The organism is Fulvivirga sediminis, assembly GCF_016757215.1.
Taxonomy (GTDB): Bacteria; Bacteroidota; Bacteroidia; order Cytophagales; family Cyclobacteriaceae; genus Fulvivirga; species Fulvivirga sediminis.
Map to the genome: position 1 here is coordinate 57,672 of NZ_JAESIY010000009.1, position 230,686 is coordinate 288,357.

At 37.0% G+C, this 230,686-nt stretch carries 197 protein-coding genes, 2 tRNA genes and 1 pseudogene (2 of these 200 only partly in view); 80 read left to right on the top strand and 120 right to left on the bottom strand.

Annotation, left to right across the window (positions count from 1 at the left end):
* The 3 genes in view from glmM to JL102_RS16385 are tightly spaced (at most 11 nt apart) and all read left to right on the top strand, a layout consistent with a single transcriptional unit that may run on beyond the window.
* Nucleotides 1-165 carry the final stretch of a phosphoglucosamine mutase gene (glmM, locus tag JL102_RS16375; RefSeq protein ID WP_202245521.1) on the top strand. It extends 1,227 nt beyond the left edge of the window, so the window shows 165 of its 1,392 coding nt (coding positions 1,228-1,392); its start codon lies beyond the left edge, outside the window; it ends in the stop codon at nucleotides 163-165.
* A 7-nt stretch (nucleotides 166-172) separates the two neighbouring features.
* Complete coding sequence (locus JL102_RS16380; RefSeq protein ID WP_202245522.1) at nucleotides 173-1,315, top strand: cysteine desulfurase family protein; 1,143 nt, start codon at nucleotides 173-175, stop codon at nucleotides 1,313-1,315.
* A gap of 11 nt (nucleotides 1,316-1,326) precedes the next feature.
* Nucleotides 1,327-2,265, top strand: coding sequence for a polysaccharide deacetylase family protein (locus JL102_RS16385; RefSeq protein WP_202245523.1), 939 nt, complete (start codon nucleotides 1,327-1,329; stop codon nucleotides 2,263-2,265).
* A gap of 2 nt (nucleotides 2,266-2,267) precedes the next feature.
* Here JL102_RS16385 and hemH read toward each other — a convergent pair whose 3' ends face one another.
* The gene (hemH, locus tag JL102_RS16390) at nucleotides 2,268-3,284 is read right to left on the bottom strand and encodes a ferrochelatase (protein ID WP_202245524.1); all 1,017 of its coding nucleotides are present in this window, start codon (nucleotides 3,282-3,284) and stop codon (nucleotides 2,268-2,270) included.
* A gap of 266 nt (nucleotides 3,285-3,550) precedes the next feature.
* Here hemH and JL102_RS16395 point away from each other — a divergent pair, with 266 nt between their 5' ends.
* Both JL102_RS16395 and JL102_RS16400 read left to right on the top strand, forming a co-directional pair.
* Nucleotides 3,551-4,189: a hypothetical protein gene (locus JL102_RS16395; protein ID WP_202245525.1), complete on the top strand. Its 639-nt coding sequence runs from the start codon at nucleotides 3,551-3,553 to the stop codon at nucleotides 4,187-4,189.
* A gap of 61 nt (nucleotides 4,190-4,250) precedes the next feature.
* Nucleotides 4,251-5,285 (top strand): phosphoadenosine phosphosulfate reductase domain-containing protein, encoded by a 1,035-nt coding sequence (locus tag JL102_RS16400; RefSeq protein WP_202245526.1) that lies wholly within the window; start codon nucleotides 4,251-4,253, stop codon nucleotides 5,283-5,285.
* A gap of 224 nt (nucleotides 5,286-5,509) precedes the next feature.
* Here the strand turns inward: JL102_RS16400 and JL102_RS16405 are convergent, their stop codons facing one another.
* From JL102_RS16405 to JL102_RS16475, 15 genes are all read right to left on the bottom strand, one after another.
* On the bottom strand, nucleotides 5,510-6,076 hold the full coding sequence (locus JL102_RS16405) for a YqaA family protein (RefSeq protein ID WP_202245527.1): 567 nt from the start codon (nucleotides 6,074-6,076) through the stop codon (nucleotides 5,510-5,512).
* Between the two features lie 15 nt (nucleotides 6,077-6,091).
* The gene (locus tag JL102_RS16410) at nucleotides 6,092-7,258 is read right to left on the bottom strand and encodes a GNAT family N-acetyltransferase (RefSeq protein WP_202245528.1); all 1,167 of its coding nucleotides are present in this window, start codon (nucleotides 7,256-7,258) and stop codon (nucleotides 6,092-6,094) included.
* A 37-nt stretch (nucleotides 7,259-7,295) separates the two neighbouring features.
* Entirely contained in the window at nucleotides 7,296-9,908 is a 2,613-nt protein-coding gene (locus JL102_RS16415; protein ID WP_202245529.1) for a PAS domain S-box protein, read from the bottom strand.
* Between the two features lie 190 nt (nucleotides 9,909-10,098).
* Nucleotides 10,099-10,713: a class I SAM-dependent methyltransferase gene (locus tag JL102_RS16420; RefSeq protein ID WP_202245530.1), complete on the bottom strand. Its 615-nt coding sequence runs from the start codon at nucleotides 10,711-10,713 to the stop codon at nucleotides 10,099-10,101.
* Nucleotides 10,710-11,552 carry a hypothetical protein gene (locus JL102_RS16425; protein ID WP_202245531.1) on the bottom strand — a complete coding sequence of 281 codons (843 nt, stop codon included), beginning with the start codon at nucleotides 11,550-11,552 and terminating at the stop codon, nucleotides 10,710-10,712. The genes JL102_RS16420 and JL102_RS16425 overlap by 4 nt, the downstream gene beginning before the upstream one ends.
* A 67-nt stretch (nucleotides 11,553-11,619) precedes the next feature.
* A complete protein-coding gene (atpG, locus tag JL102_RS16430) occupies nucleotides 11,620-12,504 on the bottom strand; it encodes an ATP synthase F1 subunit gamma (protein WP_202245532.1) in 885 nt (294 codons plus the stop codon).
* Between the two features lie 45 nt (nucleotides 12,505-12,549).
* Nucleotides 12,550-14,130 carry a F0F1 ATP synthase subunit alpha gene (gene atpA, locus JL102_RS16435; protein WP_202245533.1) on the bottom strand — a complete coding sequence of 527 codons (1,581 nt, stop codon included), beginning with the start codon at nucleotides 14,128-14,130 and terminating at the stop codon, nucleotides 12,550-12,552.
* A 14-nt stretch (nucleotides 14,131-14,144) separates the two neighbouring features.
* Complete coding sequence (gene atpH, locus JL102_RS16440) at nucleotides 14,145-14,705, bottom strand: ATP synthase F1 subunit delta (RefSeq protein WP_202245534.1); 561 nt, start codon at nucleotides 14,703-14,705, stop codon at nucleotides 14,145-14,147.
* Nucleotides 14,706-14,712: 7 nt separating this feature from the next.
* Complete coding sequence (locus tag JL102_RS16445) at nucleotides 14,713-15,213, bottom strand: F0F1 ATP synthase subunit B (protein WP_202245535.1); 501 nt, start codon at nucleotides 15,211-15,213, stop codon at nucleotides 14,713-14,715.
* A 93-nt stretch (nucleotides 15,214-15,306) separates the two neighbouring features.
* Entirely contained in the window at nucleotides 15,307-15,495 is a 189-nt protein-coding gene (atpE, locus tag JL102_RS16450; protein WP_202245536.1) for an ATP synthase F0 subunit C, read from the bottom strand.
* 37 nt (nucleotides 15,496-15,532) lie between these two features.
* On the bottom strand, nucleotides 15,533-16,618 hold the full coding sequence (gene atpB / locus JL102_RS16455; RefSeq protein ID WP_202245537.1) for a F0F1 ATP synthase subunit A: 1,086 nt from the start codon (nucleotides 16,616-16,618) through the stop codon (nucleotides 15,533-15,535).
* Nucleotides 16,619-16,726: 108 nt separating this feature from the next.
* On the bottom strand, nucleotides 16,727-17,122 hold the full coding sequence (locus tag JL102_RS16460) for a DUF6168 family protein (RefSeq protein WP_202245538.1): 396 nt from the start codon (nucleotides 17,120-17,122) through the stop codon (nucleotides 16,727-16,729).
* On the bottom strand, nucleotides 17,115-17,327 hold the full coding sequence (locus JL102_RS16465; RefSeq protein ID WP_202245539.1) for an AtpZ/AtpI family protein: 213 nt from the start codon (nucleotides 17,325-17,327) through the stop codon (nucleotides 17,115-17,117). Before JL102_RS16465 ends, JL102_RS16460 begins: the two co-directional genes overlap by 8 nt.
* Entirely contained in the window at nucleotides 17,311-17,754 is a 444-nt protein-coding gene (locus JL102_RS16470) for a bactofilin family protein (protein ID WP_202245540.1), read from the bottom strand. The genes JL102_RS16465 and JL102_RS16470 overlap by 17 nt, the downstream gene beginning before the upstream one ends.
* Before the next feature lie 13 nt (nucleotides 17,755-17,767).
* Entirely contained in the window at nucleotides 17,768-18,637 is an 870-nt protein-coding gene (locus JL102_RS16475; RefSeq protein ID WP_237390632.1) for a M23 family metallopeptidase, read from the bottom strand.
* Nucleotides 18,638-18,823: 186 nt separating this feature from the next.
* Between JL102_RS16475 and porW the strand changes: the two genes are divergently transcribed.
* From porW to uvrC, 3 genes are read left to right on the top strand one after another with little or no spacing between them, the layout of a single operon-like run.
* Nucleotides 18,824-21,400 carry a type IX secretion system periplasmic lipoprotein PorW/SprE gene (gene porW / locus JL102_RS16480; RefSeq protein WP_202245541.1) on the top strand — a complete coding sequence of 859 codons (2,577 nt, stop codon included), beginning with the start codon at nucleotides 18,824-18,826 and terminating at the stop codon, nucleotides 21,398-21,400.
* The gene (locus JL102_RS16485; protein WP_202245542.1) at nucleotides 21,390-23,717 is read left to right on the top strand and encodes a transglycosylase domain-containing protein; all 2,328 of its coding nucleotides are present in this window, start codon (nucleotides 21,390-21,392) and stop codon (nucleotides 23,715-23,717) included. Before porW ends, JL102_RS16485 begins: the two co-directional genes overlap by 11 nt.
* Nucleotides 23,717-25,504 carry an excinuclease ABC subunit UvrC gene (gene uvrC / locus JL102_RS16490; RefSeq protein WP_202245543.1) on the top strand — a complete coding sequence of 596 codons (1,788 nt, stop codon included), beginning with the start codon at nucleotides 23,717-23,719 and terminating at the stop codon, nucleotides 25,502-25,504. The genes JL102_RS16485 and uvrC overlap by 1 nt, the downstream gene beginning before the upstream one ends.
* 48 nt (nucleotides 25,505-25,552) lie before the next feature.
* On the opposite strand, the gene porN is transcribed toward uvrC, so the two are convergent.
* The 8 genes from porN to JL102_RS16530 form a co-directional block, all read right to left on the bottom strand.
* Nucleotides 25,553-26,455 carry a type IX secretion system ring subunit PorN/GldN gene (gene porN, locus JL102_RS16495; RefSeq protein ID WP_202245544.1) on the bottom strand — a complete coding sequence of 301 codons (903 nt, stop codon included), beginning with the start codon at nucleotides 26,453-26,455 and terminating at the stop codon, nucleotides 25,553-25,555.
* Between the two features lie 21 nt (nucleotides 26,456-26,476).
* Entirely contained in the window at nucleotides 26,477-28,069 is a 1,593-nt protein-coding gene (gene porM / locus JL102_RS16500; protein WP_202245545.1) for a type IX secretion system motor protein PorM/GldM, read from the bottom strand.
* 51 nt (nucleotides 28,070-28,120) lie between these two features.
* Nucleotides 28,121-28,966 (bottom strand): type IX secretion system motor protein PorL/GldL, encoded by an 846-nt coding sequence (gene porL / locus JL102_RS16505; protein ID WP_202245546.1) that lies wholly within the window; start codon nucleotides 28,964-28,966, stop codon nucleotides 28,121-28,123.
* A gap of 63 nt (nucleotides 28,967-29,029) precedes the next feature.
* The gene (gene porK / locus JL102_RS16510; RefSeq protein WP_202245547.1) at nucleotides 29,030-30,103 is read right to left on the bottom strand and encodes a T9SS ring complex lipoprotein PorK/GldK; all 1,074 of its coding nucleotides are present in this window, start codon (nucleotides 30,101-30,103) and stop codon (nucleotides 29,030-29,032) included.
* Between the two features lie 194 nt (nucleotides 30,104-30,297).
* Nucleotides 30,298-31,254, bottom strand: coding sequence for a PorP/SprF family type IX secretion system membrane protein (locus JL102_RS16515; RefSeq protein WP_202245548.1), 957 nt, complete (start codon nucleotides 31,252-31,254; stop codon nucleotides 30,298-30,300).
* A gap of 116 nt (nucleotides 31,255-31,370) precedes the next feature.
* Complete coding sequence (locus JL102_RS16520; RefSeq protein WP_202245719.1) at nucleotides 31,371-32,147, bottom strand: uroporphyrinogen-III synthase; 777 nt, start codon at nucleotides 32,145-32,147, stop codon at nucleotides 31,371-31,373.
* Nucleotides 32,148-32,177: 30 nt separating this feature from the next.
* Nucleotides 32,178-33,233 carry a DUF4271 domain-containing protein gene (locus JL102_RS16525; RefSeq protein WP_202245549.1) on the bottom strand — a complete coding sequence of 352 codons (1,056 nt, stop codon included), beginning with the start codon at nucleotides 33,231-33,233 and terminating at the stop codon, nucleotides 32,178-32,180.
* A 99-nt stretch (nucleotides 33,234-33,332) separates the two neighbouring features.
* Entirely contained in the window at nucleotides 33,333-35,165 is a 1,833-nt protein-coding gene (locus tag JL102_RS16530; RefSeq protein ID WP_202245728.1) for a BamA/TamA family outer membrane protein, read from the bottom strand.
* On the opposite strand from JL102_RS16530, the gene hemW reads away from it, so the two are divergent.
* Nucleotides 35,103-36,227 (top strand): radical SAM family heme chaperone HemW, encoded by a 1,125-nt coding sequence (hemW, locus tag JL102_RS16535; protein ID WP_202245550.1) that lies wholly within the window; start codon nucleotides 35,103-35,105, stop codon nucleotides 36,225-36,227. The two genes, JL102_RS16530 and hemW, sit on opposite strands and share 63 nt — an antisense overlap.
* 129 nt (nucleotides 36,228-36,356) lie before the next feature.
* Nucleotides 36,357-36,731: a hypothetical protein gene (locus tag JL102_RS16540; RefSeq protein ID WP_202245551.1), complete on the top strand. Its 375-nt coding sequence runs from the start codon at nucleotides 36,357-36,359 to the stop codon at nucleotides 36,729-36,731.
* Between the two features lie 11 nt (nucleotides 36,732-36,742).
* Here JL102_RS16540 and JL102_RS16545 read toward each other — a convergent pair whose 3' ends face one another.
* From JL102_RS16545 to JL102_RS16620, 16 genes are all read right to left on the bottom strand, one after another.
* Nucleotides 36,743-37,468 carry a LytR/AlgR family response regulator transcription factor gene (locus JL102_RS16545; protein ID WP_202245552.1) on the bottom strand — a complete coding sequence of 242 codons (726 nt, stop codon included), beginning with the start codon at nucleotides 37,466-37,468 and terminating at the stop codon, nucleotides 36,743-36,745.
* Entirely contained in the window at nucleotides 37,468-38,514 is a 1,047-nt protein-coding gene (locus tag JL102_RS16550; protein ID WP_237390633.1) for a sensor histidine kinase, read from the bottom strand. Before JL102_RS16550 ends, JL102_RS16545 begins: the two co-directional genes overlap by 1 nt.
* 90 nt (nucleotides 38,515-38,604) lie before the next feature.
* Nucleotides 38,605-38,853 carry a hypothetical protein gene (locus tag JL102_RS16555; protein ID WP_202245553.1) on the bottom strand — a complete coding sequence of 83 codons (249 nt, stop codon included), beginning with the start codon at nucleotides 38,851-38,853 and terminating at the stop codon, nucleotides 38,605-38,607.
* 1 nt (nucleotide 38,854) lies between these two features.
* On the bottom strand, nucleotides 38,855-40,165 hold the full coding sequence (locus tag JL102_RS16560) for an NAD(P)/FAD-dependent oxidoreductase (RefSeq protein ID WP_202245554.1): 1,311 nt from the start codon (nucleotides 40,163-40,165) through the stop codon (nucleotides 38,855-38,857).
* Nucleotides 40,166-40,405: 240 nt separating this feature from the next.
* Nucleotides 40,406-43,261 carry an excinuclease ABC subunit UvrA gene (uvrA, locus tag JL102_RS16565; RefSeq protein ID WP_202245555.1) on the bottom strand — a complete coding sequence of 952 codons (2,856 nt, stop codon included), beginning with the start codon at nucleotides 43,259-43,261 and terminating at the stop codon, nucleotides 40,406-40,408.
* A 99-nt stretch (nucleotides 43,262-43,360) separates the two neighbouring features.
* Nucleotides 43,361-43,837: a peptide-methionine (R)-S-oxide reductase MsrB gene (msrB, locus tag JL102_RS16570; RefSeq protein ID WP_237390634.1), complete on the bottom strand. Its 477-nt coding sequence runs from the start codon at nucleotides 43,835-43,837 to the stop codon at nucleotides 43,361-43,363.
* Nucleotides 43,838-44,005: 168 nt separating this feature from the next.
* The gene (locus JL102_RS16575) at nucleotides 44,006-44,824 is read right to left on the bottom strand and encodes a purine-nucleoside phosphorylase (RefSeq protein ID WP_202245557.1); all 819 of its coding nucleotides are present in this window, start codon (nucleotides 44,822-44,824) and stop codon (nucleotides 44,006-44,008) included.
* A 46-nt stretch (nucleotides 44,825-44,870) separates the two neighbouring features.
* Nucleotides 44,871-45,926, bottom strand: a complete 1,056-nt coding sequence (gene arsS / locus JL102_RS16580; RefSeq protein WP_202245558.1) for an arsenosugar biosynthesis radical SAM (seleno)protein ArsS — start codon at nucleotides 45,924-45,926, stop codon at nucleotides 44,871-44,873.
* A gap of 9 nt (nucleotides 45,927-45,935) precedes the next feature.
* Nucleotides 45,936-46,271 carry an arsenosugar biosynthesis-associated peroxidase-like protein gene (locus JL102_RS16585; RefSeq protein ID WP_202245559.1) on the bottom strand — a complete coding sequence of 112 codons (336 nt, stop codon included), beginning with the start codon at nucleotides 46,269-46,271 and terminating at the stop codon, nucleotides 45,936-45,938.
* Between the two features lie 124 nt (nucleotides 46,272-46,395).
* Complete coding sequence (locus JL102_RS16590; protein ID WP_202245560.1) at nucleotides 46,396-47,358, bottom strand: lytic transglycosylase domain-containing protein; 963 nt, start codon at nucleotides 47,356-47,358, stop codon at nucleotides 46,396-46,398.
* A gap of 94 nt (nucleotides 47,359-47,452) precedes the next feature.
* Complete coding sequence (locus tag JL102_RS16595) at nucleotides 47,453-48,211, bottom strand: LOG family protein (protein ID WP_202245561.1); 759 nt, start codon at nucleotides 48,209-48,211, stop codon at nucleotides 47,453-47,455.
* A gap of 72 nt (nucleotides 48,212-48,283) precedes the next feature.
* Entirely contained in the window at nucleotides 48,284-49,189 is a 906-nt protein-coding gene (locus JL102_RS16600) for a TIGR01777 family oxidoreductase (protein ID WP_202245562.1), read from the bottom strand.
* Between the two features lie 108 nt (nucleotides 49,190-49,297).
* Nucleotides 49,298-49,807 (bottom strand): hypothetical protein, encoded by a 510-nt coding sequence (locus JL102_RS16605; RefSeq protein ID WP_202245563.1) that lies wholly within the window; start codon nucleotides 49,805-49,807, stop codon nucleotides 49,298-49,300.
* A gap of 213 nt (nucleotides 49,808-50,020) precedes the next feature.
* The gene (locus JL102_RS16610) at nucleotides 50,021-52,843 is read right to left on the bottom strand and encodes a TonB-dependent receptor (protein WP_202245564.1); all 2,823 of its coding nucleotides are present in this window, start codon (nucleotides 52,841-52,843) and stop codon (nucleotides 50,021-50,023) included.
* 276 nt (nucleotides 52,844-53,119) lie between these two features.
* On the bottom strand, nucleotides 53,120-54,391 hold the full coding sequence (locus JL102_RS16615) for a hypothetical protein (protein WP_202245565.1): 1,272 nt from the start codon (nucleotides 54,389-54,391) through the stop codon (nucleotides 53,120-53,122).
* Nucleotides 54,392-54,603: 212 nt separating this feature from the next.
* A complete protein-coding gene (locus JL102_RS16620) occupies nucleotides 54,604-55,596 on the bottom strand; it encodes an AAA family ATPase (RefSeq protein ID WP_202245566.1) in 993 nt (330 codons plus the stop codon).
* A 143-nt stretch (nucleotides 55,597-55,739) separates the two neighbouring features.
* On the opposite strand from JL102_RS16620, the gene JL102_RS16625 reads away from it, so the two are divergent.
* Nucleotides 55,740-56,441, top strand: a complete 702-nt coding sequence (locus JL102_RS16625) for a metallophosphoesterase (protein WP_202245567.1) — start codon at nucleotides 55,740-55,742, stop codon at nucleotides 56,439-56,441.
* Here the strand turns inward: JL102_RS16625 and JL102_RS24025 are convergent.
* A complete protein-coding gene (locus tag JL102_RS24025; RefSeq protein ID WP_202245568.1) occupies nucleotides 56,422-57,795 on the bottom strand; it encodes an exonuclease domain-containing protein in 1,374 nt (457 codons plus the stop codon). The genes JL102_RS16625 and JL102_RS24025 overlap by 20 nt on opposite strands.
* 154 nt (nucleotides 57,796-57,949) lie before the next feature.
* Here JL102_RS24025 and JL102_RS16635 point away from each other — a divergent pair, with 154 nt between their 5' ends.
* From JL102_RS16635 to JL102_RS16655, 5 genes are all read left to right on the top strand, one after another.
* Entirely contained in the window at nucleotides 57,950-58,486 is a 537-nt protein-coding gene (locus JL102_RS16635; protein ID WP_202245569.1) for a YkvA family protein, read from the top strand.
* 11 nt (nucleotides 58,487-58,497) lie between these two features.
* Complete coding sequence (locus JL102_RS16640; RefSeq protein WP_202245570.1) at nucleotides 58,498-58,707, top strand: YtxH domain-containing protein; 210 nt, start codon at nucleotides 58,498-58,500, stop codon at nucleotides 58,705-58,707.
* 1 nt (nucleotide 58,708) lies between these two features.
* Nucleotides 58,709-59,053 (top strand): phage holin family protein, encoded by a 345-nt coding sequence (locus JL102_RS16645; protein WP_202245571.1) that lies wholly within the window; start codon nucleotides 58,709-58,711, stop codon nucleotides 59,051-59,053.
* Between the two features lie 98 nt (nucleotides 59,054-59,151).
* Nucleotides 59,152-59,227, top strand: a tRNA-Gly gene (locus tag JL102_RS16650).
* Between the two features lie 64 nt (nucleotides 59,228-59,291).
* Nucleotides 59,292-59,376, top strand: a tRNA-Leu gene (locus tag JL102_RS16655).
* Nucleotides 59,377-59,463: 87 nt separating this feature from the next.
* On the opposite strand, the gene JL102_RS16660 is transcribed toward JL102_RS16655, so the two are convergent.
* The 3 genes from JL102_RS16660 to mutS all read right to left on the bottom strand — a co-directional run bounded on the left by JL102_RS16660 (nucleotide 59,464) and on the right by mutS (nucleotide 64,146).
* Nucleotides 59,464-60,108 (bottom strand): hypothetical protein, encoded by a 645-nt coding sequence (locus JL102_RS16660; protein WP_237390635.1) that lies wholly within the window; start codon nucleotides 60,106-60,108, stop codon nucleotides 59,464-59,466.
* 345 nt (nucleotides 60,109-60,453) lie between these two features.
* Nucleotides 60,454-61,404, bottom strand: coding sequence for an acyl-CoA desaturase (locus JL102_RS16665; RefSeq protein ID WP_202245572.1), 951 nt, complete (start codon nucleotides 61,402-61,404; stop codon nucleotides 60,454-60,456).
* A gap of 126 nt (nucleotides 61,405-61,530) precedes the next feature.
* A complete protein-coding gene (mutS, locus tag JL102_RS16670) occupies nucleotides 61,531-64,146 on the bottom strand; it encodes a DNA mismatch repair protein MutS (protein WP_202245573.1) in 2,616 nt (871 codons plus the stop codon).
* A gap of 120 nt (nucleotides 64,147-64,266) precedes the next feature.
* On the opposite strand from mutS, the gene JL102_RS16675 reads away from it, so the two are divergent.
* Entirely contained in the window at nucleotides 64,267-64,794 is a 528-nt protein-coding gene (locus JL102_RS16675) for an RNA methyltransferase (protein ID WP_202245574.1), read from the top strand.
* A gap of 84 nt (nucleotides 64,795-64,878) precedes the next feature.
* Here the strand turns inward: JL102_RS16675 and JL102_RS16680 are convergent, their stop codons facing one another.
* The 4 genes from JL102_RS16680 to JL102_RS16695 form a co-directional block, all read right to left on the bottom strand.
* Nucleotides 64,879-66,417, bottom strand: coding sequence for a S8 family peptidase (locus JL102_RS16680; RefSeq protein WP_202245575.1), 1,539 nt, complete (start codon nucleotides 66,415-66,417; stop codon nucleotides 64,879-64,881).
* A 138-nt stretch (nucleotides 66,418-66,555) separates the two neighbouring features.
* Complete coding sequence (locus JL102_RS16685) at nucleotides 66,556-67,302, bottom strand: LytR/AlgR family response regulator transcription factor (RefSeq protein ID WP_202245576.1); 747 nt, start codon at nucleotides 67,300-67,302, stop codon at nucleotides 66,556-66,558.
* Nucleotides 67,277-68,353, bottom strand: a complete 1,077-nt coding sequence (locus JL102_RS16690; RefSeq protein WP_202245577.1) for a sensor histidine kinase — start codon at nucleotides 68,351-68,353, stop codon at nucleotides 67,277-67,279. Before JL102_RS16690 ends, JL102_RS16685 begins: the two co-directional genes overlap by 26 nt.
* 10 nt (nucleotides 68,354-68,363) lie before the next feature.
* Nucleotides 68,364-69,095 (bottom strand): LiaF transmembrane domain-containing protein, encoded by a 732-nt coding sequence (locus JL102_RS16695; RefSeq protein WP_202245578.1) that lies wholly within the window; start codon nucleotides 69,093-69,095, stop codon nucleotides 68,364-68,366.
* Nucleotides 69,096-69,308: 213 nt separating this feature from the next.
* On the opposite strand from JL102_RS16695, the gene fumC reads away from it, so the two are divergent.
* The 5 genes from fumC to JL102_RS16720 all read left to right on the top strand — a co-directional run bounded on the left by fumC (nucleotide 69,309) and on the right by JL102_RS16720 (nucleotide 75,629).
* Nucleotides 69,309-70,709 (top strand): class II fumarate hydratase, encoded by a 1,401-nt coding sequence (fumC, locus tag JL102_RS16700; protein WP_202245579.1) that lies wholly within the window; start codon nucleotides 69,309-69,311, stop codon nucleotides 70,707-70,709.
* 146 nt (nucleotides 70,710-70,855) lie between these two features.
* Nucleotides 70,856-71,503, top strand: coding sequence for an Ezrin/radixin/moesin family protein (locus tag JL102_RS16705; protein ID WP_202245580.1), 648 nt, complete (start codon nucleotides 70,856-70,858; stop codon nucleotides 71,501-71,503).
* A 78-nt stretch (nucleotides 71,504-71,581) separates the two neighbouring features.
* Nucleotides 71,582-73,288, top strand: a complete 1,707-nt coding sequence (gene recJ / locus JL102_RS16710; RefSeq protein WP_202245581.1) for a single-stranded-DNA-specific exonuclease RecJ — start codon at nucleotides 71,582-71,584, stop codon at nucleotides 73,286-73,288.
* A 14-nt stretch (nucleotides 73,289-73,302) separates the two neighbouring features.
* Complete coding sequence (gene lptB / locus JL102_RS16715; protein ID WP_202245582.1) at nucleotides 73,303-74,034, top strand: LPS export ABC transporter ATP-binding protein; 732 nt, start codon at nucleotides 73,303-73,305, stop codon at nucleotides 74,032-74,034.
* Nucleotides 74,035-74,132: 98 nt separating this feature from the next.
* Nucleotides 74,133-75,629, top strand: a complete 1,497-nt coding sequence (locus JL102_RS16720; protein ID WP_202245583.1) for a GH3 auxin-responsive promoter family protein — start codon at nucleotides 74,133-74,135, stop codon at nucleotides 75,627-75,629.
* Between the two features lie 13 nt (nucleotides 75,630-75,642).
* On the opposite strand, the gene plsY is transcribed toward JL102_RS16720, so the two are convergent.
* The 9 genes from plsY to mutY all read right to left on the bottom strand — a co-directional run bounded on the left by plsY (nucleotide 75,643) and on the right by mutY (nucleotide 88,752).
* Nucleotides 75,643-76,290, bottom strand: coding sequence for a glycerol-3-phosphate 1-O-acyltransferase PlsY (plsY, locus tag JL102_RS16725; RefSeq protein WP_202245584.1), 648 nt, complete (start codon nucleotides 76,288-76,290; stop codon nucleotides 75,643-75,645).
* Between the two features lie 89 nt (nucleotides 76,291-76,379).
* Nucleotides 76,380-81,209, bottom strand: a complete 4,830-nt coding sequence (locus JL102_RS16730) for a hypothetical protein (RefSeq protein WP_202245585.1) — start codon at nucleotides 81,207-81,209, stop codon at nucleotides 76,380-76,382.
* A gap of 189 nt (nucleotides 81,210-81,398) precedes the next feature.
* Nucleotides 81,399-82,241 (bottom strand): 50S ribosomal protein L11 methyltransferase, encoded by an 843-nt coding sequence (prmA, locus tag JL102_RS16735; RefSeq protein ID WP_237390636.1) that lies wholly within the window; start codon nucleotides 82,239-82,241, stop codon nucleotides 81,399-81,401.
* Nucleotides 82,241-83,002, bottom strand: a complete 762-nt coding sequence (tpiA, locus tag JL102_RS16740; RefSeq protein WP_202245586.1) for a triose-phosphate isomerase — start codon at nucleotides 83,000-83,002, stop codon at nucleotides 82,241-82,243. Before tpiA ends, prmA begins: the two co-directional genes overlap by 1 nt.
* A 51-nt stretch (nucleotides 83,003-83,053) precedes the next feature.
* Entirely contained in the window at nucleotides 83,054-85,147 is a 2,094-nt protein-coding gene (recG, locus tag JL102_RS16745) for an ATP-dependent DNA helicase RecG (protein WP_202245587.1), read from the bottom strand.
* A 73-nt stretch (nucleotides 85,148-85,220) separates the two neighbouring features.
* A complete protein-coding gene (gene gldD, locus JL102_RS16750; protein ID WP_202245588.1) occupies nucleotides 85,221-85,820 on the bottom strand; it encodes a gliding motility lipoprotein GldD in 600 nt (199 codons plus the stop codon).
* Nucleotides 85,792-87,135, bottom strand: a complete 1,344-nt coding sequence (gldE, locus tag JL102_RS16755; RefSeq protein ID WP_202245723.1) for a gliding motility-associated protein GldE — start codon at nucleotides 87,133-87,135, stop codon at nucleotides 85,792-85,794. Before gldE ends, gldD begins: the two co-directional genes overlap by 29 nt.
* A 33-nt stretch (nucleotides 87,136-87,168) precedes the next feature.
* On the bottom strand, nucleotides 87,169-87,627 hold the full coding sequence (locus JL102_RS16760; RefSeq protein ID WP_202245589.1) for a single-stranded DNA-binding protein: 459 nt from the start codon (nucleotides 87,625-87,627) through the stop codon (nucleotides 87,169-87,171).
* A gap of 48 nt (nucleotides 87,628-87,675) precedes the next feature.
* A complete protein-coding gene (gene mutY, locus JL102_RS16765; RefSeq protein WP_202245590.1) occupies nucleotides 87,676-88,752 on the bottom strand; it encodes an A/G-specific adenine glycosylase in 1,077 nt (358 codons plus the stop codon).
* A 135-nt stretch (nucleotides 88,753-88,887) separates the two neighbouring features.
* On the opposite strand from mutY, the gene JL102_RS16770 reads away from it, so the two are divergent.
* The 3 genes from JL102_RS16770 to JL102_RS16780 all read left to right on the top strand — a co-directional run bounded on the left by JL102_RS16770 (nucleotide 88,888) and on the right by JL102_RS16780 (nucleotide 91,885).
* Complete coding sequence (locus JL102_RS16770) at nucleotides 88,888-89,190, top strand: HU family DNA-binding protein (RefSeq protein WP_202245591.1); 303 nt, start codon at nucleotides 88,888-88,890, stop codon at nucleotides 89,188-89,190.
* A 57-nt stretch (nucleotides 89,191-89,247) separates the two neighbouring features.
* Entirely contained in the window at nucleotides 89,248-90,093 is an 846-nt protein-coding gene (locus JL102_RS16775) for a tetratricopeptide repeat protein (protein ID WP_202245592.1), read from the top strand.
* Between the two features lie 235 nt (nucleotides 90,094-90,328).
* Nucleotides 90,329-91,885, top strand: a complete 1,557-nt coding sequence (locus tag JL102_RS16780) for an Rne/Rng family ribonuclease (RefSeq protein ID WP_202245593.1) — start codon at nucleotides 90,329-90,331, stop codon at nucleotides 91,883-91,885.
* 36 nt (nucleotides 91,886-91,921) lie between these two features.
* Here JL102_RS16780 and JL102_RS16785 read toward each other — a convergent pair whose 3' ends face one another.
* Genes JL102_RS16785 through JL102_RS16805 form a run of 5 tightly spaced genes read right to left on the bottom strand, consistent with a single transcriptional unit; the run spans nucleotide 91,922 to nucleotide 95,657 of the window.
* Entirely contained in the window at nucleotides 91,922-92,974 is a 1,053-nt protein-coding gene (locus JL102_RS16785; protein ID WP_202245594.1) for a DUF4421 family protein, read from the bottom strand.
* Nucleotides 92,975-93,009: 35 nt separating this feature from the next.
* Nucleotides 93,010-94,188: a glycosyltransferase family 4 protein gene (locus JL102_RS16790; protein WP_202245595.1), complete on the bottom strand. Its 1,179-nt coding sequence runs from the start codon at nucleotides 94,186-94,188 to the stop codon at nucleotides 93,010-93,012.
* An 11-nt stretch (nucleotides 94,189-94,199) separates the two neighbouring features.
* Entirely contained in the window at nucleotides 94,200-94,844 is a 645-nt protein-coding gene (gene nth, locus JL102_RS16795) for an endonuclease III (protein ID WP_202245596.1), read from the bottom strand.
* Between the two features lie 2 nt (nucleotides 94,845-94,846).
* Nucleotides 94,847-95,083 (bottom strand): hypothetical protein, encoded by a 237-nt coding sequence (locus JL102_RS16800; RefSeq protein ID WP_202245597.1) that lies wholly within the window; start codon nucleotides 95,081-95,083, stop codon nucleotides 94,847-94,849.
* Nucleotides 95,058-95,657 carry an RNA polymerase sigma factor gene (locus JL102_RS16805; protein ID WP_202245598.1) on the bottom strand — a complete coding sequence of 200 codons (600 nt, stop codon included), beginning with the start codon at nucleotides 95,655-95,657 and terminating at the stop codon, nucleotides 95,058-95,060. Before JL102_RS16805 ends, JL102_RS16800 begins: the two co-directional genes overlap by 26 nt.
* A 279-nt stretch (nucleotides 95,658-95,936) precedes the next feature.
* Here JL102_RS16805 and JL102_RS16810 point away from each other — a divergent pair, with 279 nt between their 5' ends.
* From JL102_RS16810 to JL102_RS16840, 7 genes are all read left to right on the top strand, one after another.
* Nucleotides 95,937-96,233 (top strand): hypothetical protein, encoded by a 297-nt coding sequence (locus JL102_RS16810; protein WP_202245599.1) that lies wholly within the window; start codon nucleotides 95,937-95,939, stop codon nucleotides 96,231-96,233.
* Nucleotides 96,234-96,285: 52 nt separating this feature from the next.
* Nucleotides 96,286-99,102 (top strand): excinuclease ABC subunit UvrA, encoded by a 2,817-nt coding sequence (gene uvrA / locus JL102_RS16815; protein WP_202245600.1) that lies wholly within the window; start codon nucleotides 96,286-96,288, stop codon nucleotides 99,100-99,102.
* Nucleotides 99,103-99,126: 24 nt separating this feature from the next.
* Nucleotides 99,127-100,428 carry a peptidoglycan DD-metalloendopeptidase family protein gene (locus tag JL102_RS16820; protein WP_202245601.1) on the top strand — a complete coding sequence of 434 codons (1,302 nt, stop codon included), beginning with the start codon at nucleotides 99,127-99,129 and terminating at the stop codon, nucleotides 100,426-100,428.
* A 37-nt stretch (nucleotides 100,429-100,465) separates the two neighbouring features.
* On the top strand, nucleotides 100,466-101,815 hold the full coding sequence (gene gdhA, locus JL102_RS16825; protein ID WP_202245602.1) for an NADP-specific glutamate dehydrogenase: 1,350 nt from the start codon (nucleotides 100,466-100,468) through the stop codon (nucleotides 101,813-101,815).
* Nucleotides 101,816-101,952: 137 nt separating this feature from the next.
* Nucleotides 101,953-104,607: a triple tyrosine motif-containing protein gene (locus JL102_RS16830; protein ID WP_237390647.1), complete on the top strand. Its 2,655-nt coding sequence runs from the start codon at nucleotides 101,953-101,955 to the stop codon at nucleotides 104,605-104,607.
* A 4-nt stretch (nucleotides 104,608-104,611) separates the two neighbouring features.
* Nucleotides 104,612-105,388, top strand: a complete 777-nt coding sequence (locus tag JL102_RS16835) for a hypothetical protein (protein WP_237390638.1) — start codon at nucleotides 104,612-104,614, stop codon at nucleotides 105,386-105,388.
* A gap of 31 nt (nucleotides 105,389-105,419) precedes the next feature.
* Complete coding sequence (locus JL102_RS16840) at nucleotides 105,420-106,553, top strand: aminotransferase class V-fold PLP-dependent enzyme (RefSeq protein WP_202245604.1); 1,134 nt, start codon at nucleotides 105,420-105,422, stop codon at nucleotides 106,551-106,553.
* A 28-nt stretch (nucleotides 106,554-106,581) separates the two neighbouring features.
* Here JL102_RS16840 and JL102_RS16845 read toward each other — a convergent pair whose 3' ends face one another.
* From JL102_RS16845 to JL102_RS16860, 4 genes are all read right to left on the bottom strand, one after another.
* Nucleotides 106,582-107,268 (bottom strand): OmpA family protein, encoded by a 687-nt coding sequence (locus JL102_RS16845; RefSeq protein WP_202245605.1) that lies wholly within the window; start codon nucleotides 107,266-107,268, stop codon nucleotides 106,582-106,584.
* A gap of 27 nt (nucleotides 107,269-107,295) precedes the next feature.
* Entirely contained in the window at nucleotides 107,296-109,308 is a 2,013-nt protein-coding gene (locus JL102_RS16850) for an OmpA family protein (protein WP_202245606.1), read from the bottom strand.
* Nucleotides 109,309-109,491: 183 nt separating this feature from the next.
* Entirely contained in the window at nucleotides 109,492-111,759 is a 2,268-nt protein-coding gene (locus JL102_RS16855) for a patatin-like phospholipase family protein (RefSeq protein ID WP_202245607.1), read from the bottom strand.
* Nucleotides 111,760-111,878: 119 nt separating this feature from the next.
* Entirely contained in the window at nucleotides 111,879-113,177 is a 1,299-nt protein-coding gene (locus JL102_RS16860; protein ID WP_202245608.1) for a peptidoglycan DD-metalloendopeptidase family protein, read from the bottom strand.
* A 175-nt stretch (nucleotides 113,178-113,352) separates the two neighbouring features.
* On the opposite strand from JL102_RS16860, the gene JL102_RS16865 reads away from it, so the two are divergent.
* The 3 genes from JL102_RS16865 (at nucleotide 113,353) to JL102_RS16875 (ending at nucleotide 115,923) form a co-directional block, all read left to right on the top strand.
* Nucleotides 113,353-114,156 carry an SDR family oxidoreductase gene (locus JL102_RS16865; RefSeq protein WP_202245609.1) on the top strand — a complete coding sequence of 268 codons (804 nt, stop codon included), beginning with the start codon at nucleotides 113,353-113,355 and terminating at the stop codon, nucleotides 114,154-114,156.
* 226 nt (nucleotides 114,157-114,382) lie between these two features.
* Nucleotides 114,383-115,039, top strand: coding sequence for an inorganic diphosphatase (locus JL102_RS16870; RefSeq protein ID WP_202245610.1), 657 nt, complete (start codon nucleotides 114,383-114,385; stop codon nucleotides 115,037-115,039).
* Nucleotides 115,036-115,923, top strand: coding sequence for a hypothetical protein (locus tag JL102_RS16875; protein ID WP_202245611.1), 888 nt, complete (start codon nucleotides 115,036-115,038; stop codon nucleotides 115,921-115,923). Before JL102_RS16870 ends, JL102_RS16875 begins: the two co-directional genes overlap by 4 nt.
* A gap of 212 nt (nucleotides 115,924-116,135) precedes the next feature.
* Here JL102_RS16875 and hutF read toward each other — a convergent pair whose 3' ends face one another.
* The 8 genes from hutF to JL102_RS16915 all read right to left on the bottom strand — a co-directional run bounded on the left by hutF (nucleotide 116,136) and on the right by JL102_RS16915 (nucleotide 124,758).
* Nucleotides 116,136-117,506: a formimidoylglutamate deiminase gene (gene hutF, locus JL102_RS16880; protein ID WP_202245612.1), complete on the bottom strand. Its 1,371-nt coding sequence runs from the start codon at nucleotides 117,504-117,506 to the stop codon at nucleotides 116,136-116,138.
* A complete protein-coding gene (locus JL102_RS16885) occupies nucleotides 117,503-118,306 on the bottom strand; it encodes an N-formylglutamate amidohydrolase (protein ID WP_202245613.1) in 804 nt (267 codons plus the stop codon). Before JL102_RS16885 ends, hutF begins: the two co-directional genes overlap by 4 nt.
* Before the next feature lie 6 nt (nucleotides 118,307-118,312).
* On the bottom strand, nucleotides 118,313-119,404 hold the full coding sequence (locus JL102_RS16890; RefSeq protein ID WP_202245614.1) for a glycoside hydrolase family 3 protein: 1,092 nt from the start codon (nucleotides 119,402-119,404) through the stop codon (nucleotides 118,313-118,315).
* A gap of 1 nt (nucleotide 119,405) precedes the next feature.
* The gene (locus JL102_RS16895) at nucleotides 119,406-120,707 is read right to left on the bottom strand and encodes a D-alanyl-D-alanine carboxypeptidase (RefSeq protein WP_202245615.1); all 1,302 of its coding nucleotides are present in this window, start codon (nucleotides 120,705-120,707) and stop codon (nucleotides 119,406-119,408) included.
* A gap of 19 nt (nucleotides 120,708-120,726) precedes the next feature.
* Nucleotides 120,727-121,242: a DinB family protein gene (locus tag JL102_RS16900; RefSeq protein WP_202245616.1), complete on the bottom strand. Its 516-nt coding sequence runs from the start codon at nucleotides 121,240-121,242 to the stop codon at nucleotides 120,727-120,729.
* Nucleotides 121,243-121,308: 66 nt separating this feature from the next.
* Nucleotides 121,309-121,920 (bottom strand): thioredoxin family protein, encoded by a 612-nt coding sequence (locus JL102_RS16905; RefSeq protein WP_202245617.1) that lies wholly within the window; start codon nucleotides 121,918-121,920, stop codon nucleotides 121,309-121,311.
* A gap of 13 nt (nucleotides 121,921-121,933) precedes the next feature.
* Nucleotides 121,934-122,407 (bottom strand): TlpA family protein disulfide reductase, encoded by a 474-nt coding sequence (locus tag JL102_RS16910; RefSeq protein WP_202245618.1) that lies wholly within the window; start codon nucleotides 122,405-122,407, stop codon nucleotides 121,934-121,936.
* A gap of 569 nt (nucleotides 122,408-122,976) precedes the next feature.
* Nucleotides 122,977-124,758, bottom strand: coding sequence for a chloride channel protein (locus JL102_RS16915; RefSeq protein WP_202245619.1), 1,782 nt, complete (start codon nucleotides 124,756-124,758; stop codon nucleotides 122,977-122,979).
* A gap of 149 nt (nucleotides 124,759-124,907) precedes the next feature.
* Between JL102_RS16915 and JL102_RS16920 the strand changes: the two genes are divergently transcribed.
* Nucleotides 124,908-125,300 carry a VOC family protein gene (locus JL102_RS16920; protein WP_202245620.1) on the top strand — a complete coding sequence of 131 codons (393 nt, stop codon included), beginning with the start codon at nucleotides 124,908-124,910 and terminating at the stop codon, nucleotides 125,298-125,300.
* On the opposite strand, the gene JL102_RS16925 is transcribed toward JL102_RS16920, so the two are convergent.
* The 3 genes from JL102_RS16925 to JL102_RS16935 all read right to left on the bottom strand — a co-directional run bounded on the left by JL102_RS16925 (nucleotide 125,281) and on the right by JL102_RS16935 (nucleotide 127,979).
* Nucleotides 125,281-125,568: a hypothetical protein gene (locus JL102_RS16925; protein ID WP_202245621.1), complete on the bottom strand. Its 288-nt coding sequence runs from the start codon at nucleotides 125,566-125,568 to the stop codon at nucleotides 125,281-125,283. The genes JL102_RS16920 and JL102_RS16925 overlap by 20 nt on opposite strands.
* 216 nt (nucleotides 125,569-125,784) lie before the next feature.
* Entirely contained in the window at nucleotides 125,785-126,507 is a 723-nt protein-coding gene (locus tag JL102_RS16930) for a glycosyltransferase family 2 protein (protein ID WP_202245622.1), read from the bottom strand.
* Nucleotides 126,507-127,979 (bottom strand): hypothetical protein, encoded by a 1,473-nt coding sequence (locus JL102_RS16935; RefSeq protein WP_202245623.1) that lies wholly within the window; start codon nucleotides 127,977-127,979, stop codon nucleotides 126,507-126,509. The genes JL102_RS16930 and JL102_RS16935 overlap by 1 nt, the downstream gene beginning before the upstream one ends.
* A 206-nt stretch (nucleotides 127,980-128,185) precedes the next feature.
* Here JL102_RS16935 and JL102_RS16940 point away from each other — a divergent pair, with 206 nt between their 5' ends.
* Nucleotides 128,186-129,085: a hypothetical protein gene (locus JL102_RS16940; RefSeq protein ID WP_202245624.1), complete on the top strand. Its 900-nt coding sequence runs from the start codon at nucleotides 128,186-128,188 to the stop codon at nucleotides 129,083-129,085.
* A gap of 5 nt (nucleotides 129,086-129,090) precedes the next feature.
* On the top strand, nucleotides 129,091-130,236 hold the full coding sequence (locus JL102_RS16945; RefSeq protein WP_202245625.1) for an aminotransferase class V-fold PLP-dependent enzyme: 1,146 nt from the start codon (nucleotides 129,091-129,093) through the stop codon (nucleotides 130,234-130,236).
* On the opposite strand, the gene JL102_RS16950 is transcribed toward JL102_RS16945, so the two are convergent.
* The gene (locus JL102_RS16950; protein WP_202245626.1) at nucleotides 130,229-130,417 is read right to left on the bottom strand and encodes a hypothetical protein; all 189 of its coding nucleotides are present in this window, start codon (nucleotides 130,415-130,417) and stop codon (nucleotides 130,229-130,231) included. The genes JL102_RS16945 and JL102_RS16950 overlap by 8 nt on opposite strands.
* A 151-nt stretch (nucleotides 130,418-130,568) precedes the next feature.
* Between JL102_RS16950 and JL102_RS16955 the strand changes: the two genes are divergently transcribed.
* Together JL102_RS16955 and JL102_RS16960 are read left to right on the top strand one after the other, a co-directional pair.
* Complete coding sequence (locus tag JL102_RS16955; RefSeq protein ID WP_202245627.1) at nucleotides 130,569-131,222, top strand: YciI family protein; 654 nt, start codon at nucleotides 130,569-130,571, stop codon at nucleotides 131,220-131,222.
* A 9-nt stretch (nucleotides 131,223-131,231) separates the two neighbouring features.
* Nucleotides 131,232-132,278 carry an alpha/beta hydrolase gene (locus JL102_RS16960; RefSeq protein ID WP_237390639.1) on the top strand — a complete coding sequence of 349 codons (1,047 nt, stop codon included), beginning with the start codon at nucleotides 131,232-131,234 and terminating at the stop codon, nucleotides 132,276-132,278.
* Here the strand turns inward: JL102_RS16960 and JL102_RS16965 are convergent.
* Nucleotides 132,265-133,605, bottom strand: coding sequence for an HTTM domain-containing protein (locus JL102_RS16965; RefSeq protein ID WP_237390640.1), 1,341 nt, complete (start codon nucleotides 133,603-133,605; stop codon nucleotides 132,265-132,267). The genes JL102_RS16960 and JL102_RS16965 overlap by 14 nt on opposite strands.
* Nucleotides 133,606-133,617: 12 nt before the next feature.
* Nucleotides 133,618-134,253 carry a porin family protein gene (locus JL102_RS16970; protein WP_202245628.1) on the bottom strand — a complete coding sequence of 212 codons (636 nt, stop codon included), beginning with the start codon at nucleotides 134,251-134,253 and terminating at the stop codon, nucleotides 133,618-133,620.
* Between the two features lie 77 nt (nucleotides 134,254-134,330).
* Here JL102_RS16970 and gldB point away from each other — a divergent pair, with 77 nt between their 5' ends.
* From gldB to JL102_RS16985, 3 genes are read left to right on the top strand one after another with little or no spacing between them, the layout of a single operon-like run.
* The gene (gldB, locus tag JL102_RS16975; protein WP_202245629.1) at nucleotides 134,331-135,347 is read left to right on the top strand and encodes a gliding motility lipoprotein GldB; all 1,017 of its coding nucleotides are present in this window, start codon (nucleotides 134,331-134,333) and stop codon (nucleotides 135,345-135,347) included.
* A gap of 21 nt (nucleotides 135,348-135,368) precedes the next feature.
* Nucleotides 135,369-135,968: a hypothetical protein gene (locus JL102_RS16980; protein ID WP_202245630.1), complete on the top strand. Its 600-nt coding sequence runs from the start codon at nucleotides 135,369-135,371 to the stop codon at nucleotides 135,966-135,968.
* Nucleotide 135,969: 1 nt separating this feature from the next.
* Nucleotides 135,970-136,716 (top strand): type III pantothenate kinase, encoded by a 747-nt coding sequence (locus tag JL102_RS16985; RefSeq protein ID WP_202245631.1) that lies wholly within the window; start codon nucleotides 135,970-135,972, stop codon nucleotides 136,714-136,716.
* On the opposite strand, the gene JL102_RS16990 is transcribed toward JL102_RS16985, so the two are convergent.
* Nucleotides 136,713-137,396 (bottom strand): uracil-DNA glycosylase family protein, encoded by a 684-nt coding sequence (locus tag JL102_RS16990; RefSeq protein ID WP_202245632.1) that lies wholly within the window; start codon nucleotides 137,394-137,396, stop codon nucleotides 136,713-136,715. The two genes, JL102_RS16985 and JL102_RS16990, sit on opposite strands and share 4 nt — an antisense overlap.
* A gap of 726 nt (nucleotides 137,397-138,122) precedes the next feature.
* Between JL102_RS16990 and JL102_RS16995 the strand changes: the two genes are divergently transcribed.
* Nucleotides 138,123-138,338, top strand: a complete 216-nt coding sequence (locus JL102_RS16995; protein ID WP_202245633.1) for a hypothetical protein — start codon at nucleotides 138,123-138,125, stop codon at nucleotides 138,336-138,338.
* On the opposite strand, the gene JL102_RS17000 is transcribed toward JL102_RS16995, so the two are convergent.
* The 4 genes from JL102_RS17000 to JL102_RS17015 are packed head-to-tail and all read right to left on the bottom strand — an operon-like array spanning nucleotide 138,335 to nucleotide 142,977.
* Entirely contained in the window at nucleotides 138,335-139,912 is a 1,578-nt protein-coding gene (locus tag JL102_RS17000; RefSeq protein ID WP_202245634.1) for a DHA2 family efflux MFS transporter permease subunit, read from the bottom strand. The two genes, JL102_RS16995 and JL102_RS17000, sit on opposite strands and share 4 nt — an antisense overlap.
* A 19-nt stretch (nucleotides 139,913-139,931) precedes the next feature.
* Complete coding sequence (locus JL102_RS17005) at nucleotides 139,932-141,020, bottom strand: HlyD family secretion protein (RefSeq protein WP_202245635.1); 1,089 nt, start codon at nucleotides 141,018-141,020, stop codon at nucleotides 139,932-139,934.
* 27 nt (nucleotides 141,021-141,047) lie between these two features.
* A complete protein-coding gene (locus JL102_RS17010) occupies nucleotides 141,048-142,382 on the bottom strand; it encodes a TolC family protein (protein WP_202245636.1) in 1,335 nt (444 codons plus the stop codon).
* 1 nt (nucleotide 142,383) lies between these two features.
* Complete coding sequence (locus JL102_RS17015) at nucleotides 142,384-142,977, bottom strand: TetR family transcriptional regulator (RefSeq protein ID WP_202245637.1); 594 nt, start codon at nucleotides 142,975-142,977, stop codon at nucleotides 142,384-142,386.
* Nucleotides 142,978-143,670: 693 nt separating this feature from the next.
* Here JL102_RS17015 and JL102_RS17020 point away from each other — a divergent pair.
* From JL102_RS17020 to JL102_RS17045, 6 genes are all read left to right on the top strand, one after another.
* Nucleotides 143,671-144,219, top strand: coding sequence for an RNA polymerase sigma-70 factor (locus JL102_RS17020; RefSeq protein ID WP_202245638.1), 549 nt, complete (start codon nucleotides 143,671-143,673; stop codon nucleotides 144,217-144,219).
* Between the two features lie 105 nt (nucleotides 144,220-144,324).
* Nucleotides 144,325-145,296 carry a FecR family protein gene (locus tag JL102_RS17025; RefSeq protein ID WP_202245639.1) on the top strand — a complete coding sequence of 324 codons (972 nt, stop codon included), beginning with the start codon at nucleotides 144,325-144,327 and terminating at the stop codon, nucleotides 145,294-145,296.
* A gap of 70 nt (nucleotides 145,297-145,366) precedes the next feature.
* Nucleotides 145,367-148,432 (top strand): TonB-dependent receptor, encoded by a 3,066-nt coding sequence (locus tag JL102_RS17030; RefSeq protein ID WP_202245640.1) that lies wholly within the window; start codon nucleotides 145,367-145,369, stop codon nucleotides 148,430-148,432.
* An 18-nt stretch (nucleotides 148,433-148,450) separates the two neighbouring features.
* Nucleotides 148,451-149,443, top strand: coding sequence for a hypothetical protein (locus JL102_RS17035; RefSeq protein ID WP_202245641.1), 993 nt, complete (start codon nucleotides 148,451-148,453; stop codon nucleotides 149,441-149,443).
* 32 nt (nucleotides 149,444-149,475) lie between these two features.
* Nucleotides 149,476-150,591: a phytase gene (locus JL102_RS17040; protein WP_202245642.1), complete on the top strand. Its 1,116-nt coding sequence runs from the start codon at nucleotides 149,476-149,478 to the stop codon at nucleotides 150,589-150,591.
* 334 nt (nucleotides 150,592-150,925) lie between these two features.
* Nucleotides 150,926-152,071, top strand: a complete 1,146-nt coding sequence (locus JL102_RS17045) for a sensor histidine kinase (RefSeq protein WP_202245643.1) — start codon at nucleotides 150,926-150,928, stop codon at nucleotides 152,069-152,071.
* A 376-nt stretch (nucleotides 152,072-152,447) separates the two neighbouring features.
* Here the strand turns inward: JL102_RS17045 and JL102_RS17050 are convergent, their stop codons facing one another.
* Nucleotides 152,448-154,106, bottom strand: a complete 1,659-nt coding sequence (locus tag JL102_RS17050) for a zinc-dependent metalloprotease (RefSeq protein WP_202245644.1) — start codon at nucleotides 154,104-154,106, stop codon at nucleotides 152,448-152,450.
* Between the two features lie 6 nt (nucleotides 154,107-154,112).
* Nucleotides 154,113-154,793, bottom strand: a complete 681-nt coding sequence (locus JL102_RS17055; protein WP_202245645.1) for a tail fiber domain-containing protein — start codon at nucleotides 154,791-154,793, stop codon at nucleotides 154,113-154,115.
* Nucleotides 154,794-155,076: 283 nt separating this feature from the next.
* On the opposite strand from JL102_RS17055, the gene JL102_RS17060 reads away from it, so the two are divergent.
* The 6 genes from JL102_RS17060 to JL102_RS17085 all read left to right on the top strand — a co-directional run bounded on the left by JL102_RS17060 (nucleotide 155,077) and on the right by JL102_RS17085 (nucleotide 161,113).
* Nucleotides 155,077-155,835 (top strand): prolipoprotein diacylglyceryl transferase family protein, encoded by a 759-nt coding sequence (locus tag JL102_RS17060; RefSeq protein ID WP_202245646.1) that lies wholly within the window; start codon nucleotides 155,077-155,079, stop codon nucleotides 155,833-155,835.
* 126 nt (nucleotides 155,836-155,961) lie between these two features.
* Nucleotides 155,962-158,052 carry a M48 family metallopeptidase gene (locus JL102_RS17065; protein WP_202245647.1) on the top strand — a complete coding sequence of 697 codons (2,091 nt, stop codon included), beginning with the start codon at nucleotides 155,962-155,964 and terminating at the stop codon, nucleotides 158,050-158,052.
* Entirely contained in the window at nucleotides 158,052-158,798 is a 747-nt protein-coding gene (locus tag JL102_RS17070; protein ID WP_202245648.1) for a hypothetical protein, read from the top strand. Before JL102_RS17065 ends, JL102_RS17070 begins: the two co-directional genes overlap by 1 nt.
* A gap of 19 nt (nucleotides 158,799-158,817) precedes the next feature.
* Entirely contained in the window at nucleotides 158,818-159,396 is a 579-nt protein-coding gene (locus JL102_RS17075; RefSeq protein WP_202245649.1) for a hypothetical protein, read from the top strand.
* Nucleotides 159,397-159,521: 125 nt separating this feature from the next.
* On the top strand, nucleotides 159,522-160,916 hold the full coding sequence (locus JL102_RS17080) for a radical SAM protein (protein WP_202245650.1): 1,395 nt from the start codon (nucleotides 159,522-159,524) through the stop codon (nucleotides 160,914-160,916).
* Entirely contained in the window at nucleotides 160,913-161,113 is a 201-nt protein-coding gene (locus JL102_RS17085; protein WP_202245651.1) for a hypothetical protein, read from the top strand. Before JL102_RS17080 ends, JL102_RS17085 begins: the two co-directional genes overlap by 4 nt.
* A gap of 126 nt (nucleotides 161,114-161,239) precedes the next feature.
* On the opposite strand, the gene JL102_RS17090 is transcribed toward JL102_RS17085, so the two are convergent.
* The 5 genes from JL102_RS17090 to JL102_RS17110 form a co-directional block, all read right to left on the bottom strand.
* The gene (locus JL102_RS17090) at nucleotides 161,240-167,848 is read right to left on the bottom strand and encodes an alpha-2-macroglobulin family protein (RefSeq protein WP_202245652.1); all 6,609 of its coding nucleotides are present in this window, start codon (nucleotides 167,846-167,848) and stop codon (nucleotides 161,240-161,242) included.
* A gap of 163 nt (nucleotides 167,849-168,011) precedes the next feature.
* The gene (locus tag JL102_RS17095) at nucleotides 168,012-168,278 is read right to left on the bottom strand and encodes a hypothetical protein (RefSeq protein WP_202245653.1); all 267 of its coding nucleotides are present in this window, start codon (nucleotides 168,276-168,278) and stop codon (nucleotides 168,012-168,014) included.
* An 11-nt stretch (nucleotides 168,279-168,289) separates the two neighbouring features.
* Complete coding sequence (locus tag JL102_RS17100) at nucleotides 168,290-168,817, bottom strand: RDD family protein (protein WP_202245654.1); 528 nt, start codon at nucleotides 168,815-168,817, stop codon at nucleotides 168,290-168,292.
* A gap of 62 nt (nucleotides 168,818-168,879) precedes the next feature.
* Entirely contained in the window at nucleotides 168,880-169,449 is a 570-nt protein-coding gene (locus JL102_RS17105) for a class I SAM-dependent methyltransferase (protein WP_202245655.1), read from the bottom strand.
* Entirely contained in the window at nucleotides 169,415-170,293 is an 879-nt protein-coding gene (locus JL102_RS17110; RefSeq protein ID WP_202245656.1) for a patatin-like phospholipase family protein, read from the bottom strand. The genes JL102_RS17105 and JL102_RS17110 overlap by 35 nt, the downstream gene beginning before the upstream one ends.
* A 360-nt stretch (nucleotides 170,294-170,653) precedes the next feature.
* On the opposite strand from JL102_RS17110, the gene JL102_RS17115 reads away from it, so the two are divergent.
* Complete coding sequence (locus JL102_RS17115) at nucleotides 170,654-173,167, top strand: M14 family metallopeptidase (RefSeq protein WP_202245657.1); 2,514 nt, start codon at nucleotides 170,654-170,656, stop codon at nucleotides 173,165-173,167.
* 7 nt (nucleotides 173,168-173,174) lie between these two features.
* Nucleotides 173,175-173,558: an acyl-CoA thioesterase gene (locus tag JL102_RS17120; RefSeq protein ID WP_202245658.1), complete on the top strand. Its 384-nt coding sequence runs from the start codon at nucleotides 173,175-173,177 to the stop codon at nucleotides 173,556-173,558.
* Nucleotides 173,559-173,708: 150 nt separating this feature from the next.
* On the opposite strand, the gene JL102_RS17125 is transcribed toward JL102_RS17120, so the two are convergent.
* From JL102_RS17125 to JL102_RS17160, 8 genes are all read right to left on the bottom strand, one after another.
* Nucleotides 173,709-173,954 carry an acyl carrier protein gene (locus JL102_RS17125; protein ID WP_202245659.1) on the bottom strand — a complete coding sequence of 82 codons (246 nt, stop codon included), beginning with the start codon at nucleotides 173,952-173,954 and terminating at the stop codon, nucleotides 173,709-173,711.
* A gap of 199 nt (nucleotides 173,955-174,153) precedes the next feature.
* Nucleotides 174,154-177,336, bottom strand: a complete 3,183-nt coding sequence (locus JL102_RS17130; protein WP_202245660.1) for an efflux RND transporter permease subunit — start codon at nucleotides 177,334-177,336, stop codon at nucleotides 174,154-174,156.
* A 22-nt stretch (nucleotides 177,337-177,358) separates the two neighbouring features.
* Entirely contained in the window at nucleotides 177,359-178,507 is a 1,149-nt protein-coding gene (locus tag JL102_RS17135; RefSeq protein ID WP_202245661.1) for an efflux RND transporter periplasmic adaptor subunit, read from the bottom strand.
* 31 nt (nucleotides 178,508-178,538) lie between these two features.
* Entirely contained in the window at nucleotides 178,539-179,855 is a 1,317-nt protein-coding gene (locus tag JL102_RS17140) for a TolC family protein (RefSeq protein WP_202245662.1), read from the bottom strand.
* A 157-nt stretch (nucleotides 179,856-180,012) separates the two neighbouring features.
* Nucleotides 180,013-180,474 carry a GbsR/MarR family transcriptional regulator gene (locus tag JL102_RS17145; protein ID WP_202245663.1) on the bottom strand — a complete coding sequence of 154 codons (462 nt, stop codon included), beginning with the start codon at nucleotides 180,472-180,474 and terminating at the stop codon, nucleotides 180,013-180,015.
* An 82-nt stretch (nucleotides 180,475-180,556) separates the two neighbouring features.
* A complete protein-coding gene (gene tpx / locus JL102_RS17150) occupies nucleotides 180,557-181,054 on the bottom strand; it encodes a thiol peroxidase (protein ID WP_202245664.1) in 498 nt (165 codons plus the stop codon).
* Between the two features lie 3 nt (nucleotides 181,055-181,057).
* Nucleotides 181,058-182,965 (bottom strand): M1 family metallopeptidase, encoded by a 1,908-nt coding sequence (locus JL102_RS17155; RefSeq protein WP_202245665.1) that lies wholly within the window; start codon nucleotides 182,963-182,965, stop codon nucleotides 181,058-181,060.
* Between the two features lie 204 nt (nucleotides 182,966-183,169).
* Complete coding sequence (locus JL102_RS17160; RefSeq protein WP_202245666.1) at nucleotides 183,170-184,333, bottom strand: AIR synthase related protein; 1,164 nt, start codon at nucleotides 184,331-184,333, stop codon at nucleotides 183,170-183,172.
* Nucleotides 184,334-184,527: 194 nt separating this feature from the next.
* On the opposite strand from JL102_RS17160, the gene JL102_RS17165 reads away from it, so the two are divergent.
* Nucleotides 184,528-186,888, top strand: a complete 2,361-nt coding sequence (locus JL102_RS17165) for a TonB-dependent receptor (protein WP_202245667.1) — start codon at nucleotides 184,528-184,530, stop codon at nucleotides 186,886-186,888.
* A 68-nt stretch (nucleotides 186,889-186,956) separates the two neighbouring features.
* Here JL102_RS17165 and JL102_RS17170 read toward each other — a convergent pair whose 3' ends face one another.
* The gene (locus tag JL102_RS17170; protein ID WP_202245668.1) at nucleotides 186,957-188,951 is read right to left on the bottom strand and encodes an OmpA family protein; all 1,995 of its coding nucleotides are present in this window, start codon (nucleotides 188,949-188,951) and stop codon (nucleotides 186,957-186,959) included.
* Nucleotides 188,952-189,039: 88 nt separating this feature from the next.
* Entirely contained in the window at nucleotides 189,040-189,522 is a 483-nt protein-coding gene (locus JL102_RS17175) for a hypothetical protein (RefSeq protein WP_202245669.1), read from the bottom strand.
* Nucleotides 189,523-189,682: 160 nt separating this feature from the next.
* On the opposite strand from JL102_RS17175, the gene JL102_RS17180 reads away from it, so the two are divergent.
* Both JL102_RS17180 and JL102_RS17185 read left to right on the top strand, forming a co-directional pair.
* Entirely contained in the window at nucleotides 189,683-190,288 is a 606-nt protein-coding gene (locus tag JL102_RS17180; protein WP_202245670.1) for a hypothetical protein, read from the top strand.
* Nucleotides 190,289-190,322: 34 nt separating this feature from the next.
* Nucleotides 190,323-191,411: a DUF695 domain-containing protein gene (locus JL102_RS17185; protein WP_202245671.1), complete on the top strand. Its 1,089-nt coding sequence runs from the start codon at nucleotides 190,323-190,325 to the stop codon at nucleotides 191,409-191,411.
* 33 nt (nucleotides 191,412-191,444) lie between these two features.
* Here JL102_RS17185 and JL102_RS17190 read toward each other — a convergent pair whose 3' ends face one another.
* Nucleotides 191,445-194,777, bottom strand: coding sequence for an amidohydrolase family protein (locus JL102_RS17190; protein WP_202245672.1), 3,333 nt, complete (start codon nucleotides 194,775-194,777; stop codon nucleotides 191,445-191,447).
* Nucleotides 194,778-194,971: 194 nt separating this feature from the next.
* Here JL102_RS17190 and JL102_RS17195 point away from each other — a divergent pair, with 194 nt between their 5' ends.
* Nucleotides 194,972-196,711 carry a GAF domain-containing protein gene (locus JL102_RS17195; protein WP_202245673.1) on the top strand — a complete coding sequence of 580 codons (1,740 nt, stop codon included), beginning with the start codon at nucleotides 194,972-194,974 and terminating at the stop codon, nucleotides 196,709-196,711.
* Nucleotides 196,712-197,022: 311 nt separating this feature from the next.
* Nucleotides 197,023-199,737, top strand: coding sequence for an outer membrane beta-barrel protein (locus JL102_RS17200; protein ID WP_202245674.1), 2,715 nt, complete (start codon nucleotides 197,023-197,025; stop codon nucleotides 199,735-199,737).
* Between the two features lie 84 nt (nucleotides 199,738-199,821).
* Here the strand turns inward: JL102_RS17200 and JL102_RS17205 are convergent, their stop codons facing one another.
* A complete protein-coding gene (locus JL102_RS17205; protein WP_202245675.1) occupies nucleotides 199,822-200,934 on the bottom strand; it encodes a tetratricopeptide repeat protein in 1,113 nt (370 codons plus the stop codon).
* Nucleotides 200,935-201,005: 71 nt separating this feature from the next.
* The gene (locus JL102_RS17210; RefSeq protein WP_202245676.1) at nucleotides 201,006-201,638 is read right to left on the bottom strand and encodes a 2OG-Fe(II) oxygenase; all 633 of its coding nucleotides are present in this window, start codon (nucleotides 201,636-201,638) and stop codon (nucleotides 201,006-201,008) included.
* Nucleotides 201,639-201,770: 132 nt separating this feature from the next.
* Between JL102_RS17210 and JL102_RS17215 the strand changes: the two genes are divergently transcribed.
* On the top strand, nucleotides 201,771-202,217 hold the full coding sequence (locus tag JL102_RS17215; protein WP_202245677.1) for an NDR1/HIN1-like protein: 447 nt from the start codon (nucleotides 201,771-201,773) through the stop codon (nucleotides 202,215-202,217).
* 27 nt (nucleotides 202,218-202,244) lie between these two features.
* On the opposite strand, the gene JL102_RS17220 is transcribed toward JL102_RS17215, so the two are convergent.
* Nucleotides 202,245-203,537: an OmpA family protein gene (locus JL102_RS17220; RefSeq protein ID WP_202245678.1), complete on the bottom strand. Its 1,293-nt coding sequence runs from the start codon at nucleotides 203,535-203,537 to the stop codon at nucleotides 202,245-202,247.
* 366 nt (nucleotides 203,538-203,903) lie between these two features.
* Between JL102_RS17220 and JL102_RS17225 the strand changes: the two genes are divergently transcribed.
* From JL102_RS17225 to JL102_RS17260, 8 genes are all read left to right on the top strand, one after another.
* Nucleotides 203,904-205,193 carry a cyclic nucleotide-gated ion channel gene (locus JL102_RS17225; RefSeq protein ID WP_202245679.1) on the top strand — a complete coding sequence of 430 codons (1,290 nt, stop codon included), beginning with the start codon at nucleotides 203,904-203,906 and terminating at the stop codon, nucleotides 205,191-205,193.
* Between the two features lie 57 nt (nucleotides 205,194-205,250).
* On the top strand, nucleotides 205,251-206,219 hold the full coding sequence (locus JL102_RS17230; protein ID WP_202245680.1) for a DUF697 domain-containing protein: 969 nt from the start codon (nucleotides 205,251-205,253) through the stop codon (nucleotides 206,217-206,219).
* Nucleotides 206,220-206,346: 127 nt separating this feature from the next.
* Nucleotides 206,347-206,868 carry an OmpA family protein gene (locus JL102_RS23625; protein WP_202245681.1) on the top strand — a complete coding sequence of 174 codons (522 nt, stop codon included), beginning with the start codon at nucleotides 206,347-206,349 and terminating at the stop codon, nucleotides 206,866-206,868.
* A 68-nt stretch (nucleotides 206,869-206,936) separates the two neighbouring features.
* The gene (locus JL102_RS17240; RefSeq protein ID WP_202245682.1) at nucleotides 206,937-208,301 is read left to right on the top strand and encodes a dipeptidase; all 1,365 of its coding nucleotides are present in this window, start codon (nucleotides 206,937-206,939) and stop codon (nucleotides 208,299-208,301) included.
* A gap of 202 nt (nucleotides 208,302-208,503) precedes the next feature.
* On the top strand, nucleotides 208,504-208,968 hold the full coding sequence (locus tag JL102_RS17245) for a thioredoxin family protein (RefSeq protein WP_202245683.1): 465 nt from the start codon (nucleotides 208,504-208,506) through the stop codon (nucleotides 208,966-208,968).
* A 26-nt stretch (nucleotides 208,969-208,994) separates the two neighbouring features.
* Nucleotides 208,995-210,011 carry an FAD:protein FMN transferase gene (locus tag JL102_RS17250; protein WP_202245684.1) on the top strand — a complete coding sequence of 339 codons (1,017 nt, stop codon included), beginning with the start codon at nucleotides 208,995-208,997 and terminating at the stop codon, nucleotides 210,009-210,011.
* Nucleotides 209,998-210,225 (top strand): DUF4266 domain-containing protein, encoded by a 228-nt coding sequence (locus JL102_RS17255; RefSeq protein WP_202245685.1) that lies wholly within the window; start codon nucleotides 209,998-210,000, stop codon nucleotides 210,223-210,225. The genes JL102_RS17250 and JL102_RS17255 overlap by 14 nt, the downstream gene beginning before the upstream one ends.
* Nucleotides 210,216-211,445, top strand: coding sequence for a DUF3570 domain-containing protein (locus JL102_RS17260; protein WP_202245686.1), 1,230 nt, complete (start codon nucleotides 210,216-210,218; stop codon nucleotides 211,443-211,445). The genes JL102_RS17255 and JL102_RS17260 overlap by 10 nt, the downstream gene beginning before the upstream one ends.
* Before the next feature lie 169 nt (nucleotides 211,446-211,614).
* Here the strand turns inward: JL102_RS17260 and JL102_RS17265 are convergent, their stop codons facing one another.
* Nucleotides 211,615-212,523: a DUF6268 family outer membrane beta-barrel protein gene (locus JL102_RS17265; RefSeq protein ID WP_202245687.1), complete on the bottom strand. Its 909-nt coding sequence runs from the start codon at nucleotides 212,521-212,523 to the stop codon at nucleotides 211,615-211,617.
* A 130-nt stretch (nucleotides 212,524-212,653) separates the two neighbouring features.
* On the opposite strand from JL102_RS17265, the gene JL102_RS17270 reads away from it, so the two are divergent.
* Nucleotides 212,654-213,682, top strand: a complete 1,029-nt coding sequence (locus JL102_RS17270) for a sensor histidine kinase (protein ID WP_202245688.1) — start codon at nucleotides 212,654-212,656, stop codon at nucleotides 213,680-213,682.
* Nucleotides 213,682-214,407: a LytR/AlgR family response regulator transcription factor gene (locus JL102_RS17275; protein WP_202245689.1), complete on the top strand. Its 726-nt coding sequence runs from the start codon at nucleotides 213,682-213,684 to the stop codon at nucleotides 214,405-214,407. Before JL102_RS17270 ends, JL102_RS17275 begins: the two co-directional genes overlap by 1 nt.
* 83 nt (nucleotides 214,408-214,490) lie before the next feature.
* Here JL102_RS17275 and JL102_RS17280 read toward each other — a convergent pair whose 3' ends face one another.
* From JL102_RS17280 to JL102_RS17295, 4 genes and pseudogenes are all read right to left on the bottom strand, one after another.
* Entirely contained in the window at nucleotides 214,491-215,942 is a 1,452-nt protein-coding gene (locus JL102_RS17280; protein WP_202245690.1) for a glycosyltransferase, read from the bottom strand.
* 469 nt (nucleotides 215,943-216,411) lie between these two features.
* Nucleotides 216,412-216,648, bottom strand: a pseudogene (locus tag JL102_RS24140) (BLUF domain-containing protein); the annotation flags it as partial.
* A 385-nt stretch (nucleotides 216,649-217,033) separates the two neighbouring features.
* Nucleotides 217,034-217,948 carry a pirin family protein gene (locus JL102_RS17290; protein ID WP_202245691.1) on the bottom strand — a complete coding sequence of 305 codons (915 nt, stop codon included), beginning with the start codon at nucleotides 217,946-217,948 and terminating at the stop codon, nucleotides 217,034-217,036.
* A gap of 133 nt (nucleotides 217,949-218,081) precedes the next feature.
* Nucleotides 218,082-219,107: an SMI1/KNR4 family protein gene (locus JL102_RS17295; protein ID WP_202245692.1), complete on the bottom strand. Its 1,026-nt coding sequence runs from the start codon at nucleotides 219,105-219,107 to the stop codon at nucleotides 218,082-218,084.
* A gap of 514 nt (nucleotides 219,108-219,621) precedes the next feature.
* On the opposite strand from JL102_RS17295, the gene JL102_RS17300 reads away from it, so the two are divergent.
* The 3 genes from JL102_RS17300 to JL102_RS17310 all read left to right on the top strand — a co-directional run bounded on the left by JL102_RS17300 (nucleotide 219,622) and on the right by JL102_RS17310 (nucleotide 221,515).
* Nucleotides 219,622-220,236, top strand: coding sequence for a hypothetical protein (locus JL102_RS17300; protein WP_202245693.1), 615 nt, complete (start codon nucleotides 219,622-219,624; stop codon nucleotides 220,234-220,236).
* 34 nt (nucleotides 220,237-220,270) lie between these two features.
* On the top strand, nucleotides 220,271-220,915 hold the full coding sequence (locus JL102_RS17305; RefSeq protein ID WP_202245694.1) for a hypothetical protein: 645 nt from the start codon (nucleotides 220,271-220,273) through the stop codon (nucleotides 220,913-220,915).
* A 198-nt stretch (nucleotides 220,916-221,113) separates the two neighbouring features.
* A complete protein-coding gene (locus JL102_RS17310) occupies nucleotides 221,114-221,515 on the top strand; it encodes a hypothetical protein (RefSeq protein ID WP_202245695.1) in 402 nt (133 codons plus the stop codon).
* Between the two features lie 132 nt (nucleotides 221,516-221,647).
* Here JL102_RS17310 and JL102_RS17315 read toward each other — a convergent pair whose 3' ends face one another.
* The 6 genes from JL102_RS17315 to JL102_RS17340 form a co-directional block, all read right to left on the bottom strand.
* Complete coding sequence (locus JL102_RS17315; protein WP_202245696.1) at nucleotides 221,648-222,784, bottom strand: adenylosuccinate synthetase; 1,137 nt, start codon at nucleotides 222,782-222,784, stop codon at nucleotides 221,648-221,650.
* Entirely contained in the window at nucleotides 222,784-223,656 is an 873-nt protein-coding gene (locus JL102_RS17320) for a hypothetical protein (RefSeq protein WP_202245697.1), read from the bottom strand. The genes JL102_RS17315 and JL102_RS17320 overlap by 1 nt, the downstream gene beginning before the upstream one ends.
* Before the next feature lie 2 nt (nucleotides 223,657-223,658).
* Nucleotides 223,659-224,009 (bottom strand): hypothetical protein, encoded by a 351-nt coding sequence (locus JL102_RS17325; protein ID WP_202245698.1) that lies wholly within the window; start codon nucleotides 224,007-224,009, stop codon nucleotides 223,659-223,661.
* A 97-nt stretch (nucleotides 224,010-224,106) separates the two neighbouring features.
* Nucleotides 224,107-224,505 carry a hypothetical protein gene (locus JL102_RS17330; RefSeq protein ID WP_202245699.1) on the bottom strand — a complete coding sequence of 133 codons (399 nt, stop codon included), beginning with the start codon at nucleotides 224,503-224,505 and terminating at the stop codon, nucleotides 224,107-224,109.
* Between the two features lies 1 nt (nucleotide 224,506).
* The gene (locus JL102_RS17335; RefSeq protein ID WP_202245700.1) at nucleotides 224,507-224,959 is read right to left on the bottom strand and encodes a hypothetical protein; all 453 of its coding nucleotides are present in this window, start codon (nucleotides 224,957-224,959) and stop codon (nucleotides 224,507-224,509) included.
* 2 nt (nucleotides 224,960-224,961) lie between these two features.
* Complete coding sequence (locus JL102_RS17340) at nucleotides 224,962-225,453, bottom strand: tetratricopeptide repeat protein (protein WP_202245701.1); 492 nt, start codon at nucleotides 225,451-225,453, stop codon at nucleotides 224,962-224,964.
* Between the two features lie 144 nt (nucleotides 225,454-225,597).
* On the opposite strand from JL102_RS17340, the gene JL102_RS17345 reads away from it, so the two are divergent.
* Nucleotides 225,598-227,592 carry a tetratricopeptide repeat-containing sensor histidine kinase gene (locus JL102_RS17345; RefSeq protein ID WP_202245702.1) on the top strand — a complete coding sequence of 665 codons (1,995 nt, stop codon included), beginning with the start codon at nucleotides 225,598-225,600 and terminating at the stop codon, nucleotides 227,590-227,592.
* A 5-nt stretch (nucleotides 227,593-227,597) separates the two neighbouring features.
* Nucleotides 227,598-228,239, top strand: coding sequence for a response regulator transcription factor (locus JL102_RS17350; RefSeq protein ID WP_202245703.1), 642 nt, complete (start codon nucleotides 227,598-227,600; stop codon nucleotides 228,237-228,239).
* Between the two features lie 18 nt (nucleotides 228,240-228,257).
* Here JL102_RS17350 and JL102_RS17355 read toward each other — a convergent pair whose 3' ends face one another.
* Nucleotides 228,258-229,268: a hypothetical protein gene (locus JL102_RS17355; protein ID WP_202245704.1), complete on the bottom strand. Its 1,011-nt coding sequence runs from the start codon at nucleotides 229,266-229,268 to the stop codon at nucleotides 228,258-228,260.
* Between the two features lie 200 nt (nucleotides 229,269-229,468).
* On the opposite strand from JL102_RS17355, the gene JL102_RS17360 reads away from it, so the two are divergent.
* Nucleotides 229,469-229,870 carry a hypothetical protein gene (locus tag JL102_RS17360; RefSeq protein WP_202245705.1) on the top strand — a complete coding sequence of 134 codons (402 nt, stop codon included), beginning with the start codon at nucleotides 229,469-229,471 and terminating at the stop codon, nucleotides 229,868-229,870.
* A gap of 266 nt (nucleotides 229,871-230,136) precedes the next feature.
* On the opposite strand, the gene tssD is transcribed toward JL102_RS17360, so the two are convergent.
* The gene (gene tssD, locus JL102_RS17365; protein ID WP_202245706.1) at nucleotides 230,137-230,565 is read right to left on the bottom strand and encodes a type VI secretion system tube protein TssD; all 429 of its coding nucleotides are present in this window, start codon (nucleotides 230,563-230,565) and stop codon (nucleotides 230,137-230,139) included.
* Between the two features lie 44 nt (nucleotides 230,566-230,609).
* Nucleotides 230,610-230,686, bottom strand: partial view of a hypothetical protein gene (locus JL102_RS17370; RefSeq protein WP_202245707.1) — the final stretch only. It continues 628 nt past the right edge of the window; 77 of the gene's 705 nt are visible here — the last part of the coding sequence; the start codon falls outside the window, past its right edge; its stop codon occupies nucleotides 230,610-230,612.

Consider the following 230,686-nt stretch of genomic DNA (forward strand, 5'->3'; position numbering starts at 1 on the left):
GATGGAGTAAAAATAGAATTTGAAAATGAATGGGTTCATTTAAGAAAATCTAATACCGAACCAATTATTAGAATTTATTCAGAGTCAGACTCAGAGGCCACCGCAGAATACTTGGCCAACAAGATTATTTCTGACATCAGAGAAATTATTACTACTCAAGCATAATAAAGTAATGAATATTTATTTAGATAATGCAGCTACCACGCCAGTAGACCCGGATGTATTCGAAGCTATGAAACCTTACTTTTTAAGTGATTTTGGTAATCCCTCATCCACTCATGCCCATGGCAGAAAAGTAAGGTCAGCCATTGAATTTGCGAGAAAGCAGGTAGCACAATTATTAAATGTAACTCCTGGTGAAATATTTTTCACTTCTGGCGGTACAGAAGCAGATAATACCCTTATCTGCTCTTGTATAGACACTTATAATCTATCGCATGCTATCACTACAAAAATAGAACACCACGCGGTATTACACACCCTGGAGAACTTGGAGCAACAAGGAAAGATTAAACTTAGCTATGTAGCACTAGATGAAAAAGGTCATGTAGATATGCAAGACCTGGAAAAACTACTTAAAGAAAATGAAAGGTCTTTGGTATCTATCATGCATGCTAATAATGAAATTGGAAATCTTAATGACATTGATGAAATCGGGGTTGTGTGTGCTCAGTATAAAGCCATATTTCATTCTGATACGGTACAAACAGTAGGTCATTACCAACATAATTTAAGAGACCTTAATGTGCATTGCATTACCGGTGCAGCTCATAAATTTCATGGCCCAAAAGGCATTGGTTTCATGTACATCAATAAAAACACTAAGATCAACCCTTTCATTTACGGAGGAGCACAAGAACGTAACATGCGAGGCGGAACTGAAAACGTACCTGGAATTATTGGCTTAGCTAAAGCACTTGAAATAGCTTATCAGGAAATGGAAAGTCATCAAAATCATATCCAAGGCCTGAAGGACAGAATGATTGCTAAGTTAAAAAATAGTATTGAAGGGATATCATTCAATGGTGATTCTGACAATCCTGATAAAAGTCTCTATACCGTTCTCAACGTGTCATTACCTCCATCTCCAGACAATGATATGCTATTATTTACGTTAGATATCAACGGCATCTCAGCCTCTGGCGGTAGTGCGTGCTCAAGTGGTGCGTCTACAGGATCACATGTTTTGGGAGGCATCAATGCAGATCCGGAAAGAGGTGCTGTTAGATTTTCTTTCAGTAAATACAATACAGCTGAAGAGATAGATTTTACGGTAGAGAAATTAGCTGAATTTTATAATAAAGTAGAGGCTTAAAAGTTAAAGACATGCAGCATAATAAAATTTTATACACTTTTTTAATGCTGCTTGGCCTATTTTCCTCTGTCAGTGCCCAAAAGAAAATGGCCGTCACTATTGATGACCTTACCAATATGTCTGTAGGCAAAGATCCTGAGCTGATCAGGTATGTCAATACAGAGATAGTAAAGACTTGTGTCAAATATCAGGTGCCTGCCATTGGCTTTGTTAACGAAACTCATCTTTATAAAAACAATCAACTGGATTCTACCGAAGTAGAATTTTTGAAAATTTGGGTCGATAATAAACTGGAGCTAGGCAACCACACTTATAGCCACGTCGATTATAATAAGGTTACAGAAGAGCAGTTTTTTGAAGAAATAGAGAAAGGCCAGCTCATCACCAGTCAATTAATAAAGCCAGCAAAGGTTAAATATTTCAGACACCCCTTTTTACACAGAGGTAACACTGCCGAAAAAGTAAAAGCCCTTGAAGATTACTTAAAAGATCATAATATGGTGGAGGCTCCGGTAACACTGGATAACTCAGAGTGGATATATGCTGCTGCCTATAAAAAAGCCTTTGACGCTGATGATGATGTAATGAAAGACAGCATAGCCAATAGCTATGTCAGCTATATGATTAGTAAGATCAGATATTATGAAAACAGCAGCCATACTCTATTCGACCGTAATATTTCACAAATACTGCTGGTGCATGACAACCTGCTGAATGCAGAACACCTGAACGAACTGCTGGAAGCCATACAAAAAGAAGGATACCAATTTGTATCATTAGAAGAGGCTCTGAAAGATCCCGCCTACAACTCTGAAGATGATGTAGTAGCCGGATGGGGCATTAGCTGGCTACAGCGCTGGGCCATTACTCAGAAACAGCCCAAAAAATTTTATGAAGGAGAGCCCCTTTGTCCTGATTTCATTCAGGAGTATTCAGGCATCTCCGAATAATCTTAACCAAGCACTATTTCCTTAAGGCATTCCACCCAAAGCGGATGATCATTAAGGCTCTCTACCAGTTGTACTTTCTCTCCACCGTTTTCTTCAAAAATCTCCTGATACTCATCTCCTATTTCTATAATAGTTTCCAAACAATCAGCAGTAAAGGCCGGAGAAAAAACAAGTAACTTTTTAGCCCCCTCTTTGGCTTTTTCTTCCACTACTTTATCAGAAAATGGCTCCAACCAGTTTTTATCTAAACGAGATTGAAAACAAACGGTATAATCCTTTTCCTCAATACCAAGTCTTTCGGCCAAAATACGGGTAGTAGCAAAGCAAGTAGCTTTGTAGCAGTATTGATTTTCATCGGTCACTGTCTCTTCACAATCACGATCTTCGCAAAGGCCATTATCATATACCTTATCTACTTGGCGAACAGGAAGGCCATGATATGAAAACAGAATATGATCATAATCTTTAAGATTATATTTGCTCGCTCTGTCTATAATGGCATCTATAAATTTAGGGTGATCATAGTACTGACTGATAAACCTCACTTCAGGAATAACCCACCATTTTCTGATCACATCCATCACCTCCTGAATAGCAGAACCTGTAGAAGCTGATGCATACTGAGGGAACATAGGTAGAACTACTATTTTTTTATAATTCTCCTTCTGCATTTCAGTCAGCACATCTGGTATTGACGGATTTTTATACCTCATGGCCAAGTGAACACCATATTCACTACCTAATTCGTGTTGTAGAAGCTCCTTCACCTTATTACTATGAAAAATCAAAGGAGATCCATCCTCTGTCCATAATTGCTTATATATTTTGGCAGATTTTGGTGCCCTAAAAGGCACAATGATCAGGTTTACCAGCATTTTCCTGGCAAGCCAAGGGATATCAATTACCCTGGGATCATTCAAAAACTGCGACAAATATGATCTTACGTGAGATACTGACGGACTATCTGGGGTGCCCAGATTAACTAAAAGTACTCCTGTTTTACCTTTTACTGAATTCATAGCCATTTTATAAAAAAGCAAATGTAGTTAATTATAAACAAAAAGGCCTTTATATCTGCACCTGATAAATGATTTTAGAATGGAGGGGCTTTTTCTGGTTAGGAATCGTCTTTTAAAAATTGATTAAGTGTAGACAGAGATTAGTTGACAGTCTCAATGAAACCTTATAAAGCATATAAAATATTAATAACTTGCTATATTAGAAAGGAAGATGTAATGCGGATATATGCAATTGCACTTTTCACTAAGTTGTTAACCATTAAACTATGGAAAGAAAGACACTAAAATTCATGAGACTCTTAATTCCAGGTCTCACCCTAATACTCACATTTCTTCCACTTTTTGATCAAATGGGGATAGAATTTAATATTGGAGAAGGCTGGCTCGCCTACAGCCTTTTAATCATTCCTGCGGTAGTTATAGGAGCGGTATATAATATGCTAGATTGTAGATTTTTCATTACGAATTATTCGTATAGAAAAATTGACTTAAACATAACAAGTTCATTATTGAAAATTTACAATAAAGAATTAACTCAAGGACAAATAAATCATTTAAAGAAAAAGAGGCTAAAACACATATTTTACAATATCGTAGATAACGATGCTTCTCTTACTGCTAAGAGCCAATTAGTATATTCTAATGGAATCCTCTGGACTTCAACGGCAGATGTTTTCTTGCTGTCAATAATTGCATCAATTGTTTACTTGGCTATTGGAATTACACTGGAAAACTCAAAGATTTGGATCACCGGTATTTTACTTGCTGGCGCAGGCCTTCTCTCATGTCTACTCCACATCCTAACCATATTCCGCCATTTTAATCTATCAAACGACCAGCTCGAATATATAGAAACTCATTATGTAAAATCGCTAAGAGAAAAAATTGATGAAGTTTTGCAATAACTGTTTAACACCAGTACTCGCAAAGGATCAAAACTCTATCAATATTATTAAACAAGAATATTTGAAAGATGATTGTCCCTGGTTTCTTGGATATAGTGGAGGAAAAGATTCATCCGCACTTCTAAAGCTTGTAATAATAGCGTTGTCTGAACTTACATCCTATCACAAAGAAATCACAGTGATTTATTGTGACACTGGGGTAGAAAACCCTGTAATAACAGATTATGTCTACCAGACCTTTGAAAACCTTAAATCAGAATGCCTTAAATTATGCCTGCCGATTAAGTACAAAATTGCTGTACCAAAACTCGATGATAGATTCTTTGTAAAAGTAATAGGTCGTGGGTATCCAACTCCAACAAATATATTTAGATGGTGCACGGACAAGATGAGAATAAACCCTGTAAAACAAATTATAGATGTTCATCCAAAAGCTACTGTTTTATTAGGAATACGTAATGGTGAAAGTAAGCAGAGGGACCGTACAATATCGAAACATTCAAAATCTGAATATTACCTATCCCAATCAGGCTCTAAAAGAAACCAGATTTTCAGTCCAATTATAAACCATTCAATTAAAGATATTTGGTCTACGTTAAAATTCAACAATTTCCCAAAAAGTATTGACTCTCAAAAGCTGGGGGAATTATACAAGGATGCCGGATCAGAGTGTCCTGTATATAGGGAACTACCTGGAAAATCATGTGGAAGCAGTAGATTTGGTTGTTGGACTTGTACAGTAGTAAGAAAGGATAAATCCATTTCCAAAATGATTGAGAATGGTTACTCTCAACTAACTTACTTACATGAATTTCGAAATTGGATTGCTGAGTTTCGAGACAATACAGAATATAGATGCGCTCAACGAAGAAATGGTCAAATTGGTCTTGGCCCGATTACTTTGGAAGGACGAAAAGTTATATTAGACAAACTATTAGATGTAGAGTTAAAATCAGGTATTGCACTACTTCAAAAGGAGGAGTTAATACGTATAAAAGAGCTTTGGCAATCAGATTTAAAAAACCCTAATTACATTGAAAAAACAGCTCATAGTCGAGTTGTCAAAGTGAAAACTCACCCTAAGCCTCCCATCTAGCGCGCGTAGCTAAGCAATACGCGTGCTCACAACCTATGTGGTAAACTGGAAAGTTCATATCTTTAAAATAGCCACAATTCATACGTTATAGTTTATTTTAATCCTATGAAATAAGCCTGCTCCAGCAAGAAGGCTAAAGCTTAGTGATCATTCGGTTAGAGCCATGCGATTGTTCGAGATATAATCGTCCCTATTTTAATCAAATCGAATAAACAAATGACCCGCTATATCTGTGCCTGATAGATGATATAAGAATAAACGGCGAACCTCAAAAAGCGGGTGGTGGCTATAAGCAGGAATCTGCCAAATTTAAAGCGAGTCATGCCTACCAGCATGCATACTGCTGAAAAAGGTATGGGTGTAACGGCTCCTATAAAAATCAAAAAACCGCCAAATCTTCTGAAAAGGTTATGATATTGGTTGACATGTTTAGCCAAAAACCGATCAAAAAGCTCCGTACCTTTAAACCGTCGGCCTACGAAATATCCTAACACTCCGGCGCCATAAGAAATGGCCGCAAGAAAAGCGACATTTAAGACATAAGAATCAAACAAGCCACTGTTTATAGACCAGATCATGAAGAGCTCTGGTGGAATAATACCGAAAACCACCTCTGAGATGGTATAGACCATATAAACTATAAAAGGCCATTGACCGATATAGTCTAGAAATTCTTGGAAATCAGTGTGCTTCTGAAGAACTATATAAGCCACTATGATCAGGCCCAATACTAACAGCCCCCTCACCAGATTCTTTATCAAGAATCTGGATTCATAACTTAGCTTAGGCATATTCTAAAATAGGCTTTATTGAATAGGACAGCGTTTAAAGGGTTTACTCTCATCAAATAATTTGCGATAGGTAACATGGGTCTTAACGATTTCTCCACCCACTTGTTCCACCACCCTGATCATTTTAGGGTTAAAATCTCCTATCCAATTCATTTCCAGGTAAGGGTAACGATGGTATTTATCTTGAACCATCTCAGCAGTGGCCAAAACCAAAGCCCCTTCTAAACCTTTACCCTGGTGCTCAGGAGTAATTCCGAACACCAAGCCGAGCATTTTATTACAGCTTTTTGTCCACTTATGATATAAAAACTTAAGTTTCCCTATCAGGTCAAGCTTTCCATTCACATGCTTAAAAATCTGGTTTACCTCTGGCAGGTTAATATAAAACGCCACCGGCTCATCTTCATAATAACCAAACCACACTATTTTTTCATCCATGATAGGCTTCATCTGCTTCATAATGGTCTTAGCCTGTAATGAAGACATTTGAGCCACCCCTTTATGGCGCGCCCAGGCTTTGTTATATACCGTTCTGAAATCTTCGGTATACTTTTCCATCTTGCGCATGTCCATATGCCTGAAAGAATAGCCAGGAGCATTAAGCATTTTCTTCCCTTTCTCCATAAGCTTAGGAGAAAATGGATCTCTTACTTTACGCCCAAAAGTGTATTGATTGAAATATAATTGAAAGCCATAGGCTTCAAAAAGGTCTTTATAATAAGGAAAATTGTAGTTACAGTTATAGTTAGGCTCCAGCTCATATCCATCAACCAACAGCCCCCACCATTTATCTCTTTCTCCAAAGTTAATAGGTCCATCCATGGCCTCCATTCCTCTGGCCTCGAGCCATTCTTTACCCGTATCAAAAAGCTTGAAGGCAGCTTCTTTATCATTTATACATTCAAAAAAGCCTAACCCACCAGTAGGTTGATCATTGCCTTTGTTTACTGTCTTTTTATTTATGAATGCTGCTATCCTTCCTATGGTTTCTCCACCATCATTTCTCAAGATCCAGCGGATACATTCTCCACTTCTAAACGCCTTATTTTGTTTGGTATCAAAAACGGCATCTATATCCTTATCTAATGGGCGAATCCAGGTAGGATGATTTTTGTATAATCTTACCGGAAATTTTATAAACTCTTTCTCGAGCTCCTTAGAATTTACCTCTAGCATTTTCATAGCGCAATAATAAGGCTTTATTTCTCATTTTCGCGACTTATATCTCCGGATTCTTATTAGGAATCATAATATCAAACATACTACCTTCATGTAGCTTGCTGGTTAATCTAATCTCTCCTCCTAACTTCTCAATAGCATTTTTCACTATATAAAGGCCTATCCCTGATCCTTCGGAATACTCCGTAGCTCGGTAAAACATTTCGAAAACCTTTGATAGAATGGTCTCATCTATACCTATACCATTGTCCTCAAACCTAATATGAGCCATATTATCATTCACCCCTATTTCTATTTTCACATAATGCTCCTCTTTCTGTGGGTCAAGATATTTTATAGCATTAGAAATAAGGTTCCGAAAGATCTCTTGGATACGCCACTTATCACTATAGAAAACATGATCAGATATAATTATCCTCTTTTGAATTTCCTTTGCCTTAGGTAAGTAATTTAAATTAGTAAAGCAATCAGAAACTATCTGGTTAAAATCAATAGCTTCTAAAGTAACGGCCAATTTCAAGTTTTTGGAATGACTCAGCACATCGTTAATAAAACTATCTAGCTGCTTTACTCTATTCTCTATCAAGGATATATACTGACGAATGTCGTCTTCATTTTCTTCATACCCTGCCAAGTTTACCAAACCTAGGATAGAAGACAAAGGTGCCCTTAGGTCATGAGACACTTTATAGACAAAATTATCAAGTTCATTATTTCTAATCTGCAGTTCGCGTTCTACCTCTGTGCGCTCTGTAATGTCTACGTAGATACCATAAATACCTATGGTTTCATTTTTTAAGGATACAGGTACACCGTATATAATTACAGGAATCGTGTGACCATCGCTATGTAAGCGAAAAGATTCCAGCAAACCAACCTGCCCACTAGCAGTAAGCGTATTTATATCTTTAGCCTCCTGCATCAACTCTTGCGGCACCAAAATGCTATTTAGCTGATTGCCTATCACTTCCTCTTCTGCAAAGCCAAACATATTCTTAAAGCCTTGATTTACCTGCACTACACTATGGCTTTCATCTAATAGCACTATACCTAGAGGTGAATTATCAAAGAGCTGGGTAAATAGTAGCTCATTTCTCCGGATAAGCATTTCAGAACGTTTCTTTTCATCAATATCCAGATATGTTCCACATATTTTCTTCACTCTATTATTAGCATATCTCTCTACCACTCTACCTCTTACTAAAAGCCAGCGATAGCCATTATTCTTAGTTCTGAAACGATACTCAGCTTCGTAATAGGGTTTAAGACCCGCCATATGGTCATCGAGCTTCTGCATAGTTTCATCTACATCATCAGGATGAATATAGCTCGACCACTCCTCTATTGTGAGCTCCAGCTCGCCTGGATCATAGCCTAGCCTGGCAATCCATGACTTATTAAAAATGATTTTTTTACCATTAACCTTCCACTCCCATAGTGCTAGCTCTGCTCCTTGTAGCGCTACATGCAAACGCTCCTCAGACAATCTATACCGCTTCTGAGCTAACTTTTTATCAGTAGTATCTAATAACAAGCCATACCTAATAACACTTCCTCCTTTTTTTCGCGCTGGGCTAGACCTTCCTTCAATCCATTTTTCTTTACCGTTTACTAATAATCGCCCCTCCCACTGCCATTCTGTTACCTTATTTCTAGAAGACTTTGTAGACTTTAGATAGTTTTTCTTATCTAGTGGGTGAATCAACTCTTCGAGCAGAGAAGCATCATCCCTCACCTCCTCAGAAGTGAGATCAAACATTTCCTCGCAGCCATGGCTTATATATCTAAAATGCTCACCTCCATTGGGCAGCTCTTCCAGCTCATAAATTACTCCTGGCAGCCCAAGGGTTAACATTTGAAATTTCAAATGTGTGTCTGTAAGTATCTGCTCAGCCTGCTTCTGAAAAGTAATATCAGAAAGCACCACTACCACTTCTTTCACTATACCCAGGCTATTTTTTACAGGATAAATGTGGCCTCTCACATATTTTTTCTCTCCTGCCTTATCTTTGTATCGGCTTTTAGATAGAGAAGGATCATAAAAGGTAGGTGGTAATTCTGACGTTTCCCCGCCAAAACCCTTTTGCACAAAAGGCATAATACCTAAATCAAGAAGTTGATCATCATCGAGAATATTATACCTTTCCAAAAGCTCCATAGCCATATCATCATCCATATTCCATAAATCTGCATACGCAGAATTAAAATACTGCATTTTCCCTCCTGGGAAAAAGATGGCCGTTGCTATAGGAGACTCCGCTACTAAAGATTGATATTTGGCCCCTAACTGAATTTGCGAAACCTCCTTAAGCATAATCATACATAAGGTATCTTCACCTCGTGAGTTTAAAGGAGAAAAACTAGGGGAAACAGTGACAATCTCTGAGTTTGTATAAAGATTATATATGTCAGATGATGAATAACTTTTAGAAAGAAAGGCTCTTTCCGTATGCTTTGCGAAGTCAAAATTCCAGATAGACAAGGCCTCTGTAATGATAGTGGACATAACCTCTTCCCGGCTTTTCCCTGTTACTATCTCCATTCGGTTATTCCATCCTAAAATTCGATAGTCTTTATCTATGATTAAAATTGCCTCGGCATTGAGTTCTATAAAATTCTCAAGTAGCAACCTTGAGGAATCTAATTCATTCATACCACATTGTTATTACCGAACTACGCAATATAAGGTTTCTTATTTAGTATTCAAGCACTAAATTGGTTTATTAGCCTGTTTATAACAAAGAAGATTAATATAGTGCGTGTAAGGTGTAGGTTATTATCTATCATTAATTAACGCTCTCATAATAAATAAGTTAAAAGACGCACTACTTTATTTACTATCATTAAGATTTTCTATATAGATGTGAAGCTACCATACCATGAAAAAAAAGCTTTTTATTTATTAATCGAAGTGGCTGATGACTGAGATATTCTTGGAGGTCCAGCAAACCATTAGCCTCAATCCTACTCACTATTCTAAAAAAATAGTACATCACCTTTATCAACTGCTTTTGCCACAAGGTCTCCGTGTTACGGAAATCTGCCATAAGCCAAATTCCATCTCTCTTTAAACTGCGGTATAAAGCCTGTATAATTTTCTTCAAGTTTGACTCACTAAACAGATCTAGGAAAAAAAACGTGAGAATAACATCAAAATCTCCTCTCAGGTCAGCTTCAGTACCCAATTGGTAATTGATGCACAGATTTTCTAAAGGCCCTCGTCTCCTTGCTCTTTCAATCATAGCCGAGGAGGCTTCTAAATAAATTATCTCTAAGGGTATATTTAGCTTATTGAGGCTTTCCAGACATGCACCCGTTCCCCCACCAATTATCAATACTTTTGCACCAGCTGGGATAACATTTAAATATTCAACCTGAGCACGCAACAATTCTTTTCCATATACCATCCATGACAATACATCATAAATTGGAGCAATAAGGTTAAAGTTATTTTTCATAGACCATACAGTATGGTAACAAAAGGTAATAGAAAAACGGCATCTCCTACCCACCTATACTTCTCGTTTAAGAAAAGATTAGATTTAAAAAAACATAAAGACGAAAGAACCAATAACATACAAATCAATGTATACTCGAAGTTTCTCAAACTTGAAAATAAAGCAATAAAAGCAGCCAGTACTAATTGAAAAATAAGAAAAGATTTCAGCATTATAGTCAGCTTTCTTTCATCCACATGCTGAACAATGGAAGGGAAACTATCTCTAATATCTGAGTTTTTTTCATACAAAGAAAAAATCACAAGATTGGAAAGGGCTATCATAACAAATTGTATAAAAATAACCGCTACCTGCATGTCTAGCACCCCTTTATATAGGCTAACTGGTCCTACCATAACCCCAGCAGAATACAAAACTGCAATCATGAGTTCTTTATGGTAAACAGGCTTCAGCTTAAGGAAATGCAAAAGAAGAAAATAAACCATGACCAAACAGCCAATAGTGACACCTAAAATAACAGTTTCTTTAGGAAGGTAAAACACTAATACAGAATTAGCTATTAAGATACTGGCACATAAGAAAGTAAGCACTTTATAATGCTTTTGATGAAAACGATGCCTTCGGGTGCCAGCCATATGCTTTAAGCCACGAGCATCTACCAGGTGGTCAAATGTATAAATTAACCATACTGTAAGGCCCAAAATGAGCACAATACACCAAGGCAAATTTACTCCTAAAACCTCTGCTACAAATAAGGCGCAAGACACCGCCCCAAAAGCCACATCAAGGCTGAGTAGATTAAAATATTCATACAACAACACCAACCTTTTCATATGCATCGGGCTGATTTTAAACAAAAAAGGCGAATCATAATGATTCGCCTTCCTAATTTATTAAAATTATTTTTTAAGAACCTAAAGCTTCTGCTCCTGCCACAATCTCCAAAATCTCTGTGGTAATAGCTGCTTGCCTTGTTCTGTTATAGGTCAACCTAAGTTGCTTAAGAAGCTCTCCTGCATTATCAGTAGCCTGATCCATGGCCGTCATTCTGGCTCCATGCTCAGAAGCATTAGATTCCAAAATAGCCTTATATAATTGCACCTTTAACGATTTAGGTATTAACTCCTTCACAATTTCCTCTTGTGAAGGCTCAAAAATATAATCTATTCCGAAAGATGCATCTTCAGCACCTTCAGGACGCTCAACAGGAAGATATTGCTCCACATTGAGTAACTGTGTAGCCACATTCTTAAACTCATTGTAGATAATTTCTACCTTATCGAATTTTTCATCCACAAAAGAATCCATCACGAACTGAGCCGCCTCAGAGCTTTTTTCAAATGATACTGGAGAAAACATATTCCAGTAATCACTAATTACATTGTAACCTCTTTTGGTGAAGAACTCAAGCGCCTTTTTCCCGATAGGTAAAATTGTCAACCTACCAGCATCAAACTGCTTCTTATATTTATTTTCAATTACTCTGTTAGTAGCCTTAAATATAGAGCTATTAAATGCACCGCAAAGCCCTTTATCTGAAGTAACTACAATCAGAAGTATATTATCCTCAGCTCTTTCCTCAGAGTATTTGGTTGAATTATTATCATCACCAGGAAGTGCTGACAAGTTCTTCAAAATGCCAGACAGCTTCTGAGCATAAGGACGCATTTGTAAAATATTATCCTGTGCTCTCTTCAGCTTAGCAGCCGCCACCATTTTCATAGCTTTAGTGATCTGCTGAGTAGAGTTAACAGACTGTATTCTCGCTTTTACTTCTTTTAAATTCGCCATTTATCGAATTAAGTTACCAGGGTGCATTACACACCCTGAAAATGATTACTTACCGTATTGCTTAGATAAATCTTTGGCTACTGAGGCCAATACTTCGGTAACACTGTCTTCCAGCTTTCCTGCTCTTAATGAATCCAATGCATCCTGATGCTTACTTCTTAGCACATCAATAAAGCTTGTCTCAAAAGCTTGCACTTTATCTACAGGCACATTATCTATCATACCTTTAGTAGATACAAATATAATAGCTACTTGCTCTTCAACAGCTACAGGAGAATATTGAGCTTGCTTAAGTATTTCAAGGTTTCTTCTACCTCTATCAATAGTCAGTTTAGTAGCCGCGTCAAGATCAGAACCGAACTTAGCAAATGCCTCTAGTTCACGGAACTGTGCTTGGTCTAGTTTAAGAGTACCAGCTACTTTCTTCATTGATTTAATTTGAGCAGATCCTCCCACCCTAGATACCGAAATACCAACGTTAATGGCCGGTCTGATACCAGAGTTAAACAAGTTAGTCTCTAGGAATATCTGACCATCAGTAATAGAAATTACGTTAGTTGGGATATATGCTGAAACGTCACCAGCCTGAGTTTCAATAATAGGAAGCGCAGTCAGGGAACCACCACCTTTTACTTTACCTTGTAAAGAATCAGGAAGGTCATTCATTCCTTGTGCAATCTCATCATTCTGAGAAATCTTAGCTGCTCTCTCTAATAATCTTGAGTGAAGATAGAAAACATCACCAGGATACGCTTCACGACCTGGAGGTCTTCTTAGAAGAAGAGACACTTCACGGTAAGCTACCGCTTGTTTAGATAAATCATCATAAATAACTAAGGCAGGTCTACCTGTATCTCTGAAGAACTCACCAATAGCTGCACCAGTAAATGGAGCAAAGAACTGCATAGGAGCTGGATCAGCCGCAGAAGCAGATACCACAACACTGTACTCCATAGCACCAGCCTTTTCTAAAGCTGCCACTACACCAGCAACGGTAGATGCCTTTTGACCTACTGCTACATATATACAGAATACAGGCTCACCTCTTTCATAAAATTCTTTTTGATTGATGATAGTATCAATGGCCACAGCTGTTTTTCCTGTCTGTCTATCACCAATAATAAGCTCTCTTTGACCTCTACCAATAGGAATCATTGAGTCAATAGCTTTGATACCTGTTTGTAAAGGCTCATTAACAGGTTGTCTATATATAACACCTGGAGCTTTTCTCTCCAATGGCATTTCGAAAGTCTCACCCTCAATTGGGCCCTTTCCATCAATAGGATTACCCAATGTGTCTACTACACGACCAACCATGCCATCACCCACATTAATAGAGGCTATACGGCCGGTTCTTTTCACAGTATCACCTTCTTTGATACCTTTAGATTCTCCGAAAATTACAGCACCTACATTATCCTCTTCAAGGTTAAGAACAAGTGCTCTGAGTCCATTTTCAAATTCAAGAAGCTCTCCTGACTGAGCTTTTGATAAACCATAAATACGGGCTACACCGTCACCAACCTCTAGTACCGTACCAACTTCCTCTAATTCGGCTTCGGTTTTGGCTCCGGAAAGCTGCTCTCTAAGTATTGCTGAAACTTCGTCTGGTCTTACGTCTGCCATTGTATGTTGTTAATTTAAAATTCTTTGATATATGGATTTTGACTGAACTTGTGTTCTAATGATTGCAATTTTGTCTTTAGTGAATCATCGATCTGGCGATCTCCAACTTTAAGGATATACCCGCCAATGATATTCTGATCTACCTTCTCAACTAAATCGACCTTTTGCAAAGAGGAAATTTTCTTAACCATCTCTTCTATCTGCGCTCTAAGTTCTGGAGTAAGAGCTACAGCAGTAGTTACGCTAGCTACCTCTATGCCATTCTTAATATTATATTGAAAATGAAATTCTTTAGCAATAGCCGGCAACAATGCCTCACGTTTCTTTCTGGATATTACATCAAAAATAGATAAGGTAAGATTATTCACTTTTCCATCAAACACTTTCCCTAAAATGGCTCTTTTCTTATCATTTTTTATCACAGGGTTTTTAAGCATAAGTGCAAACTCACGATTTTCCTCACATACTTTATGAAAAGAAAGCATATCATCATGCACTTGATCTAAAACCCCTTGGTCACTAGCTAATTCCAGCAAAGACTTAGCGTAACGTGAAGCTGCTCTGTGTTCAGTCATTTTGTAATTAATTCAGCTTAGTGTCTTTAACAAAATCTTCTATTAATTCTTTCTGAGCTTTCTCGTCAGCAAGTTCTCTTCTTAAAAGTTTCTCTGTGATCTGTAATGAAAGCTTAGCCACCTGATTCTTTACTTCAGTAAGTGCTGCCTGCTTTTCATTTTTAATCGCTAGCCTAGCATCTTCAAGAATCCTCTTAGCCTGCTTTTCAGCATCTAGAGAAGCTTCTTCTTTTAAGCTATTGGCCACTTGTCTTGCATCTTTTAGAATCTGCTCTCTTTCTTGTCTTGCTTCATCCAATAATCTTTCATTATCAGACTTTAAGCGCTCCATTTCTTGCTTGGCACGTTCTGCAGCATCTAATGCATCCTGGATAGATTCCTCTCTTATTTTTAGAGATTGAATTATTGGCTTCCAGGCAAATTTAGCAAGGATAAATAGTAGTACCAGGAAAATAAGAGCCTGCATGATAAACAAGCCGGGAGAAAAGTCATTAATCAGCTGATCCATTCTTTCTTTTATATATAATTCTGTGTTTAATTCTTAAGGTAAAGCACACCTTGCGCCTATCGCAACAAGGTGAGCTTTAATGTCTACGCACTATTATGCTCCTAAGATTAAGGCTCCAAAACCTAATCCTTCTAATAATGCTCCAATGATAATCATAGCAGTTTGAATTTTACCGGCTGCTTCTGGCTGGCGAGCAATACTTTCCATTGCTTTACCTCCAATTTGACCAAGTCCAATTCCACCACCGATTACGATTAATCCTGCTCCAATTAAATTGTACATGTGTATAGATTTATATAATTAAACAATAAATTCAATTTTAATGATGCTCTTCTACTGCCATACCTATGAACAATGCTGAAAGCATGGTGAAGATATATGCTTGAAGGAAAGCAACAAGTATTTCAATGATTGAGATAAATAAAGCCAAGAAGAAAGACATTCCCAAGGCTGCTGCCGGACCAAACGCGGCCTTCATGGTAATAGATAAAGCTATTAGGCTCATTACCACAAAGTGACCTGCTGTCATGTTTGCAAACAAACGAATAAGTAGAGCAAAAGGCTTAGTGAACATACCTATTATCTCTATCGGCATTAATATAATTTTCATTGGTACAGGTACACCCGGCATCCAGAATATGTGCTTCCAGTAATCTTTATTTCCACTAAATTGTACTATAAAGAAGGTGAATAAAGCCAGGCAAACAGTTACCGCAATGTTACCAGTAACGTTAAATCCAAGTGGAGTCATCCCCATCAGGTTTAGCAACCAGATATAAAAGAATGCCGTTAACAAATAAGGCATAAATTTCTGATAATGTTTTTCGCCAATATTTGGCCTTGCCATTTCATCTCTTACATAAAGCACCAAAGGCTCTAAGAAACGACCAACGCCAGTAGGAATAGGACCTTTTTTATAACTCTTAGCTAATGATCCAAACATGAATAGTAATAGTATACCTGCGAAGATCATACCTACTACATTTTTAGTAATAGAAAGATCTAAAGGAGTAGCATTAGTAGGGTGATGATGCTCATCGTACTCTATGTGTCCCTCCGCATCAGTTTTATATATCTTTCCGTGGTGAACTGCATAATAATTTCCATTAGACTCAGCTACTGCCGTACCATGATGGAATTTTGATGACATGAAAACATGTAAACCGTCATCAACTAATATTACGGGCAGAGGAAATCCTATGTGAGTACCTGATTCACCTAAAGAGAATAACGTAAAATCATGAGAATCTTTAAGGTGGTGATGGATATACTCATTAATTTCTTCTTTTGTATCCACGGCCCCTCCAGTAGAATGGCCAGCTTCTTCATCATTTGATCCAAAGGCCAGGCTCGAGGCAAACAATACGACTAATAATGTAAAAAAGGCGGTGTTTTTTTTGATCATCACGCTAAGAAAAAAAGGAATCTGTTATAATTTTGGCGCAAAGCTAAGAAATTCCCGAAAAGTAACTGCCCTTTTTATAAATTGTTTTACAGAAAATTAACATCGGTTTTAGGCTTGCTGGGCATTGAGTAATCTACCACAATATACAGACTCAATCATTAAAAAAATAAGCATCGGTATAACTATTGATAGTTTTTCTGGCTTATTCATTCCTTCTTCCATGAACAGAGCATCTTTAAAAATCAATAAGAAGAGTCCTATTTTAATAAATATTGAACCCAGATAAGCATATCCTGCCTGATTGGGCATAATACTACTAATAGCTTCTATAAGGACACAAACCAGCAAAGTGGCTATAAAATGAAAAATATAAACAGGCATTAACTCAAAGTGAAGATTGTAATTACCTGAGCTAAGTACGTAGATTTGCAGACTATACATAGCAACACTAATCCCCATAAGCACTATGAAGAATATAAGCAACCTCTTAAAGGCTCTATTCATCGGAATTTGATTTGATAACCTCTCTGATGATTAAAAAAGTAGAGAGAAAAACGGCAACTAGAGTAATAATTTTTGCATACAGACCAGAGTCATTATTGGTTTTTTCATCAATGAATTCTCCCAGCCAGTGTCCTGCATAAATAGAAACAGCCATTTGCATGGCCATTCCAGAATATTTAATATAGTTATTATACTGCTTGGGCACCTTCAGTACTTAAAGATTTTGTAGACTGACCATTGCTATTCATGGTTTCTATCTTAATCTCTTTACTAGTTATACCCATTTTACAACCACCATTAAAAACGGCACCGGTTTCTACTATGAGTTTGTTAGTATAAATATCCCCATTTACTACTGCTGTGGGCTTTAAAATAAGCACTTCAGTGGTTTCTATATTACCATCAAGCCTACCTTCTATTTCAGCATTTTGAGCAAGTATACTGCCTTCAACGAAAGAAGATTGCCCCAAAGCCACCTTTGATTTTGTTTTAACATCTCCTATTATTTTTCCTTCGATCCGCACATTTCCAAATGTTTCAACACTACCTTGCACTACAGTTCCTTTTCCTATTATATTGCTAGAGTTGCTTATGAGTTCTGCTGTTTTATGATCTTCTTTAGAAGCGAACATACTTTAACTATGTTTAAAAAGTTACAAATTCTTCCGGATTAACAGAGTTTCCATTATTCCACAATTCAAAATGAAGGTGAGGCCCGTCTGTAAGCTCCCCTGTATTGCCTATTATGGCAATAATCTCCCCCGCATTCACAAAATTACCAACTTTTTTTAAAAGTTCTGCATTATGCTTATACACGGAAATAAGGTTACCTCTATGCTGTATGGCTATGACATATCCTGAATCTTGAGTCCAGGATGACATAATAACAGTTCCATCAGCAATGCTCTTCACTGGTTCATTTTTCTTTGCTACAATATCAACGCCAAAATGGCCATCTTTAACATTATAGGGTGAAGAAATAAATCCAGAAATCGGTGAAAAGAAAAATATCTCTTGCAATTCACTATAATTACCCGATGAATAGTTTAATAATGACATATCGGTACGCTCAAATTCTTGCCGAAATTGAGAATCGATCGGAGATAGTTGACTTACATCTATATTCTCATTAATAATTTCATTGCCCTCATTATGCTCCTGATGATACTCCTCTCCTATGTGAATGGTATCTCCACTAAGCACTCGTTGGAAATTTTTTATAAACCGCTCCTTTTCATCCACTTCAAGAGAGAGAGAATCTACCTTAGCCGTAAGTTCATAAAACCTTTTATTAGCTTCTATTTGAGCGTGCCTGGGATCAAACCACTGTGCCAGTAATGTCTTTACTAGCAGTAGACTTAAAAACATAAGGATTATGAACACTGTTACAGCAAGCAGAATTACCTTTGCATAGGTAAAACTGAAAGTTGACTTCTCAGCAAAGTTCTCCTCGTTTCTAATTATCAGCAGATAACGATTAACCAACCAACTCGAAAGTGTCTTTCTTGCCTTCAATTTGCTGTCTGTTAAAATTTAGGGCAACAAAAATAGATATAATAAACTATTATTGTATTAATTATCATTTTTTTTACGTTGTTTGGACAGTTAACTAAATTTAAGTGAAACTCGCAACATACTGCATTTAAAATATCATTTTTGTATAAATATTTTCTGGCAACCTAAAAACAGAACAAAAAGACTTTGTTACGCAATAAAAACTATACGCTACTTTACTTCATCATTCTTCTTTTTTTACTCGGATGCTCCGCAGAACGTAAAAATATAATCAGTAAAGCATACCACAATACCACTGCTCGGTATAATGCCTATTTCTACGCAAAGAATGATATCAAAGACATTAAAGAAATTGTAAAAAGCACTGCTGACAATGACTACAATAAGGTTTTAAAAATATATGCCCCCATAGATTCCGTACTTGCAAGCACTTATAAAGAACAAGTAGATGATTGTATAAAAAAATCTTCACTTGTCATACAAATTCATAAAAACAGTAAATGGGTAGATGATAGCTATGTACTCATAGGTCTTGCTCGCTTTTATTCATTAGACTATGTAAATGCCATTGAGACATTTAAATACGTAAACACTAAAAGTGAAGATGATGAGACCAGACACCTTGCATTGGCTCACTTACACAGGACTTTTACTGATTATGGTGAGTATAATAATGCTATAGCTGTTTCAGATTATCTAAAAAAAGAAACTCTTGATAAAAAGAGTTCCAAGATTCTATACCTTAATCAGGCTCATTATTACCAAACACAAGGCGACCTCAATAACATGGTAGTAAACCTCGTAAAAGCTGCCCCTTTATTAAAAAGAAAAGATGGTAAAGGCCGAATATATTTCATAATAGCTCAAGTATATCAGGATCTGGGCTTTGACTCTGAAGCCTACAATTATTATAAAAAATGTATAGCTAGCAACCCTGAGTACGAACTAGACTTTTATGCACGCCTGTATATGGCGCAAGTAACAGAACTTGGAAAATCGGGAGATCTTAGGGCAGCCAGAAAGCATTTTAAGCAACTTTTAAAGGACAAGAAAAATGTTGAGTATAAAGATAAGATCTACTATGAAATGGCTGAATTTGAATTACGCCAAGGCAATATGGATCAAGCGATATCATACTTCAAGTCTTCCATCTACTCAAGCACCAATAATAACCGCCAAAAAGGTCAATCTTATTTAAGAATTGGGCAAATAGAATATGATAGTATGGCTAATTATGAACTGGCTAAAAACTATTACGACAGTGCCGTTCAAACATTACCTCCTGATTTTGAAAATTACGCTCAAATACAAGAGCGCCAACAAATTTTAGAAAAATTTGTAAATCAGCACAATACTATTCACCTACAAGATAGCCTTTTGAATCTCTCCACTTTAGATTCTGTAGCCATAAGAGCCACAATAGATTCCTATTTAGCAGCCAAAGCTGAAGAGCAACGTAAAATTGAAGAGAAGAAGAAAATAGCAGAAAGAAGGCGTCAGTTTACCCTTGCCAATGAGGATAGCGGAATAGGCAATGCCACCGGCTGGTATTTTGGCAATCCATCGGCCGTTGCATTAGGTCAAACCGAATTTCAAAGAATTTGGGGAGACCGAGCCTTAGAAGATAACTGGAGAATCAGTAGAGTTCAGGGGAACCTTCCGTCCATAGAAACAGGTGAAATGGCTGAAAATAATGTTGAAGTTTTGGAAGGCACACAAGAAGCTCCCGAAGAAAACACCACACAAGAACAAAGTTCTGAGGCCAATAAATTATATGCTCAAATTCCATTTAGTGATGAAGCCAAGGAAAAATCACTTAATATGATTAAAGAAGCCTATTATATTTTGGGAAATATATATTATTTCGAGCTTCAAGAGCTTCAGAACGCAGCGTTAACCTTTGAAAAACTACTTACAAGGTTCCCAGGATCAGAAAATGAGGCTGAGGTACTATATCAGCTGTACCTCATCAATAAGACATTGAATAGAAGTACTGATATATATAAAAACCAACTCTTGGAGCAATATCCAAACACTACCTATGCCAAACTACTGTCTAACCCTAACTATACAGAAGAAAGCACGGCTGCAAATGAACAGTTAAAGGTGGTATATAAAAATGCTTATGCTCTTTTCAAAAATGAAGAATACAAGCTGGCTACCCAAAAATTAGATTCTGCTTTAAATAATATTGCAGAAACGGTATTTAGTCCGAGATTACGGCTTTTAAAAATCTTAATCGTTGGAAAAACAGAAAATATAAACCTATATCAATATCAATTATCTGATTTCATCGAAAAAAATCCTGATAGCGATATTCTTCCGTATGCCAAGGAACTTTTACAAGCCTCTAAAAACTTTCAGGAGAAACAACAGCGTTTATTAGGTACAGAATTTGTGAAGTATTTTAAGCAAAATCATTATTTCATATTGGTATATGAATCAGGCAAAAACCTAGCCGATGACCTATCTCAAGAAATCAATGATTTTAACCAGACCCTGTCTAACAATAACCTAAAGACTAGCAATCTTATTTTAAATGAGAAATATGACATGGTAATGGTAACAGGACTGGGACAAAAAGATGATGCTGCCAAATATTATGAAAAATTCATTAACACAGATGCCATTTCTGAAGATACCAAGAACTCAAAATTCTATAAATTTGTAATCACGAAAGATAACTTCAACATTTTTTACCAGACTAAAGACTTAGAGGCATATCTAAGGTTTTTTAATAAAAATTATATTAATGGACTTTAAAAACATCATTCAAAAATTCAGAGCTAAATCCTCTAAAAAGTCAAAAGGATTTAAACTCGCAGTTCTAGCGTTATGGATTTTTTTCTTTTCTGTAGTGATTTTGCTGCCTATTTACATCCTTACAGTTAACATAAATCTATTTGGTTTGTATGGAGGTATGCCTAGTCTTAAAGCCCTGGAAAACCCTGAAAATGATCTTTCTTCAGAATTAATCTCTGCTGATGGCGTTTCATTAGGTCGTTATTTCAGGTATAACAGAAGTCAGGTTACTTATGATGAACTATCTCCTGAGTTGGTGAACACGCTTCTTTCTTCTGAAGATCATCGATTTTACAAACATCCGGGTATAGATTTTCAAGGGCTCATGAGAGCCGTGGTAGGAAAACTAACCTTTAACTATGCCGGAGGTGGTAGTACGATTACCATGCAGCTTGCCGAGAACCTCTTCAATACAATGACGGAAAATGAAGGTAGCCTCTATAAAATAAATGGACTAAAACAGCTGATCATCAAAACTAAAGAATGGATGATTGCCGCCCATTTAGAAAGAAACTTCACTAAGGAAGAAATTATAGCCATGTATTTCAATACCGTCTCATTCGGAAGTAATGCTTATGGCATTAAAGCCGCGGCAGAAACATTCTTTGCAAAGCAACCCAGCGAGCTTAACTATGATGAATCGGCAGTATTGGTAGGTCTTCTTCAAGGAACATACGCCTTTAGCCCAGTTTATAATTACGAAAGCTCCGTTAAAAAGAGAAATCAAGTTTTAGGTAAAATTTACAGACATGGACACATCTCTCAAGATGTATTAGATTCACTTCGTACTAGTCCTATCGACTTGGAAGGTTATGATGTAGCGAACCAAAATAAAGGGTTAGCCACATATTTCAGAACGGTGATCAAACGTGATCTTATAGAATGGTCTGAACAAAATGGCTATGATCTTTGGGAAGATGGCCTGAAAATATATACTACGATAGATAGCCGCATGCAGCGCTATGCTGAAGAAGCCGTAACTGAGCACATGTCCCAACTTCAGAAGTTATTTAACGATCATTGGGGAGATAAAAATCCTTGGATCAATGAAGGAAAGGAAATACCCAACTTTTTAGAATCCCGATTTAAACGTACCGAGCATTACCGAGAATTGGTCAAAAAATACGGACGTGATTCCGACAGCCTCAAGATCATGATGAATAAGCCTCGCAAAATGACGGTTTTCAGCTGGGGAGGAGAAAAAGATACGCTTATGAGTCCGTTAGATTCAATCAGCTATTACAAACGCTTCTTACAAACAGGCCTTATGTCCATGGATCCTCACACTGGTCATATTAAAGCTTGGGTAGGAGGAATAGATCATAAGTACTTTAAATATGATCACGTAAAACAAGGTAAAAGACAACCAGGATCCACCTTTAAACCATTTGTTTATGGTACTGCAATAGAGCAAGGTTATCCTCCATGTTTTGAGGTACCTGATGTAATGGTTACGTTTAACCTACCTGAAGGCGGTACTTGGACCACCCCCAATTCAGATGGTAAATACGGAACAGGGGAAAAAATGACCATCCGCCAAGGAATGGCAAGATCGGTAAATACAATCACCTCTTATCTAATGAAAGAGGTAACTCCAAGAAATGTAGTAGACTTTGCACATAGAGTTGGCATTGAAAGCAAACTGGATGAGGTGCCGTCCTTATGTCTAGGGGTAAGCGACGTATGTATCTATGAGCTCGTAGGTGCATACAGTACATTTGCCAATAATGGTATTTATACAAAGCCATACTATATCACAAGAATAGAAGATAAAAATGGCAATGTAATTGAAAACTTTGTACCCAAAACAAGGCAAGCGACCAGCCAATCCACAGCCTACAAAATGCTGTATATGCTACGTGGTGGTGTAGAAGAAAGAGGAGGAACTTCTGCCGGAATCGACAGAGAATTGAAAATTAACAATGAAGTTGGTGGCAAAACAGGAACCACTAACAATGCTTCTGACGGTTGGTATATGGGTGTAACAAAAGATCTTGTTACTGGAGTTTGGGTTGGTGGTGATGAAAGAAGCATTCACTTTCGAAACTGGTTATCTGGTCAAGGAGGAAGAACGGCCAGACCTATATGGGAGAAATATATGCTTAAGGTATATAATGACAAAGACCTATCCATTGAAAAAGGTCCATTTGAACGTCCTATTGGAGGAATTGATGTTAACCTTGACTGTAGCAGATATAATCAGAGCACCTCTGAAGACGATGAAACAGAAGAAGACGATGACTCAAGAATGTGGGATGATTCAGATTTTAATAATTAATGCAGGTACCTAAACTCAAGGTTGAACAACGAAACATATTACCACAACAGCCGGGTGTCTACAAGTTTTATAATAAAGAAGACCAACTAATATATGTTGGTAAAGCCAAAAGTATTCGAAAAAGAGTTGCTAGCTACTTTATCCATTCTAATCAACTCAATAGAAAGACTAAAAAGCTAATTTCTGAAATTGAAGCTATAGCATACACCATTGCTGACACCGAGTTTGATGCACTATTATTAGAGAACAATCTAATTAAGGAGAATCAACCCAAATATAACATTCTCCTTAAAGACGATAAGACATTCCCTTATATATGCATTATCAATGAGCGATTCCCTAGGATAATTTCAACCAGAAAATTTATAACTAGCTTTGGAGAATACTTTGGACCTTTTTCAAGTGTTTCAGCAATGAAAAATGTGCTGGAGCTTATAAGAAAACTGTACACTATTCGTACTTGTAAATTAAGCCTAACACCAAAAAATATTAAAGAGCATAAGTTCAAAGTATGTCTTGAATACCATATTGGAAACTGTCAAGGCCCATGCGAAGGCTTACAAAGTGAAAAAGACTATGATAGTGATATTGATCAAGCCAGGAACATACTAAAAGGCAATCTTGCAGTAGTGAAAAACTACTTCAAAGATAATATGTTAGCTGCTTCACAAGAACTAGAATTTGAAAAGGCTCAACTATTCAAAGAGAAGTTAGCTCTTTTAGAAAAATTCCAAATCAGATCCACTATAGTTAACCCTAAACTTTCAGAACTAGACGTTTTTAGTATAGTTACAGAAAAGCAAACTGCATTTATAAACTACATGCAGGTAAATAATGGAGCTATTACTTTAGCTAAAACCATCGAGGTAAAGAAAAAATTGGATGAAGCCAATGACGAAGTGCTAACTCTAATAGCAGTAGAATTAAGAGAGCAACACCACAGCAGTCACAAAGAAATTATATCGAATGAACCTGTTCATTTGGGCGAAGGTATTATTAACACAATACCCAAAATAGGTGATAAACGTAAACTTTTAGAATTATCCTTAAAAAACTCATTAGAATATAAAAAAGAAAAGTTAACCTATTCAGGGCAAAAAAAACAAAATGAAACCCTGGTTCAGCTCAAAATGGATTTAAGGTTAACCAATATTCCAGAACATATAGAATGCTTTGATAATAGTAACCTACAAGGCACTAATCCAGTAGCCTCAATGGTATGTTTTAAAAATGGAAAACCTTCAAAAAAAGATTATCGTCATTTCAATATAAAAACAGTAGTAGGTCCTGATGATTTTGCCTCCATGAAAGAGATAGTGCATCGCAGGTACAGAAGGCTTTTAAACGAAGACCTACCTCTACCACAACTAATAGTTATCGATGGTGGTAAAGGCCAACTTAGTAGTGCTTGTGAAGCACTTAAAAGCCTAGATTTATATGGGAAAATACCCATTGTAGGTATCGCCAAAAGGTTAGAAGAAATTTATTTCCCAGAAGACAGCATTCCAGTACACATTAACAAAAAATCTCCGTCCTTACTACTCCTACAGCGTGTAAGAGATGAAGCACATAGATTCGCCATAACCTTTCACCGTCAGAAAAGAAGCATCAATACCTTTCAGACTGAACTAGAGAAAATACCTGGAATAGGAAAAAATAGTACGGACAAACTACTTAAAGAATATAAATCCATTACCAAAATCAAAAAGCTTAGTCTGGATGACTTGACTAAGATTGTTGGTAATCAAAAAGCTCATATCATATTAGATCACTTCAATAAATCGTAATAACAAAAAAGGGCCGCAAATTGTGGCCCTTTTTTATGCTTTTCTGGATTAATACTCCCAAAGGTTGTGTTCTTTTTCCATCAATTCCATCTCCCACCATTCGGCTGCCATTATAGCCTCCATTCTATTTTTGTACATATCTACAATAGGATCATCATCAGGATTTTCAAATTTAAACAAACTAGATCTAAACTCTCTTAAAGTTAAAGCATCTGCAAAGTTCTTATTCTCAGCACTGTTGTATCTATTGATCCAAATAGCCTCCTCAGGATTATCCTTAAACAACTTATACAAGTCCTTGTATTTAAGTACAACCAAAGGCAATTCCACACCATCAAGGGTTTCAGAACCTGGTATTATTAACTGAATGCTTTGAGGTTTATAATAAAGTCTTGATCTACGCTTATCGAAAATCATGTCTTCCATTAATCTCAATATGCTAATTTGACGTGGTAAGAAGAGAATAGCACTTCCTACACCAGGAGTAGCCTCCCAATCATCAGGTGACTCAGAAGGAACAGATGAAATCTCATCAAAAATAGCCGAGTATACCACTCCGTTATACTTCACCTGATCACCTTCATAATATTCCACACCAGGCTCCCATTGTGCAACCTCAAGACCTTCTTGATAAACTAATCTGTTCAAAAATTCATCCTTACTCATCTTAGTGGTTAATGAATCATTTGTATATAAATCCACAAGCTCACCAGACCGAATAGCATCTAAGATAAAAGCAGTTATCTCACCACCTCTTGCAAAGAATCCTTTGTTTTGCTTTTCTTTTAAATCAATTGTACGCCATACTCGTCTTTTAAAGAGATGCTCATATTTAGCTATGGGCTCTATTGAATTAGGATTATATTGATCTAATTCACTCTTTTGCGCAAGCATAGGAGTAGCCAACAATCCTATAAAGACAACAAGTATAAATTTTTTACAGTTTATCATGTTCACAACCTCTATATATTTTTATTTTATCGGGATATTATAGATAGTAGTAGTAGGCTTCACTCTCTCATTTTCACCTTGATAAGTTCTTCTACTAACATCTTCCACTTTTACAATTAAGTTATCACCAGGTCTAAACAACGACCTCCAAGCTCTCAAATCAATATTCTCAGAAGAAAAGTCTTCAGTCTTAATTTGTCTACCAGATCTGGCTAATTTAACATTAATCTTTTTCACTCTGTATCTAGCATCGTTAGGCACTTCACGAGCAAAATTTTCATCTGCCTCAGCACTTACTTTGATAGTAGTTAAAGCCGCTGATGCGACACCATTTTCGAAATCAACAGGTCTATTTCTTGAAGTAATCTCAATATTTGGAGCAGGTACTTTCTTAACATCAAATCTTTCAGTTCCAAGTACATTTCCGGAGTTACTAACAGTTAGATTAACTTTTGATCGACCTTTAGGAACTACAACTACTAATCCAGGTCTGTTACCTTTTACTATAGTAGCCTCTGATGAAGAAAAGGAAGGGTTATAACTAGTACCTAAAGCCGGCACCTGAATATCCAATTCATTTCCACAGTTCATGTATAAGGCTTGCAAAGCAGCAGATCTAACCTGAATGACAGGTTTTACAACATAATAAGTATGATCGATGGTATATGTACTATCATTCAAGTTAATTTGAGCTTTAAACTTCTGCTCTGACATCAAAGTTTTAGGATCATAGTTAGAAGCCTTAGCAGCAAATTTCACCTTACCATACTTAATTCCAAACTCATTTGTTTCTGCAGGAACCTCCTTACCATTATAGCTGAAAGTAGGATTCATACCAGAAGCTGCTGCAGTTATAAACAGATCCGCCTCAAAGTCAGCTCCAGAAGCCACAACATTCGAAGTTGGTCTAATCAAAGGAACCACTCTATCAAACTCTACATCCTTAGCTCCCACTTTTTCGGCCAAAATTTCCAAAGCTCTAGATTCATAACCTAAAAGCTCCGTCTCAAGTTGACTAATAGTAGCCATACCTGCAGCTGTAGGGGTATCTCCGAAATAATATTCCGAAAAGTCCTTCATTTTTTGGTCAGGATCGGAAGCTGCCATTGGAATATCTTTGGCATCTCTTGCTAAAGGAGTAAATTCAGATGAACCAGTCATTGAAGCCAATTTCTTTGAATATTCATTCAACTGAGTTTTCAACTTCTCACCTTCCTTATTCTTAATCATAATGTTAGCTACTCCCTCAGTATCTTTAGCTCCTTTAAGCTCATGAGTATCAGGATCATAACCACCAGTATCATCTGCCATTCTTTTTCTCAGGCCATCCATATAAGAAAGGATATCTTGTGTCATCTGATGCACATCTTTGGCACCATTAAGAACTTTAACATCAGCTCCTCTGTCACCTTTCTTTTTAACTTCTGCAGTTATATTGCTAAGTGTTTTATTATTTTTTTCCGCTAATGCAACACCAGATTCCTTTAATGCTTCATCTATAAAAACAAACTTCTCTAATACGGCACTACTTACGTTCAGTGCTAACAGTGCTGTTAACACCATGTACATCATGCCGATCATCTTCTGTCTTGGGGTTTCTTTTCCGCCAGCCATATTAGATTAATACTTTTAATGAATAAATCATAAACAATATTGTTACCCTAATTAACCTTGTTTAGGGCTAGATCCTCCTCTCATAGCAGTAAGCATGTTGCCATACACTGTATTCAAAGAAGTAAGATTTGTTGTAAGCTTATCTAATTCATTAGCAAATGTCTTAGTTTTCTCACCAGCTTTAGTCATGCCTTCTAAGGCTCCTGCCATGTTGGTGTAGAATTTATTCATTGCTTTAACGTGACTATCAGCGTCTTTCAACTCCATTTCATAAACAGCATTAAGTGCACTTAAGTTCTTTGTAACATTTTGCACTTGAGTGTGATATTCTTTAGAATCCTTTGTAGCATCTGCCATAGAAGACATAGCTTGTGCAGTTGTAGCATAAGACTTATTCATATCAGATAATGATTGAGAAGCAGTCTTAACGTTCTTCGCATAATCATTAGTAGCTGCAGCTGCATCTGCCAAATTTGACATTTTTGAAGCTGAATCAGCCATACTCTTCATACCTTTTCCAAGACTTTCGATCAACTCAGGACCAATTTTAGCCTTTTCCATCATTTTATCTAACTGCTGGCTAGTAGAATTTCCATTACCAGTATTAGCAACAGGTTTATTAGATATGCGGGGTGCAGTAGCTACACCTTCATAATCTTCAGCTAATTCAGGATAAACTTTTGCCCAATCCGGCTCAGCGTGTGGGGGTTCAAACGCACTTAAAAAGAAAATTAACGCCTCAGTACCTAGACCTAGGATCAGCATCTCATTAGCGCCTTTTAAGTGTAAAAGTTTAAATAAAGCACCTATAATAACTACGGCCGCACCTATACCATAAACCTTAGGCATTATGGTTTTATAAACAAGTTCCGCTAGTCCACCTTTTTTTTTACTCATTGTCTTAAGGTTTTAATTTAATGAAAGTTAATTATTGGGTTTGATAAATAAAAAAATATAATTCTAAAATTCGGCTCCTGAAGATCTACCCAAATGAGTCATAGCATTTCTAAAGCCAATATAGGCTCTTACCGAATCCTTAAATTCAAAAGTTCTAGTTCCTGTTTCTAAATAATAAGCTACGTCTTTCCAAGATCCTCCACGAATAACCTTTTTAGATAGGATTTCTGGATCGTAATCTGCACTATTAGGATCAGTGCGCTTATCAATAAATTGTGGGTTCAGATCCCATACTGTGGGCACTGAAACAGGACTGAAATCATCCAAACACCATTCAGCTACATTACCAGCCATATCATATAGGCCATAATCATTAGCAAAATACTGTGCTACTGGAGCTGTGTACGCAAAACCATCATCGTAATAATTACCTCTACCTGGTTTAAAGTTAGCCAACATACAACCTTTAGCGTTTCTAATATAAGGGTTACCCCAAGGGTACTTAGCCATATCACGACCACCTCGAGCTGCATATTCCCATTCAGCTTCATTAGGTAATCTGAAAGATGGCATTGGTACTTCGCCAATACTGATTCTATAGTCAGCCCAGTAAGCAGTTCTCCACTTACTAAAATATACGGCGGCTTCCCAATTCACACCTACTACAGGATAATCATCATAGCCTGGGTGCCAATAATAGTAATCCTGAACAGGGTCTCCCATGTGGTGAGCGAAGTCTCTTACCCATACTGTAGTATCAGGGTAATAATCATTCATAATAGTTTCTTCACCCAACACACTAACTGAGTCTTCCATCAAACGGTTAATAAATTGACGATACTCGTTATTAGTAATCTCGGTGTCATCCATATAGAACGAACCGATTGTTATTTGCTTATTAAAATTAATCTGGGTCGAAGCAGGATCCTCATCAGCCTGCCCCATGTGAAACGTTCCTGCCGGGATCGGCACCATGCCATAGGGTAGTGTCATTACCCAGCCTTCACGACCCTGAACGCCTACCAGCTCACCTTGGTCACCTCCTCCGCCACTCAGGCCTAAGAGTCCACAACCTCCTAATATTGCTGGTGCCAACAACAACAATGAGTAGAGGAATCTTCTTGTAACTTTATGCATAACACTTTTGTTTAAACTCTTTAACTTATTCTTTCAAGTTAAAGCCAACCATTTTGTTTGTTTTAATTTTTGAGCGGAAATATATAAAAAAATTCTATCTAAATTCTCTAGCCTAATGTTTTTAACCAGAGTATCTCAAAAAATATATTTCACAAATTGTATAATTTCTTTCTAAAAGCAAAATAATTTAAAGCTTAATGTCTAAACCTTGGAGTACGTATAATTTTCTTTCCGCTACCAGGATTAACTGGTAATTGATAACTAACTAGTACTTCATGAGTTGTTGGCTTCTTTGCATCTTGCTGACTTACAACATAACCAAACGAATAGCCAAAGCTTAACGACTTATCTTTTAAAAAATTGTAACCTAACATTGCATTTATATCATCAGACTGCCGATAGGAAACCCCTCCCCACAACTGTTCTTTATAATATGCCAGTCCTCCAAGTATAAAACTGTATTCATTAAAATCTGTTTGAACCATAAACGAAGGAGAAACCTTTACATCGAAATTTACTTCATGAACATACCCCATAGTTAAATAGGCATGATTTTCAAGCGGGTTTTTCACCGCGTTCACTCCAAAATTAAATTCCGATTTCAAAAGATGGTTAAAACTCAATCCTGCAAAATATTTTTCTGATCTAAAATAAACTCCTAAAGCCATGTCTGGTCTGATTTGAGATTCATCTCCGTTTAATAGTAACTCATCATCCGGATGAATGGCCCTATATTCTTCTACATTTATAGATTGAGAAAATAGTCCTGCCCTCATACCAAAACTAAGCTTGGATTTCTTTATACCTAAATGGTATGCATAGGAAACCTGCATTTCCAAATTATTTAATGGACCGAGGTTGTCATTTACCACATGAGCACCGAAACCACTTTTCAGCCTGTAAATAGGAGTAGTCATACTGAAAACACTGGTAGTAGGGGCTCCTCCATCGCTGTAGCTGCCATCATAGCCAGCCCATTGCTGTCTATGAATCAGTGTCATTTGTGTGATGCCTTCTGTACCTGCGAAAGCAGGATTATAGAATAGCATATTCTTCATGTAGAATGAAAATTGTGCATCCTGCTGTGCGTTAGCCTCGTCGAAGCCAAAAAACAACGCCAAAATTGATATGTAAAAAATTAACTTGCGCATATCTAAAATCAAAAAGAGTCTTAAATATAAGTTTTTTTTGACAATAGATTCAAGCCTTTTCCGTTAAAAAGAGTAAGATAATATCTTATTTACATTAAATTAATATAAAATATATCCTATTTGATGCCATTAGCCTTCTTGATATACAACTCAATGGCTCCTGTCATAGAAGGCGCATTTGGTAAAGGAGCTTCTATATCAAGAATCATATTGGCATCTCTTACAGCTTTTGCAGTAGTGGGGCCAAAAGCCGCCATCCTTGTATTATTCTGCTTAAAATCCGGAAAATTAACTAACAGTGAATTAATACCTGAAGGACTAAAGAATGCTAAAATGTCGTAGTAAACATCCTCCAAATCAGATAAATCACTTGCTACTGTCCTATATATTATTGCCTCCGAAAATTTATAGTCATTGCTAACTAAAAAATCCGGTATGTCATTTTTTCTGATATCAGAGCATGGGAAAAGATATTTCTCATTCTTATGCTTCTTCAGGATCTCAATAAGATCTCCTGCGGTTCTATGCCCTGTAAATATTTTTCGTTTTCTTATAACGATGTACTTCTGAAGGTAATTTGCAGTTTGCTCTGAGATACAAAAATATTTCATATCAGCAGGCATTTCTATTTTTAGATCATTACAGATACTAAAAAAATGGTCTACCGCATTTCTACTGGTAAATATAATAGCAGAATGTTTTAGTACATCTATCTTTTGTTGCCTAAACTCTTTTATAGAAACAGGGTCTACCTGAATAAAAGGTCTGAAATCCACTTTAATATTATACTTCTCTGCCAGCTTAAAATAAGGTGAATTTTCATCATTAGGCTTTGGCTGAGACACCAGGATACTTTTAACTGGTCGTATCCTATCTTTCACTTGGTCGGTCATATCTTCGCGCAACTATTACTTCTTAGATACTCAGAATGGTTGATTAAATCCAAAATACAGAAGCACCACATATGGTACCACTTCTGTGCCGCAAAGGTATGAAAATAAATGCAAAGTTTTATATGAGCCAGTATTCATTAATCTAAAAAACAAAATAATAACTCTCAAACCCATGATTGTTAATAGAATATTAAACAAATTAGTATAATATTCTGGGTTTAAAATGCTAAAACAAAAATAAGAGCCTGCAATTATAATAAAATAAATAGATATGAGTAACAGGTTTATTCTCATTGAATTATAAAAATGAGAAGATTGAAAAAACCCTAATTTAAATAAACTAGTAAGATTAGTGATCAATAAATATTTAAGCAAAAACCAGGAAAATGCCAATAATGAAATTTTTAGCATATTAAATAATCCATACCAGAAGCTTTCTGATCTAAATATTGCTACTTCCTGAAAAGTTGCACTTAAATTAACGTAGAGCATAAGCAAGACAGCAACCATCAGGCTTAAATAAAAATAGAATAGCAAGTTAACCGGACTTAAGGGCCTACTCTTAAGAAGGTTTTCATCCAACTCTCGCACCCCCAGAGCCCTTCTTACCTTAAAGAAATCGTTAAACACCTTTGGATAGGAAGAATACAAAACAGCAAGCAGCGCTAAGAGTATAACCATTCCAACTATGATCACTTCATTGAATATAGTGCGTTTTCGCTGCTTTATTATGACCAAGTCATTAGATAAAGGAGAAGTAGATGAAGAATCTATTCTCAGAATATGGTTATCAATGCCGAATGGATTTAAGTTTTTATTATAGATAGTAAAGTGCATATTCTCACCATAGCGCTCAGCAAGACTATCTATAGCTAACAGCTTCTTGTTCTTTAATACAAAGCTTAATTGATTATTTATAAATACTGAAAGTTGCTGATCACTTCTGAACAGCACCATGGCGTCTGCATAATCATCAGAATTGAGATTAAAATGAAGGGTCTTACCGTAATGTTCACCCTTATCAATTACAGGCAAATACCCATTGTCTTCATAAAAATACCAGTCCTGATCAAGATTTCTAATCATAGTAGTATCTTGACTGAATGAAAAAATGCTATAATGAGCAAAAAATAGTAATATCAGTAACCGCTTCAATTCTCTCTTTATTTATAATTATGCAATTTATTAGAATTTAGCCACATAACCGAAATGAAATTTAGAAAGCCTTAAACTTAGTGGCTGGGTGTCACTATGCCCTAAAGCATAGGCCAAATTTAAATGTCCCTTGCCAGTATATAAATTTAGACCTGCTCCAATACCATAAGGGTAACCTGAAGTATTGCCGTTAGCGCTACTCAACTGCAAGTTTACAAAAGACTGATCATAGAAAAGGTACAAAAATGATTCTTCAGCATAATAGAACTCAAATTGCAGGTTAGACAACAAATAATCTGACGCAAAAAAGTTATTTTCATTAAACCCTCTAAGGGTATTTAAACCTCCCAACCGAAATAAATCATTTAAATAAAGTTTACTCCTATTAATAAGCTTACCTGCTGAAATTTTTTGGCTTAAGCCCAAATACCTACCCATCTTAAAATAATAACCAAAATCTAAGTTCAACCTATATTGTATAGATTTTGGAGAGACACTTTGTGCTGTATCTAAAAATGCCAGCCCATTTTCCTGTATTTTTTTGCTGCCAACAGCCGCACTTCCTCCTAGATTAACCCCTACTCTTTTGGCTCGATTTAAAGAATAATTCCTATAGTTATAATTTAAGCCATAGTAAGTTAAATTAAAATCTGCCACCGAATCATTTACAATAGTCTCTGATGTAAATGTCCGAGACGACCGTAGTTCCGTAAAAAAACCAAATTTGGTTCTCCCTTTATCATAATTGAAATCAATCAGTGCATTTCTATTTATAAAAGTGCTGTCCTCCCTTAAAAGATTGAAACCAAGATTCATATTAATCGGGGTATTAAATAAGTTAGGGTACCCCACAGCTAAATCGAGCAATTGAGATTCTGGCCTTAGCCTTTGCCATTCAACCTGAAAAGATTTACCTGCTCTAAATAAATTTTCTAGTCTCATTTCAAATTGTCCAGTAACCAATAGCTTTCCATCATTTTGGGCATTCGGCAGGAAACCAACCACCCCATCGATGGCATTAGACTTATTGTATTTAAGGTTAAGATTGATCCTAGCCTGGTCATTTTGAAATGTAATAACAGGTAACTGCTCCAAATTAAGATATGGAAGTGCCTCTATTTTCTCGGCGATGCGGGTAACTTCTTTCTGGTTATAACTTTTACCGTAAGTAATACGCAAATATTTGGCCAGCCAAGCAGCCTTAACTGGAACATCAGCATTGATGATTAAGCTATCATATGTAATGACAGGGCCGGAATCATAATTTAAAATCGCTTTAACTTTATTGTCTTCAATACCTAGAGAATCAAACCTGATAGAAGCAAAAGGATAACCGCTATTCTCACTAATAGCTATCACTTTCTTAAAAACATTTTTAATTTCTTTTACTTTAAAAGGCCTTTGTATATAAAACCTTTCTCTAAAACCAGCTTTGCTTAAGAGTACCTCAGGTACATTTCCTTCGTCTAAATATGCCCATTCATATACTTTACCTTTATTAATAGTCACACTTAATAATGAATCTTGCCAATTCAGGTGCTCTACTTTAGCATTTAAATACCCCTCATAAATTAATATTTCTAAAGCAGTTTTAATACTAAGCTGAATCGAAGAGGTATCAGATGCTGTCATAAGATAAGCGGGAAAATATTTCGATAAATCTGATTTCTCCTCTTCTTCTGAGCTGCTATACTCTATATTATACCTCTGAGCCATTAACTTAGCAGAATCATTGAACATAGAAATAAGAAATAAACAAATCCCTATTAAAAACCTTAAGTTTGCAGCATATAAATAATAATGGCGGGTATCTACATCCATATTCCTTTTTGTAAGCAGGCATGTTATTACTGCGACTTTCATTTCAGTACAAATCAAAAATATGTGAATGAAATGACAGTGGCTCTATGCGAAGAAATAAAATTACGGCAGAATTACCTCGAAAGAGAGCCTATTAATACGGTTTATTTCGGAGGAGGCACACCTTCAATACTGAGCAAAGACAACCTGTCTTCAATTCTTGAGACTATTCACAAATATTTCAGTGTGAATCATGATGCTGAAATTACGTTAGAAGCTAACCCTGATGATCTGAATTCAGAAAAATTAAGAGATCTCTATGGGCTTGGAGTAAACCGACTAAGCATAGGTATTCAATCTTTTAAGGAAGAGGTTCTTCATTTTCTGAATCGTGCTCATAACCGCAAACAGGCCCTAAACTCCGTTAGTGAGGCAAGAAATATTGGCTTCAACAATATAAGTATTGATCTCATTTATGGAATTCCTATTAATAGCCATGAAGATTGGGAAAATGATCTCCACGAGATAACGAAGATCAAACCTGAACATATTTCTTCTTATTGCTTAACTATTGAGCCAAAAACTGTATTTGGGCACAGAGCAAAAATGGGCACTCTTTCTCTCAAAGGAGAAGATTTTGAAGCAAGGCAATATGAATTACTGATCGAGAAGTTAAAAAGCATAGGTTATGAGCACTATGAAGTTTCCAATTTTTGCCTTCCAGGCATGCATTCCAAACATAACTCAAGCTATTGGAAACAAGCAAAATATTTAGGTATAGGTCCTGGTGCGCATTCATATAACGGAGCTAGCAGACAGTTTAATGTTACAAACAACCATAAATACATATCTTCACTCTACAAAGACAATATTCCCACACAACAGGAAGTTTTAAGTAGAGAAGACAAGGTGAATGAGTATCTTCTTACGGGGTTAAGAACAATTTGGGGAGTAGATCTTGATTATTTAAAAGATAATTACGATTATGATTTGAAGAAACTCAAGGGTTCTTACGTTAATAACTTGATTGATAATAGGTTTGCCACTTTAGATGCAAATGATCTTAAACTGACCGAAGAGGGTCTTTTACTTGCAGATGAAATATCTGCATCATTATTTATTTAAAAAGATGATCCAGGCTCTTTATTATTTTAAATAATGATGTTAACTTTCTCAGGTGTGTATAGCATCACTCAAACAATTCTGGAATAAAATAAGTATTTATAACCCTTTATTTGCCCAATATATTCGAAGATGGACAGCGAGGAAAAAAAAGCATACCTTCTACTTAAATCAGTTATCTTTCATTATCACGGCTTAGATGATGAAGAGAAGAAAAATCTTGAGGAAAGCACGGCTGAACTAGATGGGCATGAAGAAATGCAATGGGTAAATGATTTCATTGCGGAAGATTACTTCAACTCCTTTGACAGGGCCAGAAACTATCTTAATGATATTATTGGTAATTACCCAAAAGACAAGCGTGTTTTCTATATTGATATGGTATGGAAAGCTAACAACCTAAAAGGTTATGTAACCGAACTAGAAGCCACGGCCATGTTACAACTGGCCCGTGACTGGCATGTAGAAGAAGATTTAATCAATATTTTGAGAAGTAGTAACGCCTAATTTCTCATTCATTAAAGGCTCATCATTTCTTTAAACTTAGCAGCCTGTCTCCTGCTTACTTCTACTTTATCCCCTCCCTTCAGTTTTACCATAAGACCTCCATTAAACCAGGGCTCTATGCTATCTACCCAGCTCAGATTAACTATATGCTTTCTACTGGCTCTAAAAAAACTACGAGCATCCAATTTTTCATCTAAGGCATTTAATGATTTATGAATCATAGGCTTATTATTATCAAAATAAACCTTTATATAGTTACCATCAGACTCAAAAAGCCTTACTTCAGAAAGCCTCACGAACCAGCATTTGTCTCCATCTTTTACAAATACCTGATCGGTAAGAGACAGCCTTTTTACATCTTCCTCTTCTTCCCTCTCTTTAGGCTTCAAAGGTTTTGAGAAAAGCTTATTTAAGCTTTCGTTTAATCTCTCTGTTTGAATTGGCTTAAGCAGATAATCTAATGCATTCACCTCAAAGGCCTTAAGAGCAAACTCATCATAAGCAGTTGTGAAAATCACCTGAGGAACATTGTCAAGCATTTCCAAAAGCTCAAACCCTGTTTTTCCAGGCATTTGTATATCAAGAAAAAGCAAATCTGGCTGCAGGGTATTGATCATTTCGTAAGCCTCATCAGCGTTCGCTGCCTCACCTACAATTTCAACCCTGCTATAGTCCTTTAGTAAATTAATCAGTTCCTTACGCGCAAGTCGTTCATCATCTATAATTAATGCCTTCATTATTTGGGTATTACTAATTCTGTTATAACAATATTTTCAGACTCATTACTAACTTTCAAGTACGCCTCATCTCCATACAAAAGGTTCAGTCTCTTTCTTGTATTCTTGAGCCCTAAGCCTGGTTTATTTTCATTCTCAGGCATTGAAACTTCTTCTTCCAGCTGTAGTTGTCCGCTATTTCTAATTTGTACTTTTAACTGTGAATCAGATATAAAAGTTTTCAAATGAATAATTCCACCTTCCTTCAGCTTCGAAATACCATGCTTAATGCCGTTTTCCACCAAAGTTTGCAACATCAATGGTGGAACCAGAAACTCATAGGACTCAGGGTGAATATCAAATTTCACACAAAGTCTTTCTTCAAAACGAATACTCTCCAAACTTAAATAATCTCTGACGGTATTAAACTCATCTTCAAATTTAGTAAGTCGTTTCTTATCAGATATCAAAGAATTTCGAAGAATATTGGAAAGCTGCGTAATGGCATTTTTAGATTTCAACGGATTCTCATCCACCAAAGCACGAATACTATTCAAAGCATTAAATATAAAGTGCGGATTAAGCTGAGATTTTAAATTATTAAGTTCAATTTCATGCAGAGCGGCTTCGTGTTGAAGCGAAATGTTGTATTTTTCAAAATAGTGGTAGATAAAATAGAGCACTGCCCACACAAAGAATATTAAAGCAAATGTACAGCTAAGAGATACTACTTTATAAATATCAAAAAGCATGGACGGGTTATACATATTAAAAATAGAGCTAACCAAAAGTCTCGCTCCATATACCAGAAACCCCAAAAAGAACACTGAAAAGATAATTCTTGGGATGAGACTGGGCATACGCATAATCAACCAGCCCTGACCTACTATTATATTTCTAAAAATATGACTGAATATAAAAAAGATAAGTGCTTCTATAATCCAGAAAACTACTTGAGAAGTATGTACATTCTTACCTTCAAAGAGTATAAAGCCGAATATCTGAACAACGGCATAGAATATCCATCCGCCAATCTGTAAGACCCAATATAGTTTATGCTTATTCAATCTGCCTCCCGTTCTGATTAGTAAAAATAACCAATATTTACTGCTCTAAGCATATTATTATACCAAAGGAAGGATAATATCACTAATGGACTAGCTCTCGGTTTGTATCAGAAATAAAAAGAGTAAGCCAGCCATAATAATCAGTATCCAGGAGACACTATTGAGCAGGCGACTGTAGCCAACCGGCAAGGCCTTGTTTTTAATTAGCCCCATTACTATAAAAGCCATACCTGCTGTAATATACAGGCTGAATTCCCAATAATCCTGCCTGTATATTTGATATATCGCAAATAAAAGCATTGCCACACCTACTAAGTATTGTGTAATGGCTTTTTTCATTCTACTCTTTAATTTTATTTCTAGGAATAAATTTACGTATTATCAGTCTTGTACCTTTATCATAGGTGAAATAATTCCAAACCCAATTACTAAATACTATTAGTCTATTTCTAAACCCAATTATAGATATAAGATGAACAAACATCCAAATGAGCCATGCAAAAAAACCTCCTAATCTAATCTTACCCATATCTACCACTGCCTTATTTCTACCGATAGTAGCCATAGATCCTTTATCATTATATTTGAACTCTTTCAATGTTTTACCTTGAAGACTTCTTTTAATGTTAGCAGCCAGGTTGGTTCCCTGCTGAATAGCTACAGGGGCCAACATAGGGTGACCTTTAGGATAACTAGAATCATTTTTCATTAGCGCGATATCTCCGATTGCATAAACATTCTCCGCACCCTCAATCATGTTATATGCATCTACCTTTATACGGCCACGCTCAATCATATCATCTTCAAGCCCATCAGGATAATTACCTTGAACACCTGCTGCCCAAATAAGAGTGCTTGTTTTTATTTCCCCTCCATTATTCAGCTTGGCCACCTTGCCATCATAAGAAGTCACAAGAGTGCTGAGTTTCACATCAACATCAAACTTTTTTAAATATTTCAGCGCCTTCTTCGATGCAAAGGGAGACATAGCTGCCAGCAACCTATCTGTACCCTCCAAAAGAGTAATATTCATCTTGCCAAAGTCCAACTCAGGATAATCTGATGGCAAAATATTAGTTTTAAGCTCGCCTAAGGCTCCTGCCACTTCAACACCAGTGGGGCCACCTCCTACAATAGTAAGGTTCATCATAGACTCCAACTTACTCTGATCTGTAGTGATATTAGCCTCCTCAAAATTTTGAAGAATATGGCTTCTGAGATCAAGTGCTTGTGGAATTTGTTTCAAAGGAAAAGCATGACTCATTATAGACTCATTCCCAAAATAGTTCGTCTTAGAACCGGTAGCGATTACCAGGTAGTCATACGACATATCTCCTATCTCAGTAGTAATATACTTTTCTTTATATTGAATGGAGTAGACTTCTGCCATTCTAAAGAAAAAATTACTTACGGGCTCCAACTGCTTCCTTAGCGGATCTGCAATTGAATCTGGTTCTAGCCCCGCCGTAGCCACCTGATACAGCAAGGGCTGAAATGTGTGATAATTATTCCTGTCAAATAATACAATCTGTAAAGGTTGCTTACTTAACTTCTTAATCAATTTTACACCTGCAAAGCCTCCTCCAATCACTATTAAGCGTGGATGATCTGATGCAGGTATAGGGATTTTTTTTTCTCTTACCTCATTCATAATTAAATAGTCTTAAACCCTACGCAATATTAACTGTGGGGGGCATAAATAAATAGTAACGCGTGTGTTTATTTCTTTTTTATTCAGAGGAACTCTTTTTAGAAATTATTCCTTATAAAGATAAGCAATAATTCATAGTTGATAATTTTCAAGGTTTTGGTTGAATGAAAATGCCGCTTCTCAGCGGCATTTTTGCTTTTCTTTCATTTAAAGTAACTTTAAAAAGAGCTACACAATACTCTAAAGCTCCATTTTCAGGTACTTCCCGGTATGACTATCTTCTATTTTCACTATCTCCTCTGGTGTTCCCATAGCCACTACCTGACCTCCACCACTACCTCCTTCGGGTCCCATATCTACTATGTGATCTGCTACTTTGATAACATCTAGGTTATGCTCTATAACTAAAACTGAATTTCCTTTATCAACAAGTTTATTCAACACGTCTAATAAGTGTTGAATATCTTGGAAATGCAGCCCAGTAGTAGGCTCATCCAGAATATAGAAAGTTTTACCAGTGTCTTTCTTTGATAACTCTGTAGCAAGCTTCACTCGCTGAGCTTCTCCGCCTGAAAGTGTAGTAGCATGCTGACCAAGTGAAATATACCCCAGCCCCACTTCATTGAGCGTTTTTATTTTTCTAACAATTTTAGGCTGATTTTCAAAAAACTCAACTGCCTCCTCTACCGTCATTTCCAGCACATCTGAAATAGATTTTCCTTTAAACCTAACTTCCAAAGTCTCTCGATTATATCGCTTCCCCTTACATGTTTCACAAGGTACATGTACATCTGGCAAAAAATCCATCTCAATAAGCCTTAAACCTGCACCTTCACAGGTTTCGCACCTACCGCCTTTTACATTAAATGAAAAACGGCCAGGCTTATACCCTCTAATTTTCGCCTCGGGCAATTCTGAAAACAAAGCCCGTATATCTGTAAAAACACCAGTATATGTAGCTGGATTAGATCTTGGTGTGCGACCAATGGGTGACTGATCGACCTCTATCACCTTATCCAAATGTTCTAGACCTGTAACTTTCTTATAAGCACGCGGCTCCCTTCTAGAATTATAAAACTTTTGATTAAGAATAGGAAAGAGCGTATCATGAATAAGAGTGGATTTACCACTACCCGAAACTCCGGTGATGAGCGTTAAAGTTCCTAAAGGAATTTCAAGATTCACGTTCTTTAGGTTATTTCCCGTGGCTCCAGTAAGTTTTAATTTCTTTCCGCTACCTTTTCGCCTCTCTTTCGGAACCTCAATCTGCCTTTTGTCATTGAGGTAATCTGCAGTAGAACTACTCTGCTGTATAAAATTATCAGGGGCACCCTGTGCTACTATCTGTCCACCATGCCTACCTGCTCCAGGACCAATATCTATTATATAATCAGAAGCAAGCATCATATCTTTATCATGCTCTACTACAATAACGGTATTACCCAAATCACGGAGGTCTTTTAGAGATTTGATCAGTTTAACGTTATCTCTCTGATGTAAACCTATACTAGGTTCATCAAGAATGTAAAGTACTCCTACCAGCTGTGTACCTATCTGAGTAGCGAGCCTGATACGCTGTGCCTCACCACCTGAAAGGGTTTTTAAAGGCCTATTCAAATGTAAGTAATCAAGGCCAACATCTAATAAAAAGCCTATCCTCTTCCTTATTTCTTTTAAGACTTCTGAAGCTATTACATTTTGTTTCTCTGATAGTCTTTCTTCCAAGCCCTGAAACCAATTCCATAATTTACGAATGTCGTATTCGGCTAACTGAGAAATATTATGATTGTCTATCAAAAAGTGAAGCGCTTCTTTTTTGAGCCTCGCACCATTGCACTCAGGGCAGGTATTAGTGATGGTAAAATCATTAACCCATTTCTGAATTTTGTCTGACCCGGCCTCTTTTTGTTTTTCCAAGAATTGGATAATTCCTTCGAACTTGGTATTCCAATCAGTACCAGGATATTTAACAGATTTAACAGCTACCGGCTCACTATCTCCATAAAGCAAGATATGAATTACCTCCTTAGGAATCTTTTCTATAGGGGTAGAAAGCGTTACTTTATGTTTTTTTAGTATGGCTTGAATTTTCTTAAAAATCCAGATGTCTCGGTATTCACCCAGGGGCAATATACCTCCTCTACTTATGCTCAGTGACTTATCAGGAATAATAGAATCTTCCGTAATTTCTTCTATTTCACCAAGGCCATTGCATTTAGGGCATGCGCCATAGGGGGAGTTAAATGAAAATGTATTAGGCGCAGGCTCATCATAAGAAAGGCCCGAAAGAGGATCCATCAGGTACTTAGAGAAATGATGTATTTCATCATGCTGATCCAGCAACATTAAAATCCCTTCACCTTGCTTCAAAGCTGTTTTAATGGATTGACTGATTCTATATCTGTCTTTTTCCACTACCTGAATACGGTCAATCACCACCTCAATATCATGGGTTTTATAACGATCAACTTGCATTTTTGGAACCAGCTCTTGCATCTTACCATCTACCCGAACTCTGGAATAGCCATTTTTTCTCACCTGCTGAAAAAGCTCCCTATAATGTCCTTTTCGCCCTTTAACAATGGGAGCTAAAATGGTGAGTTTTTGTTCATCGTAATTCTGAAGGATATGATCCAAAATCTGATCTTCAGATTGACGTACCATCTTTTCACCTGTAGAATATGAAAATGCTTCTCCTGCTCGAGCATAAAGCAGACGCATGAAATCATAAATCTCCGTAGTAGTACCCACGGTGGACCGTGGATTCTTAGAAGTAGTTTTTTGCTCTATTGATATAACCGGGCTAAGACCATTGATCTTATCTACATCTGGCCTCTCTAAATTCCCTATAAATGAACGCGCATAAGCACTGAAACTCTCCATATACCTACGTTGTCCTTCGGCATAAATGGTATCAAATGCCAATGAAGACTTACCACTACCGCTTATGCCGGTAATTACTACAAGGGTATTTCTAGGAAAAGATAAGCTTACATTTTTAAGATTGTGCTCTCTAGCACCAATAATCTCTATATTATCATAGCCCGTAACATCATATCCTTCGCTATCATTTAAAACTTCCTCTTCTGCGATCATAGGCTATTTTTTGGTTTAGTTTTGCGTAAATCACAAAATTGAGCCATAGCATGGTTAAATGCAACTGATAAAAAATGATTATACTGTTGGAATCCCAAATTAATTACCTATGGCTAAATCAGGGTCAAAATCTAGAGAAATGGAGTTCATACAGAATCTTTTATATGTAGGAGCTGGTCCATCGTCAAAAATATGGCCCAAATGAGAATCACACCGGCCACACAGCACTTCTATACGATGCATACCATATGAATTATCTTCTTTATAAATCACACTATTTTCTCTTACTGCTTCAAAAAAGCTAGGCCAGCCACAACTACTAGCAAACTTCGCATCAGAATAGAATAATTTATTTCCGCATACCGCACAGTAATACACTCCTTTAATATCTGTATCCCAGTATTCACCAGTAAAAGCTCTTTCCGTTGCAGCTTCTCGTGCTACAGCATACAAGTCTGGCGGAAGTATTTTTTTCCACTCTTCATTACTTACCTTCAGCTTAGAAGTATCTGTTCTTGAGTAATGAGGGTTGTTTTTATGATCACTATTTTTTTGAGCATTAGCTTCACCTAGCATAATTGTCAATATTGATATGATTAAAATTCTTTTTATGAAGAACATACACGATTTATTCTTTGATGTTATAACACCATATCAGTAGACAGGGTTCAATCATGCTCCCTCTTACTTCTACCTACATAGATACGCTATGCTTCTGATTTTGGTTTTTAAAGAAAAGAAGGATTATAGTTTAGATATAAGCTCTACAAAAAGAATAGTAAGCTTAAGCTCAGCCTCAGCTGCTATCTCCAGTATTTCTTCAATCTTAACTGGTTGCAAGTTATCAGGATCACAATCATCAGTAAGTACAGAAACAGCACAACAAGGCAATGACATATGATTAGCCACTATCACCTCTGGAACGGTTGACATCCCTACTACATCGGCGCCTATTTTTCTCAAATATTTATATTCCGCCTTCGTTTCCAAATTAGGACCTGTAACTGCTGCATATACCCCCCTATGCAGATTAATGTTTTTTTCATAGCCTATATCCATAAGCATATTACTCATATTCACATCGTAAGGCTCACTCATATCCGGAAACCTGGGGCCTAGCTCATCAATATTAGGCCCTACCAAAGGATTTTCGGGCTGTAAATTAATATGATCTTCAATCAGCATCATGTCGCCTTTTTTCCAAACCAGATTCATGTTACCAGCTGCGTTCGAAATGAGTAATTGCTGCACTCCCAGACACTTCATCACCCTTACCGGAAAGGTCACTTGTTTCATATTGTAACCTTCGTAATAATGAAAGCGGCCCTGCATGGCTAGCACCTTCTTACCTGCAATTTCACCATAAATCAATTTGCCATGATGAAACTCTACTGTAGCCTGTGGAAAATGAGGTATATCATCGTAAGAAATTTCAACCTCTATATTTATTTGCTCTACAAATTTATTGCCCAGGCCTGTGCCTAGTATTACGCCTATCTGAGGAGAAGTTATTCCCTTATCTTGCAGAAAAGCGGTGGTTTCTTTTATTTGATCTATAGTCATAAGACAATAATAACCTTAGCTAATTTAAGGTGCAACATTTACCTGCTCATGCCACTGTACCCTGGCAGCTGGAGCCAGCTCCTGCAGTACAGCCATAGCAGTGTTGACTTATTTTAATTTCTCTGTTCTCTAATTTATTTATATCAAAATCTCTCAAATGCTGACCAGCAGCCTTCTGCACTTTTAAGCCTAGCATCTGATTAAAATCACAATCATATAGATAGCCCTGGTAATCTACAGAAAGTGTATTGCGACACATAACACCTTTTACGGCTGACGGATTAAAAGCATTAACTAATTTCTCCATATAGTCGTCATAGTTATCCGTACGCAGTAAAAACTCCAAAAACCGACTTATGGGCAAGTTGGTAATGGTAAAAAGGCTATTAAAATCTATATCAAAATGATTTTTCAATTCCTTTTTAAAATCTCTCTCAAGCTGTAGTTGATCAGCTGGCAAAAAGGCTCCTGCCGGATTATAAACCAAGTCGAGCAATAAACCTGTGCGATCTTGCCCATAGCCTACCTCATTGAGCATATGTAAGGCCTTTATTGACTTTTCAAAAACCCCTTCTCCCCTTTGCCTGTCAGTTTTATCTGGCTGATAAAATGGTAAAGAAGAAATTACCCTTACTTTATTCTTTTTAAAAAACTGCGGTAAATCATAATATGAAGGGTTAGCCAAAATGATGGTAAGATTTGAACGTACTATAATTTCCTCCACTCCGGCTTTATTAGCTTCTTCTACAAACCAGCGGAAGTCAGGATTCATTTCAGGTGCACCTCCGGTAAGGTCAAGCGTTTTAATATTGGCCTCCTTGATAATATCGATACACATTTTCATGGTATCACGAGTCATAATCTCCTTACGATCAGGCCCAGCATCTACATGGCAATGCTTACACACCTGGTTGCACATATACCCTATATTTACCTGAAATATTTGTATGCTACTTGGCTTCAGAGGGTAATCATTAATAAGATTGAGCCTATCCTCGAAAGAGGGAAGCTCACCGCTGGCAAACACACCTTCTGAAAGAATTCGAAGCTGCTCTTGGGTATTAGCTAAAATATGATGGTTGGCTCTTAAAGATTTAATCATACCGAAGTCTTACATTGAAAGCTTCTTCGATTTGTTCATCATTTGCACACTGTGTACTAATGATGCACCGCCACGAATGGCAGTGGTTACATGTACCGCTTCCATCATTTGCTCATCCGTAATTCCTTTCTCTAAAGAATCTGAAGTATATGCATCTATACAGTAAGGGCATTGAATGGCATGAGCAACTGCCAGGGCAATCAGTGATTTTTCTCTGGCCGTAAGTGCTCCTTCTTTAAAGACATCTCCATAGTAATCAAAAAATTTCTTAGCCAGCTCTGGACCAAATTCAGCTACATCTCCAAATTTTTTTAAATCCGCGGGATCATAATAAGTCTTTTCCATAAAGGGTATAGTTTGCATTAATATTGATAATTATACTACTCTGATGATAACGTAAAGACTGCAATAGTGTTAGTCTTAACTCTCTCCATATCATTCTAGACTAGTGCAAACTGTGATATTTAAATCAATCATTTACAGGAATGGCAATACGATAGACCTGTTTTCTAGATACATCTAAATGATCATCTCTCAGCCATGGGTTATGCCTTTTCAGTAACTTATAGTTTATACCCTGCTCCTTCGCAAATGCGATTAAATCCTTAATATCATGATCCACCTCTACATACCGTAGCTCTTCTGCATCATATAGGTGTTTCTTTTCTATATTGAAACCATACTTCTTAGGGTGCTCTATAATTTCCTTAATAGCCAAGATTCTAAAAACATATCTGGATGTTTCTTCATTGAGCAGAAGATCATAGTATGAGTCTACTTTTTGATTGTCTAATGCCCGTTGCAGGCCAGCCATACCTCTGTTATACGAAGCAGCTACGTTAGTCCAGTTACCAAATTTCTTATACGACTTTCTTAAATAACTACAAGCAGCCTTAGTAGCTTTTAAAGGATCATAGCGCTCATCCACTTCTCTATCTATCTCCAGCCCATTTTCTTTTCCTGAAGATTCTAGTATCTGCCAAAAACCTACCGCATTACTTGGAGAAACAACATTAGCAAAACCACCCTCAATGGCCGTTAAATATTTAAAGTCATCTGGAATATTATTTTCCTTCAAAATTTCTTCTATTTGAGGAAGCCATCGGTGTGCCTTTTTTATTAACACGATAGTACTGCTGTGCCAATATGTATTTATCAGCAACTCTCTATCTAAACGCTCTCTCACATCCGGAATCTCTAAAGGAACCCTTTCACCAGCAAAATAAAGATCATTAGGTATATCTAAAGATACAGCATTTAAATAGCCTGTATATTCCCCTCCCGGTGCATGATTAATATTATACCTGGGCATATCAGCCGGAACTGTTTTTTTTGCAATTGAAACAGACTCCGCCCTGCTATTATCATATTTTATATAACTACAAATAATGATTAATGATAGCAAGGCGATAGCATGAGGGAAGTATTTCATAAGTATCGTAGTTTAAAAAATTAGCACTAACATTTATTTAATTCTCATAAGATTTAAATAGTTCAGAAAAGCCAACTCTACAACAGTAATATTTTTAAAAATTAGGTGACAGAAGATATTTAGCATAGAAGTCATCAATTACTTCTACAGCTTCCTTCTCAGTCTCTACAATTTTAAACAGATTTAGATCATCTTTACTCACATTATTAGCCGCTGTAAGCATAGTATCTTTTATCCAATCTATAAGGCCTCCCCAATATTCCTTGCCCACTAATACAATAGGAAATTTCCCAATTTTTTTAGTCTGTATAAGTGTTAAAGCCTCAAAAAGTTCATCTAAGGTGCCAAAGCCACCAGGCATTACTATAAAGCCTTGAGAATATTTAGTGAACATAACTTTTCTCACGAAGAAATAATCAAATGTGATGAGCTTGTCCGGATCAATGTAATCGTTTCCCTTCTGCTCAAAAGGAAGAATAATATTTAATCCTACAGACTTGCCACCTTCAGATTTGGCTCCTTTATTAGCTGCCTCCATAATACCAGGACCACCTCCAGAAATAACACCATAGCCATGTCTTACCAACTTAGCGGCAATTTTCTCGGCCATTTTATAGTATTTGTGATCGTTACGAGTTCTGGCAGAACCAAAAATAGTTACACAAGGTCCTATTTTTGCTAATTTTTCAAAACCCTCCACGAATTCTGACATCACCTTAAAAATCACCCAGGAGTCATAACTTTTTATTTCATTCCAATCCTTCTCTTCAAAAGCACGAATAATTCTTTTTTCGTCTTCACTTAATTCATCAAAATTCTCTATATGATCTTGCTTTCTCTTTTTTCCTTTCATAGTCTTAAAATTTAATCAGCAGATAAACATACTTAATAAGTTTGCTTATAACAAACAGAATTGTACTTGTGATTAGCCAATTAGGTCTTCTAATGCAGAGCGCAAATGTGGGTATTGAAACTGAAAACCTTCTTTTTCTATTTTCTCTGACGAAACCCTACTTCCACCAAGCAACATCGAAGCCATTTCGCCTAAAATCAGCTTTAACATAAAAGCGGGCACCGGAGGTAAAAAAGCGGGCTTGTGCAGCACCGATGAAGTAGTTTTTGTAAATTCTTTATTAGTAACAGGATTTGGAGCTACGCCATTATATGGTCCTGTTAATTGATTTTCCATAGCATATATAAACTGATGACAAAGGTCATCTATATGAATCCAGCTCATATATTGATCACCTGATCCTAAGGGAGCATTCAAACCAAATTTTGCTGGGATCATTAATTTTTCCAATGCTCCTCCCTTCGGGGTCAGCACAAGGCCAACTCTTATTTTTGACACTTTAATGCCGAGGTCGGCTATCAGATCTGCCTCCGCCTCCCAGGCTTTGGTTACAGTTGCTAAGAAGTCATCCCCAAACCGGCTATCTTCTTTTTTAAGTACACCTCCACTATCATAACCATAATAACCAATAGCCGACGCAGAAATTACAGCTTTAACCTTATGATCATTATCTCGAAGAAGATCTTTGAGGAGGGCCGTAGATCTGGTTCTACTCTCTAACAGAATTTTCTTTCTCTCTTTATCCCACCTTTCATCAGCTATTCCCGCTCCTGCGAGGTTAATGATATAATCAGTTCCTTCCAAGCAGGCTTCATCAATAGTCTGAGCATTAACATCCCAGGCATAAGCCTCTATGTCCTTCACCTTTTTAGGGTTTCTGCTCAAATATTTTACCGTATAATTTTTCTGCTGAAGGAGCTCGGTAAGCCTGCCCCCTATGAGGCCCGTTCCTCCTGTGATTAGTACAGTTCCACTCATTATTTAATGATTCATATCCTAGAGGAAAAACGGTCAATAAGTATAAAAGTTCTAAATAAAAAACAGGCCATTGAAAATAGATCAATAGCCTGAGGATTTATTAGGGATTTACTTATAAACGGTATATGCAATTACACCAGCGTTATTGCCTCTATTACAAGGCCATGATATAACATCTCCTGATATAAATGCAGCAGAGCCCTCCACTGATATAATTTGATTTACATGCGCTTGTAAATCATCCTGATATTGATCTAGATTAATATCGCTATCACTATCTACATAGAATGCTAAGCCTTTATAATAAGTTTTAACTACACCTGACGGAGGCCAGCTTTTAGGGTAAGTGGTACAATTCTGAATGTAGTATTCTACCTCTTCCACGGCATCACCACAATCCTTATCATCATCTAAAGTACACCCTACTCTGGAAAAATTAGCAGGATGCTTTAAAGAAGATAATTCTTTCTCAGATGCTTGTCGTGTTTCAACCTTGCCTACTAATGATGTTAGATCAACTTCTTGTATTTCAAAGTTGTCTTTCTCATTTTCATCACAAGAGACAAGGAACATAGCGCACAGTATTAATGTGAAAATAGAAGAAAATAAGCTTTTCATAAATCTTATTATTTTGGTTTAAATTGATATATAAATATAGCTTAGATAAATTCAATATTTAATCTCAATAAATTATCATTATATTATATATTTATAGATTACTTAATGATTAATTTAAATATACATCTGGACCTACATGCTCTTTTGAAAAAATAAAAGCATAAAAAAGCCCGAAGTAAAACTCCGGGCTTCAATGTCATATATTAACTATACTTAAAAAGTATAAGCATATTTTAAGGTAAAAGTTCTTCCTGGGGCAAACCTTGAGAACAATTCTTCTTGATTATCATAATTCTCGAAATACTGCTCCTGCTTATCTCCTAGTAAATTAGAAACTCTCAAAGTAACTGTAGAATTCTTTTTATTACCAAGCTTTCTTGAAACGTTCAATTTCAATGAATTAAAAGAACGAGAATATACATCAGGAACCTGACCTACACCTACCACAGCCAAGCTCTTACCTTGAACGTTGTAAGATAAGTTAATGCTTGTTAGACCTTTGTAATCAGAGTAGTTAATAAAAGCGTTTATAAGATAAGGTGCCTGACCAGCCATAACCCTAGTTTTATCCACACTTTCTCCTTCTCTGGCCTGAGCCAACCTTGATTCGTATTCTGTTGTGCCCTGTGCATCACTTACCACTACTTCCGTCATATCCACTGCTGACTTAGTATATGAAAGGTTAGCTCCGGTAGACAACCCTTGTAAGAAAGTCAGATTTTTTCTGAATTCTAGTTCAAGACCATAAACATAGCTACCTCCAATATTTCTAGGTTTATATTCGTTTACAGGATCTTCAAATCTAGTTAGCTCAATATGACCATCAAACTTCTTATAAAATCCTGATAATGAAACCATTTCACCATTACCAAAGAAATTCTCAATTCTTAAGTCATAGTTATCTATCATAGTTTGCTCCAGATCAATATTTCCACTGAAGTAAAGGCCTGTGATAGGATCTAGTATCTGAGCATTAGATTTTTCTTTGAAAGATGGTCTCGCTAAAGTTCTACCGTATGAACCTCTTAAATTTGTGTTTTCATTTAAGCTATATACAAGGTTCAAAGCAGGCAGAATATTCAATTCATCAAGCGTTTGGGCATCATCCAATATATTTACTCCTATTCTATCTTGCCCAGTATAGAACATATTAGCCTTTTCTAGCCTTACTCCGTAGATTGCTCTTAAATCTTCAAATAGGGTGATATCATTCATTAAATAACCGGCAAATAATTGAGAGCGTGACTCGTAATTATTAGGAGCTTCATAATTACCCGTTAAATAGCTTCCTTGTTGTGTCTCAGGAGTCCAAATATTATCCGGCTCTAACAGCACTGATGGGTCATTTTCTATTCTGCTTGAAGTACTTTGAACCAAGTAATTATAGACATTGAACTCTCTCCATTTATAAAGAGCCATACCTCCTGCCTTAATTTTATTTTTCTCTGCCAAATCGTAGGTAAGGTCCAATTTGAAATTTTCATTATCTTCATTCAAGTCCCTATAAAAACGCCTAACACTTCCTCCTTGTCCACCAGCAATAGAGTAAGTCACTTCTCCATCTCCACTTGGCGAAGGCACTTCAGCAATAGAGGTATATCTAAAATCAGGATCATAAACTCTGGAAACTGTATATGAATTACTCCATTCAAATAAAAGTTTATCAAAACGATGCTTACCGGCTAGCATGCCATTAGTTACAGATCTTTGAGAATAAGTAAGAATATCTTCATATACCTTTTGACCTGTCTCCTCTACATCTTGCCCTATTCTATCAGCTGATTCTGTAATACCGTTTTGCGTTCTAAGGAAATTAAGGCTTAATTGATGATTGGCATTTTTTATAGCAGCTGTAACCAACCCACTCCATAAAACATTCTGTCTTCCCAAATCTCCATTCTTATATTCTTGCAGGTCAAGTCTTTGAATACCAGGATCTCTATCTTTAAAATACAAAGATGATAATCTGGTATCCTCATAGTACTCGTAATTATTTTGATAATTCAATACTACTCCATATCCAATCTGGTATTTACCTTTATCAATTTGATTGCCATGATTAAAAGAAAAGCTTGTATTCATGAAACTTCTCTGCCTCTTAGTAGCCATTTCAGGATTGAAACTTCTTGTTATAGACTCCAACTTAGGATCATTCATAACCTCCGAAGGAATGGTGCTTTGTGGATCTATTGGCAGCTCTCTAGTACCATCATCAAAACCTAGAAAATCTGTTTTTCCACCCTCATAGGTAACAAAATCTTTATTGAAATGCATATCAGGATTATATCCCATACCTAAAGAGATAGAAGTGATCTTCTCTTCAGGAAAACTTTTAGTTTCAACGTTTACAATACCTCCAGTAAAATCACCAGTTAAATCGGGGCTGAAAGTTTTGTATACAATAACATTTTCTAAAACATTTGTAGGAAAAATATCTATTTGCACATCGTTTCTTTCTGGATCAAGGCCAGGTATACTTAATCCATTAAGTGTAGTACGGGTGTACCTATCTCCTAAGCCTCTTACATATACATACTTACCTCCTTGCACTGCTACACCAGTTACCCGGCCTATAGCACTAGAAAGGTTAGTATCACCTGTTTTTCTAAAGGTTTGCGCAGAAACTCCATCCAAAACATTGGCAGACTTTCTTTGCAACGTAAGCACTGCAGCCTCTGAATCTTTTATAACTTGAGCAGTAACCACTACTTCCGCTAACTCCTCCACATCAGATCCTAAAGATATATCTAGCTTGTTCACCTTACCTGATTCAATTACTACATCGGCTATAGTTTTAGTTTGATAAGAAACAAACTGCACCGTAATAGTATGATTTCCAGGCTCTAAAGACAAAGAGTAGTTACCCTCAAAATCTGCCACCGACCCAGTTGTACTTCCTTGCTTAGAAATGGTAGCACCAATTAAAGGCTCACCGGTTTCTGCATCTGTTACTTTACCCCTCAAAAAACCTTTCTGGGCAAAAGCAGCTGTAAGTATTGTACAACTTAAAATAAAAGTAGTTAATAATTTTTTCATATCACTTCTGAAATTTGCTGCAAAGCTAATGTGAACATCTATGCCCTTGGGAAAACGGCAATTACCAAAAGTTTAAATTTTTAAAGTTGGAGTTACCAAAAGTTAACACTGAGTTAACCTAAGTGCCAAAGATGACAAGTACCGATCGAAGTAAATAACTGACTATTTCCTGATAATCCTATAATAAAGAAATATCACAGTGTTAACACTGTGATAATATTAGGTACTTAAGAAAAAGTTACTCCAATATTTTGGAGTAACTTTAAATCATTCTAATTATAACAAATCCAAGATAGAAGATATTGTCCAGCTATTGAAAGCAGTTGCATCAGTAGCACCAGTGGCTTCCGAGCTAGTAGCCATATCTTCTGCGTTAGCTTGATAATCGATAGGTAAATCGCACTCATCAGGATTTTCATCCTTGCCATCTTCATCATATACTTTGAAAGCGTCGAATTTCACATTATTGAATACCAAAACTCCGTCGATTAAATTAGTATAAGCATCGGTTTCTGCGGCACAGTTATCATCAGCATTAAAGCTAGCTCTAATTTGAAGCGTTGCTCCACCATCAAAACCTTCCCATTTCACATTTGATACAGTACCTTGAGGCTCAGATTTGAAATCGGCAGCACTACCTCCTCCATCTACAGAAGTTATAGTACCATTCTTAATCGTAAATTTACCTTCTGAATTTTCAGGTCCCTCAGGTCCATCTATCTCAAGTCCTTCATCCGAATCAGTTGAAGAGGCAGTATAAATCATGAAGTTATCAATTGTTCCTGCATATGCCTGGTCCACGTCTAAAGCATCATCACCTACTCCGTAAATTAGTACATCTGAAACATTTACTGTTCCTCCGAAAAATTCTATTCCATCATCAAAATTGGCAAATATTTCAACGTGTGAAATCTGAGTTCCTGAACCAACACCTCCTAAAGTAAGACCATTAATATCATTACCTTTAGCAGCATCTATAGTGGTTCCACCATGTCTGATAGATACGTATTTGAACACCCCTTGATTATCATCGGGTTTATCTCCACCGTATTGTCCTAGAGGCTCACTTGCCGAAACGCCTTCTATCTGAGCAGAAGTACCAGCACTAGGAGAAATTGGAGCTGAGCCTAAAATCACTACACCACCCCATTGTTGATTATCAGTAACTTCAAGATTAGTACCTCTCTTTTGACCAACTTTGATATTATCAGTCATTGCTGTAAAAATGATAGGATTTTCTGCAGTTCCCTCTGCATCAATTAAACCATCTCTTGCTATGGTTAGAGCAGAGGCAGCTGATCCTTTACCTTCTTTACCTTTAATTATAGTTCCTTCTTCGATTGTAAGCTTAGCTCCGTTAGTAACGAAAACTCTACCATCAATAACCCATATTTTGTCATTAGTAAGGGTCATATCACTTTTAATGTAACCTGTTAAAACAGTGTCTGCTACCGGATTGGGGGTAACACCACCATTATCATCGTCACCGCATGAAGAGAGATAGAACATCGCTCCAAAAGCTGCTGCTAGACTTAAAATTTTTTTCATTGCTAGAATAATTTGTTTTTAAATTCCTTTCTGGTTCAATTAGTGCCTCAAAGGTGGATAATTATTGTTAAGTCTAGCAGGTCATCATATTATCGATTTGTTAAAGAATATAAAGAAAAGTTTAAGGTAATATTAACAAGAAAGCCACCTCAAATTGAGGTGGCTTTATATAACATATCCTAAATGTCGTATTCGGAAATTCTTAATATTAACTAATTGTTAATTGGTATTTTACTAAGAATAGAATCGATGATCTGATGGGTCTTTATATTATCGGCTTCAGCCTCATAGTTTAGTATTATTCGGTGATTTAGCACGTCAGGAGCTACTTCCTTAATGTCTTCTGGTAGCACATAATCTCTTCCTTCAAAGTAAGCAATTGCTTTAGATGCTAAATTCAGATTAATAGTTGCTCTAGGAGAAACACCAAATTGTATATACTCTGCCTCCCTGTTCAGTCCATATGATTTAGGGTCACGTGTAGCATAAACTATTTCTACAATATATTTTTCCAGCGATTCAGAGATAGTCACTTTGTTAATCTCATTTCTAATAGCGAATACATCTTCCTTTGTAAGCACTGTATTAACTGTATAGTCAAAAGTCATATTAGAAATTCTACGCATGACCTCCAGCTCCTGTTCTTTAGTAGGGTAATCCACATATACTTTCATCATAAAGCGGTCTACCTGTGCCTCTGGCAATGGGTATGTTCCCTCCTGATCTACCGGGTTTTGGGTAGCAAGTACCAAAAAGGGTCTATCAAGCTGAAAGGTAGTTTCACCGATAGTAACCTGCTTTTCCTGCATAGCTTCTAATAATGCCGACTGTACTTTAGCAGGTGAACGGTTTATCTCATCAGCCAGAATCATATTAGCGAATATAGGGCCTTGCTTCACTTCAAACTTGGCTAACTTTTGATTATAAATCATTGTACCAATAAGGTCGGCAGGTAGTAAGTCTGGCGTAAACTGAATCCTTTGAAAATCGAGATGCAATACTTTAGCGAGAGTACTTACAGTTAAAGTTTTTGCTATTCCAGGCACCCCTTCAAGCAAAATATGACTTTGGGTAAAAAGCCCTATAAGAAGCCTATTTATCATAGCCTCTTGGCCAACAACCACTTTTCCTACTTCTGAAAATACATTCTTTATTTTGTCTTGATACTCTCTTTTCTTATCTAATGTAGATATTGATTCGTCCATTCCTAAGATTGGTTAAGTTTATAAGTACAACTGTAAATCTATTGCAATAATATATATTTAGCGTTAAAATTTTTACAAAGGGTTAGGCTTTAAGACTAACTGGTTAATATTTAACATTTATTTGCATATCTTATTAATAATATATGAGACGATTTGTTATAGGTGATATTCATGGAGCTCACAAGGCTTTGCTACAATGCCTCCAAAAGGCACATTTTTCTTATGAAGAAGATCATTTAATCTGCCTGGGAGATGTTTGCGACGGTTGGCCAGAGACTAACAAGGCTATAGAGGAGCTGCTAAAAATAAAAAATCTAACCCTAGTAAAAGGAAACCACGATTTCTGGACTGAAGAGTGGGCAAGAACAAATCAGCCCGATGAACTCTGGCTTAATCAGGGTGGAGCTGCCACTATTAACAGCTATTCTAACGGAATGCCGGAAGCTCATTATAACCTTCTGAAAAAAGCGTTTCTATACTATCGGGAAGACAATAAACTGTTTGTACACGCCGGAATAGAACCAGGCATTCCTTTAGAAGCTCAAGGATCTAACATATTTCTATGGGACAGGTCTCTATTCAAAACAGCTTTTGATGCCTACCAAAACAACACTGAGCAACAATTATCTTCATTCGAAGAAATATATATTGGCCATACCCCTATTCATAACTATGATCTTTTTCACCCAATAAAAGCTTGCGAAGTTTGGTTTATGGACACCGGTGCAGGCTGGAACGGGGTACTATCACTTATGGATATAGATAGTAAACAAACTTTTATTAGCGACCGAGTAGATACCATGTACCCCAAAGGTAGTGGCCGTATTAAACATCAAGCTCAATAATCTGAGCCTCCACACTGCTTGTATAATTTTGTATGTAATGATCTATCTCAGCGGTAGTTTTATAGTTCGTAACTACGTTTTTAATATCATCTAAGTTCATCATCTGCATTCCTTTTTCACAAAAACCAAAACCATGATACACGCCCTTTTCTACTAGCACCACTGCCTGTTCATCTTCAGTTCTGCCCTCTCCTAGTATCGCAAAAGATTTATCTGCTCCTTGCTGAAAAGATAAAATAGCCTCAATTACTCTCTTATTATAATTTTCTGCAAGCTCTTTACCATCACAGGCACCACCACAATTACCTAACTCCAGATCATAACAGGCTCCTTCAGTTTTTTGAATACCTGATAATTTTGGGCAAAGACTAAACTCTTTTACTTTATCAATCATAAAATGCCATGCATCAGTATGGGCATGAAAAGTCATTAGAGGTGCTAATCCCTTCACTCTTTTACTCACATTAAAACGCAAATACCCCTCTCTATCCTCATATTTGTAAATAGCCCATGGGTTACTCTTTACTTTTTGAGATTGATTGTACTTCGGCCAAAGCCGCTTTATCTCTTGAGATTCTAAAAGCAATGCCACCAATTCATTACCCGTGAGTTCAAAGCTAATGTGATGAATTTCATTTCTTATAAACTGGTTCCGTTTATGTTTACTAGTACCAGAAAAATGACCAGTTATACGCTTTTTAATATTAATCGCCTTGCCCACATAGATTACATTACCATGCTGATCATGAAAATAATATACCCCCGGAAGTTCAGGTAGGTTACTATATTCCTCTTTCGGGAGATTTGGCGGCAACGTGGTTTCTTTTGAATTTCTCTTTAAAGCAGCCTCCACTATTTCCGGAGCTGTTTTAATTATTTTTTCAAATAAAATAGCAGTGGCCTGGGCGTCACCTCCTGCACGGTGTCTGTTTTCAATATTAATATCTAACTGCTCGCATAAATTACCTAAACCATAGGATCTAAGGCCCGGAAAAACATTTCTACTAAGCCTTACGGTACATAACCTTTTAGGATTAAACTCAATGCCTACATTCTCAAATTCTCTTTTTAAAAATGAATAATCAAAGTGAACATTATGAGCTATAAATATTTTGCCGGCAAGCATCTCACTCATTTCTTCTGCCACTTCCTTAAATAGCGGAGCTGATTCTACCATAGACTGGTCTATGCCTGTAAGCCCCGAAATATAAGACGGAATAAACTGCTCAGGATTAATAAGAGACTCATAGGTATCAATAACCCTCTCTCCATCATGAATAACTATGGCTACCTCCGTAATTCTACCACTACCAGCAAAGCCTCCTGTTGTTTCTATATCTACTATTGCGTACACTTTTCTAAATCTAAATTGTAGAGTTTCCCCTCAAAAGTATTCTAAACATCCACAGCTCTGAGCTGTTAAAAAATTATAATTCTGCCATTGGACTGCAATTTTTCAATTATTTAGTTAAATTAATTGAGGCACGATATTTATAACTTAAATCAACATGGCTACAACTAAAACAACCACCAACAGCAAAGCCGGAGCACAAACTGAAGCTAAAAGCTTTACACAACAACCGGCGAGTAAAGAACAAGATTCCCAAACTGATAATTCAAAATTAACAGCAGTTTTAGAATCAAAGGTTTTTGCATTGGCTATGAGTATTGCAGAAAAAATATCTTATAGTAAAAGTAAAATATTCCGTCTTCTTCAGCATGCTTTTGAGAAACTGAAAGAGGAGAGTAACAGAAATAATATTCAGCGCGAATTCAAACATAAAACCGCTGTACTGATAAGGATGATTAAGGCCTATTATAACGGTTTATATACTAAAATACCTACCAGCGCTTTACTAAGAGTAGTAGGAGGATTAGTATACTTCGTATGGGTGCTGGATTTCATTCCTGATTTCATACCTATACTAGGACTAGCAGACGATATAGCTGTAATAGTCTGGGTATACAATGGTTTAAAGGAAGAGATAGAAGAATTCGAAAACTGGGAATCAGTAAGTTCAATTAATATAGACGATAACCAATAAAATCAACAACTATGGACAATGAAAATGTAAAATTTTTAGCAGGTTTGGCTGCAGGCCTTGGTATAGGCACAGTATTAGGTATATTATTAGCCCCAGAAAAAGGCTCTGAAACTTATAAAAAAATAGAAGGCACTGTGAAAGATGTGGCTAATGATTTAGTCAATTATGGGGCTGAAAAAGCACAACTTCTCAAACAAGAAGCAGAAAAGGTTACTAAATAATATGTCATTTCTCAGCCGCATAGCACGTAAGCCTATCGATATTGTAGAGCACAAAGTAGACAAGCTAAAAACCCAAGTAAAAGAAGAGATGGGACAAGCCATTTCAAAAATTGCCTTTGTTATGGTAATGATGGTAGTGCTATGCTTTGCTGTGCTCTTTGCCAGCATTTGCCTGGCTCTCTACCTAAACGAGGTAATGGAATCAGAACTGCTGGGCTATCTTACAGTCTCTCTAATATATGTAGGTGTTTTTATACTTCTTTTTTTAGTGAGGAATAAGAACATTATCTTCCAGAAAATGAAGGAGTTCACTCAATATTTATTCGGAGGTCAAGACTTTCTATAAAAAAAATTAATATTTTTTCTGGGCAACCCATTGTAAATTAAAAAGGCTTTTATACATTTGCAGTCCACTTAGCAAGATAGCTAGTGAGGAGCTTAAAAGCGAGAATAGCTCAGCTGGTAGAGCACGACCTTGCCAAGGTCGGGGTCGCGGGTTCGAATCCCGTTTCTCGCTCCAAAACATTGCCTGCACACGAGCAGGCTTTCTTTTTAAGATAAATTTAGGCTACGCTGTAGCTTACGCCCGGGTGGTGGAATTGGTAGACACGCAGGACTTAAAATCCTGTGGACATTGTGTCCGTGCGGGTTCAAGTCCCGCCCCGGGTACTCAAACCCCTGTTAATCGATAAGATTTTCAGGGGTTTTGTGTTTTAAGCTCTTCTGTTAAATCAACGATTACCAGTAAGAGCAGGATTAAAACGTAGTAGCAGGATCAACGCTCTGCTCAATATCATGAACTTCTTCTGGAGAAATGTATAGATTATCTATCCTAGCTCTATAATCAGCTGGAAGATCATCTCTCATAAGGATATACTTCTTTGTTTTTATCAAATAATCAGCAAAACCATGCTGAATAGCGTACGTGTCAGCTCTGCGCTCTGCTCTTCTTAAATATCTACGGGAAGTAAAATAACGCATACCAAAACCTACCATTTGCATAGAGCTTCTATTCAGATAATCTACGATGTGACCTAACTCATGAGCAACCCAGCCCACTATAATATCATCAGGTAAAGTGCTAATAGATTTTAATGAATCATTCAAGGAAATCATCCTCTGCATTTTCACTTTATATACGCGTTTATATTTGTTTTTAAACAAACTTCTTACGCGAGGCTGCGCCTGCATCACAGCATTATTAATATGCTCCTTAAACAAAAAGTCTATTGAAATGTCTTTGAGCTCAGGATATAAAGATAGTGCCTCTCTAATAGGCACAGCTAACGATTCGGGGATTTTCTTATTCTCATAGTACTCATCAGAAAGTTTCTTCTTCTGAGCTTGAAGCATAAGAGGGCACAACAACAAAAACGCGATTAGATATTTCTTTATATACAAAATGATATGGGTTTTACAAATTTATAGAGTTCAACGTATTAAAGTAACCTAAAAAATAGACTTAAAGTTTGATAATTATTATATTAAAAAAGATAGCTGATCCTTTTTATAGATATACCAATAATCCTAGAGTAAAGAATTACATAAAAAGGACTCCATTTCAACATTGATATTATAACAAAACTTAAAATAGAACAATGCCATCCCTCAGGATTTATCCTATTAATAAAACCAATTTTATTTAAAACTATTATACCGCTCATCAAAATCAATGGAGAGCAATTATAAAAGCAAAAAAAAATCTGCTTTGGCATAAGCAGATTTTTTTATGAAAATAACTTCTATTTAAGCTGATTGCTGTAACGTGGGTTCCTGTTCAGCCCCTTTCTCTTGTTTCAGCAAGAGATCTTTTGCGTGCTCTTTATTTTTTGAATGTAAAATATGCTTAGGCACTCCTCTTAAATCCCAAATCAAACCCAGCCAGCTTAGCATTTTTAGGCCATAATAAGTGATATCTATCTCCCACCAAAAGAACCCATTTCTTGCAGCCACCTGATAGTAGTGATGATTATTATGCCACCCTTCACCCAAAGTAAGAAGAGCCAGCCAAAGACTATTTTTAGAATCATCTCCTGACTCATACCTTTGCTTACCAAATTTGTGCATAATAGAGTTAATGGTAAAAGTACCATGATAAAGTATCACCGTGCTCAAGAAAAAGCCTATAAACAATGTTGAAAGGCCATGGTGTGTGAATACTAACAATGGGCTACCCCCATTTACCCAGGCTCCCACAATTGTAACTACTAAACCAAGCACTATAGGCGGTACCGCATGATATTTATTCAACCATACCAGTTCTGGATATTTAGCATAATCACCAATGGTCTTATAGTCGGTTTTTTTGAAATCGGGTCCAATAATCCAACCTATGTGTGAATACCAAAAACCATATAATTTCATAGAGTGCGGATCAGCGGGAGTATCACTATAACGATGGTGATGCCTGTGGTGTGCAGCCCACCAAAGTGCTCCTTTTTGCATTGATGTCTGTGCCATAAAAGCAATCACAAATTGAAACCATCTAGAGGTCTTATATGATTTATGAGAAAAGTATCTATGATACCCTCCTGTAATCCAAAACATTCTAAAAACATACAACGCGGCACAAACTATCCAATCGAATAAAGTTGCCCCTGTCCAAATTGCTGCCAAAGGCATAAGGTGCACAATAGCAAAAGCAATCTCTTGCTTCAGAACGGGTTTATTTCTTTTTTCTAAAACTACTTCTGACATTTTTTGTCAATTAAAATTAATTGCAATTATAACTATAAAATCCATTCGGCTTCCTGAGTATGACAATAATCATAAAAACCGCATGTGATGTTTCTAAAAAACATAAGCTCAAAATAAACGTTCCTTTTAGGATTCTTTTTTTTCAAGAGCCGTCTTTATTTCATTCAATTTAAGGAGAGCTTCTACAGGTGAGATAGTGTTGATATCCAGCTCCTGAAGCATCGATTTCACCACCTTAAAGCGTGGATCAGCTTCAAAAAGACTCATTTGGAAATTAGCCTTAGGCACCTCTTCCAACTTCTGCTTCGTGTCATTTTTATTTTTATCCTTCTCTAAAAAATGCATAATCTCATTAGCCCTAATCACTACATTATTGGGCATGCCTGCCAGCTGAGCCACATGAATACCAAAACTATGTTCACTTCCACCTTCCTTTAGCTTACGCATAAAAATGATCTTATCTCCCACCTCTTTCACCGAGACATTGAAGTTTTTTATTCTTGGAAAATCCTCCTCTAACTGATTTAATTCATGGTAGTGGGTGGCAAATAAGGTTTTCACTCTATAATCAGGGTGATTATGCAAAAATTCCACAATAGACCACGCTATAGAAACACCATCATATGTACTGGTACCTCTACCAATCTCATCCATCAGCACCAAACTTCTATCGCTTAGGTTATTAAGAATACTGGCTGTTTCCGTCATTTCCACCATAAAGGTAGATTCTCCTTTAGACAAATTATCTGATGCTCCTACTCTTGTAAAGACCTTATCCACGATACCAATTGAGGCACTTTTAGCCGGCACATAAGATCCCATTTGAGCCATAAGGGTAATTAAGGCTGTTTGCCGAAGTAAAGCAGACTTACCGGCCATATTTGGCCCGGTTATAATAATAATTTGCTGATTATCATTGTCTATAAAAACATCATTGGGAATATATGTCTCACCTATTGGCAACTGCTTTTCTATAACAGGATGCCTCCCCTCCTTAATATCTATCGTAGTAGAATCATTAACATTAGGCTTCACGTACTTATTAGCCTGAGCCACCTGGGCAAAAGAGGAAAGACAATCAATAACCGAAAGAACCCTCGCATTTTGCTGAATTTGGGTAACATAATCTGCAGCATTAAGCACTAGTTCATTGAAAATACGATGTTCTATTATAAACAGTTTCTCCTCGGCATTTAATATCTTTTCTTCATATACTTTAAGCTCTTCCGTAATATAGCGTTCTGCATTAACCAAGGTTTGTTTTCTTATCCACTCTCCCGGCACCTTATCTTTGTGGGCATTACTCACTTCCAGGTAATAGCCAAAAACTTTATTATAGGCAATTTTTAAAGAAGGAATACCTGTTCTTTCACTTTCCCTTTGCTGAATCTGCACCAAATAGTCTTTTCCTGAATAAGCTATCTTTCTCAACTCATCAAGCTCTTCATCTACTCCATCCCTAATCAGACCTCCTACTGAAGCGTTTATAGGCACATCTTCTTTAAGTTCATTTTCTATTTTCTCCAATAAAAACTCGCACGGGTTTAGTTGGTCAGCCAGCTTTTTTAGCTCATCAAAATCACTGTTTTGAAGAGTAGTTTTAATAGGCAGCGTGTTTTGCATTGCCTTTTTGAGCTGATTCATTTCCCTAGGATTAATCCGACCAACAGCTACCTTTGAAATCAACCGCTCCAGATCACCAATATTTTTTAAGTTCTTCTGCACCTCTTCCTGCAAATCAGGAGTTTGATGAAAGCCCTCAACTATTTTCAACCTCTGATTAATAGCATTAATCTCCTTAAGCGGCAAAACCATCCATTTCTTCAACTGACGAGAGCCCATTGGCGTAACCGTACAATCCAATATATCTATAAGAGGAACTCCACCATCATGCTGAGGAAATATGAGTTCAAGATTTCTAATTGTAAACTTATCAAGCCATACATACTTATCTTCGTCTATTCTGGAAATAGCCGAAATGTGTTTCACTTCCCTATGCTCCGTTTCCTCGAGATAATGTAAAATGGCTCCTGCAGCTATGATGGCATGATCCATTCCTTCTATGCCATATCCTTTTAAAGAAGAGGTTTGAAAATGGTTTATTAATTTTTCATAGCCAAAGTCCAAACCGTATATCCACTCATCTAAAGAAAAGGTAATGTATTCATCCTGAAGAAGCTCTTCAGCCTGCTTTTTTGCAGCCTTACAGTAAATTACCTCTGAAGGAGAAAAACCTTGAAAAAGCTTAGAGACGTAGTCCATTGACCCTTGTGCCGCCATAAACTCTCCGGTGGAAACATCAAGAAAAGCAACGCCAGCTCCATTTTTATCAAAATGAACTGAAGCTAAAAAGTTATTGGCTTTTTTCTCCAGCACATTATCATTAAAAGAAAGTCCGGGTGTAACAAGCTCAGTGACACCTCTTTTGACTATTCCTTTTACTGACTTGGGATCCTCCAGCTGATCACATATAGCTACTCTGTTACCTGCACGAACCAGTTTTGGCAAGTATGTATCTAAAGAATGATGAGGAAATCCGGCCAATTCAATATGAGAAGCAGAACCATTGGCTCTCTTAGTAAGTACTATATCAAGAACCTTACTGGCTCTTACCGCATCTTCACCAAATGTTTCATAGAAATCACCTACTCTAAAAAGCAATAATGCGCCGGGGTACCGGCCTTTTATTGCATTATATTGTTTCATTAATGGAGTCTCTTTCGCTTCTTTTTTCTTAGCCATGGATAGGGTTCCGTTTTCACCACAAAGATTAACTATTTTGAGAGTATTAACAACTTATATTCAATGACACTAATTGACATTAAATTATTATAAAGCTCGAAAATACCGCATTTTTGCAGGATGAGAAAATTAGCCAATGAAGAGCTAGATCGAAAAACAGTAGAAGAGTTTAAAGAAGCGGAGAAGCTTCCTGTCGTTATTTTGCTTGATAGCATCAGAAGCATGAATAATGTAGGATCAGCCTTTAGAACATCAGATGCCTTTCTTATAGAAAAAATTTATCTGGGAGGCATAACAGCCACACCACCACATAGAGAAATAACTAAAACGGCATTGGGAGCTACTGAGTCTGTAGACTGGGAGCACGCAGAAGATACTCCTAAGCTTGTAGATGATTTAAAAGCTGAAGGTTATGAGATAATAGCTATAGAGCAAGTAGATGAAAGTATTGCTCTAAATGAATTCAAACCAGAAAAGAACAAAAAGTACTGCTTAGTTTTTGGCAATGAAGTATTTGGTGTAAGTGAAGAAGTAGTATCAAAAGCTCATGTTTGTCTAGAAATACCTCAACATGGAACCAAACACTCCTTAAACATATCGGTAAGCCTAGGCATAACCATTTGGGATTTTTACAATAAACTGTCTTAAAAAAAAAGCAAGGCCCGATCTTCTATCGGGCCAAACTAAAAACATGGTCGGTAACTACCGTCCACAAATCAAACCAGAGAGAACTTAATTAACAGCCGCTAACGCATCAATTGTACCCCAGCCATATTCCGAGTTTCGATTAGGGTACAGATCGGCCGTCTCTTTAAGTTTATTTAAAACTTGATCTCGATTCCAATTTGGATGATTAGACCATACCAAAGCTGCAATTCCTGCTGCAGTAGCTGTGGCTACAGAACTACCGCCTACGGTTGATGGCTGATCACCACTCATAGCTAGGGTTAATCCATGCCTATCATTAGAGGCCTTTTCCATTACAATAGTAAAATCCACTTTAGGGCCTGAGTGGCAAACATCACATCTTTCGTATTGCCCTTCTTTTATACCAGTAACAGCTACGGTCTCGCTCATAGAAGCAGGGAAAATCACTCCATACCAATTAGTAAAAGAAGTAGAAGTACCTGCTGCCGCAAATATCAACTTGCCTTTTCCATATGCATATCTAATGGCATCCTCTACTTTAGAATTAGTGAAAACATCTCCTATAGACATGCTTATAATCTTCACACCTGTTCTATCTCCCAGAAAAACCAGTGCATCTGAGACTCCAGTTTTCTCTTTACCACTATTTACGAGCACATCTCCTGTACCTCTTACGGCTACTAAATTAGCATTATAAGCCACTCCTACTGAAGAACCAGAGTTAGATCTTGGCGCTGCCATTACACCAGCCATAGCCGTTCCATGCCCACATTGGTCATCAGGCCCATCCGGATCTGTATCCCATGGCCAGAAACTGCTATTGTAAAATCCATACTTGTTAACATATCTGCCGCTCGAATAACCGGAATTAAACTGACTGTTCAGTTTAGCTTGTCCTGCAGAAATGCCAGTATCAATTAATCCTACCGTAATACCTTGTCCTGTAGCGTAATTCCAGGCCTGAGGTATATTCATAAAACTGTAGTTCCATGATACTTTAGCATTCGGTGAAATCACCATATAATCATCGAGGGAAAGACCATTTTCAGGATCATTGCTACAACCACTATCGCTTTCCTCCCGGTTATTCGTGCCAGCAGACCTGAAGTTAACTTCATAACCCAAAGGCTCTGCATATCTCACATTAGGAAGCTGCCTAATGCTCTTTATAATTTCAAAATCTGATATTTTAATTTCAATAAAAGGCAGCACTGCGTGCTCAAAAAGATTAAGGTCAGCACTTCTAAGCGACTTGCCACTATTCTCACCCTTATCTTTTATAGTCTTTAAAATATCTAGCCTGGCCTTTTGCCATACCTCATCTTCTACATCAATATAAGCCATTTTACGAGCTATATTCTCTTCAGATGTAGGACGATAACCTATCGTCAGAATACTATCTCCTAACATTAGAGCGCTAAATAACTCTTCATCAGAAGCTTGAGACCACCTAAACTCATCTTTCTCTTGCAATGAGGAAATGATCATATTATCTAATTGTTCTCTTGACAGCAATCTGGGTTCTGGCTCTAGAAATGTTTCTGGCGTAATATTCTCTGAATCATTATCACAGCCAAAACTAACTACAAAGATTACTGCCAATAAAGCCAAATACTTTCTCATTAGCCTGGGTTTAGGTGGAACAAAAATCAACCGCAATCGATTTCTAAATCCAATATGAAAACTTTTAACAGAAAAAGCAACTAAATTTTACTGAAAGAAGCAGAATAAAATTTTTTAAATGATCCGAGTGCTAAAACACTAAAAATTAAGCACTTCCTTTAAGGATGCATAGCCAGAACGACTTACTGATATTTTTGATGTATCCTTCAATATAGCTACATAACTATCTTTAGTATAGGGTTCTAATCGATCAATCATACTTACCCTTACAATATAGGAACGATGTACTCTTACAAACTCAGCTGCAGGAAGAGACTGTTCCAGATATTTCATAGTTATCTGCTTTAAGTATTTCTTCCCCTCACTATACAAGGCCACATAATCATCTTGAGCCTCTATATAATCCAGCTTAGCTGTGGGAATAATCACTATTTTATTTCCTGACCTTACTACTATTCTTTGTAACTGCTCAACCTCCTGCCGCTTTTCTTCCAGCAAAGCATCCATAGTTATAGGTGAAGATTCCAGGTTTTTTAATTTCACTCTTGCCTTTGCTAATGATTCTTCAAACCGCTGTTTTGAATAGGGCTTCAATAAGTAATCCACAGCACTTTTTTCAAAAGCCTTAATAGCATACTCATCAAAAGCAGTACTAAAAATAATGACAGGCACTTCATCCAACAGCTCTAACATTTCAAAACCTGTAAGCTTAGGCATTTGTATGTCTAAGAAAATCAGATCAGGCTTCATTTCTTGTATAACTTTAACTCCCTCAAAGCCATTGCTACATTCAGCTATAACCTCAATATCCGGCTGATCCTTTAAATATGCCGAAATCACATCTCTGGCTAATTTTTCATCATCTATTACGAGCGACTTGATCATTAGTTATTAGATTTTGTGGAATGAGTAAAATAACTGTAAAGCGTCTTCTTTCCTTTTGAATAGTAACTAGCCCTGGTATTCCATAGATAAGCTCAAGCCTGTTTCGGACATTTCGCAGACCTATTCCCTTTCCTTTTAAAGGTACAGATTCAGAATCGTAGCTGTTTGATATAGCAATCTTAAGATTACCATCATCGCAGGTACATTTTGTATGAATAGTTACCTCCTCCAATTGCTCATATATGCCATACTTAATTGCATTCTCATATAATGGCTGAAGTATCATATTAGGCAAGGTCATGTTTTCACACTGGCTATCTATCTCGTTTTTTATACATAGCCTATCTCCAAACCTAATTTTCTCAATATCCAGGTATAAATTCATTTGTAAAAGCTCTTCTTTCAAATTATGGCTTTCGGGGGCATCTCTACCTAACGAAGAACGTAGAAAATCTGACAATTTAATAACCATATCTCTAGCTATTTCAGGTTCAGTAATAGTTAAAGAGCTCACTGAATTAAGACTGTTAAATATAAAATGGGGATTGATTTGAAATTTTAGCATTTCCAATTCAGAATGCTTAAGCAAATCCCTCATTTCACTCTCTCTTTGCTCTCTTTCATTAAGGTCAGTATTATACTTCAAAAGATAATAAACCATAATAATAATGAGCAGGTAAAGTATTCCTACTAGCAACCTCCAGGGCATAGTACCAGATAAAAGGTCTATATAAACCTGATCGTCTGAAAAAATTTGACTAATAATAAGAAAGGCAATATAATCTATAAGTGACAAAGAGATCAGTAATGAAAGTGCTATGCTCACTATGCTGGTAGCAAGCCCTTGCTGTGCCGGAGATACAAATTGAATAACGTACCAATAACTCAGGCCCAATGCAGCCATTAACAAATTAAAAACAGCACTATCCAAAAAAGCTTGAAGCCAACCTATCTCATAATGAAAATGTAAAATACTAATGTGAGTAAGGGCTACAATTACCCAAGCTAACAGATAAATGAATATATTCTTGTTTACAAGTGGATGCTTCATTATTTATTAATTATCTGGTAAGCTTTACATCACCGCCACCAAACATTACAAAGCCCTTTATTACCAATATCTTTTGAGGGTCTGGTACTACCTTCAAGGCTGATACCCTTTTATCACTAAATCCTCCTAGTACTGCTGAAACCTCCACATGCACTGTCCAGTCTGGTGGCACCACAATAGAGGTTCCTCCAAACATAGCAAAAAGATCAAGTACGTTTACGCCAGGATATAAGTTGGCATTCCTAAGATCTATAGTAGAACCGCCAAAAACAGCATTTATCCTACCTCCCTTAAAATTTTGAGAATCGATATTGATCTCATGCCCACCAAATACAGCAAAATCATCAATGTAGTCTATTCCCTTTTTTTTTTCGTCATCTGTAAAGCTAACCCCCTGTCTATTATTATTCTCCCTAAAACCCCGACGAGTAATAAGCGATATACCAATGAGGACTATTACAGCAGGCCAAAATATCTGCCATATATTAAAGTGATGTAGCCATCCTAGATCTCGGGCCAGCAAAACACCACCTAAAGCAATAAACACAACGCCGACTTCTGGTTTTTTACGACCAACTATTAAGTAAATACCAAGCAATATAAATAAGCTTTTTACTGAAATGAATACATGAGGAATAAAATAAGGGATCAGATCAAGGTTATGCAATAACAAAGTTCCGCCCATGATCACCAGAAATACTCCTAGCCATACTCTCCTATCATTATTTGAATGTTCGCTCATAATTTTAATGTTTAATTATATTCTATTTTACCTCATTCATAACTTATCTGTTGAGCCTGATCGGTAAACAACGCGCATATACCGGTGAGTAACGAACTTTTCCTTGTAAAGTCGGCTAATATATGATAATAATACCCATAATAGATACCCTTCTATACCGCTCTGCAATAAATATTTTATATTTTTGCCAAAAACAGAAAAACCTCTTTATTCATGGAATATCGCATAGAAAAGGACACTATGGGCGAAGTAAAGGTACCTGCTGACAAGTACTGGGGAGCCCAAACCGAAAGATCAAGGAACAACTTTAAAATAGGGGCTGCAGCCAGCATGCCACTTGAAGTAGTTTATGGTTTTGCTTATTTGAAAAAAGCAGCCGCCCATACCAATCACGCTTTAGGCGCTTTAGATGAAGAGAAGAAAAACCTTATTTCTAAGGTGTGTGACGAAATTCTGGAAGGAAAGCATGATGACCAGTTTCCATTAGTAATATGGCAGACGGGGTCTGGTACGCAATCCAATATGAATACGAATGAGGTAATAGCCAATCGTGCTCACGTTATTAATGGTGGTAAACTAGATGATTCTAAAAAAACTATTCACCCCAATGACGATGTAAACAAATCTCAATCATCTAATGATACTTTCCCTACTGGAATGCACATTGCTTGCTACAAGATGATTGTAGAAACTACCATTCCAGGAGTTGAAATGTTGAGAGATACATTAAAACAAAAATCAGAGGAATATAAAGATGTTGTTAAAATAGGAAGAACACATCTTATGGATGCGACTCCCCTTACCTTAGGGCAAGAGTTCTCTGGTTATGTGTCTCAACTTGACCATGGATTGAAAGCATTAAAAAACACACTGGCACACCTTTCTGAGCTAGCCCTAGGTGGTACTGCCGTAGGCACTGGTATTAACACCCCTGAAGGATACGCTGATTTGGTGGCTGAAAAAATAGCTGAATTTACTGGACTTCCTTTTGTAAGTGCTGAAAATAAATTTGAAGCCTTGGCTGCTCATGATGCTATTGTAGAGTCTCATGGAGCTTTAAAGCAATTAGCCGTTTCTTTGAACAAAATCGGAAACGATATCCGCCAACTAGCTTCTGGTCCAAGAGCAGGCATAGGAGAAATTAACATCCCTGCTAATGAGCCAGGATCATCTATTATGCCAGGAAAAGTAAACCCAACACAGTGCGAAGCCTTAACTATGGTTTGTGCACAGGTAGTAGGTAATGATGTAGCTATTTCTGTAGGTGGATTACAAGGTCAATATGAGTTGAACGTATTCAAGCCAGTAATGGCGGCTAACTTCCTTCAATCTGCACGTCTAATTGGAGATGCCTGCGTATCATTCACTGAAAACTGTGCTGTGGGAATAGAGCCTAATTACAAAAACATTGAGCAACATCTTAATAATAGCTTAATGCTTGTAACTGCTCTGAATACTCACATTGGATATGAAAAAGCTGCTAAGATAGCTAAGGCTGCTCATACTAATGGAACCACCCTGAAAGAAGAAGCCGTTAAGTCAGGATTTTTAACAGAAGATGAGTTTAATGAGTGGGTTAAACCCGAAGATATGGTAGGTAGCTTGAAAAAGTAATTTTCATTATCTTAAATATATTAACTATATTTTCGAATATTTTTTAAAATGCAATAAACTAAATTGTCTGAAATAACAATAAATTAGCAGAAATTTCAGACAAGCGGCCTACATTTTTAACGGCCTAAAATTAAAATTTTAGACATATGAAAAGAATAACTGCATTACTTACGTTGGTATTGGCTGTAGCTTGGGTCACAAGTTCGTATGCTCAGCTTTCAAAAGACGAAGAAAAGGAGTGGAAGAATAAAGCAAAAGAATACAAAAAAAGCCCTGAAGAGCTAAAACAACTGGTGGAAGCAAAAGAGTCATTAGAAGGAGAAGTAAGCTCACTGAAAAATGAAAACACCGGTTTACAGTCAAGAGTAAGCGATCAAAATGCAAAAATAAGTGAGTTGCAAGAAGATATGTCTAAACTTAGAAATGACTTAGCAAGCGCCAGAGCTGAGCTTAGAGATGCCCAAGCAGCTCCCGCTACCTCAGCCCCATCTACTGACGGTAAAATGGTAGATGGAGTAGTTTTTAAAGTACAAGTAGGAGCCTTTAGAAATAAAGATCTTTCAAAATACTTTGATAACAATGAGAATTTCAGCGGAGAGAGTGAAGATGGTATGCAAAAAATCACTTTAGGCCAGTTTAGAGACTATTGGGAAGCCGACACTTTCAAAAAATACCTAAGAGAAATGGGCGTGAAAGATGCTTGGATCGTTCCTTATAAAGATGGTACAAGAGTAGATATAAAAGATGTACTAGAAGGAGTTATCGCATCAGGCGGGCCTTCAGACTCTGAATAAATTTATCTCATAACATGTATGAAAGAAAAGCAGTGCAATTGTACTGCTTTTTTTATTGGAGGTCATTAATTTAGAGCCATGGTGGAGAAAAGATGGGCGTTAAAAGAAGCTGCTGAAGAAGAGGTAATAGAGAACCTACATAATGCTATTAATGTAAGCAGGCCATTGGCCAATATATTAGCTCAAAGGGGAATAGATAGTTTTGAAGCCGCTAAGTCTTATTTCAGGCCTTCATTAAAAATGCTGCATGATCCTTTTTTGATGAAGGATATGGACTTGGCTGTTGAACGTATAGAGAAAGCTATCGCTAAGCAGGAACACATTCTAGTATATGGAGATTACGATGTCGACGGCACCACCTCTGTAGCCTTATTCTTCCACTTTCTAAATTCTTTTTATCCCAATTGCGACTTTTATATTCCAGACCGCTATAAAGAGGGGTATGGGGTTTCAAGGCAAGGTGTAGATTGGGCGCACGAAAATAACTTCTCACTAATCATCACCCTAGACTGTGGCATTAAGTCAGTAGAGCTAGTAAAAATCGCCGCTGAAAAAAAAATTGATTTCATTATTTGCGATCATCACCGCCCTGGAGATGAACTGCCTCCTGCAGTAGCCACCCTTGATCCCAAAAGAGATGACTGCCCCTATCCATACAAAGAATTACCAGGCTGTGGCATTGGTTTTAAACTAATGCAGGCACTAACACAGCGTAATCCTAAATGGTGCAAAAATCCACTTGATTACCTCGACCTGGTAGTAGTTAGCATTGCATCAGACATCGTACCCATAACCGGAGAAAACCGTGTGCTTGCTCATTTTGGAATAAAGAAACTCAATGAAGCCCCTCGTCCTGGCCTGGCTGCTCTCATGCACCTGTCTGGAGTTAAAAAAGAAATAAATATTACAGGAATAGTATTCGGCATGGCTCCCCGTATCAACGCGGCTGGCCGAATAGATCATGCAAAGATGGCTGTTAACTTGCTGCTAGCCTCCTCTGAAGATGAAGCCTATCACTATGCTGAAAAGCTTAATATCCGTAATAATAAAAGAAAGGATTTTGATTCTAGCATTACTGATGAAGCTATCAAAATGATAGAAAATGATGACCTGCTAAAATCTTCAAAAACAACCGTACTATTTAAAAACGACTGGCACAAAGGCGTAATAGGTATTGTCGCCTCACGCTGCATTGAGCATTATCACAGGCCTACCATCATTTTAACAGAATCAAACAATAAAGCAGCTGGCTCTGCCCGATCAGTACCTGGCTTCGATGTATACAATGCCATATCCAGCTGTAGTGATCTTTTGGAACAGTTTGGAGGACACAAATACGCAGCAGGCCTCACTATGGACATAGAAAATATCCCTGCCTTTCAGCAAAAATTTGAAGAAGTAGTAGCTAATTCTATCCCAGAAGAGCTCCTAATACCATTGATTAATATTGATAGTAAAATCAGCTTCAATCAAATCAGCAAAAAATTTCTTAATATTATTGCACAAATGGAGCCTTTCGGACCAGAAAATATGCAACCTGTTTTTTTAGCTGAAAATGTAAGTGTGGCAAGCTCTTTGAGAGTATTGAAAAACCAGCATCTTAAATTTATTGCACAGCAGAAAGGCTCTAACCTTAAGTTTGATGTAATAGGATTTAACCTGGCGGAATATGAGCCCCTCATCCGAAACGGACAAAATTTCAGCATAGCATTTAATGTTGAAGAAAATAATTATATGGGTTATCAGTCCATTCAATTAAAATTAAAGGATATCAAGTTTGAATAGTTACTTTTGCACTTATGATCTTACGAGCAGACCACTTAATAAAAAAATATAAAAAGCGTACAGTAGTAAACGATGTCTCTGTAAAAGTTGAGCAAGGAGAGATAGTAGGGCTATTAGGACCTAATGGAGCCGGTAAAACTACTACTTTCTATATGATAGTAGGCCTTATAAAACCAAATGAAGGAGAAATCTTTCTTGAAGGCGAGAACATCACCCATCTACCAATGTATCGCAGAGCTAAACTAGGAATAGGTTACTTGGCTCAGGAGGCCTCTGTTTTCAGAAAGCTGACCGTAGAAGAAAATATTATGGCTGTCTTAGAGTTACGCAAAATTTCTAAGGCAGAACAAAAGGAAAAGTGTGAAGCCCTGCTTGAAGAATTCAGCTTAACTCATGTTAGAAAAAACCTTGGAATGGTTCTTTCTGGAGGAGAAAGAAGAAGAACAGAAATTGCGCGAGCACTGGCCGTAGACCCAAAATTCGTACTATTAGACGAGCCTTTTGCAGGAGTGGACCCAATAGCAGTAGAAGAGATTCAAACCATCGTAGCTAAGCTAAAGCAGAAAAATATAGGTATACTCATTACTGACCATAATGTAAATGAAACCTTATCTATCACAGATAGAGCTTACCTCATGTTTGAAGGTAAGCTTTTAAAAGCTGGATCTGCGGAAGAACTTGCAGCAGATGAACAGGTTCGAAGAGTTTACTTGGGTCAGCACTTCGAATTAAAAAGAAAAGTCTAAGAGCCCTATTTCATTCGGAATTTGCTATTTTTAGCATTGACACTAAGGCCTAACTACTGTAACTCGTGGATATACTCAATTCCATATTAACCTGGGTGATGAAAAAGCGCATACATGATATTGAGCTTTTTTTAAAATACCCACATGAAGTTCAAAGAGAACTACTTAAGAAGCTCGTTACTGAAGCAAAACATACTGAATTCGGCAAAAAATACGGATTTAAAGACATCAGTAATTATGAAGAGTTCAAAAACAGGGTTCCTGTACATTCTTATGAGCAACTCTTTCCTTATATAGAGCGTCTTATGAAGGGAGAGCAAAATATTCTATGGCCTTCAGAAATCACCTGGTTTGCAAAATCTTCAGGCACTACTAATGCCAGGAGTAAATTTATACCTGTATCTCAAGAGGCACTTGAGGATTGCCATTTTAAAGGAGGCAAAGACCTTATTTCGCTCTATGTAAACAGTAATCCTGAAACCAGAATGTTTACAGGAAAAGGATTAACCATAGGAGGCAGCCATCAAATCAATGAATTCAGCCCTGATTCTAACTCCTTTTATGGAGATGTTTCTGCTGTGATAATGAAAAACCTCCCCATATGGGCTCAGTTTATCCGTACCCCAAAACTGGAAGTAGCTCTAATGGATAAATGGGAGGAAAAAATAGAAAAGATGGCCATGATCACATCTGAAGAGAATGTGACCAACCTGGTAGGTGTACCCACTTGGACCATCTTACTAATACAGAAAGTACTTGCCCTAAAAGGAACCAATAATATACTTGATATATGGCCTAACTTGGAGGTATTTTTCCATGGTGCCGTGTCATTCACCCCTTACAGAGAGCTGTTTAATAAACTTATTCCTTCATCAGGAATGAACTACTGGGAGACGTACAATGCCTCAGAAGGGTTCTTTGGCATTCAAGATGTAGCCAATAGTGATGACCTACTTCTAATGCTTGATTATGGAATATTCTATGAATTTATTCCCTATGATCAGCATGATGAGGAACACCCTGATACTTTAACCTTAGATCAGGTAGAAATTGGAAAAAACTATGCTCTACTCATCACAACTAATGCAGGACTTTGGCGCTATAAAATTGGTGACACAATAAAGTTCACCAGTTTATCACCCTATAGAATTAAGATATCAGGCAGAACTAAGCATTTTATCAATGCTTTTGGTGAAGAGTTAATTATTGAGAATGCAGAGAAAGCAATTACTATTGCTTGTGAAAATACAGGAGCCATTATCGATAATTATACAGCCGCTCCTATTTACTTCGACGAAGGAAGTAAAGGAGGACACGAATGGGTGATAGAATTCAAGCAAAGCCCTTCTGACTTAGACACCTTCTCTCAATTACTAGATGAAAATCTAAGAAAAATAAATTCTGATTATGATGCCAAGAGGTATAAAGACATGGCACTTGTAATGCCTGTAGTACATGATGTACCAGAGGGCACCTTCTACAACTGGATGAAAAAGCGAGGAAAGTTAGGCGGACAAAATAAAGTGCCACGATTATCAAATAATCGCGAACATATTGATAGTTTGCTAGAAATGATCAGTAGCACTCAAGTATAAGAGGATTAGTTTTCTAATCCTCCTTCTTTGATTTTATGAGATAGGTCTTACTCTCATGTCCTTCCATAATTCTTCTTATGTTTTTATGGTGAGTCCATACGATAACTATGAACAAGAAGAATCCAAATATCACTAAAAGTGGTTCGCTGGTTTGAAACCTAGGCACGAACAAAAGCATAGCAGGGAAAGATAAAGTGCCTATGATAGATGATAAAGACACATATTTTGATATCAATAGAGTTACTACAAATACAACTATACACAATAGAGCGACTTCGTAGTGAATCGCAATCATCATCCCTAAAAGAGTAGCAACCCCTTTTCCACCTTTAAAGTGTAGGAACACTGAAAATATATGTCCTATTACCCCTACAACACCTAGAATGAGTTTGAACGTAACAAGGTTATTCTCATCAATAAACTGCAGGTTCATTAGTATTACTGCTACTGAAGAAGCAGCCATACCTTTTACGATGTCAGCCAGCATTACTATTATTCCTGCTTTTTTGCCAAGCACTCTGAAAGTGTTTGTAGCTCCAGGGTTTCCACTCCCGTGCTCCCTTACGTCTATGCCGTAAAGCGCTTTGCCAAACCATACGGCGGAAGGGATAGAACCTAATAAGTAAGAAATTAATATTGCTATAATTATCGCTGCAATCATATAAGTTGGTTTAGTTGAACAAGGTAAGTGTAGAACTTACTTTAAAAATTATTAGTTCAAAGATAATAAAATTTAAAAATCTTAACCTATCAGAACCCATCGTCACCATCATCAAAGCCATCATCTTCCTGAGCCCCGCCGAACCCATCATCCGGAAGGTCTTCAACCTCAGGCTCTATATCTGAGTCTAGATCATATATATCATCTATACCGTAATATTGAAGCCTAAATCTGTTGATAAAATTCAGAGTCTCAGCCTTATCTGCAGGAGCGAAAACTAAATCTCCTATCTTAGCCTTAGCTCCATTACTCTTTTTGTTGATAACATCATTAAAGATATTATTGCTAGAAAATACGAGTAGCTGATCATCTTCATAGCTAAAGAAAAACCATGAAGCTGGTGACGCCTTGAGAAATAGGTTAAAAATAGTACCTCCACCTTCATTTTTAGTTATCTCCATAAAACCTTCAAGTGAAGCATTTAAATCTGTGCTTCTAATATTTGAAAGACCAAGCTTTCCTTCACTATAAAAAGCATTATAATCGGTAGACCATTTAAGGTCGACATTAGTAAAAGTTAAAGGTGCTGATGTTTCCTTAGCAAAACCACCAAGAGGCACATGCTCCTCTTTAGATAATTTTTCATACTCTTTCGTGGGGCGCTCACCAATCATATCTCCTAATTTATATAACAGCTGAGTGGGGTCTCCCATACCTTCAGGCGCACCTAGATTAGTAATTACGTCTTTAATATCTCTAGCCATGGCATCAAAGGCCATAGTAGGCACATTAGCAATGTCAACAGTAATCAGGCTGTTAAGAGTATATTCATTTGTTTCTATATTTCCATTTCCAATAGCTGTAGCTTTGAGCACAAAATCTTCATCAGGTCTCACTAAGTTAACAGGTCCTTCAAATTTGACTGTCTTTGTTTCCTGGTTATACTTATATACTTTCCCCTTAAAGCTTTTTCCTGCGGCTTTAAGTGTATCCTGTACAGCAAATTCTCCAGTTTCCTTGTCATAAGTAAGCATACCACTAGCCGCAAAGAAAGGGTCATCATCCACTATCTCATCAGAAACAAATGTATTATATAAGCTATTGTCTTCTATGTTATAATAAAGGCCAGCCTGCAGCTTCTGTCCCATTTCTGTTAAAGTATTATCAAAGTCAATCATAACCTCTCTCTGCTCTCCAGTACTCTTTTGAACTATCCAGGTATCATAATCAGGTTCGTTAATATCTAACTTTATAAAGCCATCAAGCTCCATAGTAGGGCGGTTAGCATACATAATTACATCTCCTTTATAGAACATCCCTGGAGATATGAGTATATTTTGATCACCTCCTATAGTACCATTAGCCACCGTGTGCATTTCAAAAGCATCTTTCTTTCTGCTATTTTTACTTTCAAACTTCTCCAAATGGAAGTTCTCCATCCTTACCGGCACAGTATCATTAAGAGCATTCACGAAATTATAAGTAGCATACCCAGTAAACTCATTTCTAGAAATAATATCAATTACTCCTTCTGTAAGCTTATGATATTCGTATAGCGTATCCAATACAATAGTGGTATTGGTTAATCGACCTATTTTAGAATTTTCCAGAATTAAAACCTCATTATTTTCAGGAGTAATCTTAGCATCGGCCACCACAATAAATGGAATACCAGACACTTTAAGTTCTGATGTTTTAATATCATACTCTGCATTAGTTGCATTAAACCTTAGTGAATCGAGATCCTTTCTGGTAGTATAGAAATATGAACTCTCTAATGGCACGTCATCAGGCTTAGTCATAGTTACCTTATCCTGTACAAGGTCCCAGCGAGCCTCTGATATAGAAGTCTTGAACTGAGCAAAAGGAAACTCAATAGCATCCTGCCCCTCAATTTCAGGACTAATTACAGCATAATCTTCTCCCAGATTAAACCTTAACCGTACGTCATCACCTGCTAACGCGGGCTTATCAGGGTTATCAGATTTTAATTCAAAATCAGCATGCCGAGCCGAGAACCTATCATTCTCAAACCTCATACTCTTAGACTTTGACTCTGAACCTCTTGTTAAGAGTGTTCCTCCTCCAAACATACCTTCCTTAGAAAGGATAGCCGTGCCATCTAGAGTAGCCGTTTCATTGTAGAATTTGATTGGATCATCTTCATTTTTTATGTACATCCTGTCCTTAGCAGGCACCCATTTCATGCTGTAATTTTCTACAGAAGTCTGAGGGTAACTATTTCCATTAAACTCAGATTCTTCCATATGTAAGTACTCTCCGTTACCAGTTACTGAATCGGGGTAAAATATAAAATTATCAGACTTAAGATTAGCTGCCAGGTATTGGAGTTCGCCTTTTCCTTGCAATCCCTTTTTATTTAAAGTAATATGATCATAATAAGTAGCCTCAGGGTCATTATAAAGCATATAACCTTCTTGTGGCACCTGGTGATTAAAACCCAAGGTATTATCAGGCATTATAATCAGCTTCTCTTCAAAATCAGGGAATATACCTCCAGATTTAAAACCACCTCCAAATTCAATAGAGGAAGGATCTTCTCCACTTAAACTATCTATATCAAAAGGAGGCACTTCAAATTTTAATGATTTGTCATATACTCCCCCAAGAATTTCTTGCCTATCAAAATATACCAAGGCTCCTTGTCCTGCATTAAATTTAGGATAATTGGCATATTTTACCTTTGCTGATTTATTATTCGGCTTATTAATATATAAAGTACCTTGAGTAGCTCCCGTACTTTCCGGATTATTTTCATCCGGCACGGCTACCATAGAGTTATCAACTTTAGTTCTGGCATGGGTTTTCTCATCTTGCACGTAGAATTGAATAGAGAAGATCTTCCCCATGCTTATAAGAAAGCTATCGTACTCGAAATAAAAATCCTCTCCTATATACTCGAAGTTACCAGCAGAGATTTTTCCATTAAACATAATGTCCCTGTTTTCCATAAGTGTAATCTCACTACTGTCAGGTTCAATAACTACGTTTAATGAATCACTTACTTTGAAACTTTCTACCCCCCTTACCTTCATATAGCTTTTGGGAAAGTTTAAAGTAGCATTGGGCTTGTAATGAATGACTGATGATATAACGATGTTATCATAATCCTTTTTACCAAACCGGGAGTTAAATAAATGCTTAGCCTTATCTTTTACTGTTACTAAACCTTTATTTGAATCATAACCAATAAGACCTTTTTGGGATAAAAAGAGCATAGCCCCCTTCATTACATCAATATCTTTTTTATAGCTCTTGGCAAGCTCATCAACATAAAATTCATCCACCCCTTCCTTTCTGCTATATGCTGCCACCATGGCTAGAGGGTTGAAAGGGTAAATTTTATCCCCTAAGCTACTATAATCATCATAAGAATAATGATCTGCCGACTCTATGTTTAACGGTACCATTCGAGCTGCTTCCATAATGGAAACATTCAAACTGTCTGACTGTAAATCCCAACGGATAAGATCAGCGGTGAAATCTATATTAAAATATGAACTTACAAATGGCGTATTTCTAAACCCACCTTTATCCTTTTGTAAGACCAGTTTCTGATTCTCGTAATCATATTTTAAGCGTAGTGCCGGGTGGTAAATAGAATCATAATTCTGATATATAACTACAGAAGCTCTCTTCGCAGTTACTATAGAATCTCCAAATTCAAAAATTGGAGCTCGCGCCTTGAATTTCCGGCTTTGATCATTTCTAACCTCAATCATAGAGTAACTCCCCATAACAGAAGCACTATTTATTTTAGCACCATCAAGAGAAAAGCCTCCATGATAGATTAGGTCTTTTCCTATGTTCTTTACATTAATATTACTGTAGTAAGAAATAAACCTGGGATAGCGAGAGTCGGTTGTCGTGTCATGCTTTATGCTTTTATATTCAAAAATACCTTCTACAGGCTCATCTATTTTACCCTTATAAGTAAGTTTAGCTGATTCGACCTTAAGCCTAGGTTTTCTTGTATCAAAGCTATATTCCGGGAATGAGCAAAATACCGAATCCGCTCCTAATCCAGCCATGGTCCAATCAAACTTGCCACCGTTACCTACAAACTGATCTTTAAGTATCAAAAAGGTGCCGCTGGTATTTTGTAAAAAAACCGAATCGTACGGACTTACAAAATTCAAGTTGGCATTATCAAATTTTATAACAGGCCCCTCAATTACAGGTAGTACTACTCCCCCTCCCTGAATAGCTTCTATCATCTGTTGATCTTCTAATTCGGTTTGCTCCTCATATTCTTCAGTCCATTCTGTATCCCAATTATCATCTGATGGCTCATCATCCCATTCATCCCAATACTCATCGTCGTCATCGTAATTATCTGATTCATAATCGTCATAATTTTCAGGCTCTTGGTATTCATCTACAGGCTCCTCCACTATTACTTCCTCCGGTTGAGCCGCTTCTACAAACTCAATAGTGTAGTCTCCATCAGCAAAAAGCCTATTAGAACGAGCAAAATACAGTGCTCTCCATTCAAAAAATTGCCCTGTGGTCTGTAAGTATTTACTTATTTGATCAGGAGAATAAGTATCTAGCACCTTCTGAGTAACCTCCAAAAATTGACTGAAATTATCTGTGGCATTATTGTCTCCATTCAAAGATTTGGCCATTGTAATCAGGTATGAATCACGTAGAGTAGAACTAATGGCCTTATTGTTCATAAGACCAACAATGTGTGAAACCACCGTTTTTCTCTGGTTCTCTGACATTTTTAAATATGCCATTTGAAATTCATCACTTATGCCCAGCACCTGCTTTGCTCGTGATTGATCCAATAAATTTCTTACAGAATCTTGCTCTATTTCAGTGCCTGACTGAGAATAAGCCAGCCCACTAATTAAAAAAAAAGCAAATAGGGGATAAAGTACTTTTTGCCACATATTCAAAACGCCAGACGATAGTTGAGTACTAAACGGGGTAAGTTACGGTTTGAGGATACAACGATAACATAACCCCTTTTAACTAATTAAAAAATTGCCTTTGGTAAATTCTTAAATTATTATCAAATAACCAACTATAGACATCCTCACTACTCAAACACAATATGAGTATAAAAAATTAAATTATTATCACTTTTTGATAAAGACCAATGCTACCCAGCTATTACGATCCTTTTGGCTTCTAAATTCCAATCCTACTGAATCGGCTCTCTTTACAATATCTTCTTTATCATAATCATAAAAACCACTTAGAACGAGGGTGCTACCTGAATGAAGGTATGTACTGTATGACTCCATTTCATCCAAGAGCACATTTTTATTAATATTAGCCAATATTATATCAAATGTACCCTCTAAGCCCAGAGTAGCGATAGTACCCTCTTTCACAGTAATATTTTTACACTCGTTTAGCTCTACATTTTCAGGAGCATTTTCTGTACTCCAGCTATTATTATCATAGGCAATAACTTCTTTAGCTCCTAACTTTTCAGCCATTACCGCTAAAATAGCCGTACCACAGCCGGCATCAAGTACTCTTTTATCTGCATGATCTAACTCCATCTGAGTTTTGAGCATAAGATAAGTGGTTGCATGATGTCCTGTCCCAAATGACATTCTGGGGTTAATAATAATTTCGTATTTAAACGAAGGATCAGGTTTATGAAAGGTTGCTCTTACCAGGCATGATTTATCTACAGAAATAGGATCATAATTCTTCTCCCACTCTTCATTCCAGTTTCTTGATACTACCTCTTCTACTTCATAAGTTATGGTAGTAACCTCAGAATATCTGGAGATTAAATCATTTATGTCTTGTTCATTAAAATTTTTCTCCTCTATATAGCCCTCTACTCCGGCATCCGTTTCCATCATAGAGTTGTAGCCAAGCTCTCCTAGCTCGGCTACTACAATTTCTATAAAAGCCTCTTCACAAGAAAGCTTTACACTTATAAATTCTATGCCTTTTGACATTAAAATGACTTAATAATATCTAAAAAATCTCTTGATTTAAGTGATGCGCCTCCTATAAGGCCTCCATCTACATCCTTACAAGCAAAAAGCTCAGGTGCATTTGATGGTTTACAGCTACCCCCATATAAAATAGAAATATTCTCTGCCACATCAGCACCGTATCTCTCTGCCAACAACTCTCTGATTACAGCATGCATTTCTTGCGCTTGTTCTGTTGACGCTGTTTTGCCAGTACCAATAGCCCAGATAGGCTCATAAGCAATAACAACTTTTTTCAAATCTTCTTCTCCCAAATGAAATAAGCTGTCAGATATTTGATTGCTTACAAATTCTTTAAATAATCCGTTTTCTCTTACTTCCAAAGATTCTCCACAGCAAAAAATTGGCTTAAGATTATTGGCTAGTGCAATGTCAATCTTCTTAGCTAATTGTTCGTTGGTTTCATCAAAATATTCTCTTCTCTCACTATGTCCCAAAATCACATATTGTACTCCAACAGAAGCCAGCATTTCAGCCGAAATTTCCCCAGTAAAAGCTCCTTCGTCATTTTCATTACAGTTCTGAGCAGATAGAGAAATCTTTTCTGAATCTTTAACTAAACCTCTTACTTGCGTTAAGTGAACAAATGGAGGAGCTAAAATCACTCTTACATCTGTGTTTACTTCATCATTAACCATATTAACGATTTCTGATGTAAGCTTAAGTCCCTCATCCAGGGTATTATTCATTTTCCAGTTTCCGGCTACAATTTTTTGTCGCATAGTTGATAGTTTTATTTCTCTTGTAAAGATAAGATTTTATGTCATTTCCTTTTAACTGATCCGGCTCCAGTTAATGGCCGTTTTCTTCATGGAGTTAATTTGCTGATTAATAACCTGATTCTCCACATTGCTCAAATCGGGATCTTTGTCTATAATACTCAGAGCAGCTCCTCGTGCCGCCTGTAAAATGACTCCATCCTTACCCAAGTCAGCTATAAGTAAGTCTAAAACTCCACTTTGTTGGGTTCCCATCAGATCTCCTGGTCCACGGAGCTGCAAGTCTGTATCTGCTATTTCAAACCCATTGGTAGTTCTAACCATAGTATCTATCCGTACCTTACCCTCTTTGCTAAGCTTATAATTAGTCATAAGTATACAATATGATTGCTCAGCACCCCTCCCCACGCGTCCGCGTAGCTGATGTAACTGCGCTAAGCCAAAACGCTCTGCATTCTCGATCACCATCACACTGGCATTAGGTACATTTACCCCTACTTCTATTACTGTGGTGGCTACCATAATTTTAGTCTCCGCTTTTACAAAACGCTGCATCTCATAGTCCTTAGCATCAGGTTTCATTTTACCATGCACTATACTTATAGGCACATCGGGAAAAGCTCTACACATACTTTCATATCCATCCATCAAATGGTTTAAATCTAGCTTTTCTGATTCCTCTATAAGTGGATAAACAATGTATACCTGCCGGCCTACTTCTAGCTGCTCCTTCAAAAATCCATTGACTTTCAAACGATTAGCATCATATCTATGAACGGTTTTGATAGGCTTTCTGCCTGCCGGCAATTGATCTATTACAGAAATATCTAAGTCTCCATAGAGGGTCATGGCCAGTGTTCGTGGAATGGGAGTGGCTGTCATCACCAAAACATGCGGGTAGAGGTATTGATTCTTTTGCCAGAGCTTAGACCGCTGAGCTACACCGAACCTGTGCTGCTCATCTACCACTGCGAGGCCTAGATTTTTAAACTGCACAATATCCTCTAAAAGAGCATGTGTGCCTACAATAATATTAAGATCCCCGTTTTTGAGATATTGATGAATAATTTTCCGCTCACTCTGTTTGGTAGATCCTGTTAATAAGGCAATGGTTATGCCCATTTGATCAGCAAACTCCTTTAAACCCTGAAAATGTTGAGTTGCTAAAATTTCTGTTGGCGCCATCAGGGCTGCCTGGCTACCGGAGCCCACCACCAAAAGCATGCAGATAAACGCCACTATGGTTTTTCCACTACCCACATCTCCTTGAAGCAGTCTGTTCATTTGCTGCCCTGAGCGCATGTCTTTATAGATCTCTTTTATAACTCTTTTTTGCGCATCTGTTAAATCAAAAGGCAAATGATCATTATAAAACCGGGTAAGCAAATCCGTATCATGAAAAACCGCACCTTTAAATTTATCAATACGAGCAATCTTAAGTTTTAGCAGTCTAAGCTGAACATAGAACAGCTCTTCAAACTTTAGTCGGAACTGCGCCTTTTGCAGATGCGCCTGATCCTTTGGATAATGGATATTATTTAAAGCGGCTCTTTTATTAATGAGACGATAGTCTTCCAATATATTTTTTGGGAGCGTTTCTCTTATTTTGTTTTGCGCTTGTTGAAGCAAATAAAGTTGTAGTTTCCCTATAGCTTTGCTATCTAGAAATTTCCGCTTTAAAACTTCAGTAGTGGTATACACTGGTTGTAGATAGCTCGCTTCCTGGTTTTGACGGGTTATTAACTCTATTTCAGGGTGAGCCATATTTAGCTTACTCCCAAAAGCAGTAGGTTTACCAAATACCAAATATTCCATACCTGGTTGGATTTTTTTCATTACCCACTGTATTCCTTTGAACCACACCAGTTCTATCTCTCCGGTACCATCAGCAAACTGAACCACTAGCCGCTTCTTTCTTCCTTCTCCTATTGTCTGCATACTTCTGATCTTACCTTTGATCTGAACCTGAGACATAGCGCCATTTAAGGTACTTATTTCATGAAACTGAGTTCGGTCTTCGTAACGAAATGGGTAATGCTGTATTAAATCACCATAAGTGAAAATATTCAACTCTTTATTCAAAAGAGCTGCCTTTTGAGGTCCCACCCCTTTTAAAAACTCTATTTTGGTATCGAAGAAGCCCTGCATGAATGGTAATAGCCAAAGCTTATATTAAGCTTATTGTCAACGCGCCACAAATTGCTTTACATAAAATTATTTTCTACTGAAGACTCTCCTTCCACTGGAAAGAATTCATCATATGAACAATGTCTACCTTTACATATTCTATTGCCGGCCTTAAAGAATCATTCTGTACCTCAGTATTAAAATAAAGTGCTCCTCTAAAAAAGTTTTTAGTAGAATCAGTACTGAAAAATTGAAACTGACTGGGTACTTGGCCATCTAATTCGGCATAAACCACCGTTTTACCATTTGGAGTTACTGTGATCGTTTCATCAATAGCTGAAGCCTTTATCTGATGCTTGGCTGTAAGAAAATAAGCATCGTCCAGATATTCTTTTAAACTATCCTGATTCGCTATCACCTTATAAGTAAGGTTAATATCTGCCTTTAATTCAGGATAATAAATCTCGACCCAATACCTTTCAGATATCCATGATGTATCCCTCAATAACTTTGCATGTTTAGAGTACTCAAAATTAAAGGGAAAAGTATCTGGTAAGTGTTGATATTCGTGCTCCGGAAGCACAAAGCGGTTATAACCCTTAGGCTTAGGAGAATATTCGGACGAACATCCTATAACCACAAAACCTATTATAACTAACCATAGACTAATCGACTTTCTCGCTTTGCTCTTCATTTGCTTTTAAAAATACCCTAACCTTCTTAATTCTCTTATTATCAACAGCAACCACAGTAAAAATAAATCTATCGAAATAGATTTTCTCTCCGGCAGAAGGTAATTTAGTATTAATTTCTAATAACAGTCCGCCTAATGACTCACTTTCTCCTTTTATTTTATCGAAGGTGGAAGGATTTATTTCTAATATTTTACAAAAATCATTTAATGTAGTCTTGCCTTCGAAAACATATGTATACTCATCCATTTGGCTGTATACTACATCATCGTCATCAAACTCATCATTTATCTCTCCTACTATTTCCTCAATAATATCCTCAAGAGTAATTAATCCTGAAGTTCCTCCGTATTCATCCACCACAATAGCCATGTGTACCCTTTTTTCCTGAAAATCTTTTAATAAAGTATCTATCTTCTTGTTTTCAGGGACATAAAAACCGGGTCTCAACAATTTTTGCCAAGTGAAATTTTCATCATTTTCAAGATATGGCAACAGGTCTTTTATATAAAGAACACCTTCAATATTATCAATGGTCTCACAATACACAGGAATCCTAGAGAACCCTGACTTATTGATCTTATCCATTAACTCATGAAAATCCATCTCATTATCAAAAGCAGTAATGTCCATTCTGGACCTCATCACCTGCTTTACCGAAAGAGTACCAAAGTTTACTATACCTTTTAAGATATCCTTTTCTTCTTCGGTTGTATCTTCATTAGTGGTAGTAAGCTCCAGTGCATGGTGAAGCTCCTCTACAGAGATATCATAACCCTTCTTTTGAAACCTGCTCTCTATAATATTACTCACTGATAGCAATATAAATGAAAGTGGCCTAAAAATAGAGTTGCTAACCTTAAGAAAGCCAGAAGTAAACCTAGCGAACTGTAGATTATTAGGTGTAGCATACACTTTAGGCATAATCTCCCCAAAGAAAACTATGCCCATGGTAGTTAAAAAGGTAAGCACTATTACCGCTGTTCCTTCTGTAGTTTTAGTGCCTAAAAACTCCCACATCACAAAAGTAGAAAGAGTGACTATAGCCACATTCACAAAATTATTAACTATTAGTATGGTGGCTAAAAGCTTTTGGGGGTTTTTAATTAAGCTTACTATCCTGCTATCAGCAGGCTTATTACTTTCCTTGCACTCAGTGATATCCTTAGCTGTAAGTGAAAAAAAGGCAACCTCTGATCCACTTATCAATGCTGATAAAACAAGCAAGAAAAGCAATGCTATTCCGCTAAATACGTAAACCAACGTACTCTCACTAAAACCTGCTGATAACAAAAGCTCACTAGGAGGCTCGTCTATACTTTCCAAAATTAAAACTTTATGAAGATAAATTTAGAATGGTAAATCATCAGTATCATCATCCATAGAAATATCCGCTGCTGGCTGAGATGATTGCTGATACGAAGAGTTGCCTCCTGCAGATGATGATGATGCTGGATTTCCGCCACCTTCATTGCTTCCCTTAGGGCTAAGCATGGTCATGTTATCTCCTACTATTTCAGTTGTATATCTTGTAATACCATCCTTCTCCCATGATCTAGTTCTTAGCTTACCCTCAATATACACCATATCTCCTTTATTGAGATATTTCTCTGATATATCGGCAAGGCCTCTCCATAATACCACATTGTGCCATTCTGTTTGCTCTCTTCTCTCTCCTGTATTTCTATCTTTGTAATACTCTGAAGTAGCTACAGGAAAATTTGCAACCGAAGCGCCACTTTCTAAATGTCTCACTTCAGGATCTTTTCCTAATCTACCAACAATTATCACTTTATTTACTCCAGACATAATTAAGCTTAGTTTTTATGCAAAAATAGCAATGTTTTATAAATCTAACTAAAAAATGGCATCATTCAAATAACGAGAAACCAAAACAGGTTTAGGGAGATCATTCACTTCCTCCTCATTATAGAAAATCAAATTTTCATCTAATAATAGATCCTTTACTTCAGTTGTAATATTTAATTTAAAAGTAAAAAATCGTGCATAGATATGCCTATGCGTAAGAACATGTTTATAATCCTTACTTACTTCTACCGACATAATATAAGGCTGCAATTTACTTACCATCTCAGACTTACTAATAAGATCTTCCAATACTAAAAAATCCGAGGTCTCCATCAATGGGTAATCATAAAGTCCTGCCCATATATCTGCACCCTCCCTTTTATTCAGTATCATTTCTCTTTCGTCTGTAATAAATACTATATAATTAAAATAGCGTTTTTTCACCTTTACCTTTTTGGTCTTTACAGGCAATGCATCTTGCCTATCATTCTGAAAAGCAGAGCATTCTAAACGGAAAATACAATTCTCACACGCAGGTGATTTTGGCGTACAGTGTAAGGCCCCAAATTCCATAATGGCCTGATTATAGGTGTCGGGGTTTTTATCGGGTATTAACTCCCACGCCAATTCTTCGAACTTCTTTTGCCCTGAGCCACTAGCAATATCAGCATCCAAACCAAACACTCGCGCAAGAACCCGATAGACATTTCCATCAATAACTGGCACCTTTTCCTTGAAAGCAAAAGAAGCTATAGCTGCCGACGTATACTTGCCAATTCCAGGTAGTTTTATCAGTGATTTAGAGTCTTTTGGGAAGTTTTTCTCAAACTTTTTATCAATTTCTTTTGCACACTTATGTAAGTTTCTGGCTCTTGAGTAATATCCTAAGCCTTGCCACAGCCTCAGGACAGTTTGCTCATCAGCAGATGCCAATTCGGAAACATTTTCGAAATTCTCTACAAACTTCTCATAATAGGGCAACCCTTGAATTACCCTTGTTTGCTGTAAAATAATCTCTGAAAGCCAAATCCGGTAAGGATCAGTCGTTTGGCGCCAGGGCAGGTCTCTTGCGTTTTCTTCATACCATGTTACCAGCTTCTCAGAAAAAGCATTATTATTATCCATCAAAAAAATCTTAAAAAAGTCAGAAATGAGTGTGTCAGATTTTTTACATATTTAATTTTTATATCCGACCGCTCAGTCTAAATTTGCTGACCAGTACATACTTAACTATTTTTTAATCAAATCTAAAGATATAACGTGACTAAAGCAGAAGTAATAGCAGAAATATCGGATAAAACAGGAATTGATAAATCGGATGTCTCTGTAACGGTTGAAGCATTTTTTAATATAGTCAAAAATGCCATGTCAGAAGGTAATAACATATATGTTAGAGGCTTCGGCAGCTTTGTAAATAAGAAACGCAAAAAGAAAATTGCGCGTAACATTTCCAAAAACACAGCCATCGTAATTGATGAGCATTACATTCCTAGTTTTAAACCCTCTAAAGTATTCGTAGAAAAAATTAAAACGAGTGATAAGGTAAAAGACGTTAACAACTAGCCTTCACTTTTCGCAATTGAGATTATCCTTGTATTTTTGCATCTTAAATTATAAAGCATGCTAAAGACAAGGATAATTTTATTTATATCTGCTGCCGTATTGGTAGCCATAATTTTTACGCTACCTAAAGTAGTAGTAGATAATGAAGAAAATGCAGTGCCCAATAAAACAACATCAGGCACTTCGCACGCTGAGCCTACCCCCACTGAAATAGATACAGACAATATTGCACATGGACAGGCAGTTCCAGCAGACATACAGAAAAAAATAGATAATTTAAAGATTGACTACTCAAATAGTAGTAATATTGAAAAAAGTGTTATCTTTGCAGACTCTTTAGCCGAGCTGTATCTGAGCATTAATAAATATGACAGCGCAGCTAAGTTCGTTGAAATAATAGCTGAGAATATTCCAAATGAGAAAAATTGGGAAAGAGCCGGAAACACATATTATGATGCTTTTGGGTTTGCCATGGATCCTCAAAAACGTGCTTATTTAGGAGAAAAAGCAAGAGAATATTTCTTAAAAGTAATGGAAAAAACTCCATCTAACTTAGATGTTAAAAATAAGTTAGCCATGACTTACCTCTCCACATCTAATCCTATGAAAGGAATAGGGATGCTGAGGGAAATAATTGAGCAAGATCCAAAAAATGAAAAGGCGATGTTCAATTTAGGAGTATTGTCCATGCAGTCTAACCAGTACAATAAAGCGGTAGAGCACTTTAGTAAACTGGTAAAAACCTATCCGAATAATACACAAGCTCAGTTTTTTCTGGGCGTTAGTTATTTGGAAACAGGAAATAAAGACAAGGCTAAAGAGCAATTTGAATTAGTAAAAACGCTGGATGATGATCCTGAAGTACAAGCTACTGCGGATTCTTATCTGGAAGATATTAGATAAAAGATTGTTAAACCATCGCTTATTCATTAAGTGATAAAAAATTAAAGATTATGCCTTGCGGTAAGAAAAGAAAAAGACATAAGATTGCTACTCACAAGAGAAAGAAGAGATTAAGAAAGAATAGACACAAGAAAAAATAATCTCACACTAGGTTATTAATGAGCCGACTCCATTTACAGGCGAAGTCGGCCTTTTTACTGTACACATCAAATTTTTTAATCCAAATTATTAAGTTTTGAGTAATGAATTAATTATCAATTCGACTCAGAATGGATGTCGTATAGCCCTATTAAAAGATAAAAGCCTGGTTGAGTTCCATCACGATGAAGATGGCAATCAATTTAATGTAGGTGACATATACCTGGGCACTGTTAGAAAAGTGGTTCAGGGTCTCAATGCAGCCTTTATTGATATTGGTTATGAGAAAGATGCGTTTCTGCATTACCTTGACTTGGGTCCTAAATTTAGTTCGCTGCATGATTTCACCAAGCGGGCAGTTTCTAAAAAGAATACTTCCAGCAAACTTGAAAAATTCAGTCTAAAGCCTGACATAGATAAGCATGGAAAGATAAGTAGTGTTCTTTCTAAAAATCAGCAAATCCTAGTTCAGGTAGTTAAAGAACCCATCTCAACCAAAGGGCCACGACTATCCTGTGAGTTGTCAATAGCAGGAAGATATTTGGTGCTTGTTCCTTTTTCAAACACCGTAAATATTTCCAAGAAAATTGCCAGCAGTGACGAACGAAAGCGATTAGTTCGTCTTGTTTCATCTATAAAACCTGATAATTATGGAGTAATCATCAGAACGGTTGCTCAAGGGAAAGATGTTAAAGAGCTGGACACCGATTTACGTAACCTGCTCAACATATGGCATGAAGGGGTTAAAACCCTAAAAACAGCCAAACCTCGCGAAAAGGTTATAGGAGAGATGAGTAAAGCATCTGCAATTTTAAGAGATGTACTTAACGAATCTTTCGACAGCATTTATATTGATGATAAGGTTATTCTCGATGAGGTAAAAAGCTATATAAAAACTATAGCACCCGATAAAGAGAAAATAGTAAAGCCTTATCAAGGCAAAGCCAAGATCTTTGAAAGTTTTGGCATAGAGAGGCAAATAAAATCGGCTTTTGGTCAGTCGGTTAGTCTTAAAGGTGGCGGATACCTTATTATTGAGCACACAGAAGCTCTTCATGTAATAGATGTAAATAGTGGCAACAAGTCTAACCGTGAGGAAGACCAGGAAGCTACTGCTCTCTCTGTAAACACAGAAGCAGCCAAGGAAATAGCCAGGCAGCTTCGCCTCAGAGATATGGGGGGAATCATCGTGATCGACTTCATAGACATGAAAAGAGCTGAGAATAAAAAGCTCATATATAAAATCATGAAAGATGTAATGGTAAGTGATCGATCTAAATTCACGATTTTACCATTATCAAAATTTGGCCTGATGCAAATTACCCGTCAGCGTGTGAGGCCAGAAATGAATATTACTACTAAAGAACTCTGTCCTACCTGCCATGGAACAGGTAAGATTAATGCCTCAATCTTGGTTTCTGATCAAATAGAGAGGGCCATAGATTATTTAATGACCAAACAAAATGATAAGGATATTACGGTAGTAGTACACCCTTTCATTTATGCCTATTTCACCAAAGGTACTTTATCAAGAAGACTAAAGTGGTTTTTGAAGTATTTCAAGTGGATAAAAATGGTGCAAGACTCCAGCGTAGGAGTAACCCAATTCCAATTTTTGAATAAATTTGGTGAAGAAATAGAAATCAATGGATAATATTAAAGGAAGTCGATTTAAAATCGGCTTCTTTTTTTATAAGCCTATCTTTTCCAATTGATCACGTATACTGTGCTTTAATAAGCCGAACTCATTAAACCGGTAGCCAATAAAAAATTTATAATTACCCGTAGAACTACTAATTCTTGCATCTTCCAACCTCATAGAGCCATTATCATAAATCGCTGTAGCTCCAAAGAAAAAATTTTCGTGATCATAGCCTAAAGACGCTCTTAGATTAATTTTGCTTTCAAGCACAAAATCACTCTTAAAATCTTCATCTAAATAGTATTCCTGATATTGTAGTCCTGCTCCTACTGCTGCGTTTACATTACAGTAGAAGTACTTTTTCACAAATGTGTACCCATAGCCTGGCAATAAGGAAAAGGCACTAAAATCACCTTTTACTAAATTGGCATCTTCACCAAAGCGATCACCAATTTCTATTGGAAGCAAAGAAGAATCAGATTCAATTTTCGTGTTATTAAGCGAAGTTATTAACAAAACAGACCCCGCACTGCGGAGTTGCCTTTCTGATTGGTTATAGCCGGCACGGAATGAATAACGATCACTGTTGAAAATATGAATGCCATTAAGGATTAATTTTCGTATGCCCAAGTCACGCCTCAATGGGTATATCCCGTCAGAATCAAAATCAGGAAAAATTTTATCGGCGTTATTAATGTAAAAGCCATGGTATTTCTGATAAGTAACATCAAAACACCACTTCCTACCATATATATTTCCTTGAAAATCTTTAAACTCTGTAACCCCAAACTGACCTTCATTTTTATGTAAAAAGTCTGGTACTTTTAGAGCCATTTCGAAACCTATATCAAAAACATAAACTCCCAAACCAACCATGCCTTGATTATTAGGAATATAATTTACTCTATTACTCCTATCACTGTTACTAATAAGATCCATGGACAGAATTTTATTAGCACCTAAAAGCTTCATGTTAAACTTATTTGGAAATGTCTGCACATAATAATTGTACACAGAATCCTGATTTTGGGCAAAAGCGAATAGACAAGAGGCGAAAACTCCGAATAAGGTTAAGTATATTTTCAAATTGGTCTTGGTCATCACGTTTTCAGCTATTCACAAAAGGACTTCTACTATTAATCACCAAAACCAAGAAATTGTTGCAATTTTTTCAATTGATCTTGCTTATCAAAACTCTGTTCGGCCAGCTTACGTGAATTAATTTGAGCTCGCATCAATAATTCATCATCTTCAACAAACTTCTTAAGCTCGTTATAAAACTGTTTGGGTTCCTCCGGATTATAATAAAAACCACATTCATTCTTCTCAATTATCTTTTTAAGCCAGCCTTCAAAATTCATAATGATGAGTTTTCCTGCGGCCAATCCATCAAATAATTTATTAGGGCTGCCAGAAGCTAAAACAGGAACATTTTGAAAAGAAACATATACAGCGTCAGAAACATTCAAAAGCTCTCTCACTTCATCCTTTCCTGCAAAAGGAACAAAACGAACGTTAACAAGATTTTGCTCTTCTACCAAATTCTTCATATGCTGAGCTCTTGCCCCCTCTCCTGCCACCATAAATTGTATATGCGCATTATCTAAACAAGCCTCCGCGGCGGCAAGCATATATTCTAAATGATTAGCCAAACCGATTGTACCAGCATAAGTAATTACAAATTTATCTTCCACCCCATACTTTAGCTGTAGCCTGAGATCTTTCTTACCAGCAGTAAAAAACTCATTATCGGCCATATTAGTAATCACTTCCACTTTTTTCTTATTGAGCTTTTGAAGAATAATATCTTTTATATCAGGAGACAGAGCTACAATCTTTTCTGTCTCCTTATAACTTTTCTTCTCCAACCAATATGCCAATTTTTTCAAAAGCCAATTATTAAGAACTTTTAATTGTATGGGAGCATCCGGCCATAAGTCTCCCACTTCAAAAACATATGGAGTCCTAAATCTAAATTTTGCATAAAGAGCAATTATTCCTGTGGTGAGCGGCGTGGTGATTACATAATTAAGATCAACAGGTTGTATTTTCTTTATCACCTTTAATGACATCCAAACAAAACGAATGAATGCATGTACTCTACTCCAAAAACTGAGATGATTTGTGTAGTAAACAGGAAGATAACTAATTTTAATGCCATCAATAATCTTCACATCTGCCTTGGGTTTGTTGTAGGCTGTAATTACCTGCACATCATGTCCAAGTTCTTTTAGATGCTTAACTATATGATAAGAACGGATACCTCCACCTTCTTGTGGTGTTTTAAAATATTGATGGATAAGAACTATACGCATATGAACAAAACTTATGCATAATTCTTTTCAAAAAATCTACAAAAGTGGGTTAGGTTACAAGATTCACATTTGGGGCTTCGAGCAAGGCATACATATCTGCCGTGCAAAATTAACCAGTGATGCGCTCTGGCTATATACTCGTCCGGCAGATTCTTGACAAGATTTTTCTCAACATCTAGTGGAGTCTTTAGATTTTGGTTTACCAATCCCAGTCTTTTAGAAACTCGAAATACATGAGTATCTACGGCCATCGTCGGTTGATTATATATTACCGAAGCTATTACATTGGCAGTTTTCCTGCCTACACCTGGTAATTTTTGTAAAGTTTTTACATCGTCAGGCACTTCACTGTCAAACTCCTCTACCAACATTTTAGCCATTCCTAATAAATGCTTAGTCTTATTATTAGGGTAAGAAACCGATTTTATATAAGTAAACAGCTCATCAAAATCACTGGTAGCCAAATGCTCAGCTGTAGGAAAATCCTTAAATAAAGCCGGAGTGACCATATTAATTCTCTTATCAGTACATTGAGCACTTAAAATAACGGCCACTAGCAATTCATACGGGTTGCTATAGTGCAATTCCGTTTCAGCTTCTGGCTGATTGGCTGTAAAATAATCTATAAATTCCTTAAATCTTTCTTTCCTTTGCATCCCTATACTTTGGGTTGCAAATCTAAGGATTTAGAATAATTTATAATATTAGAAACTACTGTATCAGAAGGGTTACTGACACTATTGTCCAAAAAATTGGTAATAGCCAGCAACTCCTTGTACTGTTCCTCTAATTCAGCATCGCAGAGCATTGCCTGCTTCATTTCGTCAATTTCAGCGGCAGACATTTCACTGTAAATAAACCTGATTATATCATCCTGGGTAAATGTTTTGATCATAGGCTATATTATATTGTTTCATTTTCTTCCTCAGGTTAATTAAAGCATAGCGCATTCTACCTAGGGCAGTGTTAATACTCACTCCAGTTTGCTCCGCTATTTCCTGGAAACTCATTTCCATATAGTGGCGCATTATTAATACCTCTTTTTGTGATTCTGGTAACTCTTGTATCAAATCCCTTACCTTTGAATAGGTATCTCTTTTTATTTGGTCATACTCAACCGATTCCTCGGCAAACTCCAAAGTATTAAATACCTTACTCCCATCTTCCAAAATCATAGTGGGGTACCTCTTCTCCTTTCTAAAATAATCAATAGAAAGGTTATGAGCAATCCTAGTTATCCATGGCAAAAACTTCCCTTCCTCATTGTATCGGCCACCTTTAATAGTATTAATAGCCTTTACAAAAGTCTCCTGCAATAGATCTTCAGCAATATAATGGTCCTTTACAATAAGATATATCGTAGTGTATATACGAGACTTATGCCTATGCAAAAGTTTCTCGAAAGCCTCTTCGTTACCAAGTTTGTAAAGTGACACAAGTTTACTGTCACTAATCCTATACTTCTCCATTAAGTTCTCAGTTTAAGTTAACGTAGAGGTCTATATCATATTGTCGATTTGAAGGTTATGTTGAAAAAAATTTTTCGAGTTGAAATTCAAATGTAATTAAATTCGCAAATAACATGCAAAAAAATAGTAAATAATTTTCTCTAATGGGTTACTTGGCAAACAATTTTAAAATTAAGCTTAAACTTTTCATAATAATATTTTATGGTTGGGTAAATCTTTTACTACATTTCCACCATGAAACAAAAGTTGAGAGATTATCAATTAGGTTAGAACTCAAAAATGGAAAAGAAACGAGTAATAAAAAGTCTGGAAAATCTGGACTCTGACTTAAAAACTCTTTTAAAGAAGAGGTATCCGGATGGATTTGAGAACAGTTTGATGAGGCTTACCAATGCTAAAAATGAGCCATTTTTTGTTGTCCCTTTAGAAACTAGCGATACTATGTATCTGGTAAAAATAGCAGTGACAAGGAATAGTGAGGGTGAGTATGATTTAGATGTGGATGATGATACAGACGGAGGAGACGATGATGATTTGGATGTAGGGGATGAATTTGATCCCGATTTTGAAGGTTAATCTTTGAAAATAACATTCCTTATCCATTAAATGTGTAGTATCTTTGCTTCTTATGCAAGATACTACAGCCCCCTACGAAGAAAATCTAGAAGCGCTTGATCCAAAAAAGCACATTATTATCAAGCGTGCTCGTGTAAATAATCTTAAAAACCTTAGTGTAGCCATACCAAGAAACAAGCTGGTAGTGGTAACAGGGCTTTCTGGCTCTGGAAAGTCATCTCTAGCCTTTGATACTCTTTTCGCAGAAGGGCAGCGTATGTACGTAGAAAGCTTAAGCTCCTATGCGCGCCAATTCTTAGGTAGAATGGAAAAGCCAGAGGTTGATTATATTAAAGGCGTATCTCCGGCTATAGCCATAGAGCAAAAGGTGAACACAAGAAACCCTCGCTCTACAGTAGGTACCACCACTGAAATTTATGATTACCTCAAACTTCTATTTGCCAGGGTAGGAGTAACTTATTCTCCAATTTCCGGAAAAAAAGTATCTAAAGACTCTGTTACTGATGTTATCAATTATATTAATAGCTATGAAGAAGGCACCAAAGTAATGGTGGGTTGTCCTTTAAAGATGAAGGATGACCGTGACCTTAAGCAAGAACTTAACATCCTTTTGAGCAAAGGTTATACTAGAGTAATAGTAGATGGTGATGTTCTTTTCATAGAAGACCTTATTGAAAACGGATCAGACCTCAATGAAAATACAGGTATTGAAATATTAATAGATAGAGCAGTAGTAAAGCCCGGCGATGAAGATACCCAGTATCGATTATCAGATTCTGTTCAAACAGCGTATTTCGAAGGAATAGGTGATTGCTATATACATATCATAGGCAGTCGAATAAAGCATTTCTCTGATCGCTTTGAAGAAGATGGAATGAAGTTTCAAGAACCGAATGTGAATTTCTTCAGCTTCAATAACCCTTATGGAGCTTGCAGAACATGCGAAGGCTTCGGTAAGGTTCTTGGCATTGATAGAGACCTGGTAATTCCTGATAAAAGCTTATCAGTATATGATGGAGCTATAGCTCCGTGGAGAAGTGAAACTATGAAAAAATGGCTTGCTCCTCTTTTGAAAGATGGTATCCGATTTGATTTTCCTATTCATAGGCCTTACTCTGATCTTACAGAAGAACAGAAAGATCTACTTTGGTCTGGTAATGAATATTTTGAAGGCCTTAATGCTTTCTTTAAATTTATAGAATCCAAAACCCATAAGATACAATATAGAGTGCTCCTTTCTCGCTATAGGGGCCGAACTGTTTGCCCTGACTGTCGAGGCACAAGACTCAGAAAAGATGCTTCTTATGTAAAAGTAGATGGAAAATCAATCACTGATATAGTTTTACTCCCTATAGAGAAAGTTATTGAATACTTCAACAATCTTTCGCTAAGTGAAAATGATCAAAACATAGCAAGAAGGTTATTGAAAGAGATAAATAATCGCCTCTCTTATATACAAAGAGTAGGTTTAGGCTATCTTACATTAAATCGTATGACCTCTACCCTTTCTGGCGGGGAGTTTCAAAGGATCAAACTGGCTACCTCATTAGGTAGTGCGCTAGTAGGCAGTATGTACATTCTTGACGAACCGAGCATAGGATTGCACCCCAGAGATACAGAGCGGCTGGTAGGTGTGCTTAAATCTTTGAGAGATATGGGTAATACTGTAATAGTGGTAGAACACGAGGAAGAAGTAATGATGGCAGCTGATCAAATCATAGACATAGGACCGGATGCAGGTGTACATGGTGGCGAGCTAATGTTTCAAGGCACTTTAGATGATCTTAATGATTCTAATTCTCATACTGCTGATTATCTACTTGGACGCGAATCGATTCCCGTGCCTTCTTCTAGAAGAAAATGGAAAGATTCAGTTAAAATTACCGGAGCACTAGAGAACAACTTAAAAAATATAAGTGTGAAATTTCCACTAGACGTACTCACCGTAGTTACTGGTGTAAGTGGCTCTGGTAAATCAACACTGATAAAAAAGATTCTTTATCCGGGCATAGGTAAAATTCTCGGCACCGTTTCTGAAGCTACAGGTAAATTCGATAAGCTTGAGGGTGATTATGAAAAAATTACTCAGATCGAGTTTGTAGATCAAAATCCTATTGGAAAATCATCGCGCTCCAACCCGGTCACCTACGTAAAAGCTTATGACACTATTCGCCAGCTCTTTGCTGATCAGCCTCTGTCTAAACAAAGGGGGTATAAACCATCTCACTTTTCTTTTAATGTAGATGGTGGCAGGTGTGAAACGTGCCAGGGAGAAGGAGTGGTAAAAATAGAAATGCAGTTTATGGCAGATATTTATCTCACCTGCGAGAGCTGTAAAGGAAAAAGATTTAAACAAGAAATTCTAGACATAGAGCACAATGGAAAAAATATAGCAGATGTTCTTGACTTAACTGTAGAAGAAAGTCTGGAATTTTTCGCTGGTAAAACACCTATAATAAATAAGCTGCAGCCGCTGTATGATGTTGGTTTAGGATACATTGGCCTAGGACAGTCCTCTAGCTCACTCAGTGGCGGGGAAGCTCAGAGAGTAAAGCTTGCCTCCTATTTGGGTAAAAATAATAGAGACAATAAAGATCACATTCTATTTATTTTTGATGAGCCCACCACGGGACTTCATTTTCATGACATCACACAGCTTCTAAATTCTATCAATGCTTTAGTAGAACAGGGGAATAGTGTGATTATCATAGAGCACAATATGGAAGTAATAAAATCAGCCGACTGGATTATAGATCTGGGCCCTGAAGGAGGAGAAAAAGGCGGAAATATTTGTTTTGAAGGAACCCCGGAAGAAATGATAAAAATACCAGATAACCATACTTCAAGATTTCTTAAGACAAAACTTTAAACTTCATGCTGCTGTTTAAGCAGCATGAAGTCTTTTTTATTACTTTCTGTTGTAATACTGCTGAGTTCATGTAATGGAATAAAATCCATAAAAGAGGCCTTTTCAGATAAGCCTCCTTATCAAAAATATAAGGAATCATTAACCTCAGCAGGATTAGAAAATACAGCATTAGCACAAAAATGGATTATAGCAGGTCAAAGAGCTTTAACCGACTCTATTGCTATTAGATTACCTTTTCGAGAGACTGGATATTTTACCGACACCCACCCTGCGTCAAGGTCATTTTCATTTCAAGCTAATGAAGGACAGATACTTAAGATCGTCTGTGAAGCCACGTTAGAAGAACAATCATATTTATTTTTAGACCTTTTTCAGTATAAAGGTAAAGAATGGAAGCAAGTAGAACATGCTGACAGCACTATGCGCATGACTTATGAAATAGAGACTACGGGTAGATACCTGATAAGGCTTCAACCTCCTCTATTAACCAAAAGCTATTATGATGTACAAATACTGATAGATCCAGTATTAAAAAATCCGGTACGAGGGGCCACTAATCAATCAATAGGCAGTTTCTATGGAGATCCGAGAGACGGAGGCACAAGAACACATGAAGGCATAGACATATTTGCTGCCAGGGGTACTCCTGTGATAGCTCCCACAGAAGGGTATATCACTAGAGTAGGCTCCAACAGATTAGGAGGTAATACCATTTGGCTCAAAGACAGTAAAAGAGGACAGTCATACTATTTTGCTCATTTGGACAAGCAACTGACACAAGCAGGCAAAAAGGTCATGCCCGGGGATACCCTAGGCCTGGTTGGAAACACAGGAAATGCTAAAAGTACACCTCCACACCTTCATTTCGGCATATATTCGCAAGGCAGTAAAGACCCAATCCATTACATTAAAACCATTAGCAATACTACTGTCACTTTCAATACGGATTATAGCGCTTTCAGCCGATACTTTATCACTAGCCCCTCTTATATTAACCTTCGCTCTGGACCAGGCTCCTCCTATAAAGTACTCTGCCAATTAGAAAAAAATACCGCTGTAACACCAATAGGACAGCATGGTGATTGGCTCAGGATAGAACTACCTGATCATAAGCAAGGCTATTTATTTAAGAAACTCATTAGTCCAATAGGCGCGGAATTAGAAGATCTACTACTATTATCACAACCACTGTATTCTTCCGCATCAAACGATGCAATACCAATCATGCAATTACCAGATTCTACCTCAGCCAAAGTGCTGGGTGTATTTAAAAATTTCAGCTATATAAAAACATTCAATGAACAAGAGGGTTGGATAAGTAAATGAATGAACTTATAAAAATTATAAAATAAACGCAATATACATGTCAGAACTACTGGAAGTAATTAAAAAGAGAAATCCGCATGAGCCAGAATTTCATCAGGCCGCAGAAGAAGTTATCTCTTCTATTAAACCTGTACTAGACAACAAACCTATTTATAGAAAGCATAAAATACTTGAAAGGCTATTAGAACCTGAAAGGCAAATTTCTTTTGGGGTTAACTGGATGGACGATGAAGGAGAAATTCATGTTAACCGTGGCTATAGAATACAAATGAATAGTGCTATAGGCCCATATAAGGGTGGCCTAAGATTTCACCCCACTGTATATCCTGGTATACTCAAATTTCTAGCCTTTGAGCAAATATTCAAAAATGCACTCACCGGCCTGCCCATGGGTGGAGCAAAGGGAGGATCAGACTTTGATCCTAAAGGAAAATCAGACAATGAAGTAATGCGTTTCTGTCAAAATTTTTATCTGGAGTTGCACCGTCATATCGGTCACAGAATTGATATTCCTGCTGGCGATATTGGGGTAGGTGGACGAGAAATAGGATATATGTTTGGTGCCTATAAAAAGATATCCAATGAATTCACAGGAGTACTTACCGGAAAAGGCGTAGGCTGGGGTGGTAGCCTTCTAAGGACAGAAGCAACTGGTTATGGCTTAATATACTTTACTGAAAATATGCTTAACCATATTGGAGATAGCATAGAAGGCAAGACCTGTCTGGTTTCTGGATCGGGTAATGTGGCTCAATTTGCTGTGGAAAAATTATTACATATGAAGGCCAAGCCTGTTACCGTATCTGATTCATCAGGATTCATATATGATGATGAAGGTATAGATAAAGAAAAGCTAGCTTTTATTAAGGAACTAAAAAATATTAAAAGAGGTCGAATAAAAGAATATGCAGACAAATATCCTTCTGCAGTATATACAGAAAACAAAGGAGATGAAAGCAGTAATGCCCTTTGGGATATAAAAGCTGACTGTGCCTTTCCTTGTGCTACACAGAATGAAATCAATGCTAAAGATGCTCAGCATCTCATTGATAACGGTATTATGCTTATTGCAGAAGGAGCTAATATGCCATTAGATAATGAGGCTGTCAATCTTGTTTTAGATAGTGATATCATTTATTCACCTGGCAAAGCCAGCAATGCAGGAGGAGTTGCTACATCAGGAATAGAAATGATCCAAAATTTTATGGGTAGCTATTGGAGTAAAAAACAAGTAGATGAGAAATTAAAAGAGATTATGACGGAAATACACCAAAACTGCCTTCTTGCTGCTGAAGAGCATGGTCATAAAAACAATTACCTTGTTGGTGCAAATATTTTTGGATTTACTAAAGTAGCCAATGCTATGATAGCACAAGGTATAATATAATATGAAAGTAATAATTGATCTCTATCTCCTATCACCCTCAATTTTTCTACTCAAGCAGTTAGAGATCAATTATTTAGTTCATTCAATATTCTTTTATAATTTTGCACCAAATTAGGAGGGCTGTGGTTGTGAAGAATATGCATTTATGGTTGAGTTTGGTTCTTTCTTTAATTGTTTCTATTACCTGCTTCAGCCAAGAAGGAAATTATTTTCTAAGGCATTACGTATCTAAGGATAAAGGTTATGACAATATACATTTTGATATCGTTCAGGATCAAAATGGCATTATAAGCATAGCCAACCGCAGTGGCCTTTTGAGGTTTGACGGCAAAAGCTGGGAGCATATTAAAACCCCTTCAGTGGTGTTTTCATTATCGGTAAGTGAAAATAATAACCTTTTTATTGGTGGAGCATCTGGGTTTGGTCAGCTTATCCGAAATCAAAAATTCAACCTGGAGTATAAAAGCCTATCGGATAAAGAAAAGTCAGCCACCAATATCACTAAAGTCTTAAGTTTGCGAGACTCTCTCTTTGCCATAAATGATAACCACCTTTACGTTTATACCCAAGGAGAAATAAAGACCATAATATCCAACTCAAGTGATGCATTTGTTGATCTTTTTGCTTACAAAAAAAAGATATTTGTAAAAAACATCCGCAATGAACTTCAAGAACTGAAAGGAGACCACTTAAAGGAGGTAAGTAACTTTCCGGGTCCTACCAAAAATGTCCGTTTTCTAAGCAAAAGCCGACAATCACCCTTATACCTTTTAGGTACAACAGATCAAAAGTTAATGCTGATATGGCAGCATAAACTCATTCCTATCACCTTTGATGCAGATAATGAATATCTGGAGCAAAGTGATATACAAGAAGGGCATTTCCTATCAGACTCACTAGTAGCCATTTCCACTTTAAAAGGTGGAGTCATTTTCATCAACCCTATAAAAAAGAAAATACTTCAAATAGTAAACTATCAATCCGGTCTGCCAGACAATCAGATATTTGCTATCACTACTGATCAACAAATGGGCGCTTGGGTCGCTCACAGCCAAGGTCTTAGCAGAATAGCTCCACATTCACCATTTAAAAACTTTAGCGATTACCCTGGTTTAAAAGGCAACATTTTATCAGCTACTAAGCATGAAAATCAACTCTATGTAGGTACTAGCACTGGTGTATATTACTTAGATAAAATTAAAAATTTTGACAGAAACGTTAATTATGTTAAGAAAAAGATAGCTATAACCCCTACGCCGATCCCTGAGGAAAAGAAAAAAAAGCATAAGGGTTTCTTTAGTTTTCTGAAAAAAAAGAATAACGAAAATGAAGAAGCATCCACCATTCAAAAAGCAAAAACTCAAATCCAGTATGAAAGACGGGTAGAAAAAGTACTTAGGTCCATCACTTATGAATACAAGCCTGTCAGTAACATAAAATCAAAGGCGGCCCTCTTTGGTTCTGATGGTTCTCGATTGTTTTGTGGTAGCTTAGATGGCCTTTTTGAGATAAAAAATAATAAAGCCATCAAAATCTATGATGAGCCCATTCGCTTTTTTTACATTTCTCCTAAGCATAAGAAACTATTCGTCAGCACCTACGATCACTCTTTGAAAGTTTTTGACTACAGCAAAAAAGGAGTTTCTGATATTAGACTATTTGAAGACTTTAGAGATAATGTCCATTACATATTTGAAGATGCTGAAGGACTAATATGGTTTTGTAGCATGGAAAATATTTACTGGATAAAACTACAAAATGAAGAGATAATAGAAACAAAAGAATATCCAATAAGTAATCCGTATTATGACGAAATATACGGCATTGCTCATAATGACACTATTTTTGTTTTAAACCAACAAGGAATTTTCACCTTGGACAAGAAAGAAGATCGTTTCACCCTACAAGCCAAGACAAATAATATAGCAGAGTATTTCCATGCATCTGACAAAAACATTTGGTATCGGGTGAACCAGCAATGGCATAAGCTCGGAGAACAAAAAGAAGGTTCGGACTTAACTATTCTGAACTTATTCAATAACATCCAATATATTAGTGCAAATGAATCTGATAGAGAAATATGGCTAGTAACCGGGCGTAACGAGCTTTACCTCATCTCTTCGAATAAAATAAATGAGGAAAGTGAAAACTATAGACTATTTCTAAAAGATATAAAGGCAGGAGAAGAAATGTATGGCCCTGCACCACAATTAAAATTTAATCAACAAAACAGTAAGCTCATATTTGAATTTGTGCAGCCGGACTATTCAGGCATCATGGATATTCAATACCGGTATAAACTAGATGGTTTGAATAAAGAGTGGTCAGAATGGTCTACCAGTTACAATAAAATAGATTTTCCTTATCTGCCGGATGGCGAATATACTCTCCACGTTAGATCAAAAAATGCCTTTGGCACCATTAACGAAACGGAACCCATTGAATTCAAGATTATCCCTCCTTACTGGAAGAGGCCATGGTTTTATGTATTCGAAGTTGTAGGCCTTGCTTTCTTGCTGTTTATATCCATTAATATAAAAAAATTAGGAAGCAAATACAGGGTTGTCAGCCAGCTTATTGCAGTATTGGCATTGATAATTATTATCGAGTTTATTCAAACCGTAGCAGAAAGTGAGTTTATGCTTAGCTCACCTGTAATTGATTTTATCATACAAGTAATCATAGCCATTATAATTTTACCTATAGAAGGTTTTTTACGACGATATATTTTCAAAGAAGAAATAGATGTTATAGATTTTGTAAAATGGAAAAACAAAAAAGCTAAAACCTAAGGACATGAATAAATTCCGCTTTTCCCTTGCAACTATCTTGATCCTAATATGGAGCTGCTCAGCTCCTTCAGAGTCATCAGAAGAGAATCCTGCCGCTGAAGGCTTTAATATGGAAAAATCAGATAAAAAGGCAATAGCCTTGGCCGACAGTGTTATGATGGCAATGGGAGGCAGAAAAAAATATGATGCTATAAGGTATATCTCTTGGAATTTTTTCGGAAAAAGAGATTTAATATGGGATAAGCACGCCAACAGAGTACGTATAGATTTTCCTTCTAAAGAAACCATTTATTTATTAAATCTGAATACGGGTGAAGGAAGAGTACAAAAGGAAGGGGCTGAAATTACGCAACCAGACACTCTAGAACATTATTTGCAAGAAGCAAAAAGCATCTGGATAAATGACTCCTATTGGTTAGTTATGCCTTTTAAACTAAAAGATAGTGGTGTGACTCTTAGATATTTAGGAGAAAGCAAATTACAAACTGGGAAAGCTGCTGAAGTGATTGCATTAACCTTTAATAATGTAGGTGATACGCCCAATAACAAATATGAAATATACATTGACAAAGATGATCATTTGGTGAAACAATGGGCCTATTTTAAAGAAGCCACTCAGGATAGTGCTTCAGCTATATGGCCCTTTGATAATTATAAAGAATATGATGGAGTACTTTTCTCCTCTAACCGATCTGATGAAAAAGGACCTCATGATGTGAAAACCTATGATGAATTGCCCGAAGAGGTGTTCAATTCATTCAAAAAGCCTAGCTTTAATTAACAACTATACTATTGACATTTAAATCAACACTATGTCACCTGAACTCATACATTTTAATAATGCGGGAGCATCATTAGTTTCTTCTGAAGTATTAGAAGCGCAGATCAGTTATTTAAAAGCCGAGGCTCAATTAGGAGGCTATGAAACCGCTGAAAAATACACAAATGAGCTAGAGGCCTTCTATACTCATGCCGCAAACTTTATCAATGCCAGTTCAGATGAAATTGCTTTTACTGAAAGCGCCACTGTTGCTTGGCAAAGAGCCTTTTTTTCAATTCCATTTAAAGAAGGAGATATTATTCTTACTTCCAAAATTGAATATGCGAGCAACTACATCTCCTACCTTAATATACAAAAAGAAAAAAGTGTAGTCATTAAAGTAATTCCAAGTATAGAAACAGGCGAGGTAGACTTGGAAGCATTAAAAAGTATGATTTCTCCAAAAGTGAAACTTATTTCTATCACGCATATACCTACTAATGGAGGTATTGTAAACCCAGCGGAAGAAGTAGGCTTGATTGCTAAGGATAATAAAATCATCTATTTATTAGATGCATGCCAATCTGTAGGGCAGTATCCTATAGATGTAAAAAAACTACATTGCGATTTTTTAACTACTACTGGCAGAAAGTATCTCAGAGGACCCAGAGGAACTGGCCTACTATATGTTAAAAAGAACCTTATCCCACAGCTACACCCTCAAAACCTTGATTTGCACTCTGCCAATTGGGAAACAGAAACTTCCTACTCTGCGAGATCAGATGCTCGTATATTTGAAACCTTTGAATGTAGTTTAGCTGGTAAAATTGGACTTAGCGTGGCTTTGCAACAAGCAAATGCCATAGGGAAAGCTCAAATATGGGATAAAGTAAAAACGCTGGCCCAATATTTACGAGAGCAACTGAGTGAGATAGAAAATGTCTTAGTGCATGATCTTGGAAAGATAAAATCAGGTATAGTGACGTTTACAGCTTCTATGCCATCTCCAGAGCTCAAGAATAAATTACATGACAGAGGAGTTAATGTGTCCATGACTTTCAAAAGTGGCACTCTTTTAGATATGGAAGAGAGAAACTTGGATCAGATGATTCGTTCTTCAGTGCACTACTATAATACCCGAGAAGAAGTAGATACTTTTATTAGCATACTAAAAGAACTATTATAAACGCACAGAGCCATTGTGGAGGAAAAGGCTATTGCGCCATTATCCTCACCTCTACTCTTCTATTATTAGTTCTAGAAGCATCATCATCCTCTCTACTGAGAGGATTGGTGCCCCCAAAAGCTTTTGTCTTTATCCTCTTTTTAGAAATTCCTTTATCTATCAAATAATCCTTCACTGCCTCTACCCTCCTTTGAGAGAGTTTCATGTTTTGCTTCGGATTACCTCTAAAATCAGTATGCCCCTCTAGTTGTATAATAACTTCAGGATTAGTCAATAACATATTCGCCAATTGATTAAGCTCTTCATAAGAAGCATCAGTTATATCATCGTCTCCTAAACCAAAAATCAGTTTTTCCAGCTTCATTACTCTTTCAGTTCCCTTAGGGAGTAACTCTATCACTTTCTTAATACTGCCGCTATCTGCCTCTGCTATTTTTAGTGTTGTAACAAAAGGTATATAACCATCCGCAGAAACCTCCAATTGATAATCCTTTTGGTTCTCCATGTTAAAAGCAAACGTATCTCCTGAAAGTACACCTATTCTATTTCCATAAGGTACACTTTCATACCTTATGTGTGCCTGGAGAGGCTCTTTAGTATTGGCATTAATCACCGTTCCCCTTACCTGAGTTACGTCAGCTTGCAGGTTTTGTGATTGTGCATAATTGTAGGCCACCAAAGTGACCAGCAGAACCAAAATAAATTTATAGTTCATAGCCAATACCTTTCCATTTCGCTATTATTAATCTTTCATAATTTGAAATTCAACCCTCCTATTTTTACTTCTCCCCGCTGCTGTATCGTTATCAGAAATTGGTTTAGTTTCGCCAAAATACTCCACATTCATTCTCTTCTCTGTTATACCTTTCTGAACCAAATAATCACGAATAGCAGTAGCTCTCCTCTGTGAAAGGCTCATATTGTACTTTTTATCGCCTGTATTATCTGTATGACCACTAATTTTCACCTCTAAAGAAGGCTTTTCTTTCATTAGCTTTACTAATCGGTCTAACTCAGAATATGACTCCTTTTTGACAATAGCCTTATCCCAATCAAAAAACACATTCTTCAGTGTTATAACAGATTCCTTCTCAACCGGTACTAGAAAAATGTCCTTATCATCTACTTCCTGCGGATCACCTTCGTCATACTCCCTTAAATCAATATTTTCGCTTTGTGTAAGATATCCTTCCGCATCGGCCCTTACACCATATAGCTCTCCTGCAGGTAACAGTATTTCATAATTACCTGTTTCTGCATTAGTCTCATGCATTCCAATTTCTTTTCCATCCGAAAGACGCTCATATACAATCTTAGCTCCTACTGGCTCTTTCGTTTTAGAATTCAATAATTTTCCCCTTACTGTAATCACAGGATCAGGCTTTTTGAATACAGGTAAAGCTACTCTAAAAATATCTAAATCATCCTCACTTACTCCTTGAGAATAGTAAGCAAAATCACTATTTCCAGGAATGTTGAAAAACAAATCTTCATATTGAGAATTAATACTAGGTCCTAGATTTTCGGGCTCAGACCAATTGGTCCAAGTGTCATCTAACCTTTTGGTTACGAAAATATCACTACCTCCAAAGCCGCTGTAACCGTTAGAAGAAAAATAGAGTGTTACATCATCAGCCGCCAAAAAGGGAGATTCCTCCTCTCCTGCGGTATTTACCTTATCAGATATATTTAGTGGTGCTGTCCAAGTGCTATCTTCTTTAATAAAAGAAACATACAAATCTCTTGCTCCATAGGAATCATCTCTCATTACAGACATGAAAAGTACTTTTCTATTATTAGCTAAGAAGAAATTTGCCTTCTCTGAGTAATTATAATCATCTTCAATAACTAATGAAGCAGGTTTTGACCATGCTCCACTTGCATTTGAACTCACTGATACACCGGCAGCCATCTTACCATTATCCAAATACTGATTACCAAGCACTAACAGCACAGATTTACCATCTGGAGTAACTGAGCTCACAAAATTAGGCCCACTATTATTCAATGAAGGTCCTGCATTTTGAGCCAATTTCCATTCTCCATTTTCATCTAATTCAGAGTACCAAATGTCTTCAGGATCATTAGTACCTCCTATATTATCCGGATGATGCTTTCTTGAAAAATAAAGCGTTTTACCATCTGGGGAAAGTAAGGGTTTATATTCCTTGTATTTGCTATTTACATTTTCGCTAAGCCTTTCTTTTTCTACCTCTGGGTTTATAAACTCTGGTAAGGCAATCTCCGGTATAATTGGTAAATCAGAATCAGAGATAGCGATAGCATCTATACTATAATATTCAGGTACGGCAGCTCCATCAAACTCCACTTTTATTGCTTTCACTTTGTAGGTGGTTAGTTCTACAAACAGGTTAAGCATTCTACCTTTTAAGGGTACGGTTTTAGGGCTAAACGTATTAATTAGGTGCTCGCCCCCCTCTTCATCATAAGCATACACCTTATAAATGGTACTAGGATTATAAGACTCTGCAATGGCAACTTGTCTAATTTGAATAGGTCTTTCAAAGCCTACTTTCAAAAATTCTTTTTTGTTTGGTCTTTCAGGAGTCCAGGCATTGGGGTTTTCTCCTCCAGAAGGGAGCACATTTGGCTTACCTAAAACCTGCTGGGCAGAATATTGAATAGGTGTAAGTTCTGACGAAAATTCAATAACACTCGAGGCCCACTGAACGGTTTGAGAGTACGCAACATTGCTAATAAAAACAATAAGGATAAAGAGTAAAATTTTCTTCATAGATCTAGGTGGTTATTCATGATGGTAAACACAGTTATTTTTTTAGCATGACTGCAAGGTAAAACTCATATTTGACCAATATGTAAAAGTAATTAAAATCTTACACCCAAGGCAAGGACATCAATGTGATTTTTCTAATATTACTTTTAGCGAAAGGATTTTATCGCATCTTAAAATATTAACCTATTCCATAGACCTTTTGTTAAATAATAAAAACCCTACATGCAGAAGTACACCAAACCTATTTTCATTGTCGTCATAATAATTAGCGTTAAGAGCAATCGGCCCTACAGGACTATGTAATACTAATCCGGCATTCCCTGCAAGACTTACTTTATGCCATTCTGTATTACCAAAATCAATATCAACATCCTCTCTATTCAATGATTCATATCCCTTAAAACCATAAGCAGCAATACGAAAATCAAGATTAGACCTAATATTAAAAACACCTCTTACTCCCAGAGCCATATAATTATACGCTCTGAAATTTTCTAATAATAAAGTTCTACTATCTTGAATAGGGTTAAAGCCTGGGGCATTTATAAGCGACCCGTAATAATTACTAAAAAAAGGCTGATTTGAAAGCACCCCTTCAACCATATAACCCGTACTGAACCTGCCCTTTTTAAAATATTTTTGTGCAGAAGCCTTTACTCTAAACCATTCATGCTGATGCGAAGCATTATCTACCAACTCAGCGGTGCTTCCTGGTTCATAGTTTTCTTTCAGATTAAAATAGCTAAGACTAAACTCAAAAGATTGTCCTTCGTCTGGATATTGCTTTCTATTAAGATCATTTCGCATGAAATACACGCCGGCTTTAATTCCTTCAAGCCCCAATTTATCCAACGTATCAGAAGTAGTAAATGACTTAGTGTTAGAGTAAAGATCATTATTATTAATCCAGGCTCCGGATAATACCCCTTTTAAATTAGTGCCTACAGGAAAGCCAATATTCAAACCATATTTACGATCGGCCCTTTGAAGGATGGTAGGATCATCACGGTCACTTAAAATATCATCAGAGTCTATATAATCCCAGTCATTAAATGTAAACTCAGGTTCAATGTACAACTGATTCAACGCAGAAAGATTTAGCCTGGACTTTAATTGGGCAGACTTATAAAAACTTCCTGTATAGAAATTGGCACTATTCTTAAGTAGATAATTATCAAAGAAATAATATTCTAGACCAAGAAAGATCTGGCTTACGTTGCGAGAAGCAATGGTTCCGCCAATATCTACATTAAAGTTATTTCTTGGCCTTCCAAAAATCTCTAGTTGATAGGCATTATTTTCATCATCAAAAGTAATATCAGGATAAATAGTTTGAAAAAAACTCTCTGAGACCAACCTAAAATATCCAGACTTTATATCATCCATGTATAAAGAATCTTTTTTATGAGTCTTAAATACTTTATTGATGTATCGCCTCTGCTTTGAGTTGAAGCCATGATAATTAATGCCTTTGAAGAGCAAGGGTTTATTTCTATCATTAAACTCATTTCTTCTGGTATATAAAGAATCACAATTTTCACGTCTCTGCACTTTGGCCTTAATTTCATCCATATGCTTCATAGTCCACACATAACCGCTATCAATTAAAGCTTCTGCCTTACTAAAATCAAAAGCAGTATAGCCACTTAAATTAGGTTCAATGTATACTCCGCTAGAGGGGATAATACTTGGATCGGTTTTGTCAAGAAGCATGTAGAGGAGCGAATTACTCAATAGTTTCTCATCGTTGTCATAAGGATATTCATTAAATATTTTTGAAGAAACATTAACCCCAATTATAACGTCAGGGTTAAAGTCATTCAAAGCAACATCGACCGGAAAATTATTATAGATACCACCATCAAAGAGATACTTGCCATCAATGCGAATGGGCTTATAGAAGAAAGGAACTGATAACGTAGCTCTTAAAGATTGACTAAGAGACCCTTCGCTCATTACTACCTCCTGCTGAGTAAAAATATCAGCCGCGACAATTCTAATAGGCACAAAAAGGCTATCATAATTATAATTGGCATTGGCAGAAGGTTGAGCAAAGTTTTCGGCTAAAGCATAATTGAGTGCTAGGTCACTGGCTAAACTAGAACTAATCGAAGCATTGAATGTGGAATCCAGAGATAGTTTTATTGACAAAAAAGATGCGTCAGGGTCGTCTTTATTATAATAATAGTTATAGCTCTTTTCTAGCTCACCATTTACCCAGCCGCTAAACTCATCAGAGGTAACAATATCTTCTATCTTATCTGCAGAAAATCCGGCGGCATAGCAACCAGAAATAATACCACCCATAGATGTACCTACTACATAATCAATAGGGATATCATTCTCCTCAAGAGCCTTTATCACACCTACATGTGCTATTCCTTTGGCTCCTCCTCCACTTAAAACCAATGCTACTTTTTGGCCATGAGATTCTGAAACAAGAATCATCATCAGTAAAGGAAGTAAAAAGCTAAACCTATACATATAACTACTTCATATTAGGCTATAAAACTAACAAAAAAAGCAAGACAAAATTGCCTTGCTTTATTATTATTAGAATGAAAAGTAGCTTATTTAATGCTCGCCATAACTGGCTCATCTATAGTGATATGAATTTCATCAAGCTTTTTATGCCACAGTTTCTTTTCTTCTTCATATTTGGCGCGTAATTTCTCATCTATAGGCTCAGATGGCGGCAAATCTACTTTAAGAGCATCTATCTGCACTCCATTTTTCCAAAACCTATAGCAAAGGTGATTTCCTGTAGCCAAGCCTGTGCTACCCACAAAGCCTATGGTTTGATTTTGTTTCACTCTCATACCTGCCTTAATCCCAGATGCAATTTTAGACATATGCAAATACTGTGTAGTATATGTGCTGTTATGTCTTATTTTAACGTAGTTACCATTATACTTGCTATATTTTGCGTCTACAATTATTCCATCACCTACTGACCTTATTGGTGTGCCTTTAGGAGCGGCAAAGTCAGTTCCTCTGTGCGCCTTCCATCTCTTTTGTACAGGGTGGTATCTATTTCCTGAATAACGAGAGCTTATCCTCGTAAACTCCAATGGATATCTTAAAAGAGCCTTTCTTAAACTATTACCGCTTTCATCAAAATAGTCAACACCTTCTCCCTGATCAAAGGCATAGGCGTAGTAGTCGTTTCCAAAATGCTCAAAGTAAATAGCTTTAATCTCTCCAATACCAACAGACTGACCATCCACCATTTTATCTTCGTAGATTACCTTAAATTTATCCCCTCTTTGTAAGCGGAAGAAGTCCACCTGCCAGGCAAATACATCAACAAAGTCATTAGTGAGTTGAATAGGAAGACCAAGATCACTCATAGCCACAGAAAGGCTAGACTCAATAACACCTGATGCTCCTTTTTCTACCACTTTCACTTCCTTCTGGAATTTTTGAATAGATAAAGAGTCCTTCAGATTAAAAACAAAGTATTCTATAGGATTATGCTCATAGACAAAAGCCTTAGCAGTTTCTAAAGAGTCTTGATCGCAGATAAGAGTATATTTCTTATTAGCGGCAATTTTTCTTACGTCAAAAATATCCCTTGACATAGCTGCAAGTTTAAAAATGGCTTCAGAAGAAACATTATGCGAAGCTAAGATTTCAGAGATATTTTGATTTCTCTTGATTTTATCTTCAATTACAAGCATAGAATCTACAGCAACTCCATATAAAAGCTTGGGCTGAGGAATTACCGCAGCTACACTAATTGAAGTAGAGTCACTATTTACACTCTCTTCTTTAGAAATCTCTTGATGATCGTTAATAGTAGGAATTACCAAATAAGAACCTACTGAAATGAGGGCCAGCGCGATAAGCCCTAAATACTTTTTAGACATGTTGGCTTTAAAGTTTAAAAAAAATGGCTACTTAAAACTTTACAAAACACAAATTTCTGCATTTCAATTTTAATATTAAGGAATAAGTAAGAAAAATGCTATCATTAGCTAAATTAATTAATGTTATACTTTCACAACCAGCATATAAAGTGCTGATTTTAAATAATTTTGCAGTATGAATAGAACCATAAGTATTATTGGGTGTGGCTGGTTAGGGTTACCCCTCAGTAAGGAATTAGCCAAAATAGGCCACCAAGTACACGGATCTACCACTCAAGAGATGAAAATCCCTTTAATTGAAGGGGCAAATGTAAAACCCTATCTTCTGGATATCAACCATAAAGGCATTAAAAATAATGTTTTTTTTGATTCGGAAATTATCATCATCACATTGCCTCCTTCGTCTGACAATTATGAAGAAAATATATCAAGGTTAATAGAAGCTATTGAGTATAATACTATCTCAAAAGTAATATTCATAAGTTCATCCTCCGTATATCCCAATACTAATAAGCGTGTTAAAGAAAGTGATGCAAAGCGAATTATTTCAAAACACTCCGGTGTAGCATTACTTGATATTGAAAATCAATTTATAAAAAACAAGAATTTTGAAAGTAGCATTTTGAGATTTGCAGGTTTATATGGCCCTGATAGGCATCCGGGAAGGTTTCTCAAAAGAAAATCTCAACTAGCTGGTGGCATGAACCCTGTCAACCTCATTCATTTAGACGATTGCCTGGCGATTATTAAAACTATAATAGAAAAAGATGCTTGGGGATACATATTTAATGCATGTGCTGATGAGCACCCTACAAGAAAAGAATTTTACACTGCAGCTAGTCAATCTTTGGGATTACCAAAGCCAGAGTTTACGAAAGAAGATACAGATTTTAAAATTGTGGACTCTTCTTACTTAAAAACCACTCTCTCTTATCAATTCTTACATCCTGATCCTATGGTAGATTTAGAAGCCGAATAAATTTTAAACAATTGATATTAAGATGTTTAAAAAATCAACCAACAATAAAGAGGAATGGCATAGCCATAAAAAAACTGACTGCCTAACTATCATGCAGCCTACACGATAACTTGGCAGTCAGTTGTATGCTTAAAGTCGAGATGAAACAATTAACAACCTTAAACTTTCTTAAAAGTATAAATTTTTTTCAACTCTAGCCTTACTTTCGCGTAATTATTTATCTATTATGAAAAAAATAACCCCCATTAGAGTATTAAACGTTTTAAATAAACTACTTTGTGAGTTTTTAAGGTCAATTTATCATTTCAAACCATTGTTGTTTGTTTTCTCTACTCTTTTACTACTTAATTGCACTAATAATCATTACAACGAACCTGCATTTTCAGAAAACGGAATGGCACAAATGGTAATAGAAATTCCTGCAGGAACGAACCTTAAATATGAATTTAATCCTCAAAGTGAAAAATTTGAAGTTGAAATAATTGATGGAGCAAAAAGAAGTGTAAACTTTCTGGGTTATCCTGGCAATTACGGTTTTATTCCTTCCACATTAATGGATACCGCAAACGGTGGTGATGGAGATGCGCTAGATGTTTTACTCATTTCGGCCTCATTAAACAGAGGGCAATTGATACCAATAATCCCAATAGCTGTTTTAAAATTAGACGATCATGGAGAGAATGATGATAAAATTATAGCCATTCCGGCAGAAGAAAGCCTACGAACTATAAATAGCATGAGCCTGACAGACCTGCAAAATGACTACCCCAATGTAGAGAAAATTTTAAAATTGTGGTTCACAGGCTATAAGGACGGCATAGAATTTAAAGGGTGGGATAATGAAAAACAAGCTATGAAGGTTATTATCCAATATAAAAAATGAAGAAACTTATCTTATTAGGAGTTGTACTTATAGCATCACTATTGTTGCTAGAATACTTTCAAACAAAAAACCATCAATCTTTATTTTCCTACGGAAAAATACAAGGAAAGGTAAAAAGCCCATTGGTAAATGAAGCATCAGGGATTGCTGCCTCTATTAGGAACCCAGGCATGATCTGGACACATAATGATAGTGGAGGCCAACCCCGTGTTTTTCTAATGGACGAGCATGGAAAGCACCATGGCACTTATTACTTAAGAAATGGAATTAATCGAGACTGGGAAGACATGGCCACAGGTCCCGGACCAGATCCCGACAAAAACTATTTGTACATTGCTGAGACGGGAAGTAATTATGGGCAATATCCATATTTTCACATTTTCCGCGTAGAAGAACCATTAGCTGGTGACACTGCTAATGTTACTGCAATTGTAGATTGGCTTACCTTCACATACCCGGATGGCACCAATGATTCTGAATGCCTTTTGGTTGATCCTTTAACTAAAGACTTTTATATATTCACAAAAAAGGAGCCCAACGTAGCTGTATATCGCTACCCTTACCCTCAGCCCAAAAAAGACAGTGAAACTCTCATAAAATTAGGCACGATCCCATTCAGTCATGTAGTGGGGGGAGATATTTCTGCAGATGGATCTGAAATATTATTAAAGACCTATGACAAAATACTATATTGGAAGCGAAAGGAAGGAGAAAGCATTTGGGAGGCGCTACAAAGAAAAGCCACTAGACTACCTTACATACCCGAACCACAAGGCGAAGCTATCTGCTGGAAAAAAGATGGGTCTGGATTCTATACTCTCAGCGAGGAAACCACCGGATATGAAGCTCATTTATACTTTTACAAAAGGAATAATATTGAATGATAACATAAGCATGCATTCAATAAATTAAGTATTGGTCTATCATCTTTATGTGAATTACCTCTATGCCTGCTAATAATTGTACGCACTAATTTATGCGGGGATAGAGGTTGATCTCACAATTACACTTTGCTTTTTAAGAAAGCAAACAGAGCAGTTCTCTTAGCAACATTTTATTTCAAATTGATGCAGTCTATAAAAAATCTAAAAAAAATTCATCTTATAGTAAGTCGGTGTATCGTTTTAGAAAACTCTTTGACAATAGACTCCCTATTCACTTGGGCTCTTTCGGACGCGAATTGGCCTTGAATAATGGTATTTACTGTATAGCTGGAATCGAGTGAATATATAATTGTAGGTAAAATATTTTCGCTTGAGCTAGCCGCGAGTAAAGGTGCATCAGCATTGTAAATTACGGCATCTAATGGTTGGCCTACTTCAAAATAATTTTCTGAACTACGCCCCATAGCTTTGCGGCCATTAAAAATAAATTGACTTAGTGCATAACTGCTACTGCTAGAGGTTTTATCTCCTAGAAAAGTACTCCTCTCATGAGACGACAGCCTCTGACCATAATCTAGCATTCTAAGCTCTTCGAGTGGATTAAGGCTAATATGACTATCAGTACCAATAGACCATTTTCCCCCTTGATGATGATAATCCTTCAATCTAAATATTCCATCTCCCAGGTTTCCTTCTGTAGTTGGGCACAATACTACATTAGCCTTAGATCTTGCAAGACGAGATACCTCTGCATTTATAAGATGGGTAGCATGCACCAAATGACAGCGATCATCCATTTGAATATTATCCAAGAGCCACTCTACGGGTCTTTTACCAAGATAAGCTAAAGAATCATCAATCTCTTTGAGCTGCTCTGATACATGAATATGGAAAGGCATATTTAAAGGTGCCTCTTCATAAGTTTTTATGACATCTTCAGGCTCCACCGCTCTCAAAGAATGAATACCGAATCCGAGTGAAGCGCCGTTATACTTTTCTGTGACACTCCTTGTTGCTTCCAGCAGTCGGCCATAGTCCTCCTTTGTTTTACTTATAAACCTACGCTGCCTATCCGTCGGAACTTGTCCAAACCCTCCTTTTTGATAAAACATAGGTACGAGGGTAATTTTTATACCTGCTTTTTGCGCAGCCGCTACTAATCGCTCCCCATGTTCAGCAATATGGCTATATGGCTTACCATCCTTATCATGATGCAGATAATGAAATTCAGCCACCTCTGAATAACCATGCCTTACCATTTCTGAATAAACCATTGCAGCAATATGCTCCAGATCATCTGGACTAATAGTAAGTGCTATTTGGTACATAGTTTCTCTCCATGACCAAAAATTATCTTTCATCCCCCTCTTGAAATTTTCCGCCAGCCCTGCCATGGCATATTGGAATGCATGGCTATGAGCATTTTGAAAAGCAGGAAGCACATACCCTTTTACTCTTTGAACTTCCTCAGAAGGCGCTTCTGTGGAAATATTGGTGATTAAACCAGCTTTATCAACACCTACATATACATTCTCACTCCAGCCCTCTTTCTGTAATAAAGCTTGAAAATGAAAATGTTTCATAATGTATTTAGGGTTTCTATAAGCATCTTAAAATTTTCTTGGAGTAAAACTCTAATATGGCCGGCGCGTTCTTCATCATAATTACTTTCCTTATTGTCCATATAATTAATCTTACTCATTTCCAGCTGTAACGCATGTTGATTTTCATCTGGCCTACCAAAGTAACGTGTTAAATGACCTCCTTTAAAAGGGTAATTATGTTCCAGCTTCAACCGTTTAGCACTCAAAGCATCTAAAGCTGTAGAAATTAAAGTTTTGTGGGCCGCTCTTCCTTTGTTATCTCCCAAAATAAGATCTGGGAAAACTTCATCCCTTATTAAAGGTACATATTGCCTAATGCTATGAGCATCCCAGAAAAGTACCTTTCCATACTCAGATTTCAAATGACTCAACATTTTCTCAACCTGAGCATAATATGGCCAGTAATATTCTTTTAATCTTCTTTCTATTTCTTTACCTCCAGGCATGTGCCCGTCTTTGTATATAGGCTCACCGGCAAAGGTGGTGGTAGGACATAAATCTGTTATTATTCTACCATCATCATACAGAGGCTCGCTCTCAGGGTCTCGGTTGAGATCGATTACCCACCTACTATAATTAGCAGTAATCATAGTGATACCCATTTCAGGTGCAAAATCATATAACTTATCTACAAACCAATCTGTATCATCTGGTGCCTTAATAAGATCTTCATTATAACCAGATTTTATTTCTTGAGGGAACTCAGTGCCACAATGAGGTACACTAATTAAAATAGGCACCTTATCGGCTATTGGTTCGATTACATTATATACACTCATATTTTGCTATTCGGTTTCGATTCTGGATCTTTTCAGTTTCATTATCCGCTGATAAGACTCATTGATTCTCTCTTCAGTAAGATCACCATTTTTAATCAACTTTTTAATAATATCGTGCACCGTATCCACCGTTCGGTTTTCGCTACCTTGAATATTATTACTGAATATCAATACATCAACACCTGCCTGAATAGATAGTTTTACGGATTTCTCTAATCCATAATGCTTAGTAATGGCATGCATTTGCATATCATCAGAAAAAACCACACCATTATAATGAAGGCTATCTCTTAACAGACCTGTAACTATCTTCTTAGAAAGTGTGCCGGGCAAACCCTGTGGTTCTAATTTTTTATTGACAATATGTGCCGTCATGATAGCATCTATTTCTCCATTTCTTAATAAAGAGTCATAAGGCGTAACCTCCTTAGACTGCCAGTAATCAGTAACATCAGCTATGCCTAGATGAGTATCTGAGTGAGAACTTCCATGACCAGGAAAATGCTTAAGCACAGTTACAATATTAAATTTACGGTGCGCATCAATTACTTTAGCGGCATGTAGAGCCACACTATCAGGGTTATCAGAATACGCTCGATCTGCTCGAGCTATAATAGGATTACTTTTATTAATAGAAAGATCTACTACAGGCGCAAAATTGACGTTAAAGCCGAGGCCTGCCAACGTAGATGCTGTCATTTCAGCATAGAATTGGGTAGAATCAAGGCTGGCCACTTTGCCTAGATAATCAGCGGACACCGATTTAGGAAATCCATATTTTTCTTTGAGTCGATTTACCTTACCTCCCTCTTGGTCTATAGCCACAAACAGAGGCACAGGGGCATGCTGTTGGAGTGTCCAGGTGAGTTGCTTAAGCTTAACATAAGAGTCTTTTGGATTAATATTTTTTTCAAAAAGCAATATTCCCCCAACCTTACCAGCTTCGATATCCTTTATAGTTGCATTATCTTCCTTGATTTCAGTACTGGCATAGCCCACCATAAGCATTTGGCCAATTTTAAAATCAAGGCTATCCACACGCTGTGCAAAACTCTTCACTGTGATGAACAAGCAAACAAAAACAAAATATTTTTTCATATTAATTATTTAGATATATCTCCTGAAGAATTTTTTCCATTCTCCTCTTCACAGGACCAGATTTTTCAGGATAATTGTTATTCATAAAGGCAAAAACATAAATCTTACCTTTCTTTGTTTTTAAGAACCCACTTAAATTATGATTATTGCTCAAGGTTCCCGTTTTTCCAAATAAGTACGGTTCATCTGATTGATAATACCTTCTTAGAGTTCCTGGTTGTCCCCCGGCAGGCAACAGTGAGTAAAGACGCTCATGAGGCACCTCTTTATACAGTTGAGTCCATATCCATACTAATGCTGCAGGAGTAAAAAGGTTATAGCGGGAAAGACCGGAGCCATCTACCCAAACCAATGAATCAGGTATATTCTTAAATAATTCCCTTTGTCCATACATAAGTCCATTTTCAGCCTTTAAAGAGTCTGTGAGTATCCCCGCACAGGTAAGTAACAGCTGCTCTGCTATAAAATTATCACTTTGCTGCATCATAACCCGATAGGCTGAGTCTGCTAAAATGCTATATTTAGTCTCGTAATGTAATGGCAAAGGCATTTCTAAAAGACCAACCTGTTTATTAAGTGTATCTGCAAGCGCCTGTGTAAGCAAATAATCAGAGTACTTAAATGGTATCTCATCGTTAATGGTCTTCGAAGCCAGCGGGGGGTGATAAACAAAACTATTGGAATTATAATCTCTCACTACCTGCTCACTAATGTTAGCGCTGTCTCCTAACCAAAAATACCTTTTAAAATAAGCCTGTTCTACCTCTAGGAATGATTGAGACCTCGACTTTTTCACCTTTATATTATTGCCATAAATAGTAAATGGAGATTTTTCACTAGAGAAAGTATACAGGTAATCATCCCATGCCCAGCCTGAGCCAAAATGATGATCATAAAAGTTATCTCCAGAGAAAAACAGTTTTTTATCAGACTTTTTTAAAAATTCATAAATCTGACTTTGAGGAAGTCGATCATTCAAAAACGATGGATCTCCCGTACCCCAAAAAATTAATGAATCTCCTTTTTCTACATAATAAATACCAGGTATAGAATCTGGCAGAATATGCATAGAGAGGTAGAGCGTAGGGATTTTGGTATTAGATGCCGGAGTAAAGTATTGATTACCCTGATAAGATATTAGGGTCTTATCTTCTTCAGGATCATAAAGCACAAATCCTGTATGATTGTGAAACTCCTTCTCTACAGAAATGAGCTCTCGTGTAATTTCCTTTTTATTTATAGATGCACAACTGAAGAAACAAAGCAAGATTCCCCAATAAATAAAACGAGCAATATCATTCATAGGTACGATTTTTCAAAAGCTAATTTGATAAATACCTTTCCAGCAGTACTGCTCTATGATGGGCCTCATGCCCAACAATTATATAACCAATGGTATTGACTGACATTAAATTTCCATTACACATATTCTCTCGGTGTAGCATCGTTTCACTGAAACTACTGAACAAATCAATAGTGGATGCTCTAACATTATTATATTCTTCAATAATTCTATAAAGCTTTCTGTTTTCCACATTAGCTTCCTCAGCATAATCATTCTCCTCAAAACCAGGCAAAGGAGTTTTATCATTTCTGGCTATGGCTAGTGACCGATATGCAAAAATTCGTTCAGTATCAATCATATGTGCCACCACCTGTTTGATAGACCACTTACCGGGCTGATAGCAATACCCTGCGGAAACCTCAGGAATAGATTTCAGCAGATCCAGAGTAATATTGCCATGATTAATAAGTGCCGGGATAAGTTCTTCCTCCTCAATTCCTTTAATATATCCCTGATAAAATTCAGGAACTAAATCTAACGTTGGTTTTGGCATAAATAAAAAAGCTTTGCTTTATACGTAAAGATAAAGCAAAGCTTGATTAAAGCAATAATTAACTATTTAAGCTTCTTTCCATTTAATAGTGCACCCAATAGCTTTAGTCTTATCAGGTGTAGGATTATTTCCTTTTAATAGTGCGTTTACAGCATCTTCCACATAAGTCTTAGTTACTGCACTGGCATCTCTGGAATTATTATCTATAGCTCCTATATAAGCTACTTTAAAATCTGCTCCTGATTTCTTCAATACAAATACATGCGGAGTATTAGTAGCACCAAAACTTCTAGCTACCTCTTGCTGCAGGTCTTGCACATACGTATGCTGGTATTTATTCTTTTCTGCATACTTTACCATTTCATCAAAACTATCACCAGGCTGCCTTCCTGGGTCATTAGAGTTTACGGCCAACACAGGGAATCCTTTATCAGCAAACTTATCATGTAATTCCTTTATTCTTTCTTTATAAGCTTTAGATACAGGGCAAGTATTGCAATCAAAAACCAAAATGATTCCTTTTTCATTTTTATAATCATCAAGTGATATCATTTCACCTGAAACACTTTTCAGCTCAAAGTTATCGACTATATCACCTACAGTGTACCCCTTCTCTTCTATGGATTTTCCAGCAAAGAGGGTTAAAAAGCATAACAACAGCATTAGATTTGTTTTCATAATTGTATTAAGGTTAGTTTGATACCTGGTCTATATACCTTTCTAAGGCTCCATCTTTTATTTCGCCCTCTACAAAAAGCCTTTTACCCGTTTTGGGATGGATGATTAATGTGGCAGGTATAGCTCCTGACCAGCTACTATCTACCTTATCGATCCATGAGTTATAATCTATCTCATCTAGAAGTATAACGTTTAAATCTTTATAATTATTAGTACTAACAAATTGATTTACCTTATCGAGATTATCCGCATAATCGAGACTTACTAAGTGTACCTCAATATGCCCTCCTTCTGCTAAGTTTTTAAACAGCGGTAGTTCTTTTACACATGGCTTACACCAAGTAGCCCAAAAATTTATAACTCGCACCTCATCCCCTGGTTGACCGATGATAGAACCTAGTCGATCATACTTTACTAAAGGTACATCTTGAGCTTTCAAGTATACCGGACCCAATAAAAATGTTAAAAGAATTCCTAATTTTTTCATGCCCATCAATTTACATCTTTCCGAGCTAAAAAGTAAAATATTCACCAAAACGAAAATTGAACTATTCTAATATTTCAAAATTTAATACACTGTTAAAGCATTTCATATGTCAAAATTACAAGTAACATAGCGTTAAAATGACCATAACTTGAAGATAATACGAAAAAAACCTTACAGGAGAGCCTATAAAGATTACCCGAGTAAAAGATTTTTCTACCATTAAGCAGCTATAAAACCGAATAATATAGTGTAATATTTGCTAAAAAAAGTATAATCTAATTAACAAATTGGAGGAGGTAAATTATACAAAATAAAGAATTACAGAAATCAAAGAAAACTTTTCCACAATTTAAGGAAGTTATCCACAATGGATTTCAAGATTAACATAATTAACTATAAATCAACACGTTAACCGACATGCATTTAACGTTCACTTTGTGGACAACTAAACACAGGATTTCCAGGGGATGCGAAACTAAACAAATAAACAAAGAATTCGACCATTATATTTCGAAAGAAAAAATGTTTTTTTTCACTGCGGTTAATGTAAGATCATCCGATCAAAATTTTTACTCCTGATTGTGGTGGATAAGCTTCTTTCTATAAGTGTTAAATATCCTGGACTTAGATAAAAAGCCTACGTATTTACCATTATCTATAACTGGAAGATTCCATGCTCCAGAAAGCTCAAACTTACTCATTACAGATTGCATATTTTCATGAGAGCTAATATAAGCAGGCGGGCTATGCATATAAGTCTTTACAATTGTATCCCTCTGCTTTTCTGCATCGAACATAATATTTCTAATATCATCCAGCGTAACAACACCTAACAACTCCTGATGCTCATTCACTACAGGAAATATGTTTCTTTTCGAGATTCTAACCAAGTCTACTAATTCGCCCAAAGTGGCATTTGGATGAATCTTAAGAAGATCTTTCTCAATAATTTTATTCAGATCTATCAAGCTTAATACTTGTCGATCTTTATCATACTGTATAAGATCCCCACTCTCAATAAGGTGCTTAGTATATAATGAGTGCTTCTCAAAAAATGAACTAGTACTAAAAGATATCGCAGAAACGAGCATTAACGGAACAAATAACTCATACCCACTAGTAATTTCTGCTATAAGGAATATAGCTGTGAGCGGAGCATGTAAAACACCACTCATTACACCGCACATACCTACCAGGGTAAAGTTACTAGTACTTACGTTTACATTTCCCCAAGTGATTACATTCAGCATCGAAGCAAAAAGATAACCGGTAACACCTCCTAAAAACAGAGATGGCGCAAAAATACCTCCACTACCTCCAGAGCCTATGGTTAAGGCAGAAGCTATTGGTTTCACTAGTATTACGCTTATCATAAAGATAAACACCATCCATATATTACTGATCTCTGAAAAGAATAGGCTGGTATCTAGAATATTCATCTGATTACCTGCCAATAACGATTTGATAGTATTATATCCTTCACCGTAAATTGGAGGGAAAAAGAAAATTATCACTCCTAGTAACACTCCTCCAATTAATCCACGTCCCATATAGTTTTTTGCTTTCTTAATTAGGCTCTCAACTTTATAGGTTGTTCGGGTAAAGTATACTGAGACCAAACCACTTATCATTCCTAATAAAATATAGTACGGGGTATCCGATGCCTTAAAACTATCTACCAGTTTAAATGAAAACAGGACATCGTCTCCTAATAATGTAATGGAAACTAAGGTGCCAGACACAGAAGCTATAAGCAATGGTATAAACATGCCTATAGTAACATCAGCTAGAATAACCTCCATGCTAAATATTACGCCTGCTACAGGAGAATTAAATATGGCGGATATAGCACCCGCGGCTCCACATCCGATAAGCAAAGTTCTCTTTTTGGCATTCAAGTGCACAAAGCGCCCTACATTAGATCCAATGGCAGATCCTGTAGTAACTATAGGACCCTCTAACCCTACAGATCCCCCGAAACCTACAGTAATAGCACTAGTAATCATTCGGGAAAACATCTTACTACGCTTGATTATGCTTCCATTTTTAGAAATATCATAAAGGATCTGGGTAATACCATGCCCTATTTTCTCTTTAATAATATATCGGGAAAGAATAACGGTAAGAAGAATACCAATTAATGGGAAACCTATATAAAAATAATTTTCATATTCTTTATTAAAGTTACCCGTGAGCTGATGCTGTATAAAATGTACCGATTCCTTAAGGGTAACGGCCGCCGAGCCCGCAATCAGACCAGTGACTCCAGCCAGAATAAGAATGAAATTCCTGTTACTGACATGTTTAATCCTCCACACTAAAAATTTCACCAACGGACTCTCGTGTTTCACATTCAAAACGCTTCATTAATTGAACTGCAAAGTTAGAACAATAGCATACAAACTATAAAAATAAGCTATGAATTTGACAGCTTTTCCTACATCTAACCAAAACTGATTGTACATGTTAATACAATCTATGTATTATTGTTACCAGCATTATGAAAGAATTCACACAAATAAAAGAGAACTGCCTGTATATCAGAGATTTGAATAAGGCAAAAAATTTCTATCATCACAAGCTTGGCTTGCCAATTATTCATCATAAAGAGGATAAACATATTTTCTTCAAAGTAGGTACATCTGTGCTTCTATGTTTCAATCCTGATGACAGTAAATTAAAAACCTCCCCTCCTCCTCATTTCGCTGAAGGAAATCAGCATTTTGCGTTTGAAGTAAACCAAAATGACTATCAGGCTGTAAAAAACAAAATGCTAAATTTAGGAATCACTATTATTGATACTATGGTATGGGGAGAAGGCCAGGAATCATTTTATTTCCATGACCCTGAAAATAATATTCTGGAAGTAGTTCCTACAGGTGTTTGGAATTAGTCAAGGCTAGTCTATTTAACTTCCCGGCTCTATTAGAAACCTCACTTTGAGTGTTTTGAGGCTCGACCGGCGAAGTACTTGTGAATATTTTTTCGAACCAAGATTTGTAATGCTTATACAAAATGCAATCTCTAATCAAGCCTTCTGGTGTTAATATCTTAAACACTACTTCACGATTTACCCAATTTTGAATAGCTTCCTGTTGTTCTTCAGGAAGATCAGATACTCTTATGTATTCTATTCCTTTAAAAGTAGTTGATTCAATCATCCTTCTGCCTTATTATAATGCAATTTAAAAATCTAATTACCTAAAAATAAACCACTTCAAATGGTGAAAAACAAAACAGTCCTCAAACAACTCTATTACCCTGGACAGCTCCACGAATCTAGCAAGAAAGTTTTTATTAAGCATTATTTCAATCTATCAATATGACAGATATCAATAAATCTCGTTAAGTGACAGCTTCGGCGGTTGAAGATTTTACTAACCTCTAAATAAATTGTATCTCAAAATACAATATATTGCCTTTAATCCATCTCTCCAATTAATCTTCTTTCCTTCTGCATAGGTTCTTCCGTAATATGAAATACCTACCTCATATATACGTATACCTGCAACCCGAGAGATTTTTGCCGTCACTTCCGGCTCAAAGCCAAATCGCTTTTCGTTAAGAACTAAACCTTGAACAAGTGAAGTATCAAATAGTTTATAGCATGTTTCCATATCTGTGAGATTAAGGTTTGTAAACATGTTGGAGAGGAATGTGAGAAATTTATTCCCAATAGAATGCCAGAAAAAAAGTATACGATGGGGGTTTCCACCTAAAAATCTGCTCCCATACACCACATCTGCTACACCATTCACTATAGGCTTAAGCAAATCATTATATTCCTCAGGGTCATACTCAAGATCTGCATCTTGTATTACGAGGTACTCTCCGGTAGCCTCTTTTATACCTCTGTGCAGGGCTGCTCCTTTTCCCATATTTTTTTCCTGAGAATAGTATTCTATTAGCAGTTCTGGATGCTCATTAATGTATTCGTAAATAAGCTCTTCACTATTATCTTCTGAAGCATCATTAACAATTACTACTTCTTTTTCAATATTGTTTATAAGAACTACCGTTCTTACCTTATCCAGAATTCGATTGATAGTTTTTGCCTCATTATACACAGGTATAATTATAGACAATTTGGATATACTCATTAGCGCTTAAACTTTAACAAATAGGTATCAGGATTTGGAAGATGATGAATTCGCTGAAATCTTTCCGGGTGTTTTCTGACAGCTGGCAGTAAATATCTAAATGTATTTCCGTACACCTGATCAATTACCACATAATCCACTTCTCTTTCTTCCAGATCTTTAATTAACTCTTCCGGATCCTGTGCAAATTTATACCTTGAAGTATAAGTATCCGAATACAAATAAAACAACACTGGCTTACCACAGCTGACAGTCACTTTCTCTTTTACATTTCTTTTGAGCCAGGTTCCCATGGCAAAATAATTTTTCCAAGCGGGAGAATATTCCTTCTTAGCCTGATCATGAATTTTATTTACAGGTGAAAAAGCAAACAACACAAAAACGCACAAATAGACAGGCGATAATACTTTCTTTTTACCTAGTGCTGTATAAAGCTTTTTCACCAATTCATAAATTCCATTTAACAAGACAAATAATAATAACGGAGCCAGCGGCACAATAAATCTTACGCCAATCCACACATCTGGCCATATCATAAGAATGGCAAAATTGCCTAATAAATAACCGGCAATAAGCCATCTGAATTTTGGCAAAGACCAAATGCCATAAATCATGACACCTAATAAAACCAAGCCTAAAAACCATTCCCCTCCGGTAGCTTCTCCACCGTAGGTGGGTTCCTTTATAGGAAAAATAGCGCTTGGTATCTCCCAAGTGATATATCTACCGAAATTAGTGAAGAATCTATCTACAAAATCACCAAAACCTGCCTGACCTAATGCAGGCTGATAAGGGTTAATCATGGTAAGCTGCTTCATGTAAGAGCTGCCACCAAGATTTTGGCCCCTTATAAACCAAGGTAAAAAGCCTACTACAAAGCTCATGAAATATGTAGTGGCATATTTCCAGTTTTTCTTAAAAAGAAAAAACAATACATATCCACCTAGGATAGCCACCCCTAAAGAACGAATATAATAGGCAAACACCATTGTGAGAATTGATCCGACCAAAGCAGGGCTCTTCAATGTCCATTTATCAAAATCTACCTGTATAAAAAAGTATAATGAAAGCATGCTCATAAAGAAAAATGGCACCTCTGACATCATAATACTGCCATAAAAAAGCAAATGTGCATTAAGTACTGATAAGAGAGTTATAGTAAAACTAAAAGCTTTGTTTTCAGTAATTCTTAGTAGCACCTCGAAAAGCAACCACAAACCAGCCATGAGCAAAAGTCCATTAAAGACCTTTATAAAAGTAATATCTTTACTAATAAGCATAATTACGCTTATTATAGCAGGATAGCCTGGAGGAAAATGATTATTTGGATTATGACTGTTACTGGAAATACTCACATACCCTTCTCCTTGAGAGAGCGCCTTACCCAACATATAATAAGAAGCATTGTCGCCTAGCATAGCCACCTTGCTATCAAAGGTATAAGCATAGGCTATTATAAATGTTAATGCCAAAATACAGAGGTAAATTAGCTTTGCGTTATTCTTCTTGGTTTCAGGGGTTGATTGATTCATAAATACAGTTTGCCAGGGTAAATATAAAGATTTGTGAAGTAAGCAAAATAATCTATCTTCAATAGACAAAATAATTTCTAAATTAACAGTATTCCAAAAGTGTATCAAACTACTCTGATTTGCAACGCTGAATTATTAATTATTTAATGAATTTTATAAAATACATCACATGCCTAGCCCTGCTATCCACGTTAGTTGCATGTAAAAAGCAGGGAAAGAGTTCTGAATTCACTAAAGTTTCTTCCCAATTTAGAGAATATTGGTATTCTGGCAAAGCTGAAGTAGCTACTTATAAACTCCATCAATCTCGCTATGGGGAAGAAAGAAAAGGCAATGCTACTTTAATTTTTGTAACAGAACCTTTTTCTAGATATAGGCAAGTAAAGCTGGATCAACCTGAAAATACCGGCAATGATAAGGTGTCAATAATGAAGCTCAACTTCATTAAAAAATTTAATACTGGCATTTATCCTTACTCACTTCTACTATCTGCCTTTAGCCCTATTAAATTAGAGAAAGACAGCTCAACCTTGAAATTAACTATGAGTGGACAAGAGTGGTGTGGCCAGGTATTTACTCAAATGAACCTCAAGCATAACCAATATCGCGTACAGTCTTACTCCTATTTCGAATCAGAAGGGGATGAAAGTTTTGAGCTGGATAAAGCGATTCTTGAAGATGAAATTTGGAACCGTATTAGAATTGATTACCACTCTTTACCTATAGGTAAGTTTGAAATGATTCCTGGTTTGTTTTATGCCAGGCTGCTACACCAACCAGTTATGGCCCTGCCAGTAAAGGCCACCTTAACCTCCTCGGATAGCACGTTAAATTACCTTATCAAATATAAAGACCGCTCATTGTCAATTAATTTCAGTAAGGAATTTCCGCATAGAATAAATTATTGGGAAGAGACGTTTATAAATTTGAAAGGTGAAAAAGTAAGCACTTCTGCCACGTTTGATCGAATGCTACATATTGATTATTGGAGTAAAAACAGCAATAAATACGAATACCTAAGAGACTCACTACATTTAACTTTCTAAAAAACATGTTTGAAGCTGCACTTAAAGAATTTCAAATACCGGAAAACCAAACTTACCTAAACTGTGCCTACATGTCACCTCTTGTGAAATCTGTGGAAGAAGCTGGCATGCAAGGTATGATTAAGAAAAGAAATCCTGGCATAATCACTACCAATGATTTTTTTGAAGAAGGAGATTTATTGAGGGAAGAGTTTGCAAAGCTCATAGGAGCTGATGAATCTAAAAGGATAGCCATAATTCCATCTGCCAGCTATGGTTTAGCTACAGTAGCTAGAAATATAAAGCTATTAAAAGGAGATAACATAGTAATGGCTGCTGAGCAATTTCCGAGTAACTATTATAGTTGGCAAAAGGCCTGTGACCAGCATGAAGCGGAAATGAGAATAATCAAAAGGCCGTCTTCAACTCATGATAGTTGGAATGAAAACATTCTCCACGCTATTGACAGCGAAACCAAAGCTGTAGCTCTGCCTCATGCTTACTGGGCTGATGGATATTTGTTTGACTTAAAGAAGATCAGAGATAAAACACGACAAGTAGGGGCTCTGCTCATAATTGATGGAACACAATCAGTAGGAGCGTTGCCTTTCAAGATACAAGAAATTCAGCCTGATGCACTTATCTGTGCTGGTTATAAGTGGCTTTTTGGTCCTTACAGTATTGGGCTTGCATATTTTGGTAGTTACTTCGATGAGGGAGAGCCTATAGAAGAAAACTGGATAAACCGAGACAAAAGTGAAGATTTTGCTGGGCTCGTAAACTATAAATCAGATTATCAACCATATGCTATTAGGTATGATGTAGGTGAACACAGTAACTTTATCCTTGTGCCTATGATGCTACAGGCACTGAAACTAATAAACAGCTGGGACCCAAAAAATATTCAAGCACACTGCGCTAACATATCTGAACATGCATTATCTAAACTAGAAGGAAGCTCATTCTTTGTTGACAAGGCTTCTGAAAGATCTGCTCATCTCTTTGGTATAAAATTTAAACACCCTATAGACAGTAACTTGCTCATGGATAAATTAAAAGCAGAGAAAATAAGCGTGTCACTTCGTGGTAATTCTATCAGGGTTTCGCCTCATATTTATAACACCACAGAAGACATAGAAAAGCTGATAAATATTCTGCTTCAACTTAAATGACCTCATCGGTATCTTTTTTTCGTTTCAAAATACTAATTCCTGAAAAGAAGAAAATTATGCCAAGTATAGCTATAGCCCAAGGACTAACACCAATTATACTACTTCCAAAAATTCCAAAAACACCTAGTATTAGACCAATAATACCGACAATAGTCAAAGCAAGTGCCAAAATCTTAATCATGTTAATTCAATTTTTATTTTACAGATAACAGACAAATACTATTCCTCTAAACTTATTATCTCAATATGACGTTCATTTCTCTAAAATGCCTGATTTTTAGAGTAAATTCGTGTTTAAACCAGCTTATATTGAGGTGTTAATTCCACACATTATGAAGTTCTTCCTTGCTGTTATTATTAGCTTTAGCGGCTTTGTGGCTCACAGCCAAAGTAAATATATGTTTGTTTTCTTAAGTGGTAATAACCATAACAGTTCGCTTAGTGAGGCTCAGCAAGACCGACTACAAACGGGACATAAAAATCACATCATAAAGCTTACCGAAGAAAAGAAACTGAAGCTAGCCGGATCATTTGAAAAGGGTGGCGGCATATTTATACTAAATACTAACTCCGTGGATACTGCCAGAGAATGGATGAGTGAGGACCCCGCCGTTGCTACCAAGAGATACAAAACTGAAATACTTCCCTGGACCCCACGTCTAGGCTCAGTATGCACCGCTCAACACCCAATGGAATATGAGACTTACACTTTTGTAAGGTATAATACCTATATTACTAAATTTAATGTTCGAGATGCCCCTCAACTCTTTCGACAGCATGATGTATATTTAAAAGAAATTGAAAAAACAGGAAATGTTATTTCAGAAGGAGTATTTGATAATAGTGACGGAGGCACTCTGATTATGAAAGGAGAAGTAGCCAAAGCAGTAATTATGAACGACCCCTCTGTGAAAAATGGAATTATTGACCCTGAAATAAAGATCATTTGGGTAGCCAAAGGCTCTTTTTGCGAACATAACAACTAATTTATCATTATGAAATTTCTAAAATGGTTGGCGCCTATTATTCTATTATTAGTGGCCGTATACTTCACCGGACCTAAGGTAGAGACCCCCGAGCTTAATAAAAATTTACCTGAGGTAACCCATCATCTATACCAACTAGAAGCAGACATAGAGGCCAAAGAAAAGGCAGTGGGCAACGTAAAGCCAGATAATGAAGCTCGAATAGTGTGGTATGATTCCACTTACCAAAAAACACCCTATAGTCTCATTTATCTTCATGGCTTTTCTGCCAGTCAAAAAGAAGGCTTCCCCTTGCATGAAGAAATAGCTCAACGCTATGGCATGAACCTCTATTTAGCCAGGCTACATTCTCATGGAGTGGAATCAAAAGAAGCCATGTTAGATTTAACTGCAGAAAACTATGTCAACTCTGCTAAAGAAGCTATAGCTATTGGCGAGCAGTTAGGAGAAAAAACGATCCTTTTTGCCACCTCCACCGGTGGAACCTTATCTTTATATCTGGCCGGAGGTGATAATAACATTGCTGGACTTATTTTATATTCACCCAACATTAAGGTATACCAACCAGAAGCATTTATTCTCAATAAGCACTGGGGCCTGCAAATAGCTCGAATAGTACAAGGAAGTGATTATATGGAATGGGAAATATCTCCAGAAAGAAAGCCTTACTGGCAAAATAAATACAGACTAGAAGCTATTACACAACTTCAAGAATTGCTAGATGTAACCATGACGGAAGAAACCTTTAAGCAGGTAACTCAACCCACTTTTTTAGGCTATTACTATAAAAATGATTCTCTTCAGGATCATACTGTTTCAGTAAAAGCAGAACTGGCCATGTTTGATCAACTGGGCACTCCGAACTCTCTTAAAAGAAAAGTGGCTTTTCCTGAAGCAGGACATCATGTAATTGGCTCTTCTCTAACATCAGAAGACTTACCTACAGTAAGAAAAGAAACCTATAAGTTCATAGAAGAAATATTAAAAATAAAACCAGCACCTATAACCAAAACAGATAGTGCAGGCTCTGCCGAACCAGCCCTTAATCCTGCTTAAGAGGCAGCAACCATTCAGAATGTTTAAAATGATGCCATTCAGCTTTGGCTAAATTATATTCTGGATCATAAAGTGGCTGGAATTTTCCCCGATTAAGCATTACATTGCCTTTAGCATAAATTTCAACATCAGGATAGCCCTTATCGGCATATTCTTCTTTAAGAATTTGGACGAACTGCCAGCACATATCTGGGTGAGAGGCCACTTTACCAGCTTGCTTAGGCGTAAGGTATTCGGTAGGCCTAACGCTCCAGGTCTCGTTGGTAGCAGGATCCTTCACTTGAAACATAACGGTACCATATTTTATTCTCAGCATCATGCGCCATGATATTCTATGACCTTCCTCCGTCCAGTTAACATCTCCATTAAATAACCAGTGCCTTAGAGGTAATAAAGCCTGGCACACAAAATATCCAACAAAAATCCCGACTACGAACCTTTTCCTTCCTTCAGAAAATTTGAAATAATAAGAATTTATATCCTCCTTACTGAGTACCAATGGAGGCTTTCCTTTTAGAAAAATACTCCTGACAGTCTCTGGATTGAAGAAAAATATGCTGATAACTATGCCTACATAGGGAAAGACACCTACTTGAAATACGGCTGAATTGAACAAATGAAAAAACACTGCCACCCAAAAGGCATACTTACGTGTTTTCTTCCATAAAAGTCCCGGCCCCACAAATAAGTCGAATAATACCCCCATATACGTCACCGCCAGCTGGAACCATTTCTGCGCTAACAAGGGACCTACAAGCCAATAATGAGTTTTACCACTAAATAGAATCCCCACGGTTTCTGCCTTCATCCATCCAGGATACATTTTGGCAAAAGCCGCAAATACGTAAACTAGTGTCATTTGGAAAGCAAATGCCCAAAGACACCACTGCGGACAACTAAGACTTTTAAGAGACGGTTTACGCTTTACATCTAAAGATAGGTACTTATGTGCAGGTACTGTACACATAATAAAACATAACAATACCATCAGATAATAATGGTTGTTATAATTAGTTTTCTGCATGAAATAAACACCTGCCCACATAATGGCATAAGTGAACATAGCTACGCGATAGTATAACCCAAGCATAACCAGCACCCCTGCCACTCCCATAATGACATAGTAATAATACATACCATCTCCCGGAAGCGGGTGAAGCCACGAAAAATCAATAAATGGAAACGTTATCTTGGGGGTTATAAATGCCTTTTTCACCCAGCCCGTCATAATCGCACCCCATGCTTCAGCTGTTAGTAGCAATCCGAAAATAACCCTGAAAATCACCAATGGTGAGTTATCAACAGGCCGAAACAGTTTTTCTTTCATGAAAGGATATTACTAAAACTTAATTCCTAAATCCAGACCGAAATAGTCATTTTTTAAAGAAAACTTATCTACAGCATCGCTTCTATCTGCCACCAAATTTATTAGGCCTCTGTTATAAGACACTCCGGCAAAAACGCTAGTGTTTAAGCCTATTTTATAGTCAAGACCAAAACCCACCTGTAAGGTTGAATTAAAGAATCGGAAGTTTTCCACTGCCATGTACTCCTCCGACTTTTTCTTTTCTTTGACATTAAATTCCATAGTAGTACCTATCTGAAAATAGATGCGCTTATCTAAGGCTATTTCATTTGTATATAGCTTTATGGCCAATGGTATTTGTATGTACTGCACGCCATATTCCTCTTTATACCTGGCATTAGTGGTTTTGTCTGTAATCTCAAAAGCTGCTCGGTTAGAAACCAAAAATACCCCTGTACTGAAATAGTAATTTTCTCTAAAAGCAAAATCGGCAAAAGGCCCAGCGGCAAACCTTATCCCTACTCCGTCACTACTATAATTAAAGTCATCAGAATCAGAGTTTAGCCTTGAACTAGATACAGTAGGAGTAAATTTAAAACCTAGCTCCACCTGAGCATATGAGCCATAAGAAATTAAGAAAAATAGTAGAATCAGCAGTTTTTTTCTCATCTGCAATAATTTTTTGGTTACTTAGCAAGTTGAAATACTTAGGGTCTTTAACGCCCAAATAAACGAATAGTTTGATCATGAAAAAAGGATTTCCCGTTTTACTAGCAGTCGTTATCTGTGTTTTACTTCTTGGCTCTTGTTCGGAAAATAATGATGAGTGTGTATATCAGCCAGATACCTCTGGCATAGAGGTGAGCTTACAATTTGAAAGGTTAGACTCTGCACTATTAGGGGTAAAATCAAAAGAAGATCTAAGAGATTTTCTAAATGACTACCCAGTGATAAGAGAATATTTTTTACGGAGAAATCAATATCCTAATGACTCGGTAATGATGCAGGTACTATATGGGAAATTTCAAAACCCTCACATAGATACCTTACAGCAAGAAATAAACCGTGTATTTGGAGACCTTAGTTCGCTAAAAGAAGAGCTCAACAAAGCTTTTACTAATTTTAAATATTACTACCCGGAGGCCGAACTACCCGAGATAAAGTTCATAGCTACAGGTTTGGATAATGATATGTTTATCTCAGATTCTTTAATAGTGGTAGGTCTTGATTATTACTTGGGTGATAGCGCCAAATATAGGCCATTAGGTTTATATGAATATATGTTAGAAAGATACAGACCCAGCTACATTACACCTTCCATTATGCTACTATATGGTATTTCATCAAAATATAATAAAACAAATACCAGTGACAAAACCATGCTGGCAGATATGATCGGCTATGGCAAATCCTTTTATTTTGCCAAGCATATGATGCCTTGTACTCCCGATAGTCTTCTCATCTGGTACTCCAGAAAAGAAATTAGTGGCTCTCGAAAAAATGAGGACATAGTATGGGCCCATTTTCTGGAAAACCAACTCTTATACGAAACTGACCACCTAGTAAAGAAAAAGTATATAGAAGAAAGGCCTAAAACCTACGAAATAGGCGAAGACGCACCTGGAAGAATCGGCACCTGGCTAGGTTGGCAGATCGTGAGACAGTATATGGAGCGTAATGATGAAGTGACCTTACATGAGCTCATGCAAAACACTGACGCCAAAGAAATTTTTAATAAATCTCATTACAAACCAAAGAAATAAACTCTTAGCCAGAATCAAATAATGTTAAACTCTTTTGAAGTAAGATGGATTTTTCAGGGTAAGCTACCTGACAATATGTTGCAATGGGTAGAGACTTTTGCTCCTGAAGAACAAAGCATACGTACCGATTATTATTTTAATAAAACCGAAAATGGCACTTTAGGAATTAAACTACGTGAAGGAAGCATTCAAATGAAACCGCTTTTAAAAGAAGTAGGACATTTTACCTTTAATGATCATAAGGCAAAAATAGAATCATACAGCAAATGGAGCTATCTGGTGCAGGATAACCAAGAGTGGTCATACATGATAGAGGAACCCGAAACTTGGCTTCCGGTGACCAAATCAAGACTGATGAACAAGTATACCTTAGCAGGAGGCTATCCTGATAGAGTAGAAATGAAAGACAGAGTAGAACAAGGCTGTGAAATGGAACTCTCGAACATTAGTATTCTTAATAAAGATTTCTGGACGTTGGCCTTTGAAGCTTATGGTAAAGAAGCTGAAGTAAACTTACAAAAGACGCTAAGATATGTTTTTGAAACTTCCGAGCTACCTCAAGTACTACCTTTTCAAAATTCATTTGGATATGCGCAATTGATCCACGATATTCAGCACTAATATGTTTTTATCAGTAGATATAGGAAATACCAATGTAGTATTCGGTCTTCACAATGGCACCGAATGGACTCGCGTTTGGCGAATAGCCACTAAAGATGAAGCACAAGAGATGCTCGCTCACTCATTAGATAAGCACCTAGATGGAATCACCGTAGATGAAGTGGCTATTAGCAGTGTGGTTCCTTTTTTTACCCATGTGATTAATAGAAAACTTAGAGACAAGTTAAAAATAACGCCTTATTTAATAGGACCTAAAAGCTATGCTGCTCTTCCCATAGAAGTGCTACACCCTGATAACATAGGCAGTGACCTAGTAGCGGATGCCTTAGCTGCTTATGAGAAATACAAAGAAGATTGTATGGTAGTAGATTTTGGCACTGCACTAACTTTTACTATTGTATCTGATAAAAAAATAAGAGGGGTAAATATAGCCCCAGGATTAAAAACAGCTATGAAAGCTTTGGCCTCTAGTGCTGTTAAGCTTAACGAAATACCTCTGGAACTTCCCCAGTCTGTAATTGGTACCGATACCACTTCAGCCATACAGTCGGGTATACTATGGGGCTATGTAGGTCTGGTAGAAAAAATGATCGAACGAATAGAAAAAGAGCTCAATACCAAATTAAAAATAATAGCCACTGGTGGGCTTTCTAAAGTATTAGAGCCGCTACAAGATCAGTTTGATGCAATAGATCCTAACACCACATTAGAAGGCGTGCGGTTGATTTACCTGGCTAATAAAAACTAATTGGCTTCATTTATAATAGGTGCAAATGCCTGCACATATTGATCTATGAACTCATCGAGCCTTTTGAGGCGGTATTGCATTACCCACCTTGGGTGAGGCAGGGGCACAATCTGCTCAAACAGCTCATATTTCTTATTAAGATATTTGAGATAGCTAATATTCTTCCCCTTACCCAGGCTAAAGGCAGTAGGGTGAGCACCGAAAGCTATCTGTTTCCGTATTTCAGATACCATATAAGGCTCAATGGCTCTTTGAAGCTCTGGAATGTCATAATAGTTGAGGTTCTTACCATCTTTTACAAAACCCAGAGGTGAGACGGAAGTGAAATAGAAGTGTTTATAAAACAACTCACTGCCTCCCACGGCTTCAATCATTTGATAAATAAAACGTGAAGACAGTTCCGATTTTTTGTCAAAATCATTCTCAATGCTCAACACCTCCTCCAAACGAATCGGATCCGTAAAAGGAATACCAGTAGCCCCTCCTCCAAAGCGTCCCGGATTAATACCTATGAGAAAAGCTCTTTTATTGCTGTCATTAAAAAACTGATTATAAAAAAGACGGGTTACCCGTTGCACTTCCTCCTCAGCAAAAGGGTAAAGAATCTCTACACCCTCAGGCAAATTATCTGGCAACTTCAGTTCATCGTAATACTTTAAGATTTTCTCTGCATAGGTCATGCGGTAAAGTTAAGCATCTATTAAAACTTACCCATATGTAAAAAATCAAATGAGATAATACGCTCGAAATAAGTCAGTCAACAACAAAATACTCAGCAAAACAGTAAATTTAACTAACACCGGCTTAAAGGTGTGATTTGTTTAACAGAAAAAAACACTATAGCAGAACACTCCGGACTAATCATATAATTTTTCATTTTTTGAAACCCATGATTAAAATCCTCGTTACACCACACAGGTCATATAAAGACTCTAAAATAGAAGCAAAATATTGGGCTACAATAGTAAAATTAGCTTTTCTTTAACCATAGTCTAACTAAACTATAGCTAATTTGAGCACAGTATGAATTAATAACTTTAAGAAATTGAAGTTAAAAACGGATATGGGAAGATCAATGACACAATACCACAATCTGTAAAAGAAGACATAAAAATATATGCTATAATAGCCTATATAACGTTATATAAAAGTACTTCTTCGGACAATTAGTCTGAAAACATAAAGTTTGTTTTGTTTAGGTAAGAGGCTATCATGGGTTGTTCCTGATAGCCTCGCTTTTTTTAATATTTAAGGAGATAGATTCCACCTCTAATTTTTAGCCTGAGATAGACCAGAATATGATAACTCCAACTGGATCATAAATTGATGTAGGCTAAAATAGCCAAGGGAAAAGATTTATTTTTTCCTGAATGGTGACGTTTTTTATACAAACTATATTACAAGATATGACAGCACTTTTTAGCATAGTATTAATGATATTAGCCTTTCAGGTAATCATGTTCTTTGTTATTCGGGACAGAAGAAAAAAAGAAAAAGCATCCAGCATAGTTGAAAAATATCGCATTCAATCACGCTCAGATGCCTTTAGACTTTTACAGGATCCGGATATTCCAGAAATAGATCGTATTAAAATAGAGAAGGTTTATCATGCCTTTGCTTAATGCATTCCTTCTGTAGAAACTGCTTTGTTCTTGCCCGCTTTCACAAAAAGCACAAGCGGAGCACATATTAGAAAGAATAAACCTATATATAAAAATACATCCATATAACTCAATAGAGACGCCTGTCTCATCACCCCCATTTCAAACATTTGGTAGCCCTGCTGTAAGGCTAGATCTGGCGATGAACCTGCGCTTATAAACTTTTGCTGAAAGCCTTCTAATCGTTGCTGCACTAAGGGATCATAAGGATTAATATTTTTAATCAGATCAGCCCTGTACATAAAATTACTTCTGCTTATAAAGGTACTAATCAAAGCTATACCGAAAGAACCTCCCAACTGCCTCACCATACCTGTAAAAGCGGCTCCCTCTGCTATATTCTTACCCTTAAGGGTAGATAAAGCCAAGGTAGTAATAGGCACAAAGAGTAATCCTAAGCCTACTCCCCTAATCATTAGCAAAAAGAAAAAGTCCTCTGTGCCTGTATGAGGAGTTAAAATACCGTGTGCCCAATAACTATATAGGAAGAAAAGGGTAAAACCAGCGGCAATCAGATACTTCTGAGGTACTCCCTTTTGCAATAATCGCCCTACAATAGGCATCATAAAGCCGGTCATAATAGAACTCGGTACTAGTAAGAGGCCAGCGTCCAGTGCCGTCCACCCTAAAATAGATTGGGTGAAAAGCGGAATAATAAAGGTAGAACCATATAAACCAAATCCTAAAATAAAGGTAAAGATGGTTCCCACCGCCAGATTCTTATCTTTCAGCACCCTTAGCTCTATCACAGGATTTTCGATAGTAAGCTCGCGCCAAATGAGCAGGTAAAAACCTAGTACACCCGTTATCGTAAATACAACTATAATAGGCTCGGCAAACCAATCATGTTCTTGGCCTTTTTCTAATACATATTGCAACGAGCCTACAGCTACGATCAACAAGAAAATCCCCAGCCAATCTATTTCAGAGGCTTTTCTCTTACCTCCATAATTAGGACTAGAAACGTAGTTCAAAGTAAGCATGGTGGCTACAATACCAATAGGTATGTTAATATAGAAAATATAGGGCCAACTATAATTATCTACCAGATAGCCTCCCAAAGGAGGGCCTAAAGTAGGGCCCACTATAACCCCCATACCATATAGTGCCTGAGCCATCCCTCTTTTTTCAGGAGGATAGGCCTCTGTAATAATGGTTTGCGAAGTTACCAATAATGCCCCACCACCGAGACCTTGTATGAACCTAAAAGCAACTAACTCCCAAATGTTAGTGGCATTACCGCACAAAAAGGAAGTAAGTGTAAAAATTATTATCGATGCTGCGAAATAATTTCTTCTACCAAACTGCTGAGAAAGCCAGCTGGTAAGCGGCACCATAATTACGTTTGCAATGGCATAAGCGGTAACTACCCAGCCTACGTCATTCAAGGTAGCGCCCAGGTTTCCACGCATGTCATTCAGAGCCACATTTACTATAGTAGTATCTATGATCTCCAGAAGGGCACAAGTGATAGCGGTAATAGTAATAATTACCCGCCTGAAACCGTACTCTACCGTACTATTTTGTTCAAGCATAAAATTTTTCGCTAATTAATTAGTCGAGAGCGATTTCGGCTATCACATTCATACCTGCTCTAAGCCTATCTATATTCTCCTGTCCTTCTTCTAACTCTATTTTCACAGGTATTCTTTGTACCACTTTCACAAAGTTACCAGTAGCATTATCAGGAGGAAGCAGTGAAAATTTAGCTCCTGTAGCCCCTGCAATAGACTCTACCTTGCCTTTAAATTTAATTCCCGGCACTGCATCTACAGAGATTTCTACCTCCTGACCAGGACGAATCTTCTCCATTTGCGTTTCTTTCAAGTTAGCCACTACCCAGATATCATCATCTTCAACAATGGCAAATAATGATTGTCCTGCTTGTACAAACTGCCCCACTTCTACGTGTCTTTGAGAGATAACTCCGTTAATAGGTGCTGTAAGTATGGTGTAAGAGAGCTGAAGCTTGGCTAGATCTAACTGAGCCTTGCTCATTTTAACATTAGCTTCAGCCACACCTATATTATTAACTGAAACGTCACTAGCTGTTTGGTTAGCATACTTCTGACGAGAAGCTACCGACTTTTGCCTTTCCAGTACTTCAAGCCTTTTCTCTGCCGATTCTTTAGCGGCCCTTACTTGATCAAACTGCTGCTGGGTGATAGAGTGATCCTTTATGAGGTTTTCATATCTGTTATAATCCTGGGTGGCTCTCCATAGATCTACTTTAGCAGCTTCTATGTTAGCCTGCACTGTAGCAATATTGGCTTGCGAAGTACTCACATTAGCATTAGAGCTAGTAGCTCCTGACTTTACCACTTCCAGGTTAGCCAATGCGTTTTCATAAGCCGCCTCTGCCTGCACCACTTTTATCTGATAGTCTTTTGATTCTAATATTACCAGGGTATCTCCTTTCTTCACTTCCTGGTTATCATCAATATATACTTTCTCTATATAGCCAGATACTTTAGGAATTATCGGGCTAATATCAGCTTCCAGCTGAGCATCTTCTGTTTCTTCATAATGTAGGGAATGGATATATTTAAAAGCTCCATAAACAAGGCCTACAAGCACAATTCCGGCAAAAATAATAGGGAATAACTTATTACCCTTTTTATTATTTTGTTCCGGCTTTTCCATTGGCGTATTCATCTTTATTATTGGTAATTATTTTTCTATATTAACTTCTTCACTTAAAATTCCTGAGTCCTTAGCAAGCTGATAATAGCTGATGGTAGCATCAGCCTTAGCATGCATTTCATTCACCTGTGCCTGAAGCTGCTGCACCTGAGCCTCTAACACATCTGTAAGTAGGGCCACACTATTTTTATAGCTGTTATTGGTAATTCGGTAATTTTCGGTAGCCTGACTGCTGGCTACTTCTAAAGTCTGCAGCTTCTTGAGTTCATTCTGATAATTAGCATAATCTCTATAGATCTCGCGCCTCACATTATCCCACTGCATGTCTGCCATGATAGAAGCCTGATCAGCACGGGCCTGGGCCTGCTGCACATGACTACGCCCTTTATATAAACTTGAAAGATTATATTGAAGACCTAGCCCCACATTAACGGCGTTGGTAATAGTGGCCACATTGGGAATATGAGCATCGACATAGCCAGCAGTAAGTGCTAATGAAGGGTAGTAAGATCCCTTTGCTATTTTTATACTGTTATTAGCGGCAAGCTCCCTATTTTTACTAGCTTCGAGGTCGTTTCTCTGACCTCCTGCCTGCTCCATGTAGTAGGTAATTTCATTTACCTCATTAGCACTTAATTTCGAAATTTCTGCGGTATCAATTGTAATAATCGTAGCATCCTCCAATCCCAGAAGAATACCCAAGTTATAGTTAGCTACATCAATATTATTATTTACTTCTAACAGATTAAGCTCCATGTTACTTTTTTGAAGCTGGGCCTTGAGTAAATCATTACGAGTTATCACTCCATTCGCTTCCAAACTAGTAAAAAGCTTTACCCTTTCCTCAGCTTCGTTCAGACTCTGCTTTACGAGATTCTGAGTAGAAAGTAACTTGTAAAAGTTGTAGTAGGCGCTAATGACATTAAACACTACTTCTTCTTTTTCATTTTCTACATCTAGCTCAGAAGCCCTTTTCAAATACTCGGACATCTTCACCGCATTTCGAATTCTAAAGCCACTAAACAATGGCTGAGTAAGATCTGCCATTCCGTAAGTTACCGAAGAGACATCAGGAGTGACCGTGCTTCCCTCACCTTGCCCTTCACCTCCCAGGTGAGTTTCAATGTGTGGTTTATTAACTCGCATGTGTGCTCCTGAAATGCTCAATTCCGGATACTGATCCATTTTACTCTCTGAATATTTGGCCTCAGCTTCCTTTGCTGAAGCATAAGCCACCTTAAGCGACTTACTATTTTCTAAGCCCAGCTCTACGGCTTCTTTTAAATTCAAATGCTGTTCATCCTGAGCATACAGAGTAAAAGTAAAAAAGCCCATCAAGGCTATCAAACAACTCTTTTTCATACTACTTTTCTAAAAGATAACTACTTAAAATACTTTTTAAATGTCGTTTCAAACGTGGTTTTAGATCCTGCTCTTCTTTATTTCTAAAGATCAATTTCTCTGTAATTTTTCCCTGAGTACACTGATTGATCAATCCAAAAATGGTCATAATAACCATTTCTACATCGGCTTCTTTTTTAAAGACTCCCCCGTTCTGCCCATCTGTTACTACTTTCTTTATCTCATTCCAATTGAGTTCCAACCCATCCAATATTCTTTCGTGTAGATCATGCCTCTGACTGAGGCTTAGCTCTCTATGAAGCATCATATTAAACTTCTTATGTGATAGAATTCTATCCACATATAAATCAATTAACTTAAACAGCAATTCAATGGCAGGAATGTCCATTTTCTTATACTCCTCAATCCTTTCCCGAGTATAAAATAATCTTTTAGCAATAATCTCTTCAAGTAGACTTTCTTTTGAGCCGAAATAGTAAGAAATCATTGCAATGTTTACTTCTGCCTCTTGCGCCAGCTCCCTAATAGAAGTAGCATCAAAGCCTTTTTCAACAAAAAGCATATCCGCAGCTTTCAATATTTTGTCTTTAGACATAAGTTCAGTTTAAAACAAGCTTCAAAATTAATTAAACGTTTGTTTAAATTCAAACGATCGTTTAAATTTTAAGTTTCGCACAAAACGGATATAACCAAAATCGATTTGATCTTAAAACTTTCTTGAGCTTTGATAATTAATGCAATTCATCTTTAAATAGCCCTTTTACAATTAACTCTCATCATGGGCTTTAAAGCTTCTTTCATTTATCGTATACTTTTTCCAGAGAAAAGCCTAAATCATAGACTTAAAACCTGGACAGGCTGGCATCAACTAATCAGAGAAGTGCCAAAAGGGTATGATAATTTTAACTATGCCTTTGTCAACAAATAACTGAGCTCGCTTAACGGATGTGAAGTATGTGGCCTGAAGGCGATCTACGAACTTGAATGCCTCAACTGTGAAGTCAAAGAATGGAACGATGAACTGAAAGCACAATATCCATCTTAAGAAGAGTATATAAAAGAAGAACAAATTACGCTATTTCGGGAAGACGCATACCCAGAGCATATCGTTATTAATAACCATCCTATAGACGGCTTTGATCGTGATTCTAGTTGGAAACCTTTAATTACCCATCAGGATCAATATAAATAACAAGTAAACGATTAGCTCAACACATGTTCCATTTGATAAACATTTGTTAACCTCTATTTTTTGCAGCACTCGGTGTTTCATGCAAGTTTTGCACCAATGAAAGAACCTGATCTGATATTATTTAATAAAATCAAAAAAGGTAACAAAGAGGCCTTAGAAAGTCTTTTTGTGAAGTACTATTCATCTCTTTGTAACTTTGTAAATCACCTTATAACTGATCCTGAAAGTGCCGAAGAGATAGTGTCAGACGTATTTTTCTTAATCTGGGCTGAAAGAAAAAAGCTCACTATTCATTCCAACACAAAATCTTATCTCTTCACCATAGCAAGAAATAAAGCTCTTCTACATATTAAAAAAAGGCCGTTTATATCTGAAAATATAGATAGCGCCTTAAACACAGAAGATTTTAATAATCCGGAAACTCACCTACTATTCAACGAACTAAACACACTCTATCAACGGGCCTACGAGGCTCTACCAAGCCAATGTAAACTCATATTTAAGATGCACAAAATAGATGGACTTAAGTATGTTCAAATTGCTGAGGTTCTCAATATTTCAATAAAAACGGTAGAAAATCAGATGGGTAAGTCGCTAAAGCTCATCAGAGAAGCCATTTTAAGCTATCAATTAGAGAAAGATTAACATAGTGTTATCACAACCAATTTACTCTTAACAATTTCATAAACACCTCCTGATAGGGGTCTTACTGCCATAATTCACTCATGACATTAAACGATCTAATGTTTAATGCAAGAGATAGAAAAAATTATAGCTAAGTACTTGGCCAATGAAGCCTCTACCAAAGAAGTAGAGCAACTCTATCAATGGCTCTCTCATAATAGTGAGAACGCTAAAAAGCTAAATGATTATATTAAACTATGGGAACACAGATATAGGGACGAAAAATATTTTGACGCCGGGATAGGCTTAAGCAAACTCAATAATAAAATTCACCAAACGGACCGACTTAGCTGGCCTGTTTGGTTAAACACTGCTGCAGCTATAGGCCTACTGCTTATTTCTTCACTTATTCTCTGGCAAGTCTCTTCTTCAGGTGCTTTACACATTTCCACGATCGTCAAGTCCAACCCATACGGTCAAAAATCTACTTTTCAATTGCCTGATGGCTCCATGGTAAAATTGAATGCCGGCAGCTCATTGGAGTATCCGGAAGTATTTGATGACAACATTAGGTTAGTAAAATTAACTGGAGAGGCTTTTTTTAACGTGCAAAAAGATGAAAAGCACCCTTTCATAGTTGTCACCGGAGAGGTTAGCACCAAAGTACTCGGCACCAGCTTTAATATCAATGCATTTTCTAATGAGCCTGAGATCATAGTTACTGTGGCTACTGGTACGGTAAAAGTATCAGAGAATTCAGGAGCGCAATTAACGCTTAAACCGAATGAGGCCGCAGTATATAAAAAATCTGAGAAACTGCTTTCTGAAAAACCAGCAGATATAGAACAGACACTTGCTTGGAGAGATAACACCTTACTATTTAATAATGCGAGTATAGCTAGGGTGATTAATCAACTAATGCATTGGTATGGGGTAAGCATAATACTAGAAAACCAAGAGCTGGGACAATGTCATCTAACTGGTTCATTTAAAGAAGAAACTCTTCCTCACGTATTACAAGCACTGGAGTTGAGTACGAATATTCAATATAAAAAGCATGCGGACACTTACATTTTATATGGAAGCGGATGCCATTAATTCAATAATCTAAAATAATCTTTCTATCTGATAACTGACTAATGGGAACTACCTTAAACTTTATAATTCTATGAAGAAAATTTTACTGAAGTCTATGAAAATGCTCGGCAAATACCTGGTGTATGGGCTTATTATACAAGCACTGGTAAGTAACTTACTATTAGCAAGTACTACCTCAGCTCAGAGTGTATACAAGGTAAAAATATCGCTTAAAAGGAAGCAGGGAAAGCTTTCTCAGTTTTTTCAAGAAATAGAGCAGCAGTCTGAATATCGTTTTACCTATAGCAAAGACCGCATAAATTTACAAAAAGAGGTTAACATTAATAAGCCTTATCAAAACCTAGGAGAACTGCTCAGCCATATTACTAATCAGGGTGATATTATTATAAAGCAAATCAATTATAACCTGATAGTAAGTAAAGCTAAACCAACCCTGATTAATACCAGAGATGAAAGAGGAATAATAACTGGAAGAGTAACCGATAGTGAAACCGGTGATATACTCCCCGGAGCAACTGTAAAAGTGTCTGGAACTAACTACGGAGCCGCATCTAATACTGAAGGTGAATACAGCCTGAGGGTAAACAGTGGGGAGGTAAGTATTGAAGTGAGTTACATCGGCTTCCAAACTGTAACCGAGACCATATCCATAAAAGAGGGAGAAACAATAGTTAAAGACTTTACGCTAAAATCAAATACTCAGGAGCTGGATGCAGTAATGGTGGTAGGCATATTGCAAGGACAAGCAAAAGCTCTAAACCAACAAAAAACTGCTGATAACATAAAAAACATTGTAGCCGCTGAGCAAATTGGTCGATTCCCTGACCCTAACGTGGCCGAAGCACTGCAGAGAGTACCTGCTATCTCTGTGGAAAGAGATCAGGGCGAAGGTAGATATGTTTTGGTGAGAGGATTAGCTCCTCAGTTTACAAACATCAATATCAACGGAGCACAAATACCATCTCCAGAGGCCGGTGTTCGTTTTATCGCTCTTGATGCTATTCCTGCCGATCAGCTAGCATCTATTGAAGTTTCTAAAGCATTAACTCCTGATATGGATGGTGATGCTATTGGTGGATCCGTTAACCTAATTACAAGAACAGCAAAAACCAGAAATGCTTCCTTTAGCGGTAATCTCGTGGGTGGTTATAATAACCTGATGGATAAACCTAACGCACAGGGATCCTTGCAATACGGTCAGCGTTTTGGCAAGTCGGAGCAGCTGGGTATTCTATTAAACTCCAGCTATTATTTTACTGACAGAGGATCTGACAACTGGGAGAGGGATGGTAGTGAATTAGAGTTTAGAGATTATGAACTAACCCGTACACGCCTCGGTTTGAGCGGAACCATTGATTATCACTTATCAGAAAATAGCGAAATATATGTGAGAGGTATTTATAACCGATTCACAGATCGTGAGTGGAGAAGAAGATATGTCTTTGTGCCTAACGCAGATAACTCTCCTTTCGAGGATAATGAGATCGAAAGGTCTATGAAAGACAGGTTTGAGTCTCAAACAATTAGCAGTGTTAGCCTAGGTGGTAAGCATGCCTTTCCTAAGCTGGCTTTTGACTATGAAGTGTCCTATTCTGATGCCCAGCAAGATACTCCTTTTGACAATGAAGTTAATTTCATTGGTAAGCCAGACCAACTAAGCACCGACTTTAGTGATAGCAAATGGCCTGTAATGACCTCTGTTTTCGAAGATGAAGAGGCCTTAGTAAATGGTAGTACTTCTTACACTCCACAAAACGCATATCTGAATAATAATAACTACGAGTTTGATGAACTAGAAACAGGCAACACACTTGCCAAAGACCGTAACATAAGCGGCAAGTTTAATATTAATCTTCCCTATACGCTGGCCAACAACGAAGCGGCTCTAAAATTTGGAGGTAAAGTTAGGTTAAAGGACAAAAGCCTTTCCGTAACACAAAACACATTTGAATGGGAAGGTGCCGACGACTTACTTCTAAGTCAGTTTGAGGGTGGTTTAGTAGATCAACACTTCCTTGATGATCATTACCAGATAGCGGCTCATGCTGATATGGGAAAAGTATTGAGGTTTTTTAATGCCAATAGATCAGGATTTGCTCTGGATACAGAATCTAAAATAGAAGACGAAAACAGTGAATCATATGAAGCAGAAGAAGATGTGTATGCCGCATATATTATGTCAAAAATTCAATTTATAAAGCTGATGCTATTGGGTGGAGTTCGTTATGAACATACCAATGTTAATTACAAATCCAACTCTGTTATTTATGATGAAGACGGTGATTTTGACGAAGTATTAGCAGAAGAAGGCGGCACCAGCTATGACTTTATTCTGCCTCAGGTTCATTTAAAATACAACCTGAACAACACTACTAACCTGAGAGCCGCTGCCACCTTCTCTTATGCAAGACCTAATTTTGAAGACATAGTTCCTCAAAACGTTATAGAGCTTAGAGAAAGAGAAGGAACCATTGGTAATCCTAAGTTGGAGCCGGTAAGTGCTTTTAACCTGGATCTTATGGGAGAGAAATACTTCGGAACAATAGGTATTATTTCCGGAGGGCTTTTCTACAAAAGGTTAGATAATTTCATTTACAGCCGCACTAACTATCAAACCATTGATGATGTTACCAACATGCGCATTACCCAATCTGTAAACGGTGGTGGTGCAGATCTGGTAGGTATTGAAGTCGCTTATCAACAAAATATGACCTTTCTTCCTGGTAAACTTAAAGGTCTAGGCCTTTATCTTAATTACACTTATACGGCCTCTAACGCTGAGCTGATCAGAGAAGAAAACAAAGAAGAGATCAACCTACCCGGTCAGTCTAAGCATGTGGGTAACATATCAATCAGTTATGATTTGGGCAAGTTTAACACTCGCATTTCTGCTAACTATCGCGGTTCTTATTTACAAGAGATCGGTTCCGAACCAGATGAAGACATCTATTTAAGTGAAAGACTTCAGCTAGACTGGACGATGGGATATGCTATTAACAATAAATTCAGAGTGTTTGCCGAATTCCTTAACCTGACTAATGCTCCTTTTGAAGCTTATATGGGTAATGAAGATATGGTGATTCAAAGAGAGTTTTATTCTTGGTGGTCAAGAATAGGCCTTAAGTTCGACCTTTAATTTATAATGCTTTATAAAATGAAAAAATCAATAATATACCTTTTTCTCTTAGGCCTCGCTACTTTAAGTGCTTGTGATGATAGTGAACCAGACGTAGAGCCTAATGATGATAATTTCCCCTTCAGGCTAGTACTAGACGCTGAAGAAGGAGCCGCTTTGCCCGATGAAGAAGATTATGGTTTAGAAGTGAAATTCGCGGACTACATTGGAGAATTACCTCACCAACAAGTCAATTTGACCTATGCTTTTACAGATACGGAAGGCAGCTTTGTAGACAATGTTTCTATCAGTAAAGTAACATATAAAGTAGAAGATGGTGATTGTGAATATGAGCGTGAGCTCCCCTTTGTAGAATCAACAATTATATTGATAGTAGATGAAGACCTGGGCACAGTACCTGAAGAGTTTGAAATAGAATTTGCCCTTCCTGGCGCTGATGATACTGAAGGAGGTTTCACTTTTGAAATAACAGAACTTACCTCTCAGGCTGATGTTTTACTCAACCAAGCCGCTACGTTTGAATATGAAGTGCTAGAAAATGATGTAGCTGGTGCCTGGGTTTTAGATCTTAATTCAGAAGATGAATTCGAAGCCTTTAAATCAGTTTTAGGAGCTATAAATGAAGATTTAACCAACCTTTCTTTTGCTGACATAACCGGTGCTGTATCATTGGAATTTGAGTTTGAAGAAATGAAAATAGAAGTAGAACTTCAAAATCCTGAGATAGAAGAAGTTTGCGAAGAAGGTGAAATAGAGCAAGAAGAAACTCACCTTGAAATAGAAGGTGAATACGAAGCTGAAGAAGGTGAGTTGGAAATTGGCGGAGACCACATCATCACAGATGACGGTGTAGAAGAAGAGTTGGAATATCTAATAACTGCTTCCTACACTATCAATGGAGAGGAACTGGAAATCACTTTCTATCAAATTATTGATGAAGATCAGTATGAAGAAGGAGATGAACTTTTCACTTCAGAAAGTGGCATTACTTTCACATTTATTAAAGACTAATTTTTTAATCCCATACAATAAAATTTAACCAAATGAATATTAAACTAAGTATTTATACAGCATTAGTTTTATCCTTAGGTTGGGCATGTAACCACCCTAAGCAGGAGCAAAAGGAAGATATAGAGGCTAAAGAAGTAGAGCAGGAGGAAATTTCTAAAGTAACTCCAGATGTAACTACCGAGCTGGTAAAGCATGACACTGATGATCCTGCCATCTGGATAAATCCGGAAAACCCGGAAGAAAGCCTGATTGTAGGTACAGATAAAGGTGGTGATGATGGAGATGGTGCTTTATTCGTTTTCAATTTAGAAGGCAAAATTCTTAGAGATAAAACCATTGAAAATATCGCTCGTCCTAACAATGTAGACATTGCTTATGGCCTAAATCTGAATGGAAAAGCAACTGATATAGCCGTTTGCACTGAAAGATATACTAATTCATTACGAATTTTCTCTTTACCAGAAATGAAGCCTGTGGATAACGGAGGCATTGAAATCTTTAAAGGAGAAGAACTAAGAGGCCCCATGGGAATATCTATGTACACTGATCCTGCTACTGGAAATATTTATGCCATAGCAGGTAGAAAAGATGGCCCTAAAGATGGCACATATCTATGGCAATACCTTTTGGAAGATGATGGTAATGGCAATGTAAAGGGCACGTTAGTGAGAAAGTTCGGTTCTTACGCTGGTCGTGAAATAGAAGCCATAGCTGTAGACTCAGAAAAAGGCTATGTTTATTATTCTGACGAAGGAGTAGGTGTGAAAAAATATTATGCCCACCCAGACAGCTCTAATGTAGAACTTGCTCTTTTCGGAAACGGAGACTTATTCACAGAAGATAACGAAGGCATTTCTATCTACAAACATGATGATGGTACTGGCTATATAATAGTTTCAGACCAGGCTGCCAATATATTTCACTTTTTTACTAGAGAAGGAAGTAATGGTAATCCTCATGAGCATAAGCTAGTAAAATCATTATACGCCTCCACCTTAGAAAGTGATGGTAATGAAGTAACAAGCGTGGCCATTGGAGAAAAATATCCTGAAGGCTTCTTTGTAGCCATGTCTGACGACAAAACCTTTCAGATCTACGACTGGCGCAAAGTAAAGCCAGAAGAAGCTCAAATAACAGCTCAGAAATAAGACATTCCTTGTTTGCCCCATAAGGGTGGCCACTTTCATTGCAAATGGTCACCCGGGGTTTACCACCCCTTACCGCCGTTCTCTAGTACTGCCACCACATAGTTGAATCCTACTCACAGGTTAACACACAACTCAATTAATTATTTCACATACTATTGGAACTAAAACAGACCAAATAGTATTCTTGGAAACGGCTAGCGTTCTAATTAATAGAAGAGATAAATCTAGGAAAAGGCACTATATAAGCCTTAGCTTGGCAGAAGCGTTTGCATACTGCCAAATATTTCAATGTTATGTTGGGCAGATAATAAAATAACTTTTGAATAGAATTCGTATGAAACAAGCCTCTGGGTGTCTAAAGGATAATATATCATCCATTATGACTATATGGAAAGAAAGCGTAACAAACAAGGTATTTGCTTCTAACCAAGCTAATAACATAGAGTTATATGATCACCTTCCTAATATTATTAATGATATTGCCGATATTCTAGAGAGATATAGTGAATTTAAAAATGAAGCTGAAATCTCTGATGACACCACGTATAATGAAATACTCACCAACAGCATTAACCATGGTAGACATCGTTCCGCAAGTACTTCATATACACAAGGACAGGTAGTGCATGAATATATCATCTTTCACCGGACTTTAAGTGATTTTCTAGCACAAAATAACCTACTCAGCATCCCAGTTTCTAATTTATTAAAATATGTAATTGAAACATGTATCTTGAAATCCGTAGAGTCCTTTACTCAATCTATTCAAAAGATGCAGACAAAGCTAATGGGCACATTAGCGCATGACATACGCAATCCTCTCACTGTAGCTCTGCTTTCAGCAGAGATGATGGAGAAAAACTTAGATGATGAGACCTTTATCAAGTTACAACGCACATCAATTAGAAGCATTAAAAAAACACTCAAACTTGCCGAAGGACTGCTTGATACCATAAGTATAAAATCAGGAGAAGGCATGATGCTAAATTTCACAGAAGAAAACATCTTGCATGATATAGAATGGATCTATAAAGAAGCGCAAGACATATATTCTTGTGAAATAATTATGGATGTCCCTGATCAGGGTATAATAGGAATTTTTGATGGTACGGCTATTCGTAGAATGCTGGAAAATCTCATTACCAATGCTATTAAATATGGTAATGCTAGCTTACCCATAACCATAAAAGTAAAAGATGAGGCAGATGTAGTATGTATAAGTGTGCATAACCATGGCAATCCCATAGCTAAAGAAAAACAGAAAGAGATATTTAACTTCCTTAAAAGTAACGGGTCGCCCACAGACATGAGAATAGCCAGCTGGGGAATGGGCCTTACCTTGGTACAAATGGTGGTATCAGCACATGGCGGAGAAATTTCAATCGAAAGTAATTCTGATAAAGGCACCACTTTTACTGCTAAACTTTATAAGTATTACAACCAAAAGGGCAAAAAAAGAGCCGGTCTTGCTTTTGCCTAGTCAAGAAAAACTTATTTATGAATAGCTCACATCATGCTTTACTTAACAACTCTCGGTGTATAAAGCTATTTTTATAAATTAGCCTCTAAGTTTATTTAAAATGATGAAACAGCTATCTTTTTTCTACTCTGCGCGGTAAGCTGTATGGCCAAAGGACAAAAAATCTCTCATTTTGAAAATCAATATTTTTCCCGAACGGGTAATATCTAAAAGGCCCAGCTGGAATCCGGCCAATTGTAATGGAAAGCCTGTAAAAACAAGCATAGTGCTGCCTATTACTTTTCAGATAAACTAATAAAAAGGAAATAACTATCTATTATATCGGTTAACATAAAACAAACGAAGGTGCCTTTTGCCACCTTCGCTCTACATTGGTTTATTCTAATATAATTCTCTTCGAATGAACAGCTCCTTTGCTATCCTTAATCTGTATATAATAAATACCGCTGGGTTTATTCGATAAATTTATTCTAACAGATTCCAGATTGCTATAATCCATTCTATAAATTTCCGTCCCGTTAGCATCAAACAACTCCATCTGAAACTCATCATCAGAATTCATAAATTTTACATCTACCATACCTGTAGTAGGGTTAGGAAATACCTGTAAAAACTCTTCTCCAATAGCATCAGCATTGACAACATTATCTTGCACATACATTAATGTATTTTCAGCTATTGCTGCTCCTGCTGCGGGTACACCTGTAGTCGCTTTAAACACTGCACCATAAGCCACGTTAAAACCGGAAGATAAAGTAATAGACGAAGTTGCTATTGCTTCCCCCGACTCATTATCGGCCAAGCTGGCACCACCGGCAAGATTAAGGTTAGTAACTGCTGTCCTATAATTACTCACAGTAGGTGCTGTTGCGTCTAGAACACGGGCGTTGTCACTAGTTGAACTATTTCCCATGGCTCTTCCTCCGTAGGAAATATCAGGGTTAGACCAATATTGAATACGAGGACAATTACAGTAATTATTATAGGCCATAATTGTTCTCCAGTTTCCAGGACTAATATAACCATGTCCATAAGCAAAAGGGGAAGTGTTTGGGTCAACTTCTGAATTATGTCTGCAACCATGAAGATGAGCTATCTCGTGCGCAAAAGAATAATATCCTAAAACACACTCATAATGCACTACACAGAAGGCACTGTTTGCATTGGAGCCAATGCCTGATGCAACACCGCAGTAGTCATCGTTATTAATAATAAGAACGCCAACATCAGCAGAATAATAATTTCTATAAGAATGGATCTCATCCATATACCCATCAGAAGTAGATATAAATCGATCAAGATCTCTTTCTGAAGAAGATGACTCATTATAACCAACTTCTATATTTACTGCCAATTTTAACCTGTGCGCAACATTACTATTGATGAATGACTGATTAGTTTCACTAATTGCTTCTTGCAGAAAAAGAGTAATATCACTGTATCCAAGGCCAGCAACACCCGACTCTGCTGAAGAGGTATAAGCTACAAGTACTCTGATTACTGTCTCAGCATTTTGTTTGACACTACCCGCATTACCTGTCATGTCATATACTTTCTGCTTGGCACCTTCAGGATGATCTGGTGGGTAAGAAGCGGGATTAATCTCATAAAACGTAACAGCTCCAGTACCAAAAGGAGAGATAGAATAGGTTCTTCCACTCACAAATAGATTTCCGGCCATTTCGCCTTTTGAATATACTAGCACCATGTACCCCACACCACCCTTTTCATGTCCGTGCCAAGAAAAATCATCACTATTTCTAATGTCTAATTCATCTAGAACAAATTCGAACTCTTTGCCTTGTATATTAATAAGCAGCTGAGAAGCTTGTAAAGCATCTGTATTGAAATTCAATACTTGCACTTGTTCACCTACAGCTTTTCTACCTACATTCTCCAAAATTTGAGCAGATTTACCATCAATAGTATTTCTCTGCTGAGAAAATTCAGTAAATAACCGCTGTTGCGCCATTCCTGTTATCGATACGAAAAATACCGATAGCAAGGCTAAATTTAGAATAATTAGTTTTTTCATAGTCTATTACTTATTCACCTCTTTAAGTAATTTTTCTATCACAACCTGCTGCTCTTTGATTGATTCAACCAACACAGGAATTAAAGACGTATAATCGACTCCTAAATATCCATTTTCATCCTCATATACGAGTTCAGGAAATATTTTTTGTAACTGCTGAGCTGAAAACCCTATTCGATTTCTATTTCCCTCTTCTGGCACCACAGATTCTTGTTCCGTGCCTTCAGGAGTCATACGAGCTACTTTTATATCCGAATTATATTGATAGCCAATACTTTCCAGTTGCAAGAGTTTAGATAAGGAATTTTTCAGAGGCTCCACATTCTTCTTCAGTCTAATATCAGAAGTAGTGATAAAACTCATAGCTCGCACATCACCTCCCACATCTAACCTATATGAAGGTGAAGAATTGTTAATACCAACTAAGCCCGAAGAGGTGAATAAAACTCTTGTTGGGTAACTGCCTGAGCTAGTATTTGACCGAAAGTACAAGCTGGGATTATAATCAAAAATTGTATAACTGCTTAAGGTAGTTAGGCGCATACGATATCCGCTATCTCCAAAGTTACCAATATAAAGATCTCGATTTAGCGGAATATTGCAATCTCCACTAGAGTTAACGCTGAACTGCGCAAATAAAATTGAAGACGCCATTGCCAGAAATAAAGTCAAAAGTAATTTTTTCATAAGAAATAGATTTAGGTTGATTGAATATCAGAAATATACAAGCATAAAATCATATATTATAATAACTTAATTCATTATAATAAGGTATGAGATAAAATAATAAATTATACATATTTTATATATATTATTAATTACCATAGCCTCACTGATAGCATTTTACAATTATTAATAATTTTCCTGCGTGCAACTTAAATAGACTGTAATTACCATAATACTCAATAAAATGATTAAAATTATCACTAATATTACACAGCAGTAAGAGGAGTTTTATACAGAAAGCACCATGTCTATCCCCTATCACCCTACAGTTGCAGGCCATAGTATCAATGTACATCTCATCACAGAATATCTGGCGTTTTTCATTGCCTTCAGGTACTACCTTTATTTGAGAAAACGATCTTATGATGCGATTTCATCCAACAACAGGCTCAGTATAATTTTAGGTGCAACTATAGGTGCCTTGGTAGGTTCCCGGCTCATTGGATTTTTAGAAAATCCCCTTTTTGACCTTTCTTGGAAAGATATTATCACCTTGTGGAATTTAAAGACAATTATGGGTGGCCTATTCGGTGGCCTCTTAGGTGTAGAGCTGACGAAAATGATTATTGGTGAAAAGCAGCGCTCCGGTGATCTGTTCACTTTGCCTATTATCTTAGGTATTTTCATAGGCAGAATCGGTTGTTTCTTATCCGGAACAGACGAATTTACCTATGGATCAGAAACCTCATTTTTCACCGGCATGGATTTAGGAGATGGCATAATGAGGCACCCTATCGCCCTTTATGAGTTAGTTTTTCTTATCATCCTTTTTATCATTATCAAACATATTCAAGACAGGAAAATCTACAGAAGCGGTATGGTTTTTAAAATTTTCATGATCAGCTACTTCGGCTTCAGATTCATGATTGAGTTTATTAAACCAAATCTATTCTTTGTGCTCGGCCTGAGTAGTATTCAATGGTTATGCATTGTTTGCTGGGCCTACTACTTACCTTATAATAAGGTTAAAAGCATAGGGAACAGTCTTCATCTTAAATTATAATTCTCTACCAAATTCGATGGTTATTCGCTTACAATCAGCGCCTAACTCATATTAATGTCTTGTAATTTTATATTTTTTAAACCAACTGCATTTCAATTGAAATAGTGGGCTTTTTTAATTTTCATAATGAAATACTATTTTTTCAATGTACTTATAGCTTGCTGCTTAACCGTGGCAGGCTGCACTTCACTCTATGCCCAAAATGGGTATACTACTTTACTTCCGGAAGGATATATTCCTTCTGATTTCACGCAGAGTTTCTCTCTGCGGTATTTAAATTCAACCTCCTCCATCTCTAAAGAAGATAAGAGATACGTTAGAAAAGGAAAAAAGAAGTTCTACTTAAAAAGTAGCTATAGCATCAATGATTTTTTGCTAAGTGGAAAAGTTCTGTTTAACGATCCTATTAGTAATTATCTCAATGCTATTCTTGCCGAAGTTTCTAAAAATGATCCTGACATAGATGATTCTAAAGTTCATGTTTACGCTGTAAAATCAGCTATTCCAAATGCTTTTGCCACAAATTCTGGAATCATTTTCGTAAATATAGGTTTGATCACAAAACTTCAAAATGAAGCTCAGCTGGCCTTTATTCTGTCGCATGAAGCCACTCATTATAAAAAGAAACATGTTATTAACAACTATATCAAGAATATTGAAATAACCGAGGGTAAAGGTTCTTTTAGGAAATTTTCTAATGACGAGCAAAACATTGCAAAAAGCTCATACAGTAAAGAGCTAGAAATAGAAGCTGACTCAGAGGGACTTATTAGCTACATAAAATCTAATTATGCTAAAGATAGTTCTTTAATTCAAGTTTTCGATATCCTACAAACGTCTGATCAGCTTTTGCTCGACCAACCCTTTGAATATGAGTTTTTTGAACATGGAGAATATATATTCCCTGATGACTACAAAGTCACTGATTTTGAGGAATATACTTCAGACGAAGATTACGATGACAGCGAGAGTACACACCCCAATACTGCCAAAAGGAAAGAAAACATTAAAACCCTTTTAAATAAATACGCAGTAGACGGTGGAACAAAGTATATCATATCGAAAAACAGCTTTGACAACACAAAGAAGCTTGCCACATTAGAACTATGCCGCCAATTCTTGCTAAATCATGATTATGATAACGCTCTTTATTTGGGCTATAGCTTGTTGAGTGAATACCCTGACGAAAAGTACTTCATAGAAAAAGTAATTGGCAAAGCGATGTACGGTATTACTTATCGCGAAGGCCTCAACCCTGATAAAGTCGTTGTTTCTAAAGAAATTCAAAAAATAAGGCATTTATATAACGAAATGTCTGAGGAAGAGAGAAAAATATGGGCCATCCAATACCTATATAAAATACACTTAGCTCATCCAGAAGATGAAGAAGTAAAACTCATGATAGAAGATTGTATAGCCAGGCTAGTCAAAGTGGATAAAACCATGCGAGACAAACTATTTAAAAATGGAACTGACAAATGGAAGCAAGCCTATTATACTTATGCATTCTCTGAATTCGATAATCAATCTGCCCTTAAGCAATGGTTTGAAAAGTACACGCCGACTGATAAGACTGAAAGCAAGAAAAAAAGGAGACGTAAAAAGAAAAAACAGAAGGGGCCTAAAGTAAGCAAAACGATATTAGCTAACCCTTCTTACATTAAAATTAATAAGAAGAAAAAAGACGCTGCCAGATATGCGGATAGTGAAGATGTATTGGAAGACTTAGGTAAAAAAATCAATAAAGTAAGTAGTAAGTTATCTATGAAAGTGGATCAGCTAGACATGAGCCATCTGGGCAGAAATGATGTAGAAACATTTAATGACAATGCTATCGTAAATGAGTGGTTAGGCGAAAAATTTATAGGTTCAGACACATCAATGGTAAGTCCTATTCATAATGAAGTCATACGAGTAGCAGACAAGCATAACACGCCCTACCTAACATGGATAGGGGCAATAACGATGAAAGACAAGGTGCATGATAAGGGGTATGCGATTGCTTTAGCGTTGTTAGCTCCATCTCTTATACCATACACTATTGTTCACCTATTATCTCCAGAAAAGGAAACACTCTACATTTCATTCACTATGGACGTAAAAAGTGGACAGCTAGTCTCCAGCGACATTAGAAGTATGCAAATAAAGGATAGCAAATCTCTCATGCACTCCAACCTCTACAACACCTTCTTCAAACTTAAACATGGCAGAAAATAATGAAATCAATTTTTTTAACTACCGCCTTACTTCTAAGTGTAACATTTTTTTCAGAGGCGCAAGTACCTGGATTTATGGGAAAAAGAGCTTCGTTTAGCTTGAATTTAAATCCTACTCCCGCTCTTATCAATCAAAATGAAAACAATGTCATCATCTTCAATATTGATGAGAATTCGCGAAGCACAAAGCAAAACTATTTGGCTTTCAACTATCGCCCGCAAGTAAGTTTTGATTATCTGGTTGGGAAAAACCTCTCATTGGGTATTGACTATAAATTATTAACAACCGGAACAACAAGAGCTTATGAAGAAGAGCCAGAGAAAGAAAATGACTATGAGCATTTACATAACGATGACGTTTTAAAAGGATCTTCTCTCGGCCTACATATAAAGTATTTTCTACATAAGAAATCTGGCTCCATTGCTCCTATTGGTTATTATCAAACTTTAGGGTTAGAATATGCAACCCTGAACACCTATGATGATAAAGATTCTGACGAAAAACTGTTCGTTAATGATTTTAAACATTTCATATTAACCTATGAGGCCGGTAAGCAAAATGTATTTTTTAACACACTACTTATCAGTTATGGAGTAGAATTCGGTTATGCATTCGTGCCTGGCAATTTTATGTTTGAAGAACCCCAATGGACGATACAAGAGGAATCTGGGTATAACGTGCACAGAAGCTTATTTGGTTATTATGTCTTCAGCTTCAAACTGGGCATTGGTTCTTTACTTTTCTAATCTCAAAATTTCATCCAAATTGAAAAACATATTTATCTACCTTATCACTTTTCTACTACTTGCTGCATGCTTTCAAGAGCAGGATAACCCATTAATTGATTCAGCAAGAATTATAAAAGCTACCTGTAACGACGGCATCTTAAATCAAGATGAAGAAGACATAGACTGCGGGGGAGTTTGCAAGATATGTAGGCCGGAAAATTGTTCAGAGCAATTGGAATCAAATTCCCTTATTATAGATGGTGAAAGATATACGTTCCAAGATTTATATGTGAGACACTATTTCATTCAAAGCGATTACGTTATAGCTGCCACAAAAAGTAATGGTAAGAACAACTTTAAACTCTCAATCCGTTTTGAAGGGTACTTACCTTATAATTCCAAAAAATATGATATAACGGAAAATTTTCAAGGCGAAGAGTCTACAGCTTACATGGAACTAATTGGCGATGAATTTTCCAACGATTATTATGCATACAGCGGAAAGGTGTACATAGAAAAAACCGATAATTACTACATCATAGAATTTTGTGATGTAAAACTCAAAAATGAATATAATAACGAGATCAATGCTTCTGGAAAACTGATTCATGATTAGTGAAAATAAAACAGTACGTTTTAAAGCTCAAACTCACCGTTATGTAAATGGCTATCATGTATACCTGATAGCCGTTGACATAATTTTGGCAATCGAAATAATTTTGCGATTTTTAGAATAAAAAAATGCCAGTCAGAAAATATACATATTACGATTTTACGCTTAGCCTGTGTCCGGAATGCTTGAAGCGAATTGATGCTAAAATAGTATTTGAAGACGGCAATGTATTTATGCTCAAAAGATGCCCTGAACACGGCAACTCTAAGGTACTCATAGCTGATGATATAGAATATTATAAAAATATAAGGAATTATAACAAGCCATCAGAAATGCCGTATCAGTTTAATACCAAAACACACTATGGCTGCCCGTATGACTGTGGCTTGTGCCCTGATCATGAACAGCATTCTTGTCTTACTGTGGTAGAAATAACTGATAGGTGTAACCTTAGTTGCCCTACCTGTTACGCAGGCTCCTCACCCACATATGGGCGTCATCGCACGCTAGACGAAGTGAAAGCTATGTTAGATGCCGTAGTGAGAAATGAAAAAGAGCCTGATGTGATACAATTAAGTGGTGGCGAGCCCACTATTCACCCCCAGTTTTTTGAGATTCTCGATTACGCCAAATCTTTGCCCATAAGGCACTTGATGGTGAATACCAATGGTGTACAAATAGCCAAAGATTTTGAGTTTGCAAAAAGGTTAGCTACCTATATGCCTGACTTTGAGCTTTACCTACAGTTTGACTCATTCAAAAATGAAGCCCTACAAACTCTGAGAGGTGCCGATCTTTGGAAGATTAGAGAACAGGCACTAGAACATTTAAATGAGCTAAACCTATCAACCACGCTAGTAGTAACCTTACAAAAAGGTCTTAATGATGACGAAATGGGTAAAACCATTGACTTCGCTTTAAAACAGAAATGCGTAAGAGGAGTTACATTTCAACCTACACAAATTGCTGGTAGGCTAGATAATTTCAACTCAGAAACAGATAGAATAACACTTACTGAAGTCCGCCGGAAAATTTTAGAGCAAACACCTATCTTTAATGAAGATGATCTCATACCAGTACCTTGCAACCCTGATGCCTTGGTCATGGGTTATGCCCTCAAATTAGGAGATGGAGTATTTCCTCTAACCCGATATATTAATCCGGCAGATCTGCTTGACAATAGCCGTAACACGATAGTTTATGAACAAGATGAGCACCTTCAAGGTAAAATGATTGAGCTCTTTAGCACGGGTAATTCCGTAGATGGCGCTACAGAAAAGCTTCATTCTATTCTCTGCTGTCTGCCGCAAATAAAAGCACCTTCTTTGAGCTACAACAACCTGTTTAGAGTTATCATAATGCAGTTTGTAGATGCACACAATTTTGATGTAAGAGCAATTAAGAAGTCATGTGTTCATATTGTGGATAAAAACAATAAAATCATACCTTTTGAAACCATGAACCTCTTCTACCGAGATGATAAAAAAGAATATTTAAAACAACTTCAAAATCAGGAAATATGATACTTGTAGATAACATGAACCTAAATGGTTTAATATATTTTTTCGCAGCCATCATATTTGGCCCTCCTTTATTACTGGCCATTATTGGGTTTGCTGTTAAGAGAAATAGTAATAAAAGCGCTAAAGTACTTTTTACCTTGAGCGCTCTTTATTTACTCGTTGCTGGAGGGATCTGCGGAACTCTCTTGGCAGGCTAAATCAAGCTCTATCAAAAGCATTTTTACTAATGAAGATGAAATTCAAGCACTTGACTTGCATTCTCTACTGATATAAAGAAGACTGTGTGAATCTGATTTAATGATTGCCTTTGATAAAGCCTCATACTATTGCTCAATCTCCAACCTTATCCCCTCACTATGATTGCTAAACTCCGGTGCATACATACATTGGATGGAGGTAATTCCATTACTAAAATCTCCCGCATTGTTAGCTCTCAGGTCATACTCAAATACAAATACGCCTTCGGTCAGGTGCTCAAAGAAGAAATTGGTACTAGCATCTCGGGTGCTTTCATAGTAGCCCAGTCCATCTTGATATTTAAAGCTTGAAAGCACATTGATAGGTTCCAGACCGGAGGCTCGCATATCTTTCATATGCACAAAGTCCATTTCACGATCTACCTTTAGCTCTATGCGCACTCTGATGCGGTCCCCTACTTGTAATCCGTTAGCTGAAAGGTCTTCCAATTTTTCTCCGGTATCAGTATTTACCACTTTAAATACCTTCTTTGTCAATGAAAGCGGAGAAGAAGCCGAAGTAATCTTATCCAGATTTTCAAAATATTGCCAATACAAAGCTCCCCAGGCTACTCCCTTATCCTTTTTAGTAAGTGTTACCTCAGCCATAGCGGGCGTAATTTCAGCACCATCATAAGCTTTTTTAATATAGCCGGTACCAGCTTCTGGCATGCTGCCATCATCATTTTTAAGGTCTACTGCTTGCTTACCCAGCTTTACTTCTAAGGTTTCATTTACATCTAGCCAGCTGCTACCCTTAAGTAAAAGTGCGTATACGGCCTCAGTTGTAGCTTTGGTAGAAGTCCATTGATTGGTTTGCTTGTGTTTCAATAACCATAATTTGAGGTTATCAACATTCCTCTGTTGGTTCTCCCCTCCAAGTTCTGTAAAGACTTCAATCATTAATGCCTGCGTCTCAATAGGTGCCTGATACCAGAAATAACTGCTTTCGTTAGCCTTCCAATACATGCCCATTTCCTCGCTGGTAATGCTGCACTCATCTAATGATTTTAAAATACCATTAGCAAGCTTATCCTCTCCACTTTTGTGATGTATAAGCGCAATCATGCCCTGCTGCATAAGCCTTTCATCTTTCCAAAATTCTTTGGCCTGGCCTGTATAGTAATCGAGCGCCGGTTGAAGTTGAGAACTTACTTTTTGATCAGGATAAAAGCTTCTCAAATACAAATATTGAATGTGAATAGGCGTTATATGTTTTTCAGCCATATACTTTTTAGCATCCTTACTCATTTTAGAATACTTGATCAGTTCTTTATAATCATCAATAAGCTCAGACTCTAAATAAGGCATTGCCTTTTTCACTACCTCATCAAGGTCATCCACTTCCACACCCAACTTTTGCAAATGCGCTATCCCTGTTATAATGTGCTGGGTAATATATCGGTTAGCCCTATCACTGCCTGCAAACCAAGGGAAACCACCATTTTCAAATTGCATTTGCTTGAGCTTATTCACTACTGCAGTTTGCTGATCTTGCATATGATTGAGATCAAAAAGTAAAGCTATACGCTTTTTCTGTTCAGTTTCATTCTCAGCATCTCGCAGCCATGGTGTTTCGGAGATAATCAGAGACTTAAGCTCTTCATTTTTCTCTAACGCACTTACCAAAGCATCAGCCTCTTTCCATTGATCAAATACCTTCGCGATTTTAGGATTGGCGTTGACAATATGTGAACCCAAACTATTGGCATAAAACCTACTAAAGGTCTGCTCAGCACATTCATAAGGATATTCCATCAGATAAGGAAGCGCTTGCACCGCATACCAGGCAGGATTAGAGGTGATCTCTAAAGTTAGCTTATGGTGTGTCAAGGTTTTAGAAGTATTTTTTTTGAGCTTATCAAGCGTAAAAGTTTTAGATTCTCCCGAATGCACATCCATAGACATGGTTTCTGTTACCAGCATACGATTGGTTAAAACCGGCAGTACACTTTGCTCTCCATCAGAAAAGTTACCTGCCTTAGCCACTACCTTATATTCTACCGCTTGCAAACCAGCAGGTATACTTAACCTCCAAGAAACTGAAGTGTTGCCTTTGGGTTCAATTTCAAAATTTTTGGTTTTATCCTCTAACTCCAATTTTTGATCAATGGACTCACCCGTGGTAGCATCATATAACTGTAAAGCTGCAAAGCCTTGTAGTGCTTCATCTGATAGGCTGCTTATTTTTGCGGCAATTATGATTTCATCGCTTTCACGCAAAAAGCGGGGAGCATTAGGCGTTACCATCAACTCTTTTTGGGTTACAGCCTGTAATGTTTTCTGACCAATATGAAGGTCCTTATCATGAGCTAAAAGTTGCAGTTTCCAGCGGGTGAGCGCTTCTGGGGCGGTAAACTCAAAACTTATTTCTCCATTTTCATCCGTTCTCAACTGAGGAAAAAAGAATGCCGTTTCCTTAAGATTTGTTCGTGCTTGTACTTGTGAGAGTTCCTCTTCTAAAGCTGCCTTGCTGGTAAAGATAATAACACCATTAGCTGCTCTTGATCCATATAGCGCAGTAGCCTCATCACCTTTAAGCATTTTAGCACTAGCCAGGTCTTTCGGGTTAATTTCATCTTTACTAACCACCTTACCATCCAATACGTAAAGTGCTTCAGAATTTTCATTCATTATTGATGATGCTCCTCTGATCTGTACGCCAGCAACTTTCCCCTGAAGTGAAGCTGCAATATCCTCTCGTGGAGCTTCTTCGAAAATGATTTCCTCCTCTATTGCTTCTTCATCAGCAACCTCAACCATTCCATCGGCATTACTAACAGCGCTTACAGCAAAACCCAGTCTAGATCTTTTGTTTTCCATGCCATACCCAACCACCACCACTTCAGAGAGCTGGCTTACATCTTCTCCAAGTATTGCATTAATCCTGTTTTTATCTTTAACGGATACTTCAGTGGAAGTGAAACCAATAAATCTAAAGACCAATAAATCCGTTTTACTCGCTTTTATAGAGTAATGACCATCAATATCCGTAACCGCTCCCCTATTTGTTCCCTTAACAATTATATTTACTCCAGGCAAAGGATCTCCCGCACTATTTGTAACCAAGCCTTCTACATATCTTACTCTTATATTATTATCAAAAACAGCTTCCGTTACTGATTCTTTAGTCTCAAACTTCCTTATACGCTTCAATAAGCTCAAATACTGACTATTAGCATATCGATTATTATTAAAACTAAACCCAAACCAATAAAAATCATCCTTTTGAATAGTATAAGGGGATGGGTATAATGATCTCCGGTTTCGAATCACTGCTCCTTCGCTTCCAAAACTCTGCCGGGCGCTACTATTGCTGTAAGTATAGTATGTTTTAGTGTGGTAGGGGCTAAACCTCCATTCATGCGGCTTAAATTGATCCAAGGAAGCATCATACATACTGGCTAATAGTTCAGCAGACAACTTTTCATTGTTTTCACCTAAAACTTTAAACTTCCATGTTTCTTCAGCCCCGGGCTGTAGTTTATCTCTGAAAACCGAAGTTTCTATTTCCAACTTCGGGATGCTTTTTGTTACAGGAATAATGAGGCTATTGGCGTCAAATGAATTATAACAGGCATAATGATACAGAATGGCAAAACCGCCGAGATCCTTTTCCTCTATTGGTATATTTATGGTTTTGACTTCGTTTTTTAGCCTAATCACTTTTTGCTCTACTATCTGGTAATCTTTTTCTATCAAAAGGGTTACAAACACCTCATCAGCTGCACTGGCTAATGATAACTTCACCTCTTCACCTGGTTGATAGGTACTCTTGTCTGTACTGATGGTAAAAAGGTCGTTGGTGCCAGGTACTTTTCTATCAGGATCAATCAGTTTAAACCGCCTCTTATCTATTACCTCATTATCAAAGCTGTCTTTGGTGTTTAACACCATTTCATAATTTGACAGCCGCCAATCTTTTATATTTGGCCAACTTACTATTTTGCTTTCACTGGTGTTAAAGTTTAATGTAGTTACTAACTCCTTTTTACCTTCTTCCAGAGTATCATCATAATATTTTTCATGCGGAAAAAGCCTGTGGAACTCCTCTTCAGAAAACCTCTGATGATCTGGTACAGACCATGGCCTGGGACGAGTGATTCGATTATCTTCAACCATACGGTAAATCTCAATACTTCCCTTAGCAGGAGTAAATTGACTATTCAAATTTTCAGTGGAAACCGTAAATTCTTTCGGAATATCATTTCTATTCAATTGATCTGGAATATCCATGTGAGCCACCATGGTATGATACCCCACTTGCACAGTAGTAGTAGCACTCCTGGTTTCGCCATTAACATCGGTAACTTCGGCATTTACCTCATAAATAAATATCGGCAAACTCTCCTTATCAACGGTTTCATCAGGAAGGGCCTTAAAGTCAATCACATATTTACCAGCACCATCTGTAGTAGTTTCTCCATGGGTTATTTCTTGGCCTGATGTTGACGGGTAATAGTAATCATAGCTCCAATAATACCACCGAGGATACTCCACTTTACGAGTGATCGTGTAGCTTACTTTAGCCTCAGTAACCTTACTGCCTGCGAAAGCAGCTGCCTCACCAAAAACTTTTATAGTATCATTTACCCGGTACGATTGCTTTACGGCATCAAACTCTACTTCAAAACGTGGTCTTTTGTATTCCTCTACTGAGATACTCTGTGCTGACCATTCAAAATCATTCATAATTTCATCATATAGCTGACTGTCATGTTCGTAAGATTCATCCACATGCAAAGTATATTGGCCTGTAAGCCCACTTCTGGGAAGTATAAACTCTCCACTAAATGATCCGTATTCATTCGATCTCAATTCAACCATACCCACTTCTTCTCCGTTAACATCTTCCAGAGTCACTCCTACATACTCCGCTGGAACTATAGAAGACCGGTTCCCCTGCCTTTTGACAAGTATCCCTTTGAAATACACAGTTTGCCCGGGCCTGTAAATTGACCTATCAGTGAACAAAAATGCTTTTACATCAACCGACTCACGGGTATTTTTGCCAGAGCGTATTTTAGACATATAATAGTTATCGAAGTAGGCCGTATCACCTTTGGTGGTTATTATGGCATCATAATTATTATAGTTAGACGGCCCATTGCACTTAAAAACGCCCTGAGAATTAGTGGTGAATGATTTATTATAAAAAAAGGAAGTGCGGCCATTATTCTTTAGAATAACTTCGGCATTTTTTATCGGCTCACCATTAGTTCTGTCTATGATGTGGTAATTATACTCTCGATTATCTCGATTCTGCACTAGTGCCATGTCTGTAAACTGGATAACCTGATAACTATACAGCTGATTATTATCAACAAAAGGCTGGTCACTTGAAAATATCACATAGCGACCATTAGGCAATTTTGGAAGAAGTATCTCAGTAGAATGTAATTCATAGTCTCCAAAATTCTTGAGCCTTACCCCCCATTCTTTGATATCAGTCCATTTCTTGATGTTCGCAAGCTGGGCAGAATCTGTATATAGTGAATAAAATGTTTTATACTGATCTGGAGAAACACGATATATCTTAAAGTGCAGACTGTCAAGGTTCTTATATTCTATTTTCATCAGAGAGTGAGAAGATATAGGCACGTATTTCTCAGCCTCAAGCCTCATCTCCTTTCTTTTTATCTGACTCACTAGGGCCTTACACTGCTCCGTGCCATAGCTATTAGGGTATTCCTCTATCGCTGACTCGGCTATTTGAAGAGCTAGAGGTTTATCAGAGTCTACAAAAAGAGACGCTCGCTTATAGGCAATTAAGGTAGATGACTCATATTGCTGATAGTCCTGCCAGAATTTTTTAAGCTCATTATGAAGTAACCGATTCTTATTATTATAAATGCCTAGTCTATTGATGAATTCAAGGGCTTCTAATCTTATCATAATGTAAGCAGCGGGATTTTCATCAGCCTTATGAAAATTTACAAGGTGCTGATAGGTTTGAAGAGCCTGAAACTCAAGAGAAAGGGAGTCTGGAGATTCTAGTTTCACTAGGGCTATATCAAGATAAGCACTGTCATCAATATAAAATTTGTAGGCCGGGCTAGTAATAGTAGATTCTCCTGTAGTATAAAATTCAATTGCCTGGTGCGCCAAAAAATCATATAAGGTGGGGCTATATTGATATGACTGAGGACTCTCTTTTATTAATTCTTTAAATTTATCTATAGAAGTCTTTTCTAAAAGAGAAGAGTTACGGAGCGAATTTTCATAATGAGTACTTATTTCTTTCAACAAAGTGTGAAGATCCCAGGTACGAAAATCAATGCTATCTACTTTATCTGTTGTTTCTGTTCTTCTATAAATTCGCCAGCGATTGCCATTAAAATATTGATGTAGCATATTGGCCAACAAGCTTTCCAAAACATTTTTGCTGACACCTTGTGCAGTATTTATTTCTCTTTTAAATCGACTGAAGATTTTTAACTGAGCATTTTCTTCAAGCTCCAAGCTAAATTTAGATTGATAGATCAGAGCTTTAATTAACTGTTCCTCATTGTTATCCTTTTTTGCTTGGACATAAATCTTCTCCACCACTGCATTGGCAGATTTAGGTAGTCCATCTAGCTCGTAGCCGTAAACTTCTTTCCATAATTCTAAATAGTTATCTGGCTCAGAGTCTGACACAGCACCGGGGCCCAATAAAAGCAGTAATGTGCAGCAGGTAAATAGCAATTTTATCATAGAGGTATTTTATTAATTAATAACTACAGTGTACTTACAAAGTCACTATAGTAGAGATGCATGGAGTTCGATGATTCCATAAATACATCATTAAAAAAACATATAGCGCATAAAAAAAGCTGTCCCCAAAAAGGAGACAGCTTTTATAATGAGTTAATGGTCATTAATAACCAGAGTTACCCATGAAAAGGGCAGCGCCAAAAATGGCAAAGAATATTATATATATTCCCACAACAATAACCCACATTAAAAGACTTGCTTTAGCCCAGTTAGCTTTGTTCTTGTTCGCATTATCACCAAAAGCCCAAACAAAAAGCATAACAATATTCACCAAAGGAACAATCATTACCAAAAAGGTAAGTAACCAGTCTTTTACCGTCATTACGGGCACATTTGCCTCACTTCTCACAGAATCAAGTGTATTTTCCATTATATTAATATTTATTTTTTCACCACCAACGTATTTGCAATAATATCATGCAGAGCCTGCTTCTTATCTGTAAAAGCAGCGATAATATAGCCTATATACATAATTAGGGAAGATAATATTTTACATAGGTTTCTTACCAAAGCTTTACCAAAATTGAGCTTTTCACCGCTTTCATCGGTAACTATGATGCCCAACGCCATTTTTCCTAAAGTGCCTTGATTATTGCTAGATTCCATCAAAGCAAAGTATAAAATGTATATTCCCTGAGATATCAATATTGAGTATATCATTCCACCCCAAATAGTGGTAACCAGATCAAACATTTGATCTTCGGAATAATCAGAAGGATTGATGTTTTGTAATGACTCAAGGTATCCTGCACCCAGTAAACTAAGAATAGGCGTGATGATGAATGACATTACTACCCAAATCACTATGCCATCAATAAGAATGGCAACAAACCTGAGCCAAAAACCTGCATAATCAATATGCCTTGGTGCTTCATCGTGCGAAGTTGAATCTAAAGTGTTTATATCCATGTTAAAAAAATAAGGTTATGATTTCGATTTTAATCTATAAATAATTTTGGAATCATCAAAAATTAGGATTTTTCTAATACCCAAACCAACATAGATCGTTTATCCTCAACTATTACAGATTTTATAGACTCTACATTTACCAAGCCCATCTCTTTTTCCACTTCATAGATATCTTCCTTACTAATGAGAAAGCTGAAATTAGGATCTTTCGGAAAAGGAAGACCAATAGTAGAAGCCATCCTAATGAAAAGTACTCCTCTGGGCCTAAGTACCCTGGTCAGCTCTAGCATCATTTTTTTAAAAGAAGCCTTATCTTTAGCAAAATGTAGCACGGCACTACAAATAATAGCATCAAAAAATTGATCTTTCCACGGCAATGCTTCTAAGTTACCCGCCAGAAAATGATCTTTTGGAATTACCTTAAACATCATTTGTAGCATTTTAATGGCCATGGGATCAGTATCGATACCGTAAATGTCATGCCCATTATTATTGAAATAGGTAAGATTACGCCCCTCTCCGCAACCCGCATCTAAAATTCGATTTTTATTCTCAAATCGTCCTTTTAATATCTGATCAAGCAGGTAAATATCTACGTTACCCAGCGTCTGATTCAACTCCTTGTAGTGCATGCTCTAATGATTTAAAAAATTCTTCTTTACCACAATCTATAAGTTCACTGCTCCTATAAAACTCAAACGTACCACAGGTTTCTCGCGAGATCCGAACCACTATTTCTGGTTTTGTTTGCGCAAGTATATACTCTGAAATTCTATCCTGCATTAAGTCTACTGATTTAGCTATTAAATCAAAATAACTTAGCCTTTTCTGCTTGTTGGTTACTTTAGGGAAGAAACTGTTCCACTTTTCAACCAAAGGAGAAAAACGGCCTTTCTGATCTAATTGTCTATTCTTTACGGAGCATGGTATTGCCGCATTTACATCGGAGACTACCAATATATCATCATCTCTTCTGTCTACATAATTTATAGGAATAGGATTAAGCACACCCCCATCTACCAGTTCTATGTCATTAATAACAGCAGGCTTCATTACTGATGGTATGGCAGCCGATGCTCTGAGTGCACCAAAAACACTACCGGAAGTAAAAACCACCTCTCTCCTATTAACAATGTCTGTAGCCACAGCCGCAAAGGGTATACTCAGGTCTTCAATATTGCAATCTGGTATGAACTTCTTCATTTCATTAAATACGCGATCACCCCTCACAAAACCTTGAGTGCTCAGCGTAAAATCCATAAGCTTGAACACATCAACCTTATCAAAATTACAGACCCATTCCTTGTATTCTTTGAGCTTTCCTGCTGCATAAACGGCACCTACTACGGCACCCATACTACTCCCTGATATAGATGTAATTTCATATCCAGACTCAAGCAAAGCTTCTATAACACCTATGTGTGCTACCCCACGTGCACCTCCACTAGAAAGGACTAAAGCTACAGACTTACTCATTGGTACTGATTTAGATAATTATCGTAAAAATTATTATTCAATAAGATAACACATACGAATGATTAATAAAAAAATGTATCTATTGAATAAAAGTGAACTTTACTGAACGTTTTAGTTTAAAAAATAAGTCAAATACCACAATATGTTCAGAATATTCAAACAGGCAGTAGAAATTATCGCGTTATAAACCTGATGGGTAAATATCAGATAATTGTTTATGAATACCATAAAAATATCCTACTTATTTATATTTCATAGAGATCTAATCTATTGTGTTTATAAAAATTAATTATTGAATCACATCAAATTGGTTGGTCGCGGATGAGTTTTTAAATAATTTAATGAATTAAACACTCCTATATGAAAAATACCTTAATCGTTTGCTTGCTCATTGTAAGTATCATGACTCACGGTCAGAGCATTCAGTCTCCTGACGAATTTCTGGGATACACCTTTGGAGAAAGGTTTACCAGACACCACCAGGTAGTAGATTATTACGAATATCTGAATGAAACACTTCCCAATGTGAATCTCAAAATATATGGAGAAACCTATGAGCACCGACCTTTAACCATTGCTATAATCTCTTCTCCAGAAAATATGGACAAGCTCGAAGAAATTCGTCAAAATAATCTCAACCGCATAAGTGGCAGCAATAGATCTCAAGATGACATTACCATAGTTTGGCTCAGTTATAATATTCATGGAAATGAAGCATCTTCTACGGAAGCATCCATGAAAACTATTTATACATTATTAACTGACGAAAAGGCTCAATCTTGGTTAAAAAACACCGTGGTGATCATTGATCCTTGCGTAAATCCAGATGGCAGGGATCGCTATGTAAATTTCTATAATCAATATGCTAATACTCATTTTAACCCTTCCGGTGATGCTATCGAACATCATGAGCCTTGGCCAGGAGGCAGGCCAAATCACTATCTTTTTGACCTTAACCGTGATTGGGCCTGGCAAACACAAATAGAATCACAGCAAAGATCTAAAATATACCATCAGTGGATGCCTCACGTACATGTAGATTACCATGAACAGTTTATTAATAGTCCTTATTATTTTGCCCCTGCAGCAGAACCATTTCATGAAATTATTACTCCATGGCAGCGTGAGTTTCAAACTATGATAGGAAAGAATCATGCTAAATACTTTGATGCGCAAGGCTGGTTATATTTCACTCGAGAACTTTTTGACTTACTATACCCCAGCTATGGAGATACATATCCTACTTACAATGGAGCGATAGGCATGACTTATGAGCAAGCAGGTCATGGCTATGCAGGCTTAGGGATTATTACAGAATATGGTGATACGCTTACTTTAAAGGATCGTATTGAGCATCATTTTACTACAGGCTTATCTACTGTAGAAATTAGCTCGGAAAATGCTTCTAAGCTGGTGGCAGAATTTGGAAATTACTTTAAAAACAATCGAACAAATCCATCTGCCAAATATAAAAGCTATGTTATCCACACCGAAAATATGGATAAGTTAAAAGCGCTCACCCTATTTTTAGAAAACCATCATATAGAATATGGAACGGTGGCCAAAAGTGGCAATTACAAAGGATACAGCTATACTAAAAATTCTGAGAGCAGTTTCAATATATCTGATAAAGACTTAATAATTAGCTCATTCCAATCACAATCACGCTTATTAACAGCTCTTTTTGAGCCTAACACCAAGCTTTCTGATACACTTACTTATGATATTACTGCCTGGTCTATTCCTTTCGCCTACGGGGTGGAAGCTTATGCTCTTACAGAAAAATTGCCCATTTCATCAGGATACAATTTTAAAGAAGCTCCGATGACCCAGTCTAAGTCTGAAGAAAAAGCATATGCTTATGTATTAGCCTACCAAAGTATAGAAGATGTGAAGTTCTTAAGTGCAGCTTTACAACAAGAAATTAACGTAAGGGTAAGTCATAAAACACTAAAAATACAAGGTCATAGTTTTGCCCCCGGCGCAGTAGTTATCACCAGAAGAAATAATGAAAATATCAGTGGTAATTTTGAAGATATAGTTACATCCTTAGCTGATGAATATGGAAGAGAATTAATTAAGCTTACCACCGGTTTTTCTGAAAATGGTGTCGATCTTGGTTCCGGGCAAATTTCAAGGTTAAAAGCTCCAAAAGTAGCAGTGATAACCGGAGAGCATACCTCTTCTTTAAACTTCGGAGAAGTATGGCATTTCTTTGAGCAACAAATTCATTATCCTGTAACAAACATAGGAACTCAATATTTTTCATATACTGACTTATCAGATTATGATGTAATAATAATGCCTTCCGGGAACTATGGTTTTTTAAATGATAAAGCAATGGAAGAATTAAAAACATGGATAAAATCAGGAGGTAAGCTGATAGCGATGGGCAGTGCGCTTAACTCTTTCAATGAAAAGAAAGACTTTGGCCTTAAACAATTCAATTCTGATCAAGAGAAAAAAGCCATGGAAGCTGAACCTACTACGGAAGAGCAACTAAAGCCTTATGATTTAAGAGAAAGACAGCGCCTAAGTGATGAAATTTTTGGTGCTATATATAAAGTAAGTATGGACAACACCAATCCACTTGCTTATGGCTATGATCCTACTTACTATAGCCTAAAAACCAGTAATGATAAATATGCTTACTTAAAAGATGGTAGCAATGTAGGTATATTAAAAGATGCTGCGGCTCCAGTGAGTGGCTTTGCTGGTTATAAAGCTGCTGAAAAACTTGAGAACAGCTTGGTATTTGGTATTCAGAGCATAGGCAGAGGCAATATTATATATATGGTGGATGATCCTCTATTTCGCTCTTTTTGGGAAAACGGAAAACTACTTTTCTCTAATGCCGTTTTTGTAGTAGATTAATAGTCATATGCCATACACACATCACATAAGAGTAAAAGAAGAACATATAGATCACATGGGCCATGTTAACAATGTGGTTTATGTGCAGTACGTACAAGATACCGCAGAAGCACACTGGAAAAATGTAGCTAATGAAGAAATGATTAAGGGTACATTATGGATAGTAATCAGGCATGAAATAGATTATTTATCTCCTGCTTTTGCAGGTGACGTACTTAACGCCACTACATGGGTGGAAGAGGCAGAAGGTTTAAAACTACCTCGTTTTGTTAGCATCAAAAATCAGGAAGGCAAAGACATTATAAAAGCCAGAACTTTATGGTGCGCATTAGATTCTAAAAGTCATCGCCCCAAACGAATAAGTGAAGAAATGTATACGTGGTTTAAATGACCAATTAGCAATTATTAAAATCAGTCTTTTTTTGGGATTTTACTCCATTCATTAGCCTTTAATCTTTAAATAAAGAAATGTCATTTTTGAACAAAAAAAACGCCAAAGTTATTCACTTTGGCGTTCTAGGGATATATGTAATCAAGCATTTCAGCCTAAATTCTTGTCTAAATAATTAACTACATCTTCCACCGTAGCTAATTGCTGGGCATCAAGGTCATTTACCTGAATACCAAATTTAACTTCCAGCCTCATCATCAGGTCCGTAAGATCTAAAGAATCTAATCCCAAATCTCTTGCCAAGTTTGAATCTTCAGTAATGGAAGTTGATTCTATACCAACATCAGTTAAAATATTTTTAACTTCATCCAAATAATTCGCTTTTGTTGCGCTCATATCTTCCTTGCTTTATCGTTGCTATATTCGCTAATATCGAATTTTCTTGATTCGTTTCCTCTATAATATACCTTACAGACATAATAGAAAGGGGTTCGAAATTTGCAGCTCTAAGTACTATGTATTGGATAATAGTTCTCTTAAAACTATAGATCAAAGTAAACTGAGAGCTGCATTTTCAATATTCTATATCTTGTTTTTAGTGAAGGTGGTTTTTATGGTAATCATCAGGGTTATGACCTTCCTTTAACTTGGCCAGTCCTTTTTTACCATACGCTAACTTAGTAATTACCACATATAATACGGGTACCACAAAAATACCTAATACGGTGGCCGCGATCATACCTCCAGCCACTGTCCATCCAATAGTATTACGAGATACTGCTCCCGCTCCACTAGAAAATGCCAATGGTAAAACACCTAAAATAAAGGCTAATGAAGTCATCACGATAGGTCTAAGCCTCAGTTTCACGGCTTCCAGAGTTCCTTCAACTATATCCATACCTGCTTCAACCCTTTCCTTAGCAAATTCCACAATAAGAATAGCATTTTTCGCCGCCAAACCAATAAGCGTAATCAAACCGATTTGTGCATAAATATTATTGGTCAAATAAGGCAGAAACGTAAGCGCTAAGATAGCACCAAGAGCTCCCACGGGCACTGATAATAACACTGAGAATGGCACCGACCAGCTCTCATAAAGGGCTGCCAAGAATAAGAATACGAACACAATAGAAAGTGCAAATATGTAAATAGTGCTATCTCCTGATTGTATCTCTTCTAAGCTCAACCCACTGAATTCATAATTATATCCTGCAGGTAAGGTCTCTGCTGCCACTTCTCTCAAAGCCTGTATGGCCTGTCCACTACTATAGCCTGGAGCTGGGTTACCATTAAATTCTGCCGATCTATACAAGTTATAGTGGTTAATAACGGCAGCAGATTCTACTGGCTTTCTTGATATGAAAGTAGATAAAGGCAACATCTCTCCTCTTTGATTTCGAACATAATATTTATCTAAATCTTCCTGTTCCCCTCTATAAGAGCTATCGGCCTGAGCTACAACCCTAAAGTTTCTATTATAAAGCGTAAAATCATTTACATACCTACTTCCAAGGTAAGTTTGTAATGTGCTATAAATTTCAGTTAAACTAACCCCCATTTTCTTTGCCTTCTTCTTATCTACATCCATGCTTATACCTGGGGTATTAGCATTAAAGAAGGTATATGCCATTCCTATTTCAGGTCTTTGGTTAGCTGCCATCATAAATTTCATAGCATTTCCGGCAAACTGATTTACGTTATCATTACTTCCCTGCTGTTCCATAATGAAACTGAAACCACCGGTGTTACCAAGACCTGGTACGGCTGGCGGCTTAATCACAAGAACCTGAGCTTCCTTAATAGCGCTAAATTTTGCGGTTAGATCAGCTACAATAGCATCTATCTGCTCATCATCTTCTGTTCTGTCTTTCCATGGGGCAAGAGAAACGAAAAGAGTACCACTATTAGATTTCCTTGCAAAACTCACAGCATTCAGCCCACTTATAGCTGCATAATTAGCCACGGTATGTGTAGAATCAAGAGCAGTCATTACTTTGTCAAGTACATTTTCCGTTCTGCTAATAGAAGCTCCTTCGGGTAATGTAAATGAGATATATAAACGACCTTCATCTTCTTGAGGAATGAAACCTGTTGGTTTATTCATAAACAACGCATAGGTACCCACAAAAACACAAACCAATAAAATAATTACCAGCTTAGATTTCTTTATGCTCTTATGTACACCAGAGCCATACTTATTGGTTACATTATTAAACCAAACATTGAACTTATAGAAAATTCTATTCAGACCTTTAGACTCTTCTGTTACCTCAGTAGGCTTAAGGAAAAGAGAACATAAGGCTGGTGTAAGTGATAATGCTATAAAAGCTGATAGCAGCACTGAAATAGCAATGGTAATAGCAAACTGCTGATAAAGCTGCCCTGTAATACCAGGAATAAAACCTACTGGCACGAATACCGCAGCCAATACCAGGGCAATGGCTACTACTGGAGCAGAAATATCTGCCATAGCTCTCTTGGTGGCCTCTTTAGCATCTATTTTCAATTCATCCATATAGTGCTGCACGGCCTCTACCACCACAATGGCATCATCCACCACAATACCAATAGCCAACACAAAACCAAATAAGGTTAATGTATTAATAGTAAAACCTAGTGGTATAAAGAATAAGAATGTACCAATAATAGATACAGGCACAGCTAACATTGGAATTACTGTAGCTCTCCAGTTCTGCAAGAACAAGAAAACAACTATGGTTACCAAAATCAAAGCCTCTACCAGTGTGTGTAATACTTCTTCTATTGAAATATCAACCACTGATACAGATTCAAATGGTATAACATAATCTACGTCAGCAGGAAAAGTTTCCTTCAACTCTTCCATCTTTTTAAATATTCCTTCTGCCGTACTCAGTGCGTTACTTCCTGGTGCTTGATAAATAAGTAAAAAGCCTGCTTTGTTACCATTCACATATCTGTTACCACCATAAGAAAATGAACCCAGTTCTATTCTGGCCACATCTCTCAAGTATACTAAGGAACCATCTTGCGGATTAGTTTTAATGATTATATCACCAAACTGCTCTGGCGTTTTTAAACGACCATTAACAAATACTGTCAATTCAAAGGTTTGTTGGTTAGACTGTGGAGAAGCTCCAACAGCCCCAGCTGCTACCTGAACGTTTTGCTCCTGAATAGCAGCAGTAATATCTGAAGTACTTAGGTTAAGCTGAGCTAACTTATCTGGCTTTAACCAAATACGCATACCAAAATCTGATCCTACAGAATATACATCACCTACACCATCAACCCTTGAAAGAGCATCTTTAATATAGATGTTACTATAGTTATCAAGAAATTCGGAATCGTGGGTTCCGTTAGGTGAGTATAAAGTTTGCACCATTAATATAGTAGGATTTCTCTTCCTAACTATAATACCTGTACGCTGTACTTCTGATGGAAGCATAGGCGTGGCTATACTCAATCTGTTTTGCACGTCAAGTGCGGCAATATCTACGTTAGTTCCCAGTTCAAAAGTAACGTTAATGGAAAATGAACCATCATTAGAACTGGTTGAACTCAAATATTTCATGCCAGGTACACCGTTTATCTGAGTTTCGATAGGTGTAACTACTGTTTGTTCCACTGTTTGTGCATCAGCACCTGTATATGTACCTGACACCTGTACCACAGGAGGTGTGATATCCGGATATTGACCAATAGGTAAATTCATAATGGCCAAAACACCGACGAGCACAATTACTATGGAGGATACAATGGCCGTAATAGGCCGGTTTATAAATGTATTCGCTATCATAAATGCTTTGTCTTAAAAAATTTTACTTAGCAGTCTCTTTTGCTGGTTTTTGAGAAGGTGCTTTTCCAGCTTGCTGAGCATTACCGGTTTGTACAGGCATACCTTGTCTCAAACTTTGAATTCCTTCTACAATAATTTCCTGACCCTCTTTTAGTCCGTCATTGATTACTATATCGCTACCAATAGTTTTTCCTGTTTGAATCTTTATTTGCTTCGCTTTTCCTTCTTCTACAGTATACACAAAGTACTCACCCATCTGCTCTACTACTGCTTTATGAGGTATTATAATATTATTTCCTGAGCTCTGATTTTTAACGTGAACCACAGCACTCATTCCATCTCTCAGCACTTGATCAGGATTAGCAAAAGATATTCTTATAGTAGTGGTACCTGTTTGAGAGTTAACTCCTCTGTCAATAATAGATACTTTACCAGGATACTTATATTTAGAGTTATCTGGCAGGGTAAGAAAAATAACAGAGTCTTTTAGTATTGTCTCTGACTTTTCAAGATCTAAGTATCTTCTAATCTCAGTTTCATTAATCTCAAAATCAACACCCATAGGATCATAAGATGATATGGTATTTAATAATGTTTGTCCTGCAGATACAAAGGCGCCTAAACGTACTTGAGAAATACCAATCATACCTGTAAAAGGCGCTTCTATAGTAGAATAATTAAGATTAGTTTGAGCGGTTTCTAAAGCGGCTTTAGCTGCAGCTACCTGCTGTTTTGCATTTTCAAGATCAGTAAGTGACCTATCCACCTGCTGCTTAGCGATCGCATCTTGCTCTCCCAGTGCTTCATATCTATCAGCGTCTTTTTGAGCCTGCTGCATAGTAGCCTGTGCACTCATAAAATTGGCTTTAGCCTGATTTCTTGCTGATAAATACTTGCTTTGATCTATAGTATATAGTTTTTGGCCTTTTTTAACAATTGACCCTTCGCTAAAAGAAATATCTCTTAGGTATCCGCTTACTTCACTATTAATATCTACTTTCTGAAGAGCTACTACTGTTCCTGGGTATTTATCAAAAAATACGGTAGGGCTCTTAGTTGTCTTCACTGTTTTTACAGGAACAGCTCTCTGTTGTTGACCTTGCTGCTCTGGTTTTCCACAAGAGATAGCCAAAATGCTTGCTGCCGCTATAAGGTTAAAGAATTTATTCATTTTGATCTTTTCTATTTGTCTGTTAATGTTTTTAATATATGTTGATTTCACCAGCTGCTTTTTCTACATCAAGCTTGCTAGAAAGCACATTTAGCAAGGCATTTAAGTAATTTAACTGAGACGTTCTTAAGTCAGATTCTGCCACTATTACTTCGAGATATGCTTTAATCCCCTCTCTATACTGGAGCTTAACTGTGTTATACACATCTTCAGCTATTTCATAATTCTCTTTAGAAGCTTGTAGTTGTTCAAGATTACTCTTATAAGTTCCTAATGCTTGTACATACTCAGAGTTAATCTGCTGTTGTAAGCCTTCTTCTTGAATTTCTAGCCTTTGTAACTGAAGTTTAGACTTCTGAATGTTTCTAATCTTTCTTGTACCTTCAAAAATAGGTAGTGAAAGGGTTAGCCCTACAGCTGAATTAGGGAAGTCTCTATTATAGAGTTCAGAAAACTCATTATTCAAATACATGAAGTTATAGTTAAAGAAAGCCGACAAAGTAGGTATGTATCCTTGCTTATAATAGCTCACATTAGCCTCAGCCAGCTGCATTTGTGTTTGTAATAACTGATACTCTATTCTTGAAGTATAGTTTAATGACTGTAGTGTATCTGTTGTTACTTCATTTTCCATAGAAGCTACATCATCAGCTAAAGAAATATCAGAATCCAACGGATAACCCATAAGTTGTTTCAACATGGCCTTTTGAACTTTGTAGCTCTCTAAAGCTCCTTTTCGCTCGGCAATGGCATTGTTCAAAGAAATTTGAGCTCTTTTGTAATCTATCTTATCTGCTACACCAGCATTATACTGGCTGGTAGCATCTTTTAAGTTCTTTTCTAATCGCTCTATAGTCTGATCATACACCCCTATCTGTTGCTGAGATGTTAATACAAGATAATAGGCCTTGCTCACGTTCACTACCAAGTTGATTTTTGTATCAGTGGTATTCTGTTCAGCCTGCAGCCTATAATCAGAAGCTGTTTTGCCTGCTAACAAAACGCTGTTACTGAAAATCACTTGATTTACAGAAGCACCTAGCGTAGAGTTATAGTTAGTACCCAGAGGTATAGCTTCACCATTTATTACACTTGTCTGAATTTTAATGTTTTTCTGTACATTGGCGTTTAAAGATATTTGAGGCATCCACTCTGAAAGTTTAATACCAATATCCTTTTGTGCGATTTCTTGGTCAACTAATGATTGGCGTAGAGCAGGCTGATGCTCCATGGCATAATCGATACACTGTTTGAGTGTAATTGATTGACCTGACGCAATATCGTCGGATTGTCCCCTTGCAGTATGAAATAAAATCATAAATGCAGCAAGGCAATAGATTATTCTCATGTTAAAATTAATTATAAAGATTTGAGTTTTAAAAAATAATTAGCGTTACAGTAGTCGTTTAAAATGAGTAGTTTCTTGACTTATTTCATGGGCTTATAATCTTACTTCTCAAACAACTAGTTTGTTCGGTAATTAAAGAACCAAAACGGAAAAGAAATTATTTGGTTTTATCTTGTTCCCAACATTTATAAAGTCTGGGGATTTCCTGAGACATGTATTCTACAAAATCTACTAAATCGGTTAATGCGTGATTGAATTCTTTAGTCTCGGAGCATCGGCATTTGCATACTTCTTTAAGAATATCAGCCCAGCAAGCCTTCTTCCTATAATCTGCCATTAGGTTCTCTCTCCACAAATGAATCTTCGATCGGAAGTACCGTTTTCGATCACCAGGTTTAGTAATATACTCTACCCTATTTATTTTCATTGCAATATTAAGAGCGTTGCTCGTGGCACTTTTGCTTAGGTTAAGGGTTTCTCTAATTTCATCAAAGGTGAGTTCAATTTGGTCTGAAACCAAAAGTAGGCCTAATACACGAGATACTGCAGGAGATAATCCCTCCTGCTCGTGTACTAAGCCTATTTTTTCTATTAGTTCTTTTTGCCTATCCGTCAACATATTACTTACGTTTAGATAGACAAAGGTACATGGTTTTTTTAGTTCTGCAACAAGAGAACTAAAATAGTTTTCTATTTATCTTTTACAATGCTGCTAAAGCTGCCTCATAATTAGGCTCATCAGCAGTTTCTTTTACTAATTCTGTATAGATAACTTTTCCATTTTCATCGATCACTACTACTGAGCGAGCATCCAAACCTGTTAATGGCCCTGTTTCTATCTTAAGTCCATAATTTGAGGCAAATTCTGGGTGTCTAAAATCAGATAAGGTCATTACATTTTCTATTCCCTCTGCACCACAAAATCTCTGCTGAGCAAAAGGTAAATCTTTAGAAATACACAGCACCACCGAGTTTTCTAAAGATGAGGCTTTTTCATTAAACTTTCTTACTGAAGTAGCACATGTAGAAGTATCTATACTAGGAAAGATATTCAGAATAACTTTCTTTCCTTTAAAGTCTTTCAATGATGTCTCCGATAAATCTCCTTTAGTAAGCGTAAATTCCGGAGCTAAGCTATCCACTGCAGGCAGCTCTCCGTTAGTTTTAATTTCATTTCCTTTTAGGGTGATTGTAGCCATTATTTATTGGTTTAATGTAGTTTCTATTTTCCAACCTAACATCTTGTCGATTGTGTTTGTTGACACAAAATGATAATTAGGACGGGCCTTCTCATATATTTCTAAAGCACGAGCTCTTCCATTTTTCTGTTTCATCATAGCGGCATATATAGGCTCCAAAAATTTTCTTCTTCCAGTATGAATTAAAAATTCTTCAGTTCTATCTGATGCAGCTTTATAATTATGTTTTATACTCTGAACCAGCCAGGCAGCTAAAACTTCAGAGTTACCAGTACTTGTAAAACCAAACGCGCTATCTAACTCTTCAAGCTGCTCCATATTCACGGTATCTGGAATAGATCTCACAAAATGTAACCATTCATGAGAAGACCATTTGGCTGTATCCAGTTTAGCAGGAGGTATTCCATCCATAAATTTCTTCACTTGACTATCTACATGGGCAAATCTATCTGATTTTGGCATTGGAGCATCATTAGGAAGACCGGGCTCAAAGATCCATTCATCAATTTTCACTTTCCCAATGTTGATTCTACCCTCAGTAAGTAAATGTTCATCCAGCTGCTCAATAAATTCATCAGTGGTCATTCCTTTGAAAGCATTTCTAGAAAAGTATCCTTTTATAAATGCATCAAACTTTTCTCTCCCTGCATGCTCTTCCAAGTATCTCAGAAAAAGATAACCCTTATCATAGGCGATTGAAGAAACCCCATCATCAGGATTACGGCCTTTTAAGTCTAACTTTAATTTGGTATCATTTTCATGCCCTTCACTGGTCATGCTACTTATCTCAGATTGAAGATCTTCTGCAGCAATTGAAGCAAGCATTTCCGAATAATCTCTACCGTATAACTTTTCCATAATACGGTGCTCAAAGTAAACTGTAAATCCTTCATTCAGCCAGAAATCATTCCAAGTAGCATTGGTTACTAAATTACCAGACCAGCTATGTGCTAACTCATGAGCTACTAGCGACGTAAGCGATCGGTCTCCTGCTAATATGGTTGGAGTAGCAAATGTAAGCCTAGGATTTTCCATCCCACCAAAAGGAAAACTAGAAGGAAGCACTAATAAATCATAACGTCCCCATTGGTATTCTCCATAAAGATCCTCAGCAGCACTAACCATCTCTTCCAACTCTGCAAACTCGTACTCTGCAGTATCTATTACTGAAGGCTCTGCATACACACCTGTTCTATCACTAATAGCCGCAAATTCCAGATCTCCTACAGCCAAGGCCAAAAGGTAGGCAGGTATTGGCGTTTCCATTTTAAAATGATACTCTCCTTTTTCATTTTTTTCTTGAGGATTACGCGCACTCATAAGAGCCAATAAGTTAGCTGGCACCTTTACATCAGCGGTATAAGAAAACCTTATGCCTGGTGAATCTTGAATAGGAATCCATGTTCTTGCTAAAATCGCCTCAGATTGAGTGAATAGAAATGGAAATTTCTTGTCACTGGTTTGGGCAGGAGATAACCATTGCAATGCCTCTGCATTTTTTGATGTAGTGTAATATACATTTACGGTTCTAGTGTCGGGAGTAATTTTCACCTCCAATGGGCTGCCCATAATTGAATCTCTGTCACCAATCGTATATTCCGCCTCTTTTTCATCCTCTTTACCGATAGTAACTTTGCGAATATCAAGGTCTTTGATATCAAGCACCAGCTGAGTGGCATTTTCTGAATTTTCTATACTCAAAGAGGCCTTCCCTGTAATATAAGTACTATCAAAGTTTACCTCTGCATGCCAGTCCAGGTGAGTTATTACTGATTCTTCTGGCTTAGCGTAAGAATGTGGGTCTTCTATTATCATTACTGTTTCTCTATTATTAGTCTCTTCTTTGGGAGGTTGGCATGCTGCGGCCAACACTGCCAGAAAAGATGCAAAGAATATTAATCTTATCGGCATATTATTATTTTTCTGAATTTTGTTATTCTACTAAACAAATAAATATAGGTGGTTTACTTCATTTATAAAAGAAGCCTTGCATTAGACTCTATAGGCTCAAATAACAAGGCAACAAATACTTGGTTTCAATTCATCAATTATTCCAAAAAAAATGGCTGGCTTTTTAAAAAGCCAGCCATTTTAAATATTTAAGGTAAGTGAGATTTAATAAATAAACTCTCCTTTATCACTAGTAATGGTCAATTTCTTCTGATCAGCAGCCTCAACTCTACCAATAATTTGAGCCGGAATATTGAAGCTCTTAGCTATATCAATAATAGACTGAGCATGCTTTTCACTAACATACAACTCCAGGCGGTGCCCCATATTAAATACTTTATACATTTCTTTCCAGTCAGTGCCACTTTCTTCTTGTATTACCCTGAAAAGCGGAGGAATTTCCAGCAGATTATCTTTTATAATATGCAGGTTATCCACAAAATGCAACACTTTAGTTTGGGCACCTCCACTACAATGAACCATTCCATGAATCTCTGATCTCATCTCTTTGAAAACTTGAGCCATTACCGGAGCATAAGTACGGGTAGGTGACAGCACCAACTTACCCATATCTAACGGCGCACCTTCAACGGTATCTGTGAGTTTATACTTACCAGTGAAAACAAGATCATGTGGAACATTAGGGTCGTAACTCTCAGGATATTTTTCTGAATAGCTTTTATGAAATACATCATGGCGAGCTGAAGTAAGTCCATTACTTCCCATACCTCCATTATATTCTGTTTCATATGTAGTTTGACCATATGAGGCCAGACCTACGATTACATCACCACTCTGGATATTGGCATTGTCAATTACATCAGACCTTTTAATTCTGGCTGTAACGGTACTATCTACCACTACAGTTCGTACTAAATCTCCCAGATCTGCCGTTTCTCCACCAGTGCTTATAATATCCACTCCGTTATCACGCAGCATTTGAAGCACCTCCTCAGTACCGTTTATAAGTGCGGCAAGCACTTCTCCTGGAATTAGGTTTTTATTTCTACCAATAGTAGAAGATAGTAAAATATTATCGAGAGCTCCGACACAAATGAGGTCATCAATATTCATGATGATGGCATCCTGAGCAATGCCTTTCCAAACAGACATGTCACCTGTTTCTTTCCAATATAAATAAGCTAAAGAAGATTTAGTGCCAGCTCCATCAGCATGCATTATGTTGCAATACTGATCATCATTACCCAAAAAGTCTTTCACTATCTTACAAAAAGCCTTTGGATATAGCCCTTTATCAATGTTTTTGATGGCATTGTGTACATCTTCTTTAGAGGCAGAAACGCCTCTTTGTGCATAACGGTCGCTCATATAACCCAATCAGTTAAAATAAAGATCACAAAAATAAGAAAACTGTCAGCTAGATCAATTGAAAGAGATGATTATGTTGAAAAGAGCAAAACATCTAATTATTTTAAATTAATCTAAATAAATATTGTGGTAAGATTAAGTTCCATGTATGTTTGTCCTTATTTATAATAATTCTAAATATAAAAACCTTAACCATGAAAAGAATTTTTACTGCATTAGTGTTGTTAGCTTCAGTGCTCAACTTTGCCGTAGCACAGGAAAACAGAGGCACGGTGAAAGGAGAGGTTCAAACAGCAGATGGGAAACCTGCAGCCTATGTGAACCTTGTATTAAATAACACCACCATGGGTGCCGTTACCAAAGAAAATGGCAGTTTTACTTTAAGCGCTCCAGCAGGTGATTATGTACTTATTATATCCTCGATCGGCTTAAAGAAAAAAGAATTAGCTATTAGTGTAAAAAGTGGAGAAACTATTGCGTTACCAACCATAACCCTTGAGGAGTCTATTCAGCAATTGCAAGATGTAATTGTGCAAGGCCAAGGGGAAGATTACAATATAGAAGTGCCATCATCCGCTCTAAGAATCACCACTCCATTACTGGAAACACCCCAGAACGTTCAGGTAATTTCTAAAACGGCGATTAAGGATCAGCAGATAATAGACATGCTCGAAGGAGTAAGCAGAAATGTATCTGGTGTTCAAATGATAGAACATTGGGGTAATTTCGCTAGAATTAACATGCGAGGATTCCGCATACCTGCGATGCGCAACGGTGTTAATCTTGAAAGCTCGTGGGGGCCACTGACTGAAGATATGTCAATAGTAGATCGTATTGAGTTTGTAAAAGGCCCTGCAGGATTTATGATGGCCGCAGGAGAGCCTGGCGGATTCTATAATGTGGTTACGAAGAAGCCAATTCTTAATCAATCTAACGAAATATCATTAATGACCGGCAGTTTTAACACATTAAGGGCAGCTGTAGATGTTGGAGGTAAACTTAACAATAACAAAAAACTGCTTTACAGATTAAACCTGATGGGGTCATCCAAAGACTCACATAGGGACTTTGAATTTAACGATAGGTATACAATTGCTCCATCATTAAAATATTCCTTTAACGATAACACCAGCCTTACTGCAGAATATACTTTACAATACTCCAAGATACTCGCATTGGGATCCGCTTATGTTTTTTCAAACAATCTGGCGGACCTACCTCGAGATTTTAGCATAGGAGAACCCAATATTGACCCTACGGTTATGAGAGAAAACAGTGTATTTCTAAATCTTAATCACAGGCTGGATGAAAACTGGCAACTCACAGCACAATTAGCTTATTTGAATTATAATCAAGAAGGTAGCTCATTTTGGTATGAAAAAATAAGCCCAGAAGGCAACCTTACCAGGACGATGAACTCCGCTGATGCCCTAACCTTAGTGAAATCTGGACAAGTTTATCTAAACGGTGAAGTAGAAACAGGAGTTGTTCATCATAGAATACTTGCTGGACTAGATGTTAATCAAAAAAATTATTGGGGAGACTATTTCCAAAAGCAGTACTTAGGTGACTCAACATTTAACATATACAACCCTGTTCACAAAGTTCCTATGAGTCAGATACCTTCTTTCGATAGAAGTGAGGATATAAGAGTAAGAGCGGGACAAACCGATGCACCTGCCATAAGTGAATCAAATATTACAGCTCTTTATGCACAAGATGAACTAGGTTTCTTAGAAAATAAACTAAGACTAACATTAGCCCTGAGGTATACCTCTTTTAATGGAAATACCAATGGTAATTCTATGGATAGAGAGAAGCTTACCCCTAGAGTAGGTCTAAGTGCTTCTCTAACGGAAAACACTACCGTATACGCTCTGTTTGACCAATCTTTCTTGCCCCAGACCAGCATTGATATCAAAGGAAAACAACTGGACCCTGAAGAATCATCGGATATAGAATTTGGAATCAAAAGAAGCTGGGCCGAAGGAAAATGGAGTTCTTCCTTAACCTATTATACAATCAACAAAGAGAACTTTGCGAATCCTATATATAGGGCTGATGGCACTTCATATGCTATTCCTATCGACAACATACAATCCCAAGGATTTGAATTTGATGTGCAAGGAGAAATAGTTACTGGTCTCAACTTGATTCTAAATTATGCCAACACCAATGTGGAAGTAGATGAATTCAAACAATCACCAGAATCTGAAGGAACAAGAATAGCAGGACATGCTAAGCACCTGACTAATGGATGGTTAAAATATACTTTCCATAAAAATACATTGAAAGGACTAGGCGTTTCTGTAGGCTACCAATATCAGGTAGACCGCTCTTCTTGGAACTGGGGGGCAGAAAATGAAGCCTTATTACCTGATTATTTCAGACTGGACGCAGCATTGAGCTGGCAAAACGATAAAATGAGGGTAGGCCTAAACGTTAATAATATCCTTGACGAGTATTTATATTCGGGTGCAGGATACGCCACTGGATATTACTGGCAAACGGAACCTGGTACTAACTTTAGGTTAAATGTAGCTTATTCTTTTTAAGAAGCTTTTGCCTTAAAAAAAGAGAGCCATTCTGAAAATCAGAATGGCTCTCTTTTTCTCTTTCTTATCTATAAATCTCCGTCGTCATCAAAAAAGCGATCTTCATAAAATTCATCATCACTTTTCTTCGGCTTACCAAGTTCTAAAATCTTAAATTCTGTACGTCGGTTTACTTGATGTTCTTCTTCCGTCTGTGCATCTTCAATGAGCAGCTTAGACTCCCCATAACCTTTAGCTGTTAACCGCTTCGACTCTATTCCTTGTGACACCAGATAATCTACCGCTGACTTAGCTCTACGCTGAGATAGCTTTAAGTTATACTCATCCGTTTGCCGAGCATCTGTATGAGAGCTTAATTCAATAACCAACTCAGGGTTATCATTTAAAATAGTTACCAATTTATCCAGCTCTCGTGCGGCATCTTCTCTGATATCCGACTTATCAAGATCATAGTAGATGTTTTCTAATACAAATATTTTGTCTTTTTCTATTTTTTCTAGAACCATCAAAGTATCAAATTTCACATTGGTCACTAGCTGGGTAAGGGTATCTCTGTTTACAGAACGGCCGATAGTAGAAAATTCCTGTCTTGTAATTAGGTATTGTTCTGTACCCCCCTTCTTCTCTCCTACCAGGTTATACCTTTCATGTTCGTATACGCGGAAACTAAATTTACCTTCTCCATCCGTTACCTTTTCATCAAGTTCCTCACCGGCGTTGTCCAAAAGTCTTACCGTTACACCGGGTAATACGACCAAATTATCGGCGTCATCATGAGTCATGGTTACACCAGTAAGGTAGTAATTGACTATTTTCAGGTTAGGGTCCTCATTCACGAAAGTATAAATATCATCATCTCCTTTACCACCTTCCCTGTTAGAAGAGAAAAAACCACGATCCGCTCTAAATAAAAACAGGCCAAAGTCATCAGCCGTTGTGTTCATTGGCTCTCCCAGATTTTCTATGGTAGTCTTTCCATTTTGTCTTTTAGCTATAAAGAGATCTAAGCCTCCAAATCCTGCATGACCATCACTGGCGAAATACATAAAACCCTCGTCTGACACAAAAGGAAACATTTCATTACCCGCAGAATTAATAGTTGGCCCCAAATTAGTAACTCGGTAAAATCTTCCTCTGGAATTTCGTCTAGCAGAATAAATATCTGTACCTCCATAGCCACCAGGTCTATTACTAGCAAAATAAAGCGTTTGCCCATCACGGCTAAAGGCTGGTGTACTATCCCAATAGCCAGGATTATTAATTGTTAACATTCTAGGCTCTGTCCAGGTACCATTTCGATTGCTGGCTATGTACAAGTTTACATCTGCCGTTCCTTTCCTTTTACCAGAATTGCCTCGAGCAAATACCATAGTTTTGCCATCAGGACTGAAAGTGACTGAACCTTCATTAATATCAAAATTATTAATAAGCTCTCCCAAACCTTCAATAGTAGTAGTATCTACATTGGCGCCTTTAGTTTTAACTTTATATATATTACTAAAAGGTGTTCCGGTGGCTTTATATATTTTATTATCGTCTCGCGAGCTGCTGAAGTAAAGCTCACCATCATTATAAACTGGTGCATAATCAGCTTGATTTGAGTTAATTTCTTCAAGGTTTTTGACTTTGAAAAAACTATCACTCCGCCGAATATCATCAATGCTATTAAGATTACTAATCTCCTCTTCGCCCCTTGCTCTGTATTTCTCCTCCACTACATTTTCCAAATGCTCATTAACCTGCTCTCTCGCCTGCTCGTATTTTCCATTGGCTTTAAGAGAAAAGGCATAAAATAATCTAATGGAGTCGTTATCTAGTCCATTATCGAGTGCTTTCTTGTAGTACGGTTCCGCCTCATCGAGCCGATTTGATTGCCGGTAGCTGTCTGCCACAAAGAAGTTAGCTACAGGATCAGAAGCATCTTTCTTCAGAGCACGGTTATAGATTTCGATGGTAGATTCAAACTCTCCATTGCTAAAAGCTTTATTGGCTTTTTTCTCAAGACTACAAGAAACTATAACTAAGGTGAGTAATAGGGTTAGAAGTTTAGTATTAGCACTCATTTAAATTCAGACTTTGACTAAAGTTATAATTAATTGACTTTAATCGTATAACGATATAACGTTTATTTTATGACAGATAATGCGTAAATTAGAAATAACGGCTGATCCAAGTGGCTTCTGCCGGAACCATCCATTTTGACTCTAATTCCTTTTTATTACTAACCGTATTATTGAAAGTAATCGTTTCCTTTTTAATCACCCCGTCTTGCACACTCTCTTTTAACTTGTTTAATGACTCCACATAAATCTCATCATTAAGTAAGAAGGCCACTTTGGTGCGATCAAAAAAGCTAATACCTAATTGCTTTTCCAACTCCTGCACCATATGCACCGAACTATCTATAGAACATCCGCTGGCTTTTGTATAATCCTCATCTGCCGCTAACACTAAAAAGCGATTATGAAATATTTTAGCAGAGCACTTCATTGGAGATCCATGAGCAGCCCAGCCTTCACAAAAGACCTTTGCCCTACTTTCCACCACTTGCTTTTCTTCTGAGCTTAATTCCTTGCCTGTTTGGTATATCCAAACACGAGCATTTTCTGATAATTCTTCGAATGATACTAGCATAAAAACAAATTTATAGAATAAAAACCAAAAGCATAATTATTAAGTTCTTCGTATTTTATTACGTCTAAGCATTCTAACCATCGAAACGACTATTATATCTGGAATATAACAATAACTTCATCCATTCTTTTTAATTTTCTGATTTTACAACGATTGAATAATGAAATACGCACTCATTTATATGATTTTGCTCTTATCCGCCAATATTACCCTTATCAATGCGGGCTATGCGCAAGTAAGAGATCAACGCGTAACGATATATAAGTATAATCCTGAAGAAAAAGACAGTACTCTAATAGCTACAAGAATATATATAGGAGACTCACTCATAAGCGAATCTGGTAAGTTTTACTGGTCTCTTCCTATAAAAAGTGAATTTATTGATGAGACCATAATAGATGCGGCCCGTGAACAAAATCCTTACGAAAGTTTCGACTCTTTACTCTGTGAAACAGGAGGAGCCAGCGCTTGGAACAAATATGAAATTAGTTTTGACGAAAAGAAACGGCCGAAAATGGCCTATCATTACAAAGCTTATTATGAAAAATATGATGACGAAGGTAATGCCTATTATGCTGAGAGTCCTGATTATACTCTAGGTGAAAAAATAATTTTTATTTATACCAAACATGGCTATGTTGAGAAGGCTTATGCTAATGATCAACTGATCGAAAAAATTGAAAAATACTATGGCACGAATGGTAAGCTGATCAAAGAGCGGTGGAAGGCCTATGATGAGTACAACTATTTAATTATATACCATTAACTGATTAATCTTCTGTCTGATTAAAACATTATTAATGAATTTATTTAAGTCTCTATTCAATAAAAAAGGTACTATTAATAATCCTTATGAAAACTTCTGGGCGTGGTTTAAGAAAGAAGAATCGTCATTTTACCGGGTCATTAAAGAAGGAGGAGATATAGAAGCAAAAGTATTTGATAAGTTGACGCCACAACTCAATCAAGTACATGAGGGCATCTGGCTTTTAGTAGGAATGCAAAATGATGATAACGCCGAACTTATACTCACAGCTGATGGCTTTGTGAAAAACATTGTTTTTGTAGAGGAACTGGTGGCAGCTGCTCCTACTATTCCTAACTGGAAAATAACAGCCCTGAAACCACCCAACGAAGAGCCGCTCTCTGTAAAAGTAGATGATTACACTTTTGATGAAAATACGCTAAGCTTTTATGCACAGGAACATCCTGATAAACCTGATCTTATAGATATATATATAACGCACACAAATCTCACTGAAGAAAATAAAGACTTGATTAGTCAGGGGGTTTTTCTTTCTATAGATAACTACCTGGGTGAGTTAAATACTACTACTTTAATGGATCATATCTCTCTAATCAATCCTCAGGAAGCCACCAAAGAACTTATCCCATTTCACAAACTTAAAAGTTATTTGGTTTGGCGAGAAAAAGAATTTGTAGAGAAATATAGAGGGAGCCGGCATCACACCGAAGGAGATCACTATTCCGTGCTGGAGGGCTCCTTAGAAAATGGCTTGCCATGGGTAGCCGCAGTAAATATGGACCTACTCCATTGGGACGCTAAAGCATCACACCCATGGATAACCAACATTGTTATTGAATTTATCCCCCAAAGCAATGGATTTCCTGACAAGCAGACATATACCTTGCTTGATAAAGTGGAAGATAACATAATGAGTCTACTCAAGGATCATGAGGGTTATTTAAACATAGGCCGAGAAACCGCTAATGGAGGCCGACAGATATATTTTGCCTGTGAAGATTTCAGAAAACCGGCCAAAGTGCTCGATAGCCTTCAAAAGGAAAATATCCCTGAACTAAAAGTGGCCTATGAAATTTATAAAGACAAGTATTGGCAAACCTTTGACCACTTCAGCACCACATAAAAAAGGCCTGTGTCCTCCACAGGCCTTTTTCTATTATTTTCCTATTCCAGGCACATTAAGTGGTTCGGGTTGAAACCAATGAAATTCATTGTCATGCTTATTAGGGTAAACCTCATTGAGATTATCCCCATTATATAAGCGACCATTTTTCATTATCATATTTACGGTATTGCTATTTCTGATGTTATCGAGTGGATTTTCATCCAGAATAACCAGGTCAGCGAGCTTACCTTCTTCAATAGATCCCAAGTCATTTTCTAAACCGAGTGCCGTAGCCCCCAAGATGGTAGCCACTTTTAAAGCATTATGCTCAGAAAGCCCCCCAGACTGTACTGACCACAGCTCCCAATGATAACCCAGGCCTTGTAGCTGTCCATGAGAACCTATGCCCGCCAGACCATCAGCCTCCACTAGTTTATTAACAAACTTAGCATGATCATCAAAGACATACTCTTCTTTCATAAACCATCCAGCATTTCTACGTCTGCTCTTGGCATCGAGCTCTGACTTAGGTGTAAAAAAGTTAAGCTTTTCATCACCTTGAACATTTTCGGTTTCATAATAATAGTTTTCTGCCCATGGGCCTCCGTAAGAAACCAATAGCGTAGGTGTATAAGCCGTTTTGGACTCACTAACCAAGGTCAGTACATCTTTATACAAAGGATAAATAGGAAAGCTATGCTCATGACCGGGATATCCATCTAAAATTTGGGTTAAATTCATTTTAAAATCCAGTGCTCCCTCAGTAGTAGGCATCAGCTCCTGTTCTTTTGCTGCCATAATAATCCATTGCCGTTGCTGTCTGTTACCTGTGATGTACATTTTAATGGTTTTAGTATGATAATACTCTGAGTATTGCCTCAACACATTTCTAGCATGATCAAGATCCTTAATATTATACGCCCAAAAGCCAACTCCTGGTCCGGTAGAATAAATACGTGGACCAATCATAGTCCCGGCACCCACCATATCACTATAGGTAAGCACATCGGTAGTACCTGTCTGCGGGTCTCTGGTGGTAGTAACTCCGTAAGCAAGATTTGCCGCATAAGGCCAGGCTTCATTTTTTTCTAACCCCCAAGCCGGCCTAAGATGAGCGTGCGTATCTACAAAACCAGGAATAACGGTTTTACCACTAAGATCAAATTTGGTCACTCCTTCATCCACCTGGATAGTGCCTGCTAATCCTACTTTTACTATTCTATTATTCTCAATATAAACATCTCCCTTTTCTATAACTTCATCTCCTTTCATAGTAATCAGTCGAGCGTTTTGCAGTAGCACCTTCCCTGATGGGATATCTCTATTTACCTCTACTTTTACTCTAAGCTCAGTAGGTTTGTACTTGTCATCTTTCTTATCATCATCCTTTTTTTCTTCTTCCTTTTTCTTTTCTGATTCTTCTTCTTTTGCTTTCGCCTCCACCAGATCATAAGAAAAGAATGCATTACCAATGGCCCAGTTTACTTTTTTTGCATCTCTACTCCAGGTAGGGAACTGCCCACCAATTTCGGTGAGTTTCTTAGAAGGAAAAGCCGCATTAGAAGGATTAGCAACAGCTATCTTCACTACCTCAGAGCCTATCTGAGGCACAGTTACAGTATAAATTTCATTATTGATCATGGCTAATGCCTGATCTCCTTCAGGTGCCATGAGTACTAAATCAGCATTAGATGGTTTGGCAGGAGCTTCATTCGTCTCGGGTGATAATAAGCCATGAGAATCATACTTATCTCGGACAAAACCATAAGGTGTAATTCCTGTAATTTTCACTAGCTTTTTCTCATCAGTACCATCCCAGCGAATAGAAACCAGACCTTCTCGTCCATATAAATAAATACGATCATTAGACTTAACAAAATGAGGATTTCCTCTGCCTTTAGATTTATCAATAAAATGAGAAGCCCCTCCTTTTGCAGAAATCCATCGTATTTCATCATGCATATGAAAGCTAATAGGGCCAGTACTATTAAGAAAATCCTGTCTTGATCCCTTCATGTACACAATTTTATCCCCAGCAAAATTCCAGGCGGGTTCAGTATAAGCTCCTGGCTCATTAGTAAGCTTGATTACTTTTGATCTCCCTTTTATATTTACTTTATAAATACTACCTCCTGTTTCATCACTCCAGGTCACGAAAGCTATTTCCGATCCGTCAGGGCTCCATGTAGGCATGGCCTCCGTCATATCTAAATCAGTGGGCCGTTTTGGTGATCCTTCCACCAAATCCATTACATATAATCTATTCAGAGCGGTAAAGGCAATTTTAGATCCGTCTGGACTAGGAACCACATCTCGGATCTGATTTACTGTCATTATCTTATCATCTGAAATGGGGTAGTTAAATTTAAGTCGTGGTCCCAGTTCTATTTCAGTATCTACTTCAAAAGGAATATTAGCTGCTGGCCCACCCGCAATCGGAATACTATAAATTTTACCACCGTAAGAAGCAATCAGGCTTTTACTATCTGGAGTAAAAGCCATGGCAGGGAGCACACCTAGCGGCGCAATAGACTCTTGTTCATCCCTCTGTACCGGATAGGCTAGCCATTTTTCATCTCCGGTTTTAAGGTCTCTTGCAATAAGACCGGTTTCATCATTATAACGAGTACCATATACCAGCCACTGGCCATCTGGCGACAATGTAGGAGCAAACGCAGATCCATATCTCGAAGTAACAGTTTGTGAATCACCAGACTCTCTGTCATAAAGGGCTAACTGATATTGAGGTAAACTGGCATTATACTGCCAGGCATTTTCTCGTTTAGAATACCAGATATAACGACCATCAGGACTAAAAGTCGGCTCAATAGTTTTCAGCTTTTCTGGTTTATCTATAATTGAAGCCCCAGAGCCGCCATCTATATGATAAAGGTGAAGTTTCAAATTACGTTTGCCTTGTGAGGCTACTATGTATTTACCATCTGGCGCCCAGTCTGCTGACTGATAAGTATTGGTGTTTCCTTTGGTTATCAGTTTAGTGTCTTTGCTTTCCAAGTCTATAGTCCATAGATTTTCACCTCCACTTCTATCAGATACAAATAAGATCTTTTTGCCATCTGGGCTAAACCTGGGGTGAGTATCGAATGCCAAGCCTGAGGTCAATTGCTCTGCATTGCCTCCGGTAACGGGTATCAGGTAAATATCTCCCAGCATATCAAAGGCTATGGTTTTACCGTCAGGACTAACATCCAAGCTTATCCATGAGCCTTCATTGGTATTTAGACTTATTGCTCTTTCTGCCTTTAGCGGCAGTTCCTTCTTGGTCTCTTTTCTTGAAATAGTATCTGCTACAGCTACACTATCTTGCTGAGCATAGGTCGCCAGCGAGACTGCACACATCATTACACTTAACAGTAACTTCATAAATTGATAGATTATTTTTTTCTAAAATAGTCATTAGAGTACTTTCAACTATGAATAATTATATGAGTGGTTCTTATGACAAATAGATATTTAGAGAGTATAACTATTCATATTTTTTTAATAATTACTTAATCAAATTTAACTTTCATTGCTAGGTACAGCGGTTAATTTTATTGCTTTTAATTGTCAATACCATGAGCTTTAAACATCTGTTCCTTAACCTTAAAATCCGATTTAAGTTAATGATAGCCTTCGGATCTATTTTACTGCTATCTGTAATTCTTGTTTTGGTAGCCATTAACGGAAATTTCTCTATTCTCTCTCTGAGAAACCTAGGAGAAAAAGTAGATATGGCCAATTTAAGAATGTCTCAAGTCAATATTTATTTACAAGAATTTGCCAGTAAAGGGTTTAAAACAGATGAGTTTTTATCAACTGGCAGCAGCCAACTTACCAAGGGTTATCAAACAGAAATGGACTCTATACTCCATGTTTTAAGCCTCCTAAAAAACAATGATCGCTATGATAACAAAGATTTTTCATTCAAGCTGAATACCATCGCATCAGACATTAATGAGTTTGATATCAAATTTCAAAATCTAGTAGCGCTATACCAGAAAAGAGGCTTTGAAGATTATGGATTAGAAGGTCAACTACGTGATGCTATTCACGAAGTAGAAGAAGCACATTTTCCTTATAATAAAGTACAAATGCTCATGCTAAGAAGACACGAAAAAGATTTCTTTCTGCGTAAAGACCTTAAATATTTAGACAGATTCAATCAGGCTGCGGATATATTTAGGCAAGAGGTAGCTAAGGTAAATGATGAATTGGTGGGTAAAGCGCAGGTTCTGTTACATATTAATGAGTATCAGACCAAGTTCAATGATATTGTGGAAGTAGAACAAAAGATTGGTCTTACTAGCTCCAGCGGAATTTTAGGCGAACTAAATCAGCAAGCCACAGCCATCTCTGACCAACTAAGAAAGCTAACGGAAAACGTAAAGCAAACTAACAAGGCAATGATTGATAAAACCATCTATATCATCATCGGCCTCTTTGGAGCTCAGTTAATCATAGGAATGCTACTAGGTTACATTTATAGCCATGTCTTTACTAAATCTATAACTCAAATCAAAGATGCGATGGTAAGCTTAGCTAAAGGTAAATTTCCAGAAAAGCTAAAGGTAAAATCTTCCGATGAATTAGCAGAAACCAAAACCGCCCTCAACCAATTAGTAGAACGGATTAAAGTGGCCGTTGACTTCGCCAGAAACCTTGGGGCTGGCAATTTTTCTGTTCAGTACGACGAAAAGTATAACAAAGATGTACTGGCCAAATCGATAATAGCTCTGCACCAAAAACTACAAGAGGCAGATCAGGAACAGTTTATCACTAATTGGAGCAATGAAGGCATGGCCAAAATCAACGGTATTTTAAAAAATCATTCAGCCTCCTTAGAAATACTAGGAGATGACATTATTTGTCAGATAGTCAATTACCTGAACGTGAATCAAGGAGCACTATACCTGATCGATGGCAATGAACTACAGAGATTAGCAACTTATGCCTACAATAAAAAAAGATTTGTAAATCAAAAAATAGCCATGGGTACTGGCCTGGTGGGCCAGTGCGTGCTTGAGAAAGAATGTGTATATATTACGGACCTGCCTCCTGGCTATACCTCTATAACCTCCGGCTTAGGAGAGTGTACACCCAGCAGCCTTTTAATAGTACCTCTCATAGCGAGGGATCATGTAATTGGAGCAATAGAATTGGCAGCTTTAAGAAAGTTAAAAGCCTATGAAATAGAATTTGTAAAAAAACTTTCTGAGAGTATCGCTAGTATTCTCATGAATAACATGAGTAACCAAAAAAAGGAAGCTACAGAGGCAAAAAGAGTGGATGACAAGTATTCCTCTTATTACCATTAATATATATAAATAAGGATATTTATTATTTAAAGCGCATCATCTTCATTTCTGAAGCATCAAAGTCTATCTCTATTGAAAAAAAGAATTATCTAACAACCCTACCTTGCATAAATAGAATCTAAAGCTACTGAATCGATTTATCAAATCAAATCATTTTACCATTTATATAAAAACACTACAAATTAGGGTAGATTTTTCGTTGATTGGATTGTAATCCACCAATCTGTTCAAACACTATTATTATAGATTGAACAGGTACATTCTTAAATAACAAACCATAATTTTTTAAACGCTACTGAGCAAAATTACTTATGAGATCCATTATTATAGTTTTGGCTTCATTTTTAATCGTCTTTTCCACCTACGCGCAAGAGCATAGCCTTACTGGCCGGGTGCGTGATGAGGCTAACCATGCTTCCTTTCCCGGCGCTACGGTAATTTTAAAAACACTGCCAGATTCTACATCGGCCTATGGTGTAACTACTACGCTGGAGGGTCTGTTTAACGTACCGAAAGTAAAGCGGGGTAAATATGTTTTGGAGATTAATTTCATTGGCTACAAAAAGGTAGTTCGTGTATTAAATGTAAATAAAAACATCAATTTAGGTGTGGTGGCAATGGAAGAAGAAACTACTACCCTCGATGCTATCGAGATCACTGCAAAAGCACCTGTAAGCACCCAAAAGGGTGACACTACAGAGTTCAGTGCAGGAGCTTTTAAAACCACACGAGATGCTAGTGCACAAGACTTGGTTTCTAAAATGCCTGGCATAGCAGTAGTAGATGGCCAAATACAAGCACAAGGAGAAGCGGTGCAAAAAATACTTATTGATGGAAAACCATTTTTTGAAGGAGATGTACAGGCAGCACTTCAAAACCTTCCCTCAGAGGTAATTGCTGCTATTCAAGTCTATGATAAAAAAAGTGACAAAGCCGAACTGAGTGGTTTTGACGACGGCGAACAGGTGAAAACCATCAACATTATCACTAAACCAGATAAGAGAAAAGGTCAATTTGGAAAAGGAAGTGTTGGCTATGGCACTGATGATCGTTATCAGGCTGCTGCGAGTGTAAACCTTTTTGACAATGATCAGAGAATTACCATCACCGCCTTAAGCAATAATATTAATATGGTTAATTACTCTGCTGACCCAAATAGCCAGGGAGAGAGTAGAACACAAAATGGTATGATCATTACCAACAATGCTGGAATTAATTATGGTGACAGCTGGGATAAAGTAGAGCTTACCGGAGGCTATTATTTCAGCAGAAGAAAAAACGAAGGCAGAAGATCATTACAAAGAACCTATGTACTTCCCTCTGATTCTGGACAGGTCTATGACCAAAACAGTATAAATAATCGTATTAATATGGATCACCATGCCTGGGCCAAACTAGAATACGAATTGGATGACAATAACAAAATTATTTGGAGACCCCGCATCTCATTAAGACACGATGAAAACAATGATTCTTTTGAAGGAGAAACGAATACTGACAATGGCCGACTAAATGCGACAAATAACACTAACACTTCAAAAAACTCAGATTATGACTTTGAAAATAATTTGTTCTGGAGCCATCAGTTTAGCAAAAAAGGAAGAAGCATCACGCTAAGCAATAATATCGGCTATCATACTAATGAAGATAAGTCTAAACGCTATGCTATCAATAATTATTACCGTAGAGCAGACAGCGTTGAAGTTCTTGATCAAAGTAGTATAAGAGAGCGAGATGCTGTCTCTTTTCGAATGAGTGCTGCTTATACCGAGCCGCTTAGCAAAACCAGCATGCTAAAGGCCGAATATGAAATCTTCAATAAAGATAATAGCTCTGACAAACTCATGTATAATAATGAAGATGCCTCCAGTGTTTTAGACACTGCTTTGAGCAATGCTTTTGATAGCCACTACCTTACCCACAAAGCTGAACTAGGTTATCAATACAAAAAGAATAAATGGAGGATGCAGTTACAAGCAAAATATCAGCTCGCCAAGTTGAACAATGATCAGCAGTTTCCTTCCACCTATGATATCTCTCGCGATTTTAACAGTTTACTTCCTTCCGTTCGCTTAGACTATGAGCTTACTGATGATAAAAAACTAGAATTTGAATACCGAACCTGGACTGACGCCCCCTCCATTGGACAACTGCAAGCCGTAATTGACAATTCTAATTCTCTACAGCTAAGAACCGGAAACCCCGGACTAGAGCAAGCTTATAACAACTGGGTACGGGCTCGCTACAGAGCACATTCTGCAGAAGGCAACTCTATGTATGCCTCTATCGAATCCAAATTCGTGGATGGGTACATCACTAATGCCACTACTATTGCCAATGAAACTACCGAAATCGCTCAGGGAATAATTTTGGAAGAAGGCTCACAGCTCATCCGACCTGAAAATACCTCCGGATTTTATAACTTCAAAACCTATGTTCACTATGGCATGCCATGGGAAAGCATTAAATCTAACATTGATGTAAGAGGAATGGTTAATTATAACAGAAGACCGGGAGTTATAAATAATCAAACTAACCTTACTAACAATACTAGCCTGATGCTCGGTCTATCACTGAGCAGTAATATCAGTGATCGTGTGGATTTTAACATTTCTACAAGAGGTAATTATAATATAGTTAGCAACTCTTCTCGCCCTGCGGTGGATAATGAATTCTATAACCAGTCTACTCATGTGCGCTATAGCTGGATCTTTGGAAATGAATTTGTATATAGAGCAGATGTAAACCATAGACTCAACACAGGGTTAGCTGCTGGTTATGACAACAGCTATACCATTTTAAATATGAGTTTTGGTAAAAAATTCTTAAAAGACAATCTGGCTGAGTTAAGTGTTAACGTGTACGACCTTCTTGACCAGAATAATAACGTAGGCAGAAATGTAACGGAAATTTATATAGAAGATAGCCAGTCAAATGCTCTACAGAGATATTTCATGCTTACTTTCACCTATAATTTACGTCATTTCAGCAAAGGGGCATCTATGGATGATTTTAAAGAAATTTAATTAAGTCCACAACCTTATACACATAAAAAAGAGGCTGTCTCATATGAGCAGCCTCTTTTTGTAAAGAATAGATTAGCAGATTAATTATTTGCAAAATTCTTTTATAGAGTCTTTAGCCTCATCAGAACCAAGCTCAACTGCAGTATTTAAATCCATACAGCCATCATAGTTGTCTCCTTTATTAATTTTAGCTAAACCTCTCTGATGAAAAGTCTCAGGATCTGTAGGGTATAACTCTATGGAATAAGAATAATCCTGAATGGCACCACTATAATTTTCTAAAGCCGCTTTAGAAAGTGCTCGGTTATCATAATACACGGCGTTGTAAGGATCTAGTGTAATTGCCTTATCATAATCGGCAATGGCACCATCATGGTCATCTAGATTATATTTAACAACACCTCTTAAGTTATAAGTATCAGGATCCTCGCTAAACAGCTCTATAGACTTATTATAATCTTCTAAAGCTCCTTGGTAATCCTCCGTAGAACTTTTGGCTAAAGCTCTATTTTCATATTTTACAGGATCGTTAGCATCCATTTCTATGGCCTTGTTATAATCTTTCAGCGCTTCATCCACTTTGTCAATATTATACTTAGCCACACCTCGGTAGCTGTACACATCAGCATCAGTAGGATCAATTTCTATAGATTTATTATAATCTTCAATGGCTCCCAAATACTCTTCTAACTCAGCTTTTACCACTGCTCTGTTAAAATACTTGTCCGCATCTTTTGGGTCTAATTCTATAGCTTTAGAAAAATCAAAAAAGGCGCCTTCAAGATCTTCAAGGTTATATTTAGCAAAAGCTCTATTGCTATAGGCATCAGCCAGTTTGCTATCATGCTTTATGGCTCTACTATAATCTTCAATAGCCCCCTCATCATCTCCAAGATTGTATTTTGCATTACCACGTTGATTTAAAGCTTCTGCATAAGTAGAGTCTATATCTAAGGCCAGAGTAAAATCACTTACCGCTCCATAAAAATCTCCTAGCTCATTTTTAGCTTCACCTCTCTGTGTGTAAGCTTCCTTATAAGATGCCTCTGCTTGAATAGCTTTGGTAAATTCATCAATGGCCTTTTTAAATTCGTTTTGCTCCATGCTCTTCACCCCCTGATCATAGAACGACTTACCCGCCTGGCCCATCGTTAAAAGTGGAATTATAAATATGGATATGAATAGTGTTATTTTCATAGCTAACGTTTTAGGTTGTAGTCTTTTCAAATATATAACCATTTTTTTCAAAATAAACCTTCTTTGGCTGGTTATGGCTGTTTTATAAACCCTAGACCTACAGGATGGTTCAGCATCCATCCGGTAAGGCTGTACCTATGCTTATGGGCCACTAGCACCTCATGCTCTATCATTTCACTTCTAAAGCACACGAGCTTGCCTGCGGTAGGGTGTAAATCCTCCTCTCTATCTTTAAGATACATCCTCAGCTCCCCACCATCTCCCGGTTGCCACCCTTCATTAAGGTAACAGATAAAGGTGATTCTTCTGGCTCCATCTCCCTGAAACTGATCCAGGTGTCGCTTATAAAAGGAACCCGGAGGGTAAATAGCAAAATGAGTTTCATAATCTCGAAGACCTAGATAGCAAGTCATGTTCAGATAATCTTTAAGTTCATTAATCTTACCCAAAAACACTTTTACGGCTGGAAACGCATTTTCAGGATCAATCCATTTGATATAATCCCCTCTTATCTGCTTATCGAGTGTAAAATCTTCTTGCTTACCTATGCCAGCTCTTTTAAAGTTATCTTCCTTTCGGTGATACTCAAACACTTCTACTATGGCTCTCACTTCTTCAAGAGTCAAAAAGTTTTCAGTAATGGCATAGTCCTGGCCAGCCAACTGATCCGCTATGTCCTCTAGCGAATTATCCTTAATAATCATCAGTTATCAACTTCAGACAAATGTAGCTCATTGTTTAAAATTTATTTGGTATGATTATAGTTTAAATAATTCTGAAAACTCATATTTAAAAATTCTTAGTAACATAAAATGTTTAGAATCGTCTTACCAACCATGACACGAATAACCTTAATAGCATTCTTTTCACTTCTCATCATGAGCTGCAACGGCCCCAAGGAGGCTCCAGAATTCAAACAGATCACTAATATAGAAGTGACCAAGGTCATGGGCAGAACAGCTTACCTTAATGCTGACGCCTATTTTTATAACCCAAATAAAGTACGCATGACCCTCAAAAAAATTAATGTAGATGTAATGGTAGAAGGCAAGAAAATAGGAGAAATCAATCAGTCAGTAAAAACCAAAATACCGGCTATGTCAGATTTCAAAATACCTTTAGACGCTACCTTTGATATGGGCGAAGTCGGCTTTCTCAACAGTATTATTAGTATACTGGGTGGTAAGAAGGTAAAGGTGCATTATACAGGTCATATTAAGCTCACTTACCATGGCTTTCCTATTAGGGTTCCTATTGATTATGACGACGAGGTAAGGATATAATACAAAATAATCAGAGCTTGTAATGTTTTAAAACGACACTATGAGCTCAACTCTTCTGTTTCTGGCCCTCCCATTTTCAGTATCATTAGTGGCAATAGGCCGCTGTTCTCCATAATAATCCAGCACCAATCTATTTTCAGGGATCCCCAACCCCATCAGAGCTGAGGCTACCGCATTAGTTCTCTTCAGAGAGAGCTTTATGTTATAATTATCTGACCCGAAATTATCGGTATGCCCGTTAAGCAAAATTTTTGCTTTCGGATGATTCATATATTCATTAATTACCTTAGTTAACACTGTTTTAGCCTGCACTGGAATTTCTGCTTTGTCAAATTCGAATTCTATATTACCTATTATTATGTTACTAGGAATATCCTTGGGTTTTACTACCACTTCATCTAACCGTGCTTGCTTGCGAGTAAGTTGGTGGGGCTGATCCATCATCTTATCAATAGCTACTACTATTTCACCTTCGCTTCTAAAAGAGCCCGCTTTAAGAAAAACTCCGGAATCTAATATACCATCAGCTACATCAGCTATTGACATTTTAATATGGTAAATTTCATTAGGAATTACTCTACAGCGTGCAGTTAGCACCGTGGTAAAGCCATCAAACTGGGTGGCATAGCTGGGGGGTACCTCCGGCTGTAAATAATTTTTATTTTCAATCACTTTTCTGCTCCTAACATCCCATATAAATGGGTCTGTAGTATTGATGTAAGCATTATCCACATAATATTCTGAATTCATCTCATTGTTTACAGTATTCACGGTAATGGGAGTAACGCCATCGGGTAATCTCGCTATATTAGTGTTTTCCATATTTGGCCCACTAATAAAAAAGGCAAATACATCATTGAACTTAGAACCTACGTATTCCAGATATTCCTCAGAAGCAAAAACATATTCAAAATAAAGATTCTCTGATTGAGTCACAAAATCGAACTCCAAAGTAGAGGCATCATAAGTTTTACCTCTTGCTATGTCATCTAATTCAGGATCTCCGGGAGCATCACTAGCCCATCCGGCTCGTGGGTTTTTATTAGGTCCAATCACATAAAATGCATTACCCGAAGTGAGTACGACGCCATTTTCCAGCCCCATCTGCTCTTCTGGATCTATATATTGGCCTATGGCATGTTTCTGCCCTCTAAAAGTTACATTACCAATAACTACTCCTTGTCCTAATAGCACCTCGCTCACCAATTCGGCGGGTGTAGAGGTCGTATCTATCTGTATTTGACTAATACAAACCAAAGGCAAGCATGACAAAATGCATATTTGCAGGGCAGTACCGATTGTATTGATGAAGGTACACATGATAGATGTCCAAATTTTACTGAATAATGCCTGAAACCACCTATAGCAAAACGAAAGGAATTAAAAGATAAGCAAAATACCTCGAATATGCCCGCTTTTAGCGCCTTAAATTAACTTTACACTTCATGAAATTCCTGCCTTCTGGCATTATAATGATAGGTAATGGCCCCTAACCCTTAAAATCACTACCCTAATCTATAAAAAGAATGCATCAGAATACCGGTATGCGTAAATAGGAATAAGAAGTCATATAGCTAAACCAACTTGCTCCGTCCTATCAATAGTGGTAGTATACAAATAAGCGTTTAAGAGAGATAATCACGCACTCAGAAAAAATTAGGCACTTTTACTATCTTTATAGCTACCATGCCTAAAAATATAGACGCAAATATCTTCTTCATTATATGGAATGTGATCCTCGCTCTGGGAGCAGCTATTCTGGCTATTTTAAAGCCACTAGATATGGTCTTTTACATTCAGGATGACATGAACTATATGCTATGGTATTGGGTTGCGAACGTCATCTTTATCCTTGATATTCCGATCAGCTATTTTCAGCTTCGGTACATTCAAGATGATTTTTTATTTACCGGAGATAGTGTAGCTAAAAACTACCTTCATGGCTGGATAATTTTCGATGTATTTCTCGCATTCCCATATGGCCTGTTTATTTCGAGTATTCCTATAAGACTTATCAGAGTATTGAAGCTACTAAAAATAGCTTCTCTTATGCGCTATTTCAGATCTAGAGAGGTAAAACATGGTAACTCGCTTACTATTATCTTTTTCTTCTACTGGTTTATATTAGGTACACACTGGCTCACCTGTGGGTGGCTAGCCCTCAGAGGTGTTGAGTACACAGAAAACATATTCGGCAATTACCTGAAAGCGCTTTATTGGGTAAGCACCACCCTCACCACAGTAGGTTATGGAGATATCACACCCAATACTAACGCTCAATATATCTATGCTATTTGCTTACAAATAATGGGGGTAGGTGTATTTGGTTATATCATAGGTAACATTGCGGGTTTTCTTACCAGAAAAGACCCTGCCACGGTCAGATATTTCGAAAACATGGATCGGCTCTCGGCTCTTGTGAGGTATAGAAGCATTACCAAAAAATTACAAAGAGAGATACATTACTTTTATACCTATCAGTGGCGTAAAAGAATGGGTTATGATGAATCTTCATTTTTGGCTGGTTTGCCGAGAAATCTGCAAAGAGAGCTTTCTCTTCAGCTCAAGCGCGGCGCCATAGAAAAAATATATTTGTTTAAAGATGCCAATGAAGCTTTTATAACCGAAATCGCTATGCACCTATCGTCAGTGGTACTTACTCCTGACCAAGTGCTCTTTGAAGAAGGTGACCGAGGTGATGGCATGTACTTCGTACTTAGCGGTGAGCTGACAGCAGTAAACCGAGAGCGCACTGTTGAATACAGCACCTTCAAACCGGGAGCCTTTCTGGGAGAAATAGCCTTATTTGAAGAAAAAAGGAGGACAGCCACTATCATAGCCAAAGATTACTGCGACCTATATAAACTAGATCGTAATTCTTTCGAAGAAGTGATTTTGAAGTTTCCGAAAATAGCCAGCACCATCAAACAAGAAGCAGAAAAGCGACATCAGGAAAATATTGAAAAAGAAGTTTAACAACTTCAGACCTACTGCATTGAAACCTTTTAATATACTTATATGTCTTATTAACATATGTTCCATCAATTAAAAAAAATCGGTCTTTTAGTAGCTCTAGCATTTATAATAGGCTTTGTACTATTTGCGGTAAATCAGATAATTGCCTTTCATGCCAATATGATTACGGTGAATGAAACTTTAGCCTGGTTAATTACCGGTTTTATAAGCATCACACTCTTCATTCTCATGCTTCTTCCTGTGGTAATGATATTACGATTACCTCAATCAGTGGCCTTTCCTGATAGCCCAGAAACAGAAGCCAAATACCATACTTTACTAAAAGCACGGCTCAGTAAAAATAAGTTGATTAAGAAGGCTGGTTTAAACGTACACACAGAAGAGGGTATGAAAAATGCGCTGGCCCTGCTCAATCAAGAGTCACAAACCATTATAAAAGATACGGCAAAAAGTGTATTTCTTACTACAGCCATTTCTCAAAATGGTAAGTTAGATGCTCTAACCGTATTTATTACCCAAAGCCGAATGATATGGAAAGTAGCGCACATTTATTGGCAAAGGCCTTCTATCAAAGATATGATAAGGCTTTATGGCAATGTAGGAGCTACCGCACTTATAGCTTCAGAGTTAGATGAAATAGACATTACCCGACAGATAGAGCCTGTGATCAACGCAGTGCTTCGCAGCCCTGGGCGATCACTACCCGTAATAGGCCATGCTGCTCATATTATTACCGATAGTCTGCTAGAAGGATCAACCAATGCTTTCCTTACACTAAGAGTAGGGATAATAGCACAGAGGTATTGTGGCTCTTGGGATGTAGCAGATAAAAAGGCGATAAGGAGAAATTCATTCATCACAGCCTCAGGCTTACTCAAAAATCTCGTATTGGAATCTTCAGGCAAAGTAGTTACTAGTGTAATGACGGCCCTCAAAGATGCTGGCAAAAACACGTTCCGCTCTGGTATGAAAGGAGTTTCTGGCATATTTAAAAGAAAAACGAAAGAAACTGAGTCCGAAGCCTAATCTTCTTATCGGAGAAACTAACCTATCGACTCCTTTAAACTCCATTAGTCGATATAGCTCTATATGTTCTGAACGTGCTTTTTAAATTGTGGGTTTATTATAAGAATAGACCCATAATTCTTTGAACGTGAAGCATTTTAAACTCGTTTTGATTGGTTTGTTGGCTTTTAATATTGTCTCACTGATAGCAAGAACATCGGCACCCAAAAAGGCTGTTGAGGATGACCCTGTAATAGAAGAGGTGCAGGATTCAACCTATGAAGTGCACTTTTATGATGCTACTACACTCATGGTTCCCAAGTCTGAGCCTGTGGTAAAAGAGGTGGCCAGCATAATGAAATCTAACCCTAGATTTAAAATGTATATACATGGTAATGCTAATGGTATACATTCAGGAATAATCACTACCAGAGGTGAGTCAGATAAATTCTTTGAAATCAATCAGCTAAAAAACAAATCGTATTATGCCTCTCGCAAAAGGTTATCTAAAGAAAGGGCGCTTGCGGTAAAAGAGTACCTCCTGAATCAGGGCATAGATAAAGAAAGGATACATGTTACCAGTACCAAAGCTAATAAGGTAGCCTATATTGATATGAAAGAAGACGAAACTGCCTCTGCCAGAGCTGAAATAGAATTCGTTTATCACTAGTCAGATGGTAAAATTGGCATATTTAACAATATCCACCTACCTTTGGGAGCCAAATAAATCCCAAAATAATGACTGGAAAAGAATACATAGAGAATAATAAACAAAAGTTTTTAGACGAACTTCTGGACCTACTAAAAATCCCATCAGTTAGCGCTGATAAAAAATTTAAAGATGATGTGCTAAAAACAGCTGATGTGATCAAATCTCAGCTGGAAAAAGCTGGTGCAGATAAAGTTGAAATATGCCCTACAGCAGGTTATCCTATTGTGTATGCTGAGAAAATTATTGACGAAAGCCTGCCTACAGTTTTGGTATATGGCCATTATGATGTGCAGCCAGCAGATCCTTATGAACTGTGGGATTCTCCTCCATTCGAACCTGTAATTAAAAACGATAAAATCTATGCTCGTGGAGCATGTGATGATAAAGGCCAAATGTACATGCACGTTAAAGCCTTTGAAACTATGATGGCCACAGACAGCCTTCCCTGTAACATCAAATTTATGATCGAAGGAGAAGAAGAAGTGGGCTCAGATAACCTAGGAATTTTTGTTAAAGAAAATAAAGAAAAGCTGGCTTCTGATGTTATTCTTATATCAGACACTTCTATCATTTCTAACGAACACCCATCTATCACCGTAGGACTAAGAGGCCTAAGCTACCTGCAGGTAGAAGTAACAGGACCTAACAGAGATTTACATTCTGGGGTGTATGGTGGAGCTGTAGCCAACCCCATTAACACTCTTTGTGAAATGATTGCTTCTTTAAAAGACGAGAAAAATCATATTACAGTACCCGGATTTTATGATAAGGTAGCCGAACTTACTGCAGAAGAACGTACAGCCTTAAATAAAGCTCCTTTTGACCTTGATGAATATAAAAAGGATCTTAACATAGACGAAGTAGAAGGTGAAGATGGATATACCACACTAGAAAGAGCAGGAATTCGCCCTACATTAGATGTAAACGGAATTTGGGGAGGATATATTGGTGAAGGAGCTAAAACAGTATTGCCTTCTAAAGCATATGCCAAAATATCGATGAGATTAGTACCTGATCAGGTTTCTGATGAAATCACTGAGCTTTTTGCCAAGCACTTCGAATCTATCGCTCCTAAATCTGTAAAAGTAAAGGTTACACCTCACCATGGTGGTGATCCTGCTGTTACTCCTACAGATTCTACAGCTTACCAGGCTGCAAGTGCTGCCTTTGAAGAGGCTTGGGGTAAAAAACCAATTCCTACCAGAGATGGTGGTAGTATACCTATTGTTGCTTTGTTTGAAAGAGAACTAAAAGTAAACACCGTACTTATGGGCTTTGGTTTAGACTCAGATGCTATTCACTCTCCTAATGAGCATTATGGAATATTCAACTACTTCAAAGGAATTGAAACCATTACCTTGTTCTATAAGCATTTTGCTAATCAAAAATAACTCATTCAATCCCTGGAACTATATTATGTTTCCAGGGATTTTTTATGCCCTTTTCCCTCCTCAATTGTAATATTTTCATTGTAAAGCACTCTTTTTTTTACGATCTTAAGTATAAGGCTACTTCAATAATTCCCGATTTATTTTGGCAATCTACCAACCAAATTTCTAATAATTACGTGCTGTGTTTTATAAGAATTAAAATATGAAAACGCTAAAAAATTTCTCTCTTGTTTTTATTCTTGGCTTATGGGCACATATAGGATGTGCCCAAGATCAGGAAGAAGTAAAATGGCATACAAACTTTAATGAGGCGCTTACTGAGGCTAAAGCCGAGCATAAGCCCATATTAATTAGCTTTGCGGGTTCGGATTGGTGCAAACCGTGTATCAAACTGAGTAAAGAAGTCTTTGATGACTCCAAGTTTAAAGATTATGCTAAAGAGAACTTGGTATTAATGCTAGCCGATTTCCCACGACTAAGAAAAAACCAACCTGATAAGGATCAGATAAAAGCTAACGAAGCCCTTGCAGCCAAGTACAACAAGGCAGGATCATTCCCTCTAGTAGTTCTTATTGATTCTGATGAGCATGTCATTACTCAAACGGGGTACCAGGCAGGAGGCAGTGATAACTTCATCAGTTTTCTAGAAAAAGCAACAGAAAAATAGTGAAAAGGCTCCTTCTAGTACTATTCATGAGTGCATCTCTTTCAGCTAATGCACAGAACCACGCGCATAAAAAGGTACTTAAGCTTATGGGCTCTCGTTTTGAAATTACAGCTGTATCTGACGATGAGGCCTTAGCTTGGCAAAGTATAGATGCATGTATTGAAGAGATAACCAGAATAGAAAAAGTAATCTCTTCTTGGGATGAAAGATCACAGACAGCGGCTATCAACAGAAATGCCGGAATTAAATCTGTAATAGTAGATCCGGAGCTCTTCAACTTAATAGTGCGAGCCAAAAAGATCTCCAACCTAACTGACGGTGCCTTTGATGTTTCTTATGCCTCGGTAGATAAAATATGGAAGTTTGATGGTTCCATGCAAGGGCTACCTTCAGCAGAAGAAGTTGCAGCATCAGTAGCCAAAATAGATTATCATAATATTATACTTAACGCAGAGGATCATTCAGTATTTCTTAAAGAAAAAGGAATGAAAATAGGCTTTGGAGCTATCGGTAAAGGCTATGCCGCTAACAAGGGAAGAGAAATAATGAAAGCCATGGGCATCACCAGCGGCATAGTTAATGCCAGCGGAGATTTACTAACCTGGGGCAAGGAGGCCGATGGAAGCGAATGGAGCATAGGCATAGCTGATCCTAAAAACAAACGGAGTGTTATGGCTTGGTTAGCAGTAGGTGAAATGGCAGTGGTGACTTCGGGTAATTATGAAAAATTTATAGAGGTAGATGGCAAAAGATATAGCCACATTATAGATCCTCGTACGGGTTATCCTGTGCAAGGGTTAAAAAGCGTTACTATCATTTGTCCTGATGCTGAATTATCTGATGCTCTGGCCACTTCTGTATTTGTATTAGGCAAAGAAAAAGGCATGGCTCTGATCAATCAACTAAACGGAATAGAGTGCTTTTTAGTAGATGATAAGGATGAGCTTAGTTATTCAAAAAACTTGAAATTAAATTATTATAAAAATGGCGTGGCGCCCTCAACAGATGCTACCCAGGTAAACATTGGTCATGAAGCAAATTAAAACAATATTTTGGTACACCCTCCTTCTAGTAGCAGGAGGGTTATTGCAAAGCTGTGTATCCGTGGCTGCTTATCAAAAGGTATATCTTAATGATGAGAACATGGAGCTTAACTCCAGAAAAGTGGAGGTTTTTGAAACCAACTTTGAAGCTTACAGAGAAGGAGCGTCTGGTGCCAATGGCGGCAAAACTGGAGGAGGCTGCGGATGCAACTAACCTATAAACTATTAGCTATAGCTCTTTTGATTTCAAGCGGGCTGTATGCACAAGAATCTTCTGATAGTAATGAAGCAAAAAAGCTTAACGAAACAGAAATTAACTTTCTATTTAACTACTATGAGCAAGATGGTAACAATGCCGCTGTGACGGGTGGTAGAGGTACGGAAGAGCTGACCAACGTGGCTCCAGCTGTGATTATTAACATTCCTATTGATACCAGCAGAACGCTTTCTACTTATTTTGGCTTTGATAATTACTCATCAGCCTCTACCGATAATATAGACAATAATGTTTCTTCCGCATCGAGTTCTGATACGCGCTATTATGTCAATGCTACCTATTCAAAAACCAATACTAATCAGGCTACCTATAGCGTAAAAGCAGGATATTCGCAGGAGTATGATTATACCTCTATTTCGGCTGGCTTAGGCTGGGCCAAAGAATTCAATAATCAAAACACAGAACTTAACCTTTCAGGCTTAGCTTATTTCGATACCTGGAAGCTACTTTACCCTGCCGAATTAAGAACAGGCGAAAAACTGGTAGATACCGACAAGCGCCAATCATTTAACTTCTCTGCTACACTAGCTCAAGTAATTAGTAAGAGATTACAAGCTTCACTTTCATTAGAATATGTGTTCCAAACTGGTTTACTTTCTACCCCTTTTCACAGGGTTTATTTTAATGATGCTATTAATAACCCTATATCTCCGAAAGTAGAAAAGCTTCCTGATTCAAGAACTAAGATCCCTGTAGGTCTTCGAATAAACTATTACCTAAACGACCTGATAATTCTCAGGGGCTATTACAGGTTCTATCATGATGATTTTGATATTGATGCCCATACCATGAATTTGGAAGTACCTGTTAAGGTGGCTCAATTCTTTACAGTGTACCCATTTTTCAGATATCATACTCAAACCGCTTCCAAGTATTTCGCTCCTTATGGAGTACATGAAAGAAGTGAAGAGTACTATTCATCAGACTATGATTTATCTGCTTTGAACAGCACCTCCTTAGGCCTGGGATTAAAATATTCTCCACTTTACGGACTAACGAGGTTTAAGGGACCTTTTTCCAAGAAAACAGGCAGAATTACAAGTTTCAAAAGTGTTGACGTAAGATTTGCCGATTATACGCGTACAGGAAATAACCCAGGTGGCGGAGGAGATTTGGATGCGTACTCCCTTAGCTTTGAATTTACTTTTGTATTTTAAAAACAAAAATTAAAGAGATCTTAAACTATTGTTAACCACTTATGTTAATTAAAAATAATTTACATAAATAGATCTCTGTGCTTTCAAAAGTATGCATCTTAAATAAGAAATTCCACTAGTTATATTAATAAATAAGTTGCCGTCTGGATTGATTCCCAGACGGCTTTTTTTATTGCAGCTTATAAGTTAAGCCCAGAGAGACATAGGCCGAAACATCAAAGTAATAATTAGAATCTACCCATAAACTCTTCAGCTTTCTTTCAGTAAGCTGAGCCGTTCTCATGCCACTAATGCCCATTACCAGCGGCATAGTTATTTGCTTTCCTAATTTCAACTCAGGTTTAAAGCCCGTCACTATATACTGATGAGTAAACATTTGTTTCTTATCATAACTATTAACCATAGCCAACTGACCATCTACTCCCACTATATAGCTTAACTTAAGCTTAGGACTTAGTTCATAAGCCAGTGATATGTCCACCCCTTCCAACATGGATACGTCAAAAGTATATTTTCCCTCTTTTGTCCATTTTAAGTACAATGCAGGGAACAGCATAGGATAACCAAATGAATTATTCACGGCTGCACCCACACCTAAATCCAGATTAGGATTGATATGTCTAATAAATAATGCTGCAGTATTGATCAAAATCTGATTACCTCTTAAATCATCCATGCTTGGAGAAGCTGCATAAACACCTGCCCCCAACATACTGATCATTGTCCATTGATCATTGAGATCCCTTAAATTAAAAACACCAACACTCAGATTAGCAATCTCATCTATTACTAAAGGTTGATCAAAATGGTGATTATTCAATGCAGCGTAAGCCGTATTCAAAGCTATACCCCAAACATTTTTTCTTTCCTCCTCCACTTTTATGGAAATGGGTAATTTAGCGGCCAATTGATAAACCATTGCGCTACCTTCGCTATCTCCCACCCTGTGCCCATCGTCACCCTCACTATAACGATAATGAGACTTACTAAAAAATTCTGTCTTTATATTCACTTGCGCCCAACTCATACCAGGCGATACAAAAAGTGAAATAAATAATACTGCTCTAATGAAATCCATCCGGTTTAAAATTAGTGATGAACACAAATCTGCATTAACTATTATATTTAAAAAGAATCTTTTTGACCAGTTGCGGTTTGCTTTTGATCAACTGCAACTCCAATGCAATTTTATACTGTAGATTTGCCCTATGAACAGGGACTTGACTAAAAACAGCCATTTAATTATATCAGGGTACTGGATATTAATTTTGGGTGTTTTTATTATTCAAGTATACCCTCAAACCAACTCATTTTCAGAAACACTCCTTTTTTCTTTTTGCATCACTATTAGCATATACCCGGTTTCTACCTGGCTCAGTGGCAGCCTACTTATGCAGGCTTTAAATGAAAAAAGGCTTGTGCAATTTGGCATATTCTTCATCATGCTCTCGATCATCGTGGCGGGTATTTTCATGTTATACCTTCATCTCTTTAGCTATTTAGAGAGTGAACAATACTTCCCTCCTTCAGAATATTTTAATATAGTATCTGAACCTTGGCTCGCCACTTATAGTGTGCTGTCTGCCGGTATGTTTATTAATTTATGCATATGTGGCCTACGCTTTCTAATAGAGTATATAAAATCACAAAAAAGCCTGCACGAATATCAGCTACAAAGCTTAAAGCATCAGGTTACACCGCACTTTATGTTTAATGTGCTTAACCACATCCATGTGCTAATGCAAGAAAATGTAGATCATGCTTCAGACCTTCTCATCCAATATTCTGATATCTTAAGATATCAGCTATATAAAGGGAACCAAGAAACGGTAAAAGTGAAAGAGGAAGTAGATTTTCTTAAAAGCTTTATAGAGGTAGAAAAATTAAGATGGGAAGAAAAAGTGAGGGTATCTACCGCCTGGAGCATACAAAATCACGCCCAGGAGATACCGGCATTACTATTTATAATATTTATTGAAAATGCTTTCAAATATGTAAGAAAAGATGCTTCCAATCCTGGTTGTATTGACATTCAATTATCTACGTCTGATGAAAAAATTGATTTCCAGATACAAAATTCTGCCAATACAGTTCAGATTCAATCCACTGAAAGCACAGGTTTAGGTTTAAAAAATATTAAGGGAAGGCTTGAAATATTATTTCCTAAAAGGCATATTTTATCCATACATAAGTCAGACACTGACTTTCGGTTACGGCTAACTATCAATTTAAGATAATGAATGAAGTTATAAGATGTCTTGTTGTAGATGACGAAGCTATAGCGGCAAGAGGTATTGTCAATTATATTAACAAAACAGATTACTTAACCTTAGCTCATAGCTGTGATTCGGCCAAGGCAGCATACCAAATTCTACAACAAGAAAGCATAGACTTAATGTTTTTGGATATTAATATGCCTGAGCAAACAGGCATAGAACTATTAGAGTCTCTCCAACATGCTCCGCCTACCATATTTACCACCGCTTATGCCGAATATGCGCTGGAAGCCTTTAACCTGCAAGTGGTAGATTATTTAATGAAGCCTATCCCGTATAACCGTTTCATTCAAGCTTGTGAAAAAGCCAGAACATGGTTAAAAACAAAATCAACCAGCACTACAGATCAAGAAAAAGATAGCAGCTGTAGGTACATCAGGCAGGGAGATAGTTTCGTGAAAATCCACTGGTCAGATATTCTATATGTAGAATCAATGCAAAATTATCTTAAACTACATTTCAAGGAACAGATATTCACTATTCATCAAACTATGACCTCTATTGAGGAGAGCTTGCCTAAGAGTCATTTTTTAAGAATTCATCGATCTTATCTCATTAATGTAAATGCCATTGAGTCAGTAACTGGTAACAGTCTTATCATAAAAGGAAACACCATTCCTATTTCCCGCCAGCGAAAGGATGATTTAATGCAAACTATAATATTAAAGAAGCTCTTGAGTAAATAGTAGTCAATACGCCCAGAGGTGAAAAAACAAAAAAAGGCTGCCCCGTGCTGGCAGCCTTTTAACGCTAAAAAAACTCTTAGAATTTATAGCGATCCACTAGTCGAAATCTTCTGCTTACTCTGCGGTAAGGTTCTGGTTAACCATCCCCTTCTACTAGCCGTAGCAATAGCATATGGAGTAATCCAGAATAAAGAGAAGGTATAGAATATACTGTAGGGGTATGCCCACATAGATTCAAACACGTTTTTATGTCTACTCGCATGAAATATAGCTTGTATGCTTGAAAATACTGCTATACTCATTAATGTAGAGCTTAAGAATAACAATGGATGAGTAAACACAAACACAAGCATAAGTGTAATCATTGGGTAAGACAATAAGATCTTTAACCATTGATTCAACAGCAATATACGCGTTCCTAATTTTGGACCTTTACGGAAATTGGTAAAGGCAAACTTACTCATCATAATGTTTTCACGAACGTTACTTCTCTCCCATCTGATAAACATTTTATATAGGTTTTGATATCTTTCAGGAGTGTTAGTAAAAACGTAAGCATCTCTTTGGAACAACACTTTATATCCTTGTTTAAGTATCATATTGGTCATAGCTCTGTCTTCACCAATATCAGAGGGTTGACCCATAAATTTCTGGTTGATCCAGTCGTTAAGACATGCCATTACTGCTTTGCCTCGATACGCTGCTAATGCACCAGGAGTACAAAGTACAGATCCCAAAAGACTCTGAGCTGATCTGATAAACTCAAAACTATATGTGAAACTCACATTTAGCATTCTAGGTATAAGCGCCTTTTTATTATTTAGCACTCTCACATTACCTGCAACAGCTCCAAATTCTTTATTCGCTACAAATGGACTGACCATATTTCTTAGCGTATCTTCACTCACCACGGAATCGCTATCTACGGTAACGAATACCTCACCTTTGGCTAAATGAAAACCTCTGTAAAGAGCATGTCTCTTTCCTTTGTTTTGTGGCTGTTGATAGATGGCCACTCTATCTCCTAACTCTGCCTTCGCCTTTTTCATCCACTCCCAAGTATCGTCTTGGCTTCCATCATCAATTGCAATGAGCTGAAGTTTCTCTTCAGGAAAATCACTATTAGCTAAGCTTTTTAAAGTTTGCCATACCAGCTCCCCTTCGTTATAAGCAGGTACTATTACCGTGGTAGTAGGCAATAAGTCATCAGATACTGACTTAACAGGCTTGTATCTTAAATAAAGTACTAGAATATAGATTAAAAAACTGATTTTTAAAGTTAGTAATGTAAATCCTAGTCCGGTAAGCACCATTCCCCATGATGTGCTCATCCTCTCAAAATGAAGGGTGGCGAAGTTCGGCTCAAATAAGTAGACTAAATATATCGATCCTGTCAAAAGCAGGAAGGTACCAATAAGTATTAAATAGGCCGATGGCGTGGTAACTACTTTTTTAAGGTTTATTTTTTCGTTCTTCTCTTGTTCTTTGGCAGTGAAAGCATCACTCACCACATGTATACTATCTTTTTCGCTCATTGTATTCTACCATTTAAATGCCATTTTAATTGATCTGATTTTCTTACCTGTACTTCCTGGCTATTGAGGTATATTTCAAATGGTAATTGACAACCAGAAGTAGTGGTGAGAAATATTATATTTTCCTTTGTGTCAACTATTGCCAAACATCAAGCCATAGCGGTATTTGGGGTATTTAGTGTTGTTTTGTCCTTTTGAAGCAATAAGACGTGCCGCTTTCCCCATCAAACTGTAGGAAATAACTACATTAAGGTAATCATTCTTCAAATTCCTACAGATGTACTTTTTAGAAAAGAAGGGGGTGGGTTAAGATAAAATAGAAAAGAATTTCAATCTAATTCTTCAGATATAGATTGATTAAAAGGTCAGACCTCTGTATAAAGAATGAATACTCTTTTAATAAGCCTTAGTGCACAGTTTCCTATCTTTTGCTGAGATTGCTCATATTTATCCCTGCGAATTAAAAATTTTAAAGTAAATCTGTTAAACCAAAGTAAACGAACCTCTGTTGAGTTATCAACATCATATGCCAATCACAAAAGAATCTATCTGCTAATAAAGGCAAGTAAATAATCCTTTTAACGCCATGGTGATTATCACTCTTAATGATTTTCATTAAGGTTCGTTCCGCATTTTCAGGACCTTCAAGGTACTGTAAAAAGATGCCCTTTTTAAATTCAAGAAATCCAAATATGTATAAGTAATTATTATTAGACTTGGCCTATTTACATAAATCAGACAAATCTTCAAAAGTGAATTTTTCAATAGCCTTGTTTCTATAGATCAACGAAAAAATTGTAGTATCCGGAATTTGTAAAAGGTGGGGTAAACGAGATACATAATTTACCCTAAATAGTATATTAAAACATCATTCTATCTTAATCCTTACATTACGGGATCTATTTAATTTTTCAATTAAATCAGCAAAGAAGAGTTATTTAAAGCATCAATAAAGAATTTGCTCGTTTACACGTAATCTCGTAAGTGAAAGCCAGTGACAACATATAGCAATATGCTCTATTAATACTTGCATTGATAAGCTATTTTCCAGGCAAAAATTCTGAATGATGCTTCAAAACGAAGAAAATCTGTCAAGATAATGCTTGGGGAGAAGGAGGATCTGAAGGCCTGCTACGATCTAGTGGTAATTGAACGAACTCCTGATCATCAGTAGGTGGTAGCTTTATTCTCCCTGCCTGCCAATCTGCTTTAGCTTGCTCTATACGCTCTTTCCTTGAAGAAACGAAATTCCACCAAATATAGCGCTCACCTAGCGGCTCACCTCCTAACATCATTATTACACTATCTTCATAAGCCCTGATACCAGGATCATTGTCTTTACCAAACACTAACATTTGACCTCTCTGATATTTTCTGCCGGAAATTTCTAAAGTACCCTGAGCTATATAAATAGCTCTTTCTGTATGCCCTCTTGGTAATCCAAACATGGTATCCTTATCTAATTTTACATGCAGATAGAATAAAGGACTATGTGTCTTCACATCATTTTTTAAACCGTAGGCGTTACCGGCAATTAATCGCATCCATATCCCCTTATCGTCATACTCTGGTAATTGGTCTGGCTGATAGTTACTAAACATAGGATCTATCTCTTCAAACTTCTCAGGAAGAGCTACCCAGGTTTGTAACATTTCCAAAGAAGTGCCTGCCAAGGCCGCCGGATTTTCAAACCTCTCTGAATGACTAATGCCGCTGCCTGCCGTCATCCAATTGACTGCTCCAGGCTTGATAACCTGCTCTACCCCCAGGCTATCTCTATGCATTACTTCTCCATTAAAAAGATATGTAACCGTAGAAAGGCCAATATGAGGATGAGGTAGTACGTCCATTTCTGGTATAGATGGAGCCGCCAACTCTACCGGACCTGCATGATCCATAAATATGAAAGGTCCCACCATTCGTTTTTTTCTAAAAGGCAGTATTCTTCTCACTTCAATAGCAGTGCTAATGGAAGCTTTTCGAGCATCTATGACCATATCCAGCATGAACAGTATAATTTTTGGTTATTATATAATATAACACAAAATTCTGGTTCTGGTTAAATTTTCTCTAACAAAGCAAAGCCCTAACCATACAACTGGTCAGGGCTCGCCACAACTCACTATTTAAACTATTTATTTAATCCTCTCTTGAATTCAACGATTTTAAAAATGCTACAAGGTCAGTGCTTTCATATACACCAGTCTGATAATCGGCTCCAAAGGAGATAATTTGACCAGACGTACCATCTTGATGGGGCGCCATATCAAGGGCCACATAATTACCTCCTACCAGGTCAAAAAAAGGTATCCAATATGGAGTAGTATACAGAGGTAAAACTTTATCTACTTCTTCGTATTCATCGTACAATTCTTCCTGTGTCCAGTCATCATAAATCCATTTCCATTCTTTCCACTGCTTAAGCATCTCTTCTGCGGATAAAAATGCAGACTTTTCAACACCATTATGCAAAGTGAAAAAGTCCTTCAAAATTTTAGGAATTGGATAGCCTGATAACTTTTCGAACTCATCATATATCTCCTGATTATCCTTTGGAGGAATAATTGACAGCCCTTCAGCTGTAACTACATCATTAAATGCCTGAGCCATTTCCTCCATAGAGTAGTGTGTAGAAACAGGTTTAACATAGGGCGCTATAAAATCAGCCTTTTCCTTTTCAAGTGCTTCTTTATTGAACACATTGGGCGATTTGTCAATTAGGCTAGCTCCAGTATCAGTAATCAGTGCATGGTTAATTCTTATATCTAGCGGGCTCCTACTAATACCATTTGCTGAAAAGCTATAGAGCCAAGCTTTATTCACATCTTCAGGATCATCTCCAGCGATAACCAAATCAGCCCACTCTAAAAACACCGAATTCTTAACTATTTTGAAAGGTAGAATGGTACGATTCTCTAAATAACCAAACCCATAATAATCACCTACCTCCAAGTTATCAGGCGTGATCAATAATAGCGTAATAACTTCCTTACCTACAGCCTCCCTGATGACTTCTAGTAAGTTATCTTTAAAGGTAAAATCGTTATCTATGTCTTCAGGAGCCTCAATAGCTGCAAAGTTATCTACCGGCAGGTCTGCAAAATTTACATTATCCCACTGCAACCCCTTTAGCTCTTCCTTATAGTCAAGTATATAATCGTTCATTATTCTAGTATTGAAATTAGACATTTGCCATTGCAAAGGTAAAAACCACAAATCCTAAAAAAGTCACTGAATACCGTGATTTAGATCTAATGAAAATGGTATTAATTGCCTCTATTGATTAAAAGCTGTTTAATAAGTTAATTACAAATTTCTTGACACTTAAAAACATGATTGATGTCAATGAAGATAATATTCAGCAACTAGGAATTGCCCTTTCGATCACCTGTAATTAACTTAGAAGCATATGCCGCTAATTGCTAGCAATAAAATTTGAATCAGAATTATTACATCACCACTTGCCATATGAAAACCGGATAGATTTCAACATAAAAACCTTAAAGACAACATTTAATAAATGGCCGTTAATCACACATTAGCCAAAGGAGAGTACACAATCACCAATGGGGTTACTTCATTTACCTTTGCTGTAAAATAAATTGTGCAAATGCGTGTCTTTCTGTAGAATGCGCTCAAAAAAGTAACTTTACAGCCACATTTAATAATACATTTCAGAATGAAAAAAGCACTTTTTTTACTGATATTAATAATAGTATCCATCAATGGCCTTCATGCCAAAAATGTTAAAGGCTTTATTAAATTTGCAGACAGCATGCAAGAGGTCACCCTGAAGATTCCTGCTGGCCTCTTTGGTAATCACCCTCAATATATAAGGCTACAAAATAAGATCAAGTATATTAGCCCCAACGGAGACGTGAAAGTCTTGAAGCCATCAGATGCTGAAGCTGTAAAATTCAGCTTCAAAGGAGAAATGATCACTTTAGTTTCAGTAAAAAACAATACTGATCAAAGCCGTTTAACAGGTGTAACTCAAGATTCACACATATTTCTCAAGTTAGTAATGGACGGCAAGTTAAAACTGTTCCAATATTATTCTGCACAATATTCTCCGGGCGTAGGCCAGCAACCAGGAACAACCACAATAAAAGATGAATATTTACTACAGCTACCGGACGAGCCTCTAAAAAGGCTCAAATCTATTGGCTTTAGAAAAGATATGAAAGAATATTTCAGCGATTGCCCAGCCCTGGTTGAAATATTAGATTCAAGAACGCTACGTAAAAAAGATATGGAAGCAATAGTAGAGTTTTATAATCAGAATTGTAATTAACAGGTATTTCTAGGGTTGTGTAAAAGCAGCAAATATGGCATTAAGTAGGAAAGTTGAGGTATATTCCCATAAGAGGCTTATAGGAACTAGTGAGTTAGAAGTAACAGATGAAGGCATGGGCATACTATTTGGAAGCTTCGTGCCAACTCAAGACTACTCTGACATCAGAGAAACCATATGGAAGTTTCATAACTCTGAAATTGAAGAGAATCTTTTGAGTTTAAAAAACTTAAGGCTCAATGCACAATTAGATTGCGGATGTTTTCTTTACCCTCTAGGAGGTTTTTTAATATTTGACATGGAAGACCTCCCAGAAAAAGAAATTCAATTTGAAGCTGCCGGAGTGTTTAGGCATGTGGTTAACGATTGCTTCCTTAGCTCACCACCGCGCCTAAAACTGAGCAGCCTTTGGGAAACCATAACGATAGAACAGAAGCTGTCCTTTGAAGATGAGCTCTTTAAAGAATTATCACCCGAACACGCACTGGTAGACTATGACTGTAGTGCGGTGGCCACCTCAGCCCATAATGACAATGTATTATTTGCCATACATAAACCTGGAGATGATGCTTTTGATTATGCCATCGTACACCTCACTTGGAGTAGTAAGCAAGAAAGTAATGCGGCTTACCCAAGGGTCAAATTCTTTAAGGAGATTGAAGAGATAGAAGTTGTGTAGGGTGAAGTGGGGTTAAGTGATATGCTTTTATTGTTCTCCATTCCTAAAATTACGTTCTTAATTTCCTAAGAAGATATTCAGTAAAGTCCCTAAACATCTAACTTCCTGCTTAAAATCCAGGGATGCTAAATCGCTGAATTCGGTGATGTTAATGATTATTGGGATCATTAATTTTGCGTTAAACAAATCAAAAAAAGAATGTCTGAAAATAATGTTATAAATCGAATAGAATTAGATCTTCATCAAGACGACAAAACCCAAAAAACTTATATTCTTCGCCAGTGCGATTTAAGTCTTTCACTAGCCTATGCTTCAGATGGTGGATCTAAACCAGCCATGGATGCACATTTATCAGGCTCTACTGTAACCATGCCTGATAACCTACTTTTAAACTGGGTAGCGAATAGCCCTGGAGAATGGTCTGGAGAATTAAGAATTTACTACGAGAATCAGGAAATTCCTCAGGTACACATAACTTTTCATCAATCATCTGTAAATAGCTATAGTCAATCTTTTTCAGAAGGCAGCAATTATGGCCATGAAGGCTACTTTGCCGTAATGTTAAAAGGCGTAACTATTAATGATGTTAAAATGAGCTAAATAAGACAAAAAAAACTTATATCGGAGACTGCTCAAATGTCCAAACTTATTAGATGTTAATTGGGTAGCCTCCTTCTATAATTGCACCTGAAAATTAGGCTCATTATTATGTTCTGTCGCTATAAATGACCACTAAGTTGTATAAATATGCTTTATCTGGCTACTATTTGGTCCATAACTGCCTAATACTGACTCAAAATTCTCACGGATGGATGATAAAATGCTCTCAACGGAAAACGAAGGTAGCTGATCAAGGCAGGTTATTATTAGTTTTTTTCTAATTGGTAGGTTATGGTGATAATGCTTATCACAGGTGAGAGCATAATTTAATAGCTCAGGGTCTAGAGCGGTAGTTCTAAATTCTCCCTGAAATTCATTGGTAACATTCGCCTCTTTTTCATGATTTTGTAATTGAACCTCAGGCGTGCTACTCATGGGGCCATTTCCATGGCGTGTTTGGTAACAACGGGTAACATAATACAAATCTGCACTCTGTGCATTACCGAAATGATCAACAAGCAGTTCTATCGCGTTTTTAGAAGTAGTGTTACTCCAGGTAGTGTGTGGGTGAAAACCATGCTTAGTATCTAGCATAATACCTTGGCTTCCTTCAAAAATAAAGTGATCATATGAATCTTGAATTTCGCTAAAGCTTTTTACACCATAGAACGCCTCTATTGATTGGCAGCATTGTACATAATCGTCTTGATGGTAAGTTTCCAGCTCTTTTTTGTAAAGCTGCTTCACCTTATTGCCCAAAGCATCTATTAACTTCTGGTAATAGTTCTTTATACTTTTAAGTCGCTCTTTTACTACCCATTCAAAGGGTAAGTCCTGAGCAAAAAAGTAAACTTCTTGCCTATTTCTTTCAATAGTAGCACCGAAACCCAAACCACAAGACCCATGCTGGTTTTGCTTTTCTATAGCTCGGTTGTAAGCTATATCATAGGCAGTAGTAACCATAGTATGAGGATGAAAAATTAATTGAGGATGGTACTTCTCTAGGTACTTACCTTCCAATAAAATAGCTGGGGGAAATATAGTAGTGTGCTCTGTATAGAAGGTAGGAACTCCTCTAAAAGTGCCCGAGCCAAAATTGCTAAAGGTATGACTTATCTCTTCAGTGGTAACGGTGTGCCCCACCTGATGCCCTCCAGAAAATCGAATAACTAAACTCGATGAAGGGCTTTGGGAAGCCAGGTAATCAGTGGTTAAACCTTTTCCGCTATCCCCAAAACCCAAATCTATTACGATACTACATCGTGGCATTATAGCATGTCTTCTATCTCAATATCATCGAGATTTCTGTCTGTAGTTTTTCCATTGTTAGTAACACCAGTACTCTTATGATGCTGAATCACTACCTCTGCTATTTTCTTGGCTACAGTTCTGAAATCTGGTAATTCTATGAAGTTTTCACCTAAAAGCTCTTTCCAGTTTCCTTTACGAACATCAGACTTAGAGTATTCATTATGCTCCAAGTGTAAATGAAAAACATTATATTTTTCTTGTGCCTCAGCAATGATTTCTTTGGTGGTAACCGTATGAGCCTCCTTTTCAGAGGTATATCTTTTAATAATGTCTGCTGGTATTTCAGGAAAAACAGGTTCATCACCAATGGTAAATAAAAAGCCTTTTTGTTTTCTTTTTTCCCAACAGTCAATAGCTGTATGCCTTGCAGCAAAAAGATGAGCCAGGTTATATCCTTCCTGGTTATTTCCTCCTCCTCCTCCCTCAAGGAATACTTTGGTAAGCCATCTGTCTAACAGCTCAGCTGATGACTCAAATTGGCCCACCTGAAGAGGCGCTGAATCATAAACAAAATCACCAATGCCTAAAAATAGTACCTGAGGATGCTCTATACCTGCTTCCATAAGCGAGCCAATAAGTACAGGCAATGTTTCTTTTACAATTATCTCAGGAACGCCGCCCATGCTCCCAGTTACATCCAGCCCTACAATAATAGAAAGAGATTCCGGGTGCTCTTCAGAATCGCGCGATTCTCTAAAAACCACCTCTGATGGATCCATTTCTTTATCTATCTGCCGTGAAGTAAATATTTCACTTCTAGACTTTTTCGCATATCCTTTAGATGCACTTAGCCTCGTATATGCTTCATAACTAAATCTTCCTCCACCCATAATTATATTAAGTTTAATTCTTCTCCAAATAAATATTCATAACGCTTAGTAGCTACATTGAGCTTAATCTCCAGATTTCGGATTTTTACAGCCATCTCCAGATCTTTATCCACATATTGCTGAGCATCGAAATCGGAAGCAAGCACCAAACTATTGGCATCCGTTGGACTCATATCCAGCATATTCTCCTGATCTCTTTTCAGTCTTTTTAATAGCAAAGAAAGATCCTCCACTTTTCTCTTATACATGAGCTGAGCATCTTCTACAATAGACTTTGCTCTGTCGTCACGTATTTTATCGTTGTTCCGCTTTAGCGAACCAAAAAATGCGCCTTGAGATAAATTATCTTCCATAATTATTTCTTTATTAACAAAGATAACCACAAAACCCATAAAGATGCATCCCCTAATTCAGTGATATTCAGGTAATGAATGTCTCCTCCAGATGACCTCATTCTGTGGTTTTATGCACCCATTTCTTTGAACCATGAGCATAGCAACATGCTGTGGACAAGCTACTTACAAAATCATAAAGATCTACCGTAATATCATCATAATCATTGTTTTGGTCATTCATAATTAGCCGCATAAAGCTGGTAGGTTTCACAGTGGCATTATCAGATAGAAACTCGAAGTCATCTGCTACTTGTGCATCAGCGGCATGGAGTACCGTTATCACTGATGCACCATCATCAATAATTAATTTCAGGTTTTCTTCCTTGGTAAATGGGTTGGCATCTGTTTTAAAAGCAATTCTTTCATTTCCCTTATAGCGCGCTTTAATATCGTCAAAGACTTGCTCTTTGGTGTAAACCGGGGTGTTAAACAAAAAAGTATCTATGGCTGACATACTAATTAATTCTTTTTATTATAATGGTATGCTTGAGGATATGCTTAAAGAAATGCGCCTCTGCGAGATGATCAATAGTATGATTGATCCTTGTTTTCATATATTCCAGCATTTCAGTATCATTACTCATTTCTTTCTTAAGGTCATCATACCAATGGCCTAAAAGCTTGTGATAATCTGATTGTAAAAATTCTACCTCCTTCCAGGTTTGAGGCTCCACCTCTATGTCTTGCTGACTGATCCCCTCCTCCGCTATCTTGGTTTTCAGATAGCTGTAAGTGTTATAACTCACCGTGAAGTCAAGGTCAGCAATGGTAGTGAGCTCGTTAGAAAATTGAAAAGCTATAATATAAATATCTGCCAATTCATTTTCTACCAGCTGCTCAAATGACCTTTTGAGCCACATTCTTATAGTGCTACTATATATAAGTCCCAAATCAGTAGTGCCTCCCATTATTATTCTGCAGCAACGTTATGGATTGAATTAAGCATTCTTAAGCCAGATATAGCAATACCATTTTTGGGATAATCACGCAGAACTAGCTCATAATATGTTTTACTCTTTTGCCCTTCTCCTATTTGTGAATAGCAAAATGCTATATTACAAAGGCCCATTTCTCTATAACTCATCTTAGAAGCGCTCAGCAGCGTGATGAACCTATATTGGTCTATCGACTCATGATCTGTGAAGTATTTTACACTTTTTTCAAAATTCGGAATAGCTTCTTTGTATTGATGCTTTTTCACCAAACTGATCCCCTTTCTATGTGCCTTAGCTATGATGCTTCTCAAAACTCTTGCTATCACCGCATAGGTTAAAGCGGTTATCAAAAAAGCGAATTCTATAATTAAAGGCTTTAAAACAAAATAAATACCGGTAATCAATAAAAACTGAAACATCAGAGCAGGAATAGAAACCTGCTTTATAAACGGAATATTAAAAGACATATTAATATGATCTATTGTAGCAATAATGAAAATAACAAAGCTAGATAAGCTATATTATCAAAGTCTCACTGATATCCGTGATTTTTCAAACTCATAGAATGAGGCCAATTTGATTAGTCTATACATCAGTATCTTTGTAAAAGCATGAGAAGAGTAAACTTATTTATCAAAAAAGGCCTATTAGGGCTGTTTTTCGCACTTGCAAGCTATCAAACCTTACTAGGTCAGTCAGCATCTGCTGAACCAGACAGCATAGTATTTAAACTAGACAGCCTTTTACAGGAATACCGAAATTATTCTGAGACAGAGCCTGTTAAGGCCAAAGCCAGCGTAGAAAAGCTGATAGAATTAAGTAGCAAGCATAATCGTGTAATTTACGAAGCCAGAGGCCACTATTTTCTATGTTACATTTTTGAGGCTGAAGGCCAAAATGAAGCGGCAGTAAAAGAAGGTAAACTGGCCGAACAAAAAATAAAGGAGGCAAAAATGGATCGTGGCCTCTCGGCTGTATATAACCTGTTAGCCATTGCCTATCATAATCTGGGGGATAATGTCAGTGCCATGAATCATTACGTCAAATGTCTGGATATGGCTAAAGAAGAAGACAACCGCATTGAAGCGGGACATGCCTACGGAAATATAGCTAACTTGTATATAGAACAGGAGCAATATGAGAGGGCAAAAGAAAACCTGCAAAGAGCCTATGAAGCTTACCAGGAGTCTAACTATCCTGATGGTATTGTGGCTACCCTTTTTACCATGGCTAACATTCTGAAAAATCAGGAAGACAACCATAAAGCCCGAGACTATTACGAACAAATTATTGACTACAGTAAAAAATCTAATAACCTGATACAAGAAGCGAATGCCAGGATAAATCTGGGGCAGCTACTCTTATCAGAGAAAAAATATAAAGAAGCTTTACCTGTACTGAAGCAAACTTATCAGCTACTAAAGAAGCTGGGGTTTGTGAGTGATCAGGCTCTGGTGCTTAATGACTTAGGGGTAGCCTGTAAAAACTTAGGTATGACTCAGCAAGCCATTGATTATTATAATCTCGCACTAGAGATTGACAAAACAGAAAGCATAAATGACGCAGTCTACATCAACCTATCTGATTTATACGCAAAGCAGAAAAGTTATAAAAAGGCCTTTGATCAACTTTCCAAATCATACACCCTTAAAGACAGCCTTAACTCCATAGAAAAAGATAAGCACCTAGCTGAGCTTCAGCAGAAGTATGAAACTCAACTTAAGGAGGCACAAATTAAGATCTTAGAAAAAGAGAAATCTTTACAAGAGGCTAAGCTGCTGCAATCAGAATCTGAAGTAGCCAGACAAAAGCAATTACGCAATGCCTTTATCATTGGATTTGTGATGGTGCTAATTACCCTGATCCTACTACGCTATTTTTATGTACAAAGAATAAAAGTACAGAAACAGCTGGCATCAGAAAAAGAAGAAAATGCCCGGCATAAAATAAATGAGCTTATTAAAGATTATCGCCTCGACTCAATTAAAAAATATAATGAAGGCCAGCAGCAAGAGAGAAAACGGATAGCTCGAGAAATTCATGATGGATTAGGTAGTGATCTGGCCAGTCTTAAAATGTCTTTTGAGCACTATATGAGCAAGCAAAATGGCAATAATGCCTTACAAAAGATGCTGTATACAATTCAGAGTATTTACAAAGACCTAAGGAGCATTTCTCATCAGCTCCACCCTCCTGCCTTTTCAGACCACGGTTTTTGTGATTTTCTAAACCAGCTCCTTGCAGATAAAACCAACGATGGAAATATAAAAATGAAAGCCCTTTGTTTTCCTGAGGAAGAAATCGATGCTTTATCTGACAGAATTTTGGCTGAAGTATACCGCATTATTCAAGAGCTCATTACTAACATAATTAAACACGCAGAGGCTACTAACAGCGAAATTCAGGTCACCAAGCATGAAGATTATGTAAACATAGTAGTAAGTGATAATGGAAAAGGCATGCCCAAAGAAAAGAATAGCGGTATCGGTCTCAGAAACATTAAGGAGAGGCTTGAGTATCTGGGAGGCCAAATAGATATAGACAGCTCAGGCAATGGAACTACCATTAATATAAACATTCCCTTATCTTTGGAAGCCACAAAGTAATAGCCATGGAGAAAAAATTCAATATTATTATTGCCGATGATCATGTAATGTTTTTGGATGGTCTCCACGCTATTCTATCAGAGTTGCCAGAGATAGATACCATACACCTGGCCACTGACGGTGTGCAGGTAATGCGACTTTTACATCAATTTAAAGATGTAGAAATGGTGATCAGCGATATCAATATGCCAAAAATGGATGGCCTTACACTACTTAGTGAAGTAAAGAAGTTTAATTCTAATATTAAATTCTTTGTGCTAAGCATGCTGGAAGATATGCGTACAATCAATAAGGTAGTTCAAAAAGAAGCCGATGGCTACCTTCTGAAATTTGCTGATAAAGAAGAACTCAAAGCTGCAGTAAAAGAAGTACTGAGTGGTGAGCAGCATTACTCCAGTACTGTTAAAGAGCGCTATATGAAAGGCGTATTTGAAAAAAAGAAAAACCCTACGGTAGAGCTTTCGGCAAGAGAAACTGAGATACTGAAGCTACTTGCAGAAGAACTTACCTCTAAAGAAATAGCTGAAAAGTTATTTATCTCCGTAAATACGGTAGAAACACACCGCAAAAACATTTTACTGAAAACAGGATCTAAAACCACAACAGGAGCAGTAAAGTACGCCATAGAGAACGACATACTAGATTAAATATTGCTGCCCCGGCTCTTAGTGCTTATTTTCTTCTTTTATATAAATCTCAGGTATATTATCATTAATACTATCCAACGTGGCATTTATATTATCTTTATCACAAGGAATAAACTCACTATAGGTGACACTAGCTGAAGCTAAATCCAGATGACATAACATAATTCCTTTTAGCTCCTGAGTAGCAGGACGATCATCACCTTCAATAGTAGGCCTAGACACTTCAAAACCGGCATATAGCTTATTAACATTATTCTGATTAAGCCAATGATACCGGAGATACGGCTCTATATTATAATCAGGATGTTCTGTACTTAATTTTTTCTTCAATTGAATCAATGCTTGCTCCCTCACCTTGGCTAACCGCCCGTCAGAAGCATGTCCATTAAAATCAATGTATACATCTTTCTTTGGCGTAGTGGCGGTAATAGGTGTTCTAAATAGTCCGTTGGGCTCTTGCGGGCTAATAAACTTAATCTTCATGGAGGAAGTATAATCTCCTATATGCGGCTGAAAAATCTGTGCTGTTTTTACTGTCAACTCTCTGATCTCTGTAGCCATGGGTTCATGGTTCAATTCCAAATTAATCGTCCAGTAAGTAATTTCTCCTATTTTAACATCTGGCCCCAACACTGTTTGTAAATCCTTTCTACGCCGGTACGCTTCTAAAGCTTTTTGGTATTGAGTAGCCAATGTATATTCTTGCCCATCATAAGATTTTTTTGGAGTCTTTTTCTTTGCATCCCAGTAAAATATAAACTCTACTTCAGGATTATCCACAGATTCCAACTCGTAATAAAACATATTAGGGTTCATATTCCCTTCATTATAGTGTCTGCTAACATCAGTGATTACCCAGGCATTATTGTATTCATCTTTAATGACTTTTTCTAATTCAGCTTTTGCTTTCTTCTCAGAAACAGAGAATAGCAACATGAAGTCCATTCCAAATTTTAGTATTATAAAAGGTATCATTGCTATTACAATTAATATTATCAGCCCTACTCCTATATAAATAAGAATCTTCATTGGTATTGAATTTTTTGACAGTTTAAAGTTAAATGAATAAAAACCGCTTTTATTCACTGAATTCCGTGATTCTTATCATTCATCATAGTCAAAAAAAGCCCTCACTGAATTCCGTGAGTTTACCATTTCACCGCTAGTGGTTACTTATAAAAGCGACCCGCATGATAGCTTTGCCTCAGTTATTTAAAAAGAAATTTGTTATGGGATTAAAAGAGAAAAAAGCTATTCAAGGTATTAAAGATCAATACTTTAACGATTATCAAAAAGAACTTAACGAAGTAGTAGGTAAAGAATTGCCTATTGACATTCAGTGGGATACGTTTAACACAGACCTAAACGCTATTAAATTTATTCCTAGCGTTTGCTTACAAAGAACGGTAGATGCTTTTAAAGAAATTTGCTCTGATGCTATAGGAAAAGAAGCAGTTCAGGAAAGTATACAAACCATAGTAGTTCATAATATAGAACCAGAAAATGCTGAAGCTAACAAAAGCCTGGTTTTTGACGGCGGTGTATTTACTATCAGAGCCAGCTACGGTGGGCATCACAGCGGATTTTTTACTGATCTTCAAATAAGAGAATATTTAGAGAACGCTTTATAATATTGATTGATCTCTGTGTTCGTTGAAGTGCTGTTCCTTTAGGAGTAGCACTTTTTTTATAACCATTTATTAGATAGGCAATCAGCTCTTAATTCAGAAAGGTGCCAAATTCTAGATGTAAAGAAAGGCACTAATTAGTCATGAATTATTTGAAAGCCTTAGTACATGTGAAAGCTTGTAATTATAAAAAATTAGAGGTAAAAAAGCCTTTTAAAATCCCTGGACTGAACGCTCGTCAGCACCAGGGATTTTCTAGAAACCTACCATTAATACATGGCAATATTATTAAAGCGTATTTCTCTCACATTAATACTCATTTGTGGTGAAGCTGAATAGCTATAACCGCCACTAAAAGATTCATTGTAAGAATAAACTCTACCTCCGCTAAAAGTCAATTTTCTAATAAGCTCTCCACTGTTCTTATCATTAATTAATATTTCCCCTCTCATTTCAGTGGTGCTCTGAGATATCCACCTCAATAAATATTCATCTGCAATGGTGGACCAGGTAAGAGTTATGCTAACATCTGGCTTAGGAATAGTATCATTTTTATCATAGGTTTCACGTATATAAAAATAGTCTACTGACTGCAAATGATATTCGTGATATTCCTTCTCATCCGGCGTTTTCATTCTGATGACTATATCAGGAATGGGGCCAGTTTCCTGAGCATAACTTATACTGAGGTTCATCATTAAAGCCATGCTTAACAGTATTAAGCTTTTTGTTATCATATTTTTCAGAGTTTCTCCTCTATTTTCTCTTGCATAACATCATTAGACCAAATGCCTTTGGCTCCTTTTCTCATATCCATCG

Excerpts from the sequence above, each read along its gene's own strand:
- JL102_RS16460 (WP_202245538.1), bottom strand. The coding sequence starts at position 17,122 with ATGAATAGAGCCTTTAAGAGGTTGCTTATATTCTTCATAGTGCTTATG.
- atpG (WP_202245532.1), bottom strand. The coding sequence starts at position 12,504 with ATGGCGAATTTAAAAGAAGTAAAAGCGAGAATACAGTCTGTTAACTCT.
- JL102_RS16820 (WP_202245601.1), top strand. The coding sequence starts at position 99,127 with ATGAAGTCTTTTTTATTACTTTCTGTTGTAATACTGCTGAGTTCATGT.
- JL102_RS17095 (WP_202245653.1), bottom strand. The coding sequence starts at position 168,278 with ATGGAAAATACACTTGATTCTGTGAGAAGTGAGGCAAATGTGCCCGTA.
- JL102_RS16720 (WP_202245583.1), top strand. The coding sequence starts at position 74,133 with ATGAAAAAGCGCATACATGATATTGAGCTTTTTTTAAAATACCCACAT.
- JL102_RS16545 (WP_202245552.1), bottom strand. The coding sequence starts at position 37,468 with ATGAAGGCATTAATTATAGATGATGAACGACTTGCGCGTAAGGAACTG.
- tpiA (WP_202245586.1), bottom strand. The coding sequence starts at position 83,002 with ATGCGACAAAAAATTGTAGCCGGAAACTGGAAAATGAATAATACCCTG.
- JL102_RS16470 (WP_202245540.1), bottom strand. The coding sequence starts at position 17,754 with ATGTTCGCTTCTAAAGAAGATCATAAAACAGCAGAACTCATAAGCAAC.
- JL102_RS16990 (WP_202245632.1), bottom strand. The coding sequence starts at position 137,396 with ATGACCTATGCAGAGAAAATCTTAAAGTATTACGATGAACTGAAGTTG.
- JL102_RS17065 (WP_202245647.1), top strand. The coding sequence starts at position 155,962 with ATGAAATACTATTTTTTCAATGTACTTATAGCTTGCTGCTTAACCGTG.
- JL102_RS16420 (WP_202245530.1), bottom strand. The coding sequence starts at position 10,713 with ATGAAAAATAACTTTAACCTTATTGCTCCAATTTATGATGTATTGTCA.
- JL102_RS17175 (WP_202245669.1), bottom strand. The coding sequence starts at position 189,522 with ATGCTAGTATCATTCGAAGAATTATCAGAAAATGCTCGTGTTTGGATA.
- JL102_RS17060 (WP_202245646.1), top strand. The coding sequence starts at position 155,077 with ATGTCTATCCCCTATCACCCTACAGTTGCAGGCCATAGTATCAATGTA.
- JL102_RS16625 (WP_202245567.1), top strand. The coding sequence starts at position 55,740 with ATGAGACGATTTGTTATAGGTGATATTCATGGAGCTCACAAGGCTTTG.
- JL102_RS16600 (WP_202245562.1), bottom strand. The coding sequence starts at position 49,189 with ATGAGTGGAACTGTACTAATCACAGGAGGAACGGGCCTCATAGGGGGC.
- porL (WP_202245546.1), bottom strand. The coding sequence starts at position 28,966 with ATGAGTAAAAAAAAAGGTGGACTAGCGGAACTTGTTTATAAAACCATA.
- JL102_RS16605 (WP_202245563.1), bottom strand. The coding sequence starts at position 49,807 with ATGAAAAGCTTATTTTCTTCTATTTTCACATTAATACTGTGCGCTATG.
- porM (WP_202245545.1), bottom strand. The coding sequence starts at position 28,069 with ATGGCTGGCGGAAAAGAAACCCCAAGACAGAAGATGATCGGCATGATG.
- JL102_RS17330 (WP_202245699.1), bottom strand. The coding sequence starts at position 224,505 with ATGTCAGCCATAGATACTTTTTTGTTTAACACCCCGGTTTACACCAAA.
- JL102_RS16800 (WP_202245597.1), bottom strand. The coding sequence starts at position 95,083 with ATGATCAAAACATTTACCCAGGATGATATAATCAGGTTTATTTACAGT.
- arsS (WP_202245558.1), bottom strand. The coding sequence starts at position 45,926 with ATGATTAAATCTTTAAGAGCCAACCATCATATTTTAGCTAATACCCAA.
- atpE (WP_202245536.1), bottom strand. The coding sequence starts at position 15,495 with ATGTACAATTTAATTGGAGCAGGATTAATCGTAATCGGTGGTGGAATT.
- JL102_RS16680 (WP_202245575.1), bottom strand. The coding sequence starts at position 66,417 with ATGAGAAAGTATTTGGCTTTATTGGCAGTAATCTTTGTAGTTAGTTTT.
- JL102_RS16395 (WP_202245525.1), top strand. The coding sequence starts at position 3,551 with ATGGAAAGAAAGACACTAAAATTCATGAGACTCTTAATTCCAGGTCTC.
- JL102_RS16685 (WP_202245576.1), bottom strand. The coding sequence starts at position 67,302 with ATGATCAAGTCGCTCGTAATAGATGATGAAAAATTAGCCAGAGATGTG.
- JL102_RS17030 (WP_202245640.1), top strand. The coding sequence starts at position 145,367 with ATGAAGAAAATTTTACTGAAGTCTATGAAAATGCTCGGCAAATACCTG.
- JL102_RS17315 (WP_202245696.1), bottom strand. The coding sequence starts at position 222,784 with ATGCCACGATGTAGTATCGTAATAGATTTGGGTTTTGGGGATAGCGGA.
- JL102_RS16540 (WP_202245551.1), top strand. The coding sequence starts at position 36,357 with ATGGACAGCGAGGAAAAAAAAGCATACCTTCTACTTAAATCAGTTATC.
- JL102_RS16860 (WP_202245608.1), bottom strand. The coding sequence starts at position 113,177 with ATGTCTAAAAAGTATTTAGGGCTTATCGCGCTGGCCCTCATTTCAGTA.
- JL102_RS16485 (WP_202245542.1), top strand. The coding sequence starts at position 21,390 with ATGGACTTTAAAAACATCATTCAAAAATTCAGAGCTAAATCCTCTAAA.
- JL102_RS16785 (WP_202245594.1), bottom strand. The coding sequence starts at position 92,974 with ATGACCAAGACCAATTTGAAAATATACTTAACCTTATTCGGAGTTTTC.
- JL102_RS17355 (WP_202245704.1), bottom strand. The coding sequence starts at position 229,268 with ATGAAGATTCTTATTTATATAGGAGTAGGGCTGATAATATTAATTGTA.
- JL102_RS16590 (WP_202245560.1), bottom strand. The coding sequence starts at position 47,358 with ATGAAATACTTCCCTCATGCTATCGCCTTGCTATCATTAATCATTATT.
- JL102_RS16415 (WP_202245529.1), bottom strand. The coding sequence starts at position 9,908 with ATGAATGAATTAGATTCCTCAAGGTTGCTACTTGAGAATTTTATAGAA.
- JL102_RS17180 (WP_202245670.1), top strand. The coding sequence starts at position 189,683 with ATGAAATACGCACTCATTTATATGATTTTGCTCTTATCCGCCAATATT.
- JL102_RS17160 (WP_202245666.1), bottom strand. The coding sequence starts at position 184,333 with ATGAGCGACCGTTATGCACAAAGAGGCGTTTCTGCCTCTAAAGAAGAT.
- JL102_RS17020 (WP_202245638.1), top strand. The coding sequence starts at position 143,671 with ATGAAAGAACCTGATCTGATATTATTTAATAAAATCAAAAAAGGTAAC.
- JL102_RS17110 (WP_202245656.1), bottom strand. The coding sequence starts at position 170,293 with ATGAGTAAGTCTGTAGCTTTAGTCCTTTCTAGTGGAGGTGCACGTGGG.
- JL102_RS17340 (WP_202245701.1), bottom strand. The coding sequence starts at position 225,453 with ATGTCTTTTAATATTCCGTTTATAAAGCAGGTTTCTATTCCTGCTCTG.
- recJ (WP_202245581.1), top strand. The coding sequence starts at position 71,582 with ATGGTGGAGAAAAGATGGGCGTTAAAAGAAGCTGCTGAAGAAGAGGTA.
- JL102_RS16840 (WP_202245604.1), top strand. The coding sequence starts at position 105,420 with ATGTCACCTGAACTCATACATTTTAATAATGCGGGAGCATCATTAGTT.
- JL102_RS17360 (WP_202245705.1), top strand. The coding sequence starts at position 229,469 with ATGGGATTAAAAGAGAAAAAAGCTATTCAAGGTATTAAAGATCAATAC.
- JL102_RS16845 (WP_202245605.1), bottom strand. The coding sequence starts at position 107,268 with ATGAACTATAAATTTATTTTGGTTCTGCTGGTCACTTTGGTGGCCTAC.
- hutF (WP_202245612.1), bottom strand. The coding sequence starts at position 117,506 with ATGAAACATTTTCATTTTCAAGCTTTATTACAGAAAGAGGGCTGGAGT.
- JL102_RS17215 (WP_202245677.1), top strand. The coding sequence starts at position 201,771 with ATGACACGAATAACCTTAATAGCATTCTTTTCACTTCTCATCATGAGC.
- JL102_RS17105 (WP_202245655.1), bottom strand. The coding sequence starts at position 169,449 with ATGCACTACAAGGAGTTGAATCAGACGCTGGGTAACGTAGATATTTAC.
- JL102_RS16905 (WP_202245617.1), bottom strand. The coding sequence starts at position 121,920 with ATGAAAACAAATCTAATGCTGTTGTTATGCTTTTTAACCCTCTTTGCT.
- JL102_RS17210 (WP_202245676.1), bottom strand. The coding sequence starts at position 201,638 with ATGATTATTAAGGATAATTCGCTAGAGGACATAGCGGATCAGTTGGCT.
- porK (WP_202245547.1), bottom strand. The coding sequence starts at position 30,103 with ATGCATAAAGTTACAAGAAGATTCCTCTACTCATTGTTGTTGTTGGCA.
- hemH (WP_202245524.1), bottom strand. The coding sequence starts at position 3,284 with ATGAATTCAGTAAAAGGTAAAACAGGAGTACTTTTAGTTAATCTGGGC.
- JL102_RS16870 (WP_202245610.1), top strand. The coding sequence starts at position 114,383 with ATGAAAAAAATAACCCCCATTAGAGTATTAAACGTTTTAAATAAACTA.
- JL102_RS17350 (WP_202245703.1), top strand. The coding sequence starts at position 227,598 with ATGGAGAAAAAATTCAATATTATTATTGCCGATGATCATGTAATGTTT.
- JL102_RS17135 (WP_202245661.1), bottom strand. The coding sequence starts at position 178,507 with ATGAATAAATTCTTTAACCTTATAGCGGCAGCAAGCATTTTGGCTATC.
- JL102_RS17090 (WP_202245652.1), bottom strand. The coding sequence starts at position 167,848 with ATGATAAAATTGCTATTTACCTGCTGCACATTACTGCTTTTATTGGGC.
- JL102_RS17195 (WP_202245673.1), top strand. The coding sequence starts at position 194,972 with ATGAGCTTTAAACATCTGTTCCTTAACCTTAAAATCCGATTTAAGTTA.
- JL102_RS16555 (WP_202245553.1), bottom strand. The coding sequence starts at position 38,853 with ATGAAAAAAGCCATTACACAATACTTAGTAGGTGTGGCAATGCTTTTA.
- JL102_RS16925 (WP_202245621.1), bottom strand. The coding sequence starts at position 125,568 with ATGATTGAATCAACTACTTTTAAAGGAATAGAATACATAAGAGTATCT.
- JL102_RS16645 (WP_202245571.1), top strand. The coding sequence starts at position 58,709 with ATGTCATTTCTCAGCCGCATAGCACGTAAGCCTATCGATATTGTAGAG.
- plsY (WP_202245584.1), bottom strand. The coding sequence starts at position 76,290 with ATGATTGCAGCGATAATTATAGCAATATTAATTTCTTACTTATTAGGT.
- nth (WP_202245596.1), bottom strand. The coding sequence starts at position 94,844 with ATGCAAAGGAAAGAAAGATTTAAGGAATTTATAGATTATTTTACAGCC.
- gldD (WP_202245588.1), bottom strand. The coding sequence starts at position 85,820 with ATGAAGAGCAAAGCGAGAAAGTCGATTAGTCTATGGTTAGTTATAATA.
- JL102_RS17270 (WP_202245688.1), top strand. The coding sequence starts at position 212,654 with ATGAACAGGGACTTGACTAAAAACAGCCATTTAATTATATCAGGGTAC.
- JL102_RS17205 (WP_202245675.1), bottom strand. The coding sequence starts at position 200,934 with ATGAAAATAACACTATTCATATCCATATTTATAATTCCACTTTTAACG.
- prmA (WP_237390636.1), bottom strand. The coding sequence starts at position 82,241 with ATGTCAAAAGGCATAGAATTTATAAGTGTAAAGCTTTCTTGTGAAGAG.
- JL102_RS17220 (WP_202245678.1), bottom strand. The coding sequence starts at position 203,537 with ATGTGTACCTTCATCAATACAATCGGTACTGCCCTGCAAATATGCATT.
- JL102_RS17120 (WP_202245658.1), top strand. The coding sequence starts at position 173,175 with ATGCCATACACACATCACATAAGAGTAAAAGAAGAACATATAGATCAC.
- mutS (WP_202245573.1), bottom strand. The coding sequence starts at position 64,146 with ATGGCTAAGAAAAAAGAAGCGAAAGAGACTCCATTAATGAAACAATAT.
- JL102_RS17200 (WP_202245674.1), top strand. The coding sequence starts at position 197,023 with ATGAGATCCATTATTATAGTTTTGGCTTCATTTTTAATCGTCTTTTCC.
- JL102_RS16760 (WP_202245589.1), bottom strand. The coding sequence starts at position 87,627 with ATGTCTGGAGTAAATAAAGTGATAATTGTTGGTAGATTAGGAAAAGAT.
- JL102_RS16520 (WP_202245719.1), bottom strand. The coding sequence starts at position 32,147 with ATGACCGACCAAGTGAAAGATAGGATACGACCAGTTAAAAGTATCCTG.
- JL102_RS16410 (WP_202245528.1), bottom strand. The coding sequence starts at position 7,258 with ATGAAAATGCTAGAGGTAAATTCTAAGGAGCTCGAGAAAGAGTTTATA.
- JL102_RS17225 (WP_202245679.1), top strand. The coding sequence starts at position 203,904 with ATGCCTAAAAATATAGACGCAAATATCTTCTTCATTATATGGAATGTG.
- JL102_RS16515 (WP_202245548.1), bottom strand. The coding sequence starts at position 31,254 with ATGCGCAAGTTAATTTTTTACATATCAATTTTGGCGTTGTTTTTTGGC.
- JL102_RS17170 (WP_202245668.1), bottom strand. The coding sequence starts at position 188,951 with ATGAGTGCTAATACTAAACTTCTAACCCTATTACTCACCTTAGTTATA.
- JL102_RS17230 (WP_202245680.1), top strand. The coding sequence starts at position 205,251 with ATGTTCCATCAATTAAAAAAAATCGGTCTTTTAGTAGCTCTAGCATTT.
- uvrA (WP_202245555.1), bottom strand. The coding sequence starts at position 43,261 with ATGATCGCAGAAGAGGAAGTTTTAAATGATAGCGAAGGATATGATGTT.
- JL102_RS17275 (WP_202245689.1), top strand. The coding sequence starts at position 213,682 with ATGAATGAAGTTATAAGATGTCTTGTTGTAGATGACGAAGCTATAGCG.
- JL102_RS16425 (WP_202245531.1), bottom strand. The coding sequence starts at position 11,552 with ATGCATATGAAAAGGTTGGTGTTGTTGTATGAATATTTTAATCTACTC.
- JL102_RS17045 (WP_202245643.1), top strand. The coding sequence starts at position 150,926 with ATGAAACAAGCCTCTGGGTGTCTAAAGGATAATATATCATCCATTATG.
- JL102_RS16945 (WP_202245625.1), top strand. The coding sequence starts at position 129,091 with ATGTTTGAAGCTGCACTTAAAGAATTTCAAATACCGGAAAACCAAACT.
- gldB (WP_202245629.1), top strand. The coding sequence starts at position 134,331 with ATGAAAAAAGGATTTCCCGTTTTACTAGCAGTCGTTATCTGTGTTTTA.
- JL102_RS17050 (WP_202245644.1), bottom strand. The coding sequence starts at position 154,106 with ATGAAAAAACTAATTATTCTAAATTTAGCCTTGCTATCGGTATTTTTC.
- JL102_RS17015 (WP_202245637.1), bottom strand. The coding sequence starts at position 142,977 with ATGTCTAAAGACAAAATATTGAAAGCTGCGGATATGCTTTTTGTTGAA.
- JL102_RS16595 (WP_202245561.1), bottom strand. The coding sequence starts at position 48,211 with ATGAAAGGAAAAAAGAGAAAGCAAGATCATATAGAGAATTTTGATGAA.
- JL102_RS17325 (WP_202245698.1), bottom strand. The coding sequence starts at position 224,009 with ATGGAAGATAATTTATCTCAAGGCGCATTTTTTGGTTCGCTAAAGCGG.
- JL102_RS17025 (WP_202245639.1), top strand. The coding sequence starts at position 144,325 with ATGCAAGAGATAGAAAAAATTATAGCTAAGTACTTGGCCAATGAAGCC.
- mutY (WP_202245590.1), bottom strand. The coding sequence starts at position 88,752 with ATGGATAATAATAATGCTTTTTCTGAGAAGCTGGTAACATGGTATGAA.
- JL102_RS17040 (WP_202245642.1), top strand. The coding sequence starts at position 149,476 with ATGAATATTAAACTAAGTATTTATACAGCATTAGTTTTATCCTTAGGT.
- JL102_RS17290 (WP_202245691.1), bottom strand. The coding sequence starts at position 217,948 with ATGCTGGATATGGTCATAGATGCTCGAAAAGCTTCCATTAGCACTGCT.
- JL102_RS16575 (WP_202245557.1), bottom strand. The coding sequence starts at position 44,824 with ATGACTATAGATCAAATAAAAGAAACCACCGCTTTTCTGCAAGATAAG.
- atpB (WP_202245537.1), bottom strand. The coding sequence starts at position 16,618 with ATGATCAAAAAAAACACCGCCTTTTTTACATTATTAGTCGTATTGTTT.
- JL102_RS16985 (WP_202245631.1), top strand. The coding sequence starts at position 135,970 with ATGTTTTTATCAGTAGATATAGGAAATACCAATGTAGTATTCGGTCTT.
- JL102_RS16830 (WP_237390647.1), top strand. The coding sequence starts at position 101,953 with ATGCATTTATGGTTGAGTTTGGTTCTTTCTTTAATTGTTTCTATTACC.
- JL102_RS17295 (WP_202245692.1), bottom strand. The coding sequence starts at position 219,107 with ATGAACGATTATATACTTGACTATAAGGAAGAGCTAAAGGGGTTGCAG.
- gdhA (WP_202245602.1), top strand. The coding sequence starts at position 100,466 with ATGTCAGAACTACTGGAAGTAATTAAAAAGAGAAATCCGCATGAGCCA.
- JL102_RS17280 (WP_202245690.1), bottom strand. The coding sequence starts at position 215,942 with ATGAGCGAAAAAGATAGTATACATGTGGTGAGTGATGCTTTCACTGCC.
- JL102_RS16585 (WP_202245559.1), bottom strand. The coding sequence starts at position 46,271 with ATGGAAAAGACTTATTATGATCCCGCGGATTTAAAAAAATTTGGAGAT.
- tssD (WP_202245706.1), bottom strand. The coding sequence starts at position 230,565 with ATGATGAACCTCAGTATAAGTTATGCTCAGGAAACTGGCCCCATTCCT.
- JL102_RS16865 (WP_202245609.1), top strand. The coding sequence starts at position 113,353 with ATGAATAGAACCATAAGTATTATTGGGTGTGGCTGGTTAGGGTTACCC.
- JL102_RS17115 (WP_202245657.1), top strand. The coding sequence starts at position 170,654 with ATGAAAAATACCTTAATCGTTTGCTTGCTCATTGTAAGTATCATGACT.
- JL102_RS16835 (WP_237390638.1), top strand. The coding sequence starts at position 104,612 with ATGAATAAATTCCGCTTTTCCCTTGCAACTATCTTGATCCTAATATGG.
- JL102_RS16665 (WP_202245572.1), bottom strand. The coding sequence starts at position 61,404 with ATGTCAGAAGTAGTTTTAGAAAAAAGAAATAAACCCGTTCTGAAGCAA.
- JL102_RS16895 (WP_202245615.1), bottom strand. The coding sequence starts at position 120,707 with ATGAATGATATTGCTCGTTTTATTTATTGGGGAATCTTGCTTTGTTTC.
- JL102_RS16640 (WP_202245570.1), top strand. The coding sequence starts at position 58,498 with ATGGACAATGAAAATGTAAAATTTTTAGCAGGTTTGGCTGCAGGCCTT.
- porN (WP_202245544.1), bottom strand. The coding sequence starts at position 26,455 with ATGATAAACTGTAAAAAATTTATACTTGTTGTCTTTATAGGATTGTTG.
- JL102_RS16615 (WP_202245565.1), bottom strand. The coding sequence starts at position 54,391 with ATGAAAAAAATTTTAAGTCTAGCAGCAGCTTTTGGAGCGATGTTCTAT.
- JL102_RS17305 (WP_202245694.1), top strand. The coding sequence starts at position 220,271 with ATGGCATTAAGTAGGAAAGTTGAGGTATATTCCCATAAGAGGCTTATA.
- JL102_RS17055 (WP_202245645.1), bottom strand. The coding sequence starts at position 154,793 with ATGAAAAAATTACTTTTGACTTTATTTCTGGCAATGGCGTCTTCAATT.
- JL102_RS17335 (WP_202245700.1), bottom strand. The coding sequence starts at position 224,959 with ATGGGAGGCACTACTGATTTGGGACTTATATATAGTAGCACTATAAGA.
- JL102_RS16530 (WP_202245728.1), bottom strand. The coding sequence starts at position 35,165 with ATGAAAGTCGCAGTAATAACATGCCTGCTTACAAAAAGGAATATGGAT.
- JL102_RS16885 (WP_202245613.1), bottom strand. The coding sequence starts at position 118,306 with ATGAGTGTATATAATGTAATCGAACCAATAGCCGATAAGGTGCCTATT.
- JL102_RS17035 (WP_202245641.1), top strand. The coding sequence starts at position 148,451 with ATGAAAAAATCAATAATATACCTTTTTCTCTTAGGCCTCGCTACTTTA.
- JL102_RS16690 (WP_202245577.1), bottom strand. The coding sequence starts at position 68,353 with ATGAAGCATCCACTTGTAAACAAGAATATATTCATTTATCTGTTAGCT.
- JL102_RS16855 (WP_202245607.1), bottom strand. The coding sequence starts at position 111,759 with ATGATGATTCTTGTTTCAGAATCTCATGGCCAAAAAGTAGCATTGGTT.
- JL102_RS16875 (WP_202245611.1), top strand. The coding sequence starts at position 115,036 with ATGAAGAAACTTATCTTATTAGGAGTTGTACTTATAGCATCACTATTG.
- JL102_RS16900 (WP_202245616.1), bottom strand. The coding sequence starts at position 121,242 with ATGCCAAAACCAACGTTAGATTTAGTTCCTGAATTTTATCAGGGATAT.
- JL102_RS17260 (WP_202245686.1), top strand. The coding sequence starts at position 210,216 with ATGCAACTAACCTATAAACTATTAGCTATAGCTCTTTTGATTTCAAGC.
- JL102_RS17080 (WP_202245650.1), top strand. The coding sequence starts at position 159,522 with ATGCCAGTCAGAAAATATACATATTACGATTTTACGCTTAGCCTGTGT.
- atpH (WP_202245534.1), bottom strand. The coding sequence starts at position 14,705 with ATGACTGAACACAGAGCAGCTTCACGTTACGCTAAGTCTTTGCTGGAA.
- JL102_RS17190 (WP_202245672.1), bottom strand. The coding sequence starts at position 194,777 with ATGAAGTTACTGTTAAGTGTAATGATGTGTGCAGTCTCGCTGGCGACC.
- JL102_RS16445 (WP_202245535.1), bottom strand. The coding sequence starts at position 15,213 with ATGGATCAGCTGATTAATGACTTTTCTCCCGGCTTGTTTATCATGCAG.
- JL102_RS16910 (WP_202245618.1), bottom strand. The coding sequence starts at position 122,407 with ATGAAAAAATTAGGAATTCTTTTAACATTTTTATTGGGTCCGGTATAC.
- JL102_RS17010 (WP_202245636.1), bottom strand. The coding sequence starts at position 142,382 with ATGAAAAAGAGTTGTTTGATAGCCTTGATGGGCTTTTTTACTTTTACT.
- JL102_RS16960 (WP_237390639.1), top strand. The coding sequence starts at position 131,232 with ATGAAATTTCTAAAATGGTTGGCGCCTATTATTCTATTATTAGTGGCC.
- JL102_RS16805 (WP_202245598.1), bottom strand. The coding sequence starts at position 95,657 with ATGGAGAAGTATAGGATTAGTGACAGTAAACTTGTGTCACTTTACAAA.
- JL102_RS17320 (WP_202245697.1), bottom strand. The coding sequence starts at position 223,656 with ATGGGTGGAGGAAGATTTAGTTATGAAGCATATACGAGGCTAAGTGCA.
- JL102_RS16995 (WP_202245633.1), top strand. The coding sequence starts at position 138,123 with ATGACAGCACTTTTTAGCATAGTATTAATGATATTAGCCTTTCAGGTA.
- JL102_RS17255 (WP_202245685.1), top strand. The coding sequence starts at position 209,998 with ATGAAGCAAATTAAAACAATATTTTGGTACACCCTCCTTCTAGTAGCA.
- JL102_RS17085 (WP_202245651.1), top strand. The coding sequence starts at position 160,913 with ATGATACTTGTAGATAACATGAACCTAAATGGTTTAATATATTTTTTC.
- JL102_RS16965 (WP_237390640.1), bottom strand. The coding sequence starts at position 133,605 with ATGAAAGAAAAACTGTTTCGGCCTGTTGATAACTCACCATTGGTGATT.
- JL102_RS17250 (WP_202245684.1), top strand. The coding sequence starts at position 208,995 with ATGAGTGCATCTCTTTCAGCTAATGCACAGAACCACGCGCATAAAAAG.
- JL102_RS17155 (WP_202245665.1), bottom strand. The coding sequence starts at position 182,965 with ATGCCGATAAGATTAATATTCTTTGCATCTTTTCTGGCAGTGTTGGCC.
- JL102_RS16675 (WP_202245574.1), top strand. The coding sequence starts at position 64,267 with ATGAGAAAATTAGCCAATGAAGAGCTAGATCGAAAAACAGTAGAAGAG.
- JL102_RS16970 (WP_202245628.1), bottom strand. The coding sequence starts at position 134,253 with ATGAGAAAAAAACTGCTGATTCTACTATTTTTCTTAATTTCTTATGGC.
- uvrC (WP_202245543.1), top strand. The coding sequence starts at position 23,717 with ATGCAGGTACCTAAACTCAAGGTTGAACAACGAAACATATTACCACAA.
- JL102_RS16950 (WP_202245626.1), bottom strand. The coding sequence starts at position 130,417 with ATGATTAAGATTTTGGCACTTGCTTTGACTATTGTCGGTATTATTGGT.
- JL102_RS17165 (WP_202245667.1), top strand. The coding sequence starts at position 184,528 with ATGAAAAGAATTTTTACTGCATTAGTGTTGTTAGCTTCAGTGCTCAAC.
- hemW (WP_202245550.1), top strand. The coding sequence starts at position 35,103 with ATGGCGGGTATCTACATCCATATTCCTTTTTGTAAGCAGGCATGTTAT.
- JL102_RS17265 (WP_202245687.1), bottom strand. The coding sequence starts at position 212,523 with ATGGATTTCATTAGAGCAGTATTATTTATTTCACTTTTTGTATCGCCT.
- JL102_RS17310 (WP_202245695.1), top strand. The coding sequence starts at position 221,114 with ATGTCTGAAAATAATGTTATAAATCGAATAGAATTAGATCTTCATCAA.
- JL102_RS17140 (WP_202245662.1), bottom strand. The coding sequence starts at position 179,855 with ATGAGAATAATCTATTGCCTTGCTGCATTTATGATTTTATTTCATACT.
- JL102_RS17240 (WP_202245682.1), top strand. The coding sequence starts at position 206,937 with ATGACTGGAAAAGAATACATAGAGAATAATAAACAAAAGTTTTTAGAC.
- atpA (WP_202245533.1), bottom strand. The coding sequence starts at position 14,130 with ATGGCAGACGTAAGACCAGACGAAGTTTCAGCAATACTTAGAGAGCAG.
- JL102_RS17070 (WP_202245648.1), top strand. The coding sequence starts at position 158,052 with ATGAAATCAATTTTTTTAACTACCGCCTTACTTCTAAGTGTAACATTT.
- JL102_RS16810 (WP_202245599.1), top strand. The coding sequence starts at position 95,937 with ATGGAAAAGAAACGAGTAATAAAAAGTCTGGAAAATCTGGACTCTGAC.
- JL102_RS16940 (WP_202245624.1), top strand. The coding sequence starts at position 128,186 with ATGAATTTTATAAAATACATCACATGCCTAGCCCTGCTATCCACGTTA.
- uvrA (WP_202245600.1), top strand. The coding sequence starts at position 96,286 with ATGCAAGATACTACAGCCCCCTACGAAGAAAATCTAGAAGCGCTTGAT.
- JL102_RS16920 (WP_202245620.1), top strand. The coding sequence starts at position 124,908 with ATGAAAGAATTCACACAAATAAAAGAGAACTGCCTGTATATCAGAGAT.
- JL102_RS16705 (WP_202245580.1), top strand. The coding sequence starts at position 70,856 with ATGAAAAGAATAACTGCATTACTTACGTTGGTATTGGCTGTAGCTTGG.
- JL102_RS16980 (WP_202245630.1), top strand. The coding sequence starts at position 135,369 with ATGTTAAACTCTTTTGAAGTAAGATGGATTTTTCAGGGTAAGCTACCT.
- JL102_RS16525 (WP_202245549.1), bottom strand. The coding sequence starts at position 33,233 with ATGATTAGAAATCTTGATCAGGACTGGTATTTTTATGAAGACAATGGG.
- JL102_RS16560 (WP_202245554.1), bottom strand. The coding sequence starts at position 40,165 with ATGAATGAGGTAAGAGAAAAAAAAATCCCTATACCTGCATCAGATCAT.
- JL102_RS16635 (WP_202245569.1), top strand. The coding sequence starts at position 57,950 with ATGGCTACAACTAAAACAACCACCAACAGCAAAGCCGGAGCACAAACT.
- JL102_RS16790 (WP_202245595.1), bottom strand. The coding sequence starts at position 94,188 with ATGCGTATAGTTCTTATCCATCAATATTTTAAAACACCACAAGAAGGT.
- JL102_RS17345 (WP_202245702.1), top strand. The coding sequence starts at position 225,598 with ATGAGAAGAGTAAACTTATTTATCAAAAAAGGCCTATTAGGGCTGTTT.
- JL102_RS17130 (WP_202245660.1), bottom strand. The coding sequence starts at position 177,336 with ATGATAGCGAATACATTTATAAACCGGCCTATTACGGCCATTGTATCC.
- JL102_RS17125 (WP_202245659.1), bottom strand. The coding sequence starts at position 173,954 with ATGAGCGCAACAAAAGCGAATTATTTGGATGAAGTTAAAAATATTTTA.
- JL102_RS16385 (WP_202245523.1), top strand. The coding sequence starts at position 1,327 with ATGCAGCATAATAAAATTTTATACACTTTTTTAATGCTGCTTGGCCTA.
- JL102_RS16775 (WP_202245592.1), top strand. The coding sequence starts at position 89,248 with ATGCTAAAGACAAGGATAATTTTATTTATATCTGCTGCCGTATTGGTA.
- JL102_RS17100 (WP_202245654.1), bottom strand. The coding sequence starts at position 168,817 with ATGGATATAAACACTTTAGATTCAACTTCGCACGATGAAGCACCAAGG.
- JL102_RS17300 (WP_202245693.1), top strand. The coding sequence starts at position 219,622 with ATGAAAAAAGCACTTTTTTTACTGATATTAATAATAGTATCCATCAAT.
- JL102_RS16380 (WP_202245522.1), top strand. The coding sequence starts at position 173 with ATGAATATTTATTTAGATAATGCAGCTACCACGCCAGTAGACCCGGAT.
- JL102_RS16730 (WP_202245585.1), bottom strand. The coding sequence starts at position 81,209 with ATGTGGCAAAAAGTACTTTATCCCCTATTTGCTTTTTTTTTAATTAGT.
- JL102_RS16955 (WP_202245627.1), top strand. The coding sequence starts at position 130,569 with ATGAAGTTCTTCCTTGCTGTTATTATTAGCTTTAGCGGCTTTGTGGCT.
- tpx (WP_202245664.1), bottom strand. The coding sequence starts at position 181,054 with ATGGCTACAATCACCCTAAAAGGAAATGAAATTAAAACTAACGGAGAG.
- JL102_RS16405 (WP_202245527.1), bottom strand. The coding sequence starts at position 6,076 with ATGCCTAAGCTAAGTTATGAATCCAGATTCTTGATAAAGAATCTGGTG.
- JL102_RS16695 (WP_202245578.1), bottom strand. The coding sequence starts at position 69,095 with ATGAGCGAACATTCAAATAATGATAGGAGAGTATGGCTAGGAGTATTT.
- JL102_RS16890 (WP_202245614.1), bottom strand. The coding sequence starts at position 119,404 with ATGAAAAAATATTTTGTTTTTGTTTGCTTGTTCATCACAGTGAAGAGT.
- msrB (WP_237390634.1), bottom strand. The coding sequence starts at position 43,837 with ATGCTAGGTGAAGCTAATGCTCAAAAAAATAGTGATCATAAAAACAAC.
- JL102_RS16850 (WP_202245606.1), bottom strand. The coding sequence starts at position 109,308 with ATGAAGAAAATTTTACTCTTTATCCTTATTGTTTTTATTAGCAATGTT.
- JL102_RS17145 (WP_202245663.1), bottom strand. The coding sequence starts at position 180,474 with ATGTTGACGGATAGGCAAAAAGAACTAATAGAAAAAATAGGCTTAGTA.
- JL102_RS16620 (WP_202245566.1), bottom strand. The coding sequence starts at position 55,596 with ATGGACGAATCAATATCTACATTAGATAAGAAAAGAGAGTATCAAGAC.
- fumC (WP_202245579.1), top strand. The coding sequence starts at position 69,309 with ATGGAATATCGCATAGAAAAGGACACTATGGGCGAAGTAAAGGTACCT.
- lptB (WP_202245582.1), top strand. The coding sequence starts at position 73,303 with ATGATCTTACGAGCAGACCACTTAATAAAAAAATATAAAAAGCGTACA.
- recG (WP_202245587.1), bottom strand. The coding sequence starts at position 85,147 with ATGCAGGGCTTCTTCGATACCAAAATAGAGTTTTTAAAAGGGGTGGGA.
- JL102_RS17185 (WP_202245671.1), top strand. The coding sequence starts at position 190,323 with ATGAATTTATTTAAGTCTCTATTCAATAAAAAAGGTACTATTAATAAT.
- JL102_RS16610 (WP_202245564.1), bottom strand. The coding sequence starts at position 52,843 with ATGAAAAAATTATTAACTACTTTTATTTTAAGTTGTACAATACTTACA.
- JL102_RS16930 (WP_202245622.1), bottom strand. The coding sequence starts at position 126,507 with ATGAGTATATCCAAATTGTCTATAATTATACCTGTGTATAATGAGGCA.
- JL102_RS17245 (WP_202245683.1), top strand. The coding sequence starts at position 208,504 with ATGAAAACGCTAAAAAATTTCTCTCTTGTTTTTATTCTTGGCTTATGG.
- JL102_RS17005 (WP_202245635.1), bottom strand. The coding sequence starts at position 141,020 with ATGGAAAAGCCGGAACAAAATAATAAAAAGGGTAATAAGTTATTCCCT.
- JL102_RS17000 (WP_202245634.1), bottom strand. The coding sequence starts at position 139,912 with ATGCTTGAACAAAATAGTACGGTAGAGTACGGTTTCAGGCGGGTAATT.